The following is a 230,686-nucleotide window of genomic DNA, read 5'->3' on the forward strand; positions in this document are numbered from 1 at the left end:
CATGGCGGCGGTGCGCGAAGCCGCCGCTGCGGGACTTGGCGTTGCGCTGTTGCCTTATCATGCCTGCCTTCCGGCGCTGGATGACGGCCGGCTTGTGCGGGCATTGCCTGAATGGCATGGCCAGAAAGGCCTGGTCCACCTGGTCTTTACGACGCGGCGCGGATTGCCCGTCGCCGTCCGCGCCCTGATCGACCATCTCGCCGCCGGGTTTCCGCGAGACGTGCTCGACGGCGGCTAATCCGCATCCATCGTGTCTGCGATGTAGCCGCCGGTCTGCCGCTTCCACAGCCGCGCATACAGTCCGTCCCGCGCGAGCAGGTCCGCAGGCTTGCCCTGTTCGACGATCCGCCCCTCGTCCAGCACCACGATCCGGTCCATCTCGGCGATGGTCGAAAGCCGGTGGGCGATCGCGATCACCGTCTTGCCTTCCATGAGCAGCGTCAGCTTTTCCTGAACGGCGGCTTCCGCCTCGCTGTCGAGCGCCGAGGTCGCCTCGTCGAGCACCAGGATCGGCGCGTTCTTCAAGAGCACTCGGGCGATCGCCACGCGCTGTCGCTGACCGCCGGAAAGCTTCACCCCGCGATCGCCGACAAAAGCGTCATAGCCGGTGCGGCCTTCCGCGTCGGTCAGGCCGGTGATGAAGTCGTGCGCCTCGGCGAGCCGGGCGGCCTGCTCCATTTCCGCGCGCGAGGCCTTCGGCCGGCCGTACAGGATATTGTCGCCGACGGAGCGGTGTAACAGCGAGACGTCCTGCGTCACGACGCCGATGCGCTCGCGCAGGCTCTCCTGGGTCACGCCGCCGATATCCTGCCCGTCGATCAGGATCGAGCCGTCCTGCAGTTCGAACAGCCGGAGCAGCAGGCTGACGAGGGTCGATTTTCCGGCCCCTGACAGCCCGACCAGCCCGACCTTCTCGCCGGCGCGCACCGTCAGCGACAGATCGCTGATCACCTGTTGCCGCGCGCGGTATTCGAAGTGGATGTTGCGGAACTCGACCTTGCCGTCGCTCACCCGCAGCGGGCGGGCGTCCGGGGCGTCGACGATCGTCGGCGGCGTCGTGATTACCGGCATGGCGTCGCGGATCGTGCCGGCCGCCTGATAGACCTGCCGCCCCATGTGCAGGAACGCCCGGGCGTTGCCCGAAAGCCGTTGCACGATCGCCACCGAGGCGACGAATTCGCCAATGGTGATGAACCCGGCGACGAGCCCCCACAGCCCGATTGCGAAATTGCCGAGCAGGAGAGCGACGTTGAAAAGCACCACGGTGGCGTCGGTCGTCAGGAAGATGCGTCGTTCCTGCTGCTGGCTCTCGACGGCGTTACCCACCACCGTGCGCATGGCGCCGGCCTCGCTGTCTTCGGCGGCGAAAAGCTTCACCATCTGGATATTGCTGTAGAGATCGGTCATCGCGCCGACGACCAGGCTGTTGGCCCTGGCCGAGCGGCGGGAGCGACCGGAAAATTTCGGCGTCGCCTTCACCGCCAGCGCGATATTGGCGAGGATCCACGCAAAGACCGGAACCGCCAGCGGCCAGGCGAGCGCCCCCAGCAGCGCCAGCGACCCGACGAACTGCACGAGAAAATGCGGCCCGCTCTGAAAGGCGACGACGATCTGCTGCTGCAGGGCGCTAGCCACCTGCGAAATGCGGGTCGCCACCTGGCCGGCGAACAGATCGTGGAAAAACGCCAGGTCCTGGCGCTCCACCGCCTTGTGGCCCTGCCATTGCATGGCCGCCGGCAGGCAGACGGCCACAACCTGTGACCCGAGCGTGTTCGACAGAAAAATGAACACCGGCATGACCGGAAAAAGCAGAACGCCCAGAACGGCGAGCGTCAGCCAGTCTTCCTTTAAAAACGCCTCGCCCCCCTTGGCGTTCACACCGTCGACGATAACCGAAACGCCCCAGATGACGGAAAGATTGATGAGCTCGACGGCGACGCTGAGAATGGCCGAGGCCGCCAGCACGCCGCGAAACATCTTCGCGAAATGCATGACCAGTGCAAACGGACCGCTATCGGGCAGCGGCGAATAGGGAATGTCCAGCGGGCGGACAAGCTTCTCGAAGGGACCAAATATGGCGTCTGAAAGCGACATGGGAGCGCAGACCGGCTGAATAAAATACGGGGTTTCATGCACGGGATCGACGGTCGATCCGGCGGGAATCGCAGTGTCGCATGAATGCCCCTCGCCTGGCCATGACGACTTTTTATAACTTCCGGTCCCCGCGCCGCTGTTCCGGAAACTCCGAATATTCGCATCATGATCGAATCCGGGCAATTGACTGTCGTGGGAAAATGCCCGAAGGAGCTTGCATCAGAAATGCCGGCGAGTCCCGATGGGGCGGGCTCTCGCGGGCTCTTCGTGCAAGTGGGGATTTACCGATGAAGTTGCATACGCTTATCGCCGGCGTGTTTCTCGCCGTGTGCGGCGGCCAGGCGGCCGCCCAGCAGATCGACGCCAATTACTATCACACGCTATCGACGGAGTTTCGCGGCGGCGACATGCGCCTCGACGTCTTCAATGGTGGACCGAAGAACAACATGACGCATCTCGCGCCCGCCCAAGACGTGTCCGGGCAATATTGGCGGTTTACGCCGGCCGGCAACGGTTACTGGCGCCTGTCGACGATGTTCCGCGGCGCCAATATGTGCCTCGACGTCTTCAACGGTGGCGCGCGCAACAACCAGGTGCATCTGACGCCCTGTGGAAACTATTCGGGGCAGTTCTGGGCGCTCCGGCCGCAAGGCCAGGCCTACAAACTGACAACGGATTTTCGTGGCGCCGGCATGTGCCTGGACATCTTCAACGGCGGCGCCGACAACAACCAGCCGCATCTCGCGCCCTGCGGAAACTATTCCGGCCAGCTCTGGTATCTCAATCCGTCCTGGAAAGCGGTGAACTGAATCAGGCCGCCGGCGCCATGGCGTCGGCGATCACTTCCGGATCATCATGAAACGCACGTCGTCGCGCGTCACGCCCGACACCCGGTCGGTGAAGGAATCGACCGGCAGGTCGATCGTGCCGATATTCGGTTGCGCGATGCCGGACAGGATGATGGTCCTGCCCTTGCGTTCCCAGGCGTTGATCCGGGAGACCCCGTTGATCCCGCCAAGGCCTTCCACAAGGTTGCAGGCAAAAAAGTTGACGCTCCCCTTGCCGCCATTCGAATAGCTTGCCTTGAAGTCAGCGGTGCATCCCCTGCTGGTTGGTCCGATCGCCGGATAGACGTCCCATTTGCCAACGATGGAATCGGGCAGCTCCTGCGCGGCCGCGGGTCTCGGCGGCCCGGTATTGACCGGACCTGTGTCGGAGACGGTGCAGCCGGCGCCTACGGCCAGCATGGTTGCCAGCGCCAGAGCGGAATGAACTGAGGATCTATGTATAGCCATGGCGCAGACTAGCACACCGGCGATGAGTCGCGTCAACGACCCGGCCCTAAAAATATTTGCGCGCGGCGCCGACCCGCAGACTCGTCACACTAGGCTTGCGCTCCATGTTGATATATTCGATGACCAGACATGGATGTTTAGGGAAAGACGCATGCGTAAACGGGTCGTTGGCGTAATCGGCAACGGATATCTGCTGGAGGGACGATTTCAGGTTCAGCTTTGCGGCGAATCGAACATGCGGGCGATCGCCGACGTGGCGAACGCGCTTCCGCTGATGTTCGCCGGCGCGCCTGACGTCACCGACATGGACGCGCTTCTTGATACAGTGGACGGCGTCGTGCTGACCGGCGCAAGGGCGAATGTTCATCCATCCCTTTTCGATGTCGAACCCGATGCGGCTTACGAACCCTATGACGAGCGGCGCGACGGTAGTGCGCTTCCTCTCGTGCGGGCGTGCGTGGAACGCGGCGTTCCGCTTTTGGGCATTTGCCGCGGCATGCAGGAGATGAACGTCGCCTTTGGCGGGTCTCTCCATCCGGAAATCCGCGACCTTCCCGGACGCATGAACCATCGCATGCCCCGCCTCGAGAACGGCGAGGTCCACCCTGACCAGGCCGTTGTCTTTGCCGATCGTCACGACGTGACCTTCATTCCCGACGGCGTATTCGCCAAACTGCACGGCCGGGAGAAAATACGGGTGAACTCGCTGCATGGACAGGGCGTTCTGCAGCCCGGCGAGCGCGTCGTCATCGAAGGCGTCGCCGAAGACGGCACCGTCGAGGCGATCAGCATTCGGGACGCGTCCGCGTTCGCCCTTGGCGTACAGTGGCACGCCGAATTCGACCCTCAGACCAACCCGGTGAACCAGGTCATCTTCAAAGCCTTCGGCGAAGCCATCCGGGCGTAAGGGCAGGCGCAAGCCGGGCGGCGGCAACGCTCGGCCCCGAACCGGTTTCTAGTTTACCTCCAGCAAGGCCCCATCGGGAAGTTCTCGAATGCCGTCCAGATCGGCGTATTTCGATCGCGGGAACCATTCCTTGAGCGTTTGCATCATCACGGCGTCTCCCGAGACGTAGAGACGACCCTGCTCGATCTCCCGCTCGATCGTGGATCGGCCCATGATGACGGCGGCGAACGACTGCTCGGTGGACTCGACAAAAACGTCAACGTCAAATCCCGGCACGTCGACGCAGATCTCCAGTGGCAAGCCCGGACGGTAGAAAAGCCAGTATTTGTCTTTCGGACCCGTGGTCTCGGTAAACTTGAAACGGATGACGACGCGCCTGTTCGGAAAAGCGCTGGTGTCGAGCCTGCGCATGGCCCACATCAGCGTCGACAAGTCGTAGGACAGGGCAAGTTCGGCCTCGATATGACGTTGAGACCAGTTCCCGAGCGCCTTCAGCGCCGGTTCCAGGTCGATGGCCTTTTTTGTTCTGACATAGTCGACGGAGCCTTTGGCCCGATCCTCGACCCGATAGACAAGGCCCGCCTTCTCCATCTCGGCCAGACGTCGTGACAACACGGTTGGGGAAATGCCGCCGACGGCGCGACGAATGTCGTTGAAGCGTGTTTCGCCCGCCCACATCTCGCAGAGTATCGGCAACGTCCATCGCGCTCCAAGCACATCGCAAGCCTTGGATACGGGACAAAGTAGGCCATACGGTTTGGTTGATGACATCCGAACCTCCCTGACCCGGGCTAGGCTAGCGCCATCGTGGAACGGCAGTCCAGTACCAAAAGAGTACCAGTCAGGTTTCTCCCTGTTACTATCGAGTACTTCACGTCCGTCGGATGATTTCCCGGTCAATTACGGGAGATCTGAAAATGTTCCTTTCCATCGACTTTCGTTTGCTTCGCATCGTTGCAAACTTCAGACGCGCGGGCGCCAACCGCTCCCCAACCGCAGAGCTTCCCGCCTTGCCGCGAAACCTTCCAACCCGCAAACGGTCTCGTAGAGACTGTCTGCCCCAGACGCCGTACTCGACCGCGCGAGACGCAGTGGCCCAGTCCTATCTCTTGATGGCCCCGAGACGCGACTTCTGAAGGCGTCATTTGCGATACCGCCGCTCTACTCCGGGCGCGTCAGCACCGCCGTGACGGCCGCGCGAACGAGCGCCTGCGGTTCCGACCACGGATAGGCGCTGATCGTGATCAGATTGTGTGCGATCCCGTTGAGCGCACAAAGAAGCAGTTCCGATTTCAGCTTCAGTTCCGCCTCGCCCGGGCGGCCGTCAAGCGCGCCGGCAAGGCTTTCGCGCAACACGTTGAACCGGCTGACAACTCCGTCATCGCCCACGAAGACGCTGACGTCGGATTGCGTCACGCCGCTTGACATGAACACCAGGAAATAGTGCTCGCGGCGCTCGAGCCAGAAATCGACATACCCCTGCGACACGGCCAACAGCCGGTGGGTCGGGTCCGCCTCCCCGGCGGCGACCCGATCCAGCCTGTCGAACAACTCCGCGAAGACTTCCGTCCAGAGCGCGCGCAGAATATCGATCTTGCGGTCGAAATACCGGTAGAGCGTCATCACCGTGCATCCGGCCTCGCTCGCCAGCCGCCGCATCGATACGGCGTCGTAGCCGTCTTCCTGAAACAGCCGTAGCGCGCAGTCGGCGATATGCCGGCGCATGTCGGCCATCTCCTTGCCGGTTTGTGCGGGTCGTCCGCGTGGCCGGCCCGCCGAAGATGGGGATGTGAGGGATCGGGGTGTGGGCATGCGTCCAGTCTACGCAGATCGCGGTGGTTGACCAAGTCGATATATTTAATTATAACGCGTTATATTTAATTCAGGAGGATCGGCGATGCAAGCGCGCGCGCACTATGCAACGGAACAGAAAGCAGGACCGTCACAGGAACAGCCCGGCGGCGCGATGCTGCTGTTCCGTATCCTGTTCGTGATTGCGGCGATCTGGAATTTCGCCGGAGCGATCCCCGGGCTGTTCAATACGACCGGCATGTTCGAGCGCGAATTCGGCTACGCGCTGGCCGACCCGGTCATGGTCGCGGTCTATCGCGGCGCCTGGGGCACGGCCTTCCTCTACGGCTTCGGCTTCCTGTTGGCCGCCGTCAATCCGGCGCGCCATACCGGCGTTGTGCTGATGGGCGGCGCCGGCAAGGCGCTCTTCGCACTCAACCTCTTCATCATGTACATGAGTGGATGGACGTCATCCTTCGCGATAGTCGTCATCCTCGGCGACATCGTCTTCGTTTCGCTGTTCATCGCCTGGTTCGTCACCCTGAAGCGCCAGGGCCATTCGATCCTCTGAACAAACCAGCGAAGCCGGCCCTCACCCCCATGACGGGGCCCGATCAGACCGGCGGCCCAGACCTTGTCCGACGCATCGGCCGCCGGTTGAAAGGCCCGTCCGGACACCGCATCAGGCGCGGCATGGAGAAAAGAGGAGAGGCACAGGAACACTGCGAGTCCACCACCCGCAAGACCCCCAGCGCCAGCTTTGCGCACAACCTCCCCATCCTCATCGCGAACGAAGATCCGCGATCCATAGGGCGGCTACCCCAGATCACGTTTTAGTTCGTCAATAGTCGACACTGTTTTTATTCGCACTGAGCCAACAAAAATGCGACCTCAACGCGATTCTCATTTTCCACCTATACTTTTGATTGATTAGAGATGTCCAAATCACTACTATCAAAGCAGTATCGACGATATTCTATGAAAGTATTTGCCGTGCCAGACTACTTGCCGGTCTTAGGAGATAGGGCGAAGATGTACCGTCGCCAGCGCCGGCGATATGTTGAAGACAATATTAGCTACGTCGTCCTTGTCCCCACACTCCGATGCAACCTTGCTTGCAGCTATTGCCAGGTCGCTCGTGTTGGCGAAAATGTCCGGGGTTTCGACTGGACTGATGAAGTCGCACAGCAAGTCTTTGTTTTTCTATCTGGCCTGACCGCCCAAGATATCAAAATTGAATTCCAAGGTGGCGAACCGCTTCTGGCGCTAAGACGTCTTCACGAAGTACGAAATTTTTGTCGCGGACTTTTCACTAGACGTGCGTTTGTCGTTTGCACGAATCTACAGCATGTTGATCAACAAGCGTGGGAGTTCTTGGAAGCAAGCGATACAACCATCAGCACTTCACTCGACGGCTCGCTCGCGCTTCATAAGAAACAGCGCACGAAGTCAAATGAAAATACAGACGTCTTTCTTGCTAACCTCAATACCGCTCTGGACCGCTTTGGCCCAGCAAAGGTCTCGGCCCTGCCAACGCTCGACATCGAAGATCTACCTGAACCAGAACAACTGATCAGTTTTTATCAGCGATTCGGTTTCAACTCGATCTATCTTCGACCGGTGGCGCACTATGGATTTGCTCGCAAACGACATACCGCGAGGACAATAGCTAGTCATTGGAATTGCTTCCGACGAAAGTTCATGGAGCAACTCATCGCGTACAATTACGAGCACAATACAACGTTTGAGGAATTTTACTTCACACATTGCCTTCGCCGTGTCTTACAACCCGGAACAAACAATCACATCGATTTGCGTAGTCCCAACATGATTGGGCATGATCATATTCTTATAGACTACGATGGCCGTATTTATCCAACTGACGAAGCACGTATGCTGACTCGGACCGGTCAAATCGATCTGTCGATCGGCAATGTATTTGACGGAATTGATGAGGAAAAACGCACTCTTCTCAATATGTATGTAGATAATGAGAACGATCCGGTATGCAGCTCTTGCCGTCACCAGCCGTTTTGCGGACGCGATGTAATCGATGATCTAGCGCGCTACGGAACTATTGATATCGAACGCAACAAAACGGAATTTTGTCACCGGCATATGGACTTGTTTGATCATGTCCTAGAACTTTTGGATGATCCTTCACCAGCTGCGCGACATTCACTCGCGATTTGGACTGGAGTTGTCGATTTCGATCCACTTTTAAACCGCGTACTCGTATGATGAATCTTCGTGTACCCATTGCTGATTTCAGAACCGATCGGCCGCTTGTTACCCGCTTGCGATCATGCAAAGAGACAGACGACAAGTCCTCTTTACGTATGGATTCCATACTTGTTAGGAATGAAGGAGAATGGAGTACATACTACTTTCACGATCAGCGGTTTCGTATTAAAGCCCCGGAGCAAGATGTCGACGGCGATGTCTTATTGATATTCCCTGGACAGTCAGCTGCCCATAGGATCATACGCTCCAGATCTTTGCACAATACCTTTTTAGTTACCGAGCAATGCGACCAGCTTTGCGTAATGTGTTCGCAGCCGCCAAAGAAACAACATACCGATCTTTTCAATCTCTTTCTCGATGCTGCGCTGCTGGCACCGAACAATTCTGTATTGGGTGTTTCCGGCGGAGAACCACTACTTCATAAAGAGAAGCTATTCGTATTTCTGGAAAATATATTATCTTACCGAAAGGATCTTTCCTTTCATGTTCTCTCGAATGGGCAGAATTTTTCCGCAGAGGATTGCACGTTCCTGAATTCACCGGCAGCAGAGCGTATTCTGTGGGGCATACCGATCTATGCCCCTGAAGCTGAAACGCACGATAGAATTGTAGGAAAAGAAGGTGCTTTTAATCAGCTGATTGAGAGTTTTACTATACTATCTCATACCCTAGCGCGTATCGAACTTCGTACTGTATTATTGCAATCAAATTACAGCACGCTTCACTATTTGGCCGATTTCATCACTGACTATCTACCCTACAGTGAATATTGGGCGATCATGCAGCTGGAGAATATTGGTTATGGAAAGCTTAATTGGAGTAGTGAGTTTTTTGACAGTTCAATAGAGTTTCAGAATATCGCACGTGCTCTCAACATCGCTTCAGGGCGCGGTCTGAGTGTAAGCCTATTTAACTTTCCACTATGTACGATCCCGGAAGCATATCGACGCTATTCAGTAAATTCTATCTCGGATTGGAAACAGAAATATTTCTCCGAATGTAACAATTGTTCCGAGAGACTTCATTGTGGCGGCTTTTTCCGTTGGTACGATCTCGCAAACGGATACAAACGTGTGAGCGGTATATGAGAAAAAGAGTTTTCGCTATTCCGTCATTGCTTGCGGCCGGTTTTGTTAGCCCTGGTGCCCAGGCAGCTATTCCAGACGGTGCAAAATCCAAACAGTTCGACGATCCAATTATAGATCAACGCCTGCGACTGAACCACAAATACCATTTGGCCGCTCATAGGTCCCACTCAAGCCATCGCAGCCACGGCAGTCATCGTTCTTCTTCTGGTGGAGGATATTCTGTACCGCGTACCACCACGCCCGTTCCCCAATCGGATAGCACTCCGCCATCATCGATCTTACCCAGCACACCAAAAGCTGCACCCAAAACACTCCCCGGCAACACGCCCAAGTTCCGTCAGATCGTCATGCAGGTCCAGCTCGCACTACAGGCTTTCGGATATTACAATGGGACTATTGACGGCATCATTGGCCGTGAATCAAAAGCTGCATTGGCCAGTTTTCAACGTGACCATGGTCTTAAAGTGACCGGCACTGTGACGGCGGAGGTCCTGGATGTTTTCGGAATCAAAGCGGAATAAAACCTTGCTAGTCGGCATTGGATTCTTGGCTGGGATCGCAGTCAGTTATTTATCAGTGCCGCTCTATAAAATGGTTCTCATGGAAATCTGGCGTGATCAATTTTCCAACTATACATTCGCCTGCGATCAATCGATGCGCGTCCACTTCATGGCAAAGCAAAAGGTCGCACTCGATACTACCGAATCTAATGTAGATGAACTTAAGGCGGCCGAGATTGGCCTTTTAGATTGTCAGAAATACGACTTGTTGCAAAAGAAAATGAAACGTTGGGGTCTCAGCGACAACGAAGTCGGCGAGATGGTTCTACAAGCCGCCGAAGCAGAAAGCGGGTCCCTACGCAAAGTAATTCAAATCCATGAAATCCATTATTAATTTTAGTCTAATTGCGGCAATGGTTCTTATCTTGCCGGTACATGCGGATGGGTTGCGTGAGGAGACATTAAGGCAAGCAGCTGTTTCGAGTGGCCTTGTTCCGGCCGCTGAAACGCATGTGCTGGTATCATTGGAACTCGCAAAAGTCGGCAAATTGCTTTTCGAATCAAAGCTTTTGTCGCCAAGCAATACAATCGCTTGCGCGACCTGTCATATTGACAGGTTTGGGTCTGCGGATGGATTGCAGCAGGCGGTTGGGATCGGTGGAACGGGAATTGGCGTCGAACGCTTGAAAGGCAATGGCAGGATTGTTCCGCGGAACACGTTACCGTTTTGGGGACGCGGCGGCGTCGCCTTCAATGTGTTTTTTTGGGATGGCAAGGTCGATGGAACAGGTGGTCGCCTGCACAGCCAATTTGGCTCAGCGACACCATCTCACGATCCGCTGGTTGTGGCAGTCCATTTACCGCCTGCCGAATTGAGTGAAATGGTCGGAACTGAAGTTGATGAAGATAAAGTACAGACTGAAACGGTAAATTCGGCGGAACTGCTTTATAGCGCTGCCACCCAGCGTGTTGCAGCTGATCCGAAACTCGGCGTGGCGTTGGCAAGAGCACGTAGGGTAGAACTTGGCGAACTCGCATTCTTGGATATAGCCGAGGCAATTGCAGCGTTTATCCGCACCAATTTTCAAGTCAGCGAAACAGCATTTCACCGATTTGTTTTCGATGGCAAGCCGCTTCCACGCTCAGTGGTCGAAGGTGGCTTGATTTTCTATGGAAAAGGCGGGTGTGCAAGTTGCCACAATGGTCCGTATTTCAGCGACCTCGAGTTTCACGGAATTCCATTTCCACCTGCTGGATTTGGCAAGAATGGATTCGGAGTTGACTATGGCCGCTACAATGTGACTCTCGATCCCAGTGACCGCGGAAGATTTCGCACGCCGCCACTGTACAATGTCAGAAAGACCGCACCTTATGGACATTCTGGCAGCATAAAAAATCTTGCCGATGCCATCACCATCCACTTCGATCCGTTGGGAGTCCCGATTTATAAAACGCTCTCGCCAGTGCAGCGGGCTGAATTCTATCGGTCATTGAAAGTCTGGTCTTCGGAGCCTGTTTCTGGAAATGTGCTCTATCCCGAAGATATCATCAAGCTTGTCGATTTCCTTAGCAGCCTTGAATACACAACACGGTGGTCTGTCGAATCGGAATGAAACATGACTTTCACGCAAAGAGTAATGATCTGAATAGACACAGCCGCCGCACGAGCAAATCAAACTCTAATTTCTGCATTCACGGACGTTATACATTACGATTGAGCCTAACCAAATCACAACCGCCAATTGGGGAAGCAGGGCCGGAAGGAACACGTCGAGTCTCTCACCGTCGAATTCTGAATCGAACCCGGATCGCAGAAAACGCCGAAAATCCGTTCTCCCGAAGCGGAGCCAGATTGCGACAATCGCAGCCTGTAGACCAAAAAATTTCGAATCCAAAGAGAACGACAGCTAGTAGTGACCGTTAGTTGAACTCTAGATACGACCTATCCAACGCGCATTTTCACACCCTTAAGCCACCACCAACGGCTCGATATTCGAAACGTCCACGACCTTGCGCGCCTGAGCGAGATCGCAGGCGCGCTGCAGGTTCAGCCAGAATTCGGGCGTATTGCCGAAGACTATCGAGAGGCGCAGGGCGGTGTCCGCCGTCAGGGCCATGTCGCCCTTGACGAGACGCTCGATCCGGGCGCGCGGCACATCGAGGCGTTTCGCGAGCGCGCCGGCGCTCATCTTCAACGGTTCGAGAAACAGCTCGCTGAGCACTTCGCCGGGACGAACAGGGTTGCATATCTCTTTCATGCAACCATCATTCCACGCCTACCAGAACAAATCAAGAACTTTATCGTGCATTCACAGCCGTTTTGTGTTAGGATGCAGCCTGTTGAAATCGCCGGCGCCCCTTGCGGACGCATGGCCGGACTGCAAGCTTCGAGCCTGAAAATCCATTTTCCCGAAACAAAGCCAGATGTCGTCAGCCGAAGCCAACAGACCTGAAAAACGCAAATTCCCGAAACGAACCCAGATCGCAGAGAGCACCGAAAACCCGTTTTCCCGAAACAAAGCCAGATGGCGTCACCCGAAGCCCGCAGACCTGAAAATCGCAGATTCCCGAAACAAACCCAGATCACAGAAAGCACAGAAAACCTGTTTTCCCGAAACAAAGCCAGATGGCGTCACCCGAAGCCCGCAGACCTGAAAATCGCAGATTCCCGAAACAAACCCAGATCACAGAAAGCACAGAAAACCTGTTTTCCCGAAACAAAGCGAGATGGCGCCACCCGAAGCCCGCAGACCTGAAAATCGCAGATTCCCGAAACAAACCCAGATCACGTGAAATGCTCGAAGTTCGCCGAATCCCGAAACAAAGCCAGATTGCCCGAACCGTCGCGGGAATCTGCCGATTAAAGGATTATTACATAATAATATCATAATCTTACCCTGAATCACACCGTGACCCGCAACCCCGCCGTCCGGTTTGTCGGGCCTGCTTCTTTTAATCGTCTCGCCCAGCCCATATATTATGGGCGTCCATCCGAGCCTGAACGGAACACGACCATGCCAGACCCCGCCTCTGCCGATGCCGACGCAAAAGTTGTGCGGAAGCTGACGACGATCATGGCGGCCGACGCCGCCGGCTACAGCACCGCGATGGACAATGACGAGGTCGGAACGCTCGCCTCGCTGCGCGCCGCCCGCAAGGTTTTTTCCCGCTTCATCGAAAGGCACAACGGCCGCATCGCCAACACCGCCGGCGACGGCATGATCGCCGACTTCCCGTCCGTTGTCGAAGCCGTGCAGTGCGCCATCGAGGTGCAGCAGGAACTCAACGGCAGCAAGGGCCCCGAGGGCGGCCTGCATTTCCGCATCGGCATCCATCTGGGCGACGTGATCGTCGACGGCGAGGACCTGCTCGGCGAAGGCGTCAATCTCGCCGCCCGGCTGCAGACCATGGCGGAGCCCGGCGGCATTCTCATCTCCCAGCAGGTCTACGACCAGGTCCACACGAAGCTCTCGGTCGGTTTCGACTACCTCGGCGTCAAACACCCGAAAAACCTGACCGAAAGCGTGACGGTCTACGGCGTTTCGCTCAACCGGGCGAAGCCCGCCGCCGCCGTCTTCGGCCGTCATGCAAATCGCCAAGCGGGCGCTCGCGAAGCCTCGCGGGAAAGCGCCGAACGGTCGCGCCGCAGTCATTGCAAAACCGCGCATCGGGAAGACAGCGACGCCTCGCGGCAGGACGACGACACCTACCGGACCAAGGTGATCCGCCACGCGCAGACCCTGGGTCTCGTCCTTGTCGGGCTGGCCGTCATCGACTTCGCCACCGGCAGCGGCATGTGGGTCCAGTGGCCGGCCATCCCCATCCTCGCCGTCATCGGCATCGAAATGGCGCCGCTCGCCGCGTCGCGCAGCCAGACGGTGTTCGCCCTGCGCATGGGCGTGGCGATCGCCGCCCTGGCGCTCATCAACCTGTTTTCCTGGAGCGGAACCCTCTGGTTCCTCTGGCCGGCCGGCGCAATGATCCTCGCCGCGCTCATTCGCAAGGTCGCAGTGCGAACCTGAAGCTGCGCCGCCGTGTCGTCAGCCCGCCTGCCGGACAAGCTCCGCCAGCCGCTCCACCCCGGCGCGAATCTGTGCGCAATCGGGCAGCGAAAAACTCAGCCGCATGGCGTCGGAGGTCCGGCCATCGGCATAGAAAGCGCGTCCCGGCACATAGGCCGCGCGGGCTTCCTCGATGGCGCGCGGCAGCAGCGCCGCCGTGTCGATCCCGGCGCCGGCCGCCAGCCAGATGAACATGCCGCCCTCGGGCTCGGACCAGCGGGCGTGCGCCGGCATATGTTGCGACAGGGCCTCCAGCATGGCGTCCCGCTTGGCGCGGTAATGGGCCTGCGCCCGCGCTGCCTGCCGGTCGAAATGGTCGGCCGTCAGGCGGGCGACAACCATCTGGTTGAGGGCCGGCGCATTGAGATCGCTGGACTGCTTGATCAGCACCAGGCGCCGGATCAGGTCCCGCGAGGCGCAAACCCAGCCGAGCCTCATGCCCGGGGTGAATACTTTGGAGAAGGAGCCGCAGAAAACCACGCGCGACTCGTCGATGGAACGGCCGCCCTCCAGGTCAAGCGCCTGGATCGGCGCAACCGGTTCGCCCTCGTAGCGAAGCGCCGCGTAGGGACTGTCCTCGATGATGGCGATATCCAGCCTTTCGGCGAGGTCGAGCAGGCGTCGACGCGCCGCAAGGTCCATGGTTTCGCCGGACGGGTTGGCGAAATCGGGCACCACATAGGCGAACTTGCAGTCGGACGGGTCGCTTTCGGAACGGGTCCGGACCTGCGCCGCCGTCGCTTCGATATCGGCGACATCGAGGTCCTGGAAAACCGGCTCGCTCGCCGCAAACGCCTGCAGTGCGCCGAGATAGGTGGGCGCGGTCACAAGGGCCGTGTCGCCCGGCGACAGGAAAAGCTTGGCGGTGAACTCCAGCGCCTGCTGGGAGCCGCTGGTGATCAGGATGTTGTCGCGGCTGCAGGCGACGCCGCGGGAACGCATGTGGTCGACGATCCAGTCGCGCAGATCCGCGTCGCCCTCGCTGACGGAATATTGCAGCGCCCTGCCGGCGGAAACGGGATCGGACAGGATATCGGAATAGTGCTGACGGATCACGTCGACCGGAAACAGGGCCGGGTCGGGAATGCCGCCGGCGAAGGAAATCACGCCCGGCTGCTCGATTATCTTGAGAAGCTCGCGGATCTCCGAAGCCTGCATCCGGGATGCGCGACGGGCAAGGCGCGGCGCGCGCGCAAGAAGTGCTGCGTCTGACATGATCGTTCTCCTCGGCGCAATAGGTCAATATTGCTGACCTATTGTCAAGAAGATTCATCGCCGGCCACAAAAAAGGCCCGGATCGCTCCGGGCCTTCGATGCTTCATTGGTGGGGCGAAATTACTTCGCCATGCCGGTGTTCATGATCTTGCCGTCTTCGATGGCTGTGGTCACGTAGACGCCGGGCACGTCGCCATTCTCGTCGAAATCCTGCGAGCCGGCGGCGCCTTCATAGTTGATGTCCGTGCCTGCGGCGATCAGTTCCTTGGCCTTTGTCCATTCGCCGGGAAGGATCACTTCGCCGGGAGCGTTGGCCACGTCGCGGATCGCGCCGGCGATCGCCGCGCGATCGGTGCTGCCGGCCTTTTCGGCGGCCAGCGCCAGAATGAAGGCGGCGTCATAGCCGTTGGCCACGAAGGTGCCGTCAGCCTGCACGCCGGCTTCCGACGCCATCACGTTGAAGGCGTCCGAGCCAGGCAGGTCCGGGGTGCCCGGGCGGGTCATGATGATCTTGCCGGTGGCGGCCGGAACATTGTCGGCCATAGCCTGCGAAACCATGCCGTCGCCGCCGTAGAAGATCGGGAAGTCGCCGCCTTCCAGCGCCTGGCGCAGGATCGTTTGGCCGGATCCGTCGCCATAGGCCAGGATCACCAGCGCGTCGGCGCCGGAGGAGGACAGCGAGCCGATTTCGGCGCGGTAGTCGGCTTTGCCGTCTTCATGCGCCTGGGAGTCGGCCACCGTGCCGCCTTCCGCTTCAAAGGCTGCGACGAAGGCTTCTGCGAAACCCTTGCCGTAGTCGTTGTTGACATAGGTCACGGCGACGTTGTCATGGCCGGCGGACTTGACGACGCGCGCCAGAACGCCGCCCTGGAAGGCGTCGGAGGTCGCTGTGCGGAACACCAGATCCTTGTCGTCCAGAGTGGTCAGCGCCGGCGAAGTCGAGGCCGGAGAGATCATCGCCACGCCGCCCGGAATGCCGGCGTTGTTGGCCGCGGAGATCGTTGCGCCCGAGCACAGCGCGCCGACGATCGCGGAAACCTTGTCGACATTGACGACGCGGTCGGCCGCGTCGGCGGCTTTGGTGGCGTCGGCGCAGGTCGTGTCGCCGACGATCAACTCGATGGTCTTGCCGTCCATCAGGCCGCCATTGTCGTTGACGTTCTTGAGCGCCAGATTGGCGCCGTCGATGATCGGCGGCGTCAGGCTTTCGATCGGACCGGTTACACCGCCGAGAAAGCCGAACTTGACGTCGGCGGCCGTCGCTGCGCCGGAAAGGCAGGCAAGCGCGACGCCGGTGGCAAGCGCCATTTTGAGTGTTGGCATCATTGATTATTCTCCCAAATTGCAGACCGGTTTGTCCGGCCCTTGATCCGATTAAAACGGGTTCCCTTCCGCGCAAGGCGCGAAAAGTTGGCGCAATCATAGCGAAAGATACAGCGCTTTAAAGCCGAAAAGTGAAATTTGGTTGACGCCTGTATTCGGGCGTAAATCGGCTTCTTTACCGCCCGTAGTAAAGCGATACGGCGTGGCGAGCTTCAGCGAAAAACAGCCAGCGCTCGACGAAGAGCCCGGCGATGAGACACACGAAAGCGACCCCCAGCCAGGCAAGCGGACCGCCGCTGATCGCCACGGCCAGCGAGATCAGAAGCGGAGCCGCGAAACCCGTCGTCAGGGCGATGGCCCGCAGCTTCGCCGCATGCTTGCGGCCGATGACATGGACCATCTCCCGCGTCAGGTAGTTCTCGCCGGAATGCGGGCTTTCGAGCAGCCGTACGCGGCCGATCGCGCCAAGCCCTGTCGCTGTCTCCGGGGTAGAGCCCACGGCCGCCAGAGAGGTTCGGCCAGCCCTGTGCCACCAGGACATTTTCAGCGCCCAGGCGACGATGAGCACAAGGCAGGCCATTCCGGCGATCGTTGCGCGATCGGAAGAGTTCGTTTCCGGGTTCAGCGCAGCCGCCGCCACGTAGCCGCAGGCGATCGCGAAACCGACATAGACGAGCGGCGTCAGGATGGAGTTCCAGTGCGGCACCGTGCGGAGCTGCGTATAGATCATCGCCGTCGCGACCACCGTGACGATCGCCAGGAAAGCGATCAGAACGCCGAGCCACAGCGGCCGGTTACCGGCGAAAAGCCAGAACAGGACATAGACGCCGAACAGAAACAGCGTCGCCACCGCCAGCACGCCTTCGCGCGACAGCCACGACGAGCGCCATTGGGAAAAAGCCCGCCAGGCCCGTTCCGGATGGCCGAGATGAAAGGTCGAGGAAATCAGCCCCGCCACCGCAAGGCCGCCGGCCAGCAGCGAGATCAGAAACGCCGCCAGCGGCCCTTGGGACATGGGCGCGCCGACGCCGATCATCGCGATCAGACCGAAGCCGGCGCCGGAAGTTACGGTAAAGAAGATGACCGATATAGCAGGATGCATCAGCCCAGCCTTTCCAGCGCGCGGTCAAGCCAGCCGAGAAAGCCCGTGGCGTTCGCAGTCTCGTCCGGTTTGGCTTCAGATGCGCCACAGCTTTCCGTCGCCTGCTTCGGTCGCGGCGGCAGATACTTGTTGACCGGCGCCGTGCCCATTTCCGGCATCAGGTCGAACCCGCCGCGATCCTCCACGAGCTTGGACACATTCGATTCAGGGTCCGAAAAGTCGCCGAAATGACGGGCGCCGGCCGGGCAGGTCCTGACACAGGCCGGCGTCCGGTCCTCCTCCGGCAGATTGTCGTTGTAGATCCGGTCGACGCAGAGCGTGCATTTCTTCATCACGTTCTCGACCGGGTCCATCTCACGCGCGCCGTATGGGCAGGCCCAGGCGCACAGGCCGCAACCGATGCACATGGATTCGTCCACCAGCACGATCCCGTCTTCCGAGCGCTTGTAGCTCGCGCCGGTCGGGCACACGGTCACGCAGGGCGCGTCCGAACAATGCAGACACGATTTAGGGAAATGCACGATCGAGGCCGGCGCGTCCTCCGGCGTCACCTCGAACGTATGGATGCGATTGAGCCAGGAGCCCACCGGCTCGTCGCCATAGGGGTCGAGATCGCCCAGCGGCGCGCCGTAGCCGCCGGTGTTCCATTCCTTGCAGTTGACGACGCAGGCATGACAGCCGACGCAGGTGTCGAGATCGATCACGAGGCCAAGGCTGCGCTCGATAGCTGTGGGCAGAGAAGTCATTCGCCCTCTCCCCATTCCTTGCCGTAGGCGACGACCGCGGGCGGCTCGCGCAACGGATCCTTCTGGGGCGGGAATTGCGGCAACGTCACCGGATTGTCGCCGACCTCGGCCTTCTCGATACGTATCCGCAAATCAAACCAGGCGGCCTGGCCGGTGATCGGGTCGGAGTTCGACCAGCGATAGCCGTCGGCGGCCGGCGGCAGCAATTCGTGGATCAGGTGATTGAGCAGGAAGCCCTTCTTTGCCTCCGGCGCGTTGTCGTCCAGCGTCCAGGCGCCGGAGCGTTTGCCGATCGCGTTCCAGGTCCACAGCGTCTTGCCGTTGACCGCCTCCATGCGCCGAACCGGAACCTTGATGCGGCTGTGGTGCGAGATCACCCATGCCCAGTCGCCGTCGCGCAGCCCGGCCGCATCGCAGACCGGCCCTGGAACATAGAGCACGTTCGCGCCGTGGATCTGGCGCAGCCAGGCGTTCTGCGAGCCCCAGGAATGATACATCGCCGCCGGCCGCTGCGTGATCGCATGGTAGGGATAGTCGCTCACGTCGACGCCTGCGCCCTCGAATGGCGGATACCAGAGCGGCAGCGGGTCGAAGGTTTCGAGTATCCGCTTGCGATGGGTGTCCGGCGGCTGCCGCTCGCCATGACCCTCGGCGGCAAGCTGGAACTTGCGCAGCGGCTCGAGGTAGAGCTGGAAGACGTTCTCGACCGGCCCATCCTGCAAGCCCATCGCGATCGCCCAGTCGCTCCAGGCGCGGTTGGCGTGCTTGAAGTAGCGCGCCTCCTCCGGCACGTGCGTTTCAAAGAAACCGCCATTGTCGATATAGCGCTGAAGCTGGTCCGGATTGGGCGCGCCGCGCCCTGCTTCCGATCCATCCGCGCCGCGCCAGCCGGCCAGCGGACCGACGCCGGGCTTTCTCTGGTGATTGACCATGTAGTCGGCGTAGTCCGCGTAGAGCGCTTCGCCGTTCCCGTCGACCATGCCCGGCAACTTCAGCCGCGCGCCGAGATCGAGCAGCACCGACTGGAAGCCGCGCACGTCCCTGCCCTCGGCCTGGGTCTCGGGCTTCACCACCGGCCAGCGTATCGCGTCAGCCAGCGCGTCCGGCTCGGAGATCGGCCGGTCGAGCAGCGAGATGCAGTCGTGCCGCTCCAGGTAGGTCGTGTCGGGCAGCACCAGGTCGGCGTAGGCGACCATCTCGGAATCGTAGGCGTCCGAGTAGATGATCTTCGGAATGCGGTAGTCGCCGTTCTCGTCCTTGTCCGTCAGCATGTCCATGACGCCCGACGAGTTCATAGACGAGTTCCAAGCCATGTTCGCCATGTACATGAACAGCACGTCGACCGGATACGGGTCGCCGGCGTGCGCGTTGGAAATGACCATATGCATCAGCCCGTGCGACGACATCGGCGCGTCCCAGCTGAACGCCTTGTCGATCCGCTGCGGCGTCGTCCCGTCCGCCTCCAGCAACAGGTCTTCCGGCCCGCGCAGGAAGCCGAGATGCGGCCCCGGCAGCGGCTCGTCCGGTTTGCAGCCGCCATGCGGTTTCGGCTGCGCCGCCACCGGCCTCGGATAGGGCGGCTTGAAGCGGAAGCCGCCCGGGCTGTCGATCGAGCCGATCAGGATCTGCAGCAGATGCAGCGCGCGGCAGGTCTGGAAGCCGTTCGAATGCGCGGAGATCCCGCGCATGGCGTGGAAGGAGACCGGTCGGCCGATCATGCGCTCGTGCCGCTCGCCCTTCATGTCGGTCCAGGACTGTTCAACCACGACTTCGCGCTCGAAGGCGGCCTCGGCGATCTCGGCCGCGATGCGGCGGATCTGCGCCGCGGAAACCCCTGTTTCCTCCTCGACTGCATCAGGCGCATACCGCGGGTCGAGATATTTGCGCGCCAGCAGCTCGAACACCGGCCGGGCTACGCGTCCGTCGGGCAGCGTCGCCGCGCCTTTGAGCGCTGCCTTCAGCGACGCGCCATTCTTGCAGGACACGACGCTGGCGGCCTCGCGGTCGAGGACCAGCGGATCGCCGTTCTCGTCGCGCGCGAAGAGCCCGTGATCGGCGGCGCCCTCATCGTCGATCACCAGCCAGGGCGCGTTGGTGTAGCGAAGCAGGTAGTCGAGATCGACCTTGCCGAGCCGCAGAAGCTCGTGGATCAGCGACAGGATGAACAGACCGTCCGTGCCAGGCGTCACGCCCACCCACTCGTCTGCGACGGCGTTGTAGCCGGTGCGGACAGGATTGACGCCAACGATCTTGACGCCGCGCGCCTTCAGCTTGCCGAGCCCCATCTTGATCGGATTGGAATCGTGGTCCTCCGCGACGCCGAAGATCATGAAGTATTCGGTCTTGTCCCAGTCCGGCGATCCGAACTCCCAGAAGGCGCCGCCGAACGTGTAGATGCCGCCGGCCGCCATATTGACCGAGCAGAAGCCGCCATGCGCGGCGAAATTGGGTGTGCCGAACTGCTGCGCCCACCAGCCGGTCAGCGACTGGCTCTGGTCGCGGCCGGTAAAAAAGGCGAGCTTTCTCGGATCGCGATGCCGGATATCGGCGAGCCAGTCGGCTGCCAGCGTCAGCGCCTCCTCCCACTCGATTTCCTTGAACTCGCCGCTGCCCCGCTCGCCTGTGCGCAACAGCGGTTTCATCAGTCGCGCCGGCGAATAATGCTGCATGATCCCGGCCGATCCCTTGGCGCACAGCACGCCCTTATTGATCGGATGGTCCCGATTGCCCTCGATATACCGGATGCGCGGCGTTCCGTCCTCGCCCTGCCGGATATGCACGTTGACGCCGCAACGGCATGCGCACATGTAACAGGTGGTCTTGCGCACCTCGTCGGACACATGAGCCGAAAGCTCTACCTTGTGTCGGATCTCATTCATGAACCGCTACCGTCTCCGACTGTCCATTTCGCAAGCACTGGCCGGTCTCCTCCCCTGGCGCTCTATCGTAAATCCTTCATACGTCTCAGAGGTCCACATGCCTGCGGACATCGGAATTCTTATATTAAGGATTCCTTATATAAAGTCTTTTGGAACAGTTCCAGACTTTCCGACTCAATACCTAGATTGTCCGCGTTCGCTGATGGAGCGCCAACCAAAACAAAGGCAGGGGACCAGACGACGACGCCATGTCGCACAAACTTACTTGTTTCCTTGCCGGAAGTAGAAATCGATCCGTGACCTGACGGCGGCATTGTGGTCCATCGAAAGTACTTCGGCGATTTCGTCCATTCGGGTCGTCGTTTTGTGTCGATGCGCAATCAACATATCCGCGGCCACTTTCCTGACAGCTGAAGCATTGTCGCTGGCCGCTTCCGACAAAAGTCCTTCATAGCCGAATTCCGTTGAAACGGGACGCACTTCAAATCGGGGCGACCTTATGAAATCATGGTTCATATCGTAACCGACCACCCATTTGGCCTCGCCTGATAGAAGCGTTCTCATGGCAATGGCGCGTGCTGAAGGCGACACGGCCTGGCAAGCGATAATCTGCAGGTGATCATCGAACTCGGGGTGCGGGAGCAAACTGCGAAATGTCCGTCCCACGAACGACGTTCTTTCGCTCAGTATCCTGTTTCGCAACGGTAAAAGTACATCCGGCTTGAGGATTACGGAATAGATAAAATCCTTGGCCTTGGCGCTCATTCGCCCACGGGAGCCAATTAGATCCAGGGACTTGAAAGCAAATTCAGCGGCAATCGCAGGATCCGCTTTTCCCAATACTCTCTCCGCACAATCCAGTGCAGCATCGCGTACTTGTGCGACCCAATCGTTGAGGCGGTATGCAATCGCCGCATATTCAAAAGCAGACAAGGGAGCAGTCTGGATTGAGGACAATGAAGCCTCCCGAACATATCCACTGCCGTGAAACAGATACAACCACGCCAAATCAGGCATGTTTCGAATTTGTTGGAAAGGACTGGAACGAAGCGCGCCAAGCCTGATCAACGGCTTCTGAATAGCCCGAATCGTCGGTGCATAAGGTGTGTTTTCCCAAATTTCGGCTATTTGCCGGATGTGACTGCTTGCATGATACATGGTCGAAGGACAGACGGTGCGATATCTGTCTCGCAAATACGCAACTTGTCGGAGACTTACCGTTCCAGACTTCAAACACGGTCCCACATCCTTCAACGCCTGCTGAAGAGAAGGGGGCAAGACGGAGCGTTTATTGTACGTAAAGAGATCTGGGTAATCTGCAGGCATCCGGTCGTCTGTCATCTGCCAATCGAAAAACATTGGTGCAATTTCAGTGAACGAAACAAATTACATAAAACTTCCGAGTGTACACTTTAAGAGACTTTTTGAAGGCGATTGCTGATCCCTAGGGCCTTTGATAGCAATTGTCTTCATGAGAGCGATTATCGACCGATTCCAACCACTGGCGGCGCTTGCGGCGCGGCTGCTGATCGCCTGGATTTTCATCTATGACGGGTACGTGGCGATCATCGACTATGGCGGCGTCGGCGACTACATGGAGGCGAACGGCGTCAGCCGCAGCCTTCTCCCGCTCGCCATCATCGCCGAACTCGGCGGCGGCCTGTTTGTCGCCGCCGGACTGTTGACGCGACTGGCGTCGCTCGCGCTCGCCGGGTTCTGCCTGACGACGGCCGTCCTCTTCCACGCCGGCTCCGGAGATCCGATGGCCATGATCCAGCTTTACAAGGACATGGCGATCGCCGGCGGATTCCTGGCGCTGGCGGCCTTCGGCGCCGGACGCTGGTCGCTCGACGCGGTCCTGTTCCGCTAGCAGCCTTGCTCTACGAGCGCCCGTGCTCGAGTTCTGGTCGCGGCCCGGAAGCAAAGCCGCTTCTTTTCGGCCCCGCATAGCCAACGATGTGGCCCTTTGCGAGCTTCCGGCGACCGAACCAGTCGGCGATGTCATCGATCCTCAGCAGCCTGCACAGCGGAATAATCAGCACACACAACGCGACGTAGGACAGCGCGTTCGAGCACTCGAGATACCGCAGCGCCCGGCCGATCGGCGGCGTCGTCATCGGCTCGATGCCTTCCAGATCCGTATCGTCGCGACATCGGCTGAGACGCGGCGAGATCGGCACGGTCGCAAGCTTGATCGTCCGCCATGGCGCGCGCACAAAACGGCGAAGCGTAAAAACCGGATTGCGTTCCAGCTCCACGAAGCTCTCGTAATACTGGACCGGATCGACAAGCGTGTTGAGCCGCGTTTTCGGAAAATGTTTCGCACGCATGTCGCGGTAGGCGTCCGCCTGCTGGACGCGCTCTTCCACCGTTTCAGGCAACGCGATTTCGCCGGCGAACACCTTGAACGCGTAGCCGCACTGCAACTCCGTCATGAACGGAAGCGATGACCATGTCGGCCGCGCCAGGCCGAAAAAGGCGAGCGTCGGATCGACCGGATCGAAGATCAGTTGCAGCAGGCGCGACGGATCGCGTTCCCTGTAGGCTTCGGGAAGAAACGGAAAGGACGGCTGGTATCCGAAGCAGTAGATGATACGCGTCGCCTCGACGCTCTCTCCACTTTCGAAGGTAACGCGATTGCCTTGTGTTTCGGTGATCGCGCCGGCCGCCTCCACCCTGCCCGATCGCACGAACTCCACCGAATGGCCGGCCTTGTTGAAGAAGGCGTGACCCGTCGGAATGTCATTGCTCCATTCAGGCACCCCGTGCCCCTGGTAGCCCATCAGCGAACCGGTGCACAAAAGGTTCGTCAGAACGCGAATGCCCGGCTGGCGATCCGGAATATTGCTCAGCACCCGGTGCATCGTGGTGATATTGATGTCGAGCGCGCTGGTATGCCGGTCGAAGACGCCGGCGGGCAGGCGCTCGTCGACCGCCGTCCTGCGATAGAAATGCTGCCCGCCGCTGATCGCCCAGGTGACGCGCGCCCTGGTCTTTGCCAGTTCGTCGATCATGTCCGAGGCGGTCTCGCCGCCGCCGTAAACGATTACATGATCTGCGGCGGTGATATTCAAATCGCGAACCGCCTTGATGTCGCCGGAGTGAATCAACTCTCCTGCGAATGAGGCGATCGGACCGCTGGCCAGCCTTTTGCGACTATGCACGCCTGCACAGACCGCAAGCCGCTTCGCGCGCAGGCGTCGCGTGACAGTTGCGCCGTCGGCGGATTTTTGTTCGTAAGAGACGGTCCAGCCTTCGTCATCCCGCTCGGTCCGGATAACGCTTGCGCCAAACTCCAGGTGCTCGCGCAGGCTAAATTCGTCCGCATAGGCGTTGAGATACTCCAGCGCCTCGCTCCAGTGGAAGAAGTGACCGACTTTCTCCGGCATCGGAAAATCAGAGGCTTCCGTCATGGTGCGCGAAGAGGTCGACACCGTGGTCGACATGGTCGTCACGACATCGCGGTCTTCGGTAAAGTTCCAGACGCCGCCGAGATCGTCGCGACGTTCCAGAATCGTGAAGCTGAGACCGTGTTTTCGCGCATACCGGCCGGCATAGAGGCCGGACCATCCGGCTCCGATGATAGCAATATCCAACAACGTAATTCACCTGAATTGCTGTACGCTCTTCGGGCGAAAAATCATTTTTATTGTTTGAAATCAACATTTAAAAGTATTCGCTTATTTGTATAAAATGCTGCCAGCTATTTATTCGTTTTTGATTAAAAATTGAACCAATGCTCATTGATCCGCAAAAATCATGCTTATCGCGCCCGGAACGATGCTGACTGTCGCCGGCGTGACGCCGGCCGGTTCGCCGTCCACCTCGATTTGCATGGGCGCCGGCGTTTCGATGTGAAACACCCTTCCCTGCGTCACCCGCATGCCGGCTTTGCGGACATAGCTTCCATCCTTCATGGCCGGGAGGATTTGCGTCAGCATGCGGCCTCTCGAAACAGGGCCGATTTCCACGCAATCCAGCAATCCGTCATCGAATTGCGCCTCTGGCGCGAAACTGATCTCGCCGGGAAGACCGGGAAAGCAGCAAAAGAAATATCCCCATGCTTTGACGGTCGACGGCGGCGCGCTGTCTGCAGAATAAGCAAATTGACGGGGACGTCCGCCGAGCACCGACAGGACGCCCGCCAGAACGTAGGATGCGCCGCCAAGCAGCTTCACGAAGGGCATGCTTGCGGTCAGCCTGCTCGCTTCGACCGGCAGACCGACGGAAACGATGACGAAGCCGTGCCGCGCGGCGCCTTCGCCGCCGTCTGCGGCGTCAAGCCGCATCACGTCAACCGGTTTCACGCTCGCGCCGGCAAGAGCTTCGACGGCCCGCCGGGGCGTCGACAGACCAAGGCAATTGGCGACGACATTCACAGTCCCGCACGGTATCTGGCCCATGACGACCTCTGACCGCGGTACGTCGCTATTGGCCATGATGGCGTTCATCAACAAGCCCATCGTCCCGTCGCCGCCGACGCCGACAATGCGCCTGTATCCCTCTTTCAAGGCTTCCGTCGCCGCCACCTTGATGTCGTCTCTGCTCTTCGTCGCCCGAAAACCGAATTCGCCGATGGCGGCGCGCATGTCACTCTCGACTTCCGGCCACACCCGCGCAGCCCTGCCCCTGCCGGCCGCCGGATTGAGGATCACGAAGGTTTCCGGTTGTGAGGAGTTTTTCTTTCTCAATAGTTTTGAATCACTTGGCAAGGCGTTTTCAACTTCTGAATCAGGATGAGGTTTTACGCTGGATGACTTGTTGATGAAAGAAGATGCTTTTCAGAAAGAAGCCTCCATAATCTTCACGGCGCCGCTTCGATTGCCGGTTGAACAGACTTGTTCTCTGCGCTACCGGTTGCAACCGTATGAGAGACAAGCACCTGGGAGGGTGAACTGGCCAATCGAACAGCATTAATCGTCTGGGGCGGATGGGAAGGCCACACGCCCCAGCAAAGCGCCACGGTCGTCAAGTCCATGCTTGAAGACCATGGATTCGACGTGACGTTTTCCGACACCACGGAAGCCTTCGCATCGCCGGATGTCGGCGAGCATTCGCTGATCGTTCCGGTGATCACCCAGTCGGAGATAGGCAGCGACGCCCTCTCCGGTCTCCTCGGCGCGGTCAAGGGCGGAACGGGGCTTGCCGGATTTCACGGCACGATGTGCGACGCGTTTCGCAAGGAGCCGGAGTACCAGTTCATGACAGGCGGTCAATGGGTCGCGCATCCAGGCAACATCATCGATTACAGGATAGAGATCACCCGACCGGATGATCCGATCATGGAAGGCGTAACGGACTTCGCCTATCGCTCGGAGCAGTATTACCTGCATGTCGATCCGGTGAACGAGGTGCTTGCCACAACCCGCTTCGACGGAACCTACTGCGAGGATGTGAAGGGCGTCGACATGCCGGTCGTCTGGAAGCGGCGATACGGCAAGGGTCACGTATTCTACAGCGCGCTCGGCCACGTCGCCGAGGAATTCAACGTTCCCGAAATGCGCACAATCTTCGAGCGCGGCGCCTTGTGGGCGGCGCGCTAGCTCCTGGCGCTATTTCCCAAGAAAAGACAGGACATGCTCGACCACCGCCTCCGGCGCTTCCCAGTGGATTGAATGCGCGGCGTTGTCGATCACTTCGAAACGAAAATCAACGACGCCTGAAAGAACCGCGCGCATGTCTTCCGGGGGTATCATCAGGTCGTTGCCGCCGGCAACGCCGAGCGTCGGGGCCTTGATCCGCGTGATCACATCGCCGGCCTGGTAGGCTGCGATTGCCTGTTGCTGCTTTCGCATCGCCTCCACCGGCTGCCGCCACGGATAGGTCTTCGCCATCTCCACCGCCGAACCGACGGCGGCCTCGTCCTCGAAGAATCCGGGCGAGAACAGCCAGTAGAAGAAGGAACGGAACCACGTATCGTCCGAAACGCCTTCTTCGCGCTGGCGAACCAGGGTGTCGACAAGGGAGATGTTTCTCGCCGTCCTGATCGGGCCGGAACACAGGATAACGAGCTTCTCGACCCTCTCCGGATAGCGCGCCGCCAGATCGAGAGACACCGCGCCTCCCATCGAGTGGCCGACAATATGAGCTTTGTCGACGCCGAGTTCGTCCATCAGGGCCACGACGTCGTCCGCCATGACGCCGATACCGGTCTCCACAGTTTTCGGTTCGGTGCGGCCAGCCATTCGATTGTCCGGCAGGATCAGCCGGTAATGCGCCGCCAACGGTTCAATGACAGGCAACCAGCTCTGGCTGTCGCTGGAAAGCCCGGCGACAAGCAGCAACGGCTCGCCCTCGCCATGTTCCTCGTAATAGAGCGAGATGCCGTTGAGTTGCGCTGTTGCCATAAATACCGCTCCGCTTGATTGGATTTGCAAGTTCTTTAGCGGCTGGCGATCAACCCCGAAAGTGGCGAAAGACACGAACAGGCAATTTACCGGGTCTGGTTGCGAAAGACGCGCGCGCCCGTCCACAGGCTGATCAGCACCAGCGCAAGGGACAGCCCGAAACCGAACGGCACGATGAAGGTGAAGATCTCGCCGCGAAACACCGCGCGCAGCGCCTCGACCATGTGCTTGAACGGATTGACGTCGGACACGTATCGCAGCCAGGCCGGCGCCATGCTCATGGGCAGCAGGATGCCGGAAAGCAGAAGCACGGGCAGCGCGAAGGTGTTAATGAGCGGAGCGAAGGCGTCCTCGGATTTCATCGAAAGGCCGGCGGCGTAGGAGAGCGACGAGAACGACGCGCCCAGCATGGCCACCAGCGCCAGCGCGAGCAAAAGCGCGCCGAACGGAACCCGCAGACCGAACAGCATGGCGGCGAGCACGAGAACGATCGCCTGGATCATCAGCACCATGACGTCGCGCAAGACACGGCCGGCAATCAGCGAAACGCGATGGGCGGGCGTGACCATCATCCGGTCGATGACGCCGCTGCGCCATTCGTTGATGATGGCGAAGCCCACGAAGGAACCGCCGAAGATCCCGAGTTGAACCAGCAGCCCCGGCACGAACACCTGCCAGGCGTTACCCGGCGGAAACCCCGGAACGCTGGTCATGCGCAGGAGCAGTGGACCGAACAGCACCAGGTATAGGATGGGCTGCATCAGCCCGATGATCACCCAGGCGGGATTTTGGAGGGACAGAAGCGTCGCCCGCCTGAAGATGATGAATGTGTCCCGGAAGAAACTCATGACTTGGCTCCAGTGAATTCAGTCGCGCAGCGAGCGACCGGTGAGGTTGAGAAAGACGTCCTCAAGCGTCGGGCGGGCGATCTCCACGCCGATCGGCTCGATATCGAGATCCGTCAGCCTGCGCAGCAGTCCCGGCAGGACGGACGCCCCGTTGGGAACGCGGAAATGCACCACATTTCCCTCGCACACGACATTGGCGGCGTTATCCAGCGCCTCGGCCGTTTCTTGCGACTTCGTTGCGTCTTCGGATGTCCTGAGCGTCAGCGTGATCGCATCGCCCGACAACCGTTCCTTGAGTTCGGCCGACGCGCCTTCCCCGACAATTCGCCCGTGATCGATGATCAGCAGCCGGTCGGACAGGGCGTCTGCTTCGTCCATGTAATGGGTCGTGAGAAACACGGTGGTCCCGAACTCGTCGCGCAAGCTGCGGATATGGTTCCACAGATTGGCCCGCGCCTGCGGGTCGAGGCCGGTCGACGGTTCATCGAGAAAGACGAGCTCCGGTTCGTGGATCAGGCCCATGACGATGTCGAGACGGCGGCGCTGTCCGCCAGACAGCGAACCGCAGGCGCGATCCCATATTCCGTCGAGATCGAGCGCCTTGAGCAACGCTTTTCCCCGCCTTTCGCCCTCCTGTCTGCTCAGACCGTAGAGCTGCGCCTGGGAGACGATCTCGAGGCTGACCTTCGCCTCGCGCATGGTCGTCCCGCCCTGGGCGACATAGCCGATCCGTCTCTTCACGCCTCTCGCGTCACGCCGCAGGTCGCATCCGGCGACGATGGCCTCGCCGTCTGTGGGTTCCAGCAGCGTGCACAGCATTTTCAGCGTCGTCGTCTTTCCGGCGCCGTTGGGACCAAGGAAGCCGACAATCTCGCCCTTGCCCACGGTCAGGTCGATGCCCTGCACCGCGTCCACGGTTTCCGCGCGCGTCTTGTAGCTTCGTTTCAGGCCGCGGGCCACGATCGCCTGTTCTTTGGCAGCTTCCAGCATCTTGACGATTCCCAATTATCTTGATATTCATATATCTTATGAATCAAAATACTTTCTCGTCAAGAGATAAAGAGTCCGCCGTCGCAGAGATGGTCGAGGCTTTGCGGGTCAGCCAGAACGCCTCGGACATGATGGACGAAGCGTTCTCCTCCCTGCTTCGGATCAACAGGACGGATTCACGCTGCCTGGATATCGTTCACCGACTGGGAAGAATCACTGCCGGAGATCTCGCCCGCATGAGCGGATTGACCACCGGAGCCGTGACAACCGTCGTCGACCGGCTGGAACAGGCCGGATATCTGCGCCGTATCCGGGACACCGAGGACCGGCGAAAGGTATTCCTCGAAGCCACGGAACGCGCAAATCGACTGGCCGAAGCCGTCTATGGACAGATAAGCGAGGTTGGCCAACGGCGAATGGGCGACATGAACATCGAAGACATTATCCGCGTGACCCGCTTTCTGCACATCAACGCCCATATCAACAAGTCGCTCTCGGACGCGCTGCGCGAGGTTTGCGCTGCGGAGAACGACGAGGACGATCCGCTGAAGGTCGCCAAAGCCTTCGCGACGCATATGCGGTCCCACTCTGACACCGTCGACAAGGGCGTCGACGACATCATCTGCGGCAAAACGCCGGAGTAGCGGAAAAAGCCCATGCTTCATTCTTGCGGCCGGCTGTGACATGCTGAGAGATCATTCGGTCATTCGACGAGGTTCTCCATGAGCACAAGCCGGTTCCAGCCGGTGTCCGGTTTCGATCTGCCCCGCTTTGCGGGCGTGCCGACATTCATGCGATTGCCGCACATCACGCTCGACGATCCGGATATCGCCGACGTCCAGATTGGCCTCGTCGGCGCGCCCTGGGACGGCGGAACCACCAATCGGCCCGGTCCGAGACATGGTCCCCGGCAATTGCGCGACCTCTCGACCATGATACGCGCGCAGAACGGTGCAACCGGCGTTCGTCCTTTCGACGCGGCGAACTGCGCCGACCTGGGCGACGTCGCGCCCAATCCGGCCGACGTCATGGACAGCCTCGACCGCTTCACGACCTTCTATTCAAGGGTCAGGCAAGCCGGTGTCCGGACGCTGACGGCCGGCGGCGACCATCTGTGCTCATTGCCGATCCTGCGCGGTCTGGCGTCCGACGGTCCGGTCGGCATGATCCATTTCGACAGCCATACCGACCTGTTCCACAGCTATTTCAACGGCAGCATGTATACCCACGGCACGCCGTTCCGCCGCGCCGTCGAGGAAGAACTTCTCGATCCGCAGCGCGTTGTGCAGATCGGCATACGGGGAACGGCCTACGACATGGAAGACCGCGATTTCGCCAAGTCGGTCGGCGTCAGGGTCATCGCGATTGAAGAGTTCTTCGAGCGCGGCATTCCCGACGTCATGGCCGAGGCGCGGGAAATCGCGGGCTCGGGCCCGACCTATATCTCCTACGACATCGATTTCGTCGACCCGGCTTTTGCGCCCGGCACCGGCACGCCGGAGGTCGGCGGTCCGAATTCCTTCCAGGCGTTACAGGTCGTTCGCGAACTCGAAGGCGTCAACATTATCGGGGCCGATTTGGTCGAGGTCTCGCCGCCTTTCGATCAGGCGGGCGGCACGGCCTGGCTTGCAGTTTCGATCATGTTCGAACTGCTCTGCGTCATGGTTGGAAGACATTGAAATGACGACGCTGCTTGTAAAGAACGCCCGCGTGCTTGTGACAATGGACGCGGAGCGACGCGAGATCGAGGATGGCGGCCTCTACGCCGAAGACGGCGTGATCCGACAGGTGGGCAAGACGCAGGATCTGCCGCCGTCAGCCGACAAGGTCATCGACGCCACTGGCCAGATCGTGCTGCCTGGCTTTGTCAACACCCACCACCATCTCAACCAGACGCTGACGCGCAACCTGCCGGCCGCCCAGAACAACAATCTGTTCGAATGGCTGAAGGTCCACTATCGCATCTGGGCCCGCACCCATCCGGACGCGTCGCGCACCAGCTGCCTGATCGGCATGGCCGAATTGCTGCTCTCCGGCTGCACCACGGTTTTCGATCACTCCTACCTCTTCAAGAGCGGCAATACGATCGACGTTCATATCGAGGCGGCGAAGGATCTCGGCGTCCGCTTCCACGCGAGCCGCGGTTCGATGTCGCTGGGCGAATCCAAGGGCGGCCTGCCGCCGGACGAATGCGTTGAGGACGAGGACGATATCATGCGCGACTGCGTGCGCGTGGTCGACCGCTATCACGACGCATCGCATGGCGCGATGACGCGCATCGTGCTTGCGCCCTGCTCTCCCTTCTCGGTCTCGGAAGATCTGCTGAAGGAGACAGCGGTGCTGGCGCGCGACAAGCAGGTGATGCTCCACACCCATCTCTGCGAGACGCTGGACGAGGAGCGCTACACGCTGGAGCGCTTCGGCAAGCGACCGGTCGACTGGATGGCCGATCTTGACTGGCTGGGCGACGACGTCTGGTTCGCCCATGCGATCCATGTCGATGACGAGGAGATCACCCGCTTCGCCAGCACCGGCTGCGGCGCGGCCCATTGCCCCTGCTCCAATATGCGGCTTGGATCGGGAATCGCGCCGATCAAGAAATACATGGCTGCCGGCGTCCGCGTCGGTCTCGGCGTCGACGGGTCGGCAAGCAACGACGCCTCGCACATGCTTGCCGAAGTCCGCCAGGCCATGCTGCTTGCCCGCCTGCGCCTCGGCCTACTGCCGCCGGAGGGACCGCGCAAGCATTTCCTGCTCTCGCAGTCGCACCCGTTGCGGTCCGACGAATGGATGTCGGCCCGCGAAGCGCTGGAACTGGCGACGATCGGCGGCGCCAGCGTTCTGGGCCGCGACGACATCGGCTCGCTGGAGTCCGGAAAATGCGCCGATTTCTTCACGCTCAAGCTGGATACGATCGGCTATGCGGGCGGCCTGCACGATCCGGTCGCAGCCGTCGTCTTCTGCGCTCCGCAAAATGCACACACGACCGTCGTCAACGGCCGCGTCGTCGTGGAAGACGGCCGCATCGCCGCGATGGACATGGAGCCGGTCATCGCCGAGCACAACAAGTGGAGCCTGGAGCTCGCTGCTGCGACGTGACAGCCGGCCGATATCGGCGCAATAATTATTTGCCGGCAGCCTGATCGGCGATGCCCGCAAAAATGCCGTCGAGTTCCGCTGCAAGCGACTTCAGAGTCTCTCCCCCCTCATCGAAATAGGGAGAGAAAACGAAGGTCGGCGTCTTGTAGCTGAGGGTCGATCCGCCCTCGTCTTCTGTGACGTAGAAACGGATCGGCGCCTCTATCCCGGCGGCAAGGCTCGCATCCAGCATGCGCACGGCGAAGTCGTTGCGATAGACGCCGACGACACGGTTGCCTGCTATCGTGACGCCCCGGCTTTCGGCGCCCTTGGAGGCGCTAGCCTGCGTGACTAAGCCCATCTTGGCGCCCTTGATCGCCTGATCCAGGCGGCTGTTGAGGTCGGCGAAGCTGTAGGGCGTCTCCCTGATGACCCAACCCTCCCGATCAGCAATGGAGCTTGCCAATGCCGAACCGGCGAAGCCGAGTACCAGAACCAGTGCAAAGATGTTTGACGACAGACGGCGCATGACGGCCTCCCTTTACGGATATCCCTGAAACCATCCTTGATCACAGTCCTCCGTTCCGCAATTCGCGGGATCGTCAACTCTGATCACGTCTGGTTCAGGGACATCCGCCGGCCTGCCTCGGCGACGGGCGAGTATCACTCCAGGCTGGCCGAAACGCGCATCTTCAGGAATTTTGTCTCCAGATAGGCTTCCAGCCCTTCCGGTCCGAGTTCGCGGCCAAGGCCGCTCATCTTCCAGCCGCCGAACGGCGCCTGCAATTCGCTGACATCGTTGACGTTGAGACCGATCCCGCCGAATTCCAGCCGGTCGGCGATAGTCCACATCCGTTCGAGATCGGCGCCGTACATATAGGCCGCAAGCCCGTATTCGAGGCTGTTGGCCATCTCGATCATCTGGGCGTGGTTGTCGAAGGCGGTCATGGCCGCCAGCGGCCCAAAGGTTTCTTCGGTCATCGCCAGACTGTCGAGCGGCGCATCGTCGATCACCGTCGGCCGGTAGAAATGGCCGCGAGCGAAGTCTCCTTCCGTCGGCGCATAGCCGCCGGCGATGACCCGTCCGCCCTTTGTCACTGCATCCTGTCTGTGCGCCTCCACCCGATCGATGACCGACCGGTTCAGCACCGGCCCGTAGGCGACGCCGGGCGCGACGCCGTGGCCGAGTTCGGTCTGATCGGCAAGATCCGCCAGTATCGAAGCGAACTCGTTATGCACGCGCCTGTCGACGAGGATCCGGTTCACCGTGATGCAGATCTGGCCCATATTCGAGAAAGACCGGCGATGGGCAGCCTTTGCAGCGGCCTCCAGATCGGCATCGGCAAGAACAATGAAGGGGGCATGACCGCCGAGTTCAAGACAGACCCGTTTCAGGTTCTCGGCCGCATTGCGCATGATTTCCTGTCCGGCGGCGATCGAGGCCGTGGCCGAAATCACCCGGATTTCAGGATGTCTGGCAATGGCGGCGCCTGCCACCGGCCCGTAGCCCGGCACGTCCGCGAGGCACCCTTTCGGAAGGCCCGCCTCGTGCAGGCAGTCGACCAGCATGGCGATCGCCAGCGGCGTCTCGTGCGGCGACTTGACGATGATCGGACAGCCCGCGGCAAGCGCGGGCCCTACTTTCCAGCAATAAAGATCGACCGGATAGTTCCACGGAACGATCGCGCCGGCGACGCCCGCCGGCTGATAGGTGACGACGTTCTTTATGCCCGGGGCCGATGCCGGCCGGAGCGACCCGAATATGCGAGTCGCCTCGCCGGCATAGTAGCGCAGCACCGTCGCCCCGAAGAGGATTTCCTTGCGGTTGTCGGGCACGGGTTTGCCCTGCTCCCGCGTCAGCAGCAGGGCCATGTCCTCGACCCGGGTCTCGATCAGCTCTGCCGCGCGGACGAGAATGACCGCCCGCTCGGCCGCCGGCATATCGGCGAAGCTCTTCTCGATCCGTTTGGCGGCCGCAACCGCCTGTCCGACGATGGCGCCATCGGCGAGCAGCGTCGAACCGACCTTCTCTCCTGTGGCGGGGTCGTTGATGACGAAGGTTTCCTTGCCGTCCGGCAAAAGCCATTGGCCGTCGATGAAAAATCCGCGATCCATGGTCATCGCCTCAGCGCATCTTCAGGCGGCGCCAGAGTTCCGCATAATTGCGGTCGTTCTGCACGTCGGCGGCCGCCTTTTCGGTGGTGTTGGGGCTGACCATAATGAAAGGCTCGTAGCCCTTGTCCATCATCTTCTGCGCGGTCGCCGCATTGATTGCCTGTCCGATAGCGATGGCAATTGATGTCGATGTGGCGCCCACCCGTCCTTTCAGGCCTTCAATTTCCAAACCGGCGTCGCCCTTGGGAACGCCCGTGTCGATCACCACGTCGGCGAGCTCATAGAGCCGCTTGCCGCAACTGTGTCGCGACGGGGTCGAAGAGGAATGCGGAACGGACGTCACCCCGATGACCTTCATCCCGCGCTCCTTGGCGCCGACCGCGATATCGAGCGTGACCGCATTGAGCCCGGAATGGGAAAAGATCAGCATCGCATCGCCGGCGAGAAGCTGGTGCGACGACAGGATCGCGTCTCCATACCCTTCCCTGCTGTGGATGAAACGATACTGGCGAGCGCCGCCGTCGCCCAGCACCCGGTGAAAAGAAATCATCGTGCTCTCGACGATTGGCCGGAAGCCGGTGACGGTGCCGGTGCGCGGGAACATCTCCATGGCTGCGAACGAGCCGTGGCCGGTGCCGAAGGTGAAGACCAACTTGTCATCCATGATCGTTTCGGCGCAGATTTCGGCGGCTGCCTCGATTGCGTCGCCTTGCGTGTCGGCGACCGTCTGCAGGCGGCCGATCAGCGTTTCGAAATAGCTTCCGGCAATTTCCGTCATGTCAATTTCCTCTTACTTTTCTTGTTGTTGCCGCAGAATGTTCAGGCAATGCCCTTGAGCGCGATATCGAAGAGCATGTCCTCTCCGGCGGCCAGCGGTTCGGCCCCGAGTTTCTGTTGCGTGATGGCGTCCACGGTGCCGAGGCAAAGGCTCGCGCAGGAGACGCCGAGCACCTTCGCCGCCGTCAGCAGGGCGGAGGTTTCCATGTCCGTCGCCATGACGCCGCGGTCCGCCAGCATCTGGCGATTGGCGTCGACGCGATCGCGGCTCGACTCGTCGAGAGCGAACATGTCCCGGTAGAAGGCGTCGAAGGTGGCGTAGAGACCGGTATGGACTGTCTGGCCGAGGCCCTCCGCCGCCAATGCAAGCTGCTTGACAAAGGCAGGATCGGCCGGAACCGGATCATCGGTTTTGTCATAGGCCGGCGACGTGCCGTCGAAGCCGATGGCGTTTTCGCTCACCAGGAAATCGCCGCCTTGCGCCGGCGGGAAATACATGGCCGTGCCGATCCTCAGGAACTTCTCGACGCCGAGATCGGCGAGTTCATGCAGCACGATGGTCGCTATCGGCGCGCCCATGCCGAAGGAGACGACAGTCACGCCGTAGCCGCCATAGTCTCCGACGACAGTCTTCAGGCCTCGGCTGACGGGCAGGAAACGAGGATTGTCGAGCTTCTTTGCAAGGCGGTCGACCCGGTCGGGATCGCCCACCAGAATGGCCTTTTTCGCAACCGCATCCTGGCGGTGCCCCAGATACCAGGCCGTCTTCATTCCAGATGTCCCCCTGACCTTTCAACAAGCAGTGACCGTACGTCCGCGATGCCGCAACGGGCGGCTTCCACCGGATCGTCGACGCCGGAACTCCATGCGCCCAGAAAGCCGCCGGCGAAGGTGTCGCCAGCCCCGGTCGTATCGAGCGCCGACACGGGCTCGACTGCAATTTCTGTTCTCTCGCCGCAGCGTTCGACGACGACGCCTTCCGCGCCTTGTGTCTCGACGATCAGCACATCCTCGCGCGTCTCGGCGATGAGGCCGCGTTCGTGGCGGTTGCAGAATATGATCTCCGCATCGGCCGACAGGCGGCGGCAAATCTCCGGCGTAAAACAGTTGAGATCGTTCTTCAGCACCCAGGACAACCGGCCTTGCGGATTGCGCGCCGCCAGTATGGCGTCCATCAGATGACCCGGTCCAACCGTGACGCAAAGGTTTTCGGCGTCCGCGATCACCCTGGCCTGTACGTCCGTCAGCGTTTCAGCGCCGCCGAAGGCGGGATCATAGAGGCAGATGCAACTGCCGTCGGACTGGTAGATCAGCATGGCCGACGGGGCGCGTTCGCCCGCGATCCTGTCGACGCCGGCGGTGCTGACGCCCTTCTTCTCCAGCGCGGAAACGAAGAGATCGCCCTCGCGATTGGCGCCGGTCCAGCAGACCGGCGAAGCCGTCACCCCGTGGCTTACGGCGGCTGCGGCGACATAGGCGGGACAGCCGCCAAGGCGCGGCCAGTCCTCGGCGGACCGCCACTTGATGTGCGTGGTGGCGTTGCCTTCGGCGCGTCCCGACAGGGCGACCGGATAGTCGAGGCTCGCATAGCCGGTAACGGCAAGCTGCGTCATGCCAGCATCTCCAGCGCTTCGCCCGTGTCGACGACCTTGCCCAGATAGCGGTCGATATCCTCAAGCGACGCCCTGGCGAGATGCTCGCGGTTGGAATTGGTCGCGTCGCCGACGACCACCACTTCGAACCCGTGCGCGAAGGCGTCCTGGGAGGTGGCGCGCACGCAGACATTCGTCTTCACGCCGCAGATGACGACGCGGCCGACGCCCTGTTCGTTCAGGAACAGCGCAAGCTCGGTGGCGAAGAAGGCGCTGAAGCGACGCTTGACGATCTCGATTTCGCCGACGGCGCCCGACGGTCCGAAGCCCTCGAAGAATTCGGCGTTGAAGCCGCCGGTCACGCAATGACGCGGCAAGCGCTTGTCCTCGAAATCCTCGAAGCCTTCCCGGTGCCGGTCGGCCACGTGAACGACGATGCGGCCATTCGCATTCGCCTTTTCGATGAGCGCCCGGACGTTCGGGACCACGGATTGCGCGTCGGGATACGCATTCTCGCCGTCCGGATGCAGGAACGAGTTCTGCATGTCGATCACGATGAGTGCTGTCTTGGTCATGACAATGCCTTTCTGCGGCTTGCGCGCCACCCGGCGATGCATAGCGCCACCAGAACCATGAGGTAGGGAATGGTGCCGATGAGCTTGGGCGGCAGACCGGCCGTCTGCATGCGGATCTGGGTCGCTTCCAGAAAGCCGAAAAGCAGACAGACCATCGCCGTCGCCACCGGCCGGTCGCGTCCGAAATAGAATGCAGCAAGCGCGATGAAACCGCGTCCCGCCGTCAGCCCCTCGTTGAAGAGGCCGATCGAGGCGAGCGACAGATGCGCGCCGCCCAGGCCCGAGTAGAAGCCCGCGAAGCTGGTCGAGAAATCCTGGATCGACTTCTGCGGCAGGCCCATGGAGCGCGCGACCTGCGGTGCGTTGCCCGTCACCCGGACCCAGAGGCCGATCCTCGTGCTTGCCAGCAGGAACGGCAGCACGATGACCGTCGCCCATGCGAAGACTGTGAGCGGTTCCAGTTCGGCAAGCGCCCGTCCGATGATCGGTATGCCGGAAACAGCCTCCGGCAGGAAATGCGGCAGCAATTGCACGTCCGGAAGTCTCAGCGTGCCGCTGGATTTGTAGACCCAGGTCAGGATGAAGCCGAGGAATCCCGTGACGAAAACATTGAGGCCGAGGCCGGCGACGATCATGTTTGCATTGGCGCGGGTGATCACCAGCGAGAACAACAGGCCGACGAGAGCGCCCGCCAGCGCCGCCGCGATGACGGCGACAAGCCAGCTTCCGGTCGCCGATGACACGACGACTGCGACGAAGGCGCCGGTGAGCATCTTGGCGTCAAGCGCGATGTTGACGATGCCGGCCTGCCGGTTGACGAGGCCGCCCATGGCGGCGAGCAGGATCGGCGTCGTCATGACGATCGAGGCTGCGATGATCTGTTCTACGATCATGGCGCGGCCCTACGCGACAGGAAGCGCAGCCGGCCGATTTCGACGACCGCGAAAATCATGACCGTGCCCTGGATGATGTTCACCAGATCGAGCGGGATGTTGGAAAAGAGCTGGATCGTCGTGCCGGCTGAAGCGAGCGCCCCGAACAGGATTGCGCCGAGCACGATGCCGATCGCCGAATTGCGTCCGAGCAGCGCGACCGCCATTCCGGTAAAGCCGTAGCCGGCGGAAAAGCCGTCGCTGAAACGGTGAAGCTGGCCGAGCGCGTGCGAGGCGCCGCCAAAACCGGCGACGACGCCTGACAGCACCATGACGAGGATGATGCTCGCCGGCACCGAAATGCCGACCGCGCGGGAAAAGCGCTGGCTGTAACCGACCATCGCGGCGGAAAAACCGGTCGGCGTGCGGCGCGCCCAGACGGCGTAGGCGATGACCACCAGGATGCCGACAATGAAGCCGGCGTGCAGCGTCGAGGGCGGCATCAGCCGGGTGAGTTCGGCGGCTTCATGAACGGGCGGCGTGACATTGTTGCCGGAGACCTCCGAAAGCAGCGGGCCGTTGACCAGATAGCCGGTGACGCCGAAGGCCACGAAATTCAGCATGAGCGTGGAGACCACCTCGTCGACCTGCAGCTTCGCCAGCAGCACGCCCGGAATGTAGAGCCAGATCGCTCCAACAAGGGCGGCGAACGCGAAAGCGAATAGGATGATGGTGAATCCCATGCCGGCCGGCAGACTGAACCCGATGAAGGCCGCGGCAATGCCGCCGACGACGAACGCGCCTTCCACTCCGACATTGAAGACCCCGGTGCGGAAACAGATGGCGGTGGCAACCGCGGTGAAGAGCAGCGGCGTGGCGGCGGACAGCGTCGCGGCGATGCGCCGTTCCGACCCGAAGGATTCCTTCGCCATGAGCGAGAAGATGTCGATCGGGTTCTCGCCGATCGCCAGCAGGATGACGGCGGCGACGACAAGCGCCACGATGAAGGGAAAGGCGAGCCCGAAACCCTTTTCGAGCCATAGGCTTGGCGACATCGCCGAAGATTGTGATTCAACGGAAACGTCAGCCATCGGCGTGCCCCTGCATGACCATCATCCGGCCGATCTCGGCAATGTCCGTGCCCTCGACCGGCGCCTCGCCCACGATGCGCCCGGCGGCCATCACGACGATCCGGTCGCAAAGATAAAGCAATTCCTCAAGTTCCTCAGAAACCAGTAAAACCGAGCCGCCGTCGTCGCGGAACTGCAGCAACAATTTGTGGATCGCCGCAATGCCGTTGAGATCGACGCCGCGCGTCGGCTGCGAGACCACCATCACTTTCGGCTCGGAAGCGATTTCGCGGGCGAAGACCAGCCGCTGCTGGTTGCCGCCGGAAAGGCTGGAGACCGGATCGCCCAAGTTGCCGTAGCGCACATCGACGCTTGCGAGCCGTTCGGTCGCGACCCGCCGTTTCTGCTTCAGGCTCAGCAACATGCCTTGCCCGATTGGCGGCCGGTCGTGGCTGCCGGCGACGACATTGTCTTCCACAGGCGCCAGCGTCGCGAGCCCCTCGTGCCTGCGGTCGGCGCTGATATAGGCGATGCCCTTGCGACGGCGTTCGCCGTTCGTTGCGTGGGTGACGTCGCCGCCCATCAGCTCCACCCTGCCCTTCGAAGCGGACCGCAGGCCCACCAGGCATTCGACCAACTCGTCCTGGCCATTGCCGGATACGGCTGCCAGCCCGACAATTTCGCCCTTGCCAACCGACAACGACACGCCGTGCAGCGGATGGGATTTTTCAAGCGATGGAGCTTCGAGCCTGGCGACGTTCAGCACGACCTCGCCGTCTCCGGTCCTGCTACGGGAAGCGCGCCCAGTTTCGATCAGCGATGTATCGTTTCCCCCGACGATGTAGCGGGCGATCGTGTCGCTGTCGGTCTCGGCGACATTTGCGGAATAGGAGACCTCGCCGCGGCGGATCACGGTCACGCGGTCGGCCAGCGCCACCACCTCTTTCAGCTTGTGGCTGATGAAGAGGATGGTCGTTCCCGCATCGCGCAGGTTTCGCAACAACACGAACAGGTCTTCCACCTGTTGCGGCGCCAGCACCGCGGTCGGCTCGTCGAGGATCAGAATGCGCGTCCCACGCCGCAGAAGGCGGATGATCTCGACAATCTGCTGGATATGCACGGGCGTTCCGCCGGCCCGGCGACGCCAGTCGACGGCCACGCCCGTTTTTTTCGCCAGTTCCTCGCCGGACTGCAAGGCTTGCGCCCAGTCGATCCGCGACAGCGGCCCGGCGGCGAGCGAAACCGGCTCGTCTCCGAGCACCAGGTTTTCAAGCAGGGTCAGATCGGGCGCCAGCATGAATTCCTGGTGGACCATGCCGATCCCCGTTTCGAGAGCCTGCTGGGGCTGCGAAAAACGGACGTCCTGATCGTCCACGATGATCGCGCCGCTGTCCGGATGCTCCATGCCCTGCAGAATGCGCATCAGAGTCGACTTGCCGGCGCCGTTTTCACCGACGATCGCGTGGATCTCGCCCGGCGCCACGGAAAGGGAGATATCCCTGTTCGCACGCACCGGTCCGTAGGATTTGGAGATGTTCCGGGCGCCAAGCCGAACTGTCGCATCGGCGCGGGCCGTCGCCGCTTCCGCCATGGTTTTGCTCTTCGTCAAACAGGATCGGGGCGGTTTGCGCCCCGATCATTCGCCTTCATCGATTTTACTTGAAGAAGTCCGGATAGCCCTGTGAAGAGACGTCCCAGACATCGATCTTGCCGTCGATGATATCCTGCTTGAAGCCTTCGACCCTCTCCAGATACTCGGCCGGAATGATGTCCTTCGTGTACTCCATGTCGGAGAGCGCGACGCCGTTCTGTGCGAGCCCGAAATCCATCACTTCGCCGCCGGGAAACTCGCCGGCGGCATAGCCCTGGACGATTTCGTCGACGGCCACGTCAACGCGCTTGATCATGCTGGTGAGCACGCTTCCAGGCGCCATGCCGTCCTGATCTGTGTCGACGCCGATTGCGTAGTGGCCGGCGTTCTTGGCGGCTTCGATAACGCCGATGCCGGTGCCGCCGGCGACGTGGTAGACGATGTCGGCGCCTTCGTCGAACATGGCGTTGGCCATCTGCTCGCCCTTGGCGGGATCGCCAAAGGATTCCGCATAGGCGACCTTGACTTCGATATCAGGATTGATGGCCATCGCGCCCTGGATGAAGCCGACCAGGAACTTGTCGATGCCTGGCGCTTTCACGGCGGCGATCACGCCAATGATCGGTTCTGCGTTGATGCCCTTGATGGACGTGTCGGTGGTCACCTGGGCGGCCAGCGCGCCGGCGAGATAGGACCCTTCATGTTCGGCGAACACCACAGAGGCGATGTTGTCGCCCTCGCGGGTCTGGTTCATGATCACCCAGTCGGTGTCCGGATAGTCGACGGCCAGTTTTTCCATCGGTTCGCCGTGGATCCATTCCAGGCTGATCACCAGGCCAAAGCCGGCGTCGGCGGCGCGGCGCATGATCTCTTCGCCTTGCGCGGCGACGTCGTTCGATTCGATCGGGCGGCCTTCGATGCCGGTCGCTTCAAGACCCGCCTCGAACCCCGCAAATGCGGAGTCGTTCCACGATCCGTCGCCCAGACCGCCCTGGGAAATGATAAGCGCAGCCGGCGCGACATCCTGGGCCGTCGCGGGCATGGCCGTGGCTGAAAGCGCCATTGTGGCGCCGATTGCAAGTGCAGACAGTTTCTTCATGTCACATGTTCCCTTCTTCAATTGTCGGAATTGTCGATCCGTGTCTTCAGGCTCACGACCTGCCCGGCCGGGGAGGAGGAACGCGTGTCCCTGCCCCGGACGAGGCGCATGTCGTAAGTGTAGTAGTCGCCGTGATAGACGGCTTCGACGGCCTCGATGAGCTGGCCGTCGCGGTCGAAACTCTTGCGAAAAACGACCATGACTGCAGCAGGACCCGAAAGGCCGAGCAGACGCCGCTCCTCTTCATTGGCAAGCCGCGTGGTGACGCGCTCCTGCGCCTCGTCCGCGGCGAGACCGATGTTCTCGAACGAACGGTAAAGTGAAAAGCCTGGATCCTGCAGCGCCTCGGGGGCATCGCCGTTCAGCGCCGGGATCCGCATCGCGACCGTCGACGGCACCAGCGAGTGATGGACCGCGCACGGCACGTCGTCGACGTGGCGCAACCGGATCAGCGACACGGCCGGCTGGCCGCAATCGAACTCCCGGATCTCTTCGGGCGTCGCGGCCCGCATGTCGACAAGCATCTGTGAGGAACGATGACCAGCCCCGGCCGCCGCTTCGGTAAAGCTCAGGAGACCTCCTGCACGCCTGTGCAGGGAAGGCCTTGCAACAAAACTTCCCGACCCCTGATGGCGATGGACAATGCCCTCACTCACCAATTGCTCCACGGCCTTGACCACCGTTCCCCGGCTGACGCCGAACTCAAGACACAACTCGGCCTCGCTGGGCAAACGGTCCCCCGGGATCAGGTCGCCGTCATGAATGCGGCTCCTGAGAAGCTCGGCCAGAACCTGATAGCGCGGCTTGACGTTCGGTCTCTGCATAGGGGCAGACTAGATATGACCAGTTGACTAGTCAAGTTGAGACTTGTGGAAACTTACTCACGCCTTCGATCGGTGTACTCGGGCCCAGGCAGTGCATTCAAAGCGTCTGGTTATACAGCAAAAATACTTTGCTTTATAACTCGGAACGACTGCTCGCTGAATTTAGCGCTCAGGCGCGCAGGATATCTATTGCCCATGGACACCGGTCACTGTAGCGCCCACCCCGGCTTGTCCGACCCTCCCACCGCAGCTAGGTTGGCTCCGTCATCAGGGCATCGGGTACTCAGGCATGGCGGACCAATCGGCTACCGGCGAGAGCAAGGCGCTGCAGCGCACGCTGCGGCTGCCGGGGGTCGTGCTCTTTGGCCTGTCCTATATCGCCCCGCTTGGTGTGCTCGCCATTTATGGAGAGCTCGACCAGTTATCGCAGGGCACGCCTTCCGGCGCCTATCTGCTCGCAACCGTCGCGATGCTGTTCACGGCGCTCAGCTACGGGCGCATGGTCACACTCTATCCGGTCGCCGGTTCCGCCTACACCTATGTCCGCCGCTCTATCGGCAATCATGTCGGATTTCTGGTCGGCTGGATGGCCATGCTCGACTATGTCCTCCTGCCGATGGTTGCCTGGCTGCTAGGCGCCGTCTTCGCGGCCTCCGTCACGCCGGCAATCCCGGTGTCCGCCTGGATCGTGATACTTATTACGGCGACGACCGCCGTTAATATCGGCGGCATCGTTCTGGCCGAGCGCATGAATTACGTGCTGATGGCGATCCAGCTTGCGGTCCTCGTTATATTCGCGGCCATGGCGACACACCAGGTCTGGACGACGTCAGGCCCGGCCGCGCTCGTCTCGAGTGAGCCCTTTTTCAGAGCGGATGTGCCGCTCGCGATCACAGTCGCGGGCGCCTCCTTCGCCGCCCTGTCCTTCCTCGGTTTCGATGCTATCACAACCCTGTCGGAAGAGACTGTCGGCGCGCGAAAGGTCATGCGACGCGCCATCCTGATCGTGGCTCTCTTCTGCGGCGCCCTTTTCATTTTGGTCTCCTATGTCACACAGCTTGCGCATCCGGGCACTACGTTCAAGGATCCGCAGTCGGCCGTCGACGAAATCGCCCTGTCGGTCGGAGGCGAATTCCTGAAGATCCTGTTCATCGCCGGAATCCTGACGACACAGGCGGCGGGCGCAGTGGCCATGCAGACGACCGTCGCCCGCCTTCTCTACGCCATGGGCCGCGACGGCGTGCTGCCGGGCCCTTTCGGATACATTCATCCGAAACTCAAAACGCCGGTCTTCAATCTGGCGCTGGTGGGAACGATCGGACTTCTCGGCGTGGTCATGACGGTCGAAACCGCCACCACCTTCATCAATTTTGGCGCTTTCGTCGCCTTCACATTCGTCAATCTGTCGGTGATCGCCCATGCCCTGAGAACCGCCAGGCGCCGCAAGGCGGCCGGAACAGCGATGTGGCTGCTGCCGGCCGCCATCGGCGCGGCGGCGACCATCTGGCTGCTGCTCAATCTCGGCGTCTACGCCCATATTCTGGGCGGCGTCTGGTGCGTAGCAGGCATCGCCTATCTGGCGTTCATGACGCGCGGCTTCAGGCGCCCGCCGCCCGATCTCGCTGGCGAAGAAGAAAAAGCGATTCCCGGCGAGGATTCGCTGATCTGACGCCATTCTTCTTCTGGTGGCGGAAGGTCGTCGGCGGATATATGATCCGGAACCTTTCCTTTTCCGGGATTCCACTGTCATGGCTGAAGCCAGTTCATTCGAGCCTTTCCGACGCCGGCTTTTCGACGTGCTCGAGCGGAGCAAACGCGGAGACAGCCTTTCGCGATTTCTGGACATATTTCTGGTTTGTATAATCCTGGCGAACGTTGCCGCTTCCGTTATCGAAACGGTGCCTGTCGTCTACGAGCGCTACAGCTACGTTCTCTCGCTGTTCGACGGAATATGCGTACTGATCTTCGTGCTCGAATATGTTGGCCGGATCTGGTCCGCGCCCGAACACCCGGCATTGAAGGATCTTTCTGCCTGGCGGGCCAGGCTGACCCACGCTGCAAGCCCCATGCTGGTGCTGGATCTGATCGCCATTTCGCCATTCTTCATAGAGTTGATTTTCGGCGCAGACCTCGCGGTGGTGCGAATTCTGCGCATCATCCGCTTCTACCGCCTGGCGCGTTATTCGCCGGTTCTCGCAACGATTATCGGCGTGATAGCGCAGGAATGGCGTTCGCTCGCTGGTAGCGCCGTGCTTTTTCTGGGGCTGCTTCTCTTTTCGGGTGTGGCCATGTTTCTTGCCGAGGGGGCTGTTCAACCCGAAAAGCTGGGCGACGTGCCGCGGGCCATCTGGTGGGCGGTCGTCACCTTGTCCACGGTGGGATACGGTGACGTGGTGCCGATAACCCTTCCGGGAAAAATGGTCGCCGGCCTCACAATGATATTCGGCATAATGTTCTTCGCCCTGCCGGTCGGCATCATCGCCACCAGTTTTCAACAGCAGATAAGGCGCCGGGACTTCGTCGTCAGCTTCGCCATGGTGGCGAGAGTACCTCTCTTTGCCCGCCTTGACGCCGCTGCGGTGGCGCGTCTGATCGGTCTGTTGACGGCGCGAAGGGCTTCCGCGGGCGATGTCATCATCACGGAAGGCGAGAAAGCCGACGCAATGTATTTTATCACCACCGGTCGGGTGGAAGTCATTTTGCCATCCGGCCCGATCTACCTTACGGACGGCGATTTCTTCGGCGAGATGGCGCTGGTCGCTGAAGGACAGCGGCGTAGCGCTACCGTGATAGCGGCCAGGAGCTGCGATCTTCTTGTACTCGGTTCCCGCGACTTCCAGCATCTGGCGCACACCAATGCGGAGATCGGAGAAGCGGTGAGCGAAGTGGCGCGCCAGCGGAAAGGAAACCACGGCGCCGAAGAGATAAACCGATAGGAAAGGAAATTTAGGCGTCAATAAAATCATATGAACTTGATTTCCAGTTCATATGATCCTAAATTGCACTCCAAATGGAGTCTCTCATGGAAAACGCCGTCATCCAGCGGCCGGCGGGCGATGTTCAGGCCGTTGCGCTCAAGGCCTATGGCAGGATAGCTCAGGCGTGGTCGCTGACCGGCCGGGAGGCCGCGGCCCTGGCCGACATGTCGGAATCGACCTGGAAACGCGCGCGCAAGCCGGGATTCGCCGGCGATCTGACACGCGACCAGATGCTGCGCCTGAGCGCGCTGACAGGTCTCTACAAGTCGCTGGAACTTTATTTCAATCCGCCGATCGCAGAACGATGGGTGAAGCTTCCGAACCGCGGCCCGGAGTTCGAAGGCAAAACGCCGCTCTCCGCCATGATCGACGGCGGGTTGCCCAAAATCCTGCGCGTGCGCGCCTATGTCGACGCCTTGCGGGGCGGCGTTTGAAGATCACCGGCGTCAATGATCGCGGATTGATCCGTCTCATCCCCGAAACGCGTCACAAGCCGCCAGTGTTGCGCGGTCTCGTCGATACGGACGAGGAAGCCGCCATTCTGGCCGAACTCGAGGGTGAAACCAGCGCGCGGCTGGTCGCCGAGCGCGACGGCGGCCCTGCCCTCGACCGGCGCGAGCTTGTCTTTGCGCGGCGCGCGCATGACCTCAAGGTCTACGGGCAAACCCATATCAATGCGGCGTTCACCTATACGCGACCGACCGGCAACCGTTTCAACAGCGGCGACCGGGGCGCCTGGTATTGCAGTTACGATGTGCTGACATCCGCCGAAGAAGTGGGTTTCCATCGCACAAGGGAACTTGCAAACATCGGGATTTACGAGGACGAGGCGCGCTATGTCGAACTTCTGGCGGACTTTATCGGCGACTTTCCAGATCTCGACGGCGCCCCGGAGCATCCTGCGCTCGATCCCGATCCGGATATCGGTTATCCGGAGGGCCAGGCGCTCGCGAAGACGCTTCGCCGGCAGGGATATCGCGGGCTGCTCTATCCTTCGGCGCGACGTCCGGGAGGTCGGTGTTTTGTCGCCTTCGATCCGGGCATCGTCCAGAATGTACGTCCCGGCGCAAGCTGGAAGCTGATATGGAAGGGCGCGCCCGATTTTTCCATCGATGGATTTTGAAGCGAAAGCACATGGATTTCCGCCTTCCGAAAATGCTCGCCGTTATTGCAATGCTTCCTGCGCTGCAAGCTTGCAATCCCGCCTATTACGCCAGTTCGGTTGGCGGCCATATCAAGATCGTGTCGTCCAGCCAGCCGGTCGACAGGCTTCTGGAGCGTCGCGACACCAACCCGGATCTGAAGGAGCGGCTCGCGATATCACGGGAGATACGCAACTACGCGTCGGAGCAATTGGCTCTGCCCGACAACAACAGTTATCGGCGATATGTGGACACCGGCAGAGACTATGTGTCTTGGGCTGTCTACTCATCGCCGGAATTTTCCGTCGGGCTCAATACCTGGTGTTTCCCGATCTATGGCTGCGTGCCCTATCGCGGCTATTTTTCCGAACAAGCGGCAGAGAAGTTCGCCGAGACCCTGCGTAAGCAGGACATGGACGTCTATGTCGGCGGCGTGCCGGCCTATTCTTCACTCGGCTGGTTCGACGATCCATTGATGAACACGATGGTCATTCGCGGGGATGTGTATCTCGCGGGCGTGGTGTTTCATGAGCTCGCTCACCAGCGGGTGTACGTCCAGAACGATTCAAACTTCAATGAGGCCTTCGCCGTCACCGTCGAGGAAAACGGCGTCGAGAAATGGCTGCGCGAGCGCGGCGAGGATGCAGTCTTGAAAGACTATGAAGCGGGTCTGCGACGCTACAAGGATTTCCAGATTCTGGTGGCGGAAACACGCCAGGAGCTTGCAAGTATTTACGCATCGGACATCTCAGTCGAGGAAATGCGCACTGCCAAGGCAAGGGAGATCGAGCGTTTGCGGGCGCGGTATCATCAATTGCGGAACGGAAAATGGAAGGGGTATCGCGGCTTCGATCGCTGGTTTGACGAGCCGATCAACAACGCCAAGCTTGCGACAATCTCTGTCTATGGCGATCTCGTGTCGGACTTCAAGCGGTTGTTCGATCTTTGCGGCGGCAATTATGAGCGGTTCTACGGCGCAGTCGAGTATCTGGCGCAGGTCGAGAAAAGCGAGCGGGAAGAGGCGTTGCAGACAGCATCGTCCTGCATGGCGGGTGGAAGCTAAACAATTGCTTCGCAGCAAATTGCATCTCCCCCGCCCGGACGAAATGTCCGAAGCGGGGAAGACCCGGAAGGCCTACTGGTTGCCCGGCGAACCGGCGGCCAATTCTTCCATCACGTTGTCGAGCGAGAAGCTGCCCGGCTTCTGGCGAGGCGGGAACTCCTTGAAGCTCTGCAGCCAGTTGGCGACATAAGCGGAAGCCGGCGCAATCGCGAACATGCGCTCGATCCACCAGCGCTGATAGCCCATCGCGTCTTCTTCCTCTGCGCGTTCGAACGGATCCATGCGCAGATTGGTCAGCGACGGGGCGCGAAGTTTTTCGAACGGCGTCGTCCAGACCTTCATGCCCTCTGCGTTCTGGCGCAGGAAGGTGACCTTCCAGTCGTCATAGCGCAGCGCCGCGACGTCGCCGTCGTCAGTCCAGTAGATGAAGTCATGACGCGGCCAATCGCCTTCGCCCTTGAAGGCGGGCAGCAGATTGTAGCCGTCCAGGTGCACGTGGTATTCACGGCCGATCGCCTGAACGCCGCCTTCCAGCAGTTGCTCCTTGATGTCAGGATTGCCCGCCGCGGCAAGCAGCGTCGGCAACATGTCCTCATGGGCGGCAAGATCGTTGATCACGGTTCCCGGTTCAATCACGCCCGGCCAGCGGATCATCGTCGGAACGCGGAAGCCGCCTTCCCACTGGGTGTTTTTTTCGCCCTTGAACATGGTCGTTCCGCCATCGGGCCACGTGAAGGTCTCCGCGCCGTTGTCGGTGGAATACATCACGATGGTGTTGTCGGTAATTCCAAGTTCATCCAGCTTGTCCAGCAGCTGGCCGACATCGGCGTCATGTTGCGCCATGCCGTCGGCATAGATGCCATACCCTGTCTTGCCGTCCCATTCAGGCGGCAAATGGGTAAAGATATGCATGCGCGTGGAGTTCCACCAAACGAAGAACGGTTTGCCCTGCGCGTGCGCCCGGTCGATGAAATCGAGGGCGGCTGCGGTGGTTTCCTGATCCACAGTTTCCATACGCTTGCGCGTCAGCGGACCTGTGTCCTCGATATCTCCGTCAGCGGAAGAGTGGATTACGCCGCGCGGCCCGAAGTTTTCGCGGAATTCCGGGGATTTCGGGTAATCGGGATTTTCCGGCTCCTCTTCCGCGTTGAGATGGTAGAGGTTTCCGAAAAACTCGTCGAAGCCGTGATTGGTCGGCAGCATTTCATCGCGATCGCCAAGGTGGTTCTTGCCGAACTGTCCCGTGGCGTATCCCAGCGGCTTCAGCAGACCGGCGATCGTCGGATCCTCGATTTTCATGCCTTCCGGCGCCCCCGGCAGGCCAACCTTGGTCAGACCGGTCCGGATCGGCGACTGGCCGGTAACGAACGCCGCGCGCCCGGCCGTGCAGCTTTGTTGGCCGTACCAGTCAGTGAAGAGAGCGCCTTCCTGTGCGACCCGATCGATATTCGGCGTGCGGAATCCCATCATTCCATGGTTGTAGGCGCTGGTGTTGAATTGGCCGATGTCATCACCCCAGATGATGAGGATATTTGGCTTGTCCTCTTGAGCATTTGCGAGTGTGACGCCCAAGAGCAAAGCGCCGATCGTATACAGCAGTCGCATCTTTTCCTCCCGAATTGAGAAATAAAGGTTGGGGAATGCACTTACCCTATCTTTATTGCAGCAATGTTAGAAGACCTGTCGGTAAAAACTGCAATTTCTTGTTTTTCTGTGGAGCATGCTCGTCTGCTCGTCATAAAACCACTTGCGGTTTTCTGGACAGAAGCCGCCTTTCATTCTGCCTCGTGAACGAGCCTTTCATAGAGATGCCAGGTCGCGTGCCCGAGGATCGGAAAGATGAAGATCACACCCAGAAGCAGCGGCGCGACGGCCAGCAGGGTCAGCGCGCCGATGATCGCGCCCCAGCCCAGCATGACCAGGGGACTATTGTGGACGGTCTTCAAGCTCGTGATCATGGCGGTCACGAAGTCCACGTCCTTGTCGAGCAACAGCGGCATGCCGATGACTGTTATCGAATAGAGAACCGTCGCCAGAAAAGCGCCGACAAGCGTTCCGACAATCAGAAATCCGGCGCCCTCGCTTGTCGTCAGCACGACGGACACAAGCCCATCCATGGACGAGACGGACTGCCATTGCAGGAAGATCGCGAACAGAAGGCGCACCTGGTAGGCCCAGATCCAGAAGACGAACAGAACGACGAACGCCATCCAGCCGAACTCGCGGCGTTGCTGTTTGAAAATGACCAGAAATATGTCCGAAGCCGTAAAGCGTTCCGAACGCCCCAGCCGGCGCGACATTTCGTAGAGCCCCGCCGCCAAAAATGGTGCGACAAGCGGAAAGCCGACGCTGACAAGCACCACGAACCAGATTTGCTGGAACACGAGAAAGCCCGAGAGCAGAACGGCGCCAAGCAGAGCGTAGAACAGGCCGAAAAAGAGGCTCAGACCGGGGCGAGCCAGAAAGTCCTGCGCTCCGGCGCGCAAAGCCAGTTTCACGTCTTCGAAAGTCGCGGTTTTGACCGCCAGTTTTATCGGTTGAGCCGAATAATGTTCCTGTTGACCAGCTTCCATGGTTCCGGGGCCTCCCCACCCCGCGCTTGGCTGCCGCCTCGCGAGGCCACAGACTAAATCAAGGCGCGCGTAAATGGAACGGCGCGATCAATGCAAACCCTTAAACAAAACAGGAACAAACTAATGTGTGGCGCGGCAAAATATGCTATAAGGAGAAAAGACCACCCGCCGTCTCGGGAGTCGCCGCCGCAAAACATGATTGTTCGTCGCGGCCTGAAAAACCGGTTTCCCGAAACAAAGCCAGACTGCAAATCAGGATTTCCCGAAACAAAGCCAAACCGTAAATCAGCGTTTCCCGAAACAAAGCCAAATTTGCGCCAAGCCTCTAAAATCCATATATATTATTGTTTTTATTGTGTTTTTACTTCCTATCAGAAAAACGCATCTCACCGTCATGCAGAAAACAGGTCTTCGAAAAAATTCCAGGCTCGATCCTGTTCGGCGCATTGATGTCTCCGATCTCCGGCAGAGGTCGGGTTGCGGGATCGTAGGACCGGTGAACCTGCGAAAGGAAAACAAGGATAACGCCCCGTGTTCTCGCAAAATATTGCAAATCTTCCATCTGGACTGAAAGCTCCGGCTTGCTGCGTTGCTGGTCGAGGATTTGCAGATAATCGACAACCGCCAGCGTTCCGGGCGGCGCAAGCTTCAATGTGTCCATGATCAGTGCGGCGCTGATATCGTCTGTGGTGACAATGGTCAGATTGCGGAAGGACGCATCGGGCGCCAGCGACGCCAAATGGGCGTCCGCTTCCTGGCGTGTAAAGACAAGTGAAAAGAAAGCCGCCTTGCGATTTTGCGCCATAGCTTCGATCAGGATTTCGAGACCCAGCTGGGTTTTGCCCTGTCCCGGACGGGCGCCGAGAAGCAGAAGGTCGCCGTCGCCAAGCCGTGCGAGAATTGACCTGGCCGGAGAATACTGTGCTGCTGCTGCGGAAAGCAGGCTCCAGGTCGCGAACCCTTCCCGGCGGGCGATCGTGTCGAGCGCCTTGTTAAGAGTGATTTTCTTTTCGCGAGAAAGCAGTTTGGCCTGACGTTTCAAGCGGTAAACGGGAGCAGAAAATTTCATTCGAAGAACCTCCGTTGCGAGCTGCAGCGCAACCCCTCCTCATGCGGGCCCAAACAGATGGTTCGACAATGAAACTGCCCCGTATGTCGAATACTTCCCCGGTCGGATGGAGGGAGGCGCGGGCCAAGCCTGATTCGCAGCGTAACCGCGTCGGCAAGCCCGGACAAGACCTCGAGACGACGCGGCTGAAGTCTGGCGCAGACGGCGTCCTCCGGGGAAAGAGCGCCGTGTCGACAAGGATGATCGATTCATTGTCGCTATTTTGGAAATCAGAAAAGGCTTACAGGAACCAATGTTGAAACTCATTTCATTCTCTGGCCTGCCGGGCGTCGGAAAATCGACGATCGCCAAAGCTTTGGCGCGTGACATTTCGGCCGTCTATATACGGGTGGATTCCATTGAAGCGGCGCTCAAAGTAAGTGCGCTTGGTGTTCCCGATGCGGAAGACGCCGGATATCTCGCGGCGGCCAACATCGCGAAGGACAATCTTGCGCTTGGTCAAAACGTGGTCGCCGATACGGTAAATCCGGTTTCAGAAACACGGGCGCTCTGGGCGCAGGTCGCTGCTGACTGCAGCGCCATGCTGGTGAACGTCGAGATTGTTTGTTCAGACGAGAACGAACATCGCCGCCGCGTTGAAACACGAAAAAGCGAGATCCGGGGACTGGTGTATCCAAACTGGAGCGAGATTGAGCAGCGGCTCTATCAGAAATGGGCGCAAGACAGACTGATACTCGACAGCGGCTCTCGACGGGTCAACGAAAGCGTTTCCAGGATCATTGACTATATGAACGCAATGGACTGAATATATGGCTCTTTCGCGGCGATAAGTGTTTACGGGGCAAGAGCGGCAACCCATATTTGCACTGCGAATCGCGAAGAGGGGCCGGATGTCTGAAATTTCGCCGTTGGAGCTCGATCTCACACAGTTGCGCGAGGCGATAGCGCAAGGCCGGTATACAGCCCGCGAAGTCGTAGAAACTTCCCTGTCCAGAATAGAAACGGTCGACGGGGATTTGCATGCGTTCTGCACGCTGGACGAATCCGCAATCGCCCAGGCGGAGGACGTTGATCGCCGACTTTCGAACGGTCAGGCCGTCGGGCGACTTGCGGGTGTTCCGGTCGCCGTCAAGGATTTGATCTGCACTGGCGGTTTGCGCACGACATTCGGGTCTCGTCTCTATGAAGACTTCATCCCGGAGCAGGACGACATCGTGGTTGAACGCCTCAGGGCGGCGGACGCGATTATTCTGGGAAAGACGAACGCAGCCGAATTCGGCTACGGGGCGACCGGCGGAAATCATGTATTTCCGACAACCCGCAATCCATGGAACACGGCTCTCACATCCGGCGGCTCCAGCGCCGGCTCGGGAGCAGCGGTCGCAGCGCGAATGGTCCCGCTGGCGCTGGGAAGCGACGGCGGAGGCTCGGTCCGCATCCCCGCCTCCCTGTGCGGCGTCTACGGAATGAAACCCTCCTGGGGGCGCGTGCCCCTTTATCCCGGTTGTCGCGACGAGAGATTTCCGGGTCAATCAAGTTGGGAAACGCTCGAACACATCGGGCCCTTGACGCGAAACGCGGCTGATGCGGCGCTTGCCTTGTCGGTGTTGTGCAGTCCGTCCTCCTATGATCGGCATTCGATCCCCTCGCAGGATGTCCAATGGGAACTCAGTGACATTGAAGCCATGCGAGGGGTTCGGATCGCGGTCACAAGAGACCTGGGCTACGCGCTTGTCGATCCGGAAGTCGGCGCGGCGTTCGACAACGCCGTCAACCGGTTGCAATCGGTGGTGGATTGCGTCGAAGGCAAATGCCCGGCGGTCGGCAGCACCGAACGTCTTCTCGACACGCTCGTCGCGCTTGAAACGGATCGCGTCGGGCTGAAGGCAATGGCCGCCAATCAGGGCGTTCAACTGGACGGCTGGCTCCGCGACATCCTCGAGCGCGAATGGAACGCGGACCAGTTTACCGCCGCGCTCATGGAGCGAAAGCGCGTGGCCAACGCCATGGCCCGGTTCATGGGTGAATTCGATTTTCTGTTAACGCCCGCAACGGCGACAGCCGCGTTTCCGATCGGCTCTTCCGGGCCTTCCGAGATCGCGGGACGGCCTGTACCCCCGTCCGCCTGGACGACATTTTCTCCGCTTGCCAATTTGACGGGGCTTCCCGCCGCATCGGTTCCCGTCGGATATACAAGCGACGGCCTCCCGGTTGGCTTGCAGATCATGGGCCGCCACCTCGACGATCAAGGCGTGCTTTCATTGTCCGCTCTCGTAGAACACCTGTTCCCGCGTGATCGTTGGCCCGGTCCCGAACTGGAATAAGTCGACACTGCTCACGCATGTCATGTTGAAACGATGGTCATTTGTGCTAATACCGCCTCTTCCAGACAATTGACGGCACCGGGTTTACGACGACGGAAGTTCAATGGACGCACAGTCACTCCACACATCGAGGGATCTGCTTGACCTTCCGACCGCCTACGAAGCGCCGACGAATGAAACGGAAAAGAAGATCGCTTCGATCTGGCGCTCGGTCTTCGAGATCGACGACATTGGAATCGACGATGACTTCTTCGATCTAGGCGGCGACTCCGTCAAGGCGACGCGCATTACGGAAGAGATCAACCTCTCCCTTGGCGGACACTTCAAGGCCGGCCAAATCGTCGAAAATCCGACTATCCGCGAAGTCGCGGCTGCAATCGATCGCGAGAGCGCTGGGGACAACCCCAACACATTGGCCTCGCATATGTTGACCGTGCGCACAGGCGGCGATCATCCGCCCCTGTTTATCGTGCACGGGCTGGCCGGCTTCTTTTTTCCGAATGCCGAATATATGAGCGCTTTCCGCGATGACCAGCCGATCTACGCCTTTCAGGTCCCGGGTTTCGACGGACAGATGGAGCCCCTCGGCTCAGTGGAGGAGATCGCGGAAGAATACGTCAAGGCGGTGCTGGCGGTCGATCCGGACGGCCCCTGGCATCTTGCAGGCATGTGTTCGGGATGCTGGATTACCTTTGAAATGGCGCGCCGGCTCAAGGAGCATGGCAAGGAGCCGGGCCGCATTATCCTGATCGATCCCTATATCGAGCGCGGCAGAATGCGCGAACAGTTCGAGACAAATCGCAGGGTCGGAGCGTCAGGCCCCGTCGCGTTCGCCGCCTCGGCGCTGTCGAGATCGCGGCTCTCCTATACGCGTCTGAAAAGCAAGATCAGCAATTATCGCGCGACCGGTTTGTGGATCAGCAGCACGGACCCGAAGGCGTTCGACATTCCCGAAGTGCGACAAAAAATTCTCGAGGACGGGCGGAAAAACCGGAAACAGCCGACCAGGGATGAGGACGTCACCGGCAAGGAGCGTTTCCAGAACGAGGCGCTGATCAACAAGCACCGCTCGGACACCGGCGTCTACGCATCCGAAGTCCTGCGATACGCCTTCTATCGCTACAGCACGGATCATTCGATCGAAAACCATGTCGACATCATCGCCAGCGAGCATCTGAAGAAGAAGCTGAAGAACCCGCATCACCCTGTCTGCGTAGCGATGCCCAATCACGATATCATCGTGGCCGGTCGCAGGCATAACGACACGGTGTCGACGACAACCGCGCTCAACAGTTCCATCATGCAGGACCTGATAGCCAAGCCTATCCGGAAGGCTTGAACGTCAATGGAAGCGCAGACCAGGGATACGGAGCTTATCGCCCGAGACGACCTCGGACTGGAAAACGTCTACACCGCGCCGGAAACCATCGTCGAAGAAAAACTGACCGCCTTTTGGCGCGAGATCTTCGGAATCGACGGCATCGGCATCGATGACGACTTCTTCGATCTCGGCGGCGATTCCGTCAAGGCGACCAGGCTGACGGAGACAATCAAACAGGAGCTCGGCAAAAGCTTCATGGCCGGGCAAATCGTCAAGAACCCGACCATTCGTGAAATCGCCGCGGCGCTCGAAGCCGCCGGAAGGACGCAACTGCCTTCGCACGTCTTCGCATTGCAGACAGGCGGGACGAAAGCGCCCCTATTTCTCGTGCACGGCGCCGCCGGGTTTTTCTTCCCCCATGTCGACTACATGCGGGCCTTTCATGACGACCAGCCGGTCTACGCCTTCCAGGTGCCGGGTTATGACGGCCAGATGCAGCCGTTCGACACAGTCGCGGAAATCGCCGACTGCTATCTCGAGGCCATCCTGCAGGTCAGCCCGGACGGCCCGTGGCATCTTGCCGGCATGTGCTCCGGGTCCTGGATCGTTTTCGAAATCGCCCGCCGTCTGGAGGAAAGCGGCAAGAGGCCGGAGAGGATCATTCTCATCGATCCCTTTATTGAAGACGGCCGAATGCGCGATGAGTATGAGCGGGCAAGACGCGATCACTCGGGTAGCCTTACAGCGCAAATCGCCTACGCCAATACGCGTTTCAAGTCGTTCACGCGGAGCATACGGCAGAAGTTTACCTGCTGGCGCGCAACGGGTCACTGGATCGATCCGATCGACGAGAAGGCGCTCGCCATTCCGGCGATCAGGGAATGGTTGCTGAAAGAGCGACACGACTTCGTCTCGGCGGACGACATTGACGCGACAAAGTCGCATGAGGCTTTCGAAGGCGAGACGCTGATCAACGCCTACCGCTCAGACGAAGCGACTCTCGCGTCGGAGAAACTCAGACGCGCTTTCTACGCCTACAGTTCGGATAACAGCATCGCCAGTCACGTCGACATCATCGCCAGCGAATTTCTCGACAGGCGACTGAAAAATCCGATCAACCCGTTGCGGCGGATGATGCCTGACCAGACCGTTCTCGTACAGGGCGCGACCCATATGGACACGGTGTCGACGACCACATCGGACAACAGTGAAATCATTCAGCGTCTGCTGGACGAGCCAATCCCGGGCCGGTAAGTCAGCCGTTTCTGACGGCTTCCAGATGGCCGGCGAATGACGGCGCGTTCATCAGCGCCTTGCACCGTTCGAAACGACCGACAGAATAGGCCCAGAAGTCTTCCGCCGGATTGTCGTCGGCATACTGGATCAGGCCCCAGAGCGTCCAGAGCAGGTCGCACATCGCCTTGTAGACGACGACCCGGCCCCGCTGCGCGGCGGTCGGTTCCTGTCCGAAATAGGCGCGCAGCATTACGTCGTCCTGAGATTCGTCGAACCCGGCTTCCACGGACACGTCCCCGACGTCCCAAAGCGGATCGTTCATGCCCGAATATTCCCAGTCGACGATCCACATGACAGTCCCGTCGTCGAGGAAATTCTCGCAGAGCGGATCGCAGTGACAGGGAGCGAGCGCCGCTGGCGCCGCCTCAAGCGCCTGCTTCACAGGTTCGGCGGCGGCGACGATGTCGTGGTATCCGTCCGGCAGCGTGGCGTCCTTGTCAGCCAGAACCTTCAGATAATCCTCGATCATGGCGAACAGCTCGAAGCGAAATTCGAACGTCTCCCCCGAATTGTGCAGCTTGGCCAGCGCCTTGCCAGCGCGGGCCGGCGACCCTGATCTGGTCTTGAACAGATCCGGCGACATGGTCTCGATGTCGTCGATCGCCCGGCTGATCATGACGCCGGATTTTGGATCGCCCCAAAGCACTTCCGCCGACACGCCGGCGCGCCAGGCGGCTTTCGCATTATGGAGTTCGACCTTGCGGTCGATATAGGCCTCGGTTCCATCGCCGGGTATCCGAACGATGACGGACTGCCCGCCGGTTGCAACAAGGTAGACCTTGTTGGTCATGCCCCCCAGTCGTTCGATCGAGCAGTCCTGCTCCTCGACTGCCTCGAAACCTGGCGCATTTCGCAGAGCCGCCATCACGGCGCCGGTGTCTTCATTCGTCATCATTCGTTCCCGTGTCGTTATGCTTTCAAACGCTGATTTTCTGGATCATAGAGCGGTCCCTGGGCGCGCGTAACCGGGTAACGTTCGCCGAACACCTCCAGTTCAAAACCGGTTTCAGCCTCCAGCCTGACCGGCAAATACGCATAGAGGATCGTCTTTTCGACCGTAAAGCCATACCCGGCGCTGCAGGCGAGAGAAACCGTTTCGCCATCAAGAAGCAGGGTTTCGCCGCCGGTCAATGGCAGTTTTTCGCTGGTCACGAATGTATTCAACCGTCGCTCGACGCCCTCTGATTTCTGCTTTTCAAGCGCCGTTCTGCCAATGAAATCCCCTTTCGACTTCAGGTGCACACGGAAGCCGAGACCGGCTTCGATCGGCGTATAGTCCGGCGTTATGTCCGCGCTCCAGTAGAGGTAGCCCTTTTCCAGCCGCAGCGATTCAATCGCCCGATATCCGACATCGGCGACGCCGTGGGCAAGACCGGCCCGCCACAGCGTGTCGTAGACGTGCAGCCCGAACTCCGTTGGAACATGCAGTTCCCATCCCAGTTCGCCGACATAGCCGATGCGGATCGCGCGCACCGGCGCTGCGCCAATGGTGATGTCGCGCGCCGTTGCAAACGGAAACGCATCGTTCGACACATCGTCTTCACAGACAGCTTCCAGAACATCGCGCGCCTTCGGTCCGCAGATGTTGATGACGGCGCGCGCCGATGTGACTTCAATCAACTGCGCTCCACCTTCTATCGGCAGGCGCCTCCGGATCCAGTCGGAATCGTGAACGCCGAATCCGGATCCTGTGACGATGTAATAGTGATCCTGACCGAGCCGGGTGATCGTGAGATCCGCCTCTATACCGCCCGCCTCGTTGCAGAGCTGCGTGTAGATGACAGAACCGACAGGCTTGTCGACATTTGAAACGGCGATCGTCTGAAGCGCATCACAGGCGCCTGGCCCCGTCAGTTCGAACTTGGAAAAACTGGACTGGTCAATAAGCGCGACACGTTCGCGAACCGCCTGGTGTTCACCGGCTGAGAAGGCTTTCCAGCCCGGATCGACGAAAGCAAGCTGATCGACCGGCTCCACGCCTTCCGGCGCGAACCAGAGCGGACGCTCCCAACCATTCTTTGACCCATAGACGGCGCCTTTTTCCTTGAGGCGATGATAGAGCGGGCTCAAACGCAATTGCCGCGCCGTCTCGTGTTCCTGCCCCGGATAGCGCATCTTGTAATGATGCGCGTAGTGTTCCACCGCGCGCGGATACATGAAACTTCGCGCGCCGTGGTGTGGTCCGAACCGACGGATGTCGAGCGGCCAGAGATCGAGGCTGGGCCTGCCTTCGAGTATCCATTCTGCGATCATTTCGCCAGCGCCGCCGCCGGCGGCTATACCGTAAAGAAAGCCGGTCGCGGACATGAGGTTATCGAAGCCGGGCGCCCAACCCATCACGAAATCGCCGTCCGCCGAATAGGGAATCGGACCGTTGATGACGGTGCGTATTCCGACTTCGTTGACGATCGGCGTCACCTCGCCGGCCTTAACGGCCAACGGCTCGAAACGCTCCAGATTTTCAGGCAGAAGCTGGCGTGCGAATTCACCGGGAATGCCGCGATCACCGAACGGAATGGTGTCATCCTCATATCCGCCGATAACCAGTCGCCCGCCCGCGTCCGGTTTGTAGTAGACGAGGCGTTCAGGATCACGCAGCGTCGGCAGATTGTCGGGAAAGCCTGGGATCGGCTCCGTGACGATATACTGATGCTCCACCGCGCAAGCCGGAACCTTGAGGCCGAGTTTGCGGCCGAGCTCGCGGCTCCACATACCCGCCGCCAAAGTGACGGTCTGCGCCTCGAAGACGGCCTCTCCCGCCAGTACCCGATGCACCCGTCCGTCCTTGATTTCGAAATCGGTGACCTTCGTGTTCTGGCGGATATCGACGCCGAGCTTGCGGGCCGCCGCTGCGATCGCCTGACACAGGCTCGCCGGATCGACATGCCCGTCGGAGGGTATGAATGCGGCCCCTTCGAGGCCGGCCGTGTCGATATAGGGAAACAGTTCCTTTGCTTCGGCCGGCGAAATGATGTGCATTTCGAGATCGAAGCTGCGCGCCATGGTGGCGAGCCGTTTTGCTTCAAGCAACCGCTCCTTCGTCGCCGCAAGACGAAGACTTCCCACCTTCTTCCAGTCGAAGGCCATGCCCGTTTCAGCTTCGAGCCGGTCGTAGAGCGCCGCCGACCGCTTGAGCATGCGTGTCGTGTTGCGGGACGAGCGGAGTTGACCGACCAAACCGGCCGCATGCCAGGTCGCGCCTTCGGTCAACGCCGATTTTTCTAGAAGAACGATGTCCTTTTCGCCGGCAAGAGCGAGATGGTAAGCGATCGAGCAGCCGATAATGCCGCCGCCGATGATCAGATGATTGACCGAATTTGCACTCACGCGCCGTACTCCGCTGGTTTGCCTGGAAAACACTATCCAAGCCAAGTGGACATGAATCAACAAATATTGTTGTTTTATGTTGAAATAAATAAACTGCTATCATCCAGATGTGGACAAGTGGAAGAAGCAAACCCATGTCGAAATATGAAACTGCGATACGCGAAGCCGTGACACTGCGCGGCAGCGTTACAGTCGCCGAACTGGCCGACGCCCTCGACGTTTCCGGCCAGACAGTGCGCCGGATCATCAAGCCGATGGTCGATCGGGGCGAGGTCAGGAAAGTGCATGGCGCTATCGTCAGCGCTAGAAGAGCAATGGATCCGCCATTTCTTGCGCGCATGCACGAGCAGCAGAAAGAGAAAGCCGCGATCGCAGCGGCGGTTGCCCAACTGATCGATGATGACGGTATTGTCGCCATCGACACCGGCTCCACATCAGCCTATGTGGCGCAGGCTTTACGTGTTCGCCGCAACCTGACCGTGGTCACCAACTCGGCGTTCGTCGCAAGCACGCTGTCGATGATCGAAGGCAATCGGGTGTTCATGGCGGGAAGCCGCTTGCGCGACCATGATGGGGCTGCATTCGATCGCGCGGCATTCGATGTGATCGGCGGTTTCCAGGTGGACTACGCAATCCTCTCGGCCTCCGAGGTCGATCCGAAACGCGGCTTCCTGGTTCAGGAACAATGCGAAAAGGATATTGCCGGGGCGATGATGGAGGTCGCATCTTGCTGCTTAATGGCTGTCGACGGAGCCAAGTTCAGGGACACGGGGCGTAGTCCACTGCTAAGCCTGCCCAGGATGCCCGAGGGAAGCATCATCGTGACCGAAAGCGCACCGGATAGCAGTTTCAACAATCTCCTGAAACCGTTCCGCGTCGAGATTGCCGCCACTCAGGCTGGATGAGGCAAAAACCCGCGCAACGCCTTCAACACTTCGTCAGGCTTTTCCCCCGGCAGCATGTGGCCCGCGCCCGGGATAACGATCTCTCTTGCATCCGTCAGGGCGGCCGCCATCTTCCGCCCCTGCTTCAGTGGCGTCATCTTGTCATTCTCCGCGAGGAGGCAAAGGCACGGGCACGCAACGGATCGCGCAGCGTCCTCTCCCCTTTCATAATTGGCGCAAGCAGACAGATCGGCGAACAGGGCGCCGGATTCGTTGCTCGCCATCAAATGCCTGCCGAAATTCATTTGATCGAGACCCGGTAGCGTCGCATCGTGAAAATGCCCTTCCCGCCCGTGTCCCCAATCCGTCATTGCGGCGATCGCCTTGTCCTCGCGGTTTTGCGCCATGTCGAGCAGAGCCGGATTGACCGGTATCGCGAGCGCCGTTGCAACCAGCGTCAGCGACGCAACCGCGTCCGGACGAAAGGATGCAAGCTCAAGGCCCACCAGCCCCCCCTGGGAATGACCGACGACATGGGCCAGCTTGACGCCTGCCTGTTTCAACAGGTCCGCGCACCATTCAGCCATATCGCGAATGGAGGTCAGGGCCTCCCCGCCGGAAAGACCATGCGCTGGCAGGTCGGGCATCAACACCTGCCAGCCGCGATTGGCGAGAAACCGACCCTGGAGCATCCATGTCAAATGGGTCTGCCCGCTGCCGTGCAGGAGAAGCAATATCGTTCCGTTCGGATCAAACTCTCGGCCGCCGGTGCTGACAAAAACCTCGGCGCCGTTCACATCGATCTTCATTTCGAAACTCCGACGGATTTGCCGGCGATTTTCAAGGCCCTGTCAAAATCCGCCGCCAGATCGTCGAAATCCTCTAGCCCGACGGAAATGCGGACCATGTCGTCCGTCAATCCGGCGTTCTCCATCGCCTGCGGCGTCAGATGCGAATGCGTTGTCGATCCCGGATGGATGACCAGAGTTTTGGCGTCTCCCACATTGGCGAGATGCGAGGCGAGTTCCACGGATTCGATGAAGGCCCGTCCCGCTTCGCGTCCGCCCTTGACGCCGCAGGCGATGATCGATCCGGCTCCTTTTGGCATCAGACGCTTCGCCACCTCATGATCAGGATGATCGTCCAGCGAAGGATGCCGGACCCAGCCGATCTGTTCATGCGCAGATAGGAACGCGAGCATTCTCTTCGTGTTCGACATGTGTCGCTCCATCCGCAGGCCGAGGGTTTCGAGCCCCTGGAGCAGATGGAAGGCATTGGTCGGCGACAGACACGGACCGACATTGTACATGCCCTCTGAACGCACGCGCATGGTAAAGGCGAGCGGCCCGAACTCTTCCCACAGATTGACCTGCTGGAAAGCGTAGTGCTGGCTCGTCAGCGTCGGGAAGCGATCGTTTTGCCCCCAGTCGAAATTGCCGCCATCGATGATCGCGCCGCCCATGGCCACACCGTGACCGCCAATCCATTTCGTCAGGGAATGGATCACGATATTGGCGCCATGATCCAGGGGTTTGAACAGCCATGGCGTATTGAAGGTCGCGTCCAGAACCAGCGGAACGCCGGCGTGCTCGGCGATGGCTGCGATCTTCGGCACATCCATGATGTCCAGACCCGGATTGCCGATCACCTCTCCGAAAATCATCTTGGTGTTCGGCCGGATCGCAGCCGCAAAGCCATCCGGGTCACTGGGTTTCACGAAGGTTGTCTCGACGCCGTAACGGCTTAGCGTGTGTTCGAACAGATTGATGTTCGCCCCGTACATCTGCGACGAGGACACGATGTGATCGCCGGCCGAACACAGGGCCAGAACCGTCAGGAAGAGCGCCGACATGCCTGACGCGACGGCAACGGCGGCGACTCCGCCTTCGAGAGCCGCGAGGCGCTGCTCGAGTACGGCGACCGTCGGATTGCTCAGGCGGGAGTAGATGTGTCCGCCAATTTCCATATTGAAGAGAGCAGCTGCGTGTTCGCTGTCCTCGAAGACATAGGATGTGGTCTGGTGAATCGGCACGGCGCGCGAACCAAACCGCTCGTCCGGGCTCTGCCCGGCATGCAATCCGAGCGTATCGAACTTGTAGTCGCCGGCCATGCGCCTTCCTCCCGAAAAAAATCGATCTCCCTTAACAGGAACTATCGTCCAAGGCCACCGACGAAAAGCTCTTCCCTGACCAGCCTTTCCGACAGGGCGAAGAGCACGATGCCGGGAAGAGACGCGACAAGCGCGATGCCGGCTGCCGAAGCATCGAGGCTGCCACCGGAGATTTTCGAGAAAAGAAGCGTCGGCAGAGTCACGATCCGCCCCTGCCCGAGAAAGAAGGTCAGCAGGAAGACATTGGATGATACAAGGAAGGTGAACAGCGCGCCCGCGACCACGCCGGGCATGAGCATTGGCAGGGTTACGCGCATCAGGATCTGCACTCGACCGGCCCCAAGTATGGCCGCCTGTTCTTCATAGTCCCGCGCAAGTCCCTGATAGACGGATGTCAGCATGCGAACCATGTAGGGAATGGTCGGAATGAGATGGGCGATGATGACGCCGGTGTAGCTGCCGGCCAGACCGAGACGTATATAGATCATCAGCAAAGCCATGCCGATGACGGCTTCCGGCACGATCAGAGGCATCGACAACAGGAATTCGAAGACCCGCTTGCCCCTGAAACGATCCCGTGCCAGGGCCCGCGCCGCCGGGAGGCAGATCAGAAGACACAGGAGCGTCGCGGCAAAGCCGATGAACAGGGTGTTGATCGTCGCGATCCCGACTTGCGAGTATGGCGAAAGGACGTAGTCCCAGGCGAGCGGAACCGGTGAATCAGCTCGGCGCTCCAGCCACCAGGCTGACGGCAGCAGATCCGGCCACGCCCAGCGAAACGCAAAGCTCTGGATGACGAGCGGCAGGAACGGGCCGAGGACAAACGCCACGACGGCCACAATGTAAAAGCGCTGGAATACGGACAGCCTCATTTGTATCGACGACGACTGCATCCGGATCAGTTCCTGCCGATGCGCCGCTCGAAGCGGCGATAGGACCAGAGATAGGCCAGAAGGATGCATCCGGACAGCAAACCGATCGAAACGACCGCCGCCATGCCCTGCAGTTGCAGGGCGTAATCGGCGTCGTTGAAATAGCGCCATGCGATCACCGGAAGCGTGTCGGGATAACCACCGCCGAGAATGAAAGGCGCTTCGAAAGCGCCGATGTTGAAGGAAAAACATATCAGTACTGCGGTGACGACGCCCGGCGCGATCTGCGGCAGCGTCACCCGGAAGAAGATCGCCAGCGGTCCGGCGCCCAGAAGCGACGCTGCTTCCTGTGTCCGCTGACCAATCCCCACCAGCACAGCCGCGACCGCCAAGGTCATGAAGGGAAGCTGTTTCCAGACATAGACGGCGATCACGCCCCAACCGTAATGCGTTTTAAGAATAGACGGGAAGTCCGACGGATCGCCGATCCAGCCGGCAAAGGCGGCGAGCCTCGACAACATCCCGCCATTTCCGAGCATGAGGATAGCGAGCGCGATGCCAACGGCGTAGGGAATGACCAGCGGAAGCTTGTAGACGAATTTGACGAAGCGGCGCCCGGTGAAGCTCTTCATCAAAGCGAGGCTCAGAATGAGAGCGAGGGCCAACGCCACGACGGTCGAGGCGACGGCGTAATAGAGCGTCAGCCCAAGCGAAATCCAGAAAGCCTCGCCGCTCCAAAGCCGGGCGAAATAGGAAAAGTCCGGAAAAGTGTTGATGCCGAACCACGGCGCAAATCCGAGGCTCTGCAGAACAGCCAGAACGACCGCTCCGCCGAACAATCCAGCAAGAACAAGCGTGACGGGCGCCAGTTCGAGGATGACGATCAGTCGCGACCGATCGCCCTGCATCATTCCGGCGCGGATTTGCCGACAGCATCAGCAACTATTTTAGCAATCGGCTTGTCGGAACCGCGTTCGATATATTCCAGCCAGGTCGCCTCGATGATATCGACGAGGCTGGCGTTCGTGTCGGCGACGGCGTTGGCGTCGAGGTCCTCGCTTGTGACGCCGTAATGGCTTGGCGCAGCAATCTTGACGAGTTCACGGTCGTTGGCCGACAGTTGCATGGGATCTATTCCGACCGGATAGCCCACGGTCTTCAACTTCGACGCCTGGGCGTCCACGGAGGACATGTAGTCGGCGAAAACAAGCGCGCTGGCGGGATTCGGACTGTTTAACGGAATCGCCAGGTAGTTCTTGTTCTTGATCATCAGATTTTCCGGGAAGATGAACTCCTGGGCGGCTTCCGGATAGCGGCCTGTAATAAGTCCGCTATTGACTGCATAGATCCCGAACTTGCAGTTGAAGTAGACTTCCGCATTGAGGAACATGCTGTCCAGAGCGGCGGTGTCCTCGGGATAGCGTGGCTTGCCGCCATCGGCCGTCGCCAGTTGCGGTTCGATCGTCTTCAGATAGTCCAGTCCGGGAGCGATGAGGCGCGCCAGCTCTTTAGCGCCAAGCTCATCGATTGATTTCTGGAACGGTTCCGCGCCGTTTCCGTCCGGATTGTGCGCATAAATTGCTTCCTGCACGAAGGTGTTGCCGACATAATGGGGCGGTTTCACGTAGGTAAACTTGCCAGGATTGGCATCCAGATAGGCCTTGAGATCGTCGAATGTCGATGGCGCATCCGCCGCCTGCACATACTGACCGTTCACGGCGCAGACATATTGTTCGCCCGACCACGGCACTTCCCGTCCCTTCGTCTCCGTTCCGAAATCCCGCAGATTGGGGCTTGAGAGCGGGCTGGTCGGGTCCCACACGAAATTCTTCGAATTGGGCAACGTCTCGGCAAAACTTCCCCACAGCGCGTCCTGCTGAGCGAGGGTAAAGAAATTCTCGCCATTCAACCAGATAACATCGACGCTGCCCTCGCCTTCCGCCTTGCCTGCGGCGAGTTCGGTCAGCACAAGATCCACCGCGTCCTTGGTCGCGGCGATGCGCACGGGGTTGAGCTTGACTCCGCGTTCCGCCATGGCCGGGCGAACCACGCTGTCGATCCACACGTTGAGCGTATCATCGCCGCCCCAATAGTAGAAATTCAGCTCCTTCTCGCCCTTGGCCCGAGCCTCGACCTTGTCCCATGCGATTGCGCCCGCCAGATAATCGTGACGGAAGGATGCAGACTGCTCTGCCGCATTCACCACCTGCGTTGTTACTGAAAGGCCAATCGCCGCGGCAAGAAGCGCAGCAACTGCGCGAGACTTTGTCATTCAATCTTCTCCTTTAAAGGGCGGAACGCGCTCGCGCCGCCGCGCTCGGACGGAAACAGCCACAGATGCCTGGCTGGCGCCGAAAGGTGAAGCGCGGCGCCTGGCTCAAGCCGGCGCGTCGAATGCTCCTCGACGGTAAATTGCATGTCTCCGGCCTCCACGACATAAGAAACCGTGGCACCGTGAAAATCCACCCGGCTGACGACAACCGGCAACAGATTGGACTGGTCCGGATGATCGGAAGGAAATAGCGCGAGGGCCTCGTCTCGTATCATGGCGGTGACGCGTTTTCCGGGTTCGACAGCGATGTCCCTGGAAAGCTCGAGTTCGCCCCAAGGCATGACCAGGCGGCCTTCGGGACTGACGGTTCCGGCGAAGATGTTGGTGGCCTTCAGGAAACGCGCAACCTCCGTATCCGCCGGCCTGTGATACACGACGTCCGGCGTATCGAACTGTCGCAGTTTGCCGTCAAGCAGGATCGCCACGCGGTCGGCGATTTCCAGCGCTTCGTCCTGGTCGTGCGTCACGAAAACGGTGGTGATCCCGTATCTTTGCTGCAAGGTTCTCACAAACCGGCGCATATCGATGCGCAAGGCCGCATCGAGACTGGCGAAAGGCTCGTCCATCAGAAGAATGCGCGGTTCGGTGACCAGTGTTCTGGCGATGGCGACCCGCTGCATCTGGCCGCCGGAAAGTTGAGCGGGAAACCGGTCTCGAAAGGAATCGAGTTGAACAATCTGGAGGATCTCGCGCACCCTCTTCTTGATATCCTCTCGCGCCAGTTTTCGCGCCTTTAACCCGAAAGCGATGTTATCCGCCACGCTCATATGCGGAAACAGTGCGTAGTGCTGCGAAACCATGCCCACGCCGCGCTTCCTTACCGCGACATCCGCCATGTCGCGGCCATCGAACCGAATGGTTCCTGAACTTGGCGCATCAAGCCCGGCAATAAGTCTGAGCAAGGTGGTTTTGCCGCATCCGGAGGGGCCGAGTAGCGCAACCAGTTCTCCGGATCCAACGTCTAGATCGATATGATCCAGCGCCGTGAAAGCGCCGAAACGCTTACTGATTACTTCCAGTCCGAGAGCGCTCACGATGTAATCCCGACGACGGCGCAAGGCCAATTGGGCGGCGACCCTTTTTCACTCACTGCCGTGTCTACCTGTCTCAATAACCCGCACTCCGGAATTCTCTGGTTCGGCGAGAATATTGGTTCAAATACCGCCAAACTGTCCGTTTCACGGCTATATTATTGATTCTGTCGCGTAAAACCACTCACATTGCGCGCTCGAATTCGTGAGCGGCTATCGGCCACGGATGCGAGGATCAAGGGCGTCACGGAAACCGTCGCCAATGTAGTTGACGCTCAGCACCGTGAGGGAAATGGCGAGTCCGGGCCAAATAACGCGTTCCGGATATTGTTGCAGATAATCCGTGGCGTCATAGAGAAGCCGGCCCCAGGTCGGAAAATCCGAGGGAAATCCAAGCCCCAGGAAGGACAGCGCGGATTCGGTAATGATCGCGTTGGCGATGCCAAGCGTCGCGGAAACAGTGATTGGCGAAAGCACATTCGGAAGAATGTGGCGCAGGATCATGCGGAACGGCGACGTGCCTATCGATTTCGACGCGATCACGAACTCGCGTTCCTTCAATGCAAGCACGTCCCCGCGCACAATGCGCGCGGTCTGCATCCACGATGTTATGCCGATCACGAAGACGATCAGGAAGAATATCCCCGTCTCCGGGCCGAAGGCCGCTCGCAGCGTGTCCCTGAACAGCATGATGATCACGAGAAGCAGCGGCAGGAGCGGAAGCGCAAGGAACAAATCCGTCAGACGCATGAGAGGGCCATCCAGCAGGTGGAAATAGCCCGAAAGAACCCCGATCAGGGCCCCGACCACCAGAGCCAGAAGCATGGCGGAAATACCGACGGCCAGCGACACCTGTCCGCCCGCCAGCATCCTCGCGAGTGTATCGCGGCCGAGTTGGTCGGTGCCCATGGGGTGGCCCCAGCTCGGGCCCTGGCTGCGTGCGCGAATGTCGATGTACTGCGGGTCTATCGTCCAGAGATAGGGCCCGACGAAGACTGCAAGCAGAATGAAGACGAAAAACGCCATTCCCAACATGGCGCCGCGATGGCGGCGAAACTGATCCCAGACATCGAGCCACTGGGAACGCGGCTCTTTTGTGTCCACGAGGGTCGAATGGACGGCCTCAGTCATAACGAATCCTTGGATCGAGAAGTCCGTACAGCACATCCGCGATCAGATTGAAGAACACGATCAGCGCCGCGAAGATGAAGGTCAGGGTCTGGACCGTCGGCACGTCGCCGCCCTGAATCGCGATGATCAGCAGCTGTCCGAGGCCGTTCACCTTGAAGATCTGCTCGGTGATGATGGCGCCGCCAAAGATCTGCGGCACGCCAAGGGCGATGACGGTCACCACCGGGATCAGCGAATTGCGCAGGACATGGATCAGCACGACGCTGCGCTCGCGCACGCCCTTGGCGCGCGCCGTGCGAACATAGTCCTGATTGAGATTGTCGAGCGCGGAGGCCCGCATGAAACGGCTGATCTGCGCGGCGTTGTAGAGAGCCAGCACACAGACCGGCATGACCATCTGCCGGACCTGGAACAGGAAGCTCTCCCAGTCTGTGACCTTGTGCGTCGTATCGTAGATCGACGGAAACCAGCCGAGCCAGACCGAAAAGACGACGATGGCCAGAACGCCGGTGAAGAACGTCGGCACCGAAAACCCGATCATTGAAACGAGGGTTCCGATCTGGTCGAACCAGCTGTACTGGCGGTAAGCGGAGTAGATGCCGATCGGCAGGGCGATGAGAACGCCGACAACGTAGGACATGCCGACGACCCACAAAGTCTGCGGAAGACGCTGCACGATCAGATCGACGACCGGCGATCGGGTCTGCCAGCTCAACACACGAAGGCGATCGCCCTGCTCGAGGCCTAGCCAGCTTTCGATGACATTCAGGGGTTCATTGACGAAGAACTGCTTCAACCACAGCAGAAACCGGATATGGACCGGCTCGTTGAAGCCCAGGGATTCACGAATCCTTTCACGGACTTCCGGCGGAATGGTCAGAGGCAGATTTGCTGTGGGATCGCTCGGAGCCAGATCCAGCAAAAGGAAAATGATGAGGCTGATGACCAGCAGGGTCGGGATTGCAAGGAGCAATCTTCTTATCGTGTAGTGAAACATTGCGTCTGCATCTCGCGCCTGCAGGAGAGCCGCCCCGGGTTTCCGGGACGGCCATTTTGGTTACTTGACGCGATACCAGTCCGCGACGTTCCACAGTTCGGAATCCCAGACGTTCAGGACAACGCCGCCGAGCGTGTTGGATTTCGCCGAAACACGTCCGCGATCGACGAGAGGAATGAGAACATATTCCTGCATCAGCATGTCGTTCATCGCCTTGGCGAGCTTGGCGCGTTCTTCAAGCGCGCCGGTCTTCGCCATTTCGGCGACAAGGGCGTCGTACTCTTCGCTGCAATAGCGCGGCATGTTGTTGCCCTGCCACTGTGTTTCGGGCCGCGGCGCCTGCTTGCACTCCCAGTTCGCCATGTAGGATTCCGGATCGGTGCCGTCGAAATTGTTGGCGAACATTTCGAGATCTGCGTAGAGCTTCTGGAAGGTGTCGGGGCTTGCCGGGTCGCCTCCGAAGAAGACCGACGCATCGATGTTGCGAAGTTCCGTTTCCACACCGATTTCCGACCACCACTGCTTGATCAGCGCCTGAAAATCCTGGCGCACAGCGTTGGTCGAGGTTTGATAGAGAATTGAAAGGCGCTTGCCGTCTTTTTCGCGCACGCCGTCGGAGCCCACTGTCCAGCCAGCCTCGTCGAGCAGTTTCTTGGCGCCTTCGATATCCTGGACCAGACAGGCGTCATTGGCCGTCGACTTGTAGATTTCCGGCGCGGGCAGCACGTTGCAGGTCGGACGACCGGCGCTGCCATAACCGATTTCGACCAGCAGTTCACGGTCGATTGCCATCGAAAGCGCCTGCCGCACGGCCTTTTCCGTCAGAAAAGGATGCGGGTGCTTGGCTGTCGAACGCTCGGCGCCAAGCGCCGGATCCGGGTCGGTGAGGTTGACTTCGATACGCTCAACGAGTGTACCGAAAGCCGATACGGTCTCTCCCTTGCCCGCGGCGGCCATATTCGCGATCACATCCGGTGCGAGCTGCAGGTTCCAGGCATAGTCGAATTCACCCGTTTCGAGAACGGAACGGCCGGCTGCCATGGCGTCGCCGCCGCCCTTGAGGGTCGCCGTTGCGAAAGCAGGCTTGCTTGCGTCGCGGTAGTTTGGATTGGCTTCCAGGGAGATCACATCGTTGGGACGAAAATCGGTCACGCGGAACGGTCCGGTGCCGATGGGGCCGAAATTGGCGTCGGTGCATTCCGGAGCCTTGGCGCCGAGACAATCGGCAAACTGCGCCGCCTGAAGAATCGGGGACTGTGCGCCAACAAACGGGCCGTAGGGGAACGGTTTGGCCACGCCAAAAGTGACCTTGACGGTGCGATCGTCCAGCGCCTCGATTGAAGTGACGTCGTTGTACTTTTCACTCTGCGCACACCCGCCTGCCGGATCCGTGCAATACTTCCAGGAGAAAATGATGTCCTCGGACGTCACGGGCGTACCGTCCGCCCACAAGAGGCCTTCCTTGAGCTTCCAGGTGATCGTGGTGAGGTCTTCCGAAACGCCGCCGTTTTCGACGGTCGGAATGCTTTCCGCCAGCCACGGGACCATATCGCCTGCTTCGTTGTAGCGGGCAAGCGGCTCCAGCACCAGAGAGGCGGCTTCAAGATCCTTCGTGCCGCCCGACAGATAGGGGTTCATGGTCGATGGCGCCTGCCAGTAGATGATGTTGACATGGCCGTCGGACCCCCTGTCGGCCAGCGCGGCGGGAGCCGAGGCCAGTACGGCGAGCGCTCCCAGTAAACACGTGCTTTTCCTCATTCTCACTCTCGTTCGTTAGTGTTGGATTCTACTGCTGCTGGTTGAAGCCGCCGCGATCATGAATTCGCGCCTGTGACGCGACATGAATCCGACAGCTCCGATCTTCCGGAACGTCAGTTCAAATTTTCCGGTCGAATTGCTCCGTCCGCGAGGGGCGCACGGGAATAGAGACATCCTCGGGAAACAACCAGCCGACAGCACGTCGCCTAAAGGATGAGACGAAAAATCAACCTTTCGCGGCGAGGCGCAGAACGGCGCATCGAGTTTACTGAACAAACGTTTGGAAATGACGTCGCGCGTTGCCCGTTGCGGCGCCTGAAAGACATCCTTCAGGTTCCTGACATCGAGGACCGACACATCAGTATCGCTCATATAGTATCACCCAGTTCCCCAAGGGCGTCGATTGTTGTTTTTGTCGACGTTTGTCCCTCTGGGCGGGCACTATGACAAGTTGATTTCATAAATGCAAACACAAGTATCGAGGATTTGAAGTTCCGGCATTTTTCAAAATCATCCCGAAAAAGGATCTACGGATCGGGGACACTGTTTTCGATAGAATTTCAACAAAAAGAGCCCAGCCGGACGTGTCTCTCCGATCAGGCGCTGGTATAGGCCGTTTTCACTGTCGTATAGAATTCGGCGGCGTAGCGGCCCTGCTCGCGCGGACCATAGCTCGACCCCTTGCGACCGCCGAAAGGCACATGGAAATCTACCCCGGCCGTCGGCAGGTTGACCATCACCATTCCGGCCTCAGCATTGCGCTTGAAGTCAGTGGCGTGTTTCAGGCTCTGCGTGCAGATGCCTGCAGACAGGCCAAACGGCGTGTCGTTGGCGACGGCCAGCGCCTCATCGTAGTCCTTGACGCGGATGGTGCTTGCGACCGGTCCGAATATTTCCTCGCGCGAAATCCGCATCTCGTTGGTGCATTCGGTGAACAACGCCGGCTGCAGGTAGAAGCCGGGCGTGGCCCTTTGCAATCGCGCTCCGCCAAAGGCGAGTTTCGCGCCTTCGGATTGCCCGATCCCGATATAGGACACATCCTGGTCGAGCTGGCTCTGGTCGACGACCGGGCCGATATGCGTGCCTTCCTTCATCGCGTCGTCGACGACAAGGCCTTCAAGCCGTTTTGTCAGCGCCGCCACGAAGGCGTCATGCACGCCTTCCGTGACGATCAGCCGCGAGGACGCCGTGCAACGTTGACCGGTCGAGAAAAACGCCCCGTTGACCGCGCATTCGACGGCCGTTGGAAGATCGGCGTCGTCGAGCACGACGAGCGGGTTCTTGCCGCCCATTTCGAGCTGGAACTTGCGCATGTGCTCCACGCTCGCAGCCGCCACCCGCTTGCCGGTCGCGACCGAGCCGGTGAAGGTGATGGCGTTGACGTCGGCGCTGTCGAGGATCGCCTGTCCGACCACCGAACCGCGCCCCATGACGAGATTGAGCACGCCATTCGGCAATCCTGCCCGATGCAGAATGTCGACGATCGCCCAGGAACAGCCCGGAACCAGATCCGCCGGCTTGAAGACGATCGTGTTGCCGTAACACAGCGCCGGCGCGATTTTCCAGGCGGGGATGGCGATCGGGAAATTCCAGGGCGTGATCACGCCCACCACGCCAACGGCTTCGCGGGTCATCTCGACGCCGACGCCGGGACGGACGGACGGCACGGTTTCACCGGACAGACGCAGCGCCTCGCCGGCGAAGAAATCAAAGATCTGCGCCGCGCGGATCGTTTCGCCGATCCCCTCTGCGAGCGTCTTGCCTTCTTCGCGCGACAGAAGAGCGCCCAGTTCATCCTTGCGCGTCAGTATTTCGTCCGCAGCCTTCTTCAGGATGTCGTGACGCTGCAGCAGTCCAGACCGTGACCAGGCATGAGAGGCCGCTTTCGCGGCGGCGATCGCCTGCGCCGCCTGCCCTGCGTCGGCGCGCGCATATTCTCCAACGACATCGTCTGTGTTGGATGGATTTATGTTCGGCGCCTCGGAACCGCCGATCCATTCGCCGTCGATGAGATTTGCATGAATGGTCATGTCCGTCCTGTCCTTCTGTTGAGTTAGAGAAGATTGCGGCGTGCGAGATTTTGCATGAGCGCCCGCGCGCCGAAGGTCCAGGGCGGACACTCGGTCGAGAGCTTCACGATATTGGTCAGGCTGCCGAGGCCGGAGGCGGAAATATCCACGATGTCGCCCAGCTTGTGGGTGAAGCCTTCGCCCTCGATGTCGCGATCCTGGGTCGGCGCGAAAAGCGTTCCAAGAAACAGCATGAAGCCGTCCGGATACTGGTGATGAGCGCCGCAGGCCTGGCCGACGAGATCCAGAGGATCGCGGCTGATCTCCTTCATGGAGCTGGAGCCTTTCAGCACGAAACCGTCGTCGCCTTCCACCATCAGATCCAGTTCGGCGTTGCGGACGTCGTCCATGTCGTAGGTTTCGTCGAAGAGACGGATGAAGGGCCCGATCGCACTGGACGCATTGTTGTCCTTGGCCTTGCCGAGCAGCAACGCTGATCGGCCCTCGACATCGCGCAGATTGACGTCATTGCCGAGCGTCGCGCCCTTTACCGCGCCCTTGCTGTCCACCGCCAAAACTATTTCCGGCTCCGGATTGTTCCAGGCCGAGACCGGATGCAGCCCGACCGCCGCCCCCCAACCGACGGAGGCCATGGGCTGGCACTTGGTGAAGACCTCGGCGTCCGGGCCGATGCCGACTTCCAGGTATTGCGACCAGACCCCTTCGTCGATCAACGCCTTCTTGACCTCGCGCGCCCGCTCCGATCCAGCCTCGAGATTTTTCAGGCTGTCTCCGATGATTTCCATGCAGCGACGCCGAATGGCGTCCGCCTTGGTCGGGTCGCCCGCCGCCCGCTCTTCGATCACGCGCTCTATCATCGAACTGGCGAATGTCACGCCGCAGGCCTTGACGGCCTGAAGGTCGCAAGGGGCGAGCAGATGGACGGCGTCGGCTCCGGCGTGGAAGCTGCGCGCCGCGATTTCCTCGAGTGCGCCAATCGACTGGCCAGCCGTCGCATGGACATGCGCGACGGCGTCATCGCGTTCGAGGAGGTCGCGCATCGTCGCAACATCTTTCGACGTGATGTCGAACAGCTTGCCGTCGCGCAGCGTGACAATAGCAGGGCCTTGCGCATCCGGAAGCCAGACCCGTCCCACGAACACGCCGCGGTCTGGCATGGACAAGCTTCTCATCGTCGGTCTCCCCCTTGATCGCGGTTACACTGCGTTGCGCCGCTGGTTGTATCCTGGCGGTTATACCGCAAAAAGATGGAATCGAAAGACGAGGTTTCCGAGAATCTCCGAAACCCCGGTTTCGGAATATCGAACGCCGATGCGCGGCGTGTCCGGACGCTGCTTTGAAAGAGGATGAATCCGGACTTGACGCTCACCGCATTCGCCGTTACATGCGGGCGATTGGCGGCCATCCCGAAATTTTTATCGCCGCCGATGACCGGGATGCTCGTGTAGCGTCGCCGGAAATACGGATCGGAGTGTAGCGCAGCCTGGTAGCGCACCTCGTTCGGGACGAGGGGGTCGGAGGTTCGAATCCTCTCACTCCGACCATATTTTTCAATAACTTAGCTTCGACGCTAAAGTCTTACCCACCCCGATACCCACCTGATATAATGTCTTGCATCGTAAATTCTCAGGTCGTTAGACCGGGGTCGTGGCTCCGTCTATTTCCCTTGGTGGGAAGACGGAGGCAACGACTATTTAGTGCCAAGATTTCGAGTCCCGGAGATTGGAATAATTCTCTATATTTGCGATGGAATGTCATTAACTGGCATCTATTGATTTCAAAAAGCCTAGACCTGCCCCCGAACTATCGCGTCCTGCAACGATAGCTGACCACTCACTTACCAAGGGAGTCTGAAAAACGCAGTTTGCGAAAAACCAATCACTTAACCTGCGGACAATGACAGAAACTTCACGATATGTTCCGTTGTTTCTGTCAGGTTTCTGTCATGATGTCCAAATTTGGTTTGTAGAAAATTTCCTTTTTCGGGGGACCGCGGTTCGAATCCTCTCACCCCGGTACGTTTTGCAACCTAACTCTCAGGTCTGCCGACCATCGCAGATTAACGTACGGATCCTGAAACCGGACATTAACGACTTGTCGCAATCAGAGCATGATTTGATCCACGGAACGGCGAAAATGTGCCAAAAGTCATCCTACGGCGCTCCTATTATGCATGACGGCTCAGCGGACCTTTAAGACATTGGTTTCTAGGCCCAGTGTCGAGTTCGCGACAAGCTTCTTAACGAGAGACGATCTGACGCGTTCGCAACAAGCTATCATTCATCTTCTCGATCATCGAGCTTCAGCATGGACTTGGCCAATTGGGTAAACAGAAGAACGAACACGCCGATCCCGATAAACATATAGATGATCGTGAAGAGTTTGCCCAAATCCGTAGCTGGAGACAGTTCCCCGAATCCAACGGTCGAAACTGTCGTCGCGCTAAAGTACAAAGCATCGACCCATGACCACCTTTCGATGCTGCGATAAAAAATTGTCCCGGATAACAGTATTAGAAATGCGAGCAGGAGGATTGATCGAAAGGTTGGGACATGCCACGATCGACCAATCGCCCTGAGCAGACGGACTATGTTCAAGCCAAAGGCGAGCATGGGCATTCTCCCTCGAAAACGAACGATCTCCAATTGACACGATATCTGGAATGGTTGCCAGATAGCATAATGCCGAGTGCTGCAATTACCCATTGCGGTTTGACCCGCAACCACTACCCCTTCCTTTGCGAAGGAAGTCCAGTGGAAAGCCAGCGCAGAGCGAAAGTTTTATTCGTCAACTGCCAATTCGATCCGAAACGACTGCAACGACAATCGACGCTGGTTTCCAGAACAACACCGCAATCATAAATATACTCGACGCTCTCCACAAGGAAGGCATCGCATACGACGTCAGACACACTACCCAGCGAAGCTCTCGCGCACGCCCGACAAGGGGTTGTCACCCCCCGTTTGAGCCAGTAGCATCAACCCAACCAAGGGTTACTTGGAGAAAATTGAAAGTCGGAGGCCGGATCGCCAGGCTCCAACCGGATGACCTGGTCATACAACAAGGGCAAACGGAAAGAATGGCCTGCCGGACGCAGGTCTTCGAAACAGTCCGCCGGGCCTGCCGTTCCCTGTGGTCAGTCTATGTACTTTTTCATCCCGCATTCCCCAGATGGAAGCCGCTTTGGAGCGGCGGCGGCCTTTCCTTCCTGTCAGCCATCTCGTCCCCGTTGCACATCCTTGTCCTCTTATCTTCACTCCGACAGGATGCTTTTCACCTTTTTTGGAGGGGGCACCGAAATCGGATGATTTTCACCTCAGTTGTTGTTCAAAGCGGTTCCTTTTACTGACACTGTAGGCCTAAACGGATGTGCACCAATCGTGCCGGGGCTGCAGCCTAACCGTCGGCGGTCCAACCCGATGAGCGGACGGCCAACCAAAAAAAGGAGCCATGAGATGAGAAAGTCATTTATGAGCAAAGTGCTGACGATGCTAATGGCTCTAGCGCTGATCGGAGCGGTTGAAGCCCACGCCCAGGACTATGACGTTGTGCTGAAGGGTGGGCGGGTCATGGACCCGGAGACCTCGCTCGATGCGGTCATGAATGTGGGCATAAAGGACGGCAAGATCACCGCGGTGACCAAGGACGAACTCTCTGGCACGGAAATCATCGATGTGAATGGGCTTGTGGTTTCGCCGGGCTTCATCGACACCCACCAGCACAGCCTCGACATTGCCGATGGCCGACTTGCGGCGCAGGACGGCACCACCACCCACATGGAGTTGGAGTTCGGCCGCAGTCCCGTGGCCGAGGCCTACGAGATCATTGAAAAGCGCGGCGGCCACCCTATAAACTATGGCTATGCCGCCAGCTGGCCCATGCGGCGGGCCGAGGTCATGGGGGGCTACGATGGCGAGGCGACCTTCGAAGGCCTGGAGGAGGCTTTCTTCGCCGGGGGAGGGTGGGGCTCGACGGTCTCAGATCCTTTGCAGGAAAGTCAGATCCTGGCGCTGATCCAGAAGGATCTTGACGATGGGGCCCTCGCGGTCGGCTTCCCTCCCGCCTACGGCAGCGGTGCCGGCGTGAAGGAGTCGATCAAACTGTGGAAGATGGCGGCGGCCAACAACGTCCCGGTTTCGGTTCATGTGCGCTATCAGTCCATGCTTGATCCGAACAGCTCGGTTGAAGCCATGAACGAGATGCTGGGCATGGCCGCCGCATCGGGCGCCCACGCCATTCTCTGCCACATCCAACTGCTCGGCCTCAGCGATCCCTACATGATGCTCGACGTCATCGACGCCGGTCGCAAGGCAGGACTCAAGCTCACCACCGAGGTCTATCCCTTCGGCGTCACCGCTCCTCCGATAATGGCCGACTACCTGCAATGGGAAAACTCCGATGAGCGCATCGGCTTCGAGTGGGACGAGATCCGCACCGAGAAGACGCCCCACTACACTTTCAAGGACAAGGCCGACTTCCAGAAGTACCAGAAGGAAAATCCCACTGAGTTCGTGCAAATGGAGTACATCGACGAGAGCACGGACGAGGGCCTGGCCGCGATGCGCGCCGCGGTGACCTTCCCCGGGACCATCCCGGCCGCCGACGGAACGCCCGTCGCGTGGGAGGGTAAACCCGAGGGCGCGGACAAACTGGGCCTGGGGTCCGGGGTTGATGTCTGGCCTTTGCCAGAGGATGCCAGCGGCCAGCCGCGAACCACCAGCACCCACGCGATAATCCTGGGGAAATGGGTGCGAGAGCAGGGTGCGCTGACCCTGATGCAGGCGATCGCCAACTCCACCATTGTTCCCGCCAAGGCGCTGGGCTCACACATCCCCCAGTTCAACACCAAGGGACGCCTGCAGGTCGGCATGGACGCGGACATTACGGTGTTCGACCCCAAGTCCGTAAAGGCCAACGCCACCTGGGACGATGTAGCAGCGCTCAACGACGGCTTCCATCACACACTCGTCAACGGCGTCTTCATCTTGAAGGACGGTGAGATCGTTACCGATGTCCTGCCGGGACAGCCGATCCGGCGAACGCCAAAGGGGCACAAGGAATAGAACGCAAATGCCAGATACGAACTCAAAGAACCCGATGTTCGAGGAATCGATCCAGCAGGAAAAGCTTAAGGCCGTGCGGGAGGAGGCGCGCCGCACGTAATGCGCTGTGCAAAGCAGTACGGCGTCAATATCCTCTGGGGCACGGACGTGTTCTTTGGCGTCGACGCGTTCCAGAACTTCCTGCAGGAATTCGCCTATCGCGACGATTTCTTCATGCCGATCGAACAGATGCAGCAGGTGACCGGAAACAACGGCGAAATCCTTGGGCTCTCCGGCTGGAAGAACCCCTATCTGCATGGCGTTCTCGGCGTGATAAAGGAAGGCGCCTATGCCGACATCCTGCTGATCGACGGCGACCCGGCGCAGGACATCCCCCTGCTGATGGATTACGACAACATCGACCTGATCATGAAAGACGGCGTGATCTACAAGGACGAACTGTGATGGCTGCGCCGTCGTCGATATCCAGCTTGCGCGTGGTGGCGCTTCTGGCAGCGCCGCTCCTTTGGGCGATGCTCGCCGTGACTGTGTCGGCGGCGCAGTTGGCCACCTGGGCGTCTTTGGCGCCCTCTGTGGAGCCTTATGACGACCCCTTCGCCGAGATGCCCTTCGAGCAGATCGACACCCTGCGCATCATCGCCCGCGCCGACATGGCGGCCGCCGCCGGTCAGCTCGACGAGGCAATGGTCGAGGCGGCGAAACAGGCACGGCGCCGGGCCAAGGAGGCGGGCCTCAACGTCGAGGCCCTCTTCGCGCAACGCGCGCTCATCATCCAGCGGCGGGAGAAGGCGGCCCTTGGCGTCACCACCACGCACCTGGACAAGACAGTCGTGATGGACGGATACGCCCTGCCGCTGCGGGCGGAAGAGGGGCGCGTCGTCGAATTCCTGCTGGTGCCGTGGGTGGGCGCCTGCGTTCATACGCCGCCGCCACCGGCGAACCAGATCGTTCATATTGACTACCCGCAAGGGTTCGAGGCGGTTAGCCTGTTCACGCCGATCCGTCTGGAGGGCCGCCTGACGCATCGGCCCGCTGAATACGACCTGTTTCTTGTCGACGGCACCCGGCGCGTCGCCACCTCCTACGCGATGGAGCAGGCAGCGATCGGCGGCACGCCCGGCGAGGTGGTGGCCGCTGCTTCTGCGTCCGCCGATCTGTCCTGGTTCGCGGCCACGCAGGCGTGGATCACCGACATCTTCACCACGGCGATGAGGAACCTGGAGCAGGGTCGGTCCGCCGGTACCATTGGCCTCGCGCTGCTGATCGCCTTCGCCTACGGCGCGATCCACACGCTCGGCCCGGGCCACGGCAAGGCCGTCGTCATCTCCTACTTTGCGGGCGCTGGCGGCAGCCTGCGCCGCGGTCTCGTGATGGGCACGCGGATCGCCGCGATGCATGTGCTGTCGGCGGTGGTTGTCGTCTTCCTGCTTGATTTTGCAGTACGCCAGGCGACTGGCGCGGCGCCGTCGGACTATCGGCTGATCCGGCTCGGCAGCTACGCGCTGATCGTCGCCATTGGCGCGGTGATGCTCTGGCGCGCGCTCGCCGCCGTCCGGGCACAGCGCGCGGCCGAGGACCACGCTCACCACCACCACCTCCATCATCACGACGCCCATGCTGGCTGCACTGCCTGCGCCGCTGCAAATGCCGGTTCGAAAGTCGGTGGGTGGATCGCTGCCGCTGTTGGCGTGGTGCCCTGTACCGGCGCGCTGATCGTCATGCTCTTCGGCCTGGCCAACGATCTGGTTGTTCCGGCGGTGATGATGGTGGTCGCGATCTCGGCGGGGATGGCGCTCGCCATGTCCGCCATCGGGGTCGCGGCGATCCTCGGGCGCAACTGGACCGAGGCTCGCGTTGCCGTGACCCCTGAACGGCGGATCCGCTTCGAGGCGGGCGCACGCATCGCCGGGGCCGCCTGCGTGCTTGTTATCGGAGCCACGCTCTTCGTCGTGACCTTCGTGCAGACGCCAGCTGCGGAAAGTAGGCTGCAAGCGGCAGTCGCCCCGCCGCTCCGGACGGCGGCGCAGGAGGGGACGCCATGATCCGGTCCGGGCGGTCGTATCCGGTCCGGCCGGGACCGGCCTCCGACCTCCCGGCCGGCGCTGTCGTGCCCCGCCGGACGCCTCCGAAGTCGCCTGGCCCCCCGGGCCGCCGGCGCTTGCCAACCTTCAGGTACTCCTTGGACCGGCCATAGCAAAGTCTCGTCGCTATACCCTCGCGGCGGCACTGGTCGGCGATGCTCTCTCCGCCGCGAAGCCACTCCAGCACGATGCGGATCTTCTCCTTCGCGGAATGCTTTTTGCGAATCCTCCGCCGGATGTCCTTCACGACTTTTTCGGCCGGCGGCTTCGTCGTCTCGGACTTCCGTCTCATCGTCTGGCCTCCTCGGGCACGATGAGCCGAAAACCCTCCGTTTCGAAACCAGCTCGGGAGTCTCATGGGCGCTGACGTCGGACACAATCGCGACAAGAACTTTACGGTGCACAAGGTGAAGAAGCGCATCGAGCAGGTAGAAGCGAGCATTGCGCGCTATCTGGCAGCACTTGAGCGGGCCGACCGTCAGGACGATGATGTGATGGAAGCAAAGACGGAGCGGATTACCGAGAAGATCGAACGCCTGCGCCGTCAGATGCGCGCGTTCAAGGCAATGGAACGGCAGGTGGAGGCAGCTGCTGACAAACAGGTCTCGCTCACCGATCCCGACGCCCGTTCGATGGCCACCAGCGGCAAGGGCACGGGCACCGTGGGGTACAACGTGCAGTTCGCGGTTGATGCCGAGCATCACCTGATTGTTGCCCATGAGGTCTCCAACGCCGGCAGTGTCCGGGCACAACTGACGCCCATGGGCCGCAAAGCGCGTGAGGCAATCGCGTGTCCGGAAGTGACGGTGCTGGCGGACAAGGGTTACTACAATCGCGACGAGGTGCTGGCGTGCAAGGGAACCGGCATCGTGCCGCTGATCCCCAAGACCCATGCCTTCGACAATACGGGACATGGCCGTTTCACCACGGCCGATTTCGCCTATGATGTTGAGCACGACCGTTACACCTGCCCGGCGGGCAAGCACCTGACCAAGGGCAAGGTGCGCTCCGACCGCCGCCAGGCGACGTATATCTACCGCAATCTCACCAGCTGTCCGACCTGCCCACTCAAGCCCAGGTGTACGCCCGAGAGGCTCAAGCGCGTAAAGCGCATGGCAGGCGAGGAGGTGCTTGAAGAGATGCAGGCAGGGCTTGAGGACATGCCCGATGCCATGGCTATCCGCCGGCAGACCGTTGAGCACACCTTCGCCACGCTCAAAGCCTGGATGGGCACAACGCCATTCCTGATGAAGCGCCTCAAAAACGCCAAAACCGAGATGGCCTTGAGTGTTCTTGCATACAATCTCAAGCGAATGATCAAAATATTCGGTATAAAGCCGCTGATCAGCGCCATCATCAGTTGATCGCACGCGCACGCTGGAATATGCGCTGCATTATCAGGCCCAACAAACGCTGCTAAAAATGCTCCCTAAGCCGCGTTTTCACACGGCCTCGGTCGCGTTTGGGCATGGCGAAAAGTTACAGGACCGCCCTGCCAGCCTCAACCGGATTCCCTCTGACGCCGCCGCCACTTGGGGAATTTCAGTTCAGGTCTCTGAAAAGGTCTTTGAACTCCTGCGCGGATGGGTCCGGCAAGTCGGAAAATGCGATTGATTTCGGCTCGGTGTTCACTTGGCCGTAGCCAAATCCAAGTGACGCGAGTGCGGCCACGACGAAAAGGACTGAGCGATCCAATTTCATGTGCGCTTTCCTGTTCATAATGCCGCTCGGAACCGAAGGCCGAACAGCGCGATCGAGTCGTCTTCGCGGTTCAGGGCAGGGTTTAGGATGTACTGCATGCTCGGAGTCAGTTCGATGCCCTCGGTGAGCTGCCACCTCTGAAAAACCTCGACAGTGATCTGATCGTCCAGTTTGACACCGAACGTATCTTCGCTCGGTCGGCTCCAGTTTACGCCAAGGCCGAAAAGGCTGCTGCTGATATCCCGGCTGTATCCGATGCCTGCACTGATTGAGGCCTCATAGAGGGCGTCGCCTCCTTCTGACCAGCCACCACGCAGGAACGGAAGCCAATGCTCATTCACGACGTGGCTGATGCTAAAGGCCACGCCATACCCTTCGGACGTGCCGGCCGCATTTCGCTCGTCTATATGCCAGAAGGTCAGGTGATAATTGTTGAAGAACCGCGCCGCGGACCCCGTCGTCCACCCGAATTCAAACGACTTGAAGGTCTCTCCCTCGTCGAACAGACTGATGGAGAAGGGGTCCGCCGCATCTGCGTTGGCGTCCACAATCCCACCCCCGACGTAGAAATTGTCGTTCAGGAAATAACCTGCGGCCACACCCAGCGCGGCATCGGGCAGCCCGCCTATGGTTCCGGACCCGGTCTGGAAGGCGAGGTTGGCGAATCCCTGCCAGGGACTCGCAAGCGCATAGGCATCGGTATAATCGGTGGTATCGAGCAAACCCAAATAAACGGCCCCGCGACCCTCGGCGAAAAGCTGTCTCCAGTAGAGGTGCGTTAACCGCCACCTCTGATCACTGTAGGTGGGACCGATAATACCGGCATATCCCAGTTCCCCGGCGAAATCCTTGACCGGAACGGTGTCCAAGCGGTGGCGGTTACCGCCCGAGAAAAGCAAACTGCCTGTGTTTTCGGTGCCGCGCCCGGTCAGTACCCACTCCCCGAAGACGCGAAAGACACCGGTGGCGGCCGTGTTCTCGCCCGGGCTATCTGACGCGACATATCCTAGGGCGATATAGTCGAGCCCGAAATCGAGGCCTGTGCGATCCTTTATCGAGGCTTTCCAAGCCGACCATGACTGAAGCAAATCGACGTCCAGCACCGAGTCCTGATCCTGAACGTCCGACTCAAGCGTGGCAGTGATCGAACCCGGCCCGGCGAGTGATTCAATCTTAGATTGCGCGTGCAAGGTCGACGGAACAAAGAGAGCAAAGATCGCGCCCGTCAGCACAATCTGCCGGTTCAGAGAAAGCGCATGCAGCGCAATCCGTCTCATACGGTCCATCTCACATATCATTCTTGACCTCCTTGCCGCCCTTCATGATCATGCTCACCCTATCCTCCGGGTTATCAAGCAACGAGATGTCATTTTATATGTTCATTGGTCCCTAATTCTGAAATCCCCAAACAACCTGCCGTTTTGGGGCCATCATCGCCTGACGTTGTCAGTGGAGCAAGCGATTTCCAGTCGGACACCTCGAATTACCGGCATTTCTGAGATATACATTAAATATGAGTGATTTTGATGTTGAGCATCGTTGATGCCGATCCAGCTCCGACGTGGCCTGTCCTTCACATGGAAATTGATCCTTTATCTGCTTGGACCGTATTCGACGAATTTTTTCGATATTCGGAAGGGCCGATTGAAACTATTGAATGGTAATAATGTCGGCGAAGCGAGCGCGTTTAAGTCTGTTTGACATTTTTCATCCTTCCTTCTTGCGGATCATTGACAGCGCGTATGACCCAATTTTGCTATTTCACGGGAAACAGGAACGTGACAGCCAGCCGTCCGCCGATACCCTCCGGACCGCCTGTCGAACTGACGGCCCAATAACGTATTCCGGCCTGTAACTGGACGGGCTGCTTCCCGAACTTCACGAGCTTGCTGATCGCGAAATTGATTGGTACCGACCACTCGTCGGTCTCCCAGTTGTAGGTCGATTCCGTGTTGAGGGAGAATGTCCAGGCATCTTGTGTCGTATAGGACAGGAAGGGCTGCAGAAAGGTGGAATTGATATCGGCGCGAGAGCTGTCGCCGGCAAAAGACCAGATATGGTTGGCCAGTCCTCCGACCGTCCACGGACCGCTCTGTTTCAGGACGACCGCGGTGGGGCCCGCTCCCCATTTCTCGGCACCCAGCAGTTCATCGGTGGCGGTCGGAACCAGGAAGACCGGACCCACTCCCCAGATGAGCCCGCCCGGGCCGGGCTGTTTGGGTGAAAAGAAGATGCTTTGCGTGATATCTCCCAGTCCAAACTGGTCTCCGGAAAACCCCGAGATGTTGTCTTGCCATGCTATCGGAACGATGGTGCGTGAAATGACGTTCCAGTCCTCGCTGAGCGAAAACGGGATCACAGGCTGAACGTTCACGAAGGCCTTTTCACCGTTCTCTGACCCGTAACCGGTATCGTAGTTGAACTGGAACGGCACGCTGATCAGGGACGCGATCGGATTCGCAAGCTGCTTGGCGAGGTCGGCATCGTCGGCAGCGGCGTCGGCAACGGCTGGCTCGCACGTCAGCGACAGGACAGCGCCGATTGCCGCGAACAGCCCAACCGAAAATTTACCATGCATGGCCATTTCCCCCGGGCCGGTTTCCTTCCTGAATTGATTGCCTTCCGAATACTGGTAAACCAGAAAAATGATTGCATCCTAAGTCTGTCGTCGTTGGATATGTTGAAGTAGAAGTCATTTCCGCTCCCTTGATCTCAAAGCAGATTCGTCAGGTCGGGAGCGGCTGCGTTCGAGGAGGCCGGACAAGGCGGGCTGCTTGGGCATGGGGAGCGTCCTTTGTGATCCCGGCCAATCTACCCCAAGTCGCTCAGAGGGCAAGGTTGTTCAGACATTCTATAGTCCCGATCGGAAGATTTGCACCTTCTTTTTGGGGGCGAAATCGGATGATCTGCATCTTCACTGTTGTTCGAAGCGGATCCTGTTGCTGACAGTGTGAGTCTAGGTGCAATCGCACCAATGTTGCCGGGTGCGGCGTTGCGACTGGAGTAGGTTCATGAAATCGAAGGACTCTTGGACGTGATGGTCCTTGTTCGGCCCTTCGTGACGCCTCTTTCCCTTGAGTAAACTCGTTACCTTCGGCAAGCTGCCCAACAGCTTCCAGCTTGGCGGCCGCCAATACGTCGAAGGCCCAGTAGGCGGCCCCGACTGGGGCATGCGATTCGGCGTTACCTTCCTTTTCTCCAAACAGGTCGGCGAAAATGGGGCTGGCCGCCCGCGCCGCCCTCGGATGGCTTAGCGCGTGGCAATAACCGGGTCTCGGGTCTCAACAGTGGTTTTTCAGAACCACAGCCCTGAAGAGACCGGCCATGACCGCCATCCATTCCATCCCGCCAACCTTGCTGGTCGCCAGTGACATTTCCAAGCATCGCCATGAGGTGCTGATCCCCATCCCAGGCAAGACACGCCGCCGGCGCTGAACGGTCATGAACGCGCTGGAGGATTTACAGCGCCTGTCCACGGTCCTCGCCAGCTACGACCTTGGCATACGATATGCCGCTGGGTGAGCGCATGTACCGCATCAGTTCACTCCGTCATCTGGCTTCAGACTACGGCACACCTGACGGCAGGCGGCGCATTGGACGTGCACGACTACTTCTCGGATCGCCGACAGTTAGTTCGCTACGGATCACTATTCGTCTTGGGGGCGAGACTCGAGAGACACCGCAAGCGGGTTCTCAGCGTATGGCGACGCATTGATCCCTATCATTTATGTCTTACCCTGAAGGCCTGGCTGGGCAACTCGCCAAACATATTTTTGTATGCGCGGGCAAACTGGCCACTGCTCAAGAATCCATGCTGAATGGCAACGTCCTTTACGGATCTTGGAGGAGCTTCCTCTGAGACCAGCTTCTCCCGGATCGATGTGAGGCGAAGTCGATACAAGTACGCGCCAGGCGACATTCCGTATATGTCAGAAAAAGCCTGGTGCAGTCGAGACTTCCCTACACCTGCCATGCGGCAGAGATCGGCAATGGTAAGGAGAGAACAGTCGGCCTCTCTGATTTTGCGAAGCGAGTCCCGAACAATTCTCAGCTCGCTCTTGCGGTTCACGGTCTCGCTGTAGTTCAGTTGATCCGCCTCGATGGTCCAGTCTGCAATGGCTTCGATCATCGCAACTTCAACGGAACGAGGCAACCTGCCAAAGGTGGCTTCAGATCCGTTCGACGGGGCCCAAGCAAGCGGCTTAAAGAGGATTCCCAGCAGCCGCTCCCTGTGGGCCTCCGGAACGTGCAGTTGTCGGTACGTGTCAACAGATATAGCGAAATTTCGACCGATCAAACAGGAGATCATCCGGCTCAGCACCGACCTGCGTATACCGAAGGTTATAAAGTCCCGAGACTCTGCAACGACGTCGAACTCATGTGCGCCGTCGAGTTTGAAGACGGTATTTCGTGTCGCGCTCATACCATTAAGAAGGTAGTCGCCTTTCCAGGTGATTGGAATCGAGTAACCGATCCAATCCACTTCGGGAACCGACGTCCAGATTGACCGGGCGCCCGTCCTGATACGAACGATAAAGCTGTCTCGCCCACGCACTTCGATACGGGCCAAGCCCAAGTGACCCGGATCCAGTTGGACAAGTGACGAGTAAACCGTGGGAATCCGCTCAAGGAATTCCAAATTGAGCTCTCTTCTCTGCCGGTGACCCATCGGCCTCCCCTTTGGTCAACACAGTTACCGCACCTTAGTTCGTGTCGGACCAACTACCGCACCTTAGTTTGTGTCGGAACAACTATAGCTTGTTTTGAGGCAATCGACCGGTATCGGATGATTTGCACCTTCTTTTTTGTTCAAAGCGGACCCTTTTGCTGAAAGTATCAGCCTAGGTGAAGTTGCGCCAATCGTGCCGGGTGTGTAGATGCGACTGGTTTTAGGTCATGAAATCGAAGGGCAATTGAGAATGGTGCTGCTGCTTCGGCCCTTCGCAACGCCTCTTCGCCATGTCCTTGCTGCCTTCTCGATGGCCGTGCTGCCGCAGTCGCGCCGCAAGCGCCCGGCGAATACCTGCGTTGCCGTGAAGCATCGAGGAATCTGGTCTGCACGGATGATCGTGGCCACGGTTCCAAGCGTTTCTTCATTGCGGCCCTCGACCACGTCAACACGGTTACCTATCTACGAAGGGTGTCGAAGTCCGATCCTGACGGTGCCAGAAAAAGCGCGTCAGCGGTGCGTGTTAGGTTTGAGATGGCAAGTTCGGACCCCTCATCATCTTCGAAATCCGAACTAAATCCCAAGCAAACCCATGAAAACAGAGGCATGATATGAAACTTTCTCGTAGACAATTTGGTCTTGGTACAGCTGCAACGGCTGGCGGGTTGTTTCTTCCCGCAGTCGCCCCCGGGTCGGCGATGGCCCAAACGAACATGTTCGAAGGATCATCGGACCAGTTCTCCGTGACGCCGCCCGAGGATGGCAAGAACTGGCACCCCTTGGCTGCCCAGCGACCTCACAACGATATTCTATCCCGTCTTCAAGGCATCATGCATCGAGAAGGATTTGATGTTCTCTTGCTGATTAACCCGGAAAATATACTCTATTCAACGGGCTATTTTTCCAAATTCGCCTATGCACCAGGGGTTCCTGCAGGATCCCAGACGGCGGCAGTTATTCCGGCAGAAGGGAAGGCACATCTGGTCGTCAGCTTGTACGAAAAAGATGATGCCCCAAGACAGACAATAGATGTTGAGTATGAATCCGTAGCCGGTTTCGTTTTTGTAGATGACGGAACCGCGGAGTCACATCAGGAACGCGATCCCGTCCTTGACCCAGCTCTTACCATTAAAGCTGCATTAAGTATTGCACAGGACTACTTGGGTCCAGATGGAAAAATCGGTATCGAGGCGGGCATGTTGCTCGGAGGATTTAGGGATTACATAGAAGGTGAACTAAACGGTACGCCGTTAACGGACTGTAGCGGCGTGATGTTTGAATCGCGCCTGATCAAGTTTCCTTGGGAAGTCGATATGCTGAGATTGGCGGCCCAACATGCGGAGCGTTTCATGGCGCGCGCAGCTCGGGAACTGAAACCCGGGATGAACGCCATGGGTTTTGATAAGATGATTCAAATAGCCGCTTGGGAGGAAGATAGAGAAAACTCCATGAGCACTCTTGGCTACCAGACTGGAATTGGACCTTATTGGGGCATCGGCTTAGCCCCTCGGAACTATGTAATCCAGGAGGGCGATGTTGCGCGTATTGATGGCGGCGGAGTGCATTTGGGCTATATCAGTGACATCTCGCGTACCTGGGTTGTTGGTGGCTCGAAGCCAAATCAAGCGCAGGTGGATACCTATGACGCATTGTATGCCGGATTCGCAAAAGGCCTTGAGATGCTCGCGCCTGGCGTGAAGATGAAGGATCTTTATGCTGCAATCCGGGCAGAAGTGGAAAAGTCGTCGGTTATTCCTGTTTACCCCCGAGGACACATGGGGCACGGCATTAGCGTGGCTCCGACAGCAGAGGACGTTCCTAAGATCTCGCAAAATGAGGAAACCGTATTCCAGCCTGGCATGTGCATTAGTATGGAGTGCTCGTATATGGCGGCCCAGGGAGCTCCCGCACCGGGACCGTACAACATTGAAGACTCCTTTGTGATTACCGAAGATGGATACGAGCGGTTCACCATGGCCCCAGATTCGATATTCTGGAACGTATAGCGACTGGATAGCGACGCTTTCTCCGGTGGGGCTTTCTCGGGATCTCTGAGGAAGTTCCTTTTGGCGGCGTGACGTGCTCCCCTGAATGTACCCATTCATAGGCTAGCCCTGTTCACGTTGTGGTCCATTGCGGACCGGGTTGCAAACTCGTTCGGTGTGAGCCCGTTGAGGCTCGTGTGTGGCCGGTGCAGGTTGTAGTCGATCCTCCATTCCTCGATGATCTCGCGGGCGTGGCGGAAGCTGCGGAAGAGATGCTCGTTCAAGCACTCGTCCCTCAGCCTGCCGTTGAAGCTTTCCACGAATCCATTCTGCATCGGCTTTCCGGGTGCAATGTAGTGCCACTCAACACTGCGGTCCTGTTGCCAGGCGAGCATGGCATTTGATGTGAGTTCCGTGCCGTTGTCCGAGACTATCATGCAGGGGTAGCCGCGTCGTTCGGCGATCGCATCCAGTTCACGAGAGACACGTTCGCCCGAGATCGAATTGTCAACGACAGTCGCCAGACATTCCCGGCTGAAGTCGTCGATGACACACAGGATACGGAAGCGACGTCCGTCGACCAGCGCGTCCGACACGAGGTCAAGGCTCCAGCGCTGGTTGGGATCCTGCGGGATCGCCATGGGAGCACGTGTGCCCAAAGCTCGCTTGCGGCCGCCACGTTTGCGGACGGTAAGCCGTTCCTCCTTGTAGAGGCGATACAGCTTCTTCCAGTTCACCACGACGCCTTCGCGCTTCAACAGCAGGTGCAGACGGCGATAGCCGAACCGCCGCCGTTCCGAAGACAGTTCCCGCAAGCGCTGTCGCAGGCCGGCGTCGTCCGGCCTGCTCGACTGGTAACGGAAGACACGCGGCGCAATGCCAACCAGGGCACAGGCCCGCCGCTGCGAATAGTCTCTCATCTCGATTGCCCAACTCACGGCTTTCCTCCTGGAGCCGGGCGTCAGAAGCGTTCGCAGGCTCTCTCGAACGCATGGCGTTCGCCTGCTCCCATTGTCAGCATCTCGCGGAGCGTCGATACATCCATCATTTGCTCCGCCAGAAGCTTCTTCAGCTTCGCATTCTCTTCTTCAAGCGCCTTCAGCCGTTTGGCGTCCGACACCTCCATACCGCCATACTTCTTGCGCCACGTATAGAACGTCGCATCACTGATGCCGTGCTTGCGACACAGCTCGGCTGGCGTCATGCCCGCCTAATGCTCCTTCAAAATGCCGATGATTTGTTCTTCAGAGAACCGTGATCGTTTCATTGCCTGTCTCCTTCGTTCAGGAACAGGCTAACCCAAAAACGGAAACATCTCAGGGGAGCACGTCACAATCAGTGTTCACACTTCCCATCCGTCGCACTATGTCCATTTGTAACTGGTTCTTATCACACATAGCTTAACGGACGACCCCTACCCTGCCCGAAGCCTTCCGGTTTCAAACATGGTCGCGGTTGACGGTATCCGATCGCGCCTAATCTGCAAACACAGGTTGATGTGAAGCCTATCGAGCCGAGGTGTCTAGGTGGTGTCTAGGAAAGTGTCTAGCTTAAGCAGCTGTTTTTATTGGGATTAGACACTCTAGACACCTTAGACACCAAATTCCTCACACATACGCGGGCGCGCGCGTACGCGAGATATACAGGTGTCTAGGTGTCTAAAGTGTCTAAATCATTATATGATATTGATATTGTTATATATTTTATAGACATCAATTTAGACACTTACCTAGACACCTTCATCCAGACGAAACCATTTAAATATGCGGATATGTCTGATCCGCATAAAACCGGACTTTTCAGACATGACTACGGGGCCTTGTGAGACCGCGCCGACGGGAATTCTGCAGAGGCCAGAACAAGCAAAACCACGATGGTGCTGCTGAGAAAGATGCCACTGCGCAGATCTCCCTAAGTAAAAATTGAACCGCAAGACGAGGGTATGAGAGGTCTGCTACCAGACGAATGGACACAACTATCCACTTGCAGCTTCGGCATGGTATCTGACCGGTGATTCGAATGAGATGCATAAGTGGTACGTTGAGCTAGCGCCGAGCGCCATGCGCCGGTCGCGGCTGATTGAGTTCTTGCCGTGCAGTCTGTGCGCAAGATTGAACGCGATGTTTTGCCGCTCCATGATGTAAACCGATGCTGGTCGCGGTCATCGATAGCTGGGCACCATTCAACTTCAGAAAGGTCAAACCGATCCCCGGTCAGAAGGCGCAGTCGGTAGGCGATCAATCGGAAATACTGGACTCAATAAAATCAATGAGTTAGAGGAACCGAAAGGCCCGCGTCTCACAAAATACCTTCTCACGGCTCTGGTAAGCCGCTGATAATTCTGCATAAAATACCATTCATCCCGCTTATTGGGAATCAGCGGGATCGGTCCTGGTTATTCGGCGATGCCGCTACAACGGGCCGCGTGCGGCGTCGAACCTTGCGACAATTGCATTGATCCACATGGTTGCGGGGCACAAGCCCTTTCCCCAAAGCCGGGGAGCACCCCGGGGTGCAGGGGGTTGGCGTTCTCACACCGATCCCGATTTTGGCAATTGCAAAGCGGAAAGGATCGAAATTCTCAGGGTTCGGACCACACCTGGATGTGGCCAGGGTTAGGGTCAGGGCCTTAGCTATCGATGATCCGGACGATGACCAAATGTGTCGGAAGCCTGGAGAGCATAGATCCAGAAGACCGTCTTGAGGTGAGACAGCCAACGAAATCCGGATGCCAATTGTCAACCGCTCGATATTCATCTCCATCCAGACGCAGTTGGTTGCCAAGATCATGAGCCTTGGCAAATCCTCGTTGGCGCATGGCTAAAACGCCGGGAATAGCGCCGTGCGCGGCCATGGTCAGCCAATGCCACATCGATTTAATTGGTTGTTGTTCATGGGATTGTCGGCGGGGGACGAACCGATGTGTTTCCCATGCCGATTTGCTGGTTGACCCTGCCGTGGCGCCTTTATCCTAGAAGGACGAGTATTGTGCGACTGATGAGGAGTGCGGAGATGGTTGGTAAAAATAGTCTTGCTATTGGTTCCGGGTCCGGCTGGAGAGATGATTTACCGCACAAACATCATCGTCCTCGCTGTGCATGCTGGTGTCTTCGCCAATTTGTTGACGTGAGAGCAGCGCTACCTCGATCATAGACCGGAAGAGCTCGATACCCACTCTGCATCTATACCCTCAATTGTTTAAAACGTTGGCCAATGAGCGCGAAGAAACAGTCCACCAATCCAACGATTTTTCAACCAGAAGAACCCATTCGCATGGACATTGCCGCTAAAATAGCATTTCCTGATGGCACTATGGGGGTGGCAGGTTTGCGCAAGGAACGTGATCGCGGCCGCCTCGTCACCGAAATGATTGCCGGCAAGGAGTACGTCACCCTGGCCGAGATTCAGCGAATGAGGGAACGATGTCGCGTCCATCGAAAGGCGCCAGACTTGTCTGGCGACGAGAAAGCCGGAAGAAGAATGGGAATATCAGAAACGCTGCCGGATGGTACATCGAGGACGGAGGAAAGCGATTCAGCACTGGCTGCGGCAAAGATGGCCGCGTGGAAGCTGATCAAAAACTCGCAGCCTACATCTCCGCCAAGTACGCCCCCTCGCGACACCGGGACCGTAGTCCAGATCAGGTCAAAGTAGCTGATATCATAAGCGTATATCTTGAAGACAGGGCGCCCTTTCACAAGGACCCGAAAGAAACGGGCGCGCGACTACTTCAGGTTCTCACATTCTTTGGTCGCATGCATCTTTCCGATATCAACGGGAATGCCTGCCGGCGATATGCTTCAGAAGCCTCGACGCCAGCAGCAGCACGACGCCAGCTTGAGGATCTGCGCGCAGCGATCAATCACTATTACGCGGAAGGTTATGTAACAGCGGTTCCGGCCGTTATCTTGCCGAACAAGCCAATCGGACGACAAAGATGGCTGACTCGACACGAGGCTGCGCGGTTACTATGGGCTGCGTGGCGGATGAAACAGAGTTGGAAAGGACAGGAGAGCGACCGCAGGACCGGCCGCCACGTCGCTCGCTTCATCCTCATTGGTCTCTACACAGGAACGCGTTCTGGAGCGATCTGCGGAGCAGCTATCAGGCCAAAAGAGGGCTGCGGTTATGTGGACCTTGAGCAAGGCGTATTCTTTCGCCGCTCGGCCAAACAGCAGGAAACAAAAAAACGGCAACCTCCGGTCCGAATCCCGGATCGCCTTCTTGCGCACTTGCGGCGGTGGTCGACGACACCACTGGAGATCAAGACGAAGAATCGCGGAAAAAGCAAAAACATCGGCAGGATGATCTCCGAGGACTACGTCGTCGAGTGGAGCGGCAAGCCGGTGAGCTCAGTCAAGAAGGGCTTCAAGGCTGCATGCGAAGCAGCCGGTCTTGGCTGGTATGCCGAAGACGGATTGTTTCAGACCGATGTGACGCCGCATGTATTGCGCCACACAGCAGCTACCTGGTTGATGCAGAACGGCGCTACCCTGTCGGATGCCGCCGACTATCTCGGCATGACGGAGGCTGTGCTCCGATCGACATACTATCACCATCATCCGGATTTTCAGGCGGACGCGGCCGCCAGGATTACCGCCAAGCGGCCGTTGCCGAAGCGGGCCACCAACAGCAATGTCGTAAACCTGGGCTGACGTCCCCGTTGTCTACCCACCTGTTACCCACCTGAAACCCACGAACTGAACGTGAACATGCGTGATAAACGGCGATGAAAAATCCCAGAAAACCGGGCTTTTCCTCGAAGATAACCATGTTCGGGACGAGGGGGTCGGAGGTTCGAATCCTCTCACTCCGACCATTTCTTAAAAATTCAATTAAAACAATATCTTACAATAAAACCTCTTAGCCATTTAGGATTCTGGCTTTGTCTCGGGAATATGGTTTTCGCGTTTGGCTTTGTTTCGGGAATTCGCGAAATCGGGATTTGGGTTCGTTTCGGGATTTGGCCCCCGCCATATCTGGCTTTGTTTCGGGAATCCCGTTTTTGCACATTCTGGCTTTGTTTCGGGATTTTGCGATTGCGTCTGCTCGATGGGTGACGACCACTAGATTCAACGGTGTTATCTTCTAGCACAAATTCAACAGAAATTCTCCCGAAAAGTTCTCTTTTTGTTCCGGAACAGGACCGAACCTCAAATTCGATAACCGTTGCTGAAACGCTTCTGACGCACGATAAGCCTTAGGCTATCCGCAATGGAACAGACAAGAAGCTTTCCTGGCGAATTCAAAGCAGGCCGGGGCGGCGCCATTGCGCGCCAGTGCAAACGGGGAATATGTCGTCCAGCCATCCAATGAACGACTGCGGCCGACATTGAAATCCGGCGCAATACCGGCCTCCGGTTCTCCGAAGGGATCGTTCTTGTCGTAGATTTCGAGCGGTATTTCTAAGGCTATGCCGGATGAAGCAGCATGCTCAATTGAATTGTCATCCGGACTGCATAGCATGTAGAGTTGAATATACGACTCGCACGGAAACAATCCTCACGAACCTGTCTATGAGCATGGCGCCTTCTATCCCGATGTTTGGCAGTTTCTTTCCGGCATGGCTTCTTTGCCTGTTGGGGGCGGTGGTGTTGACGATGATCCTGAGAGGCCTGTTCGTTGCGGTAGGGCTTGATGACGTTCTGCGCTGGAAGGTCGCCGTGTATGTCAGCATGATGCTGATTGTGAACTACATCATCCTTTCGCTTGTTTTTAACAGTTAGCGTACAATGGCGTCTCTTTCGAACAAGTTGAAACTGATCCTGGGCGGGGGCGCCAGTCTTCTTGTGATCCTCGCCGCCGGCGTCCTTATCTATCACCAGGTGACCAGGACACGAAGCAATCCGATGTCCGACGACGTGACCATTGGAGCCGATATCGTCCATATCGCCCCGTCGGTCGCCGGGCGCATAAGCAGGATACAGGTCAGGGAGAACGACTACGTCTCGGAGGGCCAGACCCTCTTCGAAATAGACAAGACGCCTTATCAACTGGCTGTAGACCAGACCAGCGCCGATCTCGCCATCGCCGTCGCAAGCGCAAACGACAAGGCCCGCACAATCAAGGCCGAACAGACAAACGCGATCATCGCCGCCCAGCAGGTAGAACGGGCGCGCGCGAACCTGGATCTTGCGACACAGACCCTCGACCGGCTGCTGCCGATGGAGTCCAAGGGCTATGTGTCCGTACAACAGGTAGACGACGCGCGCACCGCCAAGAGGGACGCCGAAGTCAGTCTCAACGAGGCCCTGCGCCAGGAAGAAGCAGCCGAGGTGCTGATCAGCGACGAGGAGGCCGCCAAGGCGCTGGTCAAGGCGCGACGGGCGGCTCTGGCCATTGCCGAATTTGAACTCGAGCAAACCGTGGTGCGCGCGCCCAATGACGGCAGGGTCGTTGGGCTGTCCGTTTCGGCTGGTGGGTACGTCCTGCCCGGACAGTCGGTCTTCACCCTGATCAATTCCCAATCATGGTTCGCCTCGGCCGCCTATGTCGAGACTGCGTTGCCGGGTATCGAGATCGGCGATTGCGCAACCGTATACGTGCTTGCCGATCGCGGCCGCGCCATCCAGGGCGTCGTGGACGGGATCGGCTGGGGCGTCAGCTCCAAGGAGCAGATCCTTCTGCCGAACGCCCTTCCGATCATTCCGAAGTCACTCGACTGGGTCAGGGTGCAACAGCGGTTTCCCGTCCGCATCCGGCTGGACAATCCACCAGCCGACCTGATGCGGGTGGGCGCGTCCGCCGTTTCGATCATTCAGCGCGGCGATGCCTGCACGTTATAATTGGCGACACCTGTATCGACAGGCCAGGACTGACCTGCAACCGTTTCCCGGACGCTTCGGGATGACGTGGCGCATCGCGCTGTTATGCAGTCTGGTTTCCGCCACGGCCATGATGATGAAGATACCGGAAGCTGCAATCAGCTGCTATCTCGTCATCTTTCTGATGAAACCCGACGCAGCCCAGAACATCGTCATGGGCGCCGGCCTTATCCTGCTTGCAAGCATTGTCGTCGTGATCATGATCCCGGTCATCAACCTTACGATTGATAATCCGCCGGCCCGGCTGGCGATCATCTTCTTTGCCTCGTATCTGTTCCTGTTTTTGAGCTCCACGACGCCCCTCGGCGAGCAAGCAGCCATAGTGGGCCTGATTATTGCCTTTCTGATGACGCTGGTCACGGACGTGCCGGTCGGACAGATTGCCGACCAGGGGCTGCTCATGGCCTGGAAGATGGCCGCCATGCCCATGTTGCTCATGATCGTGTTCAACCTGTTTCTCGGGTTTTCGACCGAGCGGCAGGTTCGCGACAAAGTCGTCAAGCGGCTATCGGTCGCGGCCGAGCATTTGCGCGGACGGGACAAGGCAGACGAAATCGACGAGCTGCTCGGCGAAGGAAACGAAACGCTGTTGTCACAGATGCAGCTTGTGAAACTTTTGTATCTGTGCCCCAGAAACTATGCGAAATGGCTGAACGGCGCTGTCGAGACAAGCTACGCCATTCTGGTTTCCGCGTCCCACGTCACAAGGCATTTGCCTGAAGACGAACGAAGCCGATTGGCGAACGCCTTGCTCGATGTCGCAGGCAAGGTTTCCGCCAAAGATCGCAACGTCACCGTTTCTGCGCGAGCACAGCTAGAAGGACCTGGCGTCGACATCTGGCGCGAAATTGCTGATCTTTCTCACGCGGACGGCGGTGGGTCGCCACATCCGCAAAAACCGCCTCTCCTATCGCCCGATGCGTTTTCCAATCCCGATCATCAGCGATACGCCCTGAAGACGTCTGTGGCGGCTGTCATCTGCTATCTCCTCTATACCGGGCTGCACTGGGACGGCATCCACACCGCGATGATCACCTGTTACGTCGCCGCCCTTGGCTCGACCGGAGAAACCGTGCGCAAACTGGCGCTGCGCATCATCGGATGCCTGATAGGCGCGGCAATGGGCGTCCTGGCGCTGCTGTTCATCATGCCGTCGCTCACATCCATTGGCGGCCTCATGCTGCTTGTGTTCGCAGGCGTGTTCATCGCTGGCTGGGTGTCGTCCGGAAATGAACGCATCAGTTATGCAGGCGTACAGATTGCGCTGGCGTTTCTGCTGACGATCCTCAACGGTTTCGGCCCCAGTTTCGAGTTTTCGCAGGCCAGCGACAGGATCGTCGGCATCCTGATCGGCAATGTCGTCATCTATTTCATTTTCACGCAGTTCTGGCCGCGAAGCGCGATGACGACTGTCAGGCAGAATATCAATTCGGCGCTCGACGGGCTGATGCGCCTCGCCGATCGTCCGTCGACCGACCAACGCCTCAAGGTCGAAGACGTTTCGGGAGCCTATGTCAGGCTGGGCGCTGCGTCACAGCTACTGGAGACGACCATGTTCGAGCCCGCAACGATGCGGCCCCCGGCGTCCGAACTGGATACAGCCGCTGAGGCTATTTCCGGAAGCCGCGATCTTGCCGGAAGCCTGTTTGCAGGCGATGCAGGCAGCAGCGATATTGGCTCGAGGCTGAAGGCGCTCCGCCAGTAAAGTGGGCGGCTTCGTACGAAAGCAAGCCGAATTCAAGGTCAAAGTCATAACAGGTTAACCAAACTGCTTTACGCATCAGGCAGTATTGAAGTGTACGACCAGGAAGTGCGGCCTGATGACCATTTTCATATCTCAATCCCGCCCGGCTTCCTTGAGTCTGCTTGCCGCGGCAGTCATGATCACCGCGACAGGCTGCATCAGCAAGAGCCTGGATCTGGCCTCGGATTCACCCGATCAGGCATGGCGGCCCGAGGGGTCGACGACATCAAGTTCGGATTTTTCGGTGCCTGCCGAACCGGCTGTCGCCAAACTTGAAAGGGGCGTCGATTCACAGAAGGTCTACAAGCTGACCGAGTTGATCGACCTCGCGCAGACAAAAAATCCCGCAACCCGGATAGCGTGGGAACAGGCGCGACAGGCGGCGCTCGCCGTAGGCATGTCCGAAGCCGCCTATCTGCCGACCATTTCCGCGAATGTGATCGGCGGTTACCAGAATTTCGTCACGCCATTGCCAGACCTGAGCGGCGGCACAACCGATGTCACCACCACGGCCAGCGGCTTTGCGCCGAACGTCGCCCTGGAATGGCTCGTTTTCGATTTCGGTCAGCGCAAGTCCCTGCGGGAGGCCGCCAAGCACAACCTCCATGCGGCCAATGTTTCTTTCAATGGCGCGCATCAGGCTGTTATATACAACGTAACCCGCAGCTACTACCTCTACGGAGCTGCACAGAGCAACGTTAAAATCGCAGAGCAGGCTCTGGCGAATAGCAAGCGCATCAGGGATGCGGCGCAATCGCGCTACGCCAACGGAATTGGCACCACTATCGCCGTTGCGCAGTCCAAACAGCTTGAGGCGGAAGCAAAGTACAGGCTCGTCCAGGCGCAGGATACGCTTCGCGACAGTTATCAGGACGTACTGGCCGCCGTCGGCATTTCGTCTCTTTCCAAGATCAGGATCGCCTCATCCGCCAATCGCAGACTTCCGAGCGCACAATCCTTCCCCACGGAACAGGTCATCGAAGCCGCCCTTTCACGTCGTCCGGATGTGATCGCAAGCTATGCAGAGTTGAAGTCAAGCCAGGCAAATGAAATGGCTGCAAAGGCCCGCTTCATGCCGAAAGTCTATCTCGGCGCAATCGCCGCAATGGGTGACGGCACGATTCAGAGCGGCAATCTGCCCGGTCTTGCCGGCCAGGGCACGACCTCCGGCGTTTTCGTGGGCTTGACAGTGCCGCTCTACAGCGGCGGGATTCGCGAAGGCACGAGACGCCAGGCGCAATCCGCTGTCGCGGCCGCGGAGGCGTCCTTCGAGAAGACACGCAACACCGCAGTCCAGGAAATCGTCATTGCCTCCGATACGTTGCGCTCGGCCTTGCAGGCCTACGCTTCGGCGAGCGAACTGGTGCGGGCTGCAAAGGTCACCTATGACGCGGCCTTCGACGCTTACAAGAACGGGGTCGGGACGGTTACCGATGCGATCGAGGCGGAAACCGGTTTGCTCGACGCCCGCCAGGCGCAGGCTGACGCGCATGCTTCGGCGCTCGTCGCCGCCTCCACTCTGGCCTTCTCACTCGGCGCCATGACGTCGCGGACGTCCGCCGCCTTGCTGTTTTCGAACTAAAGCCGGGGGTGGCTTCAATCCGTTTCTGTTTGCGCGATTTGTCTCACCACTTTGAATTGACCTAGGCACTCGGCGTTAATACTGTCCTTTTTCCTCCGACCTCTCCGGAGAGTTCTTCACTACATCTTGCAACCCCATGTCTGCAGCAGGAGAAATCGATGCGGAAGAAACAGCTTTGTTTGCCTGGCAAGGCGCCTCTGGCGCTCTTCATCGCCATTTTGTCTATCATGTTCACCACCCATACCTATGCGTGCACGCGACTGGTCTATCTGGGCGCCAGCGATTCCGTTTACACAGCACGATCGATGGACTGGAAAACAGATATTGCTACAAATCTCTGGATTTTGCCGCGCGGTATCGAGCGCAGTGGCGAGACAGGTCCTAACTCCATTTCCTGGACATCGAAATACGGAAGCGTCATCGCCTCGGCCTACGACATCGCGACCACGGACGGCATGAACGAAGAGGGTCTGGTCGCAAACGTCCTGTGGCTGGCGGAATCCGAGTATCCGACCGAAAGCGACAAGCCGGGTCTGTCGATTTCCGCATGGGCGCAGTACATTCTCGACAATTTCGCGACGGTTGAGGAGGCCGTGGCGGAACTCGAGAAGGACGCATTCGTCATTGTCACCGATCAGGTGCCGGGTGAATCACGGCTCGCAGCCCTCCATCTGTCCATGTCGGACGCCAGCGGCGACAGCGCCATCGTCGAATATGTCGACGGCAAACAGGTCATTCATCACGACAAATCATACCAGGTGATGACCAATTCTCCGACCTACGACAAGCAACTGGCGCTGGATGAATACTGGGAGAAAATCAAGGGCACGGTCTTCATGCCCGGCACGAACCGTGCAGCCGACCGCTTCGCCCGCGCTTCGTTCTACGTCAATTCCATCCCGAAGTTCACCGACGTCAATCTGGCGGTCGCCGGCGTATTTTCGATCATCCGCAACGTGTCTGTCCCTTACGGGATTTCGACGCCGGACGAACCGAACATCTCTTCGACCCGCTGGAGAACCGTCTCGGACCAGAGTCGCAAGATCTATTTTTTCGAATCTGCTTTGACGCCCAACACGTTCTGGGTGGATCTGAAGCAGATCGATTTCTCGAAGAATGCAGGCAAGGTCAAGAAGCTGGATCTCGGAGAAGCCCAGCGCAACATCTTTTCGGGCAACGCAACAGACGACTTTATCGACGCAGCGCCGTTCCAATTCCTCGGCGCACGGCGGTCCGGACAGGAATAGAAAAGCCTGACTGAACGCCGGGCGCCAAGCCCGGCGTGATCACCAACCAGCGCGGAGAACGCGACAGTGTTTGCAATCGGAATCGGCGTCTGCATCAGCCTGATGAATATTGCAGTCCATGCGGTATTTACTGTGGTCATGGTGCGCACGGTCCGCCGGGATGCAGAGCGGCTATCGCAACCAAACGTCGTTTTCCGGGAAGTCCTGATCATGATCATTGCGGCCGCCATACTTATGCTGGCGCATCTGATCGAGGTTTGGATATGGAGCCTGTTTTACCGGTTGCTCGGGGTAACGCCGGACAGCAGCGCTGATTTTGATTTTGCTTTCATCAACTACACGACATTGGGATACGGCCGTCTCGTTCCCGAAGCGCCGTGGCAGGTTCTGGGACCCATGACGGCCATGAATGGCGTTCTTCTGTTTGGCTGGTCGACGGCTGTCCTGTTTCAGGTTCTTGCGGTAAGCGCGCGCCGGTTCGGCATCCGGTACTGACGGGCTACTAAAAGATCGTCGAAGATCAACCGCTTCAAGCGGCCTTGGCCGCTTTCAAAAGATCTGTCGAGTCACCAGCCTGCCCGTCCAGATGTCCGAGTGGAAGAACCCGCGGGCCATCGGCGTCAGCGAGCGCCTTCAGGTCGAAGCTGGCGTAATTCAGACTGCGATAGGTCCGCAGGTGGAATTGCTTGCGGTCAAGATCCGACAGGTTGGTCCAGCAGGTGAATTCGGTCGCGTAGGCCGTCTTTGCATCGGCCTCCAGTCCCGCGACCTCCATGTGACCTCCGCCTTCACTCGGATAATCGATGGTGACGCCGCGAGGCCGGTCGAAATTGTTCATGATGTGGGCGAGAGTCTGCACCGCCAGATCGGGCGTGTCCGCCTTTTCCGTATACTGAGAGTAGAAAGCGGCGCGCACGAACCTGCCGACGGATGTGTTGGAGGCGGGCAGGCCGGCCGTAGCGACGCCGGAATCGGGTTGTACAGCCGCGTATGTTCCGAAGGTCGCGCTGGACCTGTCGACATTGGTGAGGAAGGTATAGTTGTTCAAGTTGGTCAGATGCCAGCTGAACTCCGGTCCGTTTGTCATCACGCCCACCGGATTGTCGTATGTCGTCATTTGCCCTTCGTTGAACTCGATGACGAAGGCGTCCCCGGCTGCATCATGCACGACATAGTGGAACGGAGACTCGACCCCGCCGAGAAGGGCCAGCGCCTCCAGCATCACGGGCTGGCTGGCCAGCGCCGTCTTGAGCTCGGCTACAGTTGCAAACTGGCTGAGGGCCCAGGAACCGAGGTCCGAGGCGGAGAGAACAGCTCTGGTCGCTTCAACCGTCTTTTGCGTTCCACCGGAGTTCGGATAGGACAATAGGCTGAAGGTTAGCCCCTGATCGTTCATGCCTTCGAGCGCCTTGAGATCTGCGAGGCCAAGCGGCGACTCCGGTTTCGGCAACCGCGCAGGCATTGTAATGGCGAGCATGGCGTACTTTCCGGTGTAGTCGACGGGTGGATGCCCCTCCACCACAGACTGGAAGGGAACGCCTTTAGGCAGATAGATCAATTGGTAAGGCAGGTCTGACGTCAGTTCCAGTGTCCGACCAAAATAGACTTTGTCTTCTGCGTCACGATAAATCAGCGAAGTGCACATATTGCCTCTAATTCGTCTTGAATATTCGATGTATTGGCAGGAAATTTGCCCAGAACAGGCAAGTGTATCCCCGGGCGGCAATACGAATCCAAACTCTCTGAGCGCTAGACGTTTGTCAACGCCATCGCATAGCGTATAGGAAAATTGTTTCACTCAAGAGTAGTGATACGATTCTTCTGTACCCATTCTATTTTAACTCCAAATATTGAAGGCACTCAGTCGCTGTTCAACCCACATTTGCGGATTGTGCAATATACATTTGAAACAATTACTTGCGTAATTACTACCGCCCGAAGGAGATTCTGGCTTTATTTCGAGATTATCCGATTGCGTTCGCGAAAGGGTAAAATCAGGACTTTTTTTCCAGGAGACGGCGCGACTGAATCAGGCCGCCTTCAGGAAGCCGGTTGATATCTGCAGGATGCGGGTTGTCAGGAAGTATTGCCGCCCGTTGGCCTCGCGACGCACATAGCCGGCCTCGATGACGCTCAGCCCCCACAGGATCGGTCTGTTGGTCTTGATGCCTCCCATGCCCACCCACTCCCGAAATCGGCTTTGAAACCGACCTTCGCTCCTTTAACTGATGACCGTCCTCTTGCACCACTCACTTGACGCGGAGAAAGCAAGATCGGTACGATTATCCGACAACGGATTTTTTCACCAAGTGACAATTTCAGAAACCAGAACGTGTTCCACCAGGGAGGAAGCGATGGCAGATGCGGCTGCGAATATCCTGAGACTGAACGACGCCGACAATGTCGCGGTCGCTATCTCGATAATTCGCGAAGGAACCCCGATACCCGGCGGTGCAAAAGCTCTGAGAGACGTGCCGCGCGGCCACAAGGTGGCTCTGAGCGCCATTCCGGCGGGAGGCGCGGTGCGCAAATATGGTCAGGTCATCGGCTACGCCAGGGAGGACGTCGCGCCCGGGACCTGGTTGCACGACCATAATGTCGGCATGGGCGAAGCGGCGCTGGACTATGCGATGGGCGAGGAAACGCGTCCCGTACCGGAAGCGACGGAGAAAGCCACCTTCCGCGGCTTCCGTCGCGCCAACGGCAAGGTCGGCACGCGGAACTATATCGGCGTGCTGACCAGCGTGAACTGCTCGACCACGGTCGCGGCCGCGATCGTGGACGAGATCGAACGGTCCGGCGTGCTGCGGGACTATCCCAATATCGACGGCATCATCGCGCTGAAGCAGGTGCAGGGTTGCGTCGTCGACAATTCCGGCACGATCTTCACCATCCTGCGCCGCACGGTCTGGGGCTACGCCAGCAATCCAAACATGGGCGGAGCGCTCGTCGTGGGGCTCGGCTGCGAGGGCTTCCAGATCCCCCGCCTGAAAGAGGCCTACGGGATTACCGAGAGCGAAACATTCCGCACCATGACGATCCAGGAGGTGGGCGGCACGCGCAAGACCGTGGAGGCGGGCGTTGCGGCGATCCGCGAGATGCTGCCCGTCGTCAACGCGGTCGAGCGCGAGGAGGTCCCGGCCAGCGAACTGATCCTGGCCATGCAATGCGGCGGCTCGGACGGCTATTCCGGCATCACCGCCAACCCGGCGCTTGGCGTCGCCTCCGATTTGCTGGTCGCCCAGGGCGCGACCACGATCCTGTCGGAAACGCCCGAAATCTACGGCGCCGAACACCTTCTGACGCGCCGCGCCGTGAACCGCGACGTCGGCGAGAAACTGATCCAGCGCATCAAGTGGTGGGAGGATTACACCGCCCGCAACCTGATGGAAATGAACAATAATCCGAGCCCGGGCAACAAGCTGGGCGGCCTGACCACGATCCTCGAAAAGTCTCTCGGCGCCGTGGCGAAGGGCGGCTCTGCCCCTCTCGAGGCGGTCTACGAATACGCCGAGCCGGTCACCGCAAAGGGCTTCGTCTACATGGATACGCCCGGTTACGATCCGGTCTCGGCGACGGGACAGGTGGCGGGCGGCGCCAACGTGATGTGTTTCACGACCGGGCGCGGATCGGCCTACGGGAACAAGCCCTGCCCCTCGATCAAGATCGCCACCAACACCCCGATATTCGAAAAAATGGAAGAGGACATGGACCTCAACGCCGGCGATGTCCTTCAGGGAACGTCGCTGGAAGCCAAGGGGCGAGAGATTTTCGACATGATCCTTCGCGTGGCTTCCGGAGAGCGCACGAAATCGGAAGCGCTCGGCTATGGCTCGAACGAATTCGCGCCCTGGCATGTCGGCGCCGTGATGTAAGAGACAGGCGAGCGCCCGCGTCTTATGAGAGGGATTCGGGCGGGGCCGCCAATGCGCAGAAAGGAAATCTTGCCGGCGCGCGACCTACCGATGCGCTCGGGCGCCAATGATCCGTTGAGCGAGTTTGAACTTGCGCGCATGAAGCGGGCGATCGAACGGAACTATCCCGAGATCGGAGCCTTCGGTTTCAAGAATGGTCTGAATCGCATGTTTGCCGGATCGGGTCGCAGTCTCGAGCGTCGGAAAGTTTACGCCGGGCTTCCCGCGCAACGTCACCGCGAAGATACATCCCCTCCAGGCTCTCGGGATTGGCTTTTACTGCTTCCAGATCCAGAAGCAATGCGCCGCCGAAACCGATGCCGGGAACCAGCACGTCGTCCCGCCAGACCCTAAAATCCATGGAGGAATAAAGCGAAAGGAACCGCTGTTCGTCTTTGGCTCCGCGCGATGTCGCGGTGTCGATGAAGACCCGGCGAACCCTGCTGTTTTTCATGTAACGAGCGGTTGCAAGAACGAGTTTGCCGAACACGGGTATTGACCGCCAATCGGAATGCACCGAGGCCCGCGTCACCACGCCCCTCATTCCAAGGTCAGCGGATCAATCCGATGACTTCATTGTTTCTGGAGAAGGCGGCGAAATTCGTTCCGAATGTGTCGATCGTATCCTTGAGCAACCGGTTCTCATGATCGGCGACGCTCTTGAACAATCCCTCTTACTCGACATATCCGGCATAGCGAAAACGGTAAACCGCTTCCAGTTCCGCGGGCTCGCGGCACTCCTGGCTGCGTCTTGGCGATTGTCGACCGGTTTCGGCGCCGAGAAGGAAGCACGTGCTTGCGCCTGTTCGCCAACTCCGGCGAAAGACCGACCTGTTTGCGCCCGACCTCTGCAAGTCGGGCTTGTTCGATCCGGCTCGTTCTCACTACGAACAAACCGCGGCGGTCTCCCGTTTTGAGCGTTGGGCCAAAACCGTCCCTGAAAGGGCTTGAAATGCTCGAAAGCGAAAAATCACTTTCTTGCGCCTTCACCTTTTCAGGAACGGCTTTGTCCATCAACGCATCACCCCTGCAAACCAGAGGCTGCCTGGAAGTATACGTCTTCCAAAGTAAATACAACCAAGCTATTTAATATGCTTTTTTCTGCCAATACTTAGCTGACATCGATGGGCGCTTCGAGTATTGTCAACTATGCTATATTCACTGCCTAGTATGTTTCGACAATATGCTGTCTACTGATTTTAGTCCATGGACTGGCGTATCATACATCTTTGGAATATTGTATCAATGTGCACGATTTGTGATTATCTTGAATTGCATTTCTTTACTTATACATCTTATGATTGATTCTTGTAGTCGACAATATTTGTGTCTGTCTTTAATGCGAGGATGCTGCGACGAGGACCTCACAACCAGAATGGCGAAGCACCGGGCGTAATTTCAGTTCAATTCTGCGAAGTATTCACAAAACTTATTCGTTCTGTTTATACGATTGCCTTGAAAAAAATTCCAGTTCCACGCGAACGTCCAAATTCGTTTGCCCCGATGATTCAAGCATCTCAGTGTCATTAATTTCTCATTAAATTCAATTGCTTGTGCGATAATGACCCGGACTCCAAAGGGGGTGTGCACACACGGATGCCCAATGGATTATGGTCTTGTGGCGACGATCTCAACATGCTTCCGGCGACAGCGCATGCAAGGTGCGTGGGGGGCTTTTCATATAATATTCGGCTCTTCAGCCTTGTTCAGCGCCGCCACATTTTTTGTCAGAACTACCGCTCAACGCCCCGCGCAATCGGTCATTCTCGGCCAATTGAAAGAAATTTTCGAAATCCCAATCCGGATTCCATGATTCTGCATGACGCCTATTCCCTTCAATCCGATCCATAACAGCCATTCTCTCGTGGTCCGATCTCGGTTAAAGCTCTCGCAAAATGCTAAGAGGAACTCCGGCCATGTCTGAACCCGAAACACCGACGCTCGACGCCGATGCAATCGAAATCCTGAAAAAGGTCACGACCGCCACCCTGACGACGATCCTTTTGAAGAAGGGGTTGCGCAATGTCTGGATGCGCGGCGCGATGCCGTTGCGACCCGACCAGGAACGCGTGGTGGGACCCGCTTTCACCTTTCGCTTCGTTCCGGCCCGCGAGGACCTGGCGACGCCGGCGAGCTGGGCCAGCCCGATCTCGACGCGGGCGGCGATCGAGGCGATGCCAGAGGGCGCCTTTGCGGTCATTGACGCCATGGGGATCGCCGACGCCGGCGTGTTTGGCGACATTCTATGCGCCCGCATGGTCAAGCGCCGGGCCGCCGGCATGGTGACCGACGGCGTGGTCCGCGATCTGGAAGGGGTCCTGGGAACCGGACTTCCCGTGTGGTGCCGGGGCGCCGCCGCGCCGCCCTCGGTGGCGGGCCTGACATTCGTCGGTTGGGAAGAAACCGTCGGCTGCGGCGGGGTCTGCGTGATCCCCGGCGACATCGTGGTGGCCGACAGGGACGGCGCGGTTCTGATCCCGAAAGCCTTTCTCGGCGACGTGCTGAAAGAAGCGCCCGAACAGGAGCGTCTGGAAGGCTGGATCGTGACGGAAGTCGAGCGCGGCGAAAAATTGCCGGGGCTCTATCCGATGAATGACGAAACCCGCGCGCGCTACGACGAATGGAAAAAAGGCCGGCAGTAGCCGCTTCGCGCCGCAAGCTGACCCCACTGCCGGACATTAAACCTTCGTCGTAGACGGCTCTCGTTGCGGTTTTGGCGCCGCGCCTGCCGCAGCTTGCCCACGCCCGAACGAAGAACGGTAAAATGTCAGTAAAAATAAAGACCTGACGGCAATTCCGTCGGCGCAAACGCGTGATTGCAACAAATCTCAAGAATAACAAGCCTTTGCGCCGGACCGCGGATCCGACTTGCTTATTCTGCTTGAATCCCGATAGCTCCCTGCTAGTTTGCAGGACCGGGATGGCAAGCAAACAGAGAAATCCATTCCTTGAAACGGGAGGCATCCATGAAACTACTGAAATCTATTGCATTTGCCGCAGCGCTCATCGCAACGCCGGCGCTTGCGCAGACGCAGCTTTCGATCGCGACCGGCGGCACCGGCGGCGTTTACTACCCGATGGGCGGCGGTCTGGCCGAAATCATCAACAAGCACGTTGAAGGCTACAACGCCACGGCGGAAGTCACCGGCGCATCGGTCGAGAACATGGGTCTGATCGCAACCGGCGATGCGGATCTGGCGATTGGTCTGGCCGACACTGTGCAGCAGGCCTATTCGGGCACCGGTCGCTTCGACGGCCAGCAACTGCCGATGATCCGCGCGATCGGATCGCTCTACGCCAACATGGTGCAGATCGTGACGCTCGCCGATTCCGACGTCAAATCAATCGAAGACATTCCCGGCAAGCGGGTCTCCGTCGGCGCGCCGGGTTCGGGCACCGAAGTCAATACAAAGACCCTTCTCGACGCCAACGGCATCTCCTTCGACGACTTCACCGTCGAGCGGCTGAACTTCAACGAAACCGCAGACGCCCTGAACAATGGCGATATCGATGTCGGTTTCTGGAGCGTGGGCGCCCCGACATCGTCGATCCTCAACCTCGCCACGACCAACGATATCCGCATGATACCGCTCACCCAGGCGCAGATCGATGCGGCGGTCGGCCAGGATTCGGTCATGGCGCCGCTTGCCCTGCCGGCTGGCGTCTATAACAACGTGAGCGAAGAAACGCCGACAATCGGTGTTCCAAACGTTCTCGTCGTCTCGTCTGAAATGGACGAGGACGCGGTCTACGAGATCACCAAGGCGATGTACGAAAACATCAAGGAACTGCAGGCCGTGCATCCGGCGGCGAACGAAACAACCGTCGCCTTCACGATGGCTGCGACGCCTGTGCCCCTGCATCCCGGCGCTATCCGGTATTTCGAAGAAATCGGCGCCGAGATCCCCGCAAAACTGCGCCAGTGACACTGACGCTCAAAGGAGGGCTTCTGGCCCTCCTTCTTCTGTCGCAACCGGCCGCCGCAGGCATGCTGACCGCAACTCTGATCGATGGCGACGAAGTCGCGCGCCTGCCTGTGCCCGAAGGCGCAGGGTGGTGCGTTCTCTGGCGTCATTCCGTGCAGGGCTTCGAGGTCAAGGACTGCTACGAGAATCGCGCGGGCCACATGGTGCTCGTGCGATCGCACCAGCCGGATTTCGCGGCCGGGCTCGGGCATATGATCGGCCGGGGTCGACAGGTCTCGGACGGCGAAGGCGGCTACTGGATCGAGGATATCGACGAGCCGGTGCCGCAGGACTCCTACATTCTCAGACCCGGAAGCATGGCCGTGGATCACCGGCTGCGCGCGGAGTCGGGCGAGGTGTCGCTGTCGGCCCTCGCCGCGCACGCCCGGGTGCGCATAACGCTTGAACCCGGAGGCGGCGAATGAGCGACGAAACGCATTACAGCCAGCCGAAGATTGTCCTTCGCGCAATCACCGTCGTTGGAATTCTGCTGTCGCTGTTCCAGCTCTACGCCTCGGGCATCCAGCCGCTTGGCCTGTTCATCCTGCGCCCGATCCATCTGGGTTTCATTCTCGTTCTGTGTTTCCTGATGCTGCCGGTCACCGGCGACCGGCCGCGCGGCGTTATTGGCTGGGCGATAGACGGACCGCTCATCCTGTGCGGCGTGCTTGCCGGCTATTGGGTGCCGTCGCATATCGACATCATCGCAAACGCGATCATTCCCCGCCAGATCGACGTCATCGTCGGCATCATCACGGTTCTGGTGGTGCTTGAGGCGACCCGCCGCGCCATCGGCATTGGACTGACGATCATCGGCGTCGTGTTCATCATTTACGCCTTTGCCGGCAACAGGGGCGAACTGCCCTGGCTCGCCGACTTCTTGCCCGGCATTCTCAATCACCGTGGCTATTCGATCGATCGCCTGGCTAGCCAGCTGACGCTGGGCGCGGAGGGCCTGTTCGGTCTGCCGATCGGCGTCGCGGCGACGTTCATCTTCGTTTTCGTGCTCTTTGGCGCCTTTCTCGAAGTCACTGGCGCCGGTAAATTCTTCATCGATCTCGCCTATGCGGCGACCGGACGCCAGCGCGGCGGCCCTGCCAAGGCCGCGGTCATCGCCTCGGCCGGCATGGGGTCGATCAGCGGCTCGGCCATCGCCAATGTGGTGACCACGGGCGCTTTCACGATCCCGCTCATGAAGAAGCTGGGATACCGGCCTGCGCAGGCCGGAGGCATTGAAGCCGCCGCCTCGACCGGCGGCCAGATCATACCGCCGCTGATGGGCGCCGGCGCCTTCCTGGTCAGCGAATTCACGCGCATTCCCTACATCGAGATCGTCATGATCTCGATCTTCCCGGCGATCCTGTATTTTGGCTCGGTCTACCTGCTCGTCCACATCGCGGCCGTCAAGCAGGGCATGGAGGGCATTCCGGCCGACGAATTGCCGCGGGTGCGCGACGTGCTGGCCGAAGGCTGGCATTTCCTGCTGCCGCTGATCGTGCTCATATGGCTGCTTGTGCTCGGCTATTCGCCGATGCGCGTCGGCTTTTACGCAATCCTTGCCGTCATCGCCGCCGCGGCAGTGCGGGGTTTGTACAACTACGTCACAAATGAACCGACGCTGGACGGTCTGGTCGCACTTTCAAAAGCCGGACTGATGAAGACGCTGGAAGCGCTCGAACTCGGCGCGCGCAACGCAGTTCCCGTCTCAATGGCCTGCGCCGTGGCCGGCATCGTTGTTGGCGTGGTGGGGCTGACGGGACTTGGCCTGAAGTTCTCCGCCATGATGCTCGCCTTCTCGGGCGGCCACCTGCTCCTGGCGCTCATCCTGGTGGTGATCGCAAGTCTTATCCTCGGCATGGGCTTGCCGGTCACGGCCGCCTATATCGTGCTGATCATCCTGGTGGGCCCGGCGCTGACCAGCGAGTTCGGCGTGCCGCTGCTGATCGCACATCTCGTCGTCTTCTGGTGGAGCCAGGATTCCAACGTGACGCCCCCGGTGGCCCTTGCGGGATTCGCGGGGGCGGCGATCGCGAACGCCAGTCCGACGGAAACTTCCGTGCAGGCGTGGAAATATGCCAAAGGCCTGTATCTCATTCCGCTCTTCATGGTCTACAATCCGTCGATCATCGAAGGGGGGCCGCTGTTGCTGGTGCTGTGGAACGGCCTGATCGTGATACTGGCTCTGGCGGCCTTTGCGGCGGCGCTGGAGGCGTTCCTGTTTGGACCCATCCCCCTCTGGCAGCGCGCGCTGATCATTCCCGGAGTGATCGCCATTTTCTGGCAGTCGATACCGATCGAGGCGGCCGGCGCAGCGCTGATCGTCGTGCTGTTCGCCCTGAACTGGCTCAGCGCCCGAAAACAGGCCGGGCCGGTTCAATCTTCGACATAAATTTCCGAAAGCCAGCTTGATGGGAATCCTGACCTTCAGCCTAAACGTCACGTTGGACGGCTGTATCGACCACGAGGCGGGAATAGCCGACGACGAGACACACGCCTTCTTCACCGATCTAATGAACGAGAACGGCGCGATGTTGTGGGGCCGCGTCACCTACGAAATGATGGAGAGCTACTGGCCTATGGTCGCTCGGGGCGAGGTGGACGCGCCGCCAGCGATGCGCGCGTGGGCGGACTACCTGGAGACCAAGCCGAAATACGTGGCGTCATCGACGCGAAAGGACTTCCCGTGGACCAACAGTCACCACCTCGAGGGTGATCTGAAATCGGGCGTGCAGAAACTGAAAGACGGGACCCCGGACGGCGTGCTCCTCGGCAGCGGCAAGCTCGCGGTTGGACTGGATCGACTGGATTTGATCGACGAGTACAAGTTCCTCGTCCACCCCAGGATCATCGGCCACGGCCCCAACCTTTACGAGATCGGCCTGCCGAGCCCGCGACATCTGGAGTTGGTCTCGTCGAGACCGCTGCAAAACGGCGTCGTTGCGATGCACTACCGGCGCGCGCAGACGAACAACGCAACGCCAGAGTAGCTCATTTACAGCTCAACAGCTAATTGCCCATCTGGTTCAGCAGGTTCTTGATCAGGTCCCTCGGCTCATCGCCCGAGCCATCCTGCTTTTCCGGCAATACTGCGTCGAGGGCCTGGTCCGTCAAGCTTCGCTCGGGCTGCTGGACGGGTGCGTCGTTTGCAGACGCCGTGCGAAGCGGATTTGGCTGCGGGATCGGTACGATCTCGATCGGCGGCACGAGTTCCGGGTTTTCCACCCCTGCAGTCGGATCCGGGCTGACGGCCTGCTCCTGTATCACCTGAGCATCGGATTGTCCGTCGCCGATCGGCAAAGCCGCCTGACGGTTCGTTCTTTCCTGCCGGTTTGAACCGCCCCTGTTAAGGACGCCCTGGAGCAGGGAATTGACCAGATCGCCGCTTTCGCCGGAGGTTTCTCCGGATGCGTTTCCGCCGCTGTTTCCGAGCTGCTGGATGACGCCTGTGATCACTTTGTCAGCGTCGGCGTTCTCCCCGCCGGTCAGGAGATTCGTTATGGAGCCGGCGTTTCCGGAGGCGCCGCCGGCAAGGCCGCCGACCAGGCTGCCGAGACCTGAAAGCGTCTGAAGGGCCTCAGCCGGATTGGAGAGAATATTGCTGATATCCGGATAAATGCGCGGGCCGGACAATGGGCCGTTGACGATGATCGGCATGCCGAGACCCGCCACGTCGAATTCACCGCCCTGCCCATTGAGAGAACGCACGACCCGCGGGTTGAGGCGCATGTCGATGGTCTGATCCGCAAGATCGACCGAGCCCGTTCCATCCATGCGCACCAGCGGCCCAAGGAGTTTCAGATCCTCGGTTTTGGCAACGCCCTGGGCAACCGCGAAAGTCACCGAGAGTTCCGTGAATTCCGTCTTGTCTCCGGCGTCCTGCTGCGCGCTTCCGCTCGAAATCAGCGACTGGACATTGCTGAAGAGCTTGGCGACATCGACGCCGCGGATTGCGCCGTCGGAGAAGACAACGCGCGCTTCGCCGTCGAGCGAGCGCGCCAGAGCATAGGTGTCGCCGCCGGCCCCCTTGAGCGAGACAGCCGCGTCGAGCGCGCCCTCAAGCCGTGTAAATCCGGCCGCGTCGTCAAGAAACGGCATGGCGCTGACACTGACGAGCCTGGCGGCGATATCGACGGCCGGCGTCCCTGTGCCATCGGCGACGATCTCGGCGGAAACCGAACCGTCGTAAAAGCCTGCTTCCGGTACGGTGAGGCGCGCGACGCCGTTCTTGACCGACAGCGAAGCCGTTGCAGGCCCCGCCTTGACGTCGCCATATCCGATCCGTTCCGCCTTCAATGTTATGTCGGCGTCAAGATCGCGCAGCGCGGACAGGTCAACAGGAGTCGAGGATTGCGATGCGGGGGCCGAAGCGGAGTTCGAACCGCCTGCGCCAGATTCATCACCTGCTCCGATCAGCTTGGCGAAATCCAGCGTGTCGACCGCGAGCGACGCCGTGATGGTGGTCTTTCCAGCCATGCTGACGGATGCGCTGCCAGTCGCCGTCATGTCGTCCAGCGTGATCCGCGCATTTTCGAGCGACACCCGGTCGCTGCTTGCAGCGATGGCGCCGCTATAGGCAAAACGACCGAGCGGCGTTCCAGGATCATTGTTGAGCCAGCGCAGAAGCCCGCTCAGCGACGCCGTCTCGATCGAGGCGTTACCGTTGGCGCTGCCGTCGAGACCAACGGTTCCGGAAAAACGCGCATCGACCGGCGTTGACCTGACTTCGACTGTCAGCGGTCCCGGTTCACCGCTCAAAAGACCGGCCAGGGCGACTGATGTCGACAGCCCGACGGTCTCGCCATTCCAGTTCATCGTTCCGGACACATCGACGGGATTTGCGATATCCGACACTTCCGCCCTGATATTCAGCCCGGTTATGTTTTCCGCGCCCGGCCCGATCGCCGCCGCCAATTCGGGAACAACAGCCGCGCCGTCGGCGATCGTCACCACGCCCTTCATATTCACCGATTTGCGGATCGTGTCTTCATCCAGACCGTAGAAGGCATATTGCACGTCGGAACCGAGCCTGCCGGTCAGCGGCGCTGACACGCCCGCGAGCTGCATCAGGCTTGTAATGTCGATGCCTGTGATCGTCGCATAGCCACGGATCGCCGGCGTATCGGGATTGAAATCCGCCCGCACTCCAGCCTTGAGGCCGCCGCCGGCGACCTGCTGCGAGACTACGGTCGCGTCCAACTCTCCATCGTTGAGCGTGGCCTGCACGGCGACGCCTTTCGCGACGGCGTCACCGGCCTTGACGGCTTCGGCCTGAAGGTCAAAATCCACATCAAACTGCCTGAGTGCGGAAAGGTCCGGCGCTCCACCGCCATTGCCTGCCGTGGCGTCCGTCGCCTCGCCTGCGCCGACTTCCGGTTCAAAGGCTGCATAGTCGAGCACGCCGGCCCTGATTCTGACGCTGACATGGTCACGGGCGCCGGGCGTGTAGGCCGCGTCCAGCCGCATCGGCTGGCCCGCGCTCATGATCTCGCCGTCAGCGACCCGATAACTTCCATCCGCGGCCAACTGGATCGATCCCTTGGCGCTGACGCTTTCCACCGCCGGATGCGGCGGCGGCTGCATTGTTCCGGAGAACGTGAATTGCGACGGCTGCCGGTTCAGAAGGTCGCGCAGAGAACCGATCTCGCCTTCGAACGTCATGGCTGTTCCATCGACCGTCCCGGAAAAGGCGAGCTTCGCCGGTTTCTCGATGCCGGGGACCGTCAGGTCCAGATTCAGGTCGCCGGCGACCTGCCGAACTCCGGCGCCGCTGTCTTCCAGCACCTCGCCGTCGCGAATACGAAACCGATCGATCGCAAGTTTTTCGAGATAGCCGGCGGCCATTTCGAACACGTCTTCTTCCTGTCCGATCTGTGGCGCCTCCGCGGAAGATGGGGCCGCTGAATCGGATAGGGTGATTTGCGGTTTTTCGAGTTCGATTCCTGTGATCTGAATTCTGTCGGACAGCAGCGACATCACCCGAACGGAGGCGACCACCTTGCCGGCATTGGCGGCGAGCGCCTTGTCCGCCGAAAGGTAGGCGACGTCGTTTGCAACAATTCCGAAGTCGGGAAAGACGGAAAAACGGACCGGGCCGGCGAGCGTGATATCGGCGCCGGACGCCGACGACACCTGCCGCGCAAGCATGGTTCTGAGCGAATCCGCGCCGAAGGCGAGCGGCAGCAAGTAAATGACCGCAGCAAACAGAAGCGCCAGGGCCGCTATGGCCGCCAGGACCTTTCTCATGGTCGCAGTTCTCCCCGGGCTTCTCCCTCAGTAACAGTGCGTATTGTTCCTGCGCCCGGCCGTCAGGAGCGAATCACCGCCGCACCGATAGCCGATTATTACCCGAAACCAGGTTGCGGCGAAACAAAACCCAACCCCGCCGCATAAAAGCAATCGAATAGACTACCAATGCGGCAGGGTATTTTATCAATGAATATCAGTATGTTTGCGGAACCACTTGAAAGGCTGATTCTGTTACTTCGCAGATTCGATCAAGTCTTTCACGCGGCCCCTGCGGCCTCTTCATCGTGCGCAGCAGCCATAATTTCGTCTTCTTCCGCCACCTTGCGGAAGGATGGTCGTGATGTGGTTTTCTCGATATAGGCGTCGAAAACCGGTGTCCTGGGCACAAGTCCGAAACCCGTCATCAGGCGGAGCGCCCCACCCCAGAGAAGGTCCGCCGCGGTGAAACGGTCGCCAGCCATGAACGCCTGCGCGGACAGGTTGGACTGGATGGCGTCAATGACGGTTTCAAAACTGCCGTAGGCCGAACGGCTGGCGGGCGGCGGTTCACGGCCCATGGACTTGTCGATCAGGGCCGGTTCGAAGCATGACGAGTAGAAAACGATCCAGCGCAGAAACGCGCCCCGGTCCGGTTCGCCGATCGCCAGCGCCAATCCCGCGTCCGGAAAGGCGTCCGCCAGATAGATGTAGATCGCGGATTGCTCCGTCACCAGGGCGTCGCCGTGACGGATCGCCGGCACCTTGCCAAGAGGATTGATCACGAGATAGTCGGGCGCCCGCTGCTCGCCCTTCGCCATATTGAGGGCGTGAAGATCGTAAGGCGCCCCCAGTTCCTCAAGAAGGACGCGAACGCCCTTCGCGCGGGTCCGTGGCGAATAGTAGAGCGTTACCCTGTCTGAAGCTGTCATGAAAATCTCCAATGGCTGAAGGATCCGGCAATTGAATTTCGCGCATCCATAACAGTCAGAATGTGTCTGACATGATAAAAGCAATAGACAGACAATTTGTAGCAGCAACAAAAATGCCGCATTCGAACGGAGTTCGCCAGATGAAACACCCTGTCTTCAAGCTCAACAACGGCGTCGAACTTCCGGCGCTCGGACTGGGCGTTTTCCGCTCCGGAGAGGAAGGAACCGTCGAGGCGGTGAAAGCCGCGCTTTCCGTTGGTTATCGCATGATCGATACGGCGGCCGCCTATGGCAACGAGGCCTATGTCGGCCAGGGCCTGCGGGAAAGCGACGTCCCACGGGAGGAGGTTGTCATCCAGACCAAGCTCTGGATGAGCGACTACGGCTTTGACAAGGCGCTGCACGGCTTTGACCGGTCCATGAAAACACTTGGTCTCGAGACGCTGGACGTCTATCTGCTGCACTGGCCCCAGCCGAAACTGTTCGACCTGACGATCGAGAGCTGGAAAGCCCTGTCGCGCCTTCTCAAAGAGGGTCGCATACGCGCCATCGGCGTTTGCAACGCCTCGGTGGACCAGATGAAAAAACTGACGGATGCGACCGGTATAACGCCCGTCCTGAACCAGATCGAGATGCATCCGTATTTCTCCCAGGCTGCGCTGCGCGAAGCGATCCGCGAGATGGGCGTCGTCCCGCAAGCCTGGTCGCCGCTCGGCGGCGTCAGCAGCTATTCTGGCGATGGTTCGCTCATTCCGCTGAAGGACGAGGTCCTGATCGGGCTTTCCGGCAAATACAACAAGACCGTGGCACAGATCATCCTGCGCTGGCATCTGCAGAACGGCGTGTCAATCATTCCCAAATCGGTGACCCCCGGACGCATCCGCGAGAACGCAGACCTATTCGATTTTGAACTCGAAGCCGGCGACATCGCCGCAATAGACGCGCTCGACCGCGGTCAACGGGCCGGCATCGATCCGCAAGTCGCTTCCGTGCAATATTTCGGCCGCGTCATCGAGGACTGAACAGACGCGGCAGATGCATTGGCCCTGTTGAAGCGTCCCTATGGCGCGCAGTGACACTGCGCAAAGCTCTCCACATCCAGGTTCGCGATGGCGCAGGCATAGGCAGGCAAATCCGCCGTTGAGAGCGGTTTGTGGCGCTGATTGTAATCTCGTCTGTAGGCGTCGCGGACCAAGCCTGGCCGGGCCAGGTCTTTCCATACCCGGGCCACCGCCTGCACAGAAAATTCCGTCTCGCCATATGCTTCGGAAAACACATATTCCTGCCTCCAGTCACCGGCGACAGTCGACGACAGGGACGACAGATTGGAAAGATAGTAGGTCACGTAGTCCAGCGGCTTGCCGCTCCGGACGTCATAGGTGAACAGTTGGAACCCGGGATTCTGGCCGAAGACCGGGCTTATCGCCGGAACGATCTTGTCAACGGCGACCGCCTGCCCGTCTTTATCAAGAAGCAGTCGGAAATCATCGGAATGGATGTGGCCGGAGAAGTTCATCTCCATCCTTCCGGCATGGGATCGGAGCAGGTCGACAAGATCTCCGGTGACGTCTTCCCGCAGGAATGGAACGATGCCGGCGCGGCAATTCCGGGCCTTCGAATGAAGCGTCGAATAGGCGTCGATGCCCCACGGAATGTGGTGAACGATCCAGACAATGGCGTCATTGGCTGCCTGTTCCGCGAGCTTTGAACGCAACCATTGCAGTTGCAGCCGGGCCGCGTCTTGCCCGTTGCCGCCGCATCTGTTGGCGTATTTGCGAGACCAGAGGATATCGTTGAGGACGAGGATCACGCCGTTTTCGACAGTTGGGTGGCGCAGCGCATAATAACCGCCCGCCCGGTAACTCTCGTTAAAATCCGCCGCGACGCGTTCACTGCCGGCGGCGTTTCGAACGAATTCGGCGGTTTCGGCGAGAAATTCTCCGCCAGGCTCTATCTCATAGTCGCCGCATTCGGAATCGGTGTTGCCCAATGCGACAATCAGAGGCTTGTCAGGCAGCGCACCGGTCAGCGACGCAATTACGAACCGGGCTGTGCGCTCGGCAAAACGGCGCTGTTCAACAGAGCCAACGGCGACATCGAATGCGCTCGCGGCGTCCGTCTCGAAACTATGGGACAGAAGATCGCCGGGATATATGACGAAATCCACGTCCGCCAGCCTCTCGGCGATGGCGCCGAGCGCGGATTGCAGGAGCACAAAATTGGTGTCGCTCCCCCATTGCGAAGCCGGTTCAGCGGGAAACCTGGAAAATTGCTCACTCCAGCGGCCGGTGTCGATCGTCCTCAGATCCCTTGCCAGTTGCGGCGGCTGAAACGGGTCAAAATGAATATCCGACACCACGCCGAAGGAGCCGGACGGATCAGCTGCGCTGGCGGTGACGGGAAGCAGGATCAGACCGAGACCGGCCAAGAGCGCCTTTGCAAACGACCACATCGTCCGAATTACTCCGGAGGACCAATCCTGAGCTCAATCGGGGCCAGGCCGTCGACGCCGCCCGTTAACACATCTCCAGGCTGCACGGGACCAACGCCGGAAGGCGTGCCCGTGTAGATGAGATCGCCGGGCAGCAGATGGTAATAACCGGACAGGTGGCTGACCACTTCCGGAACGCTCCAAACGAGATCGGAGAGCTTCTGGTCCTGTTTCGTTTCTTCTCCCACCTTGAGCCAGATCCGTTGAGGACCGATTTCGCCGAACTCGGCGGCCCTGGTGATCTCCGAAATAATTGCAGAATTCTCGAACGCCTTGCCGAAATCCCAGGGACGCCCCTTCACCCGCGCCTGCTGCTGCAGATCGCGCCGGGTCATGTCGACGCCCACCGCATAGCCGAAGACCGCCGAGGGCGCGTCTTCTACGCTCACCCGAAACGCCGGAGCGCCGATGGCGATGACAAACTCGACCTCGTGATGCAGATCTTCGGTTCCTGGCGCATAGGGCGTTTCGGCGCCGCTGAGAACGATCGCGCTCGCAGGCTTGGTGAAATAGAACGGCGCTTCGCGATCGACCTCATGCCCCATTTCGGCGGCGTGGGCGGCGTAGTTGCGGCCAACGCAGAAAATGCGGTGAACAGGGAAGCCGGCTGCTTCTCCAGCGACGGGAATGACGGGAGCGGCAGGGACGTCAAACAGCGTTTCGGTCATCACAAAGTTCTTTCCTGATTCAATGGGCGCGATACGGTTTTATACGTTCAGCCTGTCCCTTTTGCGCAAAAGTTCCTCGATCAACAAGGCGTTGACGGCATCAGGCTCTTCATATTGCACCCAGTGTCCAGCCTTCGGCACGACATGCAAGCGGCTCTGCGGGTCGATCGCCATCAGCGCTTCGCGGCGCTCCTCAAGATACCCTTTCACGACGACGTCGTCCTGCCCCCAGATCGCCGCAACGCTGACGGGCCAATGTTCCAGGCAATCCTTCAAGAGCATCGAATCGTTCGCGAGCCTGTGCCGGAACCGCGTCGCTTCGGCGTTTTGCGCCTGTATGAGGATCGCCGTATCGTCGATCGTCTCAGGGCGCGCCAGCATCAGTGCCTGGAGATTGTGTCGATGCGCCGCCATGCGTTCCTCGTCGCTTTGCGCAAACCGCCAGCTGCGCATTGCATTGCGCCGGCTGTTGACCCGCCCCAGGCCGCCGGCGCCGACCATGATCATGCAGTCAATCCGGTTGCGGCGATGGGCGAGCATATGTCCCGCAACCCAGGCGCCGAAGGAAAAACCGGCGATCGAAAGCCTGGAAGAGACCGGCAGTCGATCGATATTTTCTGACAAATTTTCCGCGATCGCCGCAACGGACGTCGCCTCCAGCGGGTCCGAATCCCCGAAGCCGGGCATATCCGGGACCAGAACCTGAAAATGCCTTGAAAGCGGTTCGATATTGCGAAACCAGTGCCGCCAGGAGCCCCACCCGCCGTGTAGCAGGATCAGTGATGGACCCTTTCCCCAGATACGCCACTGCGTCGTTCCGAACGGATGGTCAAGGCGCCGAAACCGAGCGAGGGAATCCAGCTCCTCAAGTGTCGTGATGTTACGCTGCATGAAGATTACTATTCGGACAAAGACAAGCTGACGAACCCCGCCGCCGATTAACAGGGCGCGCCAGTCAATAGTTTACAAATCGCCGGTTCAGGCGATTTTCTTTTTCGGCCGTCCCCTGATATGAGAACGCCCCTCTGTGTGAGGCATTTCAGGCACTGCCGATTCATACTCTGGCACGGGCGGAAGGTTGCGAATGGTCGCCTCCAGTTCGCTCAGCAAGTCCTGCAACTGCCTTGTCCGCTCGGACCCGAACGCATCAGCGATCTCGCTGTATATCTCCTCCACTTGTGGCCCTGCGCCTTCAATCACATCCAACCCCATCGGAGTTATGCTGACGATCGACCTGCGCAGGTCGTCCATGTCCTGTGTCTTGGTGATAAGACCACGATCTTCCAGATCTTTCAGAATCCTAGAAAGCGAAGGCGGCAGGAGGCATGTCGCCCTTGCCAGAACGGTCACTTCCGTTCTCTCTACCGAGCTAAGCGCGCGCAGTACGCGCCATTGTTGCTCCGTTATGTTGAACGTCCTCAACGGGGCCCGAAACCGGCCCATCATGCTTTCTCGAGCCCTGAGCAGGGCCAGTGGTAGTGAATTCGTGAAACTTCGCAGTCTAACCCTCGTGCCGCCCATCTTACCGGCCGATGTCATCAATTCTCCCATCTCTATTCATGTATGAAGCGCCTCTATAAGCATAATCGCACAAAAGCACAGGTTGTGGCAATGCAATAAGACACACTAAACGTGACAACCGCAGACTGTTGATAACCTGAACGCCCATCCTGTAAGTACCTGTCGGGGCGCGTTCACCGGGAGGATCGTATTGCCGCATATCATCATCGAATACTCCGCCAACCTGGAAACAAGGGCGGATATAAACATGCTATGCAAGCATGTGCGCGACGCGGCTCTCGCGACCGGCCTGTTCGAGACCGGCGCCATCCGGGTAAGGGCGCACAAGTGCGACCATTACGCTATTGCGGACGACCACCCCTATGATGCCTTTGTTCATCTTGACATCCGGATCGGAAAAGGCAGGACGGAGGAGGACAGGAGAATGTTGGGACAAGCGGTTTTCGATCGCGCAGCGGAGGAACTGGCGCCACTGTTCGAGGCGCCGCATCTGGCGTTGTCGCTTTATCTGACGGAAATTCCGCCGGAATCCAGCTGGAAAAAGAACGGCATCCACCAGCGTTTCAGAAAGAATTGATGGAGTCACCATGACTGCGTTTGAAGACAATCTCGGGAAGGCGGAAACTTACCTCGCCCGATTCCGCGAGCACGGCGTGCTCAACCACATCGGCGGAGAAGCGGTCCCCGCCGTCTCCGGCGAAACTTTCCAGTCGATATCACCGGTTGATCTGATACCGCTTGCGGATGTAGCGAAAGGCGGTGCCGACGACGTCGACAGGGCGGCGAAAGCAGCCAAAGAAGCTTTTTCGGAATGGCGCGAAATGCCCGGCGCTGAAAGAAAGAAGCTGCTTCACAAGATCGCCGACGCCATTGTGGCCCGGGCCGAGGAAATCTCCTTTGTCGAAAGCGTGGACACCGGCCAGGCGATCCGCTTCATGTCCAAGGCGGCGCTGCGCGGCGCAGAGAACTTTCGCTTTTTCGCCGACCGCGCATCCGAAGCGCGCGACGGTCAGGCGCTGCGCACGGAAGGACAACTTAACATTACATCGAGACGTCCGATCGGACCGGTCGGCATCATCACGCCGTGGAATACGCCTTTCATGCTGTCGACCTGGAAGATTGCGCCGGCGCTTGCCGCTGGCTGCACCGTGGTTCACAAGCCAGCGGAATTCTCGCCGCTGACGGCTCGTCTGCTCGTCGAGATCGCCGAGGAGGCCGGCCTGCCGAAAGGCGTGTGGAACCTCGTCAATGGCATGGGCGAAGACGCCGGCAAGGCCCTGACCGAACATCCCGATATAAAAGCAATCGGTTTCGTCGGCGAAGGCCGCACCGGCTCGATGATCATGGCGCAGGGCGCAGCGACGCTGAAGCGCGTTCATTTCGAACTTGGCGGAAAGAATCCGGTCATTGTCTTTGCCGACAGCGATCTAGAACGCGCCGCGGACGCCGCCGTGTTCATGATCTACTCGCTGAACGGCGAACGCTGCACGTCGTCAAGCCGTCTGCTTGTGGAGGACTCCATCTATGACGCGTTCACCGCGAAGGTCGCCGAGCGCGCCTCCCGTATCAAGGTCGGTCATCCTCTCGACCCGGACACTGTCGTCGGCCCGCTGATCCATCCGGTGCATGAAAAGAAGGTCCTTTCCTATTTCGACATTGCGCGGTCGGAGGGAGCGACAATCGCTACCGGCGGAGAAAAAGCCGACGGTCCGGGCGGCGGCTGTTATGTCAAACCGACCCTTTTCACCGACGCCACCCATTCCATGCGCATCTCCAAGGAGGAGATTTTCGGACCGGTGCTGACAGCCATGCCCTTCAGGGACGAGGCTGAAGCGCTGGCGCTGGCGAATGACGTGGAATATGGGCTTACTGCTTATCTGTGGACGTCTGACCTGACGCGGGCGCTCCGCATGACCGACCGGCTCGAGGCCGGCATGATGTGGGTCAATTCGGAGAATATCCGACATCTGCCGGCCCCGTTCGGCGGCGTCAAGAATTCCGGCATCGGCCGCGACGGCGGCGACTGGTCCTTCGATTTCTACATGGAAACCGTCAACATGGCCTTCGCGACCGAGGCCCACAAAATCCCGAAACTGGGGCAATGACAGGAGCGAGGCATGCCTGTACCACCATCCAATCTCTATCCGGCGTTCAATATTGTTCGGCTTAGCCATATCGAACTGATCGTCACCGATCTGGCGCGAAGCCGCGCCTTCTATGTCGACACGCTCGGCATGCAGGTCACCGACGAGAACGACGAGGAGATCTTCCTGCGCGCCATGGAGGAGCGCGGTCACCATTGCGTCATCCTGAAGCAGGGCGACGAACCGGCGGCCAACTTCCTGGGCTTCAAGGTCTACGCCGACGAAGACCTCGACCGCGCCGCGGAGTTTTTCTCCGAGAAAGGCCTTGCGACGGAATGGGTGCAAAGAGCCTATCAGGGCCGGACATTGCGAACCCATTGTCCGCAAGGCATACCGCTCGAATTCTACGCGAAGATGGATCGTCTTGAACCGATCCACCAGAAATACGAACGCTACAGCGGCGTGAAGCCGTTGCGCATCGATCATTTCAACTGCTTCACCCCGAATGTCGACGAGTCGGTGGCCTTCTACAACGAAATGGGCTTCCGGGTGACGGAATACACCGAGGACGAGATATCGAAGAAGCTATGGGCGGCCTGGATGCACCGCAAGGGCAACATCCATGACATGGCGTTCACCAACGGGGTCGGGCCACGGCTTCATCATCTGGCGTTCTGGGTGCCGACGCCTCTCAACATCATCGATCTTCTCGATATCATGTCGACTTCCGGCTATCTCGCAAATATCGAACGCGGACCGGGCCGTCACGGCATATCGAACGCCTTCTTTCTTTATGTGCGCGATCCGGACGGCCATCGCGTGGAGCTTTATTGCTCCGACTATCAGACCGTCGATCCGGATCTCGAACCGATCAAGTGGGATCTCACCGATCCGCAACGGCAAACGCTCTGGGGCGCGCCGGCGCCGCGGTCCTGGTTCGAACAGGGAAGCACGTTCGTCGGCAGCGAATTGCGGGAGCCGGATTTGAAAGCGCAGCCGATTATTGCGCCCTGAACAGAGTAAGAGTTCATGACACAAACACCGCAGTTCGCCGCCTTCCACTCAGATGACAGACAGGGTTACGGCCTGGTCACCGAGCGGGGCCTGATCGATCTTTCCGCGCGCCAAGGCGTAAAATGGCCGACGCTTCGGGAGGTCATTGAAGCCGGGCGGCTGGCAGCGCTGGCGGAGGAATTCGGCGATCGGGAGGTTGATTTCGCGCCTGGCGAATTTCATTGGGATATCCCGATCCCCGCGCCGGAAAAGATAATCTGCGTCGGCGTGAACTACCCGGACCGCAACGAAGAATACAAGGACGGACAGGCGGCCCAGAGCAACCCGTCACTTTTTGTCCGGTTTCCCCGGTCCTTCGTCGGACACGAGGCGCCGATCATCCGTCCTTCCGTCTCCGACAAGTTCGACTACGAAGGCGAGATCGCCTTCGTCATCGGCAAGCCTGGAAGACATATCGCCGAGGCGGATGCGCTCGACCATATTGCAGCCTTGACCCTGTGCAACGAAGGCAGCGTGCGCGACTGGATACGGCATGCGAAATTCAACGTGACCCAGGGCAAGAATTTCGACACCAGCGGCTCTCTGGGGCCGTGGCTTGTTCCGTTCACGGACGAAAGCCAGATCGCCGATGTCAGACTGACGACCCATGTGAACGGAGAACTGCGCCAGGACGACCGGACGAGCCGGATGATCTTCGGATTCCGCAAGCTGATCACCTATATCTCGACCTTCACCACGCTCGTTCCAGGCGACATCATCGTGTCCGGCACGCCGACAGGCGCCGGCGCGCGGCACGATCCGCCGCTCTGGCTTGTGCCCGGCGACGAGGTCGTGGTCGAGGCGGAAGGCGTCGGCCTGCTGCGCAATACAGTTGCACAGGAAGATCCCGCCGGAAGCCGGTCATGAAGGAAACGAACCCGAGTTTTCCCGAAATTCGCGAGGAAATCCGCAAATTGTGCGAGGGTTTTCCTGGCGAATACTGGCGGGAGCTCGACCAGCAGAACCGTTATCCGACGGAGTTCGTCGAGACCCTGACCAAAAACGGCTGGCTGGCGGCCATGATCCCGGAAGAATATGGCGGTTCCGGGCTGCCACTCGCCGGCGGGGCGGCGATCCTAGAAGAAATCCATCGTTCGGGAAGCAATGGCGGGGCGTGCCACGCGCAAATGTACACCATGGGCACGCTTCTCAGGCATGGCAGCGCCGCTCAGAAGCAGAAGTATCTGCCGGGGATCGCCACGGGCGAACTCAGGCTTCAGGCTTTCGGCGTGACCGAACCGACCACCGGCAGCGACACGACCTCTCTCAAGACATTCGCGCGCAAAGAGGGCGACCGCTATATCATCAATGGCCAGAAGATCTGGACGTCGCGCGCCGAACATTCCGATCTGATGGTGCTTCTCGCCCGCACCACGCCAAAAGACGAGACGACAAAACGAACCCAGGGCCTTTCCGTCTTCCTGATGGACATGCGCGCCGCCAAGGACAACGGCATGACCATTCGCCCGATCCGGACGATGATGAACCATTCCACCACTGAAATCTTCTTCGACAATGTGGAGATCCCGGCGGAGAATCTCATCGGAAACGAGGGCGACGGGTTCCGTTACATCCTGTCGGGCATGAACGCCGAGCGGATGCTGATCGCCGCAGAATGCGTTGGCGACGCCAAGTGGTTCATCGACAAGGCGCGGCGCTACGCCAGCGAACGCGAGGTTTTCAACCGGCCGATCGGCAAGAACCAGGGCGTGCAATTTCCGATCGCGCGCGCCTATGCGCAGATGCGCGCAGCCGAATTGCTGCTGATCGAGGGTCTGCGCCTCTATGACGAAGGCGAGAATTGCGGCGAGGAAGCCAATATGGCGAAGATGCTGACCGCAGAAGCCTCCTGGGCGGCGGCGGAAGCCTGCGTGCAGACCCTTGGCGGTTTTGCCTTCGCCGCAGAATATGACGTCGAACGCAAATTCCGCGAGACGCGTCTTTATCAAGTCGCGCCGATTTCGACGAACCTCGTTTTGAGTTATATCGCCGAGCACGTTCTGGAGTTGCCGAGGTCCTACTGATGTCGAAACTGTTCCTGCCGCTCGAAGGGATGACCGTCGTTACGCTCGAACAGGCCGTAGCCGCGCCCTACTGTACGTCGCGGCTGGCCGACGCCGGGGCAACCGTGATCAAGATCGAACGGCCGGAAGGCGATTTCGCCCGCGACTACGACAAGGCGGCGGGCGGCCAGTGCAGCTATTTCGTCTGGCTTAATCGCGGCAAGCAGTCGGTCGTGCTGGACCTGACGGTCGAGGCGGACCGCGGCAGGCTTGCAGAACTCATAAGCGGCGCGGAGATCGTCGTGCAGAACCTCAGGCACGGCGTCGCCAAAAAATTCGGCTTTGCGCCGGAAGACCTCTGCAGACGGGACCCGGCCCTGGTCTGCTGTTCGATCACAGGCTTTGACCCGGCCGGACCGATGGCGCGCCGCAAGGCCTACGACCTGTTGATCCAGGCCGAATCCGGTCTGGCTTCGGTGACGGGCGGACCTGACGAACCGGCGCGCGTCGGAGTATCGGTCGTGGATGTCGCAACAGGCGCGACAGCTTATGCTGCGGTACTCGAAGCCGTCATCGGCCGTTTAAAGACCGGCAAGGGTGCCAATATCACCGTGTCCATGTTCGATGTCATGGCCGACTGGATGACCGTTCCGCTGATCCACACCGAAGCCGGCAACCCTCCGAAACGCATCGGCCTCGCCCATCCGTCGATCGCGCCATACGGTGTCTTTCGCACAGGCGACGACAAGGACATTCTGGTTTCCGTCCAGAGCGAGCGCGAATGGGTCAAATTCTGCCGGAATGTGCTGCGTCGCGAGGACTTGCTTACCGATCCAGTATTTCAGGACAACACGGCGCGCGCCACGAACCGCAAGGAGACAGACGCGCTTGTCGCCGAGATCTTTCTACAGCGCGATCTGGCCGATCTGATCGCCAATCTCGACGCCTCGGATATCGCCTATGCGGTGGTCAACGACACGGAGGGCCTTTCGAAGCACCCCGAACTCAGGCGCATTCTGGTGAAGACCCCGAGCGGCGAGGTGAGCTACCCGGCGCCGGCGGCCCGTTTCGCCGGTTCAGAAAGAAAATATGGCCCGGTTCCCGCAGTCGGTGAGAACAGTCTTTCACGGGCGGATAAAACCAAGGCCGCAGGCAATGGCTAGCGAATGGCCGGAAGACGGTTTTGGCGACTGGATTGGCCACAAGACACGATCGGTCGAGACCATCCGCCCGGATTTGGCGCGGCGGTTTGCGGTCACGGTGAGCGACCAGGACAGTCAGTTCAGGACCGGAGATCCCGCTCCGATCGGAATTCACTGGTGCATCGACCCGCCTGTTTTCACGTCCGATCGCCTTGGACCGGACGGACACCCGAAAAAGGGCGAGTTCCTGCCGGCAATCCCCCTGCCGCTGCGCATGTGGGCGGGCGGCGCCCTCACCTTTTTTCACGATCTCCGGGTCGGCGAGACCGTGGAACGGACATCAACGATCGAAAGCATAGACCGCAAGACCGGCCGCAGCGGCGAACTCTGCTTCGTCAATGTGCGCCATGACTATGCGACCGACCGCGGGGCGGCGATTTCCGAATTACAGAACATCGTCTACCGGGAACCCTCGCACGGCGCGGCGGCGCCTTCAATCCCGGACCTGCCCGCGCCGGACAGCCTGCGTCACGCAGATCCAGTTTTGCTTTTTCGCTATTCGGCGCTGACCTTCAACGGTCATCGCATTCACTACGACTACCCTTACGCCACCAGCGTCGAAGGCTACGCAGACCTCGTCGTGCACGGACCGCTGCAGGCGACGCTTCTGATGATGCTCGCGCGCGAGCGGTTGGGCGGCCTCACGTCCTTTCACTATCGCGGCGTCTCGGCGCTGACCTGCAACCAGGATTTCACGCTGCATGCGCAAAAAGGCGCGGACGGGCTGGAACTCTCGGTGGCCGATGCGAAAGGAGTGGTCACCATGACAGCAACGGCGAGAGATAACAGCGCACCAGGGCAAAGAGCGGCGAGCGAATTCCGGCCCGGAATTTGAACGCCGAACTGGCCTGGCCAAAACGCCTGGTCTAGGGTCGTTGTTATGACCGACCTCACCCAAGGACCCGCACCGTGTACAAGCGACTGAGCCTACCCGTACTCGCAATGTTTCTCGTTTTTGTCCTTGCGCCGTCGGCCATGGCCGAACAGAACGTCGGGCGCATCTATCTGCCAATGAGCGTCGCAGATTCGGAAAAACTGATCGGTCCGCCGCCGGCTCCTGATTCCGAAGAACACCGCACACAGATGGCGATCGTCCTTTGGCTGCAAAAAACCCGGACGCCGCAGCAGGTCGCCTTCGTGGAAAAGCCGCTCAACCTGGAGCGTTTTGCGTCCCTTATCAGCGCCGAGCTGGTCGACGTGGACGGCCGGTTGCTGAAGGCAACGCTGGACGCCATTATCAACGAGGTCCGGGCCGACTATGACGCGCTGAAGGCTATTTACGGTGAACCGCGCCCGTTTCAGGTGGACAAGCGCGTTCGCCCCGTTGGCGACCCAAGGCCTGTGGCTTCCTATCCCAGCGGCCACGCCACACGGGCCATGGTTTATGGCAAGATCCTGTCCGACCTGTTTCCCAAACACAGCGACGATCTGATGGCGCTAGCCGTAGACATCGGTTATGGCCGCGTGATCGCCGGCGTGCATTATCCGGACGACGTCGTCGCAGGTCAAAAGCTTGGAGCGGCCTATGCCGACGCGATCCTCGCGCAGCCGACTTATGCCGAGGCGAAACGACGGATCCTGGGCGAAGAGTGAGGCGGCCGAGCACATCCAGCCCATGAAACGGTCGCCAAACGCGGTCGCCTAGGCCGGGACCGCTGGTATAGCGCAACCCGTGGTCCAGGCGTCGGGCTGCGACACCGGAAAAGGGAGTAACAGCGCCAAAGGCAACTATTGTCCACCTCCGTCTTCGACGGGTCCAGATCCGGCGAAACATGCAACCCCCTGCAAGTTGACTGGATTGTGCCGTTGCCGCATCGTAATAATGGAGTGGGGGATTACTCGTGGACCAGAACACGATTGCAGCCATCCGGAGTTGTTATCTGTTTGCCGGAGCCGATCAGGACAGTGTCGCGGCGCTGGCTCGTTCCAGCCGCATCGTCAGTTACCCTGCGGGAAGCACAATCTTTATGGAAGGCGACGAGTCGGATGGGCTCCGGGTCGTGCTATCCGGCCTCACACGCATCTGGATTGCGGACGCAGACGGGCGGGAATTGACACTGGCTCTCATGGAACCCGGAGACCCTTTCGGAGAAATAGCTCTGCTCGACGGACTTCCGAGAACCGCCAATGCGACAGTGATCGAGGCGACTGAATGTCTTTTCACGTCTCAGGAGGTAATGGTCGATTTGCTTGTCCGTGATCCCCGCCTTGCGCGCCATCTGATCCAGTTGCTTTGCGAAATCCTGCGGCGCAACACCGAGGCGCTCAGCGGTTTTGCCTTTCTCGGCCTCGACGGGCGGCTTGCGCAAAGATTGCACGAACTCGCGCTGGCCCATGCAGAGATAGAAGGCTCCCGGGCGCGGTTCACCCGCAAGTTTTCGCAGACAGACCTTGCACAGATGCTGGGGGTTACACGCGAGGCATTGAACAAGCGGCTGAAGACGCTCGTTCACGACGGCCTTGTGAAGCAGGCCAATGGAATGATCGCGATACCAAATCTTGCGGCCCTCGCCGCGCGCGCCAAGACAGCAGAGAAACTGGCGAACCACCGTTGAACGCATCGCTTGTTATCGCCGAAAGTGGAAATGAATGAACTCTGAATTGATTCAGTGCGCAATTCTCCACGATCGAAGGGGCCATCTGCCGCCCAGTCAGGATATCAGCCGAAAGGTAACAAGCACTCCCATCACAAGCAGCGCACCGCCCGACAAAACGTGCAGGTGGCGTGCGAAACCGATTTTTGCCAGGGCGCCGGAGGAGACAAGCCATGGCGCAAGCCCCGCAGCCGACGAGAGCAGGATGGCCGAAACACAGCAGGCCAGCACCATCGGATCGGTTGTGTCGCCGAGGTCGGAAACCAGACCCGGGAAGAGCGAAAGAAAAAATATCAGAGCCAACGGATTGGCCAATCCGATCCAGAAACCGTCCAGTGTGAACCGGGCGAAGCAGCCCGCAGGCGCGGCTGCGTCGCTTGCGGCCGACGGACCTTCGCGCAGCAGGCTCATTCCCAGCCAGAACAGGAAACCGCCACTGGCCGCCTTCAGGCAGGTGAAGAGGATCGGGCTGACCTCGCGCGCCGTGACAGCGAGCGTCAGGGCGAGCACAGACCATATGAGTTCCGCAACCAGGATGCCCAACAGGGCCGCGGTCCCGCCGACCAGACCTGTCCTTGCGGTCGCCGAACCGACCAGGGCTACGTTTTGCCCCGGCGCCACCGAGGCGGCAAAGTTTGCCGCCGCCAATGCGAACCAAATCTCGGCATTCATGTCTTCCTCCCATTGTCGAAGGAATTTCGCAGACATGGGACCGACGCGCAGTGAACAGGTTCACAGGACGCGGCCGGGTTGGGTGCTAACCTCGCCGGGGAATCATTACCCGGGATGGCCCGGGCATCTCGAACGGGGCGCGCCAACCAACACTCCGACCAGTGGAGCAAACCATGCTTGTTGATCTGTTTTTGCCGGCCGTATTGACGGTCATCATGTTTTCGCTCGGCCTTGGTTTGACGGGCGCCGATTTTTCCCGCGTCGCACGGTCTCCCGGGGCCTTCAGCCTGGGAGCGATCAACCAGATCGTCGTGGTGCCCTTGACCGGCTTTTTCGTGGCTACGCTGTTCGGGCTGCCGCCGGAACTTGCGGCGGGGACAATGATCCTGGCGCTTTGCCCCGGCGGAGTCATGTCCAATGTCGCAACGCGGATGGCCGGAGGATCGGTTCCGCTATCGGTTTCCCTGACAGCTGTGATCAGCCTTGTCTCTATTGTAACCCTGCCGGTGCTGACGGCTCTTTCAGTCCGTCACTTCATGGGCGCGGAGGCTCCAGAGGTGAATGTGACCGCATTGGGCTTGACCATGTTTTTGCTAACAGCTGTGCCTGTCGCGCTCGGTATGGGTTTGACCAGGATTGCGCCAGTTCTGACAGACAAGATCGGGCCCTGGATGAACAGGATCACTACAGTCCTCTTTGCAATCCTGATCCTGCTGGCGCTGGCGGCGAACTGGGCGACGTTTACCGCAAATATCGGAACCCTGGGTCCGGCGCTCCTGACGATGACTGCGGTGCTTCTGATAGTCGGTCTGGTTACATCTCGGATCGCGGGCCTCGACGCGCGCGACACAACGACGGTCGCAATCGAGTCGGGAATTCAAAACGGCACGCTTGGCATCGCCGTTGGCGGGATCGTGGCGGGTGTGGCGACGGGACTGCCGGCTCTTACCCTGCCAACCGCAATCTATTCGGTCACAGCCTGGGTTCTCGTATTGCCGTTCATCGCCTGGCGTCGCAAGCTGAACTCTGCCAAAGCCGTGCAGGCCTGAAGATCAAATACGCCAGAGTTTAGGCAATTCGATCCCCAATTTCTGGAGATGCCGGTCGCGCGCGGCCGCGCTATCTCCGACGCCGACGCGAGCGAGACGGTCATAGGCGTGGGCTGCGGCATAGCTCATGCGACGCTCCTCGGCGGCCTCGGCCGATGCGGTCCAGCGGGACCGAGCCTTCTTTTGCCGACCCTGCAGCCAGAGGCTGTCGCCTGCAGCAAGCGACGCCATCGGGACGCCTGTGCGATATTGCCGTCCGATGCGATAGGCAGAACGCGCCACCAGCGCCTGACGGGCAATCATGGTTGGATCGCGATGTCCGCGTTCCCACAGCGCCCATATGAGGTCGCTATAGAAGGGGGCGTTCTGGGTCATATAGACCTGCGGACGCTTGGTCCGCTCAACAATGGCCAACGCCTCGTCCAGAGCCAAGATCGATCCGGCCTCGTCCCCGTCAGCCAGCGCCAGAGCGGAGCGTGTGTAGTGAAAGACCAGCCGGTTGTTGTCGTTGGCGTCGAGCGAATTGGCCGGATCATCCAGAAGCCGGCCGAGCGCGGCGACATCTTCGCGCATATCATCCCATCTGGACAGGCACAGCAGATCACGGGCGCGTCCGTTGTGAGACCAGATGACGCCGTGCGCGATCCCGCGGTCACGGCTGGCGGCAAGCGTGATGTCGGACCAGCCGATCGCTTCCTCGAAACGACCCTCCAGTCTCTTGAGATTGGCGAGTGTGGACGTCGATGTTTCCCATGTCTTGCGTTCTCCGCAGGTTTCGGCAACGGACATGGCATGGCGGAAATTGCTCTCGCCTGCCTCCCAACCGCCCTTGCCTGTTTCGTAATTGCCTGAGACCATGTAGACCCAGCATTCGGTCGCCAGGTCGTCCATCCGGTCCACGATTTCCAGCGCCCTGGCCTGCAGCGCATCGCCGTCGAGCGCCCAGGGCAGCGCATTCGAGATCAGCGACAGACCGATATAGAGTTTGGCCAGCGTGGCGCTGTCGCCGCCGGCAGCGCGGGCGAGGTTGGCGCCACGAAGGATTTCCGCCAGCGCAAACGGGATCTTGTTCAGCTCGTAATGAAGTTCCGAAAGCATCATCGTCGCGTCCGCGGCCAGGATTATCGGCGCGCGCTCGGCTTCGGGTCGGGCGTCGCGATGCGGGCGCAGACGGAAGGCCGCGTAGCCGCTGACAAGACCGCGCGCAGCCTCTCCTCCGGTTTCGGGCGGTGGACGGTCGAGGTCCGAGATGCAAAGCTTCAGGAAATCCTCTGCTCGCTGATACTGTCCAAGCGCGCGCAGCGCGTAGGCGATGTCGTAACGCCAGCGCGCGAGGGTGAGCGCCTCGATCTCGATCCCGAGCGCAAGGGCGCGCGTCAGGAAATCAACCACTTCGAGATTGGCGTATGCCAGACGCGCGCCTTCAGCCGCCGCCGCCAGATGACGCAGAGCAGCCTGCGTGTCGCCAGCTCGCTCGGAGTGATAAGCCATCAGGGCAAGATCTCTCTGTTCAGGCTTGGCCCCGGCGCCTTTCTCTATGCCTGCCGCGGCGCGGGCGTGCAGACTTCTGGCCTGTTCGGTCACGAGCGAGCGGTAGGCGGCGTCGGCAATGATGGCGTGATGGAAGCGCCAGGCTCCATCGCCCTGTGATTCCACGAGACCCGTGTTTTCGATCTGGACGAGATCGGCCTCAATCTCCGGACGGTCCGAAGCGGGATGCAATTCCACCAGCGCATCGATCTCGAAAGAACGTCCCAGCACGGCTGCTGTGCGGATCGTCAACTGCTCGGAAGGGCTAAGCGCGCTGATGCGTTCCTCGACAGCGCCTGCGGCGTCGGCGGGAATATCGAGATGCGAAAGACCTGCCTCTCCCAGCCGGAGATGGGCATAGCCGCCTTCGATTTTCACGAGACCGCGGGACGACATCGCCTGTACAAGGACCGAGGTGAAAAGTGGGTGACCGGATGCTTCGCGGTGGAGCAGATTTGCGAGCGGTGGCGCCGAGGCATGCGCGCCCAGAGCCTGTGCGGCAAGTGCGCCGCTTTCTTCTTCATCGAGCAGGGTCAGTTCCAGAGTTTCCACGCGCTTCGGATCGAGGAAGCGACGCGCCTCGGTTGGCAGGTCGTCCGGCGAAACAGGACGCGTCAACAGGCACAGCGAAACAGCGGAGCGCCGTGTGAGCGCGTCGAGGAGTTGCCAGGACGCCGAATCAAGCCAATGGGCATCCTCGACAACCAGTAATTTGCGGTTACCGGACAGCTGACGCGACAGCAGGCTGGTGGCCAGATCGCGCGTTCGTTCCGCGCGTCCGGCGCCGACAAGTGCGCGCGTCACATCCGTATCGGGCAGATCGGCGGGCAAAAGTGGCGAGAGGAGAGGCAGCAACGCTTCGTTTTCCGCGCCAAGCACGTCCGTTACCGCTTTTCTGCAGGCTTCGGCATCGGCTGTGGAGTCCAGTTCAAGTAGCGAGGCGACGAACGGCGCGAATGGCGCGTAACCAATGGCCCGGCGAATGCTGTCGGCATGAAGCTCGAGTTGCGCAACGCCGGTCTCTGCAAGATTTTCCGAAAACCAGGCAGCGAGGCGGGATTTGCCCAGGCCAGCCTCGCCGGAAATGCATATATCGACCGGCTCGCCGCGAGCGAGCCGATTGGAAATCGTCACAAGCCGCTCCCTTTCGGCTGATCGCCCGATCATCGCGCCAGCATGGGCAAGGCCGCGTAACCGTTCGCCTTCGATTTTATAGACCGGAGCCATTTCCGTCTGACCCTTGAGAGTCAGTCTCGCCAGCTCGGTTGTTTCATAGCGGCGGTTGACCGCTTCCCGCGTGGACCTGTCGAGTGTGACCGGAGCCAGGGCGGCAAGGCACATGGCGGCGGCGCGGTTAACGGCGTCTCCGACCACGATATGCTGCATATAGGGCTCGATCCCGATCAGTCCGGAAAAGACCTTGCCTGCGGCCACGGCCGCGACGAGGGCGCCTTCGCCGCGCTCGCGAACAAGATCCTGTGCAACTCGAGCCGCCCGTTCGGCGCCGTCTTCGCGGACACTGGACGCCAGGCCCCAGGCGGCCACCGCTACGAGACCCTTGTCGTCGAAGCAGGTCTGCAGCAGCGTGCCGCTTTCCGACTCGACGGCAGCGGCAATGGCGCGGAGGGTTTCAGCCGCACGGTCTCGATCCTCTGCACCCCGAAAAACAAAATCCGGGACACGAATGAACAGGATATGGGCCTGCCGGAACTCGGCGACCCAGTCCGGGCCAAGCGCCAACCCGGCGCGTTGATGCGTTCTGAGCCAGGGGTCGGCGTCTATTGCGGGTGGAGACGACGCCGGGGCTTTTGGAGCTTCGACCGCAGAGGCGACCGGGCCATGTGAATCCCGTTCCCATCTCGCGTCTTCGGCAAGAAGCAGAGCCGCCTCCTCCGTCAGACGAACCCCCTGAGCCGTCAGGTCCAGCCCTTCAACCGCGGCCAGCCCCGGGCCGCAGAAAACGGCCTGGCGCGCGCTCGGCGTGTCGACATCCAGCAGCCACAGGTCTCCAACACTGACGCTCGTGCGCATCGCAATCACACCTAGGTCGGCCGGCATTGCGGCGACCGTATCCTGGACGGTCAGGCCGCAGGCAACGGCTGCACGGACCGCCTGCGCGGGATCGTTGTGTAGCGGCCAGTGCGCAGCCACTGCGTCGCCGGCATAGTAGAGGACCGATCCGCCATAGGCGCCTATCACCTTCACAACATCGGTGAAGATCGTATTGATAACGGCGCGTAAAGTCTCCGCGCCCCTTTCCGAGCGTGCAACGGCCTCAGCTCCCATCCGCGAGAATCCAGAGAGGTCACAGAAGAGAACGGCCCCCGGGCATGAAAGGGCCTGAGCGCCAGCTACGTTTGTTGTCTCAAGAAGCCTTCGCGCCGTCGCAGGCAGGAAGCTGGCGGCTTCGACGCGCGCGTTTCCGCGACGCACCGCGCCGGGCTCGCTGTTGGTTGCTGACACCACATCCCCCAAAACTCATTGTCTGTCCACCCGCCCGAGCTACTGGCGTCATTATGCAGATCGAAAACCGCAACGCCAACTTTTCATGTCCCGGAATTCATTCGCACGCTGCCGGCAACCGTGGAAAAGACGGTCGGGGCTCCTTGATCGCCGGAAACTCGTCGAACGCCATGGGGTGTGAATTCGTTCACAGACCCGGATTCCGGTTCGTGAGATTGTCTATTCAGCGCTGGAACAGCGCAGACCCTTGAGAGAAGGAACGTAACAATGGACAAACTGATTTATCGCAGCGTTGCACATGACGGAAACATCGAGACGTTGGCGCGTACAAAACATGCCCTCATCTATCGTGGGGTCAGGCACGACGGTTTCAGTGCGCCGGTTGCAATGTCCGCTCGGAAAGCGACCTTGTGTTACCGCGGTGTTCAGCATTCGACTGACACTGCCGGAGGTATAGGTCTCGCAAAAAGTCCGCTCACCACGACTTCGCGTAACAATCCGGGAATTGCCGTGAAAGACCGGGTCGCCGCAACGGCTTGAGCGTCAATCCGACACCAAGGATCGGGACCTGCGGCGAAGCGAGAAGAACTCGTATCAAATCATCGGTCGCCGCGGGTCGGGAAACAACAGGTAACGTGCGGAGCGTCCGGGCCGCATGCGCCATCCTCGGCGCCCCAACGCATCATTCTGCTCCGCAACCCGGCCGAGGCGGAGATCTTTACCCCGGCGTCCGCGAGATCGCAGGCGCGTCGTGGACGCACCTGCAATGCCGCATATCATTCGGTCGCCGCTGTCAGTCGGCGGGCGCAATGTTCTGGTTGAACCTGAACATGTTTCCGGGATCGTATTTCGCCTTGATCTTCTGCAGACGATCGTAACCGTCTCCAAACGTGTCTCGGGTCAGTGAACCGTCCTCGCCGTGGCCGGGGAAGTTCAGATAGGCGCGGCCCTGTTGAGCAAACGGTTCGGCGCGCGACCAGCTTTCCCGCGCCCAGGCAATGTTGGCCGCGTCGTCTGCGGCGTCCGCCCAGACCCCGTCCGCCGAATACATCCAGCGCATCGAACGGTCTCCGAATGCAGTATCACCGGCCGGCACAGCGCGCACACCGCGACCCATGTTCCAGAGCGAGGAGATGGTGTTCGGCGACGGCGCATTGACGGCGTTCTCCATCGCGAGGTCGATCATTTCGTCGGGAAGGTTCGTCAGGTAGCGGGCCTTCCAGTAGCAGCGCATCTCGCCAAACGGGGTCTGCGCGTCGAACAGGCGCTGTATATCGGCATAGGCCATGCGACCGGAGAAATCCGTCACCAGAGGTCCGAGTTCGCGCAACGGCCTGGCGAGTTTTTCGGCTTCTTCGGCGTCCCCGAGGGCCACGCCGACGAGCGCGAAAACCTTCTTGCCCCAGGCTTCGCGCGGAAACTCGTCGTCTTCCGGAACCGTCGAGAACTCGCAGATCATCGCCAGTTCCTCATCATGTTGTGCGACGTAATCGCGCCACGCCCGGATCGGACCGGGGCCATTATCGAGGTAATAGATCGGTGCTATGAACAGCACTTCCGGGCCCACTTTGTGCAGGGCGAATTCGAAACGCACAACGACGCCGAAATTGCCGCCGCCGCCCTTGAGCGCCCAAAGCAGATCCGAATTTTCATCAGCGCTGGCTCGCACAAGCCGGCCGTCCGCCGTGACGACATCCGCGGCGAGCAGATTGTCGATGGACATGCCATGCCGGCCACGCAGGTAACCGAAGCCGCCCGACAGCGTGAGCCCGCCAACCCCGGTTTCGGAGATCAAACCGCCGGGCGTCGCAAGACCGAACGCCTGGGCTTCGCGATCGACGTCAGCCCAAGTCGCGCCGCCTTCAACCACGGCGATCCGCCGCGCGGGGTCAACATGAACGGCGCGCATCCCGGAGAGGTCAATCATCACGCCGGCGTCGCAAGCTGCGTGGCCGGCCACGTTGTGTCCACCGCCGCGAATGGCGACAGGCATGCCGCGGGACTCGGCGAATCGCACCGCCTGAATGACATCGGCGACACCGCGGCAACGCGCGATAACTGTCGGCCGCCGGTCGATCATGGCGTTCCAAAGCTGGCGGGCGTTATCGAACTCCGCGTCGCCTTCGGTCAAAACGCTTCCTGCAAAATCTTTCTTCAAGTCGTCAACTGCATTATTCTGGGCGTCCATAGGAGCCTCCTCGTTGGAACTGGTTGCAAAACCGGGGGCTGTATCCGTCAATGCGATGCGATACGGCAGTGGCAAAAATCACAGAGGCGTGTCAAAACTGACAGCGCGGGCGGCTGAATATGACAGGAGCGTGCACAAAGTGACAGAATCGACAGACGCCACCCGGCGGCGTTCCACGATTGCGTTGCTCGCCTCGACCGAAACCTCGGCGATGGTGCTCTATGGACTTTACGACGTTTTAACAACTGTCGGCGCCGTCTATCCCGAACTCGTCAAGGGCGCGCCGGAGCGCGAATTGCTGGACGTCAGAATCGTCAATGCGGATGGCCGGCCCTTCAGCTGCGCCGGCGATATCCCCGTGCGTCCCCATGCCGGGTTCGCCGATTTCCGCAATGGCAAGACGCTCCCCGACGCTGTGGTCGTTTGCGACATGTATATCGCTGTAACGGCCACGCCCACAGCACGCTACCCCCGTGAATGCGCCTGGTTGCGCGAGATGCACGCGGCGGGAGTGCTGCTCTCCTCGGTGTGCTCGGGATCGCTGGTGCTGGCGGACGCCGGTTTGCTGAACGGCTGCGAAGCGACTGCGCATTGGGCCTATCGCGACATGTTCCATCGCTATTATCCCGAGGTCACGTTTCTCGACAATGCGGCGCTCTGCCTCAAGGCGCAGGACCGGGGCATCGTTACGGCGGGCGCAGTCAGCGCCTGGCACGATCTCGCCTTCTATCTGATCGCGCGCTATTGCGGGTATCGACACGCAATCGACACCGCCAAGGTTTTCCTGATGACCGACCACGTGGAAGGCCAGTCGCCCTATGCCGTGATGACCCGTCCCATGGAGGTCAAGGATGCTGCGATCGCCGATTGCCAGGCATGGATCGCCGAAAATTATCAGGTCGAAAGGCCCGTAGAGTCCATGATTGACCGCTCGGGACTGGGCGCCCGCACATTTGCGCGCCGTTTTCGCGCGACGACAGGCTACACGCCCATCGACTATGTGCAGGCGCTGCGGATCGAAGAGGCAAAGCAGGAACTCGAGCGGGACCAGCGGCCGGTGGAAGACATCGCAGCGGCCGTCGGTTACGAAGACGGGTCTTCCTTCCGGCGGTTATTCAAGAAGCGCGTGGGCCTGACGCCAGCGGCTTATCGCAAGAAATTCCAGAACCTCGCCGCCATGGCGAATACCTACGCCCTCAATCGACAGCCATCTTGATTCCGATACACCGGGTTACAAAGAGCACGCCCTACCCGCGCATTCGCTGCGCATTGGCGTCGAACAACGGGACGGATTGCAGACGGGCTGTGAGGCGCTCGCCCAGCAATTCGATTTCCCAGCCTTCGGAGACGTCCGCGACTTCCTTCGGCACGTAACCCATAGCAACCGATTTCTGCGACGCGTGAGCATAACCGCCGGAAGTCACCCAGCCGGTGACCTTGCCGTCGAGCCAGATCGGTTCGTCGCCGATGACGTCGGCGTCGCGGGCGTCGACCACGAAGCTGCGCAACCGCAATCTGCCGCCGTTTTCCTTTTCGGCGGCCGCCGCCCATTTGCCGATGAAATCGGCTTCCTTCGAGACCGCCACAAAGCGGCCGAGGCCGCTTTCGAGCGCGCCGTAGACCGGACGGTATTCCCGCGCCCAGGTTCCGAAATTCTTTTCAAGCCTCAGCGCATTCAACGCGCGCGACCCGAAGAGGCGAATGCCGAACGCGCCGCCGGCTTCCATCAGAAGATCGAAGACGTATCGCTGATATTCCGCCTTCATCCAGATTTCGTAGCCGAGGTCGCCGGTAAACGAGACGCGGCCAACGATCGCCGGCGCCAACCCGATGTCCAGCTGGCGGACATCCATGAATTTGAACGCCTTGGGCGAGACATCCTCGTCCGTCACCAGCTCCAGAACCTTGCGCGCATCCGGACCGGCGATCGATAGCCCCGCGAGTTCGAGACCATAGGGCGCGATCCAGACGGAGCCGCCACCCGGCAGGTGCTGTTCGAACCAGCGCATGTGATAGTCCTGCGCAACGCCGGAGCCTGCAATGAAGAATTCGTTTTCCCCGAGATTGGCGAGCGTGAAATCGCCGATGACCTTGCCGTCATGCTTGAGCATCGGGGCGAGCGTCATGCGACCGGGCGCCGGTATGCGGCAGGCCAGCATTCGGTCGAGCCAGTCGGATGCGCCGGAGCCGGTCACGCGATATTTTGCGAAAGAGGAGGTTTCGCTCAGGCCCACGCTTTCACGCACCGCCCGCGCTTCCGCGCCGACGCAATCGAAATCCGTCGACCGGCGCCACGAGAAGGTATCAACCTCGCCTGCCTGTGCAAACCAGAGCGGGACCTCCAGACCGAACGCCGCGCCGAAACGGGCGCCGGCTGCTTCCAGACGGTCGTAGATCGGCGTTGTGCGAAGGGGCCGGCCGGCCGGCAGTTCCTCGTTCGGAAAGCGGATCGAGAAACGCCGCGCGTAGTTTTCCTGCACCTTGGCGTTGGTGTAGGCGAGCGTCGCATAATCGCCGTAGCGGCTGACATCCATGGAAAAGACGTCAAACCCCGGATCGCCATTAATCATCCAGTTGGCGAGCGCGAGGCCTACGCCTCCGCCCTGGCTGAAGCCGGCCATGACGCCGCAAGCCGACCAGAGACCCCTTACTCCGCCAATCGGACCGACCAGCGGATTTCCGTCGGGCGCGAAGGTGAAAGGACCGTTGATGATCTGCTTGATTCCGGCGTTGTTGAAGGCCGGGAAATGCCGGAAACCGACCTCCAGCGAGGGCGCAATGCGGTCGAGATCCGGAGCCAGAAGCTCATGGCCGAAATCCCAGGGAGTCTGCTTCGGCGACCAGGGCCGGCAGTCCTTCTCGTATGTGCCCATGAGCATGCCCTTGCGCTCCTGGCGCAAGTATATCTCTCCGTCGAAATCGACGACATGCAGCATCTCCTTGCCCGCCGTCTCGTTGAATTCGACGACCTCCGGCATGTCCTCCGTGATGAGATACATGTGCTCCATGGCGAGAACCGGCAGTTCAAGGCCGGTCATGCGCCCGACTTCGCGGGCCCAGAGACCCGCGGCGTTGACGACATGTTGCGTGATTATCTCGCCCTTGTCGGTGATCACGCGCCAGGCGCCGTCCGGGTTCTGCACAAGATCCTTCACCATGGTGTGGAGTTCGATCTCCGCGCCGTTCTTCTTCGCCGATTTCGCATAGGCCTGGGTCGCGCCATAGGGATCGAGATGACCCTCGACCTCGTCGTAAAGCGCGCCGACGAACTGGTCCGGATCGAGCAACGGCATGAGTTCATGGGCTTCGCGGGGGGAAATGATCTCGGCCTCCAGCCCCATATACCGGCCCTTCGCCCGCACCGATTTCAGCCACTCGAACCTGTCCTGCGTGGCGGCGAGCATGACGCCTGCCGTCATGTGCAGTCCGATGTCCTGGCCGGAATATTCCTCGATCTCGCGGTACAGATCGACGGTGTATTTCTGCAGCTTGGAGACGTTCGGGTCGCTGTTGATGGTGTGCATGCCGCCGGCCGCGTGCCAGGTCGAGCCGCTCGTCAGTTCCGAGCGTTCAAGCAGGACGACGTCCGTCCAGCCGAATTTTGTCAGGTGATAGAGGATCGAACATCCGACCACGCCGCCTCCGATAACGACTGCCTGCGCATGACTTTTCATTGGTGACTCCCCGCTCGCAATCCAGACGCTCCACCCTATGGACTGGCGCGGGGAACGGAATATGCCAGCCGACACAAAAATCGCAAAAACCGACAAATTTGTCGCTTTTGGCTGTTTTTTTGCTTGCAATGGAGACGGCGACGATCTCAGATGGAACGAATTTCAGCATCAAACTTATTTCGATTTGAATATGCAAGACGACATGCCAAACAGAATGGGCTTCCTGCTGATCGAGCGTTTTTCGATCCTGAGCGTTGTCGCCTGTTTCGAGCCGCTTCGCAGCGCCAACCGGCTTCTCGGATACGACGCCTATGGATGGACGTTCGTGTCGTTGGAAGGGGGTCCTGTGACATCGTCCAGCGGCCTGGTTCTGGAAACCGAACCGCTCGATACGGCGGCGCGCGATCTCGACTATCTTTTCATCTGCGCCGGCCTCGACATCGGCCCGCCCGACAGGAAACGCATGAACGCCGCCCTGCATCGCGCCAACCGCAGCGGCGTGCGCATGGGCGCGGTTTCGGCGGGCACGTTCCTTCTGGCCGAAGCCGGCCTGATCAAGGACCGCCGATGCACGGTGCATTGGGAGTTTCTGCCGACCTTCCGCGAAAGCTGGCCGGAGATTGACGTGGAGGAAAATCTCTATGTGATCGACCGGGAACTCTATACGAGTTCCGGCGGCATGGCCGGCGCGGACCTCGTGCTGGAACTGATCTCCCGCGACCACGGCGAAGCGACCGCCCAGGCCGTCGCCAACCAGTACAATCTCGACCGCATGCGCAGCGGCGGCGAAAACCAGCCCGACGGCTCCATGGCCCGGATTTCGACCTATCCCGGCCTTCTGCAGAATGTCATCCGCTTGATGCTCGCCAATATCGAAGCGCCGCTTTCGATCGCCGAAATCTGCCAGAGAAACCGCTGCCAGCAACGGCAGCTCGAACGGTTGTTCCTGCGCTGGGCCGGCGACACGCCGCGCCGTTTCTACATGAAACTGCGCCTGGAAAAGGCCATGGGCCTGCTCCGGCACTCCAACCTGCAGATCACCGAAATCGCCCAGATGACCGGCTTCACCGCAAATTCGCGATTTTCCATGGCCTTCAAGCGGGAATACGGACGCACGCCGTCATCGGTGCGGGCATAGCAATCTAAAGCGCAAACAGCTCCGCATAGCCGAGCGTTGCGTTGGCGTGTTCGCGCATCATGGCTTCGGCGCGCTGGCCATCGCCGCTCTTTAAGGCGTCGAACACGATCATGTGCTGCGTGTGCCCGACGGTCAGGCGCAGGAGCTCGCGCTCGACATTCTTGCGGTTGAAGGCGACGCTGCCGATCTTCAGCATGGGCAGCGATTCCAGCTTCGCCAGTGTGAACGGCAGATAGTCATTGCCGCATGAATGCATGATCGTCTCGTGGAACAGCGTGTTGGCCTTCTGGTAAGCCTCAATGCGATCCTCATAGGGGATGTCCGACGCAATGATCCTTTCGGAAGTGGCGATGGATCGCGAAAGCTTCCGCTCGACGTCCTCGCCCAGCCCCTTGTGGGCGAGAAGCTTGGCCGCCAGTCCTTCAAGCACGCCGCGCACCTCGTAGGCCTTCGACACATCCTCGAGTTCGATCTGAACCACCGTGTAGCCGCGGCCGTCGCGCTTGCGGATGAAGCCTTCGACCTCCAGCGTCTTGAGCGCGAGCCTGACCGGCGTCCGAGACATGTCGAGCAGCGCCGCGATTCCGACTTCGGTTACCTTCTCGCCCGGCACGATGGAGCCGTCGACGATCATGCGACGCAGGATCGCCAGCGCGCGCTGGTCTGAGGTCGGCGTATCCAGATTGCCCGCGGCGCTGTCGGTCGCTTCACGCCTGACGGCAGCGCCGCCATCTTGGTTCATGATTGGATGTCTCCTCCAAAATCACCCAACTTTGTATCCATAATTTAACAGAATCAAGGATTTTTGCTCGATATTTTCTGATATTATGGAAAACCGGAATTTGAACTTGAAAGATCACATTTATTATGGATACATAATTTTTGCATTTATCAGATGCTTAAAGTTGTCGGGCTTTTCGCCCGCAGGGAGGAAATCATGAACAGACGCAATTTCGTTGCGGCGGCTGCAAAAACCGTCGCCGCAGCAGGCATGGCGGCGCTTCTCGCCGGAACCGCTCTGGCCGCCGACACCATAAAGCTGGGCGCCGTTGCGCCCAAGACCGGACCACTGGCTGGCGGATCGACCGTCACCCACTGGCCGAGCATCGAGCTCTGGGTCAAGCAGACCAACGACAAGGGCGGCCTCAAGCTCAAAGACGGTCAGAAGATGATCGAACTGATCGAGTATGACGACAAGACCGACCCGGGCGAGCACATCAAGGCCGTGCAGCGCGCAATCACGCAGGACGAAGTCGACTTCCTGATTGCGCCCTACGGCACAGGTTTCAACGTGGCCGTTGCGCCGATCTACGCCAAGTACGGCTATCCCCAGATTGCTGTGACGTCCATTTCCGATCTCATCGGCGAACTGACCGAACGCTATCCGGGCCTGTTCTTCACGCTCGGAGACACGACGTCCTTCGTCAACGGCGTCAAGGACATCCTCGTCAAGATGCGTGACGACGGCGTGATCGGCAACAAGGTCGCCATGGTCAATGTCGCCGACGCCTTCGGCATAGAGCTCGCCGAAGTGGCGCGTCCTATCTTCACCGAGGCCGGATTCGACATCGTCTACGACAAATCCTACCCGCTGGGCACGCCGGATCTCTCGCCCGTCGTCAAGGGCGCAAAGGCCACAAATCCCGACGCATTCGTCGCGTGGTCCTACCCGCCGGACACGTTCGCGATCACCGAGCAGGCGGCGATCGAGAATCTCGACGTCAAGGCCTTCTACACGGCGGTCGCCACAGCCTTCCCCGCCTATGGCGGGAAGTTCGGATCGAAGATCAACGGCGTGCTCGGCGCAGGTGGCGTCAATCCCGATACGCCGGCAATCGCGGAATACCGCAAGGCCCACAAGGAATTGATGGGCCAGGAACCCGATTACTGGGCTTCGGCGAACACCTACGCGAGCATGCAGATCCTCGGGCAGGCGATCGAAGGCGTCGGCAGCACCGACAGGGAAGCCGTCACCCAGTATCTGAAGGAAAACGAGTTCGACACGATCATGGGACCGATCGTCTTCGACGAGCAGGTTTCCAACCGGTTCTGGACCGTCGGCCAGTGGCAGGACGGCGTCTTCCGCGGCGTCGCCTCGTCCAACATGGACGGCGCCGTTCCGGTGATTGCGAAATCCGGCTGGGAATAAGCCGTTGTCGCAGGCCGCGTCCGGACATTTGTCCGGGCGCGTCACTCTTTGCAGCCGTTAGAACACCAGGTTTCGGGCTTCGATGGATATAATCATTTCCGGGTTGCTGCTCGGAGGCACTTACGCACTCATGGCCATGGGGCTGAACCTGCAATACGGTGTCGCCCGGATCATGAATCTCGCCAATGGCGAAATGCTGGTGCTGGGCGCTCTGGCCGCCTTTACTTTCTATGTCAGCATACAGCTCAGCCCGCTTCTGACGATGTTTATCGTCGCGCCCGCAGCCTTTCTTTTCAACTGGCTGATCTACCGCTTTCTCCTGCGCCCTCTCGTGCGCCGCGCAAAGAACCAGGGACAGCTGGAAGTCGACTCGATCCTCGCGACCTTCGGCATGAGTTTCGCGCTTGTCGGCGTCATGGTGAGCATACAGGGCGGCTATTTTACCTATTCCTTTCTCGCAGACCCCTTCTCGATCCTCGGCACGACCGTTGCGCTCAACAGGTTTATCGCCTTCATCCTGGCCGTCATAATCGGGCTCGCGCTCTATCTGTGGCTTCATCGCTCTCGTCCCGGCATGGCTGTCCGGGCGGTCGCCGTCAGCAGCGACGCCTCGAAACTCGTCGGCATAAACGTCGCGCGCGTTTCGGCGATGGCCTTTGCGCTGGGCGGCGCGATAACGGCCGTCGGCGGAACGCTGATCTCCACCTTCATTACGCTGGACGCCTCGATCGGCGTCATCTTCACGATGAAAGCCCTGATCATCGTGATCATGGGCGGCGTTGGCGACATTCGCGGCGCAATCATCGCGGCGGCGATTCTCGGACTTGTGGAAACGGCCGTGGCGTCGCTGATCGATCCGGGGCTGACGCTCGCAGCCGCCTATCTGATCTTCCTGCTGGTTCTCCTGTTCCGCCCGCAAGGACTTTTTGGAAGGCGCGCGACATGAACGGCAAGGAGGTCCAGAGCCTGACGGCGATAATCGTCTGCATCATTGCGGCTGCCTGCTTTCCGTTGATCGCAGACGGATACTGGATGAGCATTGGCGTCACGGCGATGATGTATATGGCGCTGGCGACGAGCTGGGCGCTGTTTTCCGGCCCCACGCACTACATTTCGCTGGCGACCGCGGCGTTCTTCGGGATCGGCGGCTACCTGGTCGGCACCGGCATGAGCGACTACGACCTGTCGTTCTGGCTGATGATGGCGATTTCCGCAGTCGTTGCGACCGTGCTCGCCGCCTTGATCGGCCTTGCGACGCTGCGGCTTTCCGGCGTCTATTTCGTGATTTTCACGCTGGGTCTGGCGGAAATGATCCGCAACCTGGTGTCATGGGTTCAAAACAACTTCCTAGGTTCGCGCGGCCTATACGTGCTGACGGATTTTACCGACGCCGACATCTACTGGATGCTGCTGACAGTGGCGGCCGCGGTGTATCTCCTGGGTTGGCTGATCAACCGCTCGCGTCTCGGCTTCGCGCTGCGCATCATCGGCAATGACGAGACTGTGGCGCGGCACGTCGGCATCAACACTGCCTGGTCGAAGGTGCTGCTGTTCATGACAACCGGCTTCTTCGCGGCGATTGTCGGCGCAATCATCGCGCCACGTTATTCCTACATCGAACCCAATCTGGTGTTCAAACCGGAACTCAGCTTCCTTGTCGTGATCATGGCGCTGCTCGGCGGCACGCATCGCCTTTGGGGGCCAATTGTCGGCGTGATCCCCTTCACCCTGCTCTGGGAGGCGATCAGCATCTCGTTTCCCAACTACACGACGCTGCTTCTTGGACTCGCGTTCCTGTTGATTGTCTACTTCATTCCGCGCGGTCTCATCGGGCTGATCGAGGATCTGGTCGAGAGGTCGCGCGCATGACGACCGGCTCCACCCTTCTCACCGTCAGGAACGTCACCAAGCGCTTCGGCGGTCTTGTCGCCGTCAACGACATGACCTTCGATGTGCAGGAGCACGAGGTCATGGGCATCATCGGCCCGAACGGCTCCGGCAAGACGACGATGATGAACCTGATCTCCGGCGCGCTGCCTGTCACAAGCGGCGCAATCGACATGCGCGGCCATCTGCTTTCGCAGGCGCCGGCCCACGAGATCGCGCGGCTTGGCGTCGCCCGCACGTTTCAGCTCGTCCGGGTGCTGTCGGGTCTGAGCGTCATCGAGAACGTGATGGCAGGCGCGGTGTTCGGTCACCGCCGCCGCTGGGGCAACGAGGCGCGCTTTTTCGCCGAAGCTTTACTTGAGCGCATCGGGCTCGGCGCACATCGGCATCAGCCAGTGTCCTCTTTGACCTACATAGATCAGAAGCGTCTGGAAATCGCCCGCGCGGTCGCCGGCGAACCTGCGGTCCTGCTGCTCGACGAATGGCTGGCGGGGCTTAACCCGACCGAATTGCAGATCGGCATGGACCTGGTCGCAAGCCTGCGCGAGGAAGGCCGCACCGTGATCCTGGTGGAGCACGTCATGGATGCGATCCGGTCATTGTGCGACCGCTGCGTGGTGATGAATTCCGGCAGCAAAATCGCCGAGGGCGCGCCAGACGAAGTGCTTTCCGACGCTGAAGTCATCCGCGCCTATCTGGGAGACGAGTGATGCTTGACGTCGGCAATGTTTCAGTCTCCTACGGCATGCACAGGGCTCTGTCCGAGGTTTCGATCGCGGTTGGCCAGAAGGAAATCGTCGTCATTCTCGGCGCCAACGGCGCGGGCAAGAGCACGCTTCTGAAATCCATCGCCGGCATGTGCGAGGGTTCGGTGGCCGGGCGCATCGCGCTTGACGGCGAGGACATCACGACCCTGGAGCCGCATGACATCGTGGACCGCGGCGTCGCTTTCGTTCCGGAGGGGCGCGGCATCTTCGGCGACCTGACGGTCGCGGAAAACCTGTTGCTCGGCGCCTATTCGCAACGGGCGCGAGAGAGGCAAGACGCCAACCTTTCCTGGATCTATTCGCTTTTTCCGAAACTGACCGAACGCCGAAACCAGGTTGCGCGGACCATGTCCGGCGGCGAACAGCAGATGGTAGCAATCGGCCGGGCGATGATGGCTGACCCGAAGATTCTCATGCTCGACGAACCGTCGCTGGGACTTTCTCCGCTGCTTTGCAAGGAACTGTTTCAGAGCCTCGCCCATATCAGCGACGCCGGAATGGGCGTGCTGCTTGTCGAGCAGAACGCCAAGCAGAGCCTGGCGATCGCCGACAGGGGCTACCTGATCGAAAATGGCGAGATAACGGGAAGCGGCGACGCCGCTTCGTTGCTGAACGATCCCGCCGTGCAGGCCGCCTATCTCGGCGCCGGAAGCACAAAGCCGCCGGGCGGCAGGCAGACAAGCACGCCGACCGCGCCAGCTGCTTCCGAAAAACATTTCATTCGGCCCGGCGGAGCAACCCACAACCCGGCCAACACGGATGCGCTGGCGGGCGAATCCATAACCAGCATGATATCAAGGGCTGCGGGATCAGCCCAGGGACGCTACACAGCCGCTAGACCTGTATCGAAACCCTCGACAGGTCAACCGCCTGCAGCGTCGCGTTCAGTGTCGATCGCCCCGGACGCAAGCGCGAAGCGCGACCCGGAGGTCGCCCGGATCATTGCTGAAATCGAACAGGCCGCGCGCACGGCAATGTCCGGCGGCGCAAACGCCGCCGACAGGAACTCACACAGAACGGAGGATGACCACGATGGCTCGTAATTTCGAAGGAATATACGCCGGCGGCGGATGGGTTGGGACCAGCTCGAAGTTCAAGGTCATGAACCCCGCCGACGGATCGGTGTGGGCGGAAGCGCCTGACGCCAGTCTCAGCGATGTGAGGCGCGCCATCCAGACGGCGCAGGACGCGTTCGAGGGCTGGGCCGCCCTGCCCCATACCGAGCGCGCCCTTTACATGCTCAAACTCGCCGACGAGTTTGAGAAACGAACGGACGATCTTGTCACGGCGCTTCAGGGCGAAGGCGGCGGATGGTTCGGCAAGGGCATGTTCGAAGCCCATTACGTGGTCGAGGTCTTCCGGGCCGCGGCTGCAATGAACTACCAGTCCATCGGCGAAATCCTGCCGTCCGAGCACAACAAGGTGTCGATGGTGGTTCGGCGTCCGATGGGCGTTGTCTCGGTCATCTCGCCCTGGAATTTCCCGGCGATCCTTTCGTCGCGAAGCTTCGCCATTCCGCTTGCCGCCGGCAACACGATCGTCCTGAAACCTTCGGAAGAAACGCCCTATAGCGGCGGACTGATCTTCGCCGAAGTGTGCGAGGCCGCCGGATTGCCGGACGGTGTGTTCAATGTCGTCACGTGTTCCCGGGACAATATCCAGGCGATTGGCGACGAACTGATCGAGAACCCGCTCATCAAGGGTATTTCCTTTACCGGGTCGACTGCGGTCGGCCGCATGGTCGCGGCGAAGGCCGGCGCTCATCTGAAAAAGGTCTGCGTCGAACTGGGCGGCAAGGATTCACTGATCGTCTGCGATGACACGGATCTGGAAAAAGCAGCCCAGCTCGCCAATTTCGGCAGCTTCATGCACCAGGGTCAGATCTGCATGAGCGTGGAAAAGGTCCTGGTGCAGGAGAAGGTCTATGACGCGTTCCTCAAGCTCTTCGTCGAGCGCGCCGCCAAGCTCAAGGTCGGCAATCCGCTCGACGACAACGCAAATGTCATCGGTCCGCTGATCAACGACAAGCAGGCGAACCAGGTTCGCGAACAGCTCGAAGACGCCGTGGCGCGCGGCGCCAAGGTGGAACTCGGCGGCGGCATCAACGGTCGTTTCGTAGAGCCGACGATCCTGACCGGCGTAACGCCGGACATGTTGATCTACCAGAGGGAGACCTTCGGCCCCGTTGTTCCGGTCATCCCGTTCAAGACGGATGACGAAGCGGTGGCGATCGCCAACGACACCGAGTACGGACTGTCGTCCGGCGTGCTGACAGCCAACGAAAGCCGAGGTCTCGCCATCGCCTCGGCGCTGGAAACCGGCATGTGCCACATCAATTGCACCTCTGTGAACGACGAGCCGCACATTCCCTTTGGCGGCGCGAAATCGTCGGGCGTCGGCCGGCATGGAGGCCGCTGGTCGAACGAAACCTTCACCGAAACACGCTGGATCACACTGGATCGCGGACAGCGTCCCATTCCGCCGGTGTTCTGAGGAGATACGAGATGAACACCTTCATCACCCTTGTCATACTTGCACTGATCGTCATCGCGATCGCCGTGGTTCTGATCGCCTATTTCTATCATCGCTCGACGCGCGAGGTCAGCCTGATCAGGACCGGCGTTGGCGGACGGCGGGTCGTGATGGACGGCGGCGTTATCGCCATTCCGTATTTTCAGGATATCGGCCGGGTCAACATGCAGACCTTGCGGCTCGATGTGCAACGCAACGGGAACCAGGCGCTGATCACAAGAGACAGGATGCGCGTGGACATCTCCGCGGAATTCTACGTTTCGGTGGAGCCGGAGGAAGAGGCCATCGCCAGAGCGTCGCAAACGCTAGGCAACAGGACCTTCGACGCCGACCGGCTGAAGGGTCTGATCGAAGGCAAGCTGGTCGATACGCTGAGATCAGAAGCCGCCAAGCGGACAATGGACGAACTGCACGAAAACCGTTCGGAATTCGCCGCAGCTGTGCGAGAGGCGCTGAAAGATACCCTTGCCCGCAACGGATTGTCGCTCGACAGCGTATCGCTCTCTGCGCTCGACCAGACGCCCTTCGCGTCGCTGGACGAGAACAACGCCTTCAACGCCGTCGGCATGCGCAGGCTCGCCGAAGTGATCGCGACGTCCAAGAAGGAACGCGCCGACATCGATACCGACGCGGACGTCGCCGTGCACCGGGCGGCGATGGAGTCTAGCAAGCGCAAGCTGCAGATCGACCTGGAGCGGCAGGCGGCCGAAATCGAGCAATCAAGGGAACTGGAAAGCCTGAGGGCCAGCCAGATCGCCGAGATCGCCGCAAGAAAGGCCGAGGGTGAGCGGGCGGCCAGCGAAGCCCGCATCCGGATGGAGCAGGAAATCCGCAAGGCCGACATCGCCCGCGAACAGGCCATCAAGGAGGCTGAACAGGACCGCGCCATCGCCAATGCGAAAAAGACGCAGGATGAGAGCAAGGCGATCGCCGCAGCGGATCTGGCGCGGGCGGCAGCCGTAGAGGCGGCCGAAGCCATTGCGACGGCGAGAGCGCTGGCTGAAGCGCAGCGTGCGAGCGACGTCGCCATGGTCGCGGCGCGTCGGGACCAGCAGGTCTCGCGGGAAGAACTGGTCTCGCGCGCGAAAGCCGAAGCCGAGGCGTCAATCGAACAGGCAAAGGCTGCGAAGCTGCGCATCGCGACAATGAAAGAGGAAATGACCGCCCGGGCAGAGGGCAACAGGGCCCTCAACGAGGCGGAAAACCTGCTGACCGCGGAAATCGCCGAATTGCGGACCAACCTCGCGCGCCTGGAAGCGCTGCCGGGAATTGTGGAACAGCTGGTCAAACCCGCCGAGAAAATCGAATCGATCAAGGTCCACCACGTGACCGGCGGTTACGGCTACGCCAGGATCAGGGACGAGAACGACAAATCGCCGGTCAACGCGACGATCGACTCGATACTCGACATGGCCGCTCAGCTTCCTTCATTGCGAAAGATCAGCCGGATCGTGGACGAGGACATCGAAAATCCGGCTTCAGCCAGCGAGCCGAAACCGGACAAAAATCAGGATTAACGATCGAACTAGAGACGGGCTGTGACGGGATAATTGTTGTTTGCGTGCCGCCACCGGGACCTTGTCTCGGTTGCGACGATCGGCGCATAGCGGTGGCGTCCACCACCGAATTCCATATCTTCTCGGGCCAAACGCATGCTTTCACGCAGCATCGTCACCGCAATAATGCAGCCTGCAAAAGATATAATACTTATCGTCAGGATAATAAGAACCATGATGCTCTCCCAATCGGGAAAAACCCGGAGCCTCCGTCTCAAGTTATCCAATAATCATATCGACGTTGCGTTCCATGTCCACAAAAAAATAGTTAATCCTTCGTGAATGATTAATACATACAACTCATACTCGCCAAGCCCAGTAAAGCCTGGGCGTCAAAGCGTATAGTTTGGCAACTATAGTTTCACTGCATAAAACATCGAAGAACCAGCATTCGCCCGACCCCGCGATCAGGCATTGTGCTTGAACTTGGTTCGATAATCGCCTACGCCACATCGCAACAAAAAGAAGGGTGGAGAAGTATGGCGCCGCAAGCAAAATCCGTCGCGGTCGGGAAGGTCACGTTCTCGAACAAGCTGCCTTTTGTCCTTATCGCCGGACCTTGTCAAATCGAAAACCGCGACCACGCCATGAAGATGGCGGAGGCCGTCGTCCGGATCACCGGCGATCTCGACATTCCGCTGGTCTTCAAATCATCATACGACAAGGCCAACCGCTCCTCCGTGGCGGGCGAGCGTGGCGTCGGCATTGATGAAGGCCTGAAGATCCTTGCCGAAATACGCGACAGTTTCGGATGTCCCGTCATTACCGATATCCACGAAAGTCCGCAGGCGGCGGTCGCCGGCGAGGTTGTCGACATTCTCCAGATACCGGCCTATCTCTGCCGCCAGACCGATCTGCTGCTGGCGGCCGGCGCCACCGGCAAGGCGATCAATGTCAAGAAGGGCCAGTTCCTGGCGCCCTGGGACATGGCGAATGTCGCGGCGAAAATCGCCTCGACCGGCAATGAACGCATTCTTCTGTGCGAACGCGGCGCAAGCTTCGGCTACAACACGCTGGTGACGGACTTCCGTTCGCTGCCGCAAATGGCCGAAACGGGGTATCCGGTGGTTTTCGACGCCACCCATTCGGTTCAGCGGCCCGGGGGCAAGGGCACGTCCTCGGGAGGCCAGCGCGAGTTCGCGCCGGTTCTGGCGCGCGCGGCTCTCGCGGTCGGTTGCGCGTCGGTTTTCATTGAAACCCATGACAATCCCGAGTCGGCGCCTTCGGACGGGCCGAACATGATTCCGCTTGAAGAAATGCCGGCGATGCTGTCGCGCCTGAAAGCGTTCGACGATCTCGCCAAGGGAGCGGCGTGATGCCTCCGCCTTCCGATCTCAAGGCGGAAATCCTGAAAGCCGCCCACACGTCGCTTAACGGCGTCACAGCCACCGTCGATATGATGGAGGGGCCGCTCGGAGAGGCCATTCTGCAAGCGATGGAACTGATCGCCTCCAAAAGAGGCCGCGTGATCGTGACCGGCGTCGGCAAGAGCGGTCATATCGGCGCGAAGGCCGCTGCGTCGCTCGCCTCGACCGGCACGCCGGCGCTCTTCGTGCACGCCACCGAAGCGAGCCACGGAGATCTCGGCATGATAACAGCCGACGACTGCGTGCTCGCCTTGTCATGGTCGGGCGAAACGCGGGAACTGTCGGATATCGTCTATCATGCGCGGCGCATGGACATACCACTGATCGCCGTCACGTCCAGAACGACCAGCACGCTGGCGAAGAACGCGACGATCACGCTCGAACTGCCACAGGTAGACGAAGCCTGCCCGCTGAAACTCGCCCCGACGACCTCAACCCTTATGCAGATGCTGGTGTGCGACACGCTTGCGATCGGCTTGCTGGTGCGCCGTGGCTTCACCGACCGGGACTTCAGGCATTTTCATCCCGGGGGAACGCTGGGCGCAAGTCTTACCCTGGTGCGCGACGCCATGCATAGCGGAGAACGGTTGCCGGTCGTGCGGTCCGGCACTGTGCTGATCGACGCCATTTCGGTGATATCGGACAAAGGTTTCGGCCTGACCGTGATAACCGATGAAAACGACAACATCCGCGGCATCATCACCGACGGCGACCTGCGGCGCCACGCTCATGTCGACGCCAAGTTGACACTCGTCGACGAGGTCATGACCGTGGGGGGACAAACCATCCAGCCCGACATGCTGCTCGCGACAGCCCTGAAGACCATTCAGGATCGCCGGATCGGCGCATTGGTCGTGGAAGAGGCCGGCAAACCGGTCGGCATTCTGCATGTCCTCGACATGCTGCGTATCGGCGCTGCCTGAGGAGGGAGATCATGCGCGCGGATGACCGCGCGCATGATTATAGAGTTTCAGGCGCGAATTTTGCGCAGGACGCCCCAAACCGCCGGTACGATTGCCGAGGCGAGCGCGACCTTGATCAGATCAGAAAGAACAAAAGGCGCAACGCCGAACTGCCAGGCCTTGTCTGCGCCAATCAGCACAGCCAGCCAGGCGAAGCCGAAAAGCATGATAGCTGCTTCGGCCGACAGGACGGCGCCGAACAGCTTGAATGGATTGCGGTCCCAACCACGATCCGCGGCCCAGCCGACGATGGCGGCGGCGACAACAAATCCAACGAGATATCCACCGGTCGATCCCATCATGTAGGCCAGCCCGATTCCCTTTTCAGGCGTCCCCTGGAAGACCGGCAGGCCGTACAGGCCTTCCGCCATGTAGAGAAGCAGTGTCGCAACGCCAAGACGCAAGCCGAAAGTCGCCGCGATCAGGAATATCGCAAGGGTCTGCATCGACAGGTCGACAGGCCCGAGAATAACCTTTGTCTTGGCTGATATCGCCAGTATGATCGTTCCTGTAACCACCAGAAAAGCGTACCAGGCATAGCGAAGCACCGGGTTATCGGAAGCCAGATTTACCGCGAGCGAACGCGTCGGCGCAGATGTCGACATATGCAATCTCCAGATTTTCAATTCCCGCAACAGACCCGAGGCAACCCCCGGTGGTCATGAAGCAGTTGTAGGTATATTGACTAACCTCAGACGTCGCAATACGCAGAAAGGACACTTAAGGCCTTGTCTTCACCCGATTTCAGCATGGTGTTCGAGCCCGCGCACGGAAGCGCGGTAGAGGTCGAACCGGGCGTCCAGAGAATTACCGCCCCCAACGCCGGTCCATTGACGTTTCATGGCACCAATTCCTACATCATTGGCCGAGATTCTGTCGCGGTCATAGACCCCGGACCACAGGACGACAATCATTTCGCGACCCTGATGAAAGCGCTCGAAGGGCGCGAAGTCACGCATATCTTCGTCAGCCACACCCACAGCGATCACTCGCCGCTCGCCAGACCGCTTGCCGAGAAAACGGGTGCGATAATTGTCGCCGAAGGTCCGCACCGCCCTGCCCGTTCCCTGCACATCGGCGAAACGAATCCACTCGAAGGCAGTTCGGACACGGATTTCCGGCCGGACATCGTCGCAAGCGACGGCGAGGTTGTTTCAGGAGAAGGCTGGGCCATGCGGGTGTTGCACACACCCGGCCACACCGCCAACCATGCGGCCTTCGCACTGGAGGGAACGGGCGCCGTGTTTTCGGCCGACCATGTCATGGCCTGGTCCACATCCATCGTGGCGCCGCCGGACGGCGCGATGGCGGACTACATGGCTTCGCTGGACAAGATGCTGCAGCGTGAAGATCGGATCTATTATCCCGGCCATGGCGGTCCGGTGACCGAACCTGCAAAATTCGTCCGCGCGCTGAAGAGCCATCGGCGGATGCGCGAATCAGCCCTGCTCGACCGGCTCTCCAAGGGCGACCGGACAATTCCCGACATGGTGAAATCGATCTACCGGGATACGGATCCGCGCCTTCACAAGGCTGCGGGACTGTCGTTGCTCGCGCATCTGGAAGACCTCGTTAACCGCCAGATCGTGCAAACGGAAGGTCCGCCTTCGATCGACGGGAGCTACAGACTGCGATGACGCGACAACGGGAAAAGCCTGTTCTATGTCTGACCTTCGACAATATGGGCGAGGCCCATAACGTCTTTCTCGAAAAATCCGCAACTCCGGATTTCGCCGACCCGGCGATACTGGTCGGTTACCCGAATATCCTGAACCTGCTTGCGAAATACGACCTTAAGGCGACCTTCTTCGTGGAAGGCTGGAGCGCACTGCATTACGGAGACGTCGTGGAATCAATCCAGCGGGGTGGTCATGAAATCGGACTGCACGGCTGGATACATGAGATTTTCGCCGATCTGCCGCAACGCACTGCGAGACAATTCGTCAATGACGGCGTGCAGACGTTGAAATTGCGCGGCGTCAGTCCGGCCGGTTTTCGGGCTCCGGGTGGAAAGATCGGCCCTTTCGGGTTGCAGATCCTCGCCGAAACCGGATTTTCCTATGACAGCAGCGTCGACACGGCGATGCCGGACGAAACCACGACTGACCCGGGAGACTATGCAGGAGACGGGCCGACGCGGTCTCCGGAAGGCCTGATCCGTATCCCCTGGCAATGGTTCATGATCGACGCAATCCATTACGTGCTGGCGGAAAACGGCCTGCGCAATCCCGACGATCTCGCCGCATTCTGGAGCATGGTTCTGCGCAACGTCGCCGACCGTCGCGGCTTCGTCACAATGATCAATCACGCCCATATCACCGGAGTGGACGCAGCGCGTCTGGCGGCGCTCGAGAAGGTGATCGCCCACGCGCTGGATCTCGGTTTCGAGATCATGCCCTGCAGGCAGGCAATTGACGGATATTGAATGCGAATCCTTGCATCGGCTCTTCAGGATGCAAGGCTGCGTTCTTATCTGACTGCAATTCCCAACAGCTCGGCGTCCAGCGCATTGAGAAAGCGCGTGATGATTTGCGCGTTCACACCGAAATCATGCGGGCCGAATCGCGAAACGGAACGCATATCGACGAAAGTTGTCTGGGCTTCCTCCGTCAACCTGATGCTGATGTCGCTTTCCATCCCCCAGACGAGCGTCCGGGTTTCAGCCTGGATAATGATTTCGGCGGTCTTGCCGGCCGCGCCCTCTAGCAGCAACTGAACGTCGAGCGGCCCGAGGATGAGAGCTTCGGTGGCTTCCTCCTCGTTCTGCGGCGCAGTGATTGAAGAAGGCTCCGCCGTCGACACCTCTATAATGCTGCCCGCGCCTTCGTCCAACTCTGCAACAGGTTCGGATTCTCCATCCGTCTCCGATGCGGGTTCTTCCGGCGCTGCGTCCGGTTCGGATTGCGGCTCAAGCGTCTCGACGATTTTCAGACCCTGGTTTTCCGCAACCAGGCGCACTGCCTGCAGAATACGGTCCACCGCTCCCTCGTAGCGTCGTCCGGTTACAAGCGGGTAGGCCTCCGCCTGCCCGGCGTATGGTTCAGCCGGCGTCATGAATTCCGCAATCAGCCACTCGCTTTCATGCGACACGGGTTGCAGGAAGCCTGGCGGTTCCTCGACATTGGTCGTGATGTCGTAGATCCGCGGCAGGGTAGAGGCCCGATAAAGCACCAGTCCCGAGGGGATAAGAACCGCCATCGCCATGAGCAGGCCCTTGAAAGCCGCCATGCCGCCAACCGCGCCGACCAGCCAGAGACGGAAAATTCCCCAGAGCGCCAGGAGCAGAGCAAGGAGTGCTATGACGCCGCTGAGCGCGAAAGTCGCCGCGAACGTGATCGCCTCCAGAAACCCGAAGCGATGCAGCACGGCTGTGAAAACGAAGAGCGCCAACGCGAATAGACCAAGGCGGCGGGACCATTGCGCGGCATGGGAAACGGATCGCTCGTAACGGACTTTCATGATGCAGACAGGATCGCTCTTACCGGCAAAACGCGCTTCCACCCGGCAGCGAGCGGAAATCGGGAATCTGAATAAAGCCTTGGCTGCTTCAAATCCAGCCGAGAATGCAAATTCCCTCGACACCGGCGGGCTAGACGCGATAGTGTCCCGGCACTTCCCATACGCGGCTCGATCCGTCATTTCCTCCGATTTCCCATGCAGGTATAACCATGAACAGCAATCCTCCCCTTACCAATGTTCAGGCTCGCGATCTGGATGCGATCCTGCATCCCTACACGCCGCTGCACACCCTGCCGCAAACGGGCGCGACAGTGATCGATCACGGCAAGGGCGTCTATGTCTACGATACCCAGGGCAACGAATATATCGAGGGCATGTCGGGTCTGTGGTGCGCCGGCCTTGGTTTCGGCAACGAGGAGATGGTCGAAGCGGCCACGCAACAGATGCGCTCGCTGCCCTATTATCACCTGTTCGGAGGAATGGGCATCGAGCCGGCGATCGAACTCGCCGAAAAACTGAAGGAACTCGCCCCGGTTCCGATCTCCAAGGTGTTTTTCACATCGTCCGGTTCGGAAGCGAACGACACCCAAGTGAAGCTTGCCTGGTACTACAATAATGCGCGCGGAAAACCGGAAAAGAAGAAGATCATTTCCCGGATCAAGGCCTATCACGGCGTCACCATCATGTCCGCCTCGCTGACCGGCCTGCCTTACAACCACAAGGGTTTCGACCTTCCGATCGACCGCGTCGTGCACACCGAGTGTCCGCATTACTACCGTTTCGGGCAGGACGGCGAATCCGAGGCCGACTTCGTGACGCGATTGGCCACGTCACTGCGCGAACTCATCGAACGCGAAGGACCGGACACCATCGCCGCGATGATCGCCGAGCCGGTGATGGGCGCCGGCGGCGTGATTGTGCCGCCGAAGGGTTATTTCGAGGCGATTCAGCCGATCCTGGATGAATACGACATTTACCTCATCGACGATGAAGTCATCAACGGCTTCGGCCGGACAGGCAACTGGTGGGGCTCGGAAACGCTCGGCATGACGCCGAAGACGATCTCGGCGGCCAAGCAGTTGACGTCGGCCTATGCCCCGCTTGGGGCCGTGATGCTGCCGGAAGACATCTATCAGGCGTTTGTCGACCATTCGCGACAGATCGGCACATTCGGTCACGGCTTCACCTATGGCGGTCATCCGCTCGGATGCGCGCTGGGCGTCAAGGCGATCGAGATTTATCAGAAGCTCGACATTCTCAGCCATGTCCGCAGCCTCATCCCGGTTTTCGAGGCGCGCATGAAGAAGATAGCGGACCACCCGATTGTCGGCGAAGCCCGTTACTGCGGTTTGATGGGAGGCGTGGAACTGGTTGCCGACAAGGCGACCAAGCAGCCTTTCGACGCTTCCGTCGGCATCGGTCCGAAGGCGGCGACGCTCGCCCGCCAGAACGGCGCGATCTTCCGGGCCATCGGCGATACGCTCGCGGTCTGTCCGCCGATGATTATCACGGCCGAAGAGCTGAACGCATTGTTCGACCGCATGGAGAAAGCCCTCGACGACACCGAGTTCCTGGCGAAAAAGGACAATCTTCGGGGATAAGGCACAGATCGGGCAGGTAAAGACCAAGGCCTGATCCGCCGTTCAACACCCTGAAGACAGCGCGCCCGCTTGCGGCTCGTTTGACAAATCGAACCGCAATCCCGATTGTCGCCATTTTCCTTCTGAGGAATGCGATATGGCGGACAAAATGTGGGGCGTCGTTCTAACGGGCCACGGTGGACCGGAAATGCTGGAATGGCGTGATGATCTCGCGGTTCCGGTTCCGGGCCAGAACGAGGTGCTGATTGAAGTCGGCGCGGCGGCAGTCAACAACACCGACATCAACACGCGCACGGCCTGGTATTCAAAAGGTGATGGAGACGCGGCCGATGCAACCTGGGCAGGCGCGCCGCTGGAGCTCCCACGCATTCAGGGCATCGACGCGTGCGGTCGGATTATCGCCGTTGGCGACGGCGTCGACACCGGTCGCATAGGCGAACGTGTGCTGGTCGAGCCATGTCTCGTTGAAGCGGCAGGCAAGCCGTTGGAGACGCCCTGGTATTTCGGCTCGGAATGTGACGGAGGCTTTTCCCAGTTTACAAAGGTGGCCGCACGCCATGCCCACAAGATCGACAGCGACCTGACGGATATCGAACTGGCGTCCTTCCCCTGTTCCTACTCGACCGCCGAAAACATGCTGACCCGCGCGGGCGTGAAGGAGGGAGAAAGCGTGCTTGTTACAGGCGCGTCGGGCGGCGTCGGATCAGCAGCCGTGCAACTGGCGAGCGCCCGAAATGCAAATGTCATCGCAGTCACCAGCCCGACGAAGGCGGAAGACCTGCTGAAACTTGGCGCTGCTAAGACGATCGGCCGGGACGAAGAACCCGCAACAGCATTGGGTCAGAGTTGTGTCGATGTCGTTGTCGATCTCGTGGCCGGACCCAATTTCCCGTGGCTGTTGGATATCCTGCGGCCTGGCGGCCGATACGCAGTCGCGGGAGCTATCGGCGGCCCTATTGTGGAACTCGACGTTCGCACGCTTTATCTCAAGGACCTCAGATTCTTTGGTTGCACCAAGCTTGAGCCAGAAGTCTTTGGCAATCTCGTCAAGCGTATCGAGCGCAAGGAGATCAGGCCGCTGGTCGCCGAAACCTATCCGCTTCGCGAAATCGCGGCCGCGCAGGACGCCTTCATGAAGAAGGGTCATGTCGGCAAAATCGTCCTGGAGGTAGCCTGATCTACCGGTTAAGTGCGCTAAGCGTCCTCTCCCTTCAGCGCCGCCTGGGCGGCGGCGAGGCGGGCGATAGGCACGCGGAAGGGCGAGCAGGAAACGTAGTCGAGCGCCAGTTCCTCGCAGAAGTGGATCGAGGTCGGATCGCCGCCATGCTCGCCGCAAATGCCGAGCTTTATGTCAGGGCGCCCGGCCCTGCCCTTTTCCGCCGCCATCCGGATCAACTGGCCGACGCCGGCGATGTCCAGCGAGATAAACGGGTCGCGTTCGATGATGCCTTTTTTCTGATAGGTCGACAGAAAGGACGATGCGTCGTCGCGTGAAATACCAAAAGTCGTCTGGGTCAGGTCATTGGTGCCGAAGGAAAAGAACTCGGCCGCCTCGGCTATCACGTCCGCGCGAATTGCAGCGCGCGGCAGCTCGATCATGGTGCCAATCAGATAGTCTATCTTCTGACCCGCTTCTTCCATGATGTCGTTGGCCACCTTCTCGATATGCTTTTTGACGTATTCGAGCTCTGTCATCATGCCGACAAGCGGGATCATGATTTCGGGCACCACATGTTCGCCCGTTTTCGCGCCGGCTTCGACGGCCGCCTCGAAGATCGCGCGCGCCTGCATTTCGGCGATTTCCGGATAGGACACCGCCAGACGGCAACCGCGATGGCCGAGCATCGGGTTGAATTCGTGCAGCGCCTCCAGCCGCTGGCGCAAAAGCTCCTCCTCGACCTTCATGGCCTCAGCGACCTCCGCGATTTCCTCGTCGGTCTTCGGCAAGAACTCGTGAAGCGGCGGATCGAGCAGCCGGATCGTGACAGGAAGCCCCTTCATGATCTCGAAAAGCTCCACGAAGTCCGCCCGCTGCATGGGCAGCAACTGCGCGAGCGCGGTCCTGCGCCCCTCCTCGTCTCCGGCCAGGATCATTTCACGCATCGCCACGATACGATCATCCTCAAAGAACATGTGTTCGGTGCGGCAAAGGCCGATACCCTCCGCGCCGAACTTGCGCGCCACATTGGCGTCGGCCGGCGTTTCGGCGTTGGTGCGGACTTTCATGCGCCGCGAGCCGTCCGCCCATTCCATGAGACGTCCGAAATCTCCCGACAGCTCCGGATGAAGCATCGGCACAGAGCCTCTGAGCACCTGTCCAGAGGATCCGTCGACGGTGATGATTTCGCCTTCCTTCAACGGGCCGGATTCAGTCAGCAGGAGCTTGCGACGAATATCGACGCGGATGTTGCCGGCGCCGGAAACACAAGGCTTTCCCATTCCGCGCGCGACAACGGCCGCGTGACTGGTCATGCCGCCGCGCGACGTGACGATTCCCTGCGCAGCGTGCATGCCGTGAATGTCTTCCGGGCTGGTTTCGACGCGCACGAGGATAACCTTTTTGCCTGCTTCCGACTTTTCGACCGCTTCATCGGGCGTGAAGACGATTTCGCCGGTGGCGGCGCCTGGCGACGCCGGCAGACCGCTGCCGATGACATCGCGCGAGACCGACGGGTCGATGGTCGGGTGCAGAAGCTGGTCGAGCGACGCCGGATCGATGCGGCCGATCGCCTCCTGTTTCGTGATCATGCCCGCTTCAGCCAGATCGACGGCGATCCTCAATCCGGCGCGGGCCGTGCGCTTGCCCGCACGCGTCTGCAGCATCCAGAGCTTGCCGTTCTCGATTGTGAATTCGAGATCCTGCATATCCTTGTAGTGGTTTTCGAGCCTGTTGCAGATGCCGAGAAACTCGGAGAACGCGTCCGGCATCAGTTTTTCCAGGGACGGCTTGTCGGAACCTGCCTCGATGCGCGCGGCTTCAGTGATATTCTGCGGCGTGCGGATGCCGGCTACGACGTCCTCTCCCTGGGCGTTGACCAGGAATTCGCCATAGAGGGTGTTCTCGCCGGTCGACGGATTGCGCGTGAAGGCCACGCCCGTGGCCGAACCATCGCCCAGATTGCCGAAAACCATCGCCTGCACATTGACCGCCGTGCCCCAACCGGACGGGATGTCGTGCAATTGCCTGTAGGTAACGGCGCGGGCGTTCGTCCAGCTTGAAAACACCGCGCCGATGGCGCCCCAGAGCTGTTGCTGGGGATCCTGCGGAAACGCTTGCCCAAGCTCTTCCTCGATAACCGACTTGTAGCGCGCGATCACCTGTTTCCACTCGTCGGCGGTCAGCTCGGTGTCGAGTTCGTGTCCGAAACGGGCCTTCTCGTCTTCCAGGATTTCCTCGAAGACTTCGTGGTCCAGCCCCATGACGACGTCGGAATACATCTGGATGAAGCGGCGGTAACTGTCATAGGCGAAGCGTTCGTCGCCAACGCCTTCGGCCAGCGCAAGCACCGACTCGTCGTTCAGTCCGAGATTGAGGACAGTGTCCATCATACCCGGCATAGAGGCGCGCGCGCCCGAACGCACGGAAAGCAGGAGAGGCCTCTTGGCGTCGGCGAAATCGCGCCCCGCCACTTTGCCGATATGCGCCAGCGCCGTGTTGACCTGTTCTGCGAGTTCGTCCGGATAGGCGCGCGCATTTCCGAGATACCAGTTGCACGCCTCGGTGGTAATGGTGAGGCCTGGAGGCACGGGCAGCCCCAAATTGCACATCTCGGCAAGATTGGCGCCTTTGCCGCCGAGAAGATCGCGCATGTCGGCCGTGCCTTCGGCCGTCCCATCCCCAAAAGTGTAGACCCATTTCGTCATGCGGCTTCTCCAGTTACTCCGACATTATGTCGGTGCGCCAATGACCTACATGACAAACAGGGTCGAATACCAGAGCGCGAAGCCGGACAATTTATATTTTATCGATTGAATTTGTGCATTGCGGCAATCAACTTGCGTCACGCATCTGTTCGGCGGTCTCCAGATCCACGGAAACCAGTTGCGATACGCCCTGTTCAGCCATTGTCACGCCAAAGAGCCGGTTCATGCGCGCCATGGTGATCGGATTGTGAGTAATGATGACGAAACGGGTTTCGGTGGTCGCCGCCATTTCGTCCATCAGATTGCAAAAACGCTCGACATTGTGATCGTCAAGGGGCGCATCCACCTCGTCGAGAACGCAGATCGGGGCCGGGTTTGTCAAAAAGACCGCGAAGATCAGCGCCATCGCTGTCAGCGCCTGTTCGCCGCCCGAAAGCAGCGTCATGGTCTGCGGCTTTTTTCCCGGCGGGCGAGCAAGGATTTCCAGTCCCGCTTCGAGAGGGTCTTCCGACTCGACGAGCTGCAGCTCCGCCGTGCCGCCGCCGAAGAGATGGGTAAACAGCCGCTTGAATTGCTCGTTGACCACATCGAAGGCTGCGAGAAGACGCTCCCGGCCTTCGCGGTTCAGGTTCTGTATCGCCTGACGCAACTTGCCGATCGCCTCGACTACATCGTCACGCTCGACAAGGATGGTCTGCAGCCTCTCCGACAGTTCCTGCTGTTCCTCTTCCGCTCTCAGATTGACCGCGCCCAGCCTCTCGCGCTCGATCTTCAGCCGCTCCAGCCGGCGATCGACCTGTTCGGGGTCCGGAAGATCCTCGTTAGCGGCCAGTCCCGTGTGGCGAATGGCTTCGTGCGGCGGACATTTCAGGGCTTCGTTGATACGGGTTTCGGAAGCCGAACGCTTTTCCTTCGCCGCGTTCAGCCGTTCTTCGGCGCGTCCGCGCTGCTCGCGGCCCTGTGACAGAAGCTCCAGCGCGCGCGAGGCTTCCTGATCGGCCTCGCGTTGATCATTCTCCGCGGCCGCCAGTATATCGGCGGCCTTCTTCCTCGACTCTTCGGCGTTGGTGAGTTCGTTCATCAGCCGACGACGCTGCTGCTCGAGTTCGTCAGGCGCATCGGAAAGCTTTTCGGCCTCTTCGGCCGTTTCCTTCAGCCGCTCTTTCAGCGTCGTGATGTGCTGCTCGGCGTTGGAGACGCGCCTGGTCCAGTTCTCGCGCTCTCCGGCGATCGCCCTGAGCCTGCGATCCCGGGCTTCTTTCTCGCGCTTCAGCCCTTCATACACAGCGCGGGCTTCCGCCATCGCGGAGCGATCGGCAGCGACATTCGCCCTCAACGATTCCAGACGGCTTTCGAGCGCGCCGAGATCGGGGGCGGACGCCAGCGCAAGCTCCGCTTCCTTGTAAGCGCCCTGCGCTTCCTCGAGCTGTGTGTCGATCTGCTTGCGGAGTTCGCTGAGGACAGTGCGGCGATTGGCGATTTCGCCTGTCGCCTTTTCCGCCGCCGAATGCGCCTCGCGCGCCAAGTTCAACTCGCGCTGTGCGCTGCGCAATTCCTCGCGCGTCTGACGCTGCTTCTCGCCGCCCGCCTTGAGCGCCTCTTCAGCCTGCTTCAACCCGTCCTCGGCCGCGCGCAGGGTTTTCGTCGCCTCGACGGCCTCGGCGTCGAGTTCGGCCAGCCGGTTCTTCTGTGCAAGCCTCTGAGCCGCTGCTGTAGGCGCATTTGCGGTGGCGACGAAACCATCCCAGCGCCAGAGCGATCCATCGACGCCCACAAGCGCCTGCCCTGTCTGCAACTGGCTCTGAAGCCGCGCGCCTTCTTCCGCAGTCTCGACGATTCCGATCTGCGCGAGCCGTCGCGCCAGCTCCTTCGGACCGCTCACGCGAGAGGCAAGCGACGGCGCGCCCGCAGGCAGAGAGGGATCGTTTCCGGCATCCGACACAAGCCCCCAATAGGCGGGGGCGGAGTTGTCCAGCGGCTGTTCGAGATCGTCGCCAAGGGCCGCGCCAAGAGCCGCCTCATAGCCTTTCTCGACCTTCATCTTGTCAACGACAGGCGGGAACAGATCATCATTGCCGCCGGCGTTCAGAATTTTCGAGATTGTGCGGGATTCGGTTTCAATCCGGTTCAGTTCCGAACGCGCTTCCTGCACCGGCTTGCGCAACTCCACTTCTGCGCGGCGCCCGGCCTCGATCGTCTCTTCAAGCTCGCCAAGCACCGCCTCAAGCGCGGCCACCTTTTCCTCGAATTCCTTCACGGCGTTCAGTTTGAGCGCTGGATCGGGCAGTCCAGCGATCTTTTCGCCGATCTCGTCAAGCTCACGCCTGGTTTCGGCCAGCTGTCTTTCAAACCGGTCACGACGTTCGCTCGCCTCCGCGAGCGCGCGTTCCGACTGGGTTCGCTGGGCGGCCGCCTCCGCCCGTTCGGAGGTCACCTGTCCAAGCGCCGCCTCACTGTTCGCCAGTGTCGCCTCGGTCTCCCTGAAACGCGCTTCCTTTTCCGTTTCGACTTCGCCGCCAGACTGATCGGCTTCCCGCAGCTCGTTTTCCTCGGAGGCCAGCTTTTGGAGGATGTCGGCGTTGTCGGCGACGAGCTGCTCCTCGCGCTCTATATCGGCGGAAAGCTGCGCCATGCGTCGTTCGATCTCGGACCGTCGGCCGGCCAACCGCTCGGCTTCTTCCTCGATCTGCGCGCGGGCGATCTGCAGCCGCTGCAAGGCGGCGGCGGCTTTTGCCTCATCTTCACGCAATTTTGGCAGCTTGTGGGCGTTGACCGCCTGATCCTTGGCGGCTTCCATCTGTTGTTGCGAACGTTCAGCAACAAGGCTGGTCGCCTGTGAGAGAGCGGATTCGGCTTCCGCCTCGGCGGCCTTCGCCTCCAGCCAGCGAATATGCAGGAGCGTCGCCTCGGCCTTGCGGACATCGGCGGAAAGGATCTTGAAACGGTTTGCCTGACGCGCCTGGCGCTTGAGACTTTCGATCTGGGTTTCGAGCTCGGAGGTCACGTCCTCGAGACGCTCCAGATTGGTCTCGGCCGCCCTCAGACGCAGTTCCGCCTCGTGCCGGCGTGAATGCAGGCCGGAAATGCCGGCCGCCTCTTCGAGCAACTGCCGCCGAGCCTGGGGTTTCGCCTGGATGAGCTCGCCGATCCGGCCCTGCCCGACCATGGAAGGGGAACGGGCGCCCGTTGAGGCGTCGGCAAACAGCAACTGCACGTCCTTGGCGCGGGCCTCCTTGCCGTTGATACGGTATACGGACCCGGATTCACGCTCGATGCGGCGCGTCACCTGGATCTCGTCCTCATCGTTGAAGGCGGCGGGCGCTGTGCGGTCAGCATTGTTGAGAAACAGCCCGACCTCGGCTGTGTTCCGCGAAGGGCGGTTGCCTGAGCCGGAGAAGATGACGTCGTCCATGCCGGACGCGCGCATGTTCTTGTAGGAGTTTTCGCCCATGACCCATCGCATCGCCTCGACGAGGTTGGACTTGCCACAGCCATTGGGACCGACAACGCCCGTCAGCCCCTTCTCAATGTGGAATTCCGTGGGATCGACGAAGGATTTGAAACCCAGCAGGCGAAGCCGGTCAAATTTCACGGGAGATCCTCCCGTGAAACGACGTCAGGAAGTATTTGCAGAAATACGCGACGCAATCTGCAGAATGGGAGGTGTCAAAGCATACTGTCGATAAGGGCCGACATCTGGTCAACTGACATGTTCCCCGAATACCGGTTTCCATTGATCAGGAAAGTCGGTGTGGATGTGACGCCAAATTCCTGAACAGCCTTGTTTTTTACTGTATTCACATCGTCTACAAGCTGCTGGTTCGTCAAGCAGGCCTCAAAGGTCTCCTGTGTAAAACCCGCAAGTTTGGCGATATTCAGCAGCGCGGTGCGCGCATCCTGGGCGCGCGCCCAGTTCTGCTGCTGCTGCATCAGAACCTCGACCATCGGGAAAAACTTGTCGTCGGGCGCGCACCGCGCCAGCATGATCGCCGCGGTCGCGCGCGGATCAAACGGGAATTCCCGCACGATGAACTGGATCTTGCCGCTGTCCGCATATTTTTCGATGATCGGCTTGAACGTGTTGTTGTGGAAGGCCGCGCAATGCGGACACGTCATCGACATGTATTCAACGATCTTGACCGGGGCGTCCGCGTCGCCGAGATACATTTCTTCCATCGGACCCGGCTCAAGGACAGCGTCCATATCGACGCTACCGTCCGATGACGGCAGATCGACCGAGCTACTGGTGCTTGCCTGGGCGACCTGAACGGTTTCTTCGGCGGAGGAGGCAGCTGATGTCTGCTTCGTCTCACCGTCGGAGATGGCGCCTGTGGTGATCGAATTGTCGGCGCTCATCTGCGATGTCGACGTAGCGGGCGCCATCGTCTCGGCGGTCTTGTTTCCGCCGCTGTCAGAGCATGCCGCAAGCGCGATCGCCAGAGCCGTTGCTCCAGCCAGTTTGGTCATGTTCCGGACAACGGTGTTCGCATTTGACGACATTTGTAATTTCCCTGATTTCCAGCCACTCGGAAGGGACACATATAGCCATAAATGCGGCAGAACAACCGTTTTGGGATCGATTCACAGACGTGTTATCGCCGCGGCGCGTCCGGCTGCGTCATTACCGCCTTGCCGAGCCTGTCCAGAGCCTGCCGCAGCCTGTCATCCTCGATCTGTTCGAGCATCCGATCGAGCCTGCCCTGCTGTTCGGGAGCCATTGGCCTGACTCGGGCCGCTCGGCGTGGCTGGGCCGACACGGGCTTCTGGACGATTTTTACCCTGTCGACTGCCGGAAATCCGAAAACCGCGTTGAGCCGCTGGATAAGCTGATCGGTTTCGTGCGCAAGAAAGAGAGCCCTGGCGCCTTCACAGGCGATCGTCAGCACGCCGGGGACGAATTGCTCGTCCGGCCCGCTCCTGCGCGGCCATTTGATGGCTTCCGGCCGGGTGCAATCGACATAGTCGGGTCCGACCACCTCGTCCCACATGCCGAGCAACATGGTGTTGATGCCGGCGCGTTTCGCCAGAACGGGATCAATCAGCGCATTGGCGATTTCGCTGATCTGCTTCGTGCCGGCGTTCTTGACCATTCGTGCGCAACCGAGTTTTCCACCACACGGCATTGAAAATGCCTTGACGCACTCTACAAGTCGAATGGACCCACTGCAATGCCGGCGGCTTCCATGAACCACTCTACCACGGCGCACGCCGAAACTCTCCTCAACTGGTATGACAAGCATCACCGCAGCCTTCCGTGGCGGGTTTCGCCGCAGGACAGGAACCGCGGAGAACGGCCCGATCCCTATCGAATATGGCTGTCGGAGATCATGTTGCAACAAACGACCGTGCAGGCGGTCAAACCCTATTTTGCGGATTTTCTGAAGCGCTGGCCGACGATCTCCGAGCTTGCCGCGGCCAGTGAAGAGGATGTTTTGAAGGCATGGGCCGGCCTCGGTTATTATAGTCGCGCGAGAAACCTGAAGAAATGCGCCGACACCATCATGCGCGACCATGGCGGCCGGTTTCCGCAGACGACCGAGGCGCTCAAGAATCTGCCAGGCATCGGCGACTATACGGCGGCGGCGATCGCGGCCATTGCTTTCGACAGCCATGCGGCCGTTGTCGACGGCAATATCGAGCGGGTGATTTCACGCCTCAACGCCATCGACACGCCCCTGCCGGCCGCGAAAACCGAAATCAAGGCGATCGTTCACGATATGACGCCGGAGGAGCGGCCGGGCGATTTCGCCCAAGCCCTCATGGACCTCGGCGCCAGGCTGTGCACGCCGAAACGACCGGCCTGTGCGCTCTGCCCTTTCAATTCCGACTGCGAGGCGCTCGCCTCTTCCGACCCGGAGCTTTATCCCGTCAAACCCGCGAAAAAGGCAAAACCTGTGCGTCGCGGCGCGGCCTTCGTCGCTGTTGACAGCGCTGGCGCCATTTTGTTGCGAAGGCGGCCGGACAGCGGTCTGCTTGCGGGCATGAGCGAGGTTCCGACTACGGACTGGACCGCAAGGAGAGACGGCGCCACCGGCCCGCAAGCCGCGCCGTTTTCCGCCGACTGGCAGGCGAAAGGCAGTATCAAGCATGTTTTCACACATTTCGAATTGCGACTTGACGTCTATCGCGCGGACGTCAAGGCGAACCCTCCGCTTGAAAGCGCTTGGTGGTCTCCGCCCGGAGAAATCGACGGCGAAGCGTTGCCAACGGTCATGAAAAAGGCGATAGCGGCTGCTATCTCCTGAAATCTCGTGAAGCCTACGGAAGGATTATCGTCTTATGAACGATCCGGTTCGCCACATTGTCTTCGATATCGGCAAGGTGCTGCTCCACTACGACCCGCACATCCCCTTCAGCCGGATCATCCCCGACGAGACGGAAAGACAGTGGTTTTTCGACAATGTCTGCACCCATGACTGGAACATCGAGCAGGATCGCGGGCGAAGCTGGGAAGAGGCTGAAGCGCATCTGATCGCCGAACACCCTGACCACGAGGAACGCATCCGGGCGTTCCGGCTGAACTGGCACGAGATGGTGCCGCACGCCTATGACGACAGCGTCGATGTCATGCGAAGCCTGATGAGCAACGGCTACGACGTGACAATGCTGACCAATTTCGCCTCCGACACGTTCCGGGAGGCCCAGGAGCGCTTCACCTTTCTCAAGGAACCGCGCGGCGTGACCGTGTCAGGCGATATCGGTCTGATCAAACCGGATGTCGCAATCTACGAAAGCCATGTGGAAAACTTCGACCTCGATCCGGCGAACAGCCTGTTCATCGATGACAGCCACCCCAACGTCGAAGGCGCGCGCGCAGCCGGCTGGAAAGCTATTCACTTCAAAAGCGCGCCCGACTTGCTCGCCGAACTCGAAAAATACGGCGTGAAGGTTTGAACACGGATTTCAGACGCCGGCCTTCGCCATCTCTTGACGGATGACCTTGCGCAGATTGTCGATCGGCGCCAGTTCACGGCCGTCGGGATAGTGCCAGAAGGTCCAGCCGTTGCAGGCGTCGAGGCCCTGCACCTGGGCGCCGACACGATGGATCGACCCCGACATGTCGCCGCTGACCAGCGTTCCGTCGGCCCTGACAGTGGCGCTGTGGCGTCCTTTCGCACATTGCAGGGTTGCGCCAGGCTGGATGTGACCAGCTTCGACCAGAACGCTGAACGCAACGCGCGGCTCCGCCTTCTTGCCGGTCATGACGGTCAATTCGGCGTTGCCCAGCGGCGTGACCTCCGCAATTCGGCGCGTTGCGGCGTCGATGTAGTCCTGTTCGCGTTCTATGCCGACGAAGGTACGGCCGAGGCGCTTGGCCACCGCGCCTGTCGTGCCGGATCCGAAGAAGGGATCGAGAACCACGTCGCCGGGCTTCGACGATGACATCAGAACGCGGGCGAGAAGCGCTTCAGGCTTCTGGGTGGGGTGCAGTTTCTTGCCGTCCTCACCCTTCAGCCGCTCGCCGCCGCTGCAGATCGGGAAAAGCCAGTCGGACCGCATCTGAACGTCTTCGTTGGCGGCCTTCATGGCTTCGTAGTTGAAAGTGTAGTTGCGGGCCGAACTGTCACGGCTCGCCCAAATCATGGTTTCGTGCGCATTCTGGAACCGGCGGCCGCGGAAATTCGGCATCGGATTGGTCTTGCGCCAGACAATGTCGTTGAGGATCCAGAAATTCAGGTCCTGCAAAATCGCGCCGACGCGGAAGATGTTGTGGTAGGAGCCGATGACCCATATCGTCCCGCTCGGCTTCAGGACACGCCTGCAGGCAAGCAGCCATGCGCGCGTGAAAGCGTCATAGGCCGCGAAGGAATCGAACCTGTCCCAGGCGTTAGTCACCGCGTCGACCCTGGACTGGTCGGGCCTGTGGAGATCGCCGCCGAGCTGCAAATTGTAGGGCGGGTCTGCGAAGATCACATCCACGGAATGTTCCGGCAGCGCCTCGAGCGCAGCAACGCAATCGCCTTTGATGATGGAATTCAGGAAAAAGCCGGAGTCGGAACCGCCGGCGAGCTCTGCAGGAGAAAGTACAAACATGGACACCCGAATACGCTTACTCGTTGAACTGGCGACATGTTCGCCCAATATGGTTATCAAATAGAAAACGCCGCGCGCGTAGCGCCGGCTCTCATGAATTCGCCGGCGTTGTCGCGGCCACGACAATGGTGTAATCCCCGGGCGCCGCACCATTCCGGACTCCCCACCGGAACAAAAGCCAACAAGCAGCGGGAAAATAAATGGCAGGTTTTGACCTCATCGTCTTTGATTGCGACGGCGTCCTCGTGGATTCAGAAATTATCGCCGCGCAGGTGGACGCCAAACTGCTGACCGAGGCCGGATACCCGATCGACGCGGCGACGGTTGCGGAACGGTTTTCCGGGATGACCTGGAAAGACATCCTGTTGACCGTCGAGGCGGAAGCCGACATTCCGCTGCAGGCCTCGCTTCTGGAAGCCTCCGAGACGATCCTCGACAAGAAACTGGCGCGGGACGTCAAGCCGATCGCCGGCGTAAAATTCGCCGCCCTGAAAACCGGCCTGCCCCGCTGCGTCTGTTCCAACTCGTCGCCGAAGAGAATCAGGGCAATGCTGAAGCGCACCGGCGACCTGGGGCTGTTCGAACCGAATATATTTTCATCGCGCGAGGTTGGCGAAAAGCGGCCCAAGCCCGCGCCCGACGTCTTTCTGCATGCCGCGGAAACCATGAATGTGCGCCCGGTCAACGCGATCGTGGTCGAAGATTCCGCACATGGCGTCGCCGGGGCGAAAGCCGCAGGCATGCGGGTTGTCGGGTTTACCGGGGCCTCGCACAGCTATCCCTCGCATGCAGACACCCTGACGGCGGCCGGCGCGGAAACGGTGATCAACCGACTGGTCGATCTTCCGGCCGTGGTTGAAGCATTGTCCGGATGGTCAGATACATTCTGATCCATTCCACCAATATTTCACGAGTTTTATATTGCGTTGCGATGTTAATTTGGCAATTATCGGTTGTATAGATAGAGACAATTTTCGGGAGTTCTTTATTGTGCGCCTACTAGTTTGTGCTGTTTCGCTTGTTGGCCTGTTGTTCTGGCCGCTCACTGCTTCCGCCGGAACCACAGGATGGATCGATTTCAACAACGAGAGAGAACTCAGAGCGGCGCTGGCTGCAGCCAAGCATAATTTCGGAGTGTACGAAACCTACAAGTCAATTCAGTGCAAACAGGAAAATGGCAAGGTCTACGTCAAGGTCAATTACAACATGGTGATGTCCGGCGGATTCTATGGAGTCATGATCGATTCCAAGCAGAAAGTCGATGCATGGATTTCAGAACCGGAACAGAAACGGTTGAAGATCCGGTACCGCTCGCGATCCAACGTCAAGACGAAGAATGGCACTCTATCCTGTGTCATCTGGTTCAGACCTGCTGACTGAATATTGAGCGCCATTCATTACATTTCGAAGGATACTGTCATGCTTAGACTGCTGATTTTCGGACTGCTCGCCGCTGCCCTGCTTCCCGCGTCAGCCCTGGCGAAATCGACAGGCTGGATCGACCTGACGAACAAGAAGCAGATTCGCGAATTCAACGCGCTGATAAACCGCGGCAAGGGACAGGGACTGGTCTACAAAAAAATCGAATGCAAACTGGAAAACAGTCGACCCTATGCGAAAATTGAGTATGGGAGCACAGGCACGCAGAGCATTTATTACATCTACACCGACTTCTGGAAAAACATCGAACCGGAGTACAAGAAGTACAAGCGCCGCGGCGCCATCGTTGTCAGCCGCTCCGATATCGAAACCAATAAGGGGCTGTTCACCTGCATTATATGGCGGAAATGGTATTAAGGCGGCCTCTCCCGGCGGGAATGATCACGCGTTGTTTTCTCGGAATTCTGACGCTAACGCTGACCTCCGGCGCCGCCCTGGCCGACGGTTTCGGCTTCATGACGCCGTCAGGAAATATCTATTGCAACGGCTATGTAAGCGGCGGCGGTGCCATCGGCTGCACGATCGTTTCCAGAAGCGGTGAATTCGCACTGCCGAAACCGGCGTCATGCGCCGGCGTCTGGGGCCATGAATTCACGCTTGAAGGGTCTGGTCCCGCGTGTATGACATGCGGAGAAGCGCCCAAGGGCGTCGATTATTCCGACATCGCTGATTACGGCGCTTCCGCTGACTTCGGCGATATCACCTGTACGTCGGAACGCACCGGTCTGACTTGCCGCAACAAAACCGGTCGCGGATTTTTTCTCTCACGACGCAAGCAGGAAATCTGGTGAGATCGGCAAGACGCCACAAGATCAGCTCCGTTTGGGAGGCCCTTCGTCGAAACCGACAAAGACGCGGACAGACCGCGAAGCGCTGATCGGGATATTAATGTTGGAATCGTTGAACAGGAACTGCGCAGTCGGCGCGCCTTCCGGCAGCGAGGTTTCGAACTGCGTGAGCTCCGAATAGATCACGTTGTTTGTACCGTTTTCGACGACGGCGACGCGGATCGGCATCTTGACGACGCCTGCTCCACCGGCCGGGCCGGCGGCCACATGGCCAGCCGCGACGACGGTGATGTTCATTTGGCTGCCGGTGATCGAGCACTGACGCGTCGTGTCAGTGATCGACGCCTGGTAGACGATCTTCTGCGGATCATCCTCACCGCCCCGGGCGTATCTGCGGATATAGGCGGTGCCGTCCCTCAGCTGCACGCTGGGACAACCGCCCTGGACGACCTTTGCTCCAAGTTTTTCGTCAATGGCGCCGGCGCCGCCGGTATTGCCGGAGGTGTTGCACCCCGCGACGAGAGCCATAAGCGAAACCAATGCGAAACCGCGAACAGACTGTAATGACACCATAATCGACTTTCACTTCCCCCGACCGGACAGATGATAACCAACAAGATGGTCCAATTTGTGGTGCGGGCCTTTTACGTAATCTTGCGATGTTCTATACCAGCGCCACGCTGCACCACAACACCTTCCGACCGAAATGCCGGATGAATCCATACAGGTAAACGAGCTTGCAATATATATCGACCAGGGGCGATGCTCCGGCCCTCGGCTTCAACGACGCGCTCCTCGCAGGGCTTGCCCGCGACGGCGGTCTTTACGTGCCTGAAAGCTGGCCAGAGCTTTCAAAACGGGAGATTCGCAAACTGCGCGGCAAGAGCTACCAGGAGATCGCGTTCGAGATTCTCCTGCCCTTCGTCGAGGGCGACATCGAGCCGGATGCGTTCCGTTCCATGATCGATGGGGCCTATGCGACATTCCGTCACCCGGCGGTGGCGCCGCTCGTCCAGTCTGGCCCGAACAGTTTCGTCATGGAGCTCTTTCACGGACCGACGCTTGCCTTCAAGGACATCGCCATGCAGTTGCTTGCGCGGCTGATGGACAACGCGCTTCAGGAGCGCGGCGACAAGGCCACGATCGTGGGCGCAACGTCCGGCGACACCGGAGGCGCCGCGATCGAGGCGTTCGCCGGTCGCGACAACACCGATATCTTCATCCTGTTTCCGCACGGACGGGTTTCGCCGGTGCAGCAACGGCAGATGACGACCTCCGGCGAGAGCAATGTTCACGCCCTGTCGATCGACGGCACGTTCGACGATTGCCAGAATCTGGTGAAGGCGATGTTCAACGACATGCGTTTTCGCGACAGCATGAAGGTTTCAGGCGTGAACTCGATCAACTGGGCGCGCATCATGGCCCAGATTGTTTACTACTTCACCACGGCGATCAGCCTGGGCGCCCCGGACCGCAAGGTTTCGTTCACGGTTCCGACCGGCAACTTCGGCGACATTTTCGCCGGATATTGCGCCAAGCGCATGGGACTTCCAATCGCCAAGCTGGTCATTGCGACCAATGAGAACGACATCCTTGCGCGGGCGCTCAGGACCGGGCGCTACGAAACCCGCGGCGTCGTACACACAACATCGCCTTCGATGGATATCCAGATATCATCCAATTTCGAAAGGCTGCTTTTCGATGCATTCGGGCGCGACGCACAGAGCGTGAAACAGGCCATGGCGGGACTGACCCAGTCCGGCGCCTTTACCATCGGGGCCGATGCTCTGAAGCGCATCCGCAAGGATTTCTCCGCAGGCAAGGCGACCCGAAAGCAGGTGGCGGCGATCATCCGCTCGACAATGGAGGAAAGCGGCTATCTGCTCGATCCGCATTCGGCGGCCGGTGTGCACGTCTCACATCGTTTCGAAAAGCCCAACGCGCCCATGATTACGCTGGCGACAGCCCATCCGGCCAAGTTTCCCGACGCAGTAATTTCGGCTTGCGGTATTGACCCGGCCCTTCCTTCGTGGCTCTCTGACCTGATGCATCGGGAGGAGAAATTCGAAAGGTTGCAGCCAGATCTCGAAGCGGTCGAGAGCTACATTGCCCGAAATGCCCGCGCTGCCCGTTGAAGAACGCGGAACATAGTATGTCAGTTGAGTGTACCCGGCTCGCGAACGGGATGACGGTCGTTACCGAACACATGCCCCACCTGGAAAGCGCCGCTCTCGGAGTGTGGCTGAACGCCGGCTCGCGCGACGAACGCCAGGGCGAGCATGGCATAGCCCATCTGCTGGAGCACATGGCCTTCAAGGGCACGCATACGCGCACCGCCAGACAGATCGCCGAGGAAATAGAGAATGTCGGCGGAGAGGTGAACGCCTCCACATCGGTGGAGACGACCGCCTATTATGCGAGAATCCTCAAGGACAATGTGCCGCTCGCCATCGACATCCTGTCGGACATCCTGACGGACTCGGTGTTCGACTCGGTTGAACTGGAGCGTGAGAAACACGTCATCCTGCAGGAAATCGGCGCGGCCACCGACACGCCCGACGACGTCGTTTTCGACCATTTTTCGGAAACCGCCTTTCGCGACCAGACCATCGGCAGGCCGATCCTGGGGACGCCGGACACCGTCAACTCGTTCACTTCCGACCAGATCAGAACCTACCTCAGGCGCAATTACACCGCCGACAAGATGATCCTTGTCGCCGCCGGAGCTGTTGATCACGATGCGATCGTGAAACTGGCCGAAGACCGCTTTGGGTCGATCGCGTCCTCGTCGACCGAAACGCCGGAGAAGGTCGAAGCGAAATATACCGGCGGCGAATACCGGGAAACCCGGAAGCTCATGGATGCGCAGCTGCTGATTGGCTTCGAGGGGCGCGCCTACCACGCGAAAGATTTCTACGCCTCGAACGTACTGGCCAATCTCATCGGCGGCGGCATGTCGTCCCGGCTGTTCCAGGAAGTCCGCGAACATCGCGGTCTTTGCTATTCGATCTATGCGCTGCATTGGGGATTTTCAGACACAGGCGTGTTCGCCGTGCACGCGGCGACCGGCGAAGAGGACATTCCCGAACTCGTTCCGGTCATCCTTGACGAAATGCGCAAGGTCGCCGACAGGATCGACGAACCGGAAATCGAAAGAGCCCGGGCGCAATTCCGGTCCGGCCTGCTGATGGCGCAGGAAAGTCCCGCGGCGCGCGCAAGCCAGATCGCCCGGCAGATGCTGTTGTTCGGCCGCCCCATCCCCAACGAGGAACTGATGGAGCGGCTGGAGAACATAACGACACAGAGACTGACCGACCTGGCGGCGCGCCTGTTTTTCGATTCACCGCTGACGCTCTCGGCCGTCGGGCCTCTCGACCGGCTGATGTCCATGGAAGAAATTTCGGGCAGCCTGTCCACCGCTCAGGGTTTGCCCCGTTCTGCTCTCGGATAGCTCTCCGGATATCCAGGTGATATGCGCATATTCAACCGGTTCGCCACTACGCCGCACATCGGCGGAAACGGGTTTTTCCTGCGCCGTCCCGAAGGACGCGACTATCGCGCCTGGTACGAACTCAGAAGCAACAGCCGCTCCTTTCTCGAACCCTGGGAGCCAAACTGGGCGCTGGACTACTTGTCCCGGCGCTCCTACCTGGGTTTGGTGCGCCGCTACAGGGCCGATTTCGCTGAAGGCCGGGCCGTGCCATTGTTCCTTTTCCGGACAGAAGACAACGCTCTGCTGGGAGGTCTCAACATTGGCAACATTCGCGGCGGCGCGGTGCAAAGCTGCATGATCGGCTACTGGATGGGCGAGGAGCACTCCGGACAAGGCTGGATGTTGAAGGCTATCGAAGCCGTGCAACCCTATATCTTCGAGACACTGCGGTTGCACAGAATTGAAGCTGCCTGTATTCCGGAAAACACACGATCCGTGAAACTCCTTGAAAAGGCCGGCTTTCAGTATGAAGGCTTTTTGAGGGGATATTTGAAAATCAATGGCAGATGGCGAGATCATAGTCTATATGCTCTGTTGGCTGAAGACAGGTTCGGCGAGCGAAACGGCAAGCGGGTTGACCGGCGTTCATGTGGGAACGCAGACCTCGGCGCGCCGTAACGACATGCGGCGGAAACGATCTTCGCAAAGGATAGGCGTTCCTTCATTGGCAGCCGATCCTGGGCACTGCAGGAATGGCGGCGTATCACCGGCTTTTTCGCCGGCAATATGCAATTGGGCGAGCTTTGAGGGATCATTTCGATTTGAAAGTGTCTCGCGCTAGATGCAAAACAGAATTTTAGTTCATCTGATTAGTTATTTCAGAACCTGCGCGGCGTTCTGTCTGAACGCGGCAGCGGCGTTTGTTTGCGTGCTGACGCTGGCCGTGGCCGTACAGGCGGCGGAGCCAGTCAAGATCTCCAGGGACGACAACGCGCTCGACCTGACGACCACGACCGAGATCTTCTCCGAACAGGGCAGCGCATTTCAGACACAAACCGCGCCTGACGCCGACGGCATCGTGCGACGCATCGAGGTTCGGGCCAGTTCCGACAATCACTCCGGCGACTGGGCCGTCTTTTCACTCGCCAACGTCACCGACGAACAAATCGACAGGCTGATCGTCGCGCCGCATTTCAGGCTTGTCGGCTCCGGGCTCTTCTGGCCGGACCTCGGCTCCAACAGGATCACATCGATTACGCCAAGCGAGGGATTCGCGCTTGACCGCGAGCAGAGCGACGAGGCGGACATATTCCGGCTGACGCTCAACCCCGGTTCGATCATCACATTCGTCGCGGAAATGGCTTCGCCGAAACTGCCGCAGCTGTATCTCTGGGAGCCGGAAGCCTACAAGGACACCATCAATTCCTTCACGCTCTATCGAGGCATCGTATTGGGGATCGCCGGTCTTCTCGCCGTTTTCCTGACCATCCTTTTTGTCGTGAAGGGCACATCCGTATTGCCTGCGACCGCAGCGCTCGCCTGGGCGGTGCTCGCCTATATTTGCGTGGATTTCGGGTTTCTGGCGAAACTCGTGAGCACGACCCCCACGGATGAGCGCATATGGCGCGCCGGCACGGAGATAACGCTTGCGGCAGGTCTGGTGATCTTTCTCTTCACCTATCTCAATCTCAATCGCTGGCACGCCAATTTGAGCTTTGCGACGCTGACCTGGATCGTCGGGCTCGGCATTCTTTCCGGCGTCGCGATTTACGATCCTTCGATCGCCGCCGGAATCGCCCGGTTCTCCTTCGCCGCCACAGTGATCGCGGGCACCGCCCTTATCGCGTATCTGTGCCTCAACCGCTACGACCGCGCCATCATGCTGATCCCCACCTGGGTCTTGATCATATGCTGGCTGTTCGGTGCGTGGCTGACGGTCACCGGCCAGCTGGCCAATGACATCGTGCAGCCTGCGCTTGGCGGCGGGCTGGTGCTGATCGTGCTTCTCATCGGCTTTACAGTGATGCAGCACGCTTTCGCCGGCGGGGTGCACCAGCAAGGACTGTTCAGTGATCTCGAACGCCAGTCGCTGGCGTTGACCGGTTCTGGCGATATCGTGTGGGACTGGGACGTTTCGCGCGACAGGATCGTCACCATGCCGGATGTAAGCTGGCAACTCGGCATGACGCCCGGCAGCCTTTTCGGCCCGGCCAGAAACTGGCTGCCGCGCATCCACCCGGACGACCGTGACCGTTTCCGCACCACGCTCGACGTCGTGCTCGAGCATCGGCGCGGACGGATCAACCACCAGTTTCGCATACGGGCGGAGGACGGGCACTATCACTGGCTGACCCTGCGCGCGCGACCTGTCGTTGGCTCGGACGGCGAAGTAATTCGTTGCGTGGGCACTTTGATCGACGTCACGGAACAAAAGAGTTCGGAAGAGCGACTGCTGCACGACGCCGTGCACGACAACCTGACCGGTTTGCCGAACCGCGAATTATTCGTCGACCGGCTGGACGCCATTATCGCTCTGGCGAGCGCCGAAGACAGCGTCAGACCGACGATTTTCGCCATCGACATCGACCGGTTCAAGCAGGTCAACGATGAACTTGGCATTTCCGCCGGGGACACGATTTTGCTGACGATCGCCCGACGCCTGAAGCGGCTGTTGAAACCGCACGACACGCTTGCGCGCATCAGCGGCGACCAGTTTGGCCTGATCCTGCTGTCCGAACAGGACCCGGCCAAGGTCGCGGCCTTTGCGGAAGGCATAAACAAGGCGATCATGGTGCCGATCAATTTTAGTCAGAAGGAAATCATCCTGACGACCTCGATCGGCCTCGTGACATGGGTCGACGAGAAGTCCTCTCCGCAGGATCTGGTCAAGGACGCGGAACTGGCCATGTACCAGGCCAAACGCGCCGGCGGGAACCGGATCGAACCCTTCCGTCCGGCTTTCCGAAACGCCGGCACCGACAAGCTGCAAATCGAATCCGACCTGAGACGGGCGCTCGAGCGCAAGGAAATCTCGATGGTCTACCAGCCCATCGTCGATATCGAGAGCCACGACATCGCAGGTTTCGAGGCGCTGATGCGCTGGGAGCACCCGCGCCGCGGCAGCATTCCGCCCAGCGAGTTCATTCCGATTGCAGAGAATTCCGATCTGATCAACCGCCTCGGGATGTTCGCGTTGCAGAAGGCCTGCGAGGATTTCGGGGAGTGGCAAAGGGCGATTGGAGAACTCCCGCTGTTCGTTTCGGTCAATCTTTCAAGCAACCAGTTGCTGCGCAACGAACTCTATACCGATGTGCGCTCGGTGCTTACCAAGACCGGATGCCAACCCGGCAACATCAAGCTGGAACTGACAGAAACCGTCGTGATGCAAAATCCTGAACAGGCGGCGCGAATTCTGGAGCGTCTCAAGCAGCTCGGCATTCGGCTTGCTCTTGACGACTTCGGCACCGGTCATTCCTCCTTGTCATATCTGACGCGGTTTCCCTTCGACACGATCAAACTCGATCAGTCACTGGTTCGCAGCCCGAACGACAAACAGTTCGTGCTGCTGCGCTCGATCATCGCGATGGCGCAGGATCTTGAAATGAGCATCGTCGCCGAAGGCATCGAAACCACGGAGGACGCCGACGAACTGGCTGAAATGGGCTGCGACTACGCGCAGAGCTTTATCTTCGGACCACCCATCGAAAAGGACTCCGTAATCAAGCTGCTGCGCGAACACTTCACGCTTACCTGATTCAAATTGAAGGTGGAAAAAGCCTCAGGCCTGACCGCACTCGCTTGAAAGCATGACCGGATCTATGCCGAGACAGGCAAAGGCCTGGTCGTATTTGTCGTCGATGGCTTCGCCGAAAATGAAATCGGCGGTGGCCGGACAGGTTAGCCAGCCATTGGCGCTGATCTCGTTTTCGAGTTGCCCCGCGCCCCAGCCCGAATAGCCCATCATGACGATCGCCTGTTCGGGTCCGCGGTTTTCGCTGATCGCGCGCAGGATGTCGGTGGTTGCAGTCACGCACAGATTTTCGGCAACAACCATCGTGGATTGGCTGGTGTAATTGTCGGAGTGGAGGACAAACCCCCTGCCCGTATCGACCGGCCCGCCATTCTGCACCCGCATTCGCTGCGCCCGGTCTGGCAGGGTGATCGCTTCCTTCTCGTCTATGAGTTCCAGTTGGAGGAGCAATTCGTCGAAACCGAGCTGCTGCGGACGGTTGAGGACAAACCCCATCGCACCGTTTTCCGAATGGGCGCAGACATAGATCACCGTACGGGCGAAATTGCTGTCGCTTAGCCCAGGCATGGCGATAAGAAGCTGGCCTTCGAAGCAGCCATTGCCTCTTTCCTCAGGACCGGTTTCCTCAAGAATGTTCATGGACGCCAGCTTAGCACGCTCTGTGCGAATGGGAAGGGACGGAGCGGCCGGATGGGCGGATTTTGCTGCGTCGGCATCACCCGAATATGATCCGGAGCGAACAGAGTTTACTGGTTCGCGCACGCGACAGCGCCTAATGTCTCGTCATGTTAAGAATCCTTCATTCCCCCTCATCCGCCATTGTTGCATTTTATCTTGCCTTCATCACACTGCCGGTCGTGGGACATACCGCCAGCAGCGAGTGGGCTGAAACGGAGGGCGGGCGCGTGCGCCTTACAGCACTGCCGCCGTCGGAAGACGGCGTAATCCTCGCCATTCTCGACGTCGACCTGCTGCCGGGTTGGAAAACCTATTGGCGCGATCCGGGCGACGCCGGCATTCCGCCGCAGCTCGATTTTGCAAAAAGCGCCAATATCGAGACCGCCGAAACAAAGTTTCCGGCCCCCGAACGCATCGACGACGGCTATGCGGTCTGGGCGGGCTACACCTATCCGGTCGCATTTCCGATCCGCCTTGATCAACGCGAAGCCGGAACGCAGAGCGTCATCGACGTTAACGTCTTCATGGGCATCTGCGAAAAGATATGCATACCCGTACAGGCGGAGTTCAACGTGACGGTGGCGCCGCAGGACGCAGCGACCGATTATGAAAAGCATCTCGTCGAAACAGCATTTCGCCAATTACCCGCTCAACCGCATGACGGATTTCGCATTGACGGCGTCACGCTTGACGACAATGGCAAGTCAGTCAGCTTCAATATGCATGCGCCCGGAGATGAGATCGAAATCTTTGTGACGGGTCCCCAGGGCTGGGTCTTCGACGCGCCACAAGCACAGGCTTCCAAGGATGGGTACACCACGTTCCAGGCGCCTATTCTCGACGCGCCACAAGACGCAACGCTCTCCGGCGCCAGCGTCGTCATCCTCGCGAAAGCCGGACGTCAGAGCATCGAGACCGAAATTAGTGTGCCCTGAGCCATCGACAGACGCTGGCGATGCAGTATGTATAACGGCGCACACAAATGACGGCAGCTAAAGCCGCCAAGCAAAGGGATGATAAAAGTGACGATATCAGCAGGTGACAAACTGCCGGAACTGACGCTCAAGGAAGCAACAGCCGACGGCATGAACGAGGTGACGACCAAGGATCTGTTTTCAGGTAAAAAGGTGGTGCTGTTCGCAGTTCCGGGCGCCTTCACGCCGACCTGCCATCTCAACCATTTGCCGGGCTACCTGGAAAACCGCGACACGATCCTGGCCAAGGGCGTAGACGAGATTGCGGTGCTTTCCGTCAATGACGGATTCGTCATGGACGCATGGGCGAAAGCCTCCAACGGCGCAGGAAAGATCCGCTTCGTGGCTGACTGGGACGCAGCCTTCACGAAAGCGATCGGCATGGATATGGACCTGTCAGCGGGAACGCTCGGCGTTCGCTCGAAACGCTACTCGATGATCGTCGAGGACGGCGTGGTCACATCGCTCAACGTCGAAGACAACCCCGGCCAGGTGGCCAATTCCGGCGCAGCGGCGATTATCGAGCAGCTTTAGGCTTGTAAGGCTCCATGGCGTGGCGGGCGAGTTCGTCCGCCCGCTCGTTCTCCGGATGTCCGGCGTGGCCCTTGATCCAGTGCCACTTGACCTCGTGCCGATTGCGGACTTCATCGAGCGCCTGCCAGAGATCGGCGTTCTTCACGGGCTTTTTAGCCGCGTTTCTCCAGCCGTTTTTCTTCCAGCCATGTATCCACTTGCCGATCCCGTCCTTCACATAGGACGAGTCGGTGTAAAGATCGACGCTGCAGGGCCGCTTGAGCGTCTCAAGCGCTTCGATCGCGGCGGTCAGTTCCATTCGGTTGTTGGTGGTTTCGGCTTCACCGCCCGACAATTCCTTTTCGACCTTGCCGTAGCGCAAAATCGCGCCCCAACCGCCAGGCCCCGGATTGCCCGAACAGGCGCCATCGGTGAAGATTTCGACCGAATTCATTCGACGCCCCGATAGCCGTATTCTCCGACATTCCCGATCCGGCGATGAAAGCGGAGATATTTCAGATATTCGACCGGGTTCTTCTTGACCACTTTCGCGTCGTTGGAAACCGTCAGCCAATCATAGAGTCTGGTGAGAAAGAAACGCAGGGCCGCGCCCCTTGCGAGCAACGGCATCGCTTCCAGTTCCGCATCGTCAAGCGGTCGCACGGATATGTAGCCGTCGAAAAGGGCCATTCCCTTGGTGATGTTGAAAGACCCGTCTTTCTCAAAACACCAGGCGTTGAGGCAGATGGCGACATCATAGGCCAGGAGATCGTTGCAGGCGAAATAGAAATCGATCAGGCCCGAAAGCCTGTCCGAGAGGAAGAATACATTATCGGGAAACAGGTCTGCGTGGATCACGCCGGCAGGCAGATCAACGGGCCAGCCCTCCTCAAGCTCAACCAGATCGTTCTCAATCTCAGCCGCCATGCCGCGCTCGACCTCTTCGGCGCGCGCCGAAGACATCTCCCACAGGGGCCGCCAGGCACCCACGGATAGCGCATTGGCGCGCTCAAGCTGAAAATCCTGGCTGGCGCTGTGCATCTGCGCCAGCGCCCGCCCGACCTCGCGGCAATGCGAAGCCTGGGGATTGCGCGGCCACATGCCTTCCAGAAATTCGATGATGGCCGCGGGACGTCCGGCCAATTGCCCGATCGCCTCGCCATCCTTGCGGCGTATCGGCAGCGGGCACTTCACCGACTTGTCGGCGAGATGTTCCATCAGTCCCAGAAAGAACGGCAAATCGCAGCGGTCGACCCGTTTTTCGTACAGCGTCAGGATGAAGGAATTCCTGTCGGTGGTCATGAGAAAGTTGGAATTCTCGACCCCCTCGGCGATGCCCTTGTAAGAAAGCAGCGTCCCGATATCGTATTGCTTAAGGAATGCGATCAGTTCCGCTTCGGAGATATCAGTATAAACGGCCAATTCCGAGCCCCTTGTCGCGGCAGTGCTGAGTTGTTCCCGTCGGAACTAAATTTCCCGCAACCAATATGCAAGGCGGTTTGGGGACGCCACGGGCTTTTTCAGGGAAAAACGCTTATTCGGTTCCGGCGCGGGCCAGGCTGCGCGGACGGGGCGCAGGCGCATCGCGCGGTTTGTCGCCATTGACGAAGGCCATATCGGAATCGGTCAGTTCAATGTCTCGCAGATCCCGCATGACCGGAAAATTCTCGTTTTCGATGGCAGTCTCGGCCAGTTCTATTCGAACGTCGAACCGCGACTTGAAGGCGTCGATGATCTCGTCGACGATGATCTCGGGCGCCGAAGCTCCGGCTGACAGACCGACGGTCAAAGACTGTGTGTCATCGATCCTGTCCCACGGAATTTCAGATGCTCTTTGCACCAGAATGGAATCATGCGCGCCAAAGCGGCTCGCCACCTCGACAAGCCGTCGTGAATTTGACGAGTTCGGCGCGCCGACGATGACGAACAGGTCGCAGTCGGGCGCCGCCGCCATGACGGCCTCCTGGCGGTTGGTCGTCGCATAACAGATGGATTCAGCGGCCGGCGCAGCCAGATTTGGAAACCGCCGCTGCAGAACCTTGATGATGCCGGCCGTATCCTCGACCGACAGGGTCGTCTGGGTTACAAAACCGAGCGCGTCGGGATCAGTCGGCTGGTAGGTTTCGGCGTCCTGTTCGGTCGCTATGAGGCTCACGGCTTCCGGCGGCAGCTGCCCCATCGTTCCGATCACTTCCGGATGTCCGGCGTGTCCGATCAGAACCACGTGCCGACCGAGCCTCTGGTGACGCATGGCCTGCTTGTGAACCTTGGAAACCAGCGGACAGGTAGCATCCAGATAAAACAGGTTGCGTTCGCGCGCATCGGCGGGAACCGACTTCGGCACGCCATGGGCTGAAAAGATCACCGGTTGGCGATAGTGTTCCTCTGGAATCTCGTAGAGCTCTTCCACAAACACGGCGCCGCGCGCCTGAAGACCCTCGACGACATAGCGATTGTGGACGATCTCGTGGCGCACATAGACGGGCGCGCCGTATTTCTTGAGCGCAAGAACGACGATCTGGATCGCCCTGTCAACGCCAGCGCAAAAGCCGCGCGGTCCACACAGGCGAATGGTCAGCGGAGCCTTCTCAGCTTCGGTCATGGATTAAATCGCAATCATTTGTGTGGCGCGTCATCGCTACAGCAGATATGGGATCGCCGGTCCGGGATCAACCTTCATCAGTCTTTTTCGTTTCGCGCGCGCCAGACGTAGTAGCCGGCCACAAGCACGAGAGCGGCCGCCAATCCGAACCATGTGATCACATATTGCAGGTGATTGTTGGGCAGATTGACCCGGGTGACGCCGGCGATCGGCCCTTCGATCGGCGGCGCGTCCGACAAAGCGATATCCGCGAAAAACGGCGTGACCTTTTCGGGGTCCAGGCCCATTGCAGTCGCCATCGACGGCATGTCCTTCCAGTACCACGTGGCGTTGGCGGGGTCGTTGTCCGGCACCACCCAGCCCGGCTTTTCGAAGAGCGGATTGCGGGCGAGCGCTACAAATTCGACAGGTCGGTCCACCGGCTTCCAGGGACGGTTCGAGGCGTCCTTCAGATCATAGGGAACGAAGCCGCGATTGACGATGATCGTCTTGCCGTCAGCCGTGGTCAGCGGCGCATACAGATACCAGCCGGACGCGCCTTGATGGGTCGCCAGATAATCCTGTTCCTTTGTGTGATCAAAAACGCCAGAGAGCCGGATTGGCACATAATCCACATCCCCCGTTTTTCGCCATAATGCGAGCGCCTCGTCCAGCGTCAGCGGCGCGCCCCGCATTCGTTGCTCGATTGTCGCAATGAGATTTTCTTTCCACTCGAGCCGCCTGACCTGCCAGCTGCCAAGCGCGACAAGTATGACGAGCGCCGCGATCGTGATTGTATAGAACAGCAGGCCGGGCCGCCGCCTTCGCCCCGGCTCCTGCTCAACTGCTTGGCGTTTACCCGCCGTTTTGGGGTTCGATGTCACCGCTCGCATTCCTGTTGGGGCGGCGTATGCTCAACCCCTGTCGATCTTGCCTTCACTGGCGTCGTTCTTGAACTGCATGTTGATCAGCACGCCCTTGAGCGCCCGCAGCAGCCAGAGGGACAGTCCAATGGTTAGAGGTATCCACAAAATGAAATGCAGCCATAGCGGCGGCGAGTAGCTGACCTCTAGCCAAAGCGCCAGACCAACAACAATAAAGCCTATGATGAGGATGACGAAGACCGCCGGTCCGTCGCCAGCATCAGCAAAATCATAATCCAAACCGCACATTGCACAGTTCTTTTTCAGCGTCAGGAAACCATCGAATAGATGTCCCTGACCGCACCGCGGACATCGTCCCTTAATACCTGTCGAAATCGGATCGAGTGACGGATAGATCGCCCTGTCCTGCTCGCTCATCGAAAATCAGTCTCCCGAAATGATGAAGGGCGCCGACGCGTAGCGCCGGCGCCCTTCCGAATTGCCGCCGGGCTGGTCAGTGCGCAATTTCCGCGCCCCAGGAAGCCCAGATGTAAATGCTGAAGAAAAGGAACAGCCAGACAACGTCCACGAAGTGCCAGTACCAAGCGGCGGCCTCCATGCCGAAATGCTGCTTGGGGGTAAAGTCTCCAGCCATTGCCCGGATGAGGCAGACCAGCAGGAATATCGTTCCGATTATGACGTGGAACCCGTGAAATCCGGTGGCCATGAAGAACGTCGCGCCATAGATCGATTCCTTGAAGGCGAAAGGCGCGTGAATGTACTCGTAGAGCTGTACAAAAGAAAACAGGACACCGAGCGCAACGGTGATGGCAAGTCCTGCCACCAGGCCGTCGCGACGGTTGTGCAGAAGGGAATGGTGCGCCCAGGTCACCGCCGTGCCGGAAAGCAGCAGGATGATCGTGTTGTAAAGCGGCAGGTGCATGGGATCCAGCACCTCGATGCCGACCGGCGGCCAGTGTCCTCCAGTATGCTCGACACGGGCGTATTGCGCGGCTTCGCCTGCGTAAATGGCTGCGTCGAAGAAGGCCCAGAACCAGGCGACGAAGAACATCACTTCCGAAGCGATGAACATCAGCATGCCGTAGCGCAGATGCAGCGACACAACGCGGGTATGATGACCCTGATGGGCTTCTTTTACAACATCGGTCCACCACCCAATCATGGTGAACAGCACAACCGCCAGTCCGATGAAGAAGAGATAGGGGCTGGCCATATCCATTCCGAACAACGGTAGCGAGCCGCCTGACAGGTAGCGCATGTATCCGATGCCGCCGAGCGCCATAACAAGCGCGCCCATGGATCCTACAAACGGCCAAGGGCTGGGATCGATAATGTGATAGTCGTGTTGTTTCTGATGCGCCTCGGCCATTTCGTTTTCCCCGATTACGTCATTCTCTCGCCGCCTGCGCGGCGCTGTTGATATTAGAGCCTTCCGGCTTCTTCGTTCCTGATCTGCCTGACTTCCGCCACTGGCTTCGCCTCATCCTCGATGGGATACATAGTATAGGAAAGCGTCAGTGTCGTGATGTGTTTCGTTTCAGGTGCGTCGACAATCGCCGGATCCACGTAAAACACGACCGGCATATCCAGCGTCTCTCCCGGCTGCAGATCCGTTTCCGTAAAACAAAAGCATTCGACCTTGTTGAAATAGACGCCGGCGGCCTGGGGCGTCACGTTGAACAAGGCTTGCCCGCCCGTCGTCCTGTCCGATTTGTTCCTGGCGAGATAAGAAATCTGCCGGGTTTCGCCTATCCGGACTTCGACCTCGCGCTCCACGGGCTTGAACTCCCAGTCGAGCCCGCTTGAAATATTGGAATCAAACCGCACCTTGATCGTCCGATCAAGGATCCGGTTCGAATATTGCTCGGCTCTCTGGATAGTTCCGCCATAACCCGTGACCTGGCAGAAGAGCTGGTAAAGCGGAACTGCGGCGTAGGAAAGTCCGATCATGCCGACAACGACGCCAACGCAACCGAGCAGGATTGCGTTGTTCCGCTTCGCATTCGCTTTGAGCTTTTCCGAAGGCCTGTCCATCATTGTCCTCAAAGCGGCCTGTCAAACATGCTGGGACCGAATTTCACGATCGTCGCGACATAGAAAAGCACGACCAGAAGCGCCAGCGCCAAGGCTATCGCCACCGAACGACGACGTCTGACCTTTTTCTGACTCTCGGTCAGTTCTATCCGATCCATCACTCATAATCCAAAACGCACGGCCAATCCTTCGACAAGAAGGACCGCAAACAGACTGGCAAGATAGAGAAGAGAAAATCCGAACAGGGATTTCGCCGGGGCCATCACCGCATCGGTGTCCGGCATCCTGAACACTCGCCATGCGCGTTGCACAAACAGCAAGCCCATTATGGCGGAAAACACGCCGTATACGGGACTGGCGAACCCGAGAGCATAAGGGAGCACGCCGACGCAAGCTGTCAACACGGCGTAAAACAGGATCTGCCCCTTGGTGGATTTCATGCCGGCCACGTTCGGCATCATCGGCACGCCGGCCTTTTCGTAGTCGCCGACCTTGTAAAGCGCCAGCGCCCAGAAATGCGGCGGCGTCCAAAGGAAGATCATCAGAAAGAGAACGATGCTGTCGATAGACACGGTTCCGGTCACGCAGGCCCAACCGATCATTGGAGGAAAAGCGCCGGCGGCGCCCCCGATCACGATATTCTGTGGCGTCGATCGCTTGAGCCACATCGTGTAAATGACGGCATAGAAGAAAATCGTGAAGGCCAGAAGAAACCCTGCGAACCAGTTGACCAGAAGCCCCAGCGTCAACACCGAGAAGGCGGCGAGCACCAGACCGAAGGACAAGGCTTCCTGAGGCTTGATCCGCCCAGTCGGGATCGGACGGCCTGAGGTGCGCGACATCACGCGGTCGATGTCGGCGTCGTACCACATGTTCAACGCTCCGGAGGCGCCCGCGCCAATTGCGATGCACAAGATGGCGACGAAGGCCAGGAACGGGTGGATGCCCCCCGGAGCCACGATCATTCCGGCAAGGGCCGTAAAGACGACAAGCGACATTACGCGCGGCTTCAACAGCGCGAAATAGTCACGCGGCTCGGCCTCGGAAAACCCGATATCGGCGGAGTCGAGCGTTGCCATGTCTTCAGAATAGGTCATTCGCGACTTTCAACGTCCCTTATCAGATGCAGGGAGCCGCCCGAAGGCGGCTCCCGCGTTAGCTTACTTGATCCGCGGAAGCTGTTCCCACTGGTGGAAAGGCGGAGGCGAACTCAAGGTCCATTCCAGGGTGGTGGCGCCCTCGCCCCATGGGTTGTCGCCAGCGACGCGCTTGCGCCGGAAAGCTTCCCATACGCCGAACAGGAAGACTAGAACGCCGACCGCCGCGATGTAGGAACCGATCGAGGAAACCATGTTCCATCCCGCATAGGCGTCCGGATAGTCGATGTAGCGGCGCGGCATTCCGGCCAGACCGAGGAAGTGCTGCGGGAAGAAAACCAGGTTCACGCCTATGAACATGATCCAGAAGTGGCTCTTCGCCAGGAAGGAATTGTACATGTAACCGGTCATTTTCGGGAACCAGTAGTACCATCCGGCGAAGATCGCGAAGACTGCTCCCAGCGAAAGCACATAGTGGAAGTGCGCGACAACATAGTAGGTGTCGTGCATGGCGCGGTCGAGGCCGGCATTAGCCAGCTGAACGCCGGTGACGCCGCCCACGGTAAACAGGAAGATGAAACCCAGAGCCCATATCATTGGCGTGCGGAAAGTCAGCGAGCCGCCCCACATGGTGGCGATCCACGAGAAGATCTTCACCCCAGTCGGCACCGCGATGACCATCGTCGCAAAGACGAAATAGCGCTGCGTGTCGAGCGACAGGCCGACCGTGTACATGTGGTGCGCCCACACGATGAAGCCGACTGCGCCGATAGCGACCATGGCGTAGGCCATGCCCAGGTAACCGAAGACCGGTTTGCGTGAAAAGGTCGCCACTATGTGGCTGATGATGCCGAAGCCCGGCAGGATCAGGATATACACTTCCGGATGCCCGAAGAACCAGAACAGGTGCTGGAAAAGGATCGGATCGCCGCCGCCCTGAGGCTCGAAGAAGGACGTTCCGAAGTTGCGGTCGGTCAGAAGCATGGTGATGCCTCCCGCCAGAACCGGCAGCGCCAGCAGAAGCAGGAAGGCGGTGATCAGCACCGACCAGGCGAACAGCGGCATCTTGTGAAGAGTCATGCCGGGCGCGCGCATATTCAGGATCGTGGTGATGAAGTTGATCGCGCCAAGGATCGACGACGCGCCTGCAATGTGCAGCGACAGGATCGCGAAATCCATGGCCGGACCCGGCTGTCCGCTCGTCGACAACGGCGGATAGATGGTCCAACCGCCGCCCACGCCATAAGCGCCCGGCGGGCCTTCGACGAACATCGACAGCAGCAGCAGTATGAAAGCCGGAGGCAGCAGCCAGAAGGAAATGTTGTTCATCCGCGGGAACGCCATGTCCGGCGCGCCGATCATGATCGGCACCATCCAGTTGGCGAAACCTCCGATGAGAGCCGGCATCACCATGAAGAAGATCATGATGAGACCATGCGCCGTGGTGAACACGTTGTACATCTGCTTGCCGCCGTCAATGGAGCCGTCAGCGCCATATCCGTAGACCATCGAGGCCAGACCGTTGAAGATCTGGATTCCCGGCTCGGCCAGCTCCATACGCATGAAAATGGAGAGCGTGCCGCCGATGATGCCGGCGATGATCGCGAAGATCAGATAGAGGGTCCCGATATCCTTGTGGTTCGTGGAATAGACCCAACGCGTCCAGCCGTAAGGCTTGTGTTCGCCGTGATCGTGCGTCGCTGTGGAAGATCCAGCCATGTTCTACTCCTTGATCTTCTCTGCTTCGTTGGCTGCAAGCCTGACAGTCTTGTCCTGTTCGATGGAGGCCATCAACTGCTTGTTGGCCTCGCCGAGATTATCGGCCGCCGAGGCCAGCCATGCGTTGTATTGCTCTTCCGATACGACCCGGATCGCGATCGGCATATAGGCGTGGTCCTTACCGCACAGTTCAGAACACTGTCCGTAATAGAGGCCTTCTTTTTCGGCCAGGAACCATGTTTCGTTCATCCGACCCGGCACGGCGTCCATCTTGATGCCAAAAGACGGCATTGCGAAGGAATGTATCACGTCCGCAGCGGTAATCAGAAGTCTGACGGTCATGCCGACCGGAACGACAACTTCGTTGTCAACGGCGAGCAGCCGCGGATAGACGGCTTTGTCTTCCTTGCCGTACTGCGCTCTGTCCGCGTCGGCAAGAATCAGCGCATCGAAAGAGAGCTCATTCTCGGTCTGGTATTCGTAACCCCAGTACCACTGGTATCCGGTCGCCTTGATCGTGAGATCAGGCTCTCCCGGAGGCGTATATTGCGCGTTCAGCAGCTGAAAGGAGGGCACGGCGAGGAAAAGCAGGATGACGACAGGGCCGATCGTCCAGATAACCTCGACAAGTGTGTTGTGGCTGGTTTTCGACGGAACGGGGTTTGCTCCCGCCCTGAAACGCAGGACCACAATTACCAGAAGCGCCAGCACGAGGATTGTGATGGGGACAATGAACCACAGGGTATAGTGATTGAACCATCTGATTTCATGCATGATGCCGGTCGCCGCTTGCTGCATGCCTGTTTCCCAGGGGCGCGGCTGATCGGCCAAGGACGGGGTCACCATCAGCAGCACGCCTATCAGGGCTAGAACTGCATTCAACGGGTTTCTCACTACCATTCTCCCTCGAGCGTACGGATTGGCTGCAGGCCAAACCGCAAAGTCCCTCAATTTATAGCGCTTAAAATCATAGTTTAGAGCCAATCGCAACTAGAGGACAGATGAATCCATGCGACATTTTCGGCACTTCCAACAAGATATCGCGGGATCAAGGCCCGGTAAATCTTGTAATAGAGCCGTGAAACAGGACATATGGGACCGGCCATCAAAATCAATCGGAGGAGCGTAGGCGGGATGGTGAACGATTGTTGCCGCAATTTATCCCTAGGCGTCGACCCGACCATTGTCGTGAACTTGATTGCGACCCGTTTCCTTGCGGAGCCAACCGGTTCACGATAGGCATGTGATTCGCTCCCCAGCGACGAAAACAGAAACTCTGCAGATGAAAAAACACCTTATTGCTCTCCTTTCCCTCGCGACGCTGGCCGTCTCGCCGATCCCGACTTCGGCGCAACAGCCCGGCACTGTAAAGTCGACGCATGGCGCCTGGTCGATTCTCTGCGACAAGCCGGCCGGCGCGACGACCGAGCAATGCGCGCTGATGCAGAATGTGATCGCAGAAGACCGTCCGGAGGTCGCGCTTTCGGTCGTTGTGCTCAAGACGGCGGACAAGAAGGCGAGGGTCTTGAGGGTGCTGGCGCCGCTGGGCGTTTTGCTTCCCAATGGCCTCGGTCTGAATGTCGACGGCAAGGATATCGGCCGGGCCTATTTCGTGCGCTGTTTCACGGACGGCTGCTACGCCGAAGTGATACTCGACGACACGTTGCTGACGACGCTTGAAAACGGCACTATGGCCACCTTCATCGTCTTCCAGACGCCGGAGGAAGGAATCGGAATCCCGGTCGACCTCAGCGGCTTTACCGATGGTTTCGAAACCCTGCCCTGACGGCGACTTCGATACGCCCTTGGAAACCGCGGCTGACGCGCATTATATGTGACGCGGGGTCGGAGCCGTTCCGGCGCGACCGAAAACAGGCAAGAGACCGGGACTGGACATGGACAGAAATCTACTCCGCAACTTCGACTGCTCGGAAGAGAAGATCGCCGAAATCGTCAGCGACGCGCTGCGTGGTTCCGACGATGGCGAGCTGTTCGTCGAGTATGAGGAGATGGAGTCGCTTGTCTTTGACGATGGCCGACTAAAGGCTGGAAATTTTACATGCGACCAAGGGTTTGGCCTGCGTTGCGTCGCTGACGAGGCAATTGGCTACGCGCATGCGGGCGACCTTTCGGAAGCCGCGCTGAAACGCGCCGTATCGGCCGTTTCGTCCGTCACGCGCGGTTATGGAGGCGACTATGCTGCGTCTCCCGCAAGAACCAACAAGCACCTCTATGGCGAAGAAAACCCGATCGGCGCGCCGAGTTTCGAGGAAAAGGTTCAGCTGCTGCGGGAGATCGACGCCTATCTGCGCGCAAAGGATCCGAAGGTCCGCCAGGTGACAGCCTCTCTGGCCGCAAGCTGGCAGATCGTCAATATTCTGCGCGCGGACGGCGAGAGAATGCAGGACATCAGGCCGCTGACCCGCCTGAATGTCAGCGTGGTTGTCGGTGAAGGAGACCGTCAGGAAAGCGGCTCTTTCGGAGCGGGCGGCCGCCGGGGATTCGGCGAGTTCATCGCCGAGGATTCATGGAAACAGGCCGCCGACGAGGCCTTGCGACAGGCGCTCGTCAATCTCGTCGCCCTCCCGGCGCCCGCTGGCGCCTTCGACGTGGTGCTTGGCGCCGGCTGGCCGGGCGTAATGCTTCATGAAGCAGTCGGGCACGGTCTCGAAGGGGATTTCAATCGCAAGAAGACGTCGGCCTTCGCCGGACTTCTTGGCCAGCAGGTCGCGGCGCCCGGCGTGACAGTCGTCGATGATGGAACGATAGAGGGCCGTCGGGGATCGCTGACGATCGACGACGAGGGCACGCCGTCCGGATACAATGTCCTGATCGAAGACGGCAAGCTTGTCGGCTACATGCAGGACAGGCAGAACGCCCGTTTGATGGGCATGAAGCCGACAGGCAATGGACGTCGTCAGTCGCACGCTCATCAACCCATGCCGCGCATGACCAACACCTACATGCTGAGCGGCGATTACACGCCTGAAGAAATCATCGGCTCGGTGGACAAGGGCGTCTACGCCGTCTCCTTCGGCGGCGGACAGGTGGACATCACGTCCGGCAAATTCGTGTTCGGCTGCACGGAAGCCTACATGATAGAAAACGGCAAAATAGGCGCTCCCATCAAAGGCGCAATGCTGATCGGCAACGGTCCGGACGCCATGCACCGGGTGACCATGGTCGGCAATGATTCCAAGCTCGACAACGGTATCGGCATGTGCGGCAAGGCCGGACAGAGCGTGCCGGTCGGCGTCGGACAGCCACATCTGCGTATGAACCAGATGACGATCGGCGGAACTCAGGTCTGACGGCCGCATGACATCCGGCGCACTTAACATTTTGGCGCGGATTCAGCATCGATTAATCCCGATGGTGGTATGACCCGACAAACGCCGGCGCATTTGCGTTCGCCGGCGGGAATCCATCTTATCCGCCAACGCAATCGAGCGATGCATGGGACGAATACAGGCTATGGCCTACCGGAGTGCGCACCGCTTGGCCATCAGCGGCGCGCTGGAAGCCGTGTCGCTCGCAGCGCAGCTGAAAATCGTTCCAACACAAAAGCATCGCGGCGTTATTTTCACCTTGCATCACGTCTGCGCCGAACGCCCGGATCGTTTCCAGCCGAATGCGCATCTTTCGATAACGCCTCAATTTCTTGACAGGGTTCTGGCTACGGTGCGTCGCAACGGCTGGAAACCTGTTCGGCTGGAGCAATTGCCGCACCTGCTTTCTCGCGGCGACAATGGCGACCGTTACGCTGTGTTCACGCTTGACGACGGCTATCGCAATAACAGAAGCGAAGCCCTTCCCGTATTCCGGAAGCACGAAGTTCCCTTCACGGTCTTTGTGACCTCGGGCTTCATGAGACGCAGCCGTTCGATCTGGTGGATGACGCTGGAAGAAATCCTGCGCAGCAGCCGATCGCTGACATTCGGCGGCGCTCAGATGAAGACACAAAGCGCGCTCGAGAAATATGCAGCATTCGATCGGGTGTGCCACTATCTTGAAGGCACAGAAGAAAATCAGTGTGTCGACGATCTGGACGCCCATGCGCACGCTCTTGGCTTCGATCCGATGTCGATCGTCGAGCGCGAGGTTCTTTCGTCACAGGACGTCGCGGCCTTTTCCAGGGATCCGCTGGTTTCCATCGGCGCGCACACGGTCAACCATCTGAACCTTGCGAAACTCGAACCGGAGCTCGCCGCCCGGGAAATGTCGACATCAGCCGACGAAATCGGCGCACTGACCGGACAACGACCGACGCTCTTCGCCTATCCGTATGGAAGACGCGGCGCAGCCTGCCAGCGCGAGTTTGAAATCGCCGCGCAATGCGGTTTCGACATTGCAGTTACGACGCGACCCGGCATGATAGGAACCTCGGATGGCGTAAACATGCTGTCGCTGCCGCGCATATCGCTCAACGGCTATTTCCAGAAATCTCGCTATATTGAAGCGCTGCTGACGGGCCTTCCGTTCAGATTCGCCGGCGTGCTCGGACAAAACGTCGGAAACGGATAAGCGCAGTACTTTCCGCGAATTAAGACAGTCTACGGATATAGACGGGTTTTGCGCCAGCTTTCGTTCTCCGGATCGCGCTCGAACCTCATCCGGTCATGTAGCCTGAACTTTCGATCGTGCCAGAATTCGATACTTTCCGGAACAACGCGAAATCCTGACCAGTGAGCAGGTCTTGGAATCTCGCCCAAGCCAAACTTCGCCGTGTACTCCGCGACGGATTTTTCGAGCGCAAAGCGATTTTCCAGCGGTCGCGACTGTCGGGAGGCCCAGGCTCCGATACGGCTGCCGCGCGGCCGGCTGTCATAATAGGCGTCAGCTTCCTCGTCGCTGACGATCTCGACCGTTCCCCTGATTCTCACCTGGCGACGCAATGACTTCCAGTGAAAGCACATGGCGGCCTTGCGGCTGGCGAGCATTTCCTCGCCCTTGGCGCTCTCAAAATTCGTGTAGATCGTGAAGCCGGCGTCATCGAAACCTTTCAACAAGACCATTCTGACATTCGGCATGCCGTCGTCGTCGACGGTTGCAAGCGCCAGAGCCGTAGGATCGTTCACCTCGCGCTTGGTTGCATCCGCCAGCCATTCGCCAAACAGCTTGATTGGTTCTTCCGACAGGGTAAAGTCACGAGTCTGGGTGTCAGTTTCGGTTGCCATGACTTCTTCCATTGTTAAATTCCAAACCGCGGTCAGGCCACGGAGTTGTCCGCTTCGACCGGGCGGCTCAGAAATAGTGCGGGCGCTGGCAAGAGACAACCGGAAATTCTGCGTCGCCGTATTGTTGGCTGTCGTCTTGATTTCAGCCGGATGCGCGACAAACGGTCCAGACTATGCCTCCCTCGCCGATCCCGTCTCTCAGCCGGCGCCGGCGGGTGTCGCGACCGAACAAGGCAGCGACGAGAATTCCATTCTCGCAGCCGTCGCCGGAGCTGAACCCGGAACGCCTCCAACTGTCGCTCTTGCCTGGACAAACGAACAGAACGGCAATTCAGGCTCTGTGACGATTGTGGGAGAAGAAGGAAAAGACACGCAACTGTGCAGGACTTTCATTGCCTCCAGGCAATCCTACAACGGCGTTTCGCAATTTACCGGCGAAGCGTGCCGAAACCGCCGCGGCGCAGACTGGTACCTGAATTCCATGGAAATGCGAGAATAGGAGTTGAGGCCGCAGTTTTCCGATTGCGCCTGAAATTCTCAAATCCGCCAGCCGGTTATGCCGCCCTTCAGCTTGAACCCTTTTGCCGGCTGTGCCATAGGCTTTGCACGAACAATCGAGGAGCTGAGCATGGGTCTGACCGCCGGTTTGATGAAGGGTAAGCGCGGCATCATTCTAGGAGTCGCCAATAACCGCTCCATAGCCTGGGGTATCGCCAAGGCGTGCGCCGACGCCGGAGCCGAGTTGGCCATGACCTATCAGGGCGACGCCTTGCGCAAACGGGTCGAGCCTCTGGCCAGTGAGCTGGGCGCATACGTCGTCGGTCATTGTGACGTCACCGATCCGGATACGATGGACGCAGTGTTCGCCGAGGTCGAAAAACGGTGGGGCAAAATCGATTTCATGGTCCACGCCATCGCCTTTTCCGACAAGGACGAACTGACGGGACGCTATGTCGACACGAGCCGCGAGAACTTCAACCGCTCGATGGAAATCTCGGTCTATTCGCTGACGGCGCTTGCCCAGCGTGCGGAAAAGATCATGAATGACGGCGGATCGATCGTGACGCTGACCTATTACGGCGCGGAAAAGGTCATGCCCCACTACAACGTCATGGGCGTCGCCAAGGCTGCGCTCGAAGCGAGCGTGCGCTATCTCGCAGTCGACCTCGGAGACCGCGGCATAAGGGTCAACGCCGTTTCGGCTGGCCCGATCAAGACACTGGCGGCTTCCGGAATTGGCGATTTCCGTTACATCCTTAAATGGAACGAGTACAATTCGCCGCTGAAACGCACAGTGACCATAGACGAAGTCGGAGAATCGGCGCTCTATCTGCTCTCCGATCTGTCGCGCGCCGTAACCGGCGAAGTGCATCACGTCGACTCGGGCTATCATACGATTGGCATGAAATCGGTGGATGCTCCCGACATTTCCGTCGTCAAGGACAGCTGAGCGAAACTCAGGCTCCGAACATGCTGAACTTCACATCGCCGATCTACGTGATTCGGCACGGCGAAACGGACTGGAATGTCGAGGTCCGGTTCCAGGGCGCGAAGAACATCGACCTGAACGCCAAGGGGCGGGTCCAGGCGCGACAGAATGGCGAGGCGCTGGCCCGCCTTCTGGGTGAAAAGGCAACCGATCTTGACTATGTTTCAAGCCCGCTCGCTCGCGCTCGTGATACGATGGCGCTGATGCGGGAAGCCATGCGGCTGCCGCCCGACGACTACAGGATTGACGAGCGGCTGATCGAAATCAGCTTCGGGGACTGGGAGGGACAGACCCTTTCGGAGCTCGAAAAAACCAGTTCCGAGAAAATCGCGGAGCGGGCGGCGAACAAGTGGAGCTTCTTGCCTCCCGGCGAACATGCGGAAAGCTACGAAATTCTGAGCTGGCGCGTGGCCGCCTGGCTGCAGTCACTGGAAAAACCCGTTGTCTGCGTTTGCCATGGCGGCGTTATCCGCACCCTGTTTCACCTGATCGCGGGGCTCGACGGCGACGAGGCGGCGGAAATTTCGACGCCGCAGGATCAGATCCTGAAAATCGAAGGCGACTCGATGAGCTGGCTTCCTGCCAACGCCTACGGGGTTTGACCGGAACCTCAAAACTGCATAGATCAGGCGATCTTCTGTCGACAAACTCCGGACACCTGCATGTCGCACAACACTTTTGGTCATCTGTTTCGCGTCACGACATGGGGTGAAAGCCATGGTCCGGCGCTCGGTTGCGTCGTCGACGGCTGTCCGCCGGGAATCGTCTTTACCGAAGCGGAGATCCAGCACTGGATGGACCGGCGCAAGCCCGGCCAGTCCCGATTCGTCACTCAGCGTCAGGAGGCCGACCAGGTGCGCGTTCTGTCCGGCGTGCTTGCACGCGATGACGGCGCCCTGATCACTACCGGCACGCCGGTCTCGATGTTGATCGAGAATACCGACCAGCGGTCGAAGGACTATTCGGAAATCGCAAGGCGCTATCGCCCGGGGCACGCCGACTACGCCTATGACCGGAAGTACGGATTACGCGACTATCGCGGCGGGGGTCGCTCCTCCGCACGGGAGACGGCGGCCCGCGTGGCAGCCGGCGGGCTGGCCCGCAAAGTGTTGCCGCAGGTGAGGATTCGCGGCGCCCTCGTCCAGATCGGCAAGAAAACGATCGACCGCAACAACTGGAACTGGGACTGCGTCGACCAAAATCCTTTTTTCTGTCCCGATCCCAAGATGACATCGGAGTGGGAAGCCTACCTCGACGGGATTCGCAAGCAGGGCTCGTCTGTCGGCGCAGTGATCGAGGTGGTTGCCGACGGTGTTCCGGCCGGACTCGGCGCGCCGATCTACGGCAAGCTGGACCAGGACATCGCCGCCAATCTGATGTCGATAAACGCGGTCAAGGGGGTCGAAATCGGCAATGGTTTCGCAGCGGCCGAGATCAGCGGCGAGCAAAACGCCGACGAAATGCGAATAGGCGATGACGGCAGACCGGTTTTCCTGTCCAACAATTCCGGCGGCATTGCGGGCGGCATTTCAACCGGGCAACAGATCGTCGCGCGGTTTGCGGTCAAGCCGACTTCGTCAATCCTGACCGAACGCAAGAGCATTGACGCAGACGGCAACGAAGTGGACATACGCACCAAGGGCAGGCACGACCCATGCGTCGGCATTCGCGCGGTCCCAATCGGTGAAGCCATGCTTGCCTGCACCCTGGCGGACCATTATTTGCGGCACAGGGGCCAGACCGGGCGTGCCGGATTCGAGGAGTAGATCTTTCCAATGACGTTTGATTCAAAGCGTGTCGTAGAGGCGTTGCGGGCCTTCGAGGCTGGCGAAATCGTCGTCGTCACCGATGACGACGGCCGCGAAAATGAAGGCGATCTGATCGTCGCCGCTGCGCACTGTACGCCGGAAAAGATGGCTTTCATCGTGCGCCACACCTCGGGCATCGTCTGCGCGCCGATGCCAAGATCAGAGGCTAAGCGGCTAAACCTCACCGCCATGGTGGCCGAGAACGACGCGCCGCATGCAACGGCGTTTACCGTGTCTGTGGATTACAAGCATGGCACGACGACCGGAATTTCGGCGGATGACCGGACTTTGACCGTTCGCAACCTGGCCAATCCCAACTCAGGATCAGCGGATTTCGTGCGACCCGGCCACATCTTTCCTCTGGTCTCCCGTGAGGGCGGCGTTTTGATGCGGTCCGGACACACGGAAGCGGCTGTCGATCTGTGCCGACTCGCTGGACTACCGCCGGTCGGCGTCATTTGCGAACTCGTCAATGATGATGGAACCGTAACGCGCGGCCCTCAAGTGGCGGACTTCTCGAAAAAGCACGGTCTGAAGCAGGTCAGCGTCGCCGATCTCATCGCCTATCGCCAGCGCAAGGAAACGCTGGTGAACAGGGGCGACGTGATGCCGGTTGAGACGGCGTTCGGTCCGGCGATGGTGCATACCTATTCTTTGACCTGGGACCCGATGCAGCACGTCGCCATCGTCTATGGCGATATTCGAGACGGCGTCGACGTTCCCGTCAGACTGCATCTGGAAACGGTGGTGGACGACGTTTTTGGCAAGAAACCGCCTATCCATCACTACATGCAGAAGATTGCAGAGCGCGGACGCGGCGTCATTGTCTATTTGCGGGAAGGATCGGTCGGGGTCGGCAATTTCGGCAATGAGAGAACGGCGGCTGGCGAGCGCGATGACGCCGAGGAGCATCGGGAAGCGCAGGAACGCAAGGGCGAATGGCTGGAGATCGGCCTCGGTGCGCAGATACTCAAGGATCTCGGCATATCCTCCATCGAACTCTTCTCCTCCAGAGAGCGACACTATGTCGGCTTGGAAGGGTTCGGCATCGCGATATCGAAGACGATCCTCGTGGACGACTGACAAGCGTCAGACGGACACCTGCCGCCACCGCGATTCAACCAGTGAATAGGATGCGAAAAGCGCGATGCCGACTGCAAGCAGCGCCAGAGGCAGCCAACCCATTGGCAGTGACTGGACGTAATCCAGCGCCGTCTTAAGATCGGGAACGCTGACATCGCCTTCGCCGAGTTGCGGCAGGCGTGTGAACAGTATGATCGCGATAACCGCAAAGATCAGGCCGCGCGAGGTTAGCCCGACGATCGAAATAATATCGATCATCGTTTGATATTTGGCCGGCGCCTGGATGTGATCGTTGAATTTCTTCGTCCAGGCCTTGCGAAAATGCGCAAAAGCGACCCCGCTGAATACGAGCCCGAGCGCCATGGTGACGATCATCGGTCCAACTGCGTTCACCGCCATCGAAATCACGCTGCTTTTCCCCCCGGAACCGGAAGACGACCACAGGCCGAGAAGCGACAAAGCATAGAATGATAGAGCAAGGTAGGTGAATGCGCTCACCAGCAATGCCCCGCGGATGACGAGCCCCTTTGGGTCCACACCGTGATTGTCGGCGTCCGCAATCGCCTGCAGGAGGCGCCACGCCGCGTATCCAAAGAGACCCAACACAACGAGCCCGATCAGAATGGCGCCGAAGCTTTGTTCCATGAGCGTCTGAAGCGCTCCTTTTGTACCCGTCTTGCCGCCATTGCCGATAGCGGCAAGGAATGTGAAAAAGGCAATGATCAGATAAACGACCCCACGGGTCGCATACCCTGCCCTCGCCGCGACCTGTATGCCGCCATGTTCAGTAAACGCGTTCATGGTAAACACCTATCTTGTTGTGCGCGATGAGCCAGGCGGTTCCCGCCCAGGCAAGTCCGATGCACCAACCGGCAAACACGTCGCTCGGCCAATGAACGCCAAGATAGACCCGACTCAGTCCGATGGTTATGGCGAGGAGAAATGCGGCGCAGAGAATGAAGACGCGCAACCCACGTCGGGGCACGTAGCAGCTGACAACTACCGCGAGCGTCATCCACGACACCATGGAAATCATGGCGTGTCCGCTCGGAAAACTGGCTGTAAATGTACGATCCATCGGTTCCGCAAAATCGGGTCTGGAGCGATCAAACGCCAGTTTCAAAACGGTTGACGCCAATGCGCCGCTCGAAAGGGCGGCGACAAGCAGGACAGCCCCTGTGCGTCTGGAGGCGAGCCACAAGACAATCGCCGCAAAAACCGTGGCCAGCACGATCACAGGATAGCCGCCGAGAGCGCTGATCTCGACGACAGTTTCCTCGAACCAGGGCGGCCCCCAGGGATCGTCGCTCATCACGGTTTCACCCATCGAATCCAGGATTGCATTATCGATTGGATCCATCCATCCACGATCGACAGCCAGGGCTATGACCACGAAACACAGGACGGCGGAGATGATCATCAGCAGAATAATCCACTGAGCCATTCCGAATTTGGACCCCGCCGCTTCTACATGACGGGATTTGTTGTTTTGTCCGGCCTGCGATTGCGCCATGTGCCTTATCAGTTGACTGTGGTTTCCGGATTCAGCGTCATCGAGATGCGCTTTGGCTGCTCTTCCGCACCGGCAATATTCAGATCCGCCGTCCTGAGCGGTTCCTGCTTCACGGTTTCAGCGTCAGGGGCCGTCGAAGATCCGGCGTCGGCGGTCTGCATCGAAGCGCGTTCGACAAAACCGATCGAATCTCCCGCCCAGTTCAACGCCCACTCCTTTCCAGTGGTCTCTTTTTGTATCGGAACGCATTTGCCAATGATCTTGTATTCCGGAGCCAACGGTTGGCTGGCGAGGGTGTTCAGCTCTGCTGTGCACTGTTGAACAGTATTGTATGTCGATATGCCTTGCGGATCTTCCCGACAAACGAGATTGTTCTGCGTGCAGATAAGAGCGATGAGTGCTATTGCTGTCGTTTCCATGTCACAAAAACGCCAGAATTCGAAATTGGTTGCACGGCCCGTCGGCGAAAGGCATTTCAAACTCTTACCTGGCATACCGAATATGCTATGTGGTTGGCTCCCGACCACAAGCGAGGTCTCATGACGACCAGGCTGTACACGAACCCGATCCATGCCGAACATCTGACGCCGCCCGATCATCCGGAAAGACCCGACCGGATGAAAGCCCTGGAAGCTGCTTTCGCCGACGAGGCGTTTGAAGACTTGCAGCGTGCGGAATCCGCCCCGGCAGACAGGGACGTGGTTCTGCTCGTCCACACAGAGGATCACCTGCGAAAGGTCGTTAACAGTATTCCCGACGAGGGGATCGTCGCGATCGACGAGGACACCAGCGTCAGTCCGAAAAGCCTCGAGGCCGCGCTGACGGGCGTCGGCGCAGCGCTGGAAGCTGTCGACAGCATCTTTTCGGGAGAGGCGGACAATGTTTTCGTTGCGGCGCGCCCGCCAGGACACCACGCCGAAAAGCATCGGGCCATGGGCTTCTGTCTGTTCAACCAGGCCTCCATCGCCGCGCGTTACGCGCAGAAGACCCATGGCGTCGAGCGCGTCGCCATCGTCGACTGGGACGTGCATCACGGCAATGGCACGCAGGACATATTCTACGACGATCCGACCGTCGCCTATTTCTCGACCCACCAGATGCCGCTATATCCCGGCACTGGCGCGTTATCGGAAACCGGCGTCGGCAATATCTTCAACGCGCCGCTCTCACCGCAAACCGGCAGCGACCATTTCCGTGAAGCTTTTCGCACGCGAATCCTTCCCGAGCTCGATGACATGTGTCCTGATCTGATCATCATATCGGCCGGTTTCGACGCACATCATCGCGACCCGCTTGCCGAGATCAATCTGACCGCAGACGATTTCGACTGGGCCACAGGAAAAGTCATGGGCGTGGCTGAACGTCGTTGCGACAACCGGGTCGTCAGCCTGCTCGAGGGCGGTTATGATCTCGTTGGCTTGGCCGAGTCGGCCGCCGTGCATGTGACGCGCCTGATGAGAGGATAGGATATGGCCGAAGCCGCGAAAAAGAACGAAGACATAGCGGCGATGAGTTTCGAGCAGGCGCTCGCCCAGCTTGAAACCATTGTCGGCGACCTCGAAAAGGGGGACGTGCCACTGAACCAGTCGATTGAAATCTACGAACGCGGTGAAGCGCTCAAACAGCATTGCGAGAAACTGCTGAAGGCTGCGGAAAGCCGTATCGAAAAGATCCGTCTCGACCGGTCCGGCCGTCCGGAAGGCGCAGAGCCACTCGATCCGGAATAATTGCCGTTCGTATGTTCGGCATGCTGCAAACGCCAACGCGACAGCCTGTCAGGGGGCTTGATCTTGCTCTTGGGGCTGCATTGCATTACCTGAACCTGTAGCAGCGGCCCTTGAACAGGCCGCAGGCCAGCGAAGCAAGGCGAACATTTGAACACCAGGCCGGACACACCACTCCTCGATCGCGTGAAAATTCCCGCCGATCTCAAGCAGATCGAAGACAGGGACATGAATCAGCTTGCAAGCGAATTGCGGGCGGAAATGGTTGACGCCGTTTCGATCACCGGCGGGCATCTTGGAGCAGGCCTCGGCGTGGTGGAATTGACGCTGGCGATCCACAAGGTTTTCGACACGCCCGAAGACCGGCTGATCTTCGATGTCGGCCACCAGTGCTATCCGCACAAGATACTGACCGGACGCCGCGATCGCATCAGGACATTGCGCCAGGAAGACGGATTGTCCGGGTTTACGAAACGGGACGAAAGCGAATACGACCCCTTCGGCGCCGCCCATTCCTCGACTTCGATATCCGCGGGCCTCGGCATGGCCGTGGCCGCACAGATCAAGGATAGACCGCGCAACGTTATCGCGGTGATCGGCGACGGCGCGATGTCGGCCGGCATGGCCTATGAGGCCCTTAACAACGCCGGCGCTCTCGACGCGCGGCTGATCGTCATCCTCAACGACAACGACATGTCGATCGCTCCGCCGACCGGCGCCATGAGCGCCTATCTGGCGCGGCTCGCCTCCGGCAGGACCTATATGGGTTTTCGGGAATTCGGCAAGAAACTGACCGGATATCTCGGCAAGGCCGTCGACCGCGCGATCACCCGCGCCGTGGAGCATGCGCGCGGCTACGTAACCGGCGGCACCCTGTTCGAGGAATTGGGCTTCTATCATATCGGCCCGATTGACGGTCACAATTTCGAGCACCTGCTGCCCGTGTTGCGCAATGTGCGCGACAACGCGCAAGGCCCGGTGCTGATCCACGTCGTAACCCAGAAAGGCAAGGGCTACGCGCCCGCCGAAGCCGCCTCCGACAAGTACCACGGGGTATCAAAGTTCGACGTCATCACTGGCGCCCAGAGCAAGGCAAAGGCGAATGCGCCAAGCTACACCAAGGTCTTCGCAGAGGCTCTGATCCGCGAAGCCGACGAAGATGACCGCATTGTCGGGGTAACAGCCGCTATGCCTTCCGGCACAGGGCTCGACCTCTTCAAGGACGCGCATCCGGGCCGCTGCTTCGATGTCGGCATCGCAGAGCAGCACGCCGTCACCTTTGCGGCGGGTCTCGCCACCGAGGGCATGAAGCCTTTCGCGGCGATATACTCCACCTTCCTGCAGCGCGCCTACGACCAGGTGGTGCACGACGTGGCGATCCAGAAGCTACCCGTGCGTTTTCCCATTGACCGCGCCGGTTTTGTCGGCGCCGACGGCCCGACCCATGCAGGCTCCTTTGATGTTACCTATCTTGCGACCCTCCCGGGGTTCGTCGTCATGGCCGCCGCGGACGAAGCTGAGCTGAAGCATATGGTGCGTACAGCCGCGGCCTATGACGAAGGCCCCTGCTCCTTCCGTTATCCGCGCGGAGAAGGCGTCGGCGTCGAGTTGCCGGAGCGTGGCTCCGTACTGGAAATCGGCAAGGGTCGCATCGTCCGGCAAGGCGGCAAGATCGCCCTGCTATCGCTTGGAACCCGGCTCGCTGACTGCCTGCTCGCCGCTGAAGATCTGGACGCTGCTGGACTTGCGACGACGGTCGCAGACGCCCGCTTCGCCAAGCCGCTCGATACCGATCTGATTGTGCAACTGGCGCGCCATCACGAGGTGCTCGTCACGGTCGAGGAAGGCGCAATCGGCGGCTTCGGCGATCACGTGCTGCACTTCCTGGCGCATCAGGGCCTGCTTGAAAACGGACTGAAGGTCCGCCCTCTCGTCATGCCGGACGTCTTCATGGACCAGGCGAAGCCAGAGATCATGAACAGCCGCGCCGGCCTCGATCGCAAAGGCATCGTCGACACAGTGTTCCGGGCGCTCGGCGAATCCGGAAAGCTCACCTCCACGCAGGCCTGATCACGCCGCTTCGAACACCGCCGTTCCGCCAATCCAGGTTTTCTGCACCTGCAAATCGGCGTTGAGTTCGGTGAAATCGGCATCGAAGCCGGGTTCCAACTTTCCCTTCCGGTCGGCGACGCCGACGGCCTCGGCCGGATATTGCGAGGCCATAGCGAGCGCCTCCTCCAGCGGCAAACCAATCTCGACTTTCAGAAAGCGGACAGACGAAGCCATATCGATGTCGGCGCCTGCCAGTGTTCCGTCTTCCAGCGTCAGACGTCCATTCTCCCTGCAAATATGGCGTCCGTTCAACGTCAAGGACTTAAGCTCCGTTCCGATCGTCGACATGGCGTCTGTAACGACAAAAATCCGGCCCGGGCCTTTTTTTGCGCGCAACGCGGCGCCGAATGCAGCCGGGTGGACGTGGAAACCATCGGCGATGATACCGGCGTAAATTTCGCCGCTGTAGAGGGCCGCGCCGACCAGTCCCGGCTCGCGATGGGCGAGCGGACTCATGGCGTTGAAAAGATGAGTGACCATACTGGCCCCGGCGGCAAAGTATTCCATGGCCGTGGCGTAGTCGCAGTCGCTGTGCCCCACGCTGACGGAAACGCCGGCCGCCGCCAGCTTTTCGACCTGTTTGAGCTTCGTGTTTTCAGGCGCAGTGGTAGTCACAAGAACCGGCAGGCGCGTCCTGGCGTCAATGAGGCGTTTCAGGTCGCGCTCGGTCATGGCGCGAATGAGGTCTTCGCTGTGCGCGCCTCTCTTCGCCTTTGAAAGGTGCGGGCCCTCCAGGTGCAGACCGAGAAAACCCGACACGCCTGTGCGATGCGCCTCGAAGCCTGCTTTCAGCGCTCGCCGAGTCACATCCGTATCGTCGGTGATCAGCGTTGGCAGAAGCGCAGTCGTGCCGAAACGCGCATGGGCCGAACAGATTGCCTTGATACCCCTGACGTTAGGCCTCTCGTTGAAAAGGACGCCGCCGCCGCCGTTAACCTGCAGATCGACGAAACCGGGAACCAGCATCGCGCCGGCCGCCTCGACGATCTCGAAATCCGCCGGAGCCGCGCCAGCAGACGCGATGCCGACGCAGCGGTCGCCATTGACAAGCAGGACCGCATTTTCATGCCACGCGCTTCCGTCGTAGATTCGCGGGCTCGATATGGCGCGTTTGACCGTCATAGCGTCTCCGTGACCTTGCTCAGACGTTCCGGCCGATCCGGATTGCGTCCAAGACGCCGGGACAGCGCTTCAATCAGGCCGTAATATGGCGCGATTGGCAAGAGCGCGTTGAGTAGTGGGTGGCCGCCGTCCGGAACCCGCAAGGAATGCGCATTTCTGCACAAGGCCGATGTTGCGAAAACCGAGGCGCCCTGCGCCGCCAGGGCGTCGGCCGAGGCGACGATGGAGGTTTCGGCGCGGTCCCGCGCGGCGATCGCGAGAACAGGAAAGGCAGGCTCGACCAGTTCCACCGGACCGTGCATGACTTCCGCCGCTGAATAGGCTTCCGCGTGCACGCCGCAGGTTTCCTTGAATTTCAGGGCTACTTCGTTCGCTATCGCCAGTGTCGGACCGCGGCCAAGCACGAAGACGGAGCGCGCTTCATGAAGCACCTGCCCCATTGCGCTCCAGTCGCACAAAAGCGCCTCCCTCAATTGATCGGGAAAACGGTCCAGCGCCTGCCCCAGCGCCGGAGACGGCGAAAGCCGCGCGACGATCGCAAGGCCGGCTACAACTGAGCATACGAACGATTTTGTCGCCGCAACACTGCGCTCCGGGCCGGACGCTAGGTCAATGACGTAATCAGCCGCATCGGCCAGGGGCGACGGCAGTGTGTTGACGAGGGCGATCGTCGTGGCGCCGCCTCGCTGCAAGGCGTCAGTCATGGCGACGATATCCGGACTTTGTCCTGATTGGGATATTGAAAAGCTCACGGCGTTCGCAGCTTTCGGCGTGACGTTGTACAGGGAGGAAAGCGACGGCCCGACGGAAGCGCCGAGAAGTCCAAGCTCGATCTCGCAGGCAATCTTCAGGAAATGCGCCGCGTGGTCCGACGATCCGCGAGCGACCGTAACGATATAGCCGGGGTCCGCAACGCGGAAAGCGTCAGCCGCATTCGCAATCGCATCCGCAGACCGTGTGAGCATTCGCTCGACCGCATCCGGTATCTCGGCGATTTCACGCCTCATGCTCGTCGTCATCTGATCTGTCCGGTTGTTCGGAATTCCTGCACAGCAAGCTGTACGGCGCCAACAAGCGCGTCGGTCTGTGGCGGTTTGACAATCGCCCGGAAGCGCGCTCCGATACGGGTCGTATAAAGCTCTGCAAGCCCACCAAGCAAACAGAGCGCCTCGCATTCGGGCCACAAAAACGCCTGCAGTTGCGCTTCGACCTGTAATAGCGTCTTATCCAGAATGTCCAGCGCCACGGCGTCACCGTCATCGGCGGCAGAGAACACCCGCGGAGCGAAGCGCGCAAAATCGGTGGGCCTGGCCTGCTGGGCGAACTCGGCGAGGCGCATTGGATCGCTGTCATATTCCGCCAGCACTGCGGTCGTCAGGGGCGATTGCGCCCGGACCTTGTCGTAAGCCAGCAATGTCTCCTGCAGAAGCTCGCGACCGATTCTGGCGCCGCTTCCCTGATCGCCGACGGCGAAGCCCCAGCCTCCTGCGCGGAAAATTGAGCCGTTTCGGCGGCCGAAAAGCACCGAACCGGTTCCCAGCACCATGACCGCGCCGTCCATGTCGCCAAGCGCGCCCTGCAGGGCGGTTCCGGCGTCGTCTTCAATGACGCACCGCTCGAACGGCAAATGCCCCCTGACCGCTTCGGCCGCGGATGCAAGGTTGGCGCCCGCGAGCCCCAGAAAGGCGGGAAGTGAGGAGAGCGTCGCATCACCGTGTCCGGCGTCGGCGAGCGCCGCGCGCGCCGCTATTACGATATTCTCCGCAGCACCTTTCGGATCCGTTGAAACATTGGCCGGACCGGAAACGGCGCGCCCGAGGATAGCGCCGCCATGATCGGCCACGGCGGCCCTGCAACTGGTGCCTCCACCATCCACTGCCAATATCAATGTCATAAGTTTCCTCGATTACGCGGCGATATTACCAAAGAAACACCGTCCACCAAGTGTGAAAGAACTCATTCAATTATATTTACCTATTAATTTCATAGATTTGGCTTCTCTCTATAGCGCGTACATCCTTCACATAGACCCACTTTTGGATGAAGGTATGAAATTGTAATTTCGGTCAAACGGAATCTCCTGCGGAACTGAATATACATTGATGCGGGATGCGGAGCAGCATCGAAGGCGCGCTATCGACAGGCATAGGTCCGTCTGCTAAACGTTCCGCCCTCCGCGACGCCATGTCCGCGACACCCCAAAACCGGCTCCAACACACGATGATGAACAACGCCCGCGTCCATGTGTCATTGCTGTTTCTCGTCAACGGCTTCCTGATCGGTAACTGGGCGCCCAAGATTCCGGAATTTGCCGAAAGGCTGCTGCTCGACGAAGGTCAGCTTGGCGTCATGATCGCCGTCTTCGGCATGGGCGCCCTTGTCACCATGCCGTTGACCGGCGTTGTGATCGCCCGCATCGGACCCGTTTTCGCCGTACGTCTTACCGCACTTGTCGCAGCATCGACGCTGTTGTGGGTCACGCTGGCGCCCAACCACGGACTTGCCGCACTCTCGCTGTTCGTGTTCGGCGGATCGATCGCCGGCATGGATGTGGCGATGAACGCCGTGGCCGTTGAAGTCGAGCGCAGGCGCGGCGCGCCAATCATGTCTTCCTGTCATGGCTTCTGGAGCCTCGGCGGATTGTTCGGCGCGGTCGCGGGCGGCTATCTGTTGCAATATGCAGGCGTCATGCTGCATGCGTTGTTCGTCACCGCGATTTCGGCAGCGCTGGTCGGATTTGTCCTGCTTGGCCTGCGCCTTGACGATGCGCCCGTGGACACCGAACAGCGCCAGCCGATCCGTTTTCCGCGCACCCTGCTGCCATACATGATTGGGCTGCTCGCTCTGTTTTCCGCGATGCCCGAAGGCGTCGTGATCGACTGGAGCGCCCTCTATCTGCGACAGGAATTGAACGCTGACGCCTTCGTTTCAGGGTTGGCGTTCGGCGCTTTCTCGGCCGCCATGGCGACCGTGCGGTTCTTCGGCGATCCCGTTCGCAAACGGCTTGGCGCTGTCAGAACTGTCCAGATCTGCGCCGGCTCCGCCTTTATCGGTTTCCTGATCGCCGGCATGGCGACATCGCCCGAAATAGCTGTCGCAGGCTTTCTGATCACCGGGCTTGGGCTTTCCAATCTTGTGCCTATCGCCTTCTCAGCGGCCGGCAATCTCCCGGGCATTGCTCCCGGCATCGCCCTGTCGCTAACCACGACGATCGGTTATTCCGGCATCCTCGTCGCGCCTGTGCTGATTGGCTATGTCGCGGAATACACCAGCTTCAGCGCCATTTTCACGGGGCTCTCGCTGATGCTGTTCGCAATCCTGCTCATGGCCCCCAATTCCCGCTACGCCGATGTCGGAAGAGCATGACGCCAAACGCCAGCGGCTCGACCAGTTGCTGACCGAACTCGGCCATTTCGACAGCCGCGCGCGGGCGCGCGACGCGATACTGCGCGGTACGGTTTCGGTTGACGGCGACGTCTGCGCTAAACCCGGCGCCAAAACCCCGGAGAACGCCGTGATCGCTATCGATGACCCTGCGCGGGGTTACGTGTCACGCGCCGCCCTGAAGCTGGTCGCAGCGCTCGATCATTTCGATTTCCAACCGGCTGGATGTTGCATACTCGATATCGGCGCGTCGACTGGCGGTTTCACCCAGGCGCTGCTCGAACGCGGCGCCTCGCATGTGATCGCTGTCGACGTCGGTCATGGACAGCTCCATAATTCGCTGCTCGCCGATGCGCGGGTGACGAACCGCGAAGGCGTGAACGCCCGCGATTTGCCGGATGATATTGCCGGCGGACGAATAGTGAGCGGCGTTGTCAGCGATGTCAGCTTCATCTCGCTGCGCCTCGCCGTGCCGATGGCTCTTGGCATGGTCGCGCAAGGCGGCTTTTGCGTGCTGCTTGTCAAACCGCAATTCGAAGCAGGAAAGGAGGCGATCGGCAAGGGCGGTATATTGCGCGATCCGAAAGCGGGCCCAAAGATCGCACACGAAGTGTCTGCATGGCTCGACGGCCTGCCGGGATGGAAAAGCCTTGGCTTTATCCCCTCCCCCATAGAAGGCTCCGACGGAAATCGCGAATTCCTGCTTGGCGGCGCAAGATCATGACAGAGACAGTTGTCATTGACGCCATGGGCGCACAGGGTGACGGCATCGCCGAAAACGGCGGTTTCATTCCCTTTACTTTGCCGGGAGAGACTGTCTCGATCGAACGTCACGGCAAGGAAGTCATCCTGACTGACGTACTGAAGGCTTCGGAGAGCCGAAGGCAACCGCCCTGCCCGCATTTCGGGCCAGCGGGCGACCTGTGCGGAGGATGCGCGACCCAGCATGCCGATGACGGCTTCTACAGACGCTGGAAACGCCAACTCGTCGTGGACGCGCTCGTGTCCAGAGGCATTAAAACCGAAACCGCAGAGCTGCATATCTGTGAACCGGGCGCGCGGCGGCGTATCGTGCTGACAGCGCGTAAAACCGGAGAAGGCCCGGTGCTCGGCTTCAACCAGGCCGGTAGCCACACCGTCTTTGCGCTTCAGCGATGTCTCGTCGCGACAGATGGCCTCAATCGTAAACTTGGCGATCTCAGGGCCCTGTTGCAGCACATTCCCGGCAAATCGCTGCGGATGACGGCTCTGGAAACAGAGACCGGACTGGATGTCGCAATTTCGGGGGGGCCTGCATTGCGCCCGCCCCAGCGACAAGCGGCCGTCGCCGAAGCGCTGAAGCGCGATATCGCGCGTCTTTCCTGCAACGACGAGATTTTGATCGAGCCACGCAAGCCGGTCCTGCAATTCGGCAAGGCGTCGGTAACCCCGCCGCCCGGCGGATTCGTACAGGCCGTATTGCAGGCCGAAAAGACCATGACGAACCTTGTGCTCGCACATCTGAAGAAGACGAAACGCGTCGCCGATCTCTTCAGCGGCTGCGGAACGTTTGCGCTGGCGCTTGCCGGACAGTCTGCAGTCCACGCAGTGGAAAGCGACGGCCCGTCGCTCGCTGCGCTCGATCGCGCGGCGCGTCACACGCCGGGTTTGAAACCTGTCACGAGCGAAAAGCGGGATCTGTATCGCCGACCTCTGACGAGAAACGAATTGAAGACCTTCGACGGCGTGACCTTTGATCCGCCGCGGGCGGGCGCCGAACAACAATGCCTGGAAATCGCGGCGTCAACGGTCAGAAGAGTTGCTGCGATCTCCTGCAATCCGGTGACGCTTGCCCGCGATCTGGAAATCCTGACGACGGCAGGTTTCGAGGTGACGTCAGTGACGCCGATCGATCAGTTTCTCTGGTCGCCTCACGTCGAGGTTGTCGCGCTGCTCGAACGAAAGTAGCCCATGACGCCGCGCCGTCACGTTTTCTTGTGATCAACGCTTTCCATGTCAGCCGGAATACAGTTGATCGCGATCGTCTCCATGCCCGTGTCAGCCTTGCCGTCGCAATCGAGGGCCGTCGGCGCGCCGGATGGCGGGTCGATGTTGAACACCGTATGTCCAGGATCGTCTTCCGGCTCGCTCGATCGTAGACCCGATACGCCGTTATCGCAGGCGATTTCACTGTGCTCGCTGAACACAGCGGCGGGAACCACAAAAATATGTTCTGCGTCGTGGCTGGCGGAGCAGAATGCACTGCTGAAACTCTCAAAGCTGTCGGCTTCCATAACCACTGACTGCGCGAAAGTCGGCGTCGCTGCGAAAATCGACAGGACGATCAGGTGCGAACAGAACATTCGTGTCATGGCGTCACCCTCCCTGGCTGCTCGATACTTCCAAAAATCTATCTAGGCGTGCAATGGTCGCATATAAGCTCGGAAGGTCAAGCGCAGGTCTCGCTCATGCAGCCCCTGCCCCAGGGCGGCGTGGGCAGGAGTTCTTCTGTCCGGAAAATCGTCAGCCCGCCTTGCGGCTCCTGGCAAGGAAAGCCTCGAAAGCGGCCCGCGCCTCGGCGGAGCCCAGTCGTTCGCTGAACCTGTTCGATTCCTCCCTGATCCGCCCGACTACCTCTTCGCGGGTTCCTCCACGCATCAGCTCGCGGGCGATCTGCATGGCTTCCGGCGGCTTGGACGCAATGGTTTCCGCCGCGGCGAGCGTTGAAATCTCGAGCTCATCCTCGCCCACGACCTTGTAGACGAGACCCGCGTCACGGGCGTCTTCGCCGCTAAACCCGACACCGGCGGCAAGCATCGCAAAGGCGCGCTGATAGCCCATCACGCGCGGCCCAAGCAGACTGGATCCAGCCTCCGGCACCAGCGCCAGATCGACGAAGGGCGTTCGGAATTCAGACCGCGCGGTGGCGAAGGTCATGTCGCAATGGAACTGCATCGTCACGCCAACGCCGATCGCCAGGCCGTCCACCCCGGCAACGATCGGTTTTTTGGCGTTCGCCAGTCCCATCAGGAAACGGCCGACCTCGCCTTCGCCTATACGTCCATTGACGGCGTAGCCGAGAAAGTCGGCCAAATCGTTGCCGGCGGTAAAGCAGCCTGGCGCGCCGAGAAAGACGTGGACCCGGACCGCAACGTCATCGTCACCGGCCTCAAGCGCGTCGGCCATGATGCGGTACATGTCTTGCGTAATGGCATTCTTCTTGTCCGGCCGATTGAAGCGGATCACCTGGACCGCTCCGTCATATTGTTGTGGTCGCTCGACCAGAACGAGTTCACTCATCATCTTCCCCCTAAACGGCCAGCGCCAACCGCGCGTTGAACAGACTTTCAGCACCGCCGGTCACAGCCTGACGAAGCGCCGACGTTTCACCGAGAAGATTTTCGGCGCAGAACCGGCAGAGCGCGATGCGGCGCGGCTCGTTTCCATCTCCGGCCTCGGCAAGCGCGCCCTTCGCCAGATAGACGGAGCCGGCGGCAAGACCAAACAGACGCTGAAATGGCGTAGCGCCGGCGAGCGCTTCGCTTACCTTGCCCTCGCTTTGCGCCGCCATCAGCCAGCGCGTGGCGTCTTCCAGATCATCGAGCGCCGCTTCCAGGCGATCGGCCGTGGTTCCGAACTCCGGGCTGTTGCGGCGCGCTACATCGGCGGCGATATCGCGGAGCTCTGCAATGTATCCAAGAACGTGCTCGCCGCCGGACTGCGGCAGCTTGCGCATCACGAGATCAATCGCCTGAATGCCGTTTGTGCCTTCGTAGATCGGAGCGATGCGGGCGTCGCGCAACAAGCGCGCCGCGCCCGTTTCCTCGATGAAACCCATGCCGCCGTGAACCTGAACGCCGATAGACGCCGCGTCGACGCCGATATCGGTGGAAAACGCCTTGGCGATCGGCGTTAGCAGGTTCGCTCGCTCCTGCCAGAATTTCCGCGCGTCCGCCTCGCCCTGCTCCTCGGCTGCGTCCGCCATATCGATAGCGTGGGCGCAACAATAGGCAATGGAACGCGACGCCTGGACCATCGCCTTCATGGTCAGCAAGTCGCGCTGGATATCCGGATGCTCGATGATCGGGCTCATGCCCTCTCCGGTCCAGCCGGGCGCGCGGCCCTGGGTGCGCTCTTGCGCGTAGGCCAGCGCATGCTGATAGGCCGCATCGGCCACGGCGACGCCCTGTATGCCGACGTTGAGACGCGCGTTGTTCATCATGGTGAACATGCAGGCGAGACCCTTGTTCTCCTCGCCTATCAGCCAGCCGATAGCGCCGGGCGTATCGCCCCGACTGCCGTCTCCGTAAATCATCGTGCAGGTTGGCGACCCATGAATGCCGAGCTTGTGTTCCACGCCGCTGCAGAAGAGATCATTGCGCGCGCCCGGCACGCCATCTGCGTCTGGAATGAATTTCGGAACCAGGAAAAGGGATATGCCGCGCGTTCCAGCCGGCGCATCCGGCAAGCGAGCGAGCACGAGATGAACAATGTTGTCTGCGAAGTCGTGTTCGCCATAGGTGATGAAAATCTTCTGGCCGAAAATGCGATACGTGCCGTCGCCCACGGGTTCTGCGCGGGTTTTGAGCGCATTGAGATCGGAACCCGCCTGCGGCTCGGTCAGGTTCATTGTGCCGGTCCATTCGCCAGTCACCAACTTTTCGAGATAGGTGGATTTGAGCTCGTCGGTAGCGTGTTTTTCAAGCGCCTCTATAGCGCCCATGGTCAGAAGGGAACAAAGGCTGAAGGCCATAGAACTGCCATTCCACATTTCGCTCGCCGCGATCGAGAGCATCATCGGCAGACCCTGCCCGCCGAAATCCGGTGATCCGGTCAACCCGTTCCATCCGCCGCCGATCCAGTTTTGGTAAAGTTCCTTCCAACCTTCAGGCGTCGTCACAACGCCATCGGACAGCGGCGTTCCGTCCTCTCCGGCAAGCGCCAACGGTGAAATCTCTTCTGAGGCAAAGCGGCCTGCCTCGGTCAGAATGGCGTCCACAAGATCTTCGGAAAGGTCTCCCAGACGTCCTTCGTCCATAGCCGTTTGCAGACCTGCGACATACTTGAGCGTAAAGGAAATTTCGTCAACGGGCGCGCGGTACATATGCCGATCCTCTCCCTGGCCGACGCATCGATGCGCGGCGATATCTTGCTTCCGGTTTTGCGACCGGCCTAAGTTATTTTTACGTAAACGTCAATCAACGGCTTCGTTGTCGACGCTTCCGTCCGGCGACTGCTTTTAACATTGAGCAGCCGTGGCAAGGCTGCTATCAGCCACAATACAGATATGGCAAAACTCTCCATCATTAACAACCGATCCGAAGCGCTGGAAGAAGCCTGCAAAGTGCTTGCCGCCGGCGAACTTGTTGCGCTTCCCACGGAGACCGTTTATGGGCTCGCCGGAGATGCGACCAATGGCGAGGCCGTGGCGCGGATTTTCGAAACCAAGGGACGCCCGCGTTTCAATCCGCTGATCTGCCACATGTCGGGCATTGGCATGGCGCAGAGCCACGTCGTCTTCAACGATCTCGCCCGCAAACTCGCCGAGACATTCTGGCCCGGTCCGCTGACCCTGGTGCTTCCCAAGAGATCGGATTCGCCGGTTCATCCACTGGCGAGCGCAGGCCTTGAAACACTGGCCGTGCGGACGCCAGCCGGTTTCGCCAATGAACTGATCGAGCGCTTCGGCAATCCGCTCGCCGCGCCCAGCGCCAATCGATCCGGCAAAGTGAGCCCCACGCGGGCCGAACATGTCGAGGCCGATCTGGGAGAGCGCGTTCGCCTGATCCTGGACGCCGGTCCGGCGACCGTGGGCGTGGAATCGACGATCGTCAAGGTCGACGGCGACGAGTTATCGCTGCTGCGGCCAGGCGGGCTGGAAGCGGACAGCATAGAGTCCGTCGCCGGCAGACACTTGAACCGGCCAGCGCCGGGAGAAGCCGCGATCGAGGCGCCGGGCATGCTGCGTTCGCACTACGCCCCCGAAGCCAGGTTACGGATGAATGCATCGTTCATAGAACCGGGCGAGGCGCTCATCGCCTTCGGTGGCGGCGCCGTGGAAGGCGCTGAACATGCAACACTGGTTTTCAATCTCAGCCTTGACGCCGATCTGGTAGAGGCTGCCGCCAACCTGTTCGACACCATCCTTCAGGCCGACCGCGTGGGCGCCGGTATGATCGCTGTCGCGCCGATTCCCGAAACCGGGCTGGGCGAAGCGATCAATGATCGACTGCGCCGCGCCGCAGCGCCGCGAAACGCATGACCATTTGCATCTCGACCAGCGGTCCCGATGCCGCTATGTCTCGATTATGATCAGCGACGCAACCATTAAACGATTCAAGACCATTGTCGGAGACCGCTACGCCGTCACCGACGTCAACGAGACGGCGCCCTATCTGCGTGAACCGCGCGGTTTGTATCATGGTTCGACACCGCTGGTGCTGCGCCCGGCGAACGCCGGCGAGATATCGCGAATCCTCGCGCTCGCCACGGAAACCGGCACTCCGATTGTCCCGCAATCAGGCAATACCGGCCATGTTGGCGGCCAGGTCCCGCTTGATGAGCAGCCGGCGATCATCCTGTCGCTGTCCCGTCTCAATGCGGTGCGTTCGATCGATCTTTCGGCGAACGCGCTGACGGTCGACGCCGGCTGCATCTTGCAGGACATTCAAAAGGCAGCGTCGGACGCAGACCGGCTGTTTCCGCTGTCGCTTGGATCGGAAGGCTCCTGCCAGATCGGCGGCAATCTGTCGACAAACGCCGGCGGCACCGGCGTTCTCGCCTATGGCAATGCGCGCAACCTGTGCCTCGGACTGGAGGTCGTGCTGCCGACCGGCGAAATCTGGGACGGGCTCAGAACACTTAAGAAGGACAATACCGGCTACGACCTTCGCGATCTCTTCATTGGCGCCGAAGGAACGCTGGGCGTCATCACCGGCGCAGTGCTTAAACTGCTGCCCAAGCCAAAGGGCAAGCAGGTGGCGATCGCCGGCCTGAGGTCGCCGGACAACGCGCTTGCTCTTCTAGGCATTGCGCAGCAGCAATGCGCCGGCGAACTTACAGGCTTCGAACTGATGCCCCGGATCGGCGTCGAATTCACGTCCGCTTATATTCCGGGCGTCCGCGACCCACTGGAAAGCCAGCATCCCTGGTACGCGCTAATCGATCTCTCTTCGATGCGCTCCGAGGAAGAAGCAGCTGCGACGATGGAAACCCTGCTGGCGACAGCATTCGAAAAGGATCTCGTTCAGGACGCCGTGATTGCCCAGTCTGAAGCCCAGCGGGACGCCTTCTGGCATATCCGCGAGACCATGTCCGAAGCACAGAAGAGCGAAGGCGCATCGATCAAGCACGACGTCTCTGTGCCGGTGTCAGCAATACCGGAATTCTTTCGCAAGGCGGATAAGGCAGTGCATCAGGCAATGCCGGACGCCCGAATCTACGCTTTTGGCCACATGGGCGACGGCAATATCCACTACAATATCCAGCAGGCGAAAAACGCCGACGGCTCGGCGCATCTCGCCCGCCGGCACGAGATCAACGACATGGTCTACGACATCGCGCTTGGGATGGGCGGATCGATCTCGGCCGAACACGGAATCGGACAGATGAAGCGCGACAAGCTGGCGGCCATTCGTCAGCCGATCGAGATTGACCTGATGCGCCGCATCAAGACGAGTTTCGATCCGGCAAACATCATGAATCCCGGAAAGATCGTCTGCCCCTGACGGAAAGAAAACGGGCGGTTCCGATAGCCGTACGCGCTGGACAGCCGCCGATGTGCGGGTAAAGTGCCCCATTATCAATATGCGCTTTGCGCCAAATACGCACATTTAGGGAAACGAAGATGAATATCAGCCTGCCAACCAAACTCCAGTTGTCTTCGATCGTCTTTCTATGCGCTCTGGCGAGCAATCCCGCCCTGGCCCATGAGGGCGCTGGCGTCGTCGGCGGGTTCGCCTCCGGTTTCATGCATCCCATTCTCGGCTGGGATCACGTTGCGGCGATGGTCGCCGTCGGCCTGTGGGGCGCATTTCTGGGCGCACCGGGAATTTGGCTTCTTCCGATCGTCTTTCCGCTTGTGATGGCGGTGGGCGGCGCGATGGGAGTGGCCGGCGCGCCGCTTCCGGCTGTCGAAACCGGCATCGCCGCCTCGGCGGTCGTGCTCGGCATCATGGTGGCGCTCGGCGCGCGGCCGCCTCTGTGGGTCGCCGCCATCATTGTTGGCGCCTTCGCAATCTTTCACGGCCACGCCCACGGCACGGAACTGCCAGTGGCGGCGGACGCTGTTTCCTATGCGGTCGGCTTCGTGATCGGCACAGGCCTCCTGCATCTGGCCGGCATCGCCCTTGGCATGACGACGCGCTGGGAAGCAGGAAAGGTCGCCGTGCGCGCCGCCGGCGGAGCAATCGCGGTCGCAGGACTTGCTTTCCTGACCGGAGTTGCATGAGGCGTCTTCTTTTTCTGACGGTCTTTTTGGGCGGGGACATCGTCTCCGCTCGGGCGCATAGTCCGGTTCCGGGCATCGGTGAATTCTACAATGGCATGCTGCATCCGGTTCTTGTGCCTGCACACCTCGTAACGCTTCTGGCGCTCGGACTGGTCATCGGGCAACATGCGCCGAAATCCAGTAATATGGCCCTGCCCGCCTTTATTGTTGCGCTTGTCGCCGCGCTCGCTTACCCGACGCCGCCGGTGTCGGATATCGCCCTGCTCTATCTCGCCCTTGTGTGCGGACTTGTAGCCGTCCTCGCCTTCGACATCGGCGCCGTCGGCCCTGCGGTTTTCGCCCTGGCGGTCGCTGTATTGATCGGCAATTCGGTCAACGCAGACATTCCCTCGGAACAGTCGCCCTGGTTGCTGCGGGCCGGATCGACGCTCGGCGCCACATTGATCCTCATCATTTTCGGCGGAGTGGCGGCGCTTCTGAAAAGCCGCTGGAACGGAATTGCGATCCGGGTTCTCGGATCGTGGGTCGCCGCCGTCGCCCTGATGATCATCGCGCTAAGCTTTGCTCCCGGCGCTTAATCCGGTTCAAAAGGCCGCGACCCGCTCCACGAACCAGAATGCAGCGACCGAACCGACGCCGTATGCCGCAATCATCTGCGGCATACGACTGTTCAGAACGACAAGTTTGCGGATCAGAGCGATAGCGATCAACACGACAAAAATGAACAGGAGTTGCCCCGCTTCAACGCCGAGATTGAAGGACAGGAGCGCCATCGGCACATCCTTCTGCGGCAATCCGATTTCCCTCAGCGCGCCGCCGAAACCAAAACCGTGCAGCAACCCGAAGGCAAAGGCGATCAGCCAGGGATAGCGGATCGAGATATCCCGGCGTCCGCGCTCCCGGTTGATGATTTCGGCCGCGACGATGACGATGCTCAAGGCAATCAGGGCCTCCACAGGCTGTTGAGGAGCGCTCGCCCAACCGAAGGCGGCGAAGGCAAGCGTGATGGAATGCGCCACCGTAAAGGCGGTGACTGTCTCGACGAGTAGCCTGACACTCGGAATCAGCAGGAGCAAGGCCAGCACGAACAGCAGATGATCGACGCCTTGCAGGATATGCTCCTTACCCAGCAGGAAATAGGTTCTTGCAGTATCGAGCAGCGACGGGCTGGATGCGACGGTTATTTCAGGTCTTTCAGGTGTCAGCCGAGACGTCTGGACCGTGCCGTCGCGCCGTGTAAATCGAAAGAGCACATCGGTATATGTCGCCGAGAGGCCGCCAATGCCAATCGTCCGGTTTTGCAGTCCGTCGACGCATCGAATACGCCAGCGATTGACACGGGCGCTGTTCGTTCGTTCGCTGGTCACGGGCGATACGTCTTCGCACGCTTGCGGCAACTCGACATCGAGCGACAGGCGGAAATCGCCGCGCGCCGGCGTTTTCCAAAGCACGTCGTACAGAATTGCACCCTCTTCACGGATATCCAGAAAGGCCGGCCGCAACTCATGCGCCGCGGCCGCGCTGGAGAGGGACAGAGCCAGCATCAGTCCGGCCAGCCGCAGCAGAGAAGATTTCACTGTCTCGCCTCTTCGGCGGAACCTTGCGGCCAGTCGACAATGACTTCGTAGTTCTCCTTCATGGCATGGTAACGCTGCTCGGCGATTTTCCTGCGACGCTCGTCACGCCAGTCTCGAAGAACGATTTCCCGAATTTCATCGAGACCGGGTTGTCTTTCAGGCTCGAACGCATTCAGACGCACGAGGTGAACGCCAAAATCCGACATGACCGGTCCGGACCACGCGTCGAGCGGTAATGTCTCGAGCGCAGACGCGAATTTCGGTCCGAACAAGGCTTCGATCTGGCGGCGGCCGCTCGGCGCCATCGACCGAGGAAGCATGGTCGCGTCCCCCAAACCGCTGTTTCCCGTCGAGACGTCCTCTTCTTCCAGTGACGATAGCAAAGCGCGGGCGTCGACCATGGCTTCACCGTCGCGCCGCGCAGGGTCGAAATAGACTTGGCGAAAGGATGCGCGATAGGGAACAACGTAATTCTGTCGGTTCTTTTCGAGCCATGCGGCGAGTGCACCCTCGTCCGGAATCATTTCCTGCTCGTCGGGTTCGACAAGGAACTCCATTTTCTGCTGCAGACGCCGCCGAAAGATCGTGTCGTCCTGGTCGAGCCCCAGTTTCCGGCCTTCACGGTAATAGATTTCCTCCTTTACGAAGGCCTCGACAAGGCCCTGCAATTCCTTCTCGGTCGGCGGTCTCTGCCATGTTCGCGCGAAGATTTCCGAGATCTGGGCAATTCGACCGGCTCCGACCTGTACGATTTCGCGTGGAGGTTCGGGCGGCGCGCGGTCGAGATAAAGATACGCACCAAACGTTGCTGCGCCGATCAGCAGGAACTGGACGACAGGTTCGCGAAGCATCTGGCGCAACAAACTCATGAGAACACCATTTCCGACGGTGGACACAATTCGCCAGTCAGTCCTTCATCCCCGCGCGGAAGCAGGACCTCGCAGCGTCATTCCTCCGGATTGTACCAGACCGGCGAGGTGTAGGCGCGTTCCTGCAGCGTCATGCGTGTGCCCTCCAGAGGTGTGGAGCCAAAGCGATTCGCATCGTAGGCGGTCCATCGCGGCGTCGGTATCTCGATAACGCGGCCGTAGTAGAATGCGGGTTGAGCGGGATCGAAATCGGGGTCTTCCCAAACCGCGATCAGTTCGGGCGCGCCGATGGTATTGGTCCAGTTTGCAGCTTCAACGTCGACGGTGCTGCCAACTGCGGGAACCTTCCCGTCGTCTCCGGGCTCACGGTCGCCCGACCACGCCACATCATAGATCTTTTCGTGCAGGTCTCCATTGGCGTCCATCCAACCCTTGATAATCTGATAGCGATCGAGATTCGCGCCAATCGGGTCTTTCAACGCGGCGATAAGGAATGTCGGCGCTTTGCCGTCAGGCGCATTTCCGAGATCGCCTCCCATCGGCACGCCCTTCGTGTAACCGATATCGGCCGGCAGACGGTCCTCGGCGTCGGCCTGTGCGAAATCCCATCCTCCGAAAAATCTTACGACCATTCGCGGGCCTGTGGTCGCATAGGTTTCCCTGCGATACATGGCGTCCCAGAGAGCCTCTCGGGTATTGTCCTCGGCCCAGACGGCGGCATATCCGGACGCGCCGACTTCCCAGTCCATGATCTTGATTCCTGTGGCCGGATTATCGACGAACACAGCCTTCATGCGCTCCGGGCTCGGCTCCTGCGGCGTTGTCTTGCCGAAGAAATTTTCTTCGGCCATGGCCGCCAGTCCCGTGTGCGCGTCGCTGCTGCCAATGAGGCCGAATTTGTACGGATTGACGCCAAGCTCCTTTTCCAGCTTCAGGCCGTTCTTGAGAGCGGAGCGCGAATACTCGAATTCAAGCATGGCGTCGGTCTTCGGAACGCTGCCGTCGAGATTGCCCTTGTCCCAGAGTTCGAAATCCGCGAATTCGTCATTGGGAGAAAGATAGGGGTGGGCTTCGCCCGTACCCTTGGTCTGCGTCGTCTCGTAAAGGCGCTCCCATTTCGCTCTCGTTTCGGCGTAGCCGCTGTCGAGTTGCTTGCCGAAGGCTTCTTCGACCGGAAACATGATCCCGTTGCTCAGATTTCCGTTGTGCGGAATGGCGAGCACATTGCCGCCGGTCTTGTCTTCATAGGCGGCCATCCATTCCCAGAGGTGAACCGGATTGTCGCTTCCAGGCGCATACACCGTGAACGGCACGACCTAGCTGGCCTTGTCGCCATTGTCGCGAAAGATGACGTTGCGGTGGAGGTTGTTTCCATCGGTGTTCGACGTCCATTCGTAGCCGATGAAAGCCGTGAAGCGTCCGGGATCGTTGTAGGCCTCAGCGGCGTCGATCGTTTCCTGCCAGGCGTGCTTGTAGGCAGGCTGGCCAGGACCGTAGTAGATTTCTTGCGGAAAGGTGTTATGCGAAAAGGCCGTAATAATCTCAATCGCAGCTTCGTTTCCCTGGCCGTTCTTGACCATGTTGTACCATTTGCGGCCGGTGGGATCGGCGAGCACGTTCGGCTTGCCGGCGAACAGATCGGGGAAGAAACCCATATTGTCGGAATGGTCTGCAACGACCAGGAAATCGAGTGGGCGCGACAACTTCACCGGCTGTCCGGAAGACGCTGTCACCTGTTCGCCGCGGGCGAACCTGTAAGCATCGCGCGGCGTCAGACGCGCGCCAAATGCTCCCGCATCCATCGAGAAAGAGGTATGGAGATGAGTGTCGCCGAACAGCGGCCTCGTCGGGAAGTTCCGATCGGCATAGGGCGAGTACGCCTTTTTGTCCTGAAAAGCGCGCTCGGCTTTCAGGTCAGTAAGACTGCCGGAGTCCGACTGAAAATCCTGAGATACAGCGGGTAAAGGCGCCCCTATTACAAATGACGCCATTGCCAACGAATGCAACCATCGTGTCATAGCACTCCTCCACAAGTATGATCCTGTTCAAAAATATTATGAACTATAAATATACCACAATCATGGCCAAGACCAACGAGTACTATTTACAGCAAAACTCGAATAATTCGATTTTAATATTTCATCGCCTTTGTTTCCCGCACAGAGATATGATTTGGCACGACGAGTTACGCTCATGCATCTATGCAGAAAGACCCGCCGACTCGTCAGTCTTCGTCGGGGGCGCAGCCGGTTGCTGATTGGGCAACGCATCCGCCGATTCCCTGACTATTTCCGCGATCTGCATCAGTTGCCCGGCCAGCGGATTCGTTTTCCGCCAGATCATGCCGATCGTGCGAGAGGGTTGCGGCTCGGCGAAGCGCACGATGGACACCGACGCCGAGCGCGTTTCAACCGGCACCGCCATTTCGGGAATGAGCGTCACGCCTATACCTGCGCTGACCATCTGAACAAGCGTGGAAAGCGAACTTCCATCAAGCAGTTCCCGCGACAGGCCCGCATGGATGTTGCAGAAGGAGAGCGCCTGATCGCGAAAGCAATGTCCTTCCTCGAGCAGCAGCAGCCGCATTTCCCGCAGCATGTCGCGATCAGGAATGGGCTTGCCCTCGTCCTCTCCCGGTCGAACCAAAACGAAACTTTCCTTGAAAAGCGCAACCTCCGTTAATGACGGCTCCGACACCGGCAGCGCCACGATCGCCGTGTCGATCCGGCCGTCCTCCAGTTCCTGGATCAGCTTCTGCGTCTGGGTCTCCCGCAAATGGATATCCAGACCATCATGCACCCGGGCGAGATTTCCGATGATCGTCGGCAGAAGATATGGCGCGATCGTTGGAATCACACCAATCCGCAGCCGTCCAACCAGGCGGTTCTGCGAAGCGCGGGCGAGGTCGCTCAGTTCATCGACCGAACGGAGAATATCGCGAACGCGACCGGCGAACTCCTCTCCGAAATTAGTCAGTCGGATCTGTCGAGCGCCTCTTTCAAAGAGTTCCGTGCCCAGGGATTCCTCCAGTTCACGGATCTGCATCGACAGGGCGGGCTGGGAAATCGCACATGCATCCGCAGCGTGTCCGAAGTGTCCATGCTGCGCAAGCGATTCGAAATAGCGAAGCTGTTTGAGTGTCAAATTTTTCATAAGAAAATCTTATCGCAAAAATCAGAAAATACAACTTTATCTAATCAACAAGAATTATTATAGTTCAAACGAAGTCAGGACTCAGTCGGCGCCCAGACCGGCGAGCGAGGTGGCTTTTGTTTTAAGCAAGCCCGGTTACCGGGCGCCTGATAACCCTCGTACAAACAACCCACGCGACCACGACGGGAGAGAAAAATGGACAAGAAAGTCGACGAATCGGGCAAGTGCCCGGTCATGCATGGCGGCGTCACCGCCATGGGCAGCAATGTCATGAGCTGGTGGCCGAATGCGCTCAATCTGGAAATCCTGCATCAGCATGATTCCAAGACCAATCCGATGGGCAAGGAGTTTTCCTATCGCGACGAAGTCAGAAAGCTTGACTACGACGCCGTGAAGCAAGACCTGCACGCATTGATGACCGACAGCCAGGAATGGTGGCCGGCCGACTGGGGTCACTATGGCGGACTGATGATCCGCATGGCCTGGCACGCCGCCGGCTCTTATCGTCTGGCCGACGGCCGCGGCGGCGGCGGCACGGGCAACCAGCGTTTCGCTCCATTGAACTCCTGGCCGGACAATGTCAGCCTCGACAAGGCGCGGCGCCTGCTGTGGCCGATCAAGAAGAAATACGGCAACAAGCTTTCCTGGGCGGACCTGATCATTCTCGCCGGCAACGTCGCCTATGAATCCATGGGACTGAAGACATTCGGCTTTGGTTATGGCCGCGAGGACATCTGGCATCCGGAAATGGACGTCTATTGGGGCGCGGAAAAGGAATGGCTCGCTCCTTCGGACGGTCGCTACGGCGACGTGGAACATCCGGAAACGATGGAAAATCCTCTCGCCGCCGTCCAGATGGGCCTGATCTACGTGAACCCGGAGGGCGTGAACGGCAAGCCGGACCCGATGAAGACCGCCGCGCAGGTTCGCGAGACATTCAAGCGCATGGCGATGAATGACGAGGAAACCGCTGCTCTGACGGCCGGCGGACATACCGTCGGCAAGACCCACGGCAACGGCAACGCCGACCTGCTTGGTCCCGATCCCGAAACCGCTGGGCCCGAGGCGCAAGGCCTCGGCTGGGCCAACCCGGAAATGAAGGGCCTGGCGGCGAACGCCGTGACGTCCGGTCTCGAAGGCGCCTGGACGACGGAGCCGACGAAATTCGACATGGGCTTCTTCGACATGCTGTTCGGTCATGAATGGGAACTGCGCAAGTCGCCGGCAGGCGCCTGGCAGTGGGAGCCGGTTGACATCAAGGAAGAAGACAAGCCGGTTGACGCCAGCAATCCTTCCGTCCGTCACAATCCGATGATGACCGACGCCGACATGGCGATGAAGGTGGACCCGATCTACAACGCGATCTGCCAGAAATTCATGGCGGACCCGGAATATTTCAAGGACACGTTCGCGCGCGCCTGGTTCAAGCTGACCCACCGCGACATGGGACCGAAAGTCCGCTACATCGGACCGGAAGTTCCCCAGGAAGACCTGATCTGGCAGGATCCGATCCCGGCCGGCTCGACCTCATACGACGTCGACGCCGTGAAGGCGAAGATCGCCGCTTCCGGCCTTTCTCTGACCGAACTGGTTTCAACGGCCTGGGACAGCGCACGGACCTATCGCGGTTCGGACATGCGCGGCGGCGCCAACGGCGCGCGCATCCGGCTGGCGCCGCAAAAGGATTGGGAAGGCAACGAGCCCGACCGCCTGGCGAAGGTGCTTTCGGTGCTTGAGCCGATAGCCGCCGAAACCGGCGCTTCGATCGCTGACGTTATCGTGTTGGCCGGCAATGTCGGAGTGGAACAGGCGATCGCCGCCGCCGGCTTCGATGTGACCGTTCCCTTCACGCCTGGTCGCGGCGACGCTACCGACGAAATGACGGATGCGGAAAGCTTCGACGCGCTGGAGCCGCTGGCCGATGGATACCGCAACTGGCTGAAGGACGATTACGTTGTCAGCGCCGAGGAACTGATGCTCGACCGCACGCAACTCATGGGCCTGACCGCGAACGAAATGACGATCCTGGTCGGCGGCATGCGCGCCATGGGCGCAAACCATGGCGGCACGAAGCATGGCGTCTTTACCGACCGCGAAGGCGCTTTGACGACGGATTTCTTCATCAACCTGACCGACATGGGCAATAGCTGGACACCGGTCGGAGACGGCACATATGAGATCCGCGACCGCAAGTCCGGCGCTGTCAAATGGACCGCGACACGCATGGATCTTGTTTTCGGCTCCAACTCTGTGCTGCGCGCCTACGCCGAAGTCTACGCCCAGGACGACAATGCGGAGAAGTTCGTGCACGACTTCGTGGCAGCCTGGACCAAGGTGATGAACGCGGATCGTTTTGATCTGATCGACTGATCCGGATTACTCGTTTCCGAGATTGCCGGGGGCGGCGCTTCATTTGTTTGAAGCGCCGCCCTTTTTCGTGAGCTCTGTATGGCTCTTCAGAACACGATCGCCGTCGTCCTGCCTGATCAGGTAGGCGGGCTCCTCCTCACTGGCGTTGCGCGTCACCTCGTTGCCCTTGATGGTTCTCGTCACCTTGTCGGTGAAAATTTCGGCGACCGTCCCTGAACCCACGCCCGAGCCCCAGTTCCATTCCACCGTGGTTCCTGTCTGATAATGTTTCATGTCTTGTCCTGATTGATCTCGACCAGGGAGGAATGCTTGTGAGCGGCGCAGGTTCCCCGCGGCGGACGGCAATCGCCAGTGGCGTCCAAAGACGATCCGTCCCATATTGAGCATCACAGTCCAAACTCCGTATGAGCCGATACATGGATGTAAATTGATGGAATTACATCGTAACGACAACAGGACGCCCAGCCTCGATGAATTCGAATCGCTTGGCCGCGCAGCGATGAACAGCCTGCCGGAGGAATTTCTAAATGTCTGCCGGGATGTCCAGATTGTAGCCGCAGATTATGCCGCCGCAGATGTTCTGAACGAACTGGGCCTCAAGGATCCGCTGGAGTTGCTGGGCCTGTTCGAGGGCGTCGGCATGGCGCAAGGGGCGACGGAAGTCCGAACTGGACAGATGCCCAACCGGATCTGGCTCTACCGCAACGCTATCCTGGAATATTGGCGCGATCATGACGATACGCTCGAAGCGATCGTCCAGCATGTCCTCGTACACGAAATCGGCCACCATTTCGGTTTTTCGGATGACGATATGGAAGCGATCGAGAACGCGGCCGACTAAAATCGGAATCGCAATTTCAACGCTGCCGACCTGAAATTACCACTGCCCCTACCACGCTCGCTCACACGCCCGCAGTGGATTTCACCTGTAATAGGCGGGCCGCATTTGATCGGCCTGCAGGCGGCCGCATGCCAGGAGCCGCGCAGGAAGGAAAACCCAACATGGAATGTACAACAAGAACGACAGGCTCGCTGTCGATCGTCGAAATCGCCGGCGCTGTAGACAGCCGATCGGCGGGACAACTCTATGACGTGCTCGTGGATATCGTGCGTGACAGCCAGTCAAAATTGATTGTCGATCTTTCAAAAGTGCAGTCGATGACCCGCGCCGGCGTCCGGGGACTGGTCGTCGCGGCGAAGCTTCTTATGCCTGGAAGAGACAAGATGCGAATTTGCGGCGCGAACCGCACAACGGAAGACATGCTACGGGGCCTGGGTCTCGACCATCTTCTGAACATTGATCCGACGCTTGAAGCTTCCCTTGCGATCCTGTTTCCCCAGGTAAACGGACCGGGCGTGTTTTCGTCTGCAGGACGACCCGCGGGCATGCCGGCAGACCGTCCGGCGCAGACCACGAAAACTGATGCCCGGAACACCGGCACGCCGGCGACTGCCGTTTTCTGGTAGTTTCCCGTCGTCATTGACGTGTCGTTACGCCGGCCGTGTCCGACGACAAGGCGGAAACCGCCTTCTATCAGCCATAGATCGCAAACGAATATTCCGAAAGGACACACGTTTCCTTTCGGAATTTCAGCTATTGCAGCGATTATCGCCTGGCAGACAAAACCCAAACAAGCTTCGCACATCATGCCTCATTGAGAGGTATCGGTAATCATCATTGCGAACAACGGCCGGAGATGCTTGCGCGAGTGAAGTTCCCGAATCAGTACTTTAGAGGTAATTCTTGCGATGTGTGGTCAAGACCACACCTCCGGTTGAGCGTTGCTTCTAACAGGGCCAGATGCAATTGTCAGCAACAGGCTCGGAGAACCATTCGTGATCGCCATTCAGACATTGGGTCCACTGCAGATTACGCTCGACGGCGAAGCTTTGCAGATGCCCGCTTCCCGCAAGACGCGGGCGCTTTTGGGATTTCTGGTCCTTTCGGAAGCCCCGCAGCGTCGAGACAGGCTGTGCGATCTTTTCTGGGATGTGCCTGACGATCCGAGAGGCGCGTTGCGCTGGTCGTTAAGCAAACTCAGACCGCTGATGAACACCGGAGGCAGGACGCGGCTGTTGGCGGACCGGGAACGCGTCCAGATCGACCCCGGCACGATATCGGTCGATTTTCACAAAGTCAGGATGCAGGCGAATGGCGAGACGGAGAAAGCTTCCACTCTCGAGCAGGCGTGGGAACGCGCGAACCACCTCCTGATGGAGAATTGCGAACTGCCAAACCAGTCGGATTTCGGAGCGTGGCTCGAGCACAAGCGGGGTGAGGTCTCAAGGCTTCGCATCCGGCTGGCGCGTCACCTGGCGATGTCCGGCGACGCGGCCCCGGAGAACACGGAAGTATGGGCCGAACGCTGGCTCATGGATGCTCCCTTCGACCCTGTGGCGGCGCAATGCGCGGTCGCCGCGAAACGGCGTCTCGGACGACAGCATGAGGCCGAATCTTTGGCCGAAGAAATGGACAGGGCGTTTTCAGAAGCCGGGCTGGACCAGCCCGACTGGTCGGTCGATCCCATCGCTACGGGCGTTTCGTTTACGCCGATTGCACACGAGCTGAATACCGAAGAGACGCCACAACAGGTTGTACGGTTCGCGCAGTCGGAAGACGATATCTCATTGGCCTGGGCAACCGTCGGCAAACCGGACAATCCACCCCTGGTGAAAGCCGCCAACTGGCTATCGCATCTCGAACTCGATTGGGAAGCGCCGATCTGGAGCCCGCAGTTTCGCGAGTTGGCGAAATCCTATCACTTCATCCGCTACGATGAGCGGGGCTGCGGGCTTTCGGACTGGGACGCTCCGGAGATCAGCTTCGAAAGTTTCGTCAAGGATCTTGAACTTGTCGCCGACGCAGCCGGTCTGGAGCGCTTCCCGCTTCTGGGGATCAGTCAGGGCGCCGCCGTGTCGATCGAATTCGCTGCGCGCCATCCGGATCGGGTGTCGCATCTCATCCTCTTTGGTGGTTATGCGGCCGGATGGCGACATACTGCGAGCCCCGAGGAAGTCAGGGAACGGGAAGCCGTAATGGTGCTGACGGAAACTGGCTGGGGTCGCGCTAATCCTTCTTATCGTCACCTCTTTTCGCAAACTTTCATGCCAAGCGCCACAGCGGACGAGCTGGCCTGGTTTGACGAGTTCCAGGCCCGAACAACCTCTCCGGAAAACGCCGTCCGGTTTCTCGAAGCCTTCTCCACGATCGACGTGCGCGAGAGGCTAAAGGATATCCGGTGCCCAACGATGGTCATCCACAGCCGCAACGACCTGCGTATTCCGATGTCTTCGGGCCGATCGCTGGCGGCGCAGATCCCGAATGCCGAATTCGTAGGGCTGGAGAGCGAGAACCATCTCCTGATCGGGCGTGAACCGGCTTCAATGGAATTCCTCAAGGCCGTAAGGCGCTTTTTGCAGACAGAGGCCTGAATTGCCGCCCGACTTGCCTGCCCCGTAACCGTCGCTCCCCATGTCGACGATCCTCGATCCGTGGGCATTTTTCTTTGACGCGACTTCTACGCCATTCCAACGGTCGCCGATTGTCGATTCCACGGTTTCCACCACGCTGGCTCCAACATGGCGGGCGTTTACACCGCCGCGTCAAAACAACGATATGGAGCAAGTTGATGATTTTTGCAGAATACATCTGGCTGGATGGAACCCAGCCGACCCAGAGCCTGCGTTCCAAGACCCGCATGGTCCGTTGCGATGCGGAAAATCCTGAACCGCACGATTTTCCCGACTGGAGCTTTGATGGATCGTCGACCAGCCAGGCGGATGGATCGGATTCCGATTGCGCCCTGGCGCCTGTGTGTGTTGTCAAGGACCCTATCCGTGGCGGCGACAGCTATTTCGTGCTGTGCGAGGTCTTCAATGCGGATGGCTCTCCTCACACGACGAATATGCGCGCTGGCCTCCGCGCGGTGCTGAACGCCGGCGCCTTGGAGCAGGACCCGTGGATCGGTTTCGAGCAGGAATACACGCTGATGAAGGCCGGCCGGCCGCTGGGCTTTCCCACAGAAGGCTATCCTGGCCCGCAGGGACCCTATTATTGCGGTATCGGCGCGGACCGCGCGTTCGGCCGCGACACTGCCGAAACGCATGCCCGATACTGCCATGAGGCAGGCTTGCTCTACTACGGCCTGAATGCTGAAGTAATGCCCGGACAATGGGAGTTCCAGATCGGTTATCGCGGTGACGACAGGGACGATCCGTCGCTTCTCAATGCAGCCGACCACCTGTGGATCGCCCGTTACAACCTTCACCGGATCGCCGAAAAGGCAGGCCTGATCGCCTCCCTGGAGAACAAGCCGATCAAGGGCGACTGGAACGGCGCCGGAATGCACACAAATTTCTCGACGCTGCAGACGCGCGCAGAAGGCGGAATCAATGCAATTCGGGAAGCAACGGAGCGTTTGTCTGGTCGGCACGACGACCACATCAGCGTTTATGGCCACGGGCTCGCTGACCGGCTGACCGGTCTGCACGAAACCTGTTCGATCAGTGATTTCAAGGTCGGAAGCGCCGACAGGGGCGCATCGATCCGCATACCGCTCGGCGTGGAGTTGCACGGCGCTGGGTACTTCGAAGACCGTCGTCCGGGCGCAAACGCCGACCCCTATCAGGTTGCAGCCAGACTGGCGGCGACTGTCTGCGAAATCGACGATACGCAGACCAACCTCGAAAACGCAGCCTGATCCGGAGGGACGAATCCGCGCAAAGTCGGGAGAGTGTGGTGTTTGTCACCGTGCTTTCCCGCCATCAGGCCTAATGCACGCTTGGCGACCAATCAGGCAACTGAGGGTTGCTTGCCAGACAGAGTAACGGAAAGGGTCCGAAAATGTTCTCGTCAGCCATCAATATACCAGGCAGCCGAATTGTCAGCCAATTGGGCGCAGACTTCCGCCAGGCTTTGAAGCATTTCACCGATCGACGGCAATTCAACAGGCTGCTCGATCTGGAGGATGCGATACTCGACGATATCGGCGTGACGCGCGGCGATGTCCAGATCGCAAGCCGCCTGCCGCTCAAGAAAAACGCGGCGCTGGAACTGCGTCGCATATCGCTAGTGCGCCGGCGTCATTGCAAATGAAAATCGAGCAGCAAAAGGTGCATTTCCACGGGGTTTGCCGCCGCATCACGTTGCGAAACTGTAGCCAGGAGTGGAACCCGCGCCGAAATAACACTCAGTTTCAACGCTTGAGCGACGACGACACAGGCTAATTACCACGATCATTCCAACGGCCGTGCTTTTCAAGGCCCGGCAGGACAAAGCGCCTATCCA

Annotated in this window: 201 protein-coding genes, 1 tRNA gene and 4 pseudogenes (1 of these 206 cut by a window edge); 107 read left to right on the top strand and 99 right to left on the bottom strand. The window is 59.7% G+C overall.

The window, feature by feature from the left end; all coding sequences use genetic code 11:
- Nucleotides 1-238, top strand: the final stretch of a protein-coding gene (locus K1W69_RS22515) for a LysR substrate-binding domain-containing protein (RefSeq protein WP_220230714.1). It extends 665 nt beyond the left edge of the window; only the last 238 of its 903 coding nucleotides appear in the window; the start codon falls outside the window, past its left edge; the stop codon is at nucleotides 236-238.
- On the opposite strand, the gene K1W69_RS22520 is transcribed toward K1W69_RS22515, so the two are convergent.
- Entirely contained in the window at nucleotides 235-2,094 is a 1,860-nt protein-coding gene (locus K1W69_RS22520; protein WP_220230715.1) for an ABC transporter ATP-binding protein, read from the bottom strand. The two genes, K1W69_RS22515 and K1W69_RS22520, sit on opposite strands and share 4 nt — an antisense overlap.
- Before the next feature lie 287 nt (nucleotides 2,095-2,381).
- On the opposite strand from K1W69_RS22520, the gene K1W69_RS22525 reads away from it, so the two are divergent.
- Nucleotides 2,382-2,903, top strand: coding sequence for an RICIN domain-containing protein (locus K1W69_RS22525; protein ID WP_220230716.1), 522 nt, complete (start codon nucleotides 2,382-2,384; stop codon nucleotides 2,901-2,903).
- 30 nt (nucleotides 2,904-2,933) lie between these two features.
- On the opposite strand, the gene K1W69_RS22530 is transcribed toward K1W69_RS22525, so the two are convergent.
- Nucleotides 2,934-3,341 carry a hypothetical protein gene (locus K1W69_RS22530; protein WP_220230717.1) on the bottom strand — a complete coding sequence of 136 codons (408 nt, stop codon included), beginning with the start codon at nucleotides 3,339-3,341 and terminating at the stop codon, nucleotides 2,934-2,936.
- 199 nt (nucleotides 3,342-3,540) lie between these two features.
- Between K1W69_RS22530 and K1W69_RS22535 the strand changes: the two genes are divergently transcribed.
- A complete protein-coding gene (locus tag K1W69_RS22535) occupies nucleotides 3,541-4,296 on the top strand; it encodes a gamma-glutamyl-gamma-aminobutyrate hydrolase family protein (protein WP_220230718.1) in 756 nt (251 codons plus the stop codon).
- 48 nt (nucleotides 4,297-4,344) lie between these two features.
- On the opposite strand, the gene K1W69_RS22540 is transcribed toward K1W69_RS22535, so the two are convergent.
- Both K1W69_RS22540 and K1W69_RS22545 read right to left on the bottom strand, forming a co-directional pair.
- The gene (locus tag K1W69_RS22540; RefSeq protein ID WP_220230719.1) at nucleotides 4,345-5,067 is read right to left on the bottom strand and encodes a winged helix-turn-helix transcriptional regulator; all 723 of its coding nucleotides are present in this window, start codon (nucleotides 5,065-5,067) and stop codon (nucleotides 4,345-4,347) included.
- A gap of 390 nt (nucleotides 5,068-5,457) precedes the next feature.
- Complete coding sequence (locus tag K1W69_RS22545) at nucleotides 5,458-6,021, bottom strand: TetR/AcrR family transcriptional regulator (protein WP_220230720.1); 564 nt, start codon at nucleotides 6,019-6,021, stop codon at nucleotides 5,458-5,460.
- Between the two features lie 172 nt (nucleotides 6,022-6,193).
- Between K1W69_RS22545 and K1W69_RS22550 the strand changes: the two genes are divergently transcribed.
- The 6 genes from K1W69_RS22550 (at nucleotide 6,194) to K1W69_RS22575 (ending at nucleotide 11,532) form a co-directional block, all read left to right on the top strand.
- Nucleotides 6,194-6,658 carry a hypothetical protein gene (locus tag K1W69_RS22550; protein WP_220230721.1) on the top strand — a complete coding sequence of 155 codons (465 nt, stop codon included), beginning with the start codon at nucleotides 6,194-6,196 and terminating at the stop codon, nucleotides 6,656-6,658.
- 407 nt (nucleotides 6,659-7,065) lie between these two features.
- Entirely contained in the window at nucleotides 7,066-8,328 is a 1,263-nt protein-coding gene (gene hxsB, locus K1W69_RS22555) for a His-Xaa-Ser system radical SAM maturase HxsB (RefSeq protein WP_220230722.1), read from the top strand.
- Nucleotides 8,325-9,419, top strand: coding sequence for a His-Xaa-Ser system radical SAM maturase HxsC (gene hxsC, locus K1W69_RS22560; RefSeq protein WP_220230723.1), 1,095 nt, complete (start codon nucleotides 8,325-8,327; stop codon nucleotides 9,417-9,419). The genes hxsB and hxsC overlap by 4 nt, the downstream gene beginning before the upstream one ends.
- A complete protein-coding gene (hxsA, locus tag K1W69_RS22565) occupies nucleotides 9,416-9,940 on the top strand; it encodes a His-Xaa-Ser repeat protein HxsA (RefSeq protein ID WP_220230724.1) in 525 nt (174 codons plus the stop codon). The genes hxsC and hxsA overlap by 4 nt, the downstream gene beginning before the upstream one ends.
- On the top strand, nucleotides 9,915-10,313 hold the full coding sequence (locus tag K1W69_RS22570; RefSeq protein WP_258571292.1) for a TIGR03982 family His-Xaa-Ser system protein: 399 nt from the start codon (nucleotides 9,915-9,917) through the stop codon (nucleotides 10,311-10,313). Before hxsA ends, K1W69_RS22570 begins: the two co-directional genes overlap by 26 nt.
- On the top strand, nucleotides 10,297-11,532 hold the full coding sequence (locus K1W69_RS22575; protein WP_258571293.1) for a His-Xaa-Ser system-associated MauG-like protein: 1,236 nt from the start codon (nucleotides 10,297-10,299) through the stop codon (nucleotides 11,530-11,532). The genes K1W69_RS22570 and K1W69_RS22575 overlap by 17 nt, the downstream gene beginning before the upstream one ends.
- 354 nt (nucleotides 11,533-11,886) lie before the next feature.
- Here K1W69_RS22575 and K1W69_RS22580 read toward each other — a convergent pair whose 3' ends face one another.
- Nucleotides 11,887-12,177, bottom strand: a complete 291-nt coding sequence (locus tag K1W69_RS22580) for a HigA family addiction module antitoxin (RefSeq protein ID WP_220230725.1) — start codon at nucleotides 12,175-12,177, stop codon at nucleotides 11,887-11,889.
- Between the two features lie 756 nt (nucleotides 12,178-12,933).
- Between K1W69_RS22580 and K1W69_RS22585 the strand changes: the two genes are divergently transcribed.
- Entirely contained in the window at nucleotides 12,934-13,941 is a 1,008-nt protein-coding gene (locus tag K1W69_RS22585) for an adenylate/guanylate cyclase domain-containing protein (protein WP_220230726.1), read from the top strand.
- An 18-nt stretch (nucleotides 13,942-13,959) separates the two neighbouring features.
- Here the strand turns inward: K1W69_RS22585 and K1W69_RS22590 are convergent, their stop codons facing one another.
- The 6 genes from K1W69_RS22590 to K1W69_RS22615 form a co-directional block, all read right to left on the bottom strand.
- The gene (locus K1W69_RS22590; RefSeq protein ID WP_220230727.1) at nucleotides 13,960-15,195 is read right to left on the bottom strand and encodes an aminotransferase-like domain-containing protein; all 1,236 of its coding nucleotides are present in this window, start codon (nucleotides 15,193-15,195) and stop codon (nucleotides 13,960-13,962) included.
- A 120-nt stretch (nucleotides 15,196-15,315) separates the two neighbouring features.
- Nucleotides 15,316-16,521, bottom strand: coding sequence for an ABC transporter substrate-binding protein (locus K1W69_RS22595; RefSeq protein WP_258571294.1), 1,206 nt, complete (start codon nucleotides 16,519-16,521; stop codon nucleotides 15,316-15,318).
- A gap of 172 nt (nucleotides 16,522-16,693) precedes the next feature.
- Entirely contained in the window at nucleotides 16,694-17,620 is a 927-nt protein-coding gene (locus K1W69_RS22600; protein ID WP_220230728.1) for a dimethyl sulfoxide reductase anchor subunit family protein, read from the bottom strand.
- Nucleotides 17,620-18,366 carry a 4Fe-4S dicluster domain-containing protein gene (locus tag K1W69_RS22605; RefSeq protein ID WP_220230729.1) on the bottom strand — a complete coding sequence of 249 codons (747 nt, stop codon included), beginning with the start codon at nucleotides 18,364-18,366 and terminating at the stop codon, nucleotides 17,620-17,622. The genes K1W69_RS22600 and K1W69_RS22605 overlap by 1 nt, the downstream gene beginning before the upstream one ends.
- Complete coding sequence (locus K1W69_RS22610; protein WP_220230730.1) at nucleotides 18,363-21,245, bottom strand: molybdopterin oxidoreductase family protein; 2,883 nt, start codon at nucleotides 21,243-21,245, stop codon at nucleotides 18,363-18,365. Before K1W69_RS22610 ends, K1W69_RS22605 begins: the two co-directional genes overlap by 4 nt.
- A 261-nt stretch (nucleotides 21,246-21,506) precedes the next feature.
- On the bottom strand, nucleotides 21,507-22,586 hold the full coding sequence (locus K1W69_RS22615) for a hypothetical protein (RefSeq protein ID WP_220230731.1): 1,080 nt from the start codon (nucleotides 22,584-22,586) through the stop codon (nucleotides 21,507-21,509).
- 130 nt (nucleotides 22,587-22,716) lie between these two features.
- On the opposite strand from K1W69_RS22615, the gene K1W69_RS22620 reads away from it, so the two are divergent.
- Entirely contained in the window at nucleotides 22,717-23,115 is a 399-nt protein-coding gene (locus tag K1W69_RS22620) for a DoxX family protein (protein ID WP_220230732.1), read from the top strand.
- A gap of 10 nt (nucleotides 23,116-23,125) precedes the next feature.
- Here K1W69_RS22620 and K1W69_RS22625 read toward each other — a convergent pair whose 3' ends face one another.
- Nucleotides 23,126-24,844 (bottom strand): flavin-containing monooxygenase, encoded by a 1,719-nt coding sequence (locus K1W69_RS22625; RefSeq protein ID WP_220230733.1) that lies wholly within the window; start codon nucleotides 24,842-24,844, stop codon nucleotides 23,126-23,128.
- A gap of 141 nt (nucleotides 24,845-24,985) precedes the next feature.
- Nucleotides 24,986-25,900, bottom strand: a complete 915-nt coding sequence (locus K1W69_RS22630) for a diacylglycerol/lipid kinase family protein (RefSeq protein ID WP_220230734.1) — start codon at nucleotides 25,898-25,900, stop codon at nucleotides 24,986-24,988.
- 240 nt (nucleotides 25,901-26,140) lie between these two features.
- Here K1W69_RS22630 and K1W69_RS22635 point away from each other — a divergent pair, with 240 nt between their 5' ends.
- Nucleotides 26,141-26,788, top strand: a complete 648-nt coding sequence (locus K1W69_RS22635; protein WP_220231022.1) for a ThuA domain-containing protein — start codon at nucleotides 26,141-26,143, stop codon at nucleotides 26,786-26,788.
- 9 nt (nucleotides 26,789-26,797) lie between these two features.
- On the opposite strand, the gene K1W69_RS22640 is transcribed toward K1W69_RS22635, so the two are convergent.
- The 3 genes from K1W69_RS22640 to K1W69_RS22650 all read right to left on the bottom strand — a co-directional run bounded on the left by K1W69_RS22640 (nucleotide 26,798) and on the right by K1W69_RS22650 (nucleotide 29,430).
- A complete protein-coding gene (locus tag K1W69_RS22640; RefSeq protein ID WP_220230735.1) occupies nucleotides 26,798-27,592 on the bottom strand; it encodes an alpha/beta fold hydrolase in 795 nt (264 codons plus the stop codon).
- 86 nt (nucleotides 27,593-27,678) lie between these two features.
- Nucleotides 27,679-28,440 carry an ABC transporter permease gene (locus K1W69_RS22645; RefSeq protein ID WP_220230736.1) on the bottom strand — a complete coding sequence of 254 codons (762 nt, stop codon included), beginning with the start codon at nucleotides 28,438-28,440 and terminating at the stop codon, nucleotides 27,679-27,681.
- An 18-nt stretch (nucleotides 28,441-28,458) separates the two neighbouring features.
- Nucleotides 28,459-29,430: an ABC transporter ATP-binding protein gene (locus tag K1W69_RS22650; RefSeq protein ID WP_220230737.1), complete on the bottom strand. Its 972-nt coding sequence runs from the start codon at nucleotides 29,428-29,430 to the stop codon at nucleotides 28,459-28,461.
- Between the two features lie 89 nt (nucleotides 29,431-29,519).
- On the opposite strand from K1W69_RS22650, the gene K1W69_RS22655 reads away from it, so the two are divergent.
- The 3 genes from K1W69_RS22655 to K1W69_RS22665 all read left to right on the top strand — a co-directional run bounded on the left by K1W69_RS22655 (nucleotide 29,520) and on the right by K1W69_RS22665 (nucleotide 32,529).
- Entirely contained in the window at nucleotides 29,520-30,074 is a 555-nt protein-coding gene (locus K1W69_RS22655) for a MarR family transcriptional regulator (RefSeq protein ID WP_220230738.1), read from the top strand.
- Between the two features lie 78 nt (nucleotides 30,075-30,152).
- A complete protein-coding gene (locus K1W69_RS22660) occupies nucleotides 30,153-31,109 on the top strand; it encodes an agmatinase (protein ID WP_220230739.1) in 957 nt (318 codons plus the stop codon).
- Between the two features lies 1 nt (nucleotide 31,110).
- Nucleotides 31,111-32,529, top strand: a complete 1,419-nt coding sequence (locus tag K1W69_RS22665) for an 8-oxoguanine deaminase (RefSeq protein ID WP_220230740.1) — start codon at nucleotides 31,111-31,113, stop codon at nucleotides 32,527-32,529.
- 25 nt (nucleotides 32,530-32,554) lie between these two features.
- Here K1W69_RS22665 and K1W69_RS22670 read toward each other — a convergent pair whose 3' ends face one another.
- The 11 genes from K1W69_RS22670 to K1W69_RS22720 form a co-directional block, all read right to left on the bottom strand.
- Nucleotides 32,555-33,037, bottom strand: a complete 483-nt coding sequence (locus K1W69_RS22670; protein WP_220230741.1) for a DUF302 domain-containing protein — start codon at nucleotides 33,035-33,037, stop codon at nucleotides 32,555-32,557.
- A 134-nt stretch (nucleotides 33,038-33,171) separates the two neighbouring features.
- Nucleotides 33,172-34,623: an aldehyde dehydrogenase family protein gene (locus K1W69_RS22675; protein ID WP_220230742.1), complete on the bottom strand. Its 1,452-nt coding sequence runs from the start codon at nucleotides 34,621-34,623 to the stop codon at nucleotides 33,172-33,174.
- Nucleotides 34,624-34,633: 10 nt separating this feature from the next.
- The gene (locus tag K1W69_RS22680) at nucleotides 34,634-35,401 is read right to left on the bottom strand and encodes a sugar isomerase domain-containing protein (RefSeq protein ID WP_220230743.1); all 768 of its coding nucleotides are present in this window, start codon (nucleotides 35,399-35,401) and stop codon (nucleotides 34,634-34,636) included.
- Between the two features lie 41 nt (nucleotides 35,402-35,442).
- A complete protein-coding gene (locus tag K1W69_RS22685) occupies nucleotides 35,443-36,171 on the bottom strand; it encodes a phosphorylase family protein (protein ID WP_220230744.1) in 729 nt (242 codons plus the stop codon).
- Nucleotides 36,168-37,013, bottom strand: a complete 846-nt coding sequence (locus K1W69_RS22690) for a carbohydrate kinase family protein (protein WP_220230745.1) — start codon at nucleotides 37,011-37,013, stop codon at nucleotides 36,168-36,170. Before K1W69_RS22690 ends, K1W69_RS22685 begins: the two co-directional genes overlap by 4 nt.
- On the bottom strand, nucleotides 37,010-37,567 hold the full coding sequence (locus K1W69_RS22695) for a cysteine hydrolase family protein (protein WP_220230746.1): 558 nt from the start codon (nucleotides 37,565-37,567) through the stop codon (nucleotides 37,010-37,012). Before K1W69_RS22695 ends, K1W69_RS22690 begins: the two co-directional genes overlap by 4 nt.
- The gene (locus tag K1W69_RS22700) at nucleotides 37,564-38,460 is read right to left on the bottom strand and encodes an ABC transporter permease (RefSeq protein WP_258571296.1); all 897 of its coding nucleotides are present in this window, start codon (nucleotides 38,458-38,460) and stop codon (nucleotides 37,564-37,566) included. Before K1W69_RS22700 ends, K1W69_RS22695 begins: the two co-directional genes overlap by 4 nt.
- The gene (locus K1W69_RS22705) at nucleotides 38,457-39,530 is read right to left on the bottom strand and encodes an ABC transporter permease (protein ID WP_220230747.1); all 1,074 of its coding nucleotides are present in this window, start codon (nucleotides 39,528-39,530) and stop codon (nucleotides 38,457-38,459) included. Before K1W69_RS22705 ends, K1W69_RS22700 begins: the two co-directional genes overlap by 4 nt.
- Entirely contained in the window at nucleotides 39,523-41,118 is a 1,596-nt protein-coding gene (locus K1W69_RS22710; RefSeq protein ID WP_220230748.1) for an ABC transporter ATP-binding protein, read from the bottom strand. The genes K1W69_RS22705 and K1W69_RS22710 overlap by 8 nt, the downstream gene beginning before the upstream one ends.
- 46 nt (nucleotides 41,119-41,164) lie before the next feature.
- Nucleotides 41,165-42,199, bottom strand: a complete 1,035-nt coding sequence (locus tag K1W69_RS22715; RefSeq protein ID WP_220230749.1) for a BMP family lipoprotein — start codon at nucleotides 42,197-42,199, stop codon at nucleotides 41,165-41,167.
- 17 nt (nucleotides 42,200-42,216) lie between these two features.
- The gene (locus tag K1W69_RS22720) at nucleotides 42,217-43,023 is read right to left on the bottom strand and encodes a GntR family transcriptional regulator (RefSeq protein ID WP_220230750.1); all 807 of its coding nucleotides are present in this window, start codon (nucleotides 43,021-43,023) and stop codon (nucleotides 42,217-42,219) included.
- A gap of 289 nt (nucleotides 43,024-43,312) precedes the next feature.
- Between K1W69_RS22720 and K1W69_RS22725 the strand changes: the two genes are divergently transcribed.
- The 5 genes from K1W69_RS22725 to K1W69_RS22745 all read left to right on the top strand — a co-directional run bounded on the left by K1W69_RS22725 (nucleotide 43,313) and on the right by K1W69_RS22745 (nucleotide 48,206).
- Nucleotides 43,313-44,692: an APC family permease gene (locus K1W69_RS22725; RefSeq protein WP_220230751.1), complete on the top strand. Its 1,380-nt coding sequence runs from the start codon at nucleotides 43,313-43,315 to the stop codon at nucleotides 44,690-44,692.
- Between the two features lie 79 nt (nucleotides 44,693-44,771).
- The gene (locus K1W69_RS22730; protein ID WP_220230752.1) at nucleotides 44,772-45,959 is read left to right on the top strand and encodes a cyclic nucleotide-gated ion channel; all 1,188 of its coding nucleotides are present in this window, start codon (nucleotides 44,772-44,774) and stop codon (nucleotides 45,957-45,959) included.
- 86 nt (nucleotides 45,960-46,045) lie between these two features.
- Complete coding sequence (locus tag K1W69_RS22735; RefSeq protein ID WP_220230753.1) at nucleotides 46,046-46,435, top strand: MbcA/ParS/Xre antitoxin family protein; 390 nt, start codon at nucleotides 46,046-46,048, stop codon at nucleotides 46,433-46,435.
- Nucleotides 46,432-47,124 (top strand): RES family NAD+ phosphorylase, encoded by a 693-nt coding sequence (locus K1W69_RS22740; RefSeq protein WP_220230754.1) that lies wholly within the window; start codon nucleotides 46,432-46,434, stop codon nucleotides 47,122-47,124. Before K1W69_RS22735 ends, K1W69_RS22740 begins: the two co-directional genes overlap by 4 nt.
- Nucleotides 47,125-47,135: 11 nt before the next feature.
- Nucleotides 47,136-48,206 carry an aminopeptidase gene (locus K1W69_RS22745; protein ID WP_258571297.1) on the top strand — a complete coding sequence of 357 codons (1,071 nt, stop codon included), beginning with the start codon at nucleotides 47,136-47,138 and terminating at the stop codon, nucleotides 48,204-48,206.
- 72 nt (nucleotides 48,207-48,278) lie between these two features.
- On the opposite strand, the gene K1W69_RS22750 is transcribed toward K1W69_RS22745, so the two are convergent.
- The 3 genes from K1W69_RS22750 to K1W69_RS22760 all read right to left on the bottom strand — a co-directional run bounded on the left by K1W69_RS22750 (nucleotide 48,279) and on the right by K1W69_RS22760 (nucleotide 51,848).
- Nucleotides 48,279-49,811 carry an arylsulfatase gene (locus K1W69_RS22750; protein ID WP_220230755.1) on the bottom strand — a complete coding sequence of 511 codons (1,533 nt, stop codon included), beginning with the start codon at nucleotides 49,809-49,811 and terminating at the stop codon, nucleotides 48,279-48,281.
- 170 nt (nucleotides 49,812-49,981) lie between these two features.
- Entirely contained in the window at nucleotides 49,982-50,779 is a 798-nt protein-coding gene (locus tag K1W69_RS22755; protein WP_220230756.1) for a DUF2189 domain-containing protein, read from the bottom strand.
- Between the two features lie 361 nt (nucleotides 50,780-51,140).
- Nucleotides 51,141-51,848, bottom strand: a complete 708-nt coding sequence (locus K1W69_RS22760; protein ID WP_220230757.1) for a DNA helicase — start codon at nucleotides 51,846-51,848, stop codon at nucleotides 51,141-51,143.
- Between the two features lie 292 nt (nucleotides 51,849-52,140).
- Here K1W69_RS22760 and K1W69_RS22765 point away from each other — a divergent pair, with 292 nt between their 5' ends.
- From K1W69_RS22765 to K1W69_RS22780, 4 genes are all read left to right on the top strand, one after another.
- A complete protein-coding gene (locus tag K1W69_RS22765) occupies nucleotides 52,141-52,653 on the top strand; it encodes a P-loop nucleotide/nucleoside kinase family protein (protein ID WP_220230758.1) in 513 nt (170 codons plus the stop codon).
- 85 nt (nucleotides 52,654-52,738) lie between these two features.
- Nucleotides 52,739-54,172, top strand: coding sequence for an amidase (locus K1W69_RS22770; protein ID WP_220230759.1), 1,434 nt, complete (start codon nucleotides 52,739-52,741; stop codon nucleotides 54,170-54,172).
- Nucleotides 54,173-54,275: 103 nt separating this feature from the next.
- On the top strand, nucleotides 54,276-55,511 hold the full coding sequence (locus tag K1W69_RS22775) for a thioesterase domain-containing protein (protein ID WP_220230760.1): 1,236 nt from the start codon (nucleotides 54,276-54,278) through the stop codon (nucleotides 55,509-55,511).
- Nucleotides 55,512-55,517: 6 nt separating this feature from the next.
- A complete protein-coding gene (locus tag K1W69_RS22780; protein WP_220230761.1) occupies nucleotides 55,518-56,747 on the top strand; it encodes a thioesterase domain-containing protein in 1,230 nt (409 codons plus the stop codon).
- Between the two features lies 1 nt (nucleotide 56,748).
- Here K1W69_RS22780 and K1W69_RS22785 read toward each other — a convergent pair whose 3' ends face one another.
- Both K1W69_RS22785 and K1W69_RS22790 read right to left on the bottom strand, forming a co-directional pair.
- A complete protein-coding gene (locus K1W69_RS22785; RefSeq protein ID WP_220230762.1) occupies nucleotides 56,749-57,681 on the bottom strand; it encodes a choline/ethanolamine kinase family protein in 933 nt (310 codons plus the stop codon).
- Between the two features lie 17 nt (nucleotides 57,682-57,698).
- Entirely contained in the window at nucleotides 57,699-60,116 is a 2,418-nt protein-coding gene (locus K1W69_RS22790; RefSeq protein WP_220230763.1) for a GcvT family protein, read from the bottom strand.
- A 134-nt stretch (nucleotides 60,117-60,250) separates the two neighbouring features.
- Here K1W69_RS22790 and K1W69_RS22795 point away from each other — a divergent pair, with 134 nt between their 5' ends.
- Entirely contained in the window at nucleotides 60,251-61,021 is a 771-nt protein-coding gene (locus K1W69_RS22795) for a DeoR/GlpR family DNA-binding transcription regulator (RefSeq protein ID WP_220230764.1), read from the top strand.
- On the opposite strand, the gene K1W69_RS22800 is transcribed toward K1W69_RS22795, so the two are convergent.
- The 12 genes from K1W69_RS22800 to K1W69_RS22855 form a co-directional block, all read right to left on the bottom strand.
- A complete protein-coding gene (locus K1W69_RS22800; protein ID WP_220230765.1) occupies nucleotides 61,009-61,809 on the bottom strand; it encodes an alpha/beta fold hydrolase in 801 nt (266 codons plus the stop codon). The genes K1W69_RS22795 and K1W69_RS22800 overlap by 13 nt on opposite strands.
- A complete protein-coding gene (locus K1W69_RS22805) occupies nucleotides 61,806-63,110 on the bottom strand; it encodes an O-acetylhomoserine aminocarboxypropyltransferase (RefSeq protein ID WP_220230766.1) in 1,305 nt (434 codons plus the stop codon). Before K1W69_RS22805 ends, K1W69_RS22800 begins: the two co-directional genes overlap by 4 nt.
- A gap of 41 nt (nucleotides 63,111-63,151) precedes the next feature.
- Nucleotides 63,152-63,982 carry an ABC transporter permease gene (locus K1W69_RS22810; protein WP_258571298.1) on the bottom strand — a complete coding sequence of 277 codons (831 nt, stop codon included), beginning with the start codon at nucleotides 63,980-63,982 and terminating at the stop codon, nucleotides 63,152-63,154.
- 26 nt (nucleotides 63,983-64,008) lie between these two features.
- Nucleotides 64,009-64,893: an ABC transporter permease gene (locus K1W69_RS22815; RefSeq protein WP_220230767.1), complete on the bottom strand. Its 885-nt coding sequence runs from the start codon at nucleotides 64,891-64,893 to the stop codon at nucleotides 64,009-64,011.
- On the bottom strand, nucleotides 64,890-66,254 hold the full coding sequence (locus K1W69_RS22820; RefSeq protein ID WP_220230768.1) for an ABC transporter substrate-binding protein: 1,365 nt from the start codon (nucleotides 66,252-66,254) through the stop codon (nucleotides 64,890-64,892). Before K1W69_RS22820 ends, K1W69_RS22815 begins: the two co-directional genes overlap by 4 nt.
- Nucleotides 66,251-67,348: an ABC transporter ATP-binding protein gene (locus K1W69_RS22825; protein WP_220230769.1), complete on the bottom strand. Its 1,098-nt coding sequence runs from the start codon at nucleotides 67,346-67,348 to the stop codon at nucleotides 66,251-66,253. The genes K1W69_RS22820 and K1W69_RS22825 overlap by 4 nt, the downstream gene beginning before the upstream one ends.
- Before the next feature lie 210 nt (nucleotides 67,349-67,558).
- Nucleotides 67,559-68,476 (bottom strand): ABC transporter permease, encoded by a 918-nt coding sequence (locus tag K1W69_RS22830; RefSeq protein WP_220230770.1) that lies wholly within the window; start codon nucleotides 68,474-68,476, stop codon nucleotides 67,559-67,561.
- The gene (locus K1W69_RS22835) at nucleotides 68,469-69,473 is read right to left on the bottom strand and encodes an ABC transporter permease (protein WP_220230771.1); all 1,005 of its coding nucleotides are present in this window, start codon (nucleotides 69,471-69,473) and stop codon (nucleotides 68,469-68,471) included. Before K1W69_RS22835 ends, K1W69_RS22830 begins: the two co-directional genes overlap by 8 nt.
- Nucleotides 69,474-69,533: 60 nt before the next feature.
- A complete protein-coding gene (locus tag K1W69_RS22840) occupies nucleotides 69,534-71,231 on the bottom strand; it encodes a peptide ABC transporter substrate-binding protein (RefSeq protein ID WP_220230772.1) in 1,698 nt (565 codons plus the stop codon).
- Between the two features lie 15 nt (nucleotides 71,232-71,246).
- Entirely contained in the window at nucleotides 71,247-71,603 is a 357-nt protein-coding gene (locus K1W69_RS22845) for a hypothetical protein (RefSeq protein ID WP_220230773.1), read from the bottom strand.
- A gap of 224 nt (nucleotides 71,604-71,827) precedes the next feature.
- On the bottom strand, nucleotides 71,828-73,261 hold the full coding sequence (locus K1W69_RS22850; protein WP_220230774.1) for an aldehyde dehydrogenase family protein: 1,434 nt from the start codon (nucleotides 73,259-73,261) through the stop codon (nucleotides 71,828-71,830).
- 23 nt (nucleotides 73,262-73,284) lie between these two features.
- Nucleotides 73,285-74,433: a fumarylacetoacetate hydrolase family protein gene (locus K1W69_RS22855; RefSeq protein ID WP_220230775.1), complete on the bottom strand. Its 1,149-nt coding sequence runs from the start codon at nucleotides 74,431-74,433 to the stop codon at nucleotides 73,285-73,287.
- Nucleotides 74,434-74,728: 295 nt separating this feature from the next.
- Here K1W69_RS22855 and K1W69_RS22860 point away from each other — a divergent pair.
- Nucleotides 74,729-74,805: transfer RNA gene (locus K1W69_RS22860), tRNA-Pro, on the top strand.
- Between the two features lie 732 nt (nucleotides 74,806-75,537).
- Here the strand turns inward: K1W69_RS22860 and K1W69_RS22865 are convergent.
- Entirely contained in the window at nucleotides 75,538-75,873 is a 336-nt protein-coding gene (locus K1W69_RS22865; RefSeq protein ID WP_220230776.1) for a potassium channel family protein, read from the bottom strand.
- A gap of 858 nt (nucleotides 75,874-76,731) precedes the next feature.
- Here K1W69_RS22865 and K1W69_RS22870 point away from each other — a divergent pair.
- From K1W69_RS22870 to K1W69_RS22880, 3 genes are all read left to right on the top strand, one after another.
- Nucleotides 76,732-78,324 (top strand): amidohydrolase family protein, encoded by a 1,593-nt coding sequence (locus K1W69_RS22870; protein ID WP_220230777.1) that lies wholly within the window; start codon nucleotides 76,732-76,734, stop codon nucleotides 78,322-78,324.
- A 99-nt stretch (nucleotides 78,325-78,423) separates the two neighbouring features.
- Entirely contained in the window at nucleotides 78,424-78,768 is a 345-nt protein-coding gene (locus K1W69_RS22875; protein ID WP_220230778.1) for an amidohydrolase family protein, read from the top strand.
- Entirely contained in the window at nucleotides 78,768-80,366 is a 1,599-nt protein-coding gene (locus tag K1W69_RS22880; RefSeq protein WP_220230779.1) for a HoxN/HupN/NixA family nickel/cobalt transporter, read from the top strand. The genes K1W69_RS22875 and K1W69_RS22880 overlap by 1 nt, the downstream gene beginning before the upstream one ends.
- A gap of 100 nt (nucleotides 80,367-80,466) precedes the next feature.
- Here K1W69_RS22880 and K1W69_RS27170 read toward each other — a convergent pair.
- Nucleotides 80,467-80,697 (bottom strand): annotated as a pseudogene (locus K1W69_RS27170) (IS3 family transposase); the annotation flags it as partial.
- A gap of 82 nt (nucleotides 80,698-80,779) precedes the next feature.
- Between K1W69_RS27170 and K1W69_RS22885 the strand changes: the two are divergent.
- Nucleotides 80,780-81,769, top strand: a pseudogene (locus K1W69_RS22885) (transposase); the annotation flags it as partial.
- Nucleotides 81,770-82,120: 351 nt separating this feature from the next.
- Here K1W69_RS22885 and K1W69_RS22890 read toward each other — a convergent pair.
- The 3 genes from K1W69_RS22890 to K1W69_RS22900 form a co-directional block, all read right to left on the bottom strand.
- On the bottom strand, nucleotides 82,121-83,383 hold the full coding sequence (locus K1W69_RS22890) for a carbohydrate porin (RefSeq protein ID WP_220230781.1): 1,263 nt from the start codon (nucleotides 83,381-83,383) through the stop codon (nucleotides 82,121-82,123).
- Nucleotides 83,384-83,862: 479 nt separating this feature from the next.
- The gene (locus K1W69_RS22895; RefSeq protein WP_258571299.1) at nucleotides 83,863-84,684 is read right to left on the bottom strand and encodes a transporter family protein; all 822 of its coding nucleotides are present in this window, start codon (nucleotides 84,682-84,684) and stop codon (nucleotides 83,863-83,865) included.
- Between the two features lie 1,143 nt (nucleotides 84,685-85,827).
- Nucleotides 85,828-86,775, bottom strand: coding sequence for a helix-turn-helix domain-containing protein (locus K1W69_RS22900; protein WP_220230782.1), 948 nt, complete (start codon nucleotides 86,773-86,775; stop codon nucleotides 85,828-85,830).
- 611 nt (nucleotides 86,776-87,386) lie between these two features.
- On the opposite strand from K1W69_RS22900, the gene K1W69_RS22905 reads away from it, so the two are divergent.
- On the top strand, nucleotides 87,387-88,781 hold the full coding sequence (locus tag K1W69_RS22905; RefSeq protein ID WP_220230783.1) for a M24 family metallopeptidase: 1,395 nt from the start codon (nucleotides 87,387-87,389) through the stop codon (nucleotides 88,779-88,781).
- Between the two features lie 95 nt (nucleotides 88,782-88,876).
- Here the strand turns inward: K1W69_RS22905 and K1W69_RS22910 are convergent.
- A pseudogene (locus K1W69_RS22910) lies at nucleotides 88,877-90,027 on the bottom strand (IS3 family transposase).
- 1,946 nt (nucleotides 90,028-91,973) lie between these two features.
- Here K1W69_RS22910 and K1W69_RS27175 point away from each other — a divergent pair.
- The 8 genes from K1W69_RS27175 (at nucleotide 91,974) to K1W69_RS22945 (ending at nucleotide 100,652) form a co-directional block, all read left to right on the top strand.
- Nucleotides 91,974-92,414 carry an excisionase gene (locus K1W69_RS27175; protein ID WP_258571300.1) on the top strand — a complete coding sequence of 147 codons (441 nt, stop codon included), beginning with the start codon at nucleotides 91,974-91,976 and terminating at the stop codon, nucleotides 92,412-92,414.
- Between the two features lie 332 nt (nucleotides 92,415-92,746).
- On the top strand, nucleotides 92,747-93,415 hold the full coding sequence (locus K1W69_RS27180) for a site-specific integrase (RefSeq protein ID WP_258571301.1): 669 nt from the start codon (nucleotides 92,747-92,749) through the stop codon (nucleotides 93,413-93,415).
- Nucleotides 93,416-94,276: 861 nt separating this feature from the next.
- Complete coding sequence (locus tag K1W69_RS22920; RefSeq protein WP_220230785.1) at nucleotides 94,277-94,486, top strand: YtcA family lipoprotein; 210 nt, start codon at nucleotides 94,277-94,279, stop codon at nucleotides 94,484-94,486.
- A gap of 6 nt (nucleotides 94,487-94,492) precedes the next feature.
- Nucleotides 94,493-95,545: a multidrug transporter subunit MdtN gene (gene mdtN, locus K1W69_RS22925; RefSeq protein ID WP_220230786.1), complete on the top strand. Its 1,053-nt coding sequence runs from the start codon at nucleotides 94,493-94,495 to the stop codon at nucleotides 95,543-95,545.
- A gap of 61 nt (nucleotides 95,546-95,606) precedes the next feature.
- Nucleotides 95,607-97,289 (top strand): FUSC family protein, encoded by a 1,683-nt coding sequence (locus K1W69_RS22930; protein ID WP_220230787.1) that lies wholly within the window; start codon nucleotides 95,607-95,609, stop codon nucleotides 97,287-97,289.
- A gap of 115 nt (nucleotides 97,290-97,404) precedes the next feature.
- Nucleotides 97,405-98,910 (top strand): TolC family protein, encoded by a 1,506-nt coding sequence (locus K1W69_RS22935; RefSeq protein WP_220230788.1) that lies wholly within the window; start codon nucleotides 97,405-97,407, stop codon nucleotides 98,908-98,910.
- A 158-nt stretch (nucleotides 98,911-99,068) separates the two neighbouring features.
- Nucleotides 99,069-100,157 (top strand): linear amide C-N hydrolase, encoded by a 1,089-nt coding sequence (locus tag K1W69_RS22940; protein WP_220230789.1) that lies wholly within the window; start codon nucleotides 99,069-99,071, stop codon nucleotides 100,155-100,157.
- Between the two features lie 66 nt (nucleotides 100,158-100,223).
- Nucleotides 100,224-100,652 (top strand): ion channel, encoded by a 429-nt coding sequence (locus K1W69_RS22945; protein ID WP_370688295.1) that lies wholly within the window; start codon nucleotides 100,224-100,226, stop codon nucleotides 100,650-100,652.
- Between the two features lie 34 nt (nucleotides 100,653-100,686).
- On the opposite strand, the gene K1W69_RS22950 is transcribed toward K1W69_RS22945, so the two are convergent.
- A complete protein-coding gene (locus K1W69_RS22950; RefSeq protein ID WP_220230790.1) occupies nucleotides 100,687-101,802 on the bottom strand; it encodes a linear amide C-N hydrolase in 1,116 nt (371 codons plus the stop codon).
- A gap of 384 nt (nucleotides 101,803-102,186) precedes the next feature.
- Nucleotides 102,187-102,333, bottom strand: coding sequence for a hypothetical protein (locus K1W69_RS22955; protein ID WP_220230791.1), 147 nt, complete (start codon nucleotides 102,331-102,333; stop codon nucleotides 102,187-102,189).
- Nucleotides 102,334-102,511: 178 nt separating this feature from the next.
- On the opposite strand from K1W69_RS22955, the gene K1W69_RS22960 reads away from it, so the two are divergent.
- Nucleotides 102,512-104,032, top strand: coding sequence for a UxaA family hydrolase (locus K1W69_RS22960; RefSeq protein WP_220230792.1), 1,521 nt, complete (start codon nucleotides 102,512-102,514; stop codon nucleotides 104,030-104,032).
- Nucleotides 104,033-104,219: 187 nt separating this feature from the next.
- Here K1W69_RS22960 and K1W69_RS22965 read toward each other — a convergent pair whose 3' ends face one another.
- Complete coding sequence (locus tag K1W69_RS22965) at nucleotides 104,220-104,561, bottom strand: hypothetical protein (RefSeq protein WP_220230793.1); 342 nt, start codon at nucleotides 104,559-104,561, stop codon at nucleotides 104,220-104,222.
- Nucleotides 104,562-105,987: 1,426 nt separating this feature from the next.
- Here K1W69_RS22965 and K1W69_RS22970 point away from each other — a divergent pair.
- The 5 genes from K1W69_RS22970 (at nucleotide 105,988) to K1W69_RS22990 (ending at nucleotide 111,023) form a co-directional block, all read left to right on the top strand.
- Complete coding sequence (locus tag K1W69_RS22970) at nucleotides 105,988-106,713, top strand: ribonuclease activity regulator RraA (protein WP_220230794.1); 726 nt, start codon at nucleotides 105,988-105,990, stop codon at nucleotides 106,711-106,713.
- Between the two features lie 324 nt (nucleotides 106,714-107,037).
- The gene (locus tag K1W69_RS22975; RefSeq protein ID WP_220230795.1) at nucleotides 107,038-107,997 is read left to right on the top strand and encodes a TAXI family TRAP transporter solute-binding subunit; all 960 of its coding nucleotides are present in this window, start codon (nucleotides 107,038-107,040) and stop codon (nucleotides 107,995-107,997) included.
- Nucleotides 107,994-108,461 carry a DUF1850 domain-containing protein gene (locus K1W69_RS22980; protein ID WP_220230796.1) on the top strand — a complete coding sequence of 156 codons (468 nt, stop codon included), beginning with the start codon at nucleotides 107,994-107,996 and terminating at the stop codon, nucleotides 108,459-108,461. The genes K1W69_RS22975 and K1W69_RS22980 overlap by 4 nt, the downstream gene beginning before the upstream one ends.
- Nucleotides 108,458-110,425 (top strand): TRAP transporter permease, encoded by a 1,968-nt coding sequence (locus K1W69_RS22985; RefSeq protein ID WP_220230797.1) that lies wholly within the window; start codon nucleotides 108,458-108,460, stop codon nucleotides 110,423-110,425. The genes K1W69_RS22980 and K1W69_RS22985 overlap by 4 nt, the downstream gene beginning before the upstream one ends.
- A gap of 19 nt (nucleotides 110,426-110,444) precedes the next feature.
- Nucleotides 110,445-111,023, top strand: a complete 579-nt coding sequence (locus K1W69_RS22990; RefSeq protein ID WP_220230798.1) for a dihydrofolate reductase family protein — start codon at nucleotides 110,445-110,447, stop codon at nucleotides 111,021-111,023.
- Between the two features lie 19 nt (nucleotides 111,024-111,042).
- Here the strand turns inward: K1W69_RS22990 and K1W69_RS22995 are convergent, their stop codons facing one another.
- Nucleotides 111,043-114,279: an AsmA family protein gene (locus K1W69_RS22995; RefSeq protein WP_220230799.1), complete on the bottom strand. Its 3,237-nt coding sequence runs from the start codon at nucleotides 114,277-114,279 to the stop codon at nucleotides 111,043-111,045.
- Between the two features lie 260 nt (nucleotides 114,280-114,539).
- Nucleotides 114,540-115,190, bottom strand: coding sequence for a glutathione S-transferase family protein (locus K1W69_RS23000; RefSeq protein ID WP_220230800.1), 651 nt, complete (start codon nucleotides 115,188-115,190; stop codon nucleotides 114,540-114,542).
- Between the two features lie 140 nt (nucleotides 115,191-115,330).
- Here K1W69_RS23000 and K1W69_RS23005 point away from each other — a divergent pair, with 140 nt between their 5' ends.
- Nucleotides 115,331-116,212 carry an aldo/keto reductase gene (locus tag K1W69_RS23005; protein WP_220230801.1) on the top strand — a complete coding sequence of 294 codons (882 nt, stop codon included), beginning with the start codon at nucleotides 115,331-115,333 and terminating at the stop codon, nucleotides 116,210-116,212.
- Between the two features lie 38 nt (nucleotides 116,213-116,250).
- Here the strand turns inward: K1W69_RS23005 and K1W69_RS23010 are convergent, their stop codons facing one another.
- The 4 genes from K1W69_RS23010 to hpaR all read right to left on the bottom strand — a co-directional run bounded on the left by K1W69_RS23010 (nucleotide 116,251) and on the right by hpaR (nucleotide 119,900).
- Nucleotides 116,251-117,642 (bottom strand): acid sphingomyelinase family protein, encoded by a 1,392-nt coding sequence (locus tag K1W69_RS23010; protein ID WP_220230802.1) that lies wholly within the window; start codon nucleotides 117,640-117,642, stop codon nucleotides 116,251-116,253.
- A gap of 8 nt (nucleotides 117,643-117,650) precedes the next feature.
- Complete coding sequence (locus tag K1W69_RS23015; RefSeq protein WP_220230803.1) at nucleotides 117,651-118,349, bottom strand: fumarylacetoacetate hydrolase family protein; 699 nt, start codon at nucleotides 118,347-118,349, stop codon at nucleotides 117,651-117,653.
- A gap of 39 nt (nucleotides 118,350-118,388) precedes the next feature.
- On the bottom strand, nucleotides 118,389-119,240 hold the full coding sequence (locus K1W69_RS23020; RefSeq protein WP_220230804.1) for an alpha/beta fold hydrolase: 852 nt from the start codon (nucleotides 119,238-119,240) through the stop codon (nucleotides 118,389-118,391).
- An 87-nt stretch (nucleotides 119,241-119,327) separates the two neighbouring features.
- A complete protein-coding gene (gene hpaR / locus K1W69_RS23025; RefSeq protein ID WP_220230805.1) occupies nucleotides 119,328-119,900 on the bottom strand; it encodes a homoprotocatechuate degradation operon regulator HpaR in 573 nt (190 codons plus the stop codon).
- A gap of 160 nt (nucleotides 119,901-120,060) precedes the next feature.
- Between hpaR and K1W69_RS23030 the strand changes: the two genes are divergently transcribed.
- From K1W69_RS23030 to K1W69_RS23070, 9 genes are all read left to right on the top strand, one after another.
- A complete protein-coding gene (locus K1W69_RS23030; RefSeq protein WP_220230806.1) occupies nucleotides 120,061-120,447 on the top strand; it encodes a 5-carboxymethyl-2-hydroxymuconate Delta-isomerase in 387 nt (128 codons plus the stop codon).
- Nucleotides 120,448-120,457: 10 nt separating this feature from the next.
- Complete coding sequence (gene hpaE / locus K1W69_RS23035; RefSeq protein ID WP_220230807.1) at nucleotides 120,458-121,975, top strand: 5-carboxymethyl-2-hydroxymuconate semialdehyde dehydrogenase; 1,518 nt, start codon at nucleotides 120,458-120,460, stop codon at nucleotides 121,973-121,975.
- A 12-nt stretch (nucleotides 121,976-121,987) separates the two neighbouring features.
- The gene (gene hpaD / locus K1W69_RS23040) at nucleotides 121,988-122,968 is read left to right on the top strand and encodes a 3,4-dihydroxyphenylacetate 2,3-dioxygenase (RefSeq protein ID WP_220230808.1); all 981 of its coding nucleotides are present in this window, start codon (nucleotides 121,988-121,990) and stop codon (nucleotides 122,966-122,968) included.
- 15 nt (nucleotides 122,969-122,983) lie between these two features.
- The gene (locus tag K1W69_RS23045) at nucleotides 122,984-123,874 is read left to right on the top strand and encodes a fumarylacetoacetate hydrolase family protein (protein ID WP_220230809.1); all 891 of its coding nucleotides are present in this window, start codon (nucleotides 122,984-122,986) and stop codon (nucleotides 123,872-123,874) included.
- Complete coding sequence (locus K1W69_RS23050) at nucleotides 123,871-125,031, top strand: acyl-CoA dehydrogenase family protein (protein ID WP_220230810.1); 1,161 nt, start codon at nucleotides 123,871-123,873, stop codon at nucleotides 125,029-125,031. The genes K1W69_RS23045 and K1W69_RS23050 overlap by 4 nt, the downstream gene beginning before the upstream one ends.
- Entirely contained in the window at nucleotides 125,031-126,173 is a 1,143-nt protein-coding gene (locus K1W69_RS23055) for a CaiB/BaiF CoA transferase family protein (RefSeq protein ID WP_220230811.1), read from the top strand. Before K1W69_RS23050 ends, K1W69_RS23055 begins: the two co-directional genes overlap by 1 nt.
- Entirely contained in the window at nucleotides 126,166-127,047 is an 882-nt protein-coding gene (locus K1W69_RS23060; RefSeq protein WP_220230812.1) for an HTD2 family dehydratase, read from the top strand. The genes K1W69_RS23055 and K1W69_RS23060 overlap by 8 nt, the downstream gene beginning before the upstream one ends.
- A 74-nt stretch (nucleotides 127,048-127,121) precedes the next feature.
- Entirely contained in the window at nucleotides 127,122-127,805 is a 684-nt protein-coding gene (locus tag K1W69_RS23065; RefSeq protein ID WP_220230813.1) for a phosphatase PAP2 family protein, read from the top strand.
- Between the two features lie 248 nt (nucleotides 127,806-128,053).
- Entirely contained in the window at nucleotides 128,054-128,767 is a 714-nt protein-coding gene (locus tag K1W69_RS23070; RefSeq protein ID WP_220230814.1) for a Crp/Fnr family transcriptional regulator, read from the top strand.
- A 96-nt stretch (nucleotides 128,768-128,863) separates the two neighbouring features.
- On the opposite strand, the gene K1W69_RS23075 is transcribed toward K1W69_RS23070, so the two are convergent.
- Nucleotides 128,864-129,478 carry a LysE family translocator gene (locus tag K1W69_RS23075; protein WP_220230815.1) on the bottom strand — a complete coding sequence of 205 codons (615 nt, stop codon included), beginning with the start codon at nucleotides 129,476-129,478 and terminating at the stop codon, nucleotides 128,864-128,866.
- Between the two features lie 173 nt (nucleotides 129,479-129,651).
- Here K1W69_RS23075 and K1W69_RS23080 point away from each other — a divergent pair, with 173 nt between their 5' ends.
- Nucleotides 129,652-130,527, top strand: coding sequence for a bile acid:sodium symporter family protein (locus K1W69_RS23080; RefSeq protein WP_220230816.1), 876 nt, complete (start codon nucleotides 129,652-129,654; stop codon nucleotides 130,525-130,527).
- Nucleotides 130,528-130,530: 3 nt separating this feature from the next.
- On the opposite strand, the gene K1W69_RS23085 is transcribed toward K1W69_RS23080, so the two are convergent.
- Together K1W69_RS23085 and K1W69_RS23090 are read right to left on the bottom strand one after the other, a co-directional pair.
- Nucleotides 130,531-134,343, bottom strand: coding sequence for an AAA family ATPase (locus K1W69_RS23085; RefSeq protein ID WP_220230817.1), 3,813 nt, complete (start codon nucleotides 134,341-134,343; stop codon nucleotides 130,531-130,533).
- Nucleotides 134,344-135,313: 970 nt separating this feature from the next.
- On the bottom strand, nucleotides 135,314-136,708 hold the full coding sequence (locus tag K1W69_RS23090) for an FAD-binding oxidoreductase (RefSeq protein WP_220230818.1): 1,395 nt from the start codon (nucleotides 136,706-136,708) through the stop codon (nucleotides 135,314-135,316).
- 139 nt (nucleotides 136,709-136,847) lie between these two features.
- Here K1W69_RS23090 and K1W69_RS23095 point away from each other — a divergent pair, with 139 nt between their 5' ends.
- Nucleotides 136,848-137,924, top strand: coding sequence for a GlxA family transcriptional regulator (locus K1W69_RS23095; RefSeq protein ID WP_220230819.1), 1,077 nt, complete (start codon nucleotides 136,848-136,850; stop codon nucleotides 137,922-137,924).
- A 31-nt stretch (nucleotides 137,925-137,955) separates the two neighbouring features.
- Here the strand turns inward: K1W69_RS23095 and K1W69_RS23100 are convergent, their stop codons facing one another.
- The gene (locus tag K1W69_RS23100) at nucleotides 137,956-140,382 is read right to left on the bottom strand and encodes a GcvT family protein (protein WP_220230820.1); all 2,427 of its coding nucleotides are present in this window, start codon (nucleotides 140,380-140,382) and stop codon (nucleotides 137,956-137,958) included.
- Between the two features lie 202 nt (nucleotides 140,383-140,584).
- Between K1W69_RS23100 and K1W69_RS23105 the strand changes: the two genes are divergently transcribed.
- Nucleotides 140,585-141,520 carry a GlxA family transcriptional regulator gene (locus K1W69_RS23105; RefSeq protein ID WP_220230821.1) on the top strand — a complete coding sequence of 312 codons (936 nt, stop codon included), beginning with the start codon at nucleotides 140,585-140,587 and terminating at the stop codon, nucleotides 141,518-141,520.
- A gap of 4 nt (nucleotides 141,521-141,524) precedes the next feature.
- Here the strand turns inward: K1W69_RS23105 and K1W69_RS23110 are convergent, their stop codons facing one another.
- Entirely contained in the window at nucleotides 141,525-142,262 is a 738-nt protein-coding gene (locus K1W69_RS23110) for a GntR family transcriptional regulator (protein ID WP_220230822.1), read from the bottom strand.
- A gap of 195 nt (nucleotides 142,263-142,457) precedes the next feature.
- Here K1W69_RS23110 and K1W69_RS23115 point away from each other — a divergent pair, with 195 nt between their 5' ends.
- The 9 genes from K1W69_RS23115 (at nucleotide 142,458) to K1W69_RS23155 (ending at nucleotide 152,701) form a co-directional block, all read left to right on the top strand.
- Complete coding sequence (locus tag K1W69_RS23115; RefSeq protein ID WP_220230823.1) at nucleotides 142,458-143,669, top strand: amino acid ABC transporter substrate-binding protein; 1,212 nt, start codon at nucleotides 142,458-142,460, stop codon at nucleotides 143,667-143,669.
- An 82-nt stretch (nucleotides 143,670-143,751) separates the two neighbouring features.
- Nucleotides 143,752-144,615 carry a branched-chain amino acid ABC transporter permease gene (locus K1W69_RS23120; protein WP_220230824.1) on the top strand — a complete coding sequence of 288 codons (864 nt, stop codon included), beginning with the start codon at nucleotides 143,752-143,754 and terminating at the stop codon, nucleotides 144,613-144,615.
- A complete protein-coding gene (locus tag K1W69_RS23125; RefSeq protein WP_220230825.1) occupies nucleotides 144,612-145,538 on the top strand; it encodes a branched-chain amino acid ABC transporter permease in 927 nt (308 codons plus the stop codon). The genes K1W69_RS23120 and K1W69_RS23125 overlap by 4 nt, the downstream gene beginning before the upstream one ends.
- Nucleotides 145,535-146,266 (top strand): ABC transporter ATP-binding protein, encoded by a 732-nt coding sequence (locus K1W69_RS23130; protein WP_220230826.1) that lies wholly within the window; start codon nucleotides 145,535-145,537, stop codon nucleotides 146,264-146,266. The genes K1W69_RS23125 and K1W69_RS23130 overlap by 4 nt, the downstream gene beginning before the upstream one ends.
- On the top strand, nucleotides 146,266-147,366 hold the full coding sequence (locus tag K1W69_RS27340; RefSeq protein WP_220230827.1) for an ABC transporter ATP-binding protein: 1,101 nt from the start codon (nucleotides 146,266-146,268) through the stop codon (nucleotides 147,364-147,366). Before K1W69_RS23130 ends, K1W69_RS27340 begins: the two co-directional genes overlap by 1 nt.
- A complete protein-coding gene (locus K1W69_RS23140) occupies nucleotides 147,356-148,816 on the top strand; it encodes an aldehyde dehydrogenase family protein (RefSeq protein WP_220230828.1) in 1,461 nt (486 codons plus the stop codon). The genes K1W69_RS27340 and K1W69_RS23140 overlap by 11 nt, the downstream gene beginning before the upstream one ends.
- An 11-nt stretch (nucleotides 148,817-148,827) precedes the next feature.
- Complete coding sequence (locus tag K1W69_RS23145) at nucleotides 148,828-150,372, top strand: flotillin family protein (protein WP_220230829.1); 1,545 nt, start codon at nucleotides 148,828-148,830, stop codon at nucleotides 150,370-150,372.
- A 518-nt stretch (nucleotides 150,373-150,890) separates the two neighbouring features.
- Nucleotides 150,891-151,727, top strand: coding sequence for a 3-deoxy-8-phosphooctulonate synthase (gene kdsA, locus K1W69_RS23150; protein WP_220230830.1), 837 nt, complete (start codon nucleotides 150,891-150,893; stop codon nucleotides 151,725-151,727).
- Nucleotides 151,727-152,701 carry a KpsF/GutQ family sugar-phosphate isomerase gene (locus K1W69_RS23155; RefSeq protein WP_220230831.1) on the top strand — a complete coding sequence of 325 codons (975 nt, stop codon included), beginning with the start codon at nucleotides 151,727-151,729 and terminating at the stop codon, nucleotides 152,699-152,701. The genes kdsA and K1W69_RS23155 overlap by 1 nt, the downstream gene beginning before the upstream one ends.
- 47 nt (nucleotides 152,702-152,748) lie before the next feature.
- On the opposite strand, the gene K1W69_RS23160 is transcribed toward K1W69_RS23155, so the two are convergent.
- The gene (locus K1W69_RS23160) at nucleotides 152,749-153,345 is read right to left on the bottom strand and encodes a biotin transporter BioY (protein ID WP_220230832.1); all 597 of its coding nucleotides are present in this window, start codon (nucleotides 153,343-153,345) and stop codon (nucleotides 152,749-152,751) included.
- A gap of 144 nt (nucleotides 153,346-153,489) precedes the next feature.
- Between K1W69_RS23160 and K1W69_RS23165 the strand changes: the two genes are divergently transcribed.
- Together K1W69_RS23165 and K1W69_RS23170 are read left to right on the top strand one after the other, a co-directional pair.
- Complete coding sequence (locus K1W69_RS23165; protein ID WP_370688306.1) at nucleotides 153,490-154,377, top strand: MBL fold metallo-hydrolase; 888 nt, start codon at nucleotides 153,490-153,492, stop codon at nucleotides 154,375-154,377.
- Nucleotides 154,374-155,165: a polysaccharide deacetylase family protein gene (locus K1W69_RS23170; RefSeq protein WP_220230834.1), complete on the top strand. Its 792-nt coding sequence runs from the start codon at nucleotides 154,374-154,376 to the stop codon at nucleotides 155,163-155,165. Before K1W69_RS23165 ends, K1W69_RS23170 begins: the two co-directional genes overlap by 4 nt.
- 44 nt (nucleotides 155,166-155,209) lie before the next feature.
- Here K1W69_RS23170 and K1W69_RS23175 read toward each other — a convergent pair whose 3' ends face one another.
- Nucleotides 155,210-156,199 carry a DUF1499 domain-containing protein gene (locus K1W69_RS23175; RefSeq protein ID WP_220230835.1) on the bottom strand — a complete coding sequence of 330 codons (990 nt, stop codon included), beginning with the start codon at nucleotides 156,197-156,199 and terminating at the stop codon, nucleotides 155,210-155,212.
- Between the two features lie 209 nt (nucleotides 156,200-156,408).
- Here K1W69_RS23175 and K1W69_RS23180 point away from each other — a divergent pair, with 209 nt between their 5' ends.
- Both K1W69_RS23180 and K1W69_RS23185 read left to right on the top strand, forming a co-directional pair.
- On the top strand, nucleotides 156,409-157,800 hold the full coding sequence (locus tag K1W69_RS23180; RefSeq protein WP_220230836.1) for an aminotransferase: 1,392 nt from the start codon (nucleotides 156,409-156,411) through the stop codon (nucleotides 157,798-157,800).
- 136 nt (nucleotides 157,801-157,936) lie between these two features.
- On the top strand, nucleotides 157,937-158,977 hold the full coding sequence (locus K1W69_RS23185) for an alcohol dehydrogenase family protein (protein ID WP_258571302.1): 1,041 nt from the start codon (nucleotides 157,937-157,939) through the stop codon (nucleotides 158,975-158,977).
- A 17-nt stretch (nucleotides 158,978-158,994) separates the two neighbouring features.
- Here K1W69_RS23185 and ppdK read toward each other — a convergent pair whose 3' ends face one another.
- From ppdK to K1W69_RS23205, 4 genes are all read right to left on the bottom strand, one after another.
- Nucleotides 158,995-161,664, bottom strand: coding sequence for a pyruvate, phosphate dikinase (gene ppdK / locus K1W69_RS23190; RefSeq protein WP_220230837.1), 2,670 nt, complete (start codon nucleotides 161,662-161,664; stop codon nucleotides 158,995-158,997).
- Between the two features lie 127 nt (nucleotides 161,665-161,791).
- On the bottom strand, nucleotides 161,792-165,256 hold the full coding sequence (locus K1W69_RS23195) for a chromosome segregation SMC family protein (RefSeq protein ID WP_220230838.1): 3,465 nt from the start codon (nucleotides 165,254-165,256) through the stop codon (nucleotides 161,792-161,794).
- A 74-nt stretch (nucleotides 165,257-165,330) separates the two neighbouring features.
- Nucleotides 165,331-166,164 carry a DsbA family protein gene (locus K1W69_RS23200; protein WP_220230839.1) on the bottom strand — a complete coding sequence of 278 codons (834 nt, stop codon included), beginning with the start codon at nucleotides 166,162-166,164 and terminating at the stop codon, nucleotides 165,331-165,333.
- Between the two features lie 92 nt (nucleotides 166,165-166,256).
- Nucleotides 166,257-166,754 (bottom strand): DUF721 domain-containing protein, encoded by a 498-nt coding sequence (locus K1W69_RS23205; RefSeq protein ID WP_220230840.1) that lies wholly within the window; start codon nucleotides 166,752-166,754, stop codon nucleotides 166,257-166,259.
- 93 nt (nucleotides 166,755-166,847) lie between these two features.
- Here K1W69_RS23205 and mutY point away from each other — a divergent pair, with 93 nt between their 5' ends.
- Together mutY and K1W69_RS23215 are read left to right on the top strand one after the other, a co-directional pair.
- Nucleotides 166,848-167,909 (top strand): A/G-specific adenine glycosylase, encoded by a 1,062-nt coding sequence (gene mutY / locus K1W69_RS23210; protein WP_220230841.1) that lies wholly within the window; start codon nucleotides 166,848-166,850, stop codon nucleotides 167,907-167,909.
- 34 nt (nucleotides 167,910-167,943) lie between these two features.
- Nucleotides 167,944-168,558: an HAD family hydrolase gene (locus tag K1W69_RS23215; protein WP_220230842.1), complete on the top strand. Its 615-nt coding sequence runs from the start codon at nucleotides 167,944-167,946 to the stop codon at nucleotides 168,556-168,558.
- Nucleotides 168,559-168,567: 9 nt separating this feature from the next.
- On the opposite strand, the gene K1W69_RS23220 is transcribed toward K1W69_RS23215, so the two are convergent.
- Nucleotides 168,568-169,698 carry a site-specific DNA-methyltransferase gene (locus K1W69_RS23220; protein ID WP_220230843.1) on the bottom strand — a complete coding sequence of 377 codons (1,131 nt, stop codon included), beginning with the start codon at nucleotides 169,696-169,698 and terminating at the stop codon, nucleotides 168,568-168,570.
- A 200-nt stretch (nucleotides 169,699-169,898) separates the two neighbouring features.
- Between K1W69_RS23220 and K1W69_RS23225 the strand changes: the two genes are divergently transcribed.
- From K1W69_RS23225 to K1W69_RS23240, 4 genes are all read left to right on the top strand, one after another.
- Entirely contained in the window at nucleotides 169,899-170,588 is a 690-nt protein-coding gene (locus tag K1W69_RS23225; RefSeq protein WP_220230844.1) for an HAD family hydrolase, read from the top strand.
- 100 nt (nucleotides 170,589-170,688) lie between these two features.
- Nucleotides 170,689-171,078 (top strand): hypothetical protein, encoded by a 390-nt coding sequence (locus K1W69_RS23230; RefSeq protein WP_220230845.1) that lies wholly within the window; start codon nucleotides 170,689-170,691, stop codon nucleotides 171,076-171,078.
- Nucleotides 171,079-171,117: 39 nt separating this feature from the next.
- A complete protein-coding gene (locus K1W69_RS23235; protein ID WP_220230846.1) occupies nucleotides 171,118-171,495 on the top strand; it encodes a hypothetical protein in 378 nt (125 codons plus the stop codon).
- A 20-nt stretch (nucleotides 171,496-171,515) separates the two neighbouring features.
- On the top strand, nucleotides 171,516-171,929 hold the full coding sequence (locus K1W69_RS23240) for a DUF6636 domain-containing protein (protein WP_220230847.1): 414 nt from the start codon (nucleotides 171,516-171,518) through the stop codon (nucleotides 171,927-171,929).
- 21 nt (nucleotides 171,930-171,950) lie between these two features.
- Here K1W69_RS23240 and K1W69_RS23245 read toward each other — a convergent pair whose 3' ends face one another.
- The gene (locus K1W69_RS23245) at nucleotides 171,951-172,454 is read right to left on the bottom strand and encodes a hypothetical protein (RefSeq protein WP_258571303.1); all 504 of its coding nucleotides are present in this window, start codon (nucleotides 172,452-172,454) and stop codon (nucleotides 171,951-171,953) included.
- A gap of 209 nt (nucleotides 172,455-172,663) precedes the next feature.
- On the opposite strand from K1W69_RS23245, the gene thrC reads away from it, so the two are divergent.
- The 4 genes from thrC (at nucleotide 172,664) to K1W69_RS23265 (ending at nucleotide 179,113) form a co-directional block, all read left to right on the top strand.
- Nucleotides 172,664-174,061, top strand: coding sequence for a threonine synthase (thrC, locus tag K1W69_RS23250; RefSeq protein WP_220230849.1), 1,398 nt, complete (start codon nucleotides 172,664-172,666; stop codon nucleotides 174,059-174,061).
- Nucleotides 174,062-174,078: 17 nt separating this feature from the next.
- Complete coding sequence (locus K1W69_RS23255; protein ID WP_220230850.1) at nucleotides 174,079-175,377, top strand: M16 family metallopeptidase; 1,299 nt, start codon at nucleotides 174,079-174,081, stop codon at nucleotides 175,375-175,377.
- A 21-nt stretch (nucleotides 175,378-175,398) separates the two neighbouring features.
- The gene (locus K1W69_RS23260) at nucleotides 175,399-176,037 is read left to right on the top strand and encodes a GNAT family N-acetyltransferase (protein ID WP_220230851.1); all 639 of its coding nucleotides are present in this window, start codon (nucleotides 175,399-175,401) and stop codon (nucleotides 176,035-176,037) included.
- A 163-nt stretch (nucleotides 176,038-176,200) separates the two neighbouring features.
- Nucleotides 176,201-179,113, top strand: a complete 2,913-nt coding sequence (locus K1W69_RS23265; protein ID WP_220230852.1) for an EAL domain-containing protein — start codon at nucleotides 176,201-176,203, stop codon at nucleotides 179,111-179,113.
- A 24-nt stretch (nucleotides 179,114-179,137) separates the two neighbouring features.
- Here K1W69_RS23265 and K1W69_RS23270 read toward each other — a convergent pair whose 3' ends face one another.
- Complete coding sequence (locus tag K1W69_RS23270) at nucleotides 179,138-179,749, bottom strand: YqgE/AlgH family protein (RefSeq protein ID WP_220230853.1); 612 nt, start codon at nucleotides 179,747-179,749, stop codon at nucleotides 179,138-179,140.
- A 266-nt stretch (nucleotides 179,750-180,015) separates the two neighbouring features.
- On the opposite strand from K1W69_RS23270, the gene K1W69_RS23275 reads away from it, so the two are divergent.
- Nucleotides 180,016-180,723, top strand: coding sequence for a protein-disulfide reductase DsbD domain-containing protein (locus tag K1W69_RS23275; RefSeq protein WP_220230854.1), 708 nt, complete (start codon nucleotides 180,016-180,018; stop codon nucleotides 180,721-180,723).
- A gap of 87 nt (nucleotides 180,724-180,810) precedes the next feature.
- Complete coding sequence (locus K1W69_RS23280; RefSeq protein WP_220230855.1) at nucleotides 180,811-181,296, top strand: peroxiredoxin; 486 nt, start codon at nucleotides 180,811-180,813, stop codon at nucleotides 181,294-181,296.
- On the opposite strand, the gene rnhA is transcribed toward K1W69_RS23280, so the two are convergent.
- From rnhA to coxB, 11 genes are all read right to left on the bottom strand, one after another.
- Nucleotides 181,280-181,729, bottom strand: a complete 450-nt coding sequence (gene rnhA, locus K1W69_RS23285) for a ribonuclease HI (protein WP_220230856.1) — start codon at nucleotides 181,727-181,729, stop codon at nucleotides 181,280-181,282. The two genes, K1W69_RS23280 and rnhA, sit on opposite strands and share 17 nt — an antisense overlap.
- Nucleotides 181,726-182,697, bottom strand: a complete 972-nt coding sequence (locus tag K1W69_RS23290; RefSeq protein ID WP_220230857.1) for a homoserine kinase — start codon at nucleotides 182,695-182,697, stop codon at nucleotides 181,726-181,728. The genes rnhA and K1W69_RS23290 overlap by 4 nt, the downstream gene beginning before the upstream one ends.
- A gap of 112 nt (nucleotides 182,698-182,809) precedes the next feature.
- On the bottom strand, nucleotides 182,810-183,877 hold the full coding sequence (gene ispH / locus K1W69_RS23295; protein WP_220230858.1) for a 4-hydroxy-3-methylbut-2-enyl diphosphate reductase: 1,068 nt from the start codon (nucleotides 183,875-183,877) through the stop codon (nucleotides 182,810-182,812).
- Between the two features lie 77 nt (nucleotides 183,878-183,954).
- Nucleotides 183,955-184,740 carry an SURF1 family protein gene (locus tag K1W69_RS23300; RefSeq protein WP_370688296.1) on the bottom strand — a complete coding sequence of 262 codons (786 nt, stop codon included), beginning with the start codon at nucleotides 184,738-184,740 and terminating at the stop codon, nucleotides 183,955-183,957.
- A 30-nt stretch (nucleotides 184,741-184,770) separates the two neighbouring features.
- A complete protein-coding gene (locus tag K1W69_RS23305) occupies nucleotides 184,771-185,157 on the bottom strand; it encodes a DUF983 domain-containing protein (protein ID WP_220230860.1) in 387 nt (128 codons plus the stop codon).
- 76 nt (nucleotides 185,158-185,233) lie between these two features.
- Nucleotides 185,234-186,109 carry a cytochrome c oxidase subunit 3 gene (locus tag K1W69_RS23310; RefSeq protein WP_220230861.1) on the bottom strand — a complete coding sequence of 292 codons (876 nt, stop codon included), beginning with the start codon at nucleotides 186,107-186,109 and terminating at the stop codon, nucleotides 185,234-185,236.
- Between the two features lie 53 nt (nucleotides 186,110-186,162).
- Complete coding sequence (locus K1W69_RS23315; RefSeq protein ID WP_220230862.1) at nucleotides 186,163-186,777, bottom strand: cytochrome c oxidase assembly protein; 615 nt, start codon at nucleotides 186,775-186,777, stop codon at nucleotides 186,163-186,165.
- Between the two features lie 5 nt (nucleotides 186,778-186,782).
- On the bottom strand, nucleotides 186,783-186,932 hold the full coding sequence (locus K1W69_RS23320; RefSeq protein WP_220230863.1) for a cytochrome c oxidase system small membrane protein: 150 nt from the start codon (nucleotides 186,930-186,932) through the stop codon (nucleotides 186,783-186,785).
- Between the two features lie 3 nt (nucleotides 186,933-186,935).
- Nucleotides 186,936-187,871, bottom strand: a complete 936-nt coding sequence (locus tag K1W69_RS23325) for a heme o synthase (RefSeq protein ID WP_220230864.1) — start codon at nucleotides 187,869-187,871, stop codon at nucleotides 186,936-186,938.
- A gap of 63 nt (nucleotides 187,872-187,934) precedes the next feature.
- Nucleotides 187,935-189,590: a cytochrome c oxidase subunit I gene (gene ctaD / locus K1W69_RS23330; RefSeq protein WP_220230865.1), complete on the bottom strand. Its 1,656-nt coding sequence runs from the start codon at nucleotides 189,588-189,590 to the stop codon at nucleotides 187,935-187,937.
- A 3-nt stretch (nucleotides 189,591-189,593) separates the two neighbouring features.
- Complete coding sequence (gene coxB, locus K1W69_RS23335) at nucleotides 189,594-190,490, bottom strand: cytochrome c oxidase subunit II (RefSeq protein ID WP_258571306.1); 897 nt, start codon at nucleotides 190,488-190,490, stop codon at nucleotides 189,594-189,596.
- A 382-nt stretch (nucleotides 190,491-190,872) separates the two neighbouring features.
- Here coxB and K1W69_RS23340 point away from each other — a divergent pair, with 382 nt between their 5' ends.
- From K1W69_RS23340 to K1W69_RS23350, 3 genes are all read left to right on the top strand, one after another.
- On the top strand, nucleotides 190,873-191,376 hold the full coding sequence (locus K1W69_RS23340) for an invasion associated locus B family protein (protein WP_220230867.1): 504 nt from the start codon (nucleotides 190,873-190,875) through the stop codon (nucleotides 191,374-191,376).
- Nucleotides 191,377-191,485: 109 nt separating this feature from the next.
- Nucleotides 191,486-192,901, top strand: coding sequence for a metalloprotease TldD (gene tldD / locus K1W69_RS23345; protein ID WP_220230868.1), 1,416 nt, complete (start codon nucleotides 191,486-191,488; stop codon nucleotides 192,899-192,901).
- A gap of 187 nt (nucleotides 192,902-193,088) precedes the next feature.
- On the top strand, nucleotides 193,089-194,114 hold the full coding sequence (locus tag K1W69_RS23350) for a polysaccharide deacetylase family protein (protein ID WP_220230869.1): 1,026 nt from the start codon (nucleotides 193,089-193,091) through the stop codon (nucleotides 194,112-194,114).
- Nucleotides 194,115-194,143: 29 nt separating this feature from the next.
- Here K1W69_RS23350 and pdxH read toward each other — a convergent pair whose 3' ends face one another.
- Nucleotides 194,144-194,779 (bottom strand): pyridoxamine 5'-phosphate oxidase, encoded by a 636-nt coding sequence (gene pdxH / locus K1W69_RS23355; RefSeq protein ID WP_220230870.1) that lies wholly within the window; start codon nucleotides 194,777-194,779, stop codon nucleotides 194,144-194,146.
- A 124-nt stretch (nucleotides 194,780-194,903) separates the two neighbouring features.
- Between pdxH and K1W69_RS23360 the strand changes: the two genes are divergently transcribed.
- The 5 genes from K1W69_RS23360 (at nucleotide 194,904) to ribB (ending at nucleotide 199,147) form a co-directional block, all read left to right on the top strand.
- A complete protein-coding gene (locus K1W69_RS23360; protein WP_220230871.1) occupies nucleotides 194,904-195,266 on the top strand; it encodes an RT0821/Lpp0805 family surface protein in 363 nt (120 codons plus the stop codon).
- A gap of 129 nt (nucleotides 195,267-195,395) precedes the next feature.
- On the top strand, nucleotides 195,396-196,217 hold the full coding sequence (fabI, locus tag K1W69_RS23365; protein ID WP_220230872.1) for an enoyl-ACP reductase FabI: 822 nt from the start codon (nucleotides 195,396-195,398) through the stop codon (nucleotides 196,215-196,217).
- Between the two features lie 20 nt (nucleotides 196,218-196,237).
- Entirely contained in the window at nucleotides 196,238-196,858 is a 621-nt protein-coding gene (locus tag K1W69_RS23370; protein WP_220230873.1) for a histidine phosphatase family protein, read from the top strand.
- A 60-nt stretch (nucleotides 196,859-196,918) separates the two neighbouring features.
- Entirely contained in the window at nucleotides 196,919-198,022 is a 1,104-nt protein-coding gene (gene aroC, locus K1W69_RS23375) for a chorismate synthase (RefSeq protein WP_220230874.1), read from the top strand.
- A 9-nt stretch (nucleotides 198,023-198,031) separates the two neighbouring features.
- Nucleotides 198,032-199,147: a 3,4-dihydroxy-2-butanone-4-phosphate synthase gene (ribB, locus tag K1W69_RS23380; protein WP_220230875.1), complete on the top strand. Its 1,116-nt coding sequence runs from the start codon at nucleotides 198,032-198,034 to the stop codon at nucleotides 199,145-199,147.
- A gap of 6 nt (nucleotides 199,148-199,153) precedes the next feature.
- Here the strand turns inward: ribB and K1W69_RS23385 are convergent, their stop codons facing one another.
- The 3 genes from K1W69_RS23385 to K1W69_RS23395 form a co-directional block, all read right to left on the bottom strand.
- The gene (locus K1W69_RS23385; protein ID WP_220230876.1) at nucleotides 199,154-199,948 is read right to left on the bottom strand and encodes a DUF1206 domain-containing protein; all 795 of its coding nucleotides are present in this window, start codon (nucleotides 199,946-199,948) and stop codon (nucleotides 199,154-199,156) included.
- The gene (locus K1W69_RS23390) at nucleotides 199,932-200,591 is read right to left on the bottom strand and encodes a phosphatase PAP2 family protein (RefSeq protein ID WP_220230877.1); all 660 of its coding nucleotides are present in this window, start codon (nucleotides 200,589-200,591) and stop codon (nucleotides 199,932-199,934) included. The genes K1W69_RS23385 and K1W69_RS23390 overlap by 17 nt, the downstream gene beginning before the upstream one ends.
- A 77-nt stretch (nucleotides 200,592-200,668) precedes the next feature.
- Entirely contained in the window at nucleotides 200,669-201,241 is a 573-nt protein-coding gene (locus K1W69_RS23395; protein WP_220230878.1) for a hypothetical protein, read from the bottom strand.
- Between K1W69_RS23395 and K1W69_RS23400 the strand changes: the two genes are divergently transcribed.
- The 3 genes from K1W69_RS23400 (at nucleotide 201,200) to dxs (ending at nucleotide 204,454) form a co-directional block, all read left to right on the top strand.
- Nucleotides 201,200-202,126 (top strand): histone deacetylase family protein, encoded by a 927-nt coding sequence (locus K1W69_RS23400; protein ID WP_220230879.1) that lies wholly within the window; start codon nucleotides 201,200-201,202, stop codon nucleotides 202,124-202,126. The two genes, K1W69_RS23395 and K1W69_RS23400, sit on opposite strands and share 42 nt — an antisense overlap.
- A gap of 3 nt (nucleotides 202,127-202,129) precedes the next feature.
- Entirely contained in the window at nucleotides 202,130-202,387 is a 258-nt protein-coding gene (locus tag K1W69_RS23405; protein ID WP_220230880.1) for an exodeoxyribonuclease VII small subunit, read from the top strand.
- A gap of 147 nt (nucleotides 202,388-202,534) precedes the next feature.
- Nucleotides 202,535-204,454, top strand: coding sequence for a 1-deoxy-D-xylulose-5-phosphate synthase (gene dxs / locus K1W69_RS23410; RefSeq protein ID WP_220230881.1), 1,920 nt, complete (start codon nucleotides 202,535-202,537; stop codon nucleotides 204,452-204,454).
- Here dxs and nagA read toward each other — a convergent pair whose 3' ends face one another.
- Genes nagA through K1W69_RS23425 form a run of 3 tightly spaced genes read right to left on the bottom strand, consistent with a single transcriptional unit; the run spans nucleotide 204,455 to nucleotide 207,512 of the window.
- Complete coding sequence (gene nagA / locus K1W69_RS23415; protein ID WP_220230882.1) at nucleotides 204,455-205,618, bottom strand: N-acetylglucosamine-6-phosphate deacetylase; 1,164 nt, start codon at nucleotides 205,616-205,618, stop codon at nucleotides 204,455-204,457.
- On the bottom strand, nucleotides 205,615-206,637 hold the full coding sequence (locus K1W69_RS23420) for an SIS domain-containing protein (protein WP_220230883.1): 1,023 nt from the start codon (nucleotides 206,635-206,637) through the stop codon (nucleotides 205,615-205,617). The genes nagA and K1W69_RS23420 overlap by 4 nt, the downstream gene beginning before the upstream one ends.
- Nucleotides 206,634-207,512 (bottom strand): glucosamine kinase nucleotide-binding domain-containing protein, encoded by an 879-nt coding sequence (locus tag K1W69_RS23425; RefSeq protein ID WP_220230884.1) that lies wholly within the window; start codon nucleotides 207,510-207,512, stop codon nucleotides 206,634-206,636. The genes K1W69_RS23420 and K1W69_RS23425 overlap by 4 nt, the downstream gene beginning before the upstream one ends.
- Nucleotides 207,513-207,802: 290 nt before the next feature.
- On the opposite strand from K1W69_RS23425, the gene K1W69_RS23430 reads away from it, so the two are divergent.
- From K1W69_RS23430 to K1W69_RS23440, 3 genes are read left to right on the top strand one after another with little or no spacing between them, the layout of a single operon-like run.
- On the top strand, nucleotides 207,803-208,984 hold the full coding sequence (locus tag K1W69_RS23430) for an MFS transporter (RefSeq protein ID WP_220230885.1): 1,182 nt from the start codon (nucleotides 207,803-207,805) through the stop codon (nucleotides 208,982-208,984).
- Nucleotides 208,968-209,726 carry a TlyA family RNA methyltransferase gene (locus K1W69_RS23435; protein WP_220230886.1) on the top strand — a complete coding sequence of 253 codons (759 nt, stop codon included), beginning with the start codon at nucleotides 208,968-208,970 and terminating at the stop codon, nucleotides 209,724-209,726. The genes K1W69_RS23430 and K1W69_RS23435 overlap by 17 nt, the downstream gene beginning before the upstream one ends.
- Nucleotides 209,720-210,949 carry a class I SAM-dependent RNA methyltransferase gene (locus tag K1W69_RS23440; RefSeq protein WP_220231029.1) on the top strand — a complete coding sequence of 410 codons (1,230 nt, stop codon included), beginning with the start codon at nucleotides 209,720-209,722 and terminating at the stop codon, nucleotides 210,947-210,949. The genes K1W69_RS23435 and K1W69_RS23440 overlap by 7 nt, the downstream gene beginning before the upstream one ends.
- A 17-nt stretch (nucleotides 210,950-210,966) precedes the next feature.
- Here the strand turns inward: K1W69_RS23440 and K1W69_RS23445 are convergent, their stop codons facing one another.
- The 3 genes from K1W69_RS23445 to K1W69_RS23455 form a co-directional block, all read right to left on the bottom strand.
- The gene (locus K1W69_RS23445) at nucleotides 210,967-211,353 is read right to left on the bottom strand and encodes a hypothetical protein (RefSeq protein ID WP_220230887.1); all 387 of its coding nucleotides are present in this window, start codon (nucleotides 211,351-211,353) and stop codon (nucleotides 210,967-210,969) included.
- A gap of 151 nt (nucleotides 211,354-211,504) precedes the next feature.
- On the bottom strand, nucleotides 211,505-212,281 hold the full coding sequence (locus K1W69_RS23450; protein ID WP_220230888.1) for a crotonase/enoyl-CoA hydratase family protein: 777 nt from the start codon (nucleotides 212,279-212,281) through the stop codon (nucleotides 211,505-211,507).
- 10 nt (nucleotides 212,282-212,291) lie between these two features.
- The gene (locus K1W69_RS23455; protein WP_220230889.1) at nucleotides 212,292-214,085 is read right to left on the bottom strand and encodes an acyl-CoA dehydrogenase family protein; all 1,794 of its coding nucleotides are present in this window, start codon (nucleotides 214,083-214,085) and stop codon (nucleotides 212,292-212,294) included.
- A 183-nt stretch (nucleotides 214,086-214,268) separates the two neighbouring features.
- Here K1W69_RS23455 and K1W69_RS23460 point away from each other — a divergent pair, with 183 nt between their 5' ends.
- The 4 genes from K1W69_RS23460 to K1W69_RS23475 all read left to right on the top strand — a co-directional run bounded on the left by K1W69_RS23460 (nucleotide 214,269) and on the right by K1W69_RS23475 (nucleotide 218,008).
- Nucleotides 214,269-215,243 carry an L-threonylcarbamoyladenylate synthase gene (locus tag K1W69_RS23460; protein ID WP_220230890.1) on the top strand — a complete coding sequence of 325 codons (975 nt, stop codon included), beginning with the start codon at nucleotides 214,269-214,271 and terminating at the stop codon, nucleotides 215,241-215,243.
- 46 nt (nucleotides 215,244-215,289) lie between these two features.
- On the top strand, nucleotides 215,290-216,708 hold the full coding sequence (locus K1W69_RS23465) for an FAD-binding oxidoreductase (RefSeq protein WP_220231030.1): 1,419 nt from the start codon (nucleotides 215,290-215,292) through the stop codon (nucleotides 216,706-216,708).
- A gap of 119 nt (nucleotides 216,709-216,827) precedes the next feature.
- The gene (locus K1W69_RS23470) at nucleotides 216,828-217,430 is read left to right on the top strand and encodes a HupE/UreJ family protein (protein WP_220230891.1); all 603 of its coding nucleotides are present in this window, start codon (nucleotides 216,828-216,830) and stop codon (nucleotides 217,428-217,430) included.
- Nucleotides 217,427-218,008 (top strand): HupE/UreJ family protein, encoded by a 582-nt coding sequence (locus K1W69_RS23475; RefSeq protein WP_220230892.1) that lies wholly within the window; start codon nucleotides 217,427-217,429, stop codon nucleotides 218,006-218,008. The genes K1W69_RS23470 and K1W69_RS23475 overlap by 4 nt, the downstream gene beginning before the upstream one ends.
- 6 nt (nucleotides 218,009-218,014) lie before the next feature.
- On the opposite strand, the gene K1W69_RS23480 is transcribed toward K1W69_RS23475, so the two are convergent.
- The 4 genes and pseudogenes from K1W69_RS23480 to K1W69_RS23495 form a co-directional block, all read right to left on the bottom strand.
- Nucleotides 218,015-219,007, bottom strand: coding sequence for a HupE/UreJ family protein (locus K1W69_RS23480; protein WP_370688297.1), 993 nt, complete (start codon nucleotides 219,005-219,007; stop codon nucleotides 218,015-218,017).
- Nucleotides 219,004-219,876 carry a peptidylprolyl isomerase gene (locus K1W69_RS23485; protein ID WP_220230893.1) on the bottom strand — a complete coding sequence of 291 codons (873 nt, stop codon included), beginning with the start codon at nucleotides 219,874-219,876 and terminating at the stop codon, nucleotides 219,004-219,006. Before K1W69_RS23485 ends, K1W69_RS23480 begins: the two co-directional genes overlap by 4 nt.
- Before the next feature lie 77 nt (nucleotides 219,877-219,953).
- Nucleotides 219,954-221,894, bottom strand: a pseudogene (locus tag K1W69_RS23490) (DUF3604 domain-containing protein).
- Nucleotides 221,895-222,075: 181 nt separating this feature from the next.
- A complete protein-coding gene (locus tag K1W69_RS23495) occupies nucleotides 222,076-223,029 on the bottom strand; it encodes a LysR substrate-binding domain-containing protein (protein WP_220230894.1) in 954 nt (317 codons plus the stop codon).
- Nucleotides 223,030-223,224: 195 nt separating this feature from the next.
- Here K1W69_RS23495 and katG point away from each other — a divergent pair, with 195 nt between their 5' ends.
- Nucleotides 223,225-225,399 (top strand): catalase/peroxidase HPI, encoded by a 2,175-nt coding sequence (katG, locus tag K1W69_RS23500; protein ID WP_220230895.1) that lies wholly within the window; start codon nucleotides 223,225-223,227, stop codon nucleotides 225,397-225,399.
- Between the two features lie 39 nt (nucleotides 225,400-225,438).
- On the opposite strand, the gene K1W69_RS23505 is transcribed toward katG, so the two are convergent.
- Entirely contained in the window at nucleotides 225,439-225,672 is a 234-nt protein-coding gene (locus K1W69_RS23505; RefSeq protein WP_220230896.1) for a hypervirulence associated TUDOR domain-containing protein, read from the bottom strand.
- Nucleotides 225,673-225,829: 157 nt separating this feature from the next.
- Here K1W69_RS23505 and K1W69_RS23510 point away from each other — a divergent pair, with 157 nt between their 5' ends.
- The 5 genes from K1W69_RS23510 to K1W69_RS23530 all read left to right on the top strand — a co-directional run bounded on the left by K1W69_RS23510 (nucleotide 225,830) and on the right by K1W69_RS23530 (nucleotide 230,494).
- Nucleotides 225,830-226,240: a metallopeptidase family protein gene (locus K1W69_RS23510; RefSeq protein ID WP_220230897.1), complete on the top strand. Its 411-nt coding sequence runs from the start codon at nucleotides 225,830-225,832 to the stop codon at nucleotides 226,238-226,240.
- A gap of 161 nt (nucleotides 226,241-226,401) precedes the next feature.
- Nucleotides 226,402-226,866: an STAS domain-containing protein gene (locus tag K1W69_RS23515; protein WP_220230898.1), complete on the top strand. Its 465-nt coding sequence runs from the start codon at nucleotides 226,402-226,404 to the stop codon at nucleotides 226,864-226,866.
- A gap of 369 nt (nucleotides 226,867-227,235) precedes the next feature.
- Nucleotides 227,236-228,831, top strand: a complete 1,596-nt coding sequence (locus K1W69_RS23520) for a bifunctional AfsR/SARP family transcriptional regulator/alpha/beta hydrolase (protein ID WP_370688298.1) — start codon at nucleotides 227,236-227,238, stop codon at nucleotides 228,829-228,831.
- A 197-nt stretch (nucleotides 228,832-229,028) separates the two neighbouring features.
- Nucleotides 229,029-230,099 (top strand): glutamine synthetase beta-grasp domain-containing protein, encoded by a 1,071-nt coding sequence (locus K1W69_RS23525; protein WP_220230899.1) that lies wholly within the window; start codon nucleotides 229,029-229,031, stop codon nucleotides 230,097-230,099.
- Between the two features lie 143 nt (nucleotides 230,100-230,242).
- Entirely contained in the window at nucleotides 230,243-230,494 is a 252-nt protein-coding gene (locus K1W69_RS23530; protein ID WP_220230900.1) for a YjiS-like domain-containing protein, read from the top strand.
- Nucleotides 230,495-230,686 lie beyond the last annotated feature (192 nt).

Origin of the sequence: Flavimaribacter sediminis, assembly GCF_019492055.1 — a bacterium.
In the GTDB taxonomy this organism is placed as follows: Bacteria; Pseudomonadota; Alphaproteobacteria; order Rhizobiales; family Rhizobiaceae; genus Flavimaribacter; species Flavimaribacter sediminis.

Bases quoted from the DNA above. Each gene is read 5' to 3' on its own strand.
- K1W69_RS22750 (WP_220230755.1), bottom strand. From the start codon at position 49,811: ATGCGACTGCTGTATACGATCGGCGCTTTGCTCTTGGGCGTCACACTC.
- K1W69_RS22765 (WP_220230758.1), top strand. From the start codon at position 52,141: ATGTTGAAACTCATTTCATTCTCTGGCCTGCCGGGCGTCGGAAAATCG.
- K1W69_RS23390 (WP_220230877.1), bottom strand. From the start codon at position 200,591: ATGGCTCAGTGGATTATTCTGCTGATGATCATCTCCGCCGTCCTGTGT.
- K1W69_RS22530 (WP_220230717.1), bottom strand. From the start codon at position 3,341: ATGCTGGCCGTAGGCGCCGGCTGCACCGTCTCCGACACAGGTCCGGTC.
- K1W69_RS23505 (WP_220230896.1), bottom strand. From the start codon at position 225,672: ATGAAACATTATCAGACAGGAACCACGGTGGAATGGAACTGGGGCTCG.
- K1W69_RS22600 (WP_220230728.1), bottom strand. From the start codon at position 17,620: ATGCATCCTGCTATATCGGTCATCTTCTTTACCGTAACTTCCGGCGCC.
- K1W69_RS27175 (WP_258571300.1), top strand. From the start codon at position 91,974: ATGAGCGCGAAGAAACAGTCCACCAATCCAACGATTTTTCAACCAGAA.
- hxsA (WP_220230724.1), top strand. From the start codon at position 9,416: ATGAGAAAAAGAGTTTTCGCTATTCCGTCATTGCTTGCGGCCGGTTTT.
- K1W69_RS23020 (WP_220230804.1), bottom strand. From the start codon at position 119,240: ATGCAGCGTAACATCACGACACTTGAGGAGCTGGATTCCCTCGCTCGG.
- K1W69_RS23015 (WP_220230803.1), bottom strand. From the start codon at position 118,349: ATGACCGAAACGCTGTTTGACGTCCCTGCCGCTCCCGTCATTCCCGTC.
- K1W69_RS23235 (WP_220230846.1), top strand. From the start codon at position 171,118: ATGCTTAGACTGCTGATTTTCGGACTGCTCGCCGCTGCCCTGCTTCCC.
- K1W69_RS22840 (WP_220230772.1), bottom strand. From the start codon at position 71,231: ATGAGGAAAAGCACGTGTTTACTGGGAGCGCTCGCCGTACTGGCCTCG.
- K1W69_RS22755 (WP_220230756.1), bottom strand. From the start codon at position 50,779: ATGGAAGCTGGTCAACAGGAACATTATTCGGCTCAACCGATAAAACTG.
- K1W69_RS23130 (WP_220230826.1), top strand. From the start codon at position 145,535: ATGACGACCGGCTCCACCCTTCTCACCGTCAGGAACGTCACCAAGCGC.
- nagA (WP_220230882.1), bottom strand. From the start codon at position 205,618: ATGACGGTCAAACGCGCCATATCGAGCCCGCGAATCTACGACGGAAGC.
- K1W69_RS22775 (WP_220230760.1), top strand. From the start codon at position 54,276: ATGGACGCACAGTCACTCCACACATCGAGGGATCTGCTTGACCTTCCG.
- K1W69_RS23260 (WP_220230851.1), top strand. From the start codon at position 175,399: ATGCGCATATTCAACCGGTTCGCCACTACGCCGCACATCGGCGGAAAC.
- K1W69_RS23475 (WP_220230892.1), top strand. From the start codon at position 217,427: ATGAGGCGTCTTCTTTTTCTGACGGTCTTTTTGGGCGGGGACATCGTC.
- K1W69_RS23265 (WP_220230852.1), top strand. From the start codon at position 176,201: ATGCAAAACAGAATTTTAGTTCATCTGATTAGTTATTTCAGAACCTGC.
- hpaE (WP_220230807.1), top strand. From the start codon at position 120,458: ATGACTGCGTTTGAAGACAATCTCGGGAAGGCGGAAACTTACCTCGCC.
- ppdK (WP_220230837.1), bottom strand. From the start codon at position 161,664: ATGACGAAATGGGTCTACACTTTTGGGGATGGGACGGCCGAAGGCACG.
- K1W69_RS23400 (WP_220230879.1), top strand. From the start codon at position 201,200: ATGACGACCAGGCTGTACACGAACCCGATCCATGCCGAACATCTGACG.
- K1W69_RS22900 (WP_220230782.1), bottom strand. From the start codon at position 86,775: ATGGGTCACCGGCAGAGAAGAGAGCTCAATTTGGAATTCCTTGAGCGG.
- K1W69_RS23510 (WP_220230897.1), top strand. From the start codon at position 225,830: ATGGAATTACATCGTAACGACAACAGGACGCCCAGCCTCGATGAATTC.
- K1W69_RS22845 (WP_220230773.1), bottom strand. From the start codon at position 71,603: ATGAGCGATACTGATGTGTCGGTCCTCGATGTCAGGAACCTGAAGGAT.
- K1W69_RS22595 (WP_258571294.1), bottom strand. From the start codon at position 16,521: ATGATGCCAACACTCAAAATGGCGCTTGCCACCGGCGTCGCGCTTGCC.
- K1W69_RS22735 (WP_220230753.1), top strand. From the start codon at position 46,046: ATGGAAAACGCCGTCATCCAGCGGCCGGCGGGCGATGTTCAGGCCGTT.
- K1W69_RS22930 (WP_220230787.1), top strand. From the start codon at position 95,607: ATGACGTGGCGCATCGCGCTGTTATGCAGTCTGGTTTCCGCCACGGCC.
- K1W69_RS22730 (WP_220230752.1), top strand. From the start codon at position 44,772: ATGGCTGAAGCCAGTTCATTCGAGCCTTTCCGACGCCGGCTTTTCGAC.
- K1W69_RS23165 (WP_370688306.1), top strand. From the start codon at position 153,490: ATGGTGTTCGAGCCCGCGCACGGAAGCGCGGTAGAGGTCGAACCGGGC.
- K1W69_RS23055 (WP_220230811.1), top strand. From the start codon at position 125,031: ATGTCGAAACTGTTCCTGCCGCTCGAAGGGATGACCGTCGTTACGCTC.
- K1W69_RS22960 (WP_220230792.1), top strand. From the start codon at position 102,512: ATGGCAGATGCGGCTGCGAATATCCTGAGACTGAACGACGCCGACAAT.
- K1W69_RS22705 (WP_220230747.1), bottom strand. From the start codon at position 39,530: ATGGCTGACGTTTCCGTTGAATCACAATCTTCGGCGATGTCGCCAAGC.
- katG (WP_220230895.1), top strand. From the start codon at position 223,225: ATGGACAAGAAAGTCGACGAATCGGGCAAGTGCCCGGTCATGCATGGC.
- K1W69_RS22520 (WP_220230715.1), bottom strand. From the start codon at position 2,094: ATGTCGCTTTCAGACGCCATATTTGGTCCCTTCGAGAAGCTTGTCCGC.
- K1W69_RS23310 (WP_220230861.1), bottom strand. From the start codon at position 186,109: ATGGCCGAGGCGCATCAGAAACAACACGACTATCACATTATCGATCCC.
- K1W69_RS22815 (WP_220230767.1), bottom strand. From the start codon at position 64,893: ATGATGCAGGGCGATCGGTCGCGACTGATCGTCATCCTCGAACTGGCG.
- K1W69_RS23045 (WP_220230809.1), top strand. From the start codon at position 122,984: ATGACACAAACACCGCAGTTCGCCGCCTTCCACTCAGATGACAGACAG.
- K1W69_RS22585 (WP_220230726.1), top strand. From the start codon at position 12,934: ATGCCAGACCCCGCCTCTGCCGATGCCGACGCAAAAGTTGTGCGGAAG.
- K1W69_RS23485 (WP_220230893.1), bottom strand. From the start codon at position 219,876: ATGAGTTTGTTGCGCCAGATGCTTCGCGAACCTGTCGTCCAGTTCCTG.
- K1W69_RS22985 (WP_220230797.1), top strand. From the start codon at position 108,458: ATGAGCGACGAAACGCATTACAGCCAGCCGAAGATTGTCCTTCGCGCA.
- K1W69_RS22890 (WP_220230781.1), bottom strand. From the start codon at position 83,383: ATGAGACGGATTGCGCTGCATGCGCTTTCTCTGAACCGGCAGATTGTG.
- K1W69_RS23115 (WP_220230823.1), top strand. From the start codon at position 142,458: ATGAACAGACGCAATTTCGTTGCGGCGGCTGCAAAAACCGTCGCCGCA.
- K1W69_RS22950 (WP_220230790.1), bottom strand. From the start codon at position 101,802: ATGTGCACTTCGCTGATTTATCGTGACGCAGAAGACAAAGTCTATTTT.
- K1W69_RS23325 (WP_220230864.1), bottom strand. From the start codon at position 187,871: ATGACCTATTCTGAAGACATGGCAACGCTCGACTCCGCCGATATCGGG.
- K1W69_RS22865 (WP_220230776.1), bottom strand. From the start codon at position 75,873: ATGCTCGCCTTTGGCTTGAACATAGTCCGTCTGCTCAGGGCGATTGGT.
- K1W69_RS23340 (WP_220230867.1), top strand. From the start codon at position 190,873: ATGAAAAAACACCTTATTGCTCTCCTTTCCCTCGCGACGCTGGCCGTC.
- K1W69_RS23255 (WP_220230850.1), top strand. From the start codon at position 174,079: ATGTCAGTTGAGTGTACCCGGCTCGCGAACGGGATGACGGTCGTTACC.
- fabI (WP_220230872.1), top strand. From the start codon at position 195,396: ATGGGTCTGACCGCCGGTTTGATGAAGGGTAAGCGCGGCATCATTCTA.
- hxsC (WP_220230723.1), top strand. From the start codon at position 8,325: ATGATGAATCTTCGTGTACCCATTGCTGATTTCAGAACCGATCGGCCG.
- K1W69_RS22805 (WP_220230766.1), bottom strand. From the start codon at position 63,110: ATGGCCGGCGACTACAAGTTCGATACGCTCGGATTGCATGCCGGGCAG.
- K1W69_RS22970 (WP_220230794.1), top strand. From the start codon at position 105,988: ATGTCTGAACCCGAAACACCGACGCTCGACGCCGATGCAATCGAAATC.
- K1W69_RS23090 (WP_220230818.1), bottom strand. From the start codon at position 136,708: ATGGACGCCCAGAATAATGCAGTTGACGACTTGAAGAAAGATTTTGCA.
- K1W69_RS23460 (WP_220230890.1), top strand. From the start codon at position 214,269: ATGGCAAAACTCTCCATCATTAACAACCGATCCGAAGCGCTGGAAGAA.
- K1W69_RS22540 (WP_220230719.1), bottom strand. From the start codon at position 5,067: ATGTCATCAACCAAACCGTATGGCCTACTTTGTCCCGTATCCAAGGCT.
- hpaD (WP_220230808.1), top strand. From the start codon at position 121,988: ATGCCTGTACCACCATCCAATCTCTATCCGGCGTTCAATATTGTTCGG.
- K1W69_RS23305 (WP_220230860.1), bottom strand. From the start codon at position 185,157: ATGAGCGAGCAGGACAGGGCGATCTATCCGTCACTCGATCCGATTTCG.
- K1W69_RS23100 (WP_220230820.1), bottom strand. From the start codon at position 140,382: ATGAAAAGTCATGCGCAGGCAGTCGTTATCGGAGGCGGCGTGGTCGGA.
- K1W69_RS22645 (WP_220230736.1), bottom strand. From the start codon at position 28,440: ATGAGTTTCTTCCGGGACACATTCATCATCTTCAGGCGGGCGACGCTT.
- K1W69_RS23515 (WP_220230898.1), top strand. From the start codon at position 226,402: ATGGAATGTACAACAAGAACGACAGGCTCGCTGTCGATCGTCGAAATC.
- K1W69_RS22990 (WP_220230798.1), top strand. From the start codon at position 110,445: ATGGGAATCCTGACCTTCAGCCTAAACGTCACGTTGGACGGCTGTATC.
- K1W69_RS22720 (WP_220230750.1), bottom strand. From the start codon at position 43,023: ATGCAGAGACCGAACGTCAAGCCGCGCTATCAGGTTCTGGCCGAGCTT.
- K1W69_RS27180 (WP_258571301.1), top strand. From the start codon at position 92,747: ATGAAACAGAGTTGGAAAGGACAGGAGAGCGACCGCAGGACCGGCCGC.
- K1W69_RS23530 (WP_220230900.1), top strand. From the start codon at position 230,243: ATGTTCTCGTCAGCCATCAATATACCAGGCAGCCGAATTGTCAGCCAA.
- K1W69_RS23450 (WP_220230888.1), bottom strand. From the start codon at position 212,281: ATGAGTGAACTCGTTCTGGTCGAGCGACCACAACAATATGACGGAGCG.
- K1W69_RS23445 (WP_220230887.1), bottom strand. From the start codon at position 211,353: ATGACACGAATGTTCTGTTCGCACCTGATCGTCCTGTCGATTTTCGCA.
- K1W69_RS23430 (WP_220230885.1), top strand. From the start codon at position 207,803: ATGTCCGCGACACCCCAAAACCGGCTCCAACACACGATGATGAACAAC.
- K1W69_RS23395 (WP_220230878.1), bottom strand. From the start codon at position 201,241: ATGTTCGGCATGGATCGGGTTCGTGTACAGCCTGGTCGTCATGAGACC.
- K1W69_RS22660 (WP_220230739.1), top strand. From the start codon at position 30,153: ATGAGCACAAGCCGGTTCCAGCCGGTGTCCGGTTTCGATCTGCCCCGC.
- K1W69_RS22780 (WP_220230761.1), top strand. From the start codon at position 55,518: ATGGAAGCGCAGACCAGGGATACGGAGCTTATCGCCCGAGACGACCTC.
- K1W69_RS23240 (WP_220230847.1), top strand. From the start codon at position 171,516: ATGATCACGCGTTGTTTTCTCGGAATTCTGACGCTAACGCTGACCTCC.
- K1W69_RS22535 (WP_220230718.1), top strand. From the start codon at position 3,541: ATGCGTAAACGGGTCGTTGGCGTAATCGGCAACGGATATCTGCTGGAG.
- K1W69_RS23170 (WP_220230834.1), top strand. From the start codon at position 154,374: ATGACGCGACAACGGGAAAAGCCTGTTCTATGTCTGACCTTCGACAAT.
- K1W69_RS22725 (WP_220230751.1), top strand. From the start codon at position 43,313: ATGGCGGACCAATCGGCTACCGGCGAGAGCAAGGCGCTGCAGCGCACG.
- ribB (WP_220230875.1), top strand. From the start codon at position 198,032: ATGACGTTTGATTCAAAGCGTGTCGTAGAGGCGTTGCGGGCCTTCGAG.
- pdxH (WP_220230870.1), bottom strand. From the start codon at position 194,779: ATGGAAGAAGTCATGGCAACCGAAACTGACACCCAGACTCGTGACTTT.
- K1W69_RS23385 (WP_220230876.1), bottom strand. From the start codon at position 199,948: ATGAACGCGTTTACTGAACATGGCGGCATACAGGTCGCGGCGAGGGCA.
- K1W69_RS23420 (WP_220230883.1), bottom strand. From the start codon at position 206,637: ATGACGACGAGCATGAGGCGTGAAATCGCCGAGATACCGGATGCGGTC.
- K1W69_RS23145 (WP_220230829.1), top strand. From the start codon at position 148,828: ATGAACACCTTCATCACCCTTGTCATACTTGCACTGATCGTCATCGCG.
- K1W69_RS23455 (WP_220230889.1), bottom strand. From the start codon at position 214,085: ATGTACCGCGCGCCCGTTGACGAAATTTCCTTTACGCTCAAGTATGTC.
- K1W69_RS23175 (WP_220230835.1), bottom strand. From the start codon at position 156,199: ATGAAAGTCCGTTACGAGCGATCCGTTTCCCATGCCGCGCAATGGTCC.
- K1W69_RS23050 (WP_220230810.1), top strand. From the start codon at position 123,871: ATGAAGGAAACGAACCCGAGTTTTCCCGAAATTCGCGAGGAAATCCGC.
- K1W69_RS22715 (WP_220230749.1), bottom strand. From the start codon at position 42,199: ATGAAGAAACTGTCTGCACTTGCAATCGGCGCCACAATGGCGCTTTCA.
- K1W69_RS23245 (WP_258571303.1), bottom strand. From the start codon at position 172,454: ATGGCTCTCGTCGCGGGGTGCAACACCTCCGGCAATACCGGCGGCGCC.
- K1W69_RS22695 (WP_220230746.1), bottom strand. From the start codon at position 37,567: ATGACCAAGACAGCACTCATCGTGATCGACATGCAGAACTCGTTCCTG.
- K1W69_RS22940 (WP_220230789.1), top strand. From the start codon at position 99,069: ATGCGGAAGAAACAGCTTTGTTTGCCTGGCAAGGCGCCTCTGGCGCTC.
- K1W69_RS22745 (WP_258571297.1), top strand. From the start codon at position 47,136: ATGGATTTCCGCCTTCCGAAAATGCTCGCCGTTATTGCAATGCTTCCT.
- K1W69_RS22995 (WP_220230799.1), bottom strand. From the start codon at position 114,279: ATGAGAAAGGTCCTGGCGGCCATAGCGGCCCTGGCGCTTCTGTTTGCT.
- K1W69_RS22640 (WP_220230735.1), bottom strand. From the start codon at position 27,592: ATGGCAACAGCGCAACTCAACGGCATCTCGCTCTATTACGAGGAACAT.
- K1W69_RS22675 (WP_220230742.1), bottom strand. From the start codon at position 34,623: ATGGATCGCGGATTTTTCATCGACGGCCAATGGCTTTTGCCGGACGGC.
- K1W69_RS22800 (WP_220230765.1), bottom strand. From the start codon at position 61,809: ATGAAGATCGATGTGAACGGCGCCGAGGTTTTTGTCAGCACCGGCGGC.
- K1W69_RS23215 (WP_220230842.1), top strand. From the start codon at position 167,944: ATGAACGATCCGGTTCGCCACATTGTCTTCGATATCGGCAAGGTGCTG.
- K1W69_RS22955 (WP_220230791.1), bottom strand. From the start codon at position 102,333: ATGGGAGGCATCAAGACCAACAGACCGATCCTGTGGGGGCTGAGCGTC.
- K1W69_RS23495 (WP_220230894.1), bottom strand. From the start codon at position 223,029: ATGAAAAATTTGACACTCAAACAGCTTCGCTATTTCGAATCGCTTGCG.
- aroC (WP_220230874.1), top strand. From the start codon at position 196,919: ATGTCGCACAACACTTTTGGTCATCTGTTTCGCGTCACGACATGGGGT.
- K1W69_RS23140 (WP_220230828.1), top strand. From the start codon at position 147,356: ATGGCTCGTAATTTCGAAGGAATATACGCCGGCGGCGGATGGGTTGGG.
- K1W69_RS23425 (WP_220230884.1), bottom strand. From the start codon at position 207,512: ATGACATTGATATTGGCAGTGGATGGTGGAGGCACCAGTTGCAGGGCC.
- mdtN (WP_220230786.1), top strand. From the start codon at position 94,493: ATGGCGTCTCTTTCGAACAAGTTGAAACTGATCCTGGGCGGGGGCGCC.
- K1W69_RS22525 (WP_220230716.1), top strand. From the start codon at position 2,382: ATGAAGTTGCATACGCTTATCGCCGGCGTGTTTCTCGCCGTGTGCGGC.
- K1W69_RS23225 (WP_220230844.1), top strand. From the start codon at position 169,899: ATGGCAGGTTTTGACCTCATCGTCTTTGATTGCGACGGCGTCCTCGTG.
- K1W69_RS22605 (WP_220230729.1), bottom strand. From the start codon at position 18,366: ATGACTTCTCTGCCCACAGCTATCGAGCGCAGCCTTGGCCTCGTGATC.
- kdsA (WP_220230830.1), top strand. From the start codon at position 150,891: ATGGCGCCGCAAGCAAAATCCGTCGCGGTCGGGAAGGTCACGTTCTCG.
- K1W69_RS27340 (WP_220230827.1), top strand. From the start codon at position 146,266: ATGCTTGACGTCGGCAATGTTTCAGTCTCCTACGGCATGCACAGGGCT.
- mutY (WP_220230841.1), top strand. From the start codon at position 166,848: ATGAACCACTCTACCACGGCGCACGCCGAAACTCTCCTCAACTGGTAT.
- K1W69_RS23205 (WP_220230840.1), bottom strand. From the start codon at position 166,754: ATGGTCAAGAACGCCGGCACGAAGCAGATCAGCGAAATCGCCAATGCG.
- K1W69_RS23220 (WP_220230843.1), bottom strand. From the start codon at position 169,698: ATGTTTGTACTTTCTCCTGCAGAGCTCGCCGGCGGTTCCGACTCCGGC.
- K1W69_RS22770 (WP_220230759.1), top strand. From the start codon at position 52,739: ATGTCTGAAATTTCGCCGTTGGAGCTCGATCTCACACAGTTGCGCGAG.
- K1W69_RS23105 (WP_220230821.1), top strand. From the start codon at position 140,585: ATGCCAAACAGAATGGGCTTCCTGCTGATCGAGCGTTTTTCGATCCTG.
- K1W69_RS23125 (WP_220230825.1), top strand. From the start codon at position 144,612: ATGAACGGCAAGGAGGTCCAGAGCCTGACGGCGATAATCGTCTGCATC.
- K1W69_RS22785 (WP_220230762.1), bottom strand. From the start codon at position 57,681: ATGACGAATGAAGACACCGGCGCCGTGATGGCGGCTCTGCGAAATGCG.
- K1W69_RS23465 (WP_220231030.1), top strand. From the start codon at position 215,290: ATGATCAGCGACGCAACCATTAAACGATTCAAGACCATTGTCGGAGAC.
- K1W69_RS22870 (WP_220230777.1), top strand. From the start codon at position 76,732: ATGAGCAAAGTGCTGACGATGCTAATGGCTCTAGCGCTGATCGGAGCG.
- K1W69_RS22920 (WP_220230785.1), top strand. From the start codon at position 94,277: ATGAGCATGGCGCCTTCTATCCCGATGTTTGGCAGTTTCTTTCCGGCA.
- hpaR (WP_220230805.1), bottom strand. From the start codon at position 119,900: ATGGGAGAATTGATGACATCGGCCGGTAAGATGGGCGGCACGAGGGTT.
- K1W69_RS22820 (WP_220230768.1), bottom strand. From the start codon at position 66,254: ATGACAAAGTCTCGCGCAGTTGCTGCGCTTCTTGCCGCGGCGATTGGC.
- K1W69_RS22830 (WP_220230770.1), bottom strand. From the start codon at position 68,476: ATGACTGAGGCCGTCCATTCGACCCTCGTGGACACAAAAGAGCCGCGT.
- K1W69_RS22905 (WP_220230783.1), top strand. From the start codon at position 87,387: ATGAAACTTTCTCGTAGACAATTTGGTCTTGGTACAGCTGCAACGGCT.
- ctaD (WP_220230865.1), bottom strand. From the start codon at position 189,590: ATGGCTGGATCTTCCACAGCGACGCACGATCACGGCGAACACAAGCCT.
- hxsB (WP_220230722.1), top strand. From the start codon at position 7,066: ATGAAAGTATTTGCCGTGCCAGACTACTTGCCGGTCTTAGGAGATAGG.
- K1W69_RS23075 (WP_220230815.1), bottom strand. From the start codon at position 129,478: ATGAATGCCGAGATTTGGTTCGCATTGGCGGCGGCAAACTTTGCCGCC.
- K1W69_RS23005 (WP_220230801.1), top strand. From the start codon at position 115,331: ATGAAACACCCTGTCTTCAAGCTCAACAACGGCGTCGAACTTCCGGCG.
- K1W69_RS22670 (WP_220230741.1), bottom strand. From the start codon at position 33,037: ATGCGCCGTCTGTCGTCAAACATCTTTGCACTGGTTCTGGTACTCGGC.
- K1W69_RS22975 (WP_220230795.1), top strand. From the start codon at position 107,038: ATGAAACTACTGAAATCTATTGCATTTGCCGCAGCGCTCATCGCAACG.
- K1W69_RS22665 (WP_220230740.1), top strand. From the start codon at position 31,111: ATGACGACGCTGCTTGTAAAGAACGCCCGCGTGCTTGTGACAATGGAC.
- K1W69_RS22655 (WP_220230738.1), top strand. From the start codon at position 29,520: ATGGTCGAGGCTTTGCGGGTCAGCCAGAACGCCTCGGACATGATGGAC.
- K1W69_RS23405 (WP_220230880.1), top strand. From the start codon at position 202,130: ATGGCCGAAGCCGCGAAAAAGAACGAAGACATAGCGGCGATGAGTTTC.
- K1W69_RS22610 (WP_220230730.1), bottom strand. From the start codon at position 21,245: ATGAATGAGATCCGACACAAGGTAGAGCTTTCGGCTCATGTGTCCGAC.
- K1W69_RS22850 (WP_220230774.1), bottom strand. From the start codon at position 73,261: ATGACCATTCATGCAAATCTCATCGACGGCGAATGGATCGGCGGTTCC.
- K1W69_RS23185 (WP_258571302.1), top strand. From the start codon at position 157,937: ATGGCGGACAAAATGTGGGGCGTCGTTCTAACGGGCCACGGTGGACCG.
- K1W69_RS22835 (WP_220230771.1), bottom strand. From the start codon at position 69,473: ATGTTTCACTACACGATAAGAAGATTGCTCCTTGCAATCCCGACCCTG.
- K1W69_RS22580 (WP_220230725.1), bottom strand. From the start codon at position 12,177: ATGAAAGAGATATGCAACCCTGTTCGTCCCGGCGAAGTGCTCAGCGAG.
- K1W69_RS22855 (WP_220230775.1), bottom strand. From the start codon at position 74,433: ATGAGAAGCTTGTCCATGCCAGACCGCGGCGTGTTCGTGGGACGGGTC.
- K1W69_RS22570 (WP_258571292.1), top strand. From the start codon at position 9,915: ATGTTTTCGGAATCAAAGCGGAATAAAACCTTGCTAGTCGGCATTGGA.
- K1W69_RS23120 (WP_220230824.1), top strand. From the start codon at position 143,752: ATGGATATAATCATTTCCGGGTTGCTGCTCGGAGGCACTTACGCACTC.
- K1W69_RS23470 (WP_220230891.1), top strand. From the start codon at position 216,828: ATGAATATCAGCCTGCCAACCAAACTCCAGTTGTCTTCGATCGTCTTT.
- K1W69_RS22545 (WP_220230720.1), bottom strand. From the start codon at position 6,021: ATGCGCCGGCATATCGCCGACTGCGCGCTACGGCTGTTTCAGGAAGAC.
- K1W69_RS22680 (WP_220230743.1), bottom strand. From the start codon at position 35,401: ATGACGGAAATTGCCGGAAGCTATTTCGAAACGCTGATCGGCCGCCTG.
- K1W69_RS23010 (WP_220230802.1), bottom strand. From the start codon at position 117,642: ATGTGGTCGTTTGCAAAGGCGCTCTTGGCCGGTCTCGGTCTGATCCTG.
- K1W69_RS22615 (WP_220230731.1), bottom strand. From the start codon at position 22,586: ATGACAGACGACCGGATGCCTGCAGATTACCCAGATCTCTTTACGTAC.
- K1W69_RS23160 (WP_220230832.1), bottom strand. From the start codon at position 153,345: ATGTCGACATCTGCGCCGACGCGTTCGCTCGCGGTAAATCTGGCTTCC.
- K1W69_RS23085 (WP_220230817.1), bottom strand. From the start codon at position 134,343: ATGGGAGCTGAGGCCGTTGCACGCTCGGAAAGGGGCGCGGAGACTTTA.
- K1W69_RS23370 (WP_220230873.1), top strand. From the start codon at position 196,238: ATGCTGAACTTCACATCGCCGATCTACGTGATTCGGCACGGCGAAACG.
- tldD (WP_220230868.1), top strand. From the start codon at position 191,486: ATGGACAGAAATCTACTCCGCAACTTCGACTGCTCGGAAGAGAAGATC.
- K1W69_RS22875 (WP_220230778.1), top strand. From the start codon at position 78,424: ATGCGCTGTGCAAAGCAGTACGGCGTCAATATCCTCTGGGGCACGGAC.
- K1W69_RS22550 (WP_220230721.1), top strand. From the start codon at position 6,194: ATGCAAGCGCGCGCGCACTATGCAACGGAACAGAAAGCAGGACCGTCA.
- K1W69_RS23320 (WP_220230863.1), bottom strand. From the start codon at position 186,932: ATGGATCGGATAGAACTGACCGAGAGTCAGAAAAAGGTCAGACGTCGT.
- K1W69_RS23155 (WP_220230831.1), top strand. From the start codon at position 151,727: ATGCCTCCGCCTTCCGATCTCAAGGCGGAAATCCTGAAAGCCGCCCAC.
- K1W69_RS22880 (WP_220230779.1), top strand. From the start codon at position 78,768: ATGGCTGCGCCGTCGTCGATATCCAGCTTGCGCGTGGTGGCGCTTCTG.
- K1W69_RS22590 (WP_220230727.1), bottom strand. From the start codon at position 15,195: ATGTCAGACGCAGCACTTCTTGCGCGCGCGCCGCGCCTTGCCCGTCGC.
- rnhA (WP_220230856.1), bottom strand. From the start codon at position 181,729: ATGAATTCGGTCGAAATCTTCACCGATGGCGCCTGTTCGGGCAATCCG.
- K1W69_RS22690 (WP_220230745.1), bottom strand. From the start codon at position 37,013: ATGACGCAGCTTGCCGTTACCGGCTATGCGAGCCTCGACTATCCGGTC.
- K1W69_RS23315 (WP_220230862.1), bottom strand. From the start codon at position 186,777: ATGATGGACAGGCCTTCGGAAAAGCTCAAAGCGAATGCGAAGCGGAAC.
- K1W69_RS22810 (WP_258571298.1), bottom strand. From the start codon at position 63,982: ATGAGGCTGTCCGTATTCCAGCGCTTTTACATTGTGGCCGTCGTGGCG.
- K1W69_RS22620 (WP_220230732.1), top strand. From the start codon at position 22,717: ATGAGAGCGATTATCGACCGATTCCAACCACTGGCGGCGCTTGCGGCG.
- K1W69_RS23110 (WP_220230822.1), bottom strand. From the start codon at position 142,262: ATGAACCAAGATGGCGGCGCTGCCGTCAGGCGTGAAGCGACCGACAGC.
- K1W69_RS22935 (WP_220230788.1), top strand. From the start codon at position 97,405: ATGACCATTTTCATATCTCAATCCCGCCCGGCTTCCTTGAGTCTGCTT.
- K1W69_RS23200 (WP_220230839.1), bottom strand. From the start codon at position 166,164: ATGTCGTCAAATGCGAACACCGTTGTCCGGAACATGACCAAACTGGCT.
- K1W69_RS23080 (WP_220230816.1), top strand. From the start codon at position 129,652: ATGCTTGTTGATCTGTTTTTGCCGGCCGTATTGACGGTCATCATGTTT.
- K1W69_RS23180 (WP_220230836.1), top strand. From the start codon at position 156,409: ATGAACAGCAATCCTCCCCTTACCAATGTTCAGGCTCGCGATCTGGAT.
- K1W69_RS23060 (WP_220230812.1), top strand. From the start codon at position 126,166: ATGGCTAGCGAATGGCCGGAAGACGGTTTTGGCGACTGGATTGGCCAC.
- K1W69_RS22795 (WP_220230764.1), top strand. From the start codon at position 60,251: ATGTCGAAATATGAAACTGCGATACGCGAAGCCGTGACACTGCGCGGC.
- K1W69_RS23435 (WP_220230886.1), top strand. From the start codon at position 208,968: ATGTCGGAAGAGCATGACGCCAAACGCCAGCGGCTCGACCAGTTGCTG.
- K1W69_RS22650 (WP_220230737.1), bottom strand. From the start codon at position 29,430: ATGCTGGAAGCTGCCAAAGAACAGGCGATCGTGGCCCGCGGCCTGAAA.
- K1W69_RS23525 (WP_220230899.1), top strand. From the start codon at position 229,029: ATGATTTTTGCAGAATACATCTGGCTGGATGGAACCCAGCCGACCCAG.
- ispH (WP_220230858.1), bottom strand. From the start codon at position 183,877: ATGACCGAAGCTGAGAAGGCTCCGCTGACCATTCGCCTGTGTGGACCG.
- coxB (WP_258571306.1), bottom strand. From the start codon at position 190,490: ATGGTAGTGAGAAACCCGTTGAATGCAGTTCTAGCCCTGATAGGCGTG.
- K1W69_RS23000 (WP_220230800.1), bottom strand. From the start codon at position 115,190: ATGACAGCTTCAGACAGGGTAACGCTCTACTATTCGCCACGGACCCGC.
- K1W69_RS22700 (WP_258571296.1), bottom strand. From the start codon at position 38,460: ATGATCGTAGAACAGATCATCGCAGCCTCGATCGTCATGACGACGCCG.
- K1W69_RS22895 (WP_258571299.1), bottom strand. From the start codon at position 84,684: ATGCATGGTAAATTTTCGGTTGGGCTGTTCGCGGCAATCGGCGCTGTC.
- K1W69_RS23270 (WP_220230853.1), bottom strand. From the start codon at position 179,749: ATGAACATTCTTGAGGAAACCGGTCCTGAGGAAAGAGGCAATGGCTGC.
- K1W69_RS22760 (WP_220230757.1), bottom strand. From the start codon at position 51,848: ATGAAATTTTCTGCTCCCGTTTACCGCTTGAAACGTCAGGCCAAACTG.
- K1W69_RS22685 (WP_220230744.1), bottom strand. From the start codon at position 36,171: ATGAAGACGGCCTGGTATCTGGGGCACCGCCAGGATGCGGTTGCGAAA.
- K1W69_RS22575 (WP_258571293.1), top strand. From the start codon at position 10,297: ATGAAATCCATTATTAATTTTAGTCTAATTGCGGCAATGGTTCTTATC.